At 40.8% G+C, this 230,686-nt stretch carries 221 protein-coding genes, 3 tRNA genes and 2 riboswitches (2 of these 226 cut by a window edge); of the genes, 92 read left to right on the forward strand and 132 right to left on the reverse strand.

The genetic code is table 11. The features are described from left to right. The 5 genes from U5907_05965 to U5907_05985 all read right to left on the reverse strand — a co-directional run. Positions 1-94, reverse strand: partial view of a TrpB-like pyridoxal phosphate-dependent enzyme gene (locus U5907_05965; protein WRQ32129.1) — the 5' portion only. 1,184 nt of this gene lie to the left of the window's left edge; 94 of the gene's 1,278 nt are visible here — the first part of the coding sequence; it begins with the start codon at positions 92-94; the stop codon falls past the left edge of the window. A gap of 189 nt (positions 95-283) precedes the next feature. After that, positions 284-1,189 (reverse strand): peptide chain release factor N(5)-glutamine methyltransferase, encoded by a 906-nt coding sequence (gene prmC, locus U5907_05970; GenBank protein WRQ32130.1) that lies wholly within the window; start codon positions 1,187-1,189, stop codon positions 284-286. 2 nt (positions 1,190-1,191) lie between these two features. Next, complete coding sequence (locus tag U5907_05975) at positions 1,192-3,531, reverse strand: PQQ-binding-like beta-propeller repeat protein (GenBank protein WRQ32131.1); 2,340 nt, start codon at positions 3,529-3,531, stop codon at positions 1,192-1,194. Further along, positions 3,528-4,505, reverse strand: coding sequence for a D-alanine--D-alanine ligase (locus tag U5907_05980; GenBank protein WRQ32132.1), 978 nt, complete (start codon positions 4,503-4,505; stop codon positions 3,528-3,530). Before U5907_05980 ends, U5907_05975 begins: the two co-directional genes overlap by 4 nt. Positions 4,506-4,518: 13 nt before the next feature. Continuing rightward, positions 4,519-6,870: a transglycosylase domain-containing protein gene (locus tag U5907_05985; GenBank protein WRQ32133.1), complete on the reverse strand. Its 2,352-nt coding sequence runs from the start codon at positions 6,868-6,870 to the stop codon at positions 4,519-4,521. A 110-nt stretch (positions 6,871-6,980) separates the two neighbouring features. Here U5907_05985 and topA point away from each other — a divergent pair, with 110 nt between their 5' ends. Genes topA through U5907_06000 form a run of 3 tightly spaced genes read left to right on the forward strand, consistent with a single transcriptional unit; the run spans position 6,981 to position 10,852 of the window. Further along, the gene (gene topA / locus U5907_05990; GenBank protein ID WRQ32134.1) at positions 6,981-9,287 is read left to right on the forward strand and encodes a type I DNA topoisomerase; all 2,307 of its coding nucleotides are present in this window, start codon (positions 6,981-6,983) and stop codon (positions 9,285-9,287) included. A 16-nt stretch (positions 9,288-9,303) separates the two neighbouring features. After that, positions 9,304-10,305: a hypothetical protein gene (locus U5907_05995; protein ID WRQ32135.1), complete on the forward strand. Its 1,002-nt coding sequence runs from the start codon at positions 9,304-9,306 to the stop codon at positions 10,303-10,305. A 49-nt stretch (positions 10,306-10,354) separates the two neighbouring features. Next, on the forward strand, positions 10,355-10,852 hold the full coding sequence (locus U5907_06000; protein WRQ32136.1) for an Lrp/AsnC ligand binding domain-containing protein: 498 nt from the start codon (positions 10,355-10,357) through the stop codon (positions 10,850-10,852). Here U5907_06000 and U5907_06005 read toward each other — a convergent pair. Further along, the gene (locus U5907_06005) at positions 10,839-11,513 is read right to left on the reverse strand and encodes a 2-C-methyl-D-erythritol 4-phosphate cytidylyltransferase (GenBank protein ID WRQ32137.1); all 675 of its coding nucleotides are present in this window, start codon (positions 11,511-11,513) and stop codon (positions 10,839-10,841) included. The genes U5907_06000 and U5907_06005 overlap by 14 nt on opposite strands. Positions 11,514-11,590: 77 nt before the next feature. On the opposite strand from U5907_06005, the gene purH reads away from it, so the two are divergent. Genes purH through rodA form a run of 6 tightly spaced genes read left to right on the forward strand, consistent with a single transcriptional unit; the run spans position 11,591 to position 18,748 of the window. Further along, positions 11,591-13,111, forward strand: coding sequence for a bifunctional phosphoribosylaminoimidazolecarboxamide formyltransferase/IMP cyclohydrolase (gene purH, locus U5907_06010; GenBank protein ID WRQ32138.1), 1,521 nt, complete (start codon positions 11,591-11,593; stop codon positions 13,109-13,111). A gap of 17 nt (positions 13,112-13,128) precedes the next feature. Further along, positions 13,129-14,148: a rod shape-determining protein gene (locus U5907_06015; GenBank protein WRQ32139.1), complete on the forward strand. Its 1,020-nt coding sequence runs from the start codon at positions 13,129-13,131 to the stop codon at positions 14,146-14,148. 10 nt (positions 14,149-14,158) lie between these two features. Continuing rightward, positions 14,159-14,977 carry a rod shape-determining protein MreC gene (gene mreC, locus U5907_06020; GenBank protein WRQ32140.1) on the forward strand — a complete coding sequence of 273 codons (819 nt, stop codon included), beginning with the start codon at positions 14,159-14,161 and terminating at the stop codon, positions 14,975-14,977. Beyond that, positions 14,958-15,473: a hypothetical protein gene (locus U5907_06025; protein ID WRQ32141.1), complete on the forward strand. Its 516-nt coding sequence runs from the start codon at positions 14,958-14,960 to the stop codon at positions 15,471-15,473. The genes mreC and U5907_06025 overlap by 20 nt, the downstream gene beginning before the upstream one ends. Before the next feature lie 12 nt (positions 15,474-15,485). Then, positions 15,486-17,321 (forward strand): penicillin-binding transpeptidase domain-containing protein, encoded by a 1,836-nt coding sequence (locus U5907_06030; GenBank protein WRQ32142.1) that lies wholly within the window; start codon positions 15,486-15,488, stop codon positions 17,319-17,321. After that, the gene (gene rodA / locus U5907_06035) at positions 17,318-18,748 is read left to right on the forward strand and encodes a rod shape-determining protein RodA (GenBank protein ID WRQ32143.1); all 1,431 of its coding nucleotides are present in this window, start codon (positions 17,318-17,320) and stop codon (positions 18,746-18,748) included. The genes U5907_06030 and rodA overlap by 4 nt, the downstream gene beginning before the upstream one ends. Here rodA and U5907_06040 read toward each other — a convergent pair. Continuing rightward, entirely contained in the window at positions 18,717-19,130 is a 414-nt protein-coding gene (locus tag U5907_06040) for a biotin/lipoyl-containing protein (GenBank protein WRQ32144.1), read from the reverse strand. The genes rodA and U5907_06040 overlap by 32 nt on opposite strands. Before the next feature lies 1 nt (position 19,131). Next, complete coding sequence (locus U5907_06045; protein WRQ32145.1) at positions 19,132-20,679, reverse strand: acyl-CoA carboxylase subunit beta; 1,548 nt, start codon at positions 20,677-20,679, stop codon at positions 19,132-19,134. A gap of 117 nt (positions 20,680-20,796) precedes the next feature. Here U5907_06045 and gcvP point away from each other — a divergent pair, with 117 nt between their 5' ends. The 5 genes from gcvP to U5907_06070 all read left to right on the forward strand — a co-directional run bounded on the left by gcvP (position 20,797) and on the right by U5907_06070 (position 30,238). After that, entirely contained in the window at positions 20,797-23,652 is a 2,856-nt protein-coding gene (gene gcvP, locus U5907_06050) for an aminomethyl-transferring glycine dehydrogenase (protein WRQ32146.1), read from the forward strand. A 1,170-nt stretch (positions 23,653-24,822) separates the two neighbouring features. Further along, on the forward strand, positions 24,823-25,254 hold the full coding sequence (locus U5907_06055; protein ID WRQ32147.1) for a hypothetical protein: 432 nt from the start codon (positions 24,823-24,825) through the stop codon (positions 25,252-25,254). Between the two features lie 325 nt (positions 25,255-25,579). Then, complete coding sequence (gene hypD / locus U5907_06060) at positions 25,580-27,982, forward strand: trans-4-hydroxy-L-proline dehydratase (GenBank protein WRQ32148.1); 2,403 nt, start codon at positions 25,580-25,582, stop codon at positions 27,980-27,982. After that, positions 27,979-28,887 (forward strand): glycyl-radical enzyme activating protein, encoded by a 909-nt coding sequence (locus U5907_06065; protein WRQ32149.1) that lies wholly within the window; start codon positions 27,979-27,981, stop codon positions 28,885-28,887. Before hypD ends, U5907_06065 begins: the two co-directional genes overlap by 4 nt. A gap of 58 nt (positions 28,888-28,945) precedes the next feature. Further along, a complete protein-coding gene (locus tag U5907_06070; protein ID WRQ32150.1) occupies positions 28,946-30,238 on the forward strand; it encodes a mechanosensitive ion channel domain-containing protein in 1,293 nt (430 codons plus the stop codon). 26 nt (positions 30,239-30,264) lie between these two features. On the opposite strand, the gene U5907_06075 is transcribed toward U5907_06070, so the two are convergent. Next, the gene (locus tag U5907_06075; protein WRQ32151.1) at positions 30,265-31,365 is read right to left on the reverse strand and encodes an SGNH/GDSL hydrolase family protein; all 1,101 of its coding nucleotides are present in this window, start codon (positions 31,363-31,365) and stop codon (positions 30,265-30,267) included. 9 nt (positions 31,366-31,374) lie between these two features. Then, positions 31,375-32,238, reverse strand: a complete 864-nt coding sequence (gene miaA, locus U5907_06080) for a tRNA (adenosine(37)-N6)-dimethylallyltransferase MiaA (protein WRQ32152.1) — start codon at positions 32,236-32,238, stop codon at positions 31,375-31,377. 30 nt (positions 32,239-32,268) lie between these two features. On the opposite strand from miaA, the gene smpB reads away from it, so the two are divergent. Further along, positions 32,269-32,721 carry an SsrA-binding protein SmpB gene (gene smpB / locus U5907_06085; GenBank protein WRQ32153.1) on the forward strand — a complete coding sequence of 151 codons (453 nt, stop codon included), beginning with the start codon at positions 32,269-32,271 and terminating at the stop codon, positions 32,719-32,721. On the opposite strand, the gene lgt is transcribed toward smpB, so the two are convergent. Both lgt and U5907_06095 read right to left on the reverse strand, forming a co-directional pair. Next, on the reverse strand, positions 32,718-33,545 hold the full coding sequence (gene lgt, locus U5907_06090) for a prolipoprotein diacylglyceryl transferase (GenBank protein ID WRQ32154.1): 828 nt from the start codon (positions 33,543-33,545) through the stop codon (positions 32,718-32,720). The two genes, smpB and lgt, sit on opposite strands and share 4 nt — an antisense overlap. A gap of 9 nt (positions 33,546-33,554) precedes the next feature. Continuing rightward, positions 33,555-34,505, reverse strand: coding sequence for an oxidoreductase (locus tag U5907_06095; protein ID WRQ32155.1), 951 nt, complete (start codon positions 34,503-34,505; stop codon positions 33,555-33,557). An 81-nt stretch (positions 34,506-34,586) separates the two neighbouring features. Between U5907_06095 and U5907_06100 the strand changes: the two genes are divergently transcribed. Beyond that, positions 34,587-35,843, forward strand: a complete 1,257-nt coding sequence (locus U5907_06100) for a phosphoglycerate kinase (GenBank protein ID WRQ32156.1) — start codon at positions 34,587-34,589, stop codon at positions 35,841-35,843. Positions 35,844-35,857: 14 nt separating this feature from the next. Beyond that, positions 35,858-37,252, forward strand: coding sequence for a DUF4403 family protein (locus tag U5907_06105; protein WRQ32157.1), 1,395 nt, complete (start codon positions 35,858-35,860; stop codon positions 37,250-37,252). On the opposite strand, the gene frr is transcribed toward U5907_06105, so the two are convergent. Together frr and pyrH are read right to left on the reverse strand one after the other, a co-directional pair. Further along, entirely contained in the window at positions 37,249-37,815 is a 567-nt protein-coding gene (gene frr, locus U5907_06110) for a ribosome recycling factor (GenBank protein WRQ32158.1), read from the reverse strand. The genes U5907_06105 and frr overlap by 4 nt on opposite strands. Before the next feature lie 29 nt (positions 37,816-37,844). Further along, the gene (gene pyrH, locus U5907_06115; protein WRQ32159.1) at positions 37,845-38,555 is read right to left on the reverse strand and encodes a UMP kinase; all 711 of its coding nucleotides are present in this window, start codon (positions 38,553-38,555) and stop codon (positions 37,845-37,847) included. A gap of 101 nt (positions 38,556-38,656) precedes the next feature. Here pyrH and U5907_06120 point away from each other — a divergent pair, with 101 nt between their 5' ends. Then, positions 38,657-39,322, forward strand: coding sequence for a succinate dehydrogenase cytochrome b subunit (locus U5907_06120; protein WRQ32160.1), 666 nt, complete (start codon positions 38,657-38,659; stop codon positions 39,320-39,322). Between the two features lie 5 nt (positions 39,323-39,327). Here the strand turns inward: U5907_06120 and hemW are convergent, their stop codons facing one another. Next, complete coding sequence (gene hemW, locus U5907_06125; GenBank protein ID WRQ32161.1) at positions 39,328-40,500, reverse strand: radical SAM family heme chaperone HemW; 1,173 nt, start codon at positions 40,498-40,500, stop codon at positions 39,328-39,330. Positions 40,501-40,506: 6 nt separating this feature from the next. Next, positions 40,507-41,373, reverse strand: coding sequence for a hypothetical protein (locus U5907_06130; protein ID WRQ32162.1), 867 nt, complete (start codon positions 41,371-41,373; stop codon positions 40,507-40,509). Between the two features lie 96 nt (positions 41,374-41,469). On the opposite strand from U5907_06130, the gene U5907_06135 reads away from it, so the two are divergent. Then, positions 41,470-41,955: a hypothetical protein gene (locus tag U5907_06135; protein ID WRQ32163.1), complete on the forward strand. Its 486-nt coding sequence runs from the start codon at positions 41,470-41,472 to the stop codon at positions 41,953-41,955. Positions 41,956-41,964: 9 nt separating this feature from the next. Here U5907_06135 and trmB read toward each other — a convergent pair whose 3' ends face one another. The 6 genes from trmB to U5907_06165 are packed head-to-tail and all read right to left on the reverse strand — an operon-like array spanning position 41,965 to position 48,316. Next, positions 41,965-42,699 (reverse strand): tRNA (guanosine(46)-N7)-methyltransferase TrmB, encoded by a 735-nt coding sequence (trmB, locus tag U5907_06140; GenBank protein ID WRQ32164.1) that lies wholly within the window; start codon positions 42,697-42,699, stop codon positions 41,965-41,967. Positions 42,700-42,713: 14 nt separating this feature from the next. Then, positions 42,714-43,181 carry a hypothetical protein gene (locus tag U5907_06145; GenBank protein ID WRQ32165.1) on the reverse strand — a complete coding sequence of 156 codons (468 nt, stop codon included), beginning with the start codon at positions 43,179-43,181 and terminating at the stop codon, positions 42,714-42,716. Continuing rightward, complete coding sequence (gene ricT, locus U5907_06150; protein WRQ32166.1) at positions 43,178-44,380, reverse strand: regulatory iron-sulfur-containing complex subunit RicT; 1,203 nt, start codon at positions 44,378-44,380, stop codon at positions 43,178-43,180. Before ricT ends, U5907_06145 begins: the two co-directional genes overlap by 4 nt. A gap of 5 nt (positions 44,381-44,385) precedes the next feature. After that, on the reverse strand, positions 44,386-45,507 hold the full coding sequence (locus U5907_06155; protein ID WRQ32167.1) for a hypothetical protein: 1,122 nt from the start codon (positions 45,505-45,507) through the stop codon (positions 44,386-44,388). 11 nt (positions 45,508-45,518) lie between these two features. After that, a complete protein-coding gene (locus U5907_06160; protein ID WRQ32168.1) occupies positions 45,519-47,375 on the reverse strand; it encodes a U32 family peptidase in 1,857 nt (618 codons plus the stop codon). Further along, positions 47,366-48,316, reverse strand: coding sequence for a tetratricopeptide repeat protein (locus tag U5907_06165; protein WRQ32169.1), 951 nt, complete (start codon positions 48,314-48,316; stop codon positions 47,366-47,368). Before U5907_06165 ends, U5907_06160 begins: the two co-directional genes overlap by 10 nt. A gap of 109 nt (positions 48,317-48,425) precedes the next feature. On the opposite strand from U5907_06165, the gene U5907_06170 reads away from it, so the two are divergent. Both U5907_06170 and U5907_06175 read left to right on the forward strand, forming a co-directional pair. Next, the gene (locus tag U5907_06170; GenBank protein ID WRQ32170.1) at positions 48,426-51,227 is read left to right on the forward strand and encodes an insulinase family protein; all 2,802 of its coding nucleotides are present in this window, start codon (positions 48,426-48,428) and stop codon (positions 51,225-51,227) included. Between the two features lie 6 nt (positions 51,228-51,233). Next, positions 51,234-51,821 carry a DUF3109 family protein gene (locus U5907_06175; protein WRQ32171.1) on the forward strand — a complete coding sequence of 196 codons (588 nt, stop codon included), beginning with the start codon at positions 51,234-51,236 and terminating at the stop codon, positions 51,819-51,821. A gap of 6 nt (positions 51,822-51,827) precedes the next feature. Here the strand turns inward: U5907_06175 and U5907_06180 are convergent, their stop codons facing one another. The 10 genes from U5907_06180 to U5907_06225 form a co-directional block, all read right to left on the reverse strand. Beyond that, positions 51,828-52,802: a polyprenyl synthetase family protein gene (locus tag U5907_06180; GenBank protein WRQ32172.1), complete on the reverse strand. Its 975-nt coding sequence runs from the start codon at positions 52,800-52,802 to the stop codon at positions 51,828-51,830. Between the two features lie 12 nt (positions 52,803-52,814). Then, a complete protein-coding gene (locus U5907_06185; protein ID WRQ32173.1) occupies positions 52,815-53,396 on the reverse strand; it encodes a TIGR00730 family Rossman fold protein in 582 nt (193 codons plus the stop codon). Positions 53,397-53,402: 6 nt separating this feature from the next. Then, the gene (locus tag U5907_06190; protein ID WRQ32174.1) at positions 53,403-54,080 is read right to left on the reverse strand and encodes a porin family protein; all 678 of its coding nucleotides are present in this window, start codon (positions 54,078-54,080) and stop codon (positions 53,403-53,405) included. 5 nt (positions 54,081-54,085) lie between these two features. Next, positions 54,086-54,403, reverse strand: a complete 318-nt coding sequence (trxA, locus tag U5907_06195) for a thioredoxin (GenBank protein ID WRQ32175.1) — start codon at positions 54,401-54,403, stop codon at positions 54,086-54,088. Between the two features lie 76 nt (positions 54,404-54,479). Beyond that, on the reverse strand, positions 54,480-55,679 hold the full coding sequence (locus tag U5907_06200) for an L-serine ammonia-lyase (protein WRQ34082.1): 1,200 nt from the start codon (positions 55,677-55,679) through the stop codon (positions 54,480-54,482). Positions 55,680-55,681: 2 nt separating this feature from the next. Then, complete coding sequence (locus tag U5907_06205; protein ID WRQ32176.1) at positions 55,682-55,975, reverse strand: PG0541 family transporter-associated protein; 294 nt, start codon at positions 55,973-55,975, stop codon at positions 55,682-55,684. A 1-nt stretch (position 55,976) separates the two neighbouring features. Beyond that, a complete protein-coding gene (locus U5907_06210; GenBank protein ID WRQ32177.1) occupies positions 55,977-59,108 on the reverse strand; it encodes an efflux RND transporter permease subunit in 3,132 nt (1,043 codons plus the stop codon). A 20-nt stretch (positions 59,109-59,128) separates the two neighbouring features. Next, positions 59,129-60,154, reverse strand: a complete 1,026-nt coding sequence (locus U5907_06215) for an efflux RND transporter periplasmic adaptor subunit (protein ID WRQ32178.1) — start codon at positions 60,152-60,154, stop codon at positions 59,129-59,131. Between the two features lie 19 nt (positions 60,155-60,173). Beyond that, positions 60,174-61,490, reverse strand: coding sequence for a TolC family protein (locus U5907_06220; GenBank protein ID WRQ32179.1), 1,317 nt, complete (start codon positions 61,488-61,490; stop codon positions 60,174-60,176). Beyond that, entirely contained in the window at positions 61,487-62,095 is a 609-nt protein-coding gene (locus tag U5907_06225) for a TetR/AcrR family transcriptional regulator (GenBank protein ID WRQ32180.1), read from the reverse strand. The genes U5907_06220 and U5907_06225 overlap by 4 nt, the downstream gene beginning before the upstream one ends. A gap of 159 nt (positions 62,096-62,254) precedes the next feature. Here U5907_06225 and kbl point away from each other — a divergent pair, with 159 nt between their 5' ends. Beyond that, entirely contained in the window at positions 62,255-63,448 is a 1,194-nt protein-coding gene (gene kbl, locus U5907_06230) for a glycine C-acetyltransferase (GenBank protein WRQ32181.1), read from the forward strand. Here the strand turns inward: kbl and U5907_06235 are convergent. The 7 genes from U5907_06235 to U5907_06265 form a co-directional block, all read right to left on the reverse strand. Beyond that, positions 63,408-64,943 carry a PspC domain-containing protein gene (locus tag U5907_06235; protein ID WRQ32182.1) on the reverse strand — a complete coding sequence of 512 codons (1,536 nt, stop codon included), beginning with the start codon at positions 64,941-64,943 and terminating at the stop codon, positions 63,408-63,410. The two genes, kbl and U5907_06235, sit on opposite strands and share 41 nt — an antisense overlap. A gap of 5 nt (positions 64,944-64,948) precedes the next feature. Next, a complete protein-coding gene (locus tag U5907_06240; GenBank protein WRQ34083.1) occupies positions 64,949-65,284 on the reverse strand; it encodes a PadR family transcriptional regulator in 336 nt (111 codons plus the stop codon). Positions 65,285-65,302: 18 nt separating this feature from the next. Next, entirely contained in the window at positions 65,303-65,878 is a 576-nt protein-coding gene (locus U5907_06245; protein ID WRQ32183.1) for a PspC domain-containing protein, read from the reverse strand. A 160-nt stretch (positions 65,879-66,038) separates the two neighbouring features. Then, complete coding sequence (gene secG / locus U5907_06250) at positions 66,039-66,404, reverse strand: preprotein translocase subunit SecG (protein ID WRQ32184.1); 366 nt, start codon at positions 66,402-66,404, stop codon at positions 66,039-66,041. A 2-nt stretch (positions 66,405-66,406) separates the two neighbouring features. Then, positions 66,407-67,135 carry a hypothetical protein gene (locus U5907_06255; protein WRQ32185.1) on the reverse strand — a complete coding sequence of 243 codons (729 nt, stop codon included), beginning with the start codon at positions 67,133-67,135 and terminating at the stop codon, positions 66,407-66,409. A gap of 4 nt (positions 67,136-67,139) precedes the next feature. Then, entirely contained in the window at positions 67,140-67,640 is a 501-nt protein-coding gene (lptE, locus tag U5907_06260; GenBank protein WRQ32186.1) for an LPS assembly lipoprotein LptE, read from the reverse strand. A 10-nt stretch (positions 67,641-67,650) separates the two neighbouring features. Then, positions 67,651-68,799, reverse strand: coding sequence for a sigma-54 dependent transcriptional regulator (locus U5907_06265; GenBank protein WRQ32187.1), 1,149 nt, complete (start codon positions 68,797-68,799; stop codon positions 67,651-67,653). Positions 68,800-68,872: 73 nt separating this feature from the next. On the opposite strand from U5907_06265, the gene U5907_06270 reads away from it, so the two are divergent. Continuing rightward, on the forward strand, positions 68,873-70,528 hold the full coding sequence (locus tag U5907_06270) for a hypothetical protein (GenBank protein ID WRQ32188.1): 1,656 nt from the start codon (positions 68,873-68,875) through the stop codon (positions 70,526-70,528). Between the two features lie 898 nt (positions 70,529-71,426). On the opposite strand, the gene lepA is transcribed toward U5907_06270, so the two are convergent. Further along, entirely contained in the window at positions 71,427-73,214 is a 1,788-nt protein-coding gene (lepA, locus tag U5907_06275; protein WRQ32189.1) for a translation elongation factor 4, read from the reverse strand. A gap of 101 nt (positions 73,215-73,315) precedes the next feature. Between lepA and U5907_06280 the strand changes: the two genes are divergently transcribed. Genes U5907_06280 through U5907_06300 form a run of 5 tightly spaced genes read left to right on the forward strand, consistent with a single transcriptional unit; the run spans position 73,316 to position 76,641 of the window. Then, positions 73,316-74,161, forward strand: coding sequence for a transketolase (locus tag U5907_06280; protein ID WRQ32190.1), 846 nt, complete (start codon positions 73,316-73,318; stop codon positions 74,159-74,161). A gap of 2 nt (positions 74,162-74,163) precedes the next feature. Beyond that, positions 74,164-75,120, forward strand: a complete 957-nt coding sequence (locus tag U5907_06285; GenBank protein WRQ32191.1) for a transketolase C-terminal domain-containing protein — start codon at positions 74,164-74,166, stop codon at positions 75,118-75,120. Positions 75,121-75,132: 12 nt separating this feature from the next. Continuing rightward, positions 75,133-75,675: an RNA polymerase sigma factor gene (locus tag U5907_06290; protein WRQ32192.1), complete on the forward strand. Its 543-nt coding sequence runs from the start codon at positions 75,133-75,135 to the stop codon at positions 75,673-75,675. Between the two features lie 48 nt (positions 75,676-75,723). Then, a complete protein-coding gene (locus U5907_06295; protein ID WRQ32193.1) occupies positions 75,724-76,125 on the forward strand; it encodes a hypothetical protein in 402 nt (133 codons plus the stop codon). A gap of 6 nt (positions 76,126-76,131) precedes the next feature. Further along, positions 76,132-76,641, forward strand: coding sequence for a hypothetical protein (locus U5907_06300; GenBank protein ID WRQ32194.1), 510 nt, complete (start codon positions 76,132-76,134; stop codon positions 76,639-76,641). Here U5907_06300 and U5907_06305 read toward each other — a convergent pair. From U5907_06305 to U5907_06320, 4 genes are all read right to left on the reverse strand, one after another. After that, positions 76,626-77,369 carry a methyltransferase gene (locus U5907_06305; protein ID WRQ32195.1) on the reverse strand — a complete coding sequence of 248 codons (744 nt, stop codon included), beginning with the start codon at positions 77,367-77,369 and terminating at the stop codon, positions 76,626-76,628. The genes U5907_06300 and U5907_06305 overlap by 16 nt on opposite strands. Then, positions 77,350-78,003 (reverse strand): ABC transporter ATP-binding protein, encoded by a 654-nt coding sequence (locus tag U5907_06310; protein ID WRQ32196.1) that lies wholly within the window; start codon positions 78,001-78,003, stop codon positions 77,350-77,352. Before U5907_06310 ends, U5907_06305 begins: the two co-directional genes overlap by 20 nt. Before the next feature lie 6 nt (positions 78,004-78,009). After that, the gene (locus U5907_06315) at positions 78,010-80,163 is read right to left on the reverse strand and encodes an elongation factor G (GenBank protein WRQ32197.1); all 2,154 of its coding nucleotides are present in this window, start codon (positions 80,161-80,163) and stop codon (positions 78,010-78,012) included. 68 nt (positions 80,164-80,231) lie between these two features. After that, entirely contained in the window at positions 80,232-80,474 is a 243-nt protein-coding gene (locus U5907_06320) for a hypothetical protein (protein ID WRQ32198.1), read from the reverse strand. An 89-nt stretch (positions 80,475-80,563) separates the two neighbouring features. Here U5907_06320 and U5907_06325 point away from each other — a divergent pair, with 89 nt between their 5' ends. Together U5907_06325 and U5907_06330 are read left to right on the forward strand one after the other, a co-directional pair. Further along, on the forward strand, positions 80,564-81,088 hold the full coding sequence (locus tag U5907_06325) for a helix-turn-helix transcriptional regulator (protein ID WRQ32199.1): 525 nt from the start codon (positions 80,564-80,566) through the stop codon (positions 81,086-81,088). 24 nt (positions 81,089-81,112) lie between these two features. Continuing rightward, complete coding sequence (locus U5907_06330; GenBank protein ID WRQ34084.1) at positions 81,113-81,763, forward strand: ribonuclease HII; 651 nt, start codon at positions 81,113-81,115, stop codon at positions 81,761-81,763. Here U5907_06330 and U5907_06335 read toward each other — a convergent pair. The 4 genes from U5907_06335 to U5907_06350 are packed head-to-tail and all read right to left on the reverse strand — an operon-like array spanning position 81,698 to position 84,147. Then, a complete protein-coding gene (locus U5907_06335) occupies positions 81,698-82,036 on the reverse strand; it encodes a DUF5056 domain-containing protein (protein WRQ32200.1) in 339 nt (112 codons plus the stop codon). The genes U5907_06330 and U5907_06335 overlap by 66 nt on opposite strands. Further along, on the reverse strand, positions 82,026-82,520 hold the full coding sequence (locus tag U5907_06340; GenBank protein WRQ32201.1) for an RNA polymerase sigma factor: 495 nt from the start codon (positions 82,518-82,520) through the stop codon (positions 82,026-82,028). The genes U5907_06335 and U5907_06340 overlap by 11 nt, the downstream gene beginning before the upstream one ends. A gap of 9 nt (positions 82,521-82,529) precedes the next feature. Continuing rightward, the gene (locus tag U5907_06345) at positions 82,530-82,883 is read right to left on the reverse strand and encodes a DUF6249 domain-containing protein (GenBank protein ID WRQ32202.1); all 354 of its coding nucleotides are present in this window, start codon (positions 82,881-82,883) and stop codon (positions 82,530-82,532) included. A gap of 22 nt (positions 82,884-82,905) precedes the next feature. Next, the gene (locus U5907_06350) at positions 82,906-84,147 is read right to left on the reverse strand and encodes a glycerate kinase (GenBank protein ID WRQ32203.1); all 1,242 of its coding nucleotides are present in this window, start codon (positions 84,145-84,147) and stop codon (positions 82,906-82,908) included. 90 nt (positions 84,148-84,237) lie between these two features. Between U5907_06350 and U5907_06355 the strand changes: the two genes are divergently transcribed. After that, positions 84,238-86,382, forward strand: a complete 2,145-nt coding sequence (locus U5907_06355) for a S46 family peptidase (protein WRQ32204.1) — start codon at positions 84,238-84,240, stop codon at positions 86,380-86,382. Positions 86,383-86,633: 251 nt separating this feature from the next. Here U5907_06355 and U5907_06360 read toward each other — a convergent pair whose 3' ends face one another. Together U5907_06360 and U5907_06365 are read right to left on the reverse strand one after the other, a co-directional pair. After that, positions 86,634-87,518 (reverse strand): IS3 family transposase, encoded by an 885-nt coding sequence (locus U5907_06360; protein WRQ34085.1) that lies wholly within the window; start codon positions 87,516-87,518, stop codon positions 86,634-86,636. Then, positions 87,491-87,928: a hypothetical protein gene (locus tag U5907_06365; GenBank protein ID WRQ32205.1), complete on the reverse strand. Its 438-nt coding sequence runs from the start codon at positions 87,926-87,928 to the stop codon at positions 87,491-87,493. The genes U5907_06360 and U5907_06365 overlap by 28 nt, the downstream gene beginning before the upstream one ends. Positions 87,929-88,513: 585 nt before the next feature. Here U5907_06365 and U5907_06370 point away from each other — a divergent pair. Beyond that, on the forward strand, positions 88,514-89,578 hold the full coding sequence (locus U5907_06370) for an Mrp/NBP35 family ATP-binding protein (protein ID WRQ32206.1): 1,065 nt from the start codon (positions 88,514-88,516) through the stop codon (positions 89,576-89,578). Between the two features lie 17 nt (positions 89,579-89,595). Here U5907_06370 and U5907_06375 read toward each other — a convergent pair whose 3' ends face one another. The 5 genes from U5907_06375 to U5907_06395 all read right to left on the reverse strand — a co-directional run bounded on the left by U5907_06375 (position 89,596) and on the right by U5907_06395 (position 95,749). Further along, on the reverse strand, positions 89,596-90,639 hold the full coding sequence (locus tag U5907_06375) for a CNNM domain-containing protein (GenBank protein WRQ32207.1): 1,044 nt from the start codon (positions 90,637-90,639) through the stop codon (positions 89,596-89,598). Between the two features lie 21 nt (positions 90,640-90,660). After that, complete coding sequence (locus tag U5907_06380; protein WRQ32208.1) at positions 90,661-91,587, reverse strand: LysR substrate-binding domain-containing protein; 927 nt, start codon at positions 91,585-91,587, stop codon at positions 90,661-90,663. Positions 91,588-91,589: 2 nt separating this feature from the next. Then, a complete protein-coding gene (gene aspS / locus U5907_06385) occupies positions 91,590-93,359 on the reverse strand; it encodes an aspartate--tRNA ligase (protein WRQ32209.1) in 1,770 nt (589 codons plus the stop codon). 66 nt (positions 93,360-93,425) lie between these two features. Then, entirely contained in the window at positions 93,426-94,229 is an 804-nt protein-coding gene (locus tag U5907_06390) for a M48 family metallopeptidase (GenBank protein WRQ32210.1), read from the reverse strand. 35 nt (positions 94,230-94,264) lie between these two features. Next, complete coding sequence (locus tag U5907_06395) at positions 94,265-95,749, reverse strand: SLC13 family permease (protein ID WRQ32211.1); 1,485 nt, start codon at positions 95,747-95,749, stop codon at positions 94,265-94,267. 50 nt (positions 95,750-95,799) lie between these two features. Further along, a riboswitch (cobalamin riboswitch) is annotated at positions 95,800-96,023 on the forward strand. Positions 96,024-96,098: 75 nt separating this feature from the next. Between U5907_06395 and U5907_06400 the strand changes: the two genes are divergently transcribed. From U5907_06400 to cbiB, 13 genes are all read left to right on the forward strand, one after another. Next, on the forward strand, positions 96,099-97,496 hold the full coding sequence (locus tag U5907_06400) for a diphthine--ammonia ligase (protein ID WRQ32212.1): 1,398 nt from the start codon (positions 96,099-96,101) through the stop codon (positions 97,494-97,496). Beyond that, positions 97,493-98,023 (forward strand): cob(I)yrinic acid a,c-diamide adenosyltransferase, encoded by a 531-nt coding sequence (locus tag U5907_06405; protein WRQ32213.1) that lies wholly within the window; start codon positions 97,493-97,495, stop codon positions 98,021-98,023. The genes U5907_06400 and U5907_06405 overlap by 4 nt, the downstream gene beginning before the upstream one ends. Further along, on the forward strand, positions 97,989-98,999 hold the full coding sequence (locus U5907_06410; GenBank protein WRQ32214.1) for an iron ABC transporter permease: 1,011 nt from the start codon (positions 97,989-97,991) through the stop codon (positions 98,997-98,999). Before U5907_06405 ends, U5907_06410 begins: the two co-directional genes overlap by 35 nt. Further along, a complete protein-coding gene (locus tag U5907_06415; GenBank protein ID WRQ32215.1) occupies positions 98,978-99,790 on the forward strand; it encodes an ABC transporter ATP-binding protein in 813 nt (270 codons plus the stop codon). Before U5907_06410 ends, U5907_06415 begins: the two co-directional genes overlap by 22 nt. Then, entirely contained in the window at positions 99,787-100,371 is a 585-nt protein-coding gene (locus U5907_06420) for a histidine phosphatase family protein (protein ID WRQ32216.1), read from the forward strand. The genes U5907_06415 and U5907_06420 overlap by 4 nt, the downstream gene beginning before the upstream one ends. Beyond that, positions 100,355-100,569, forward strand: a riboswitch (cobalamin riboswitch). Its footprint overlaps the gene before it by 17 nt. Positions 100,570-100,636: 67 nt before the next feature. Continuing rightward, positions 100,637-102,736, forward strand: a complete 2,100-nt coding sequence (locus tag U5907_06425) for a TonB-dependent receptor (GenBank protein WRQ32217.1) — start codon at positions 100,637-100,639, stop codon at positions 102,734-102,736. Positions 102,737-102,739: 3 nt separating this feature from the next. Beyond that, positions 102,740-103,255 carry a bifunctional adenosylcobinamide kinase/adenosylcobinamide-phosphate guanylyltransferase gene (locus tag U5907_06430; GenBank protein WRQ32218.1) on the forward strand — a complete coding sequence of 172 codons (516 nt, stop codon included), beginning with the start codon at positions 102,740-102,742 and terminating at the stop codon, positions 103,253-103,255. 21 nt (positions 103,256-103,276) lie between these two features. Further along, positions 103,277-104,257 carry a nicotinate-nucleotide--dimethylbenzimidazole phosphoribosyltransferase gene (gene cobT, locus U5907_06435; GenBank protein WRQ32219.1) on the forward strand — a complete coding sequence of 327 codons (981 nt, stop codon included), beginning with the start codon at positions 103,277-103,279 and terminating at the stop codon, positions 104,255-104,257. Then, positions 104,254-105,015 (forward strand): adenosylcobinamide-GDP ribazoletransferase, encoded by a 762-nt coding sequence (locus tag U5907_06440; GenBank protein ID WRQ32220.1) that lies wholly within the window; start codon positions 104,254-104,256, stop codon positions 105,013-105,015. Before cobT ends, U5907_06440 begins: the two co-directional genes overlap by 4 nt. Continuing rightward, the gene (gene cobC, locus U5907_06445) at positions 105,015-105,569 is read left to right on the forward strand and encodes an alpha-ribazole phosphatase (protein WRQ32221.1); all 555 of its coding nucleotides are present in this window, start codon (positions 105,015-105,017) and stop codon (positions 105,567-105,569) included. Before U5907_06440 ends, cobC begins: the two co-directional genes overlap by 1 nt. Beyond that, positions 105,566-107,032 carry a cobyric acid synthase gene (locus U5907_06450; protein ID WRQ32222.1) on the forward strand — a complete coding sequence of 489 codons (1,467 nt, stop codon included), beginning with the start codon at positions 105,566-105,568 and terminating at the stop codon, positions 107,030-107,032. Before cobC ends, U5907_06450 begins: the two co-directional genes overlap by 4 nt. Then, positions 107,029-108,045 (forward strand): aminotransferase class I/II-fold pyridoxal phosphate-dependent enzyme, encoded by a 1,017-nt coding sequence (locus U5907_06455; protein ID WRQ32223.1) that lies wholly within the window; start codon positions 107,029-107,031, stop codon positions 108,043-108,045. Before U5907_06450 ends, U5907_06455 begins: the two co-directional genes overlap by 4 nt. Continuing rightward, positions 108,046-108,984 carry an adenosylcobinamide-phosphate synthase CbiB gene (cbiB, locus tag U5907_06460; protein ID WRQ32224.1) on the forward strand — a complete coding sequence of 313 codons (939 nt, stop codon included), beginning with the start codon at positions 108,046-108,048 and terminating at the stop codon, positions 108,982-108,984. Here cbiB and U5907_06465 read toward each other — a convergent pair. From U5907_06465 to U5907_06485, 5 genes are read right to left on the reverse strand one after another with little or no spacing between them, the layout of a single operon-like run. Then, a complete protein-coding gene (locus tag U5907_06465) occupies positions 108,959-109,990 on the reverse strand; it encodes an ABC transporter permease (GenBank protein ID WRQ32225.1) in 1,032 nt (343 codons plus the stop codon). The genes cbiB and U5907_06465 overlap by 26 nt on opposite strands. Then, the gene (locus U5907_06470; GenBank protein WRQ32226.1) at positions 109,987-111,051 is read right to left on the reverse strand and encodes an ABC transporter permease; all 1,065 of its coding nucleotides are present in this window, start codon (positions 111,049-111,051) and stop codon (positions 109,987-109,989) included. Before U5907_06470 ends, U5907_06465 begins: the two co-directional genes overlap by 4 nt. Continuing rightward, positions 111,045-111,653 carry an ABC transporter ATP-binding protein gene (locus tag U5907_06475; GenBank protein ID WRQ32227.1) on the reverse strand — a complete coding sequence of 203 codons (609 nt, stop codon included), beginning with the start codon at positions 111,651-111,653 and terminating at the stop codon, positions 111,045-111,047. Before U5907_06475 ends, U5907_06470 begins: the two co-directional genes overlap by 7 nt. Continuing rightward, a complete protein-coding gene (locus U5907_06480) occupies positions 111,635-112,357 on the reverse strand; it encodes an ABC transporter ATP-binding protein (GenBank protein WRQ32228.1) in 723 nt (240 codons plus the stop codon). Before U5907_06480 ends, U5907_06475 begins: the two co-directional genes overlap by 19 nt. Before the next feature lie 14 nt (positions 112,358-112,371). Then, positions 112,372-113,070 carry an HlyD family efflux transporter periplasmic adaptor subunit gene (locus U5907_06485; protein WRQ32229.1) on the reverse strand — a complete coding sequence of 233 codons (699 nt, stop codon included), beginning with the start codon at positions 113,068-113,070 and terminating at the stop codon, positions 112,372-112,374. Between the two features lie 151 nt (positions 113,071-113,221). On the opposite strand from U5907_06485, the gene U5907_06490 reads away from it, so the two are divergent. The 6 genes from U5907_06490 to U5907_06515 are packed head-to-tail and all read left to right on the forward strand — an operon-like array spanning position 113,222 to position 117,204. Then, entirely contained in the window at positions 113,222-113,821 is a 600-nt protein-coding gene (locus tag U5907_06490) for a nitroreductase family protein (GenBank protein WRQ32230.1), read from the forward strand. Positions 113,822-113,854: 33 nt separating this feature from the next. Continuing rightward, positions 113,855-114,229 carry a phosphopantetheine-binding protein gene (locus tag U5907_06495; GenBank protein ID WRQ32231.1) on the forward strand — a complete coding sequence of 125 codons (375 nt, stop codon included), beginning with the start codon at positions 113,855-113,857 and terminating at the stop codon, positions 114,227-114,229. A 5-nt stretch (positions 114,230-114,234) separates the two neighbouring features. Then, a complete protein-coding gene (locus U5907_06500) occupies positions 114,235-114,723 on the forward strand; it encodes a 3-hydroxyacyl-ACP dehydratase FabZ family protein (GenBank protein WRQ32232.1) in 489 nt (162 codons plus the stop codon). Next, complete coding sequence (locus U5907_06505) at positions 114,707-115,285, forward strand: hypothetical protein (protein WRQ32233.1); 579 nt, start codon at positions 114,707-114,709, stop codon at positions 115,283-115,285. Before U5907_06500 ends, U5907_06505 begins: the two co-directional genes overlap by 17 nt. Before the next feature lie 24 nt (positions 115,286-115,309). After that, on the forward strand, positions 115,310-116,515 hold the full coding sequence (locus U5907_06510; protein ID WRQ32234.1) for a beta-ketoacyl-[acyl-carrier-protein] synthase family protein: 1,206 nt from the start codon (positions 115,310-115,312) through the stop codon (positions 116,513-116,515). After that, the gene (locus U5907_06515; protein WRQ32235.1) at positions 116,500-117,204 is read left to right on the forward strand and encodes an SDR family oxidoreductase; all 705 of its coding nucleotides are present in this window, start codon (positions 116,500-116,502) and stop codon (positions 117,202-117,204) included. Before U5907_06510 ends, U5907_06515 begins: the two co-directional genes overlap by 16 nt. Here U5907_06515 and U5907_06520 read toward each other — a convergent pair. Then, complete coding sequence (locus tag U5907_06520) at positions 117,176-117,808, reverse strand: MBL fold metallo-hydrolase (GenBank protein ID WRQ32236.1); 633 nt, start codon at positions 117,806-117,808, stop codon at positions 117,176-117,178. The two genes, U5907_06515 and U5907_06520, sit on opposite strands and share 29 nt — an antisense overlap. 148 nt (positions 117,809-117,956) lie before the next feature. Here U5907_06520 and U5907_06525 point away from each other — a divergent pair, with 148 nt between their 5' ends. From U5907_06525 to U5907_06535, 3 genes are all read left to right on the forward strand, one after another. Continuing rightward, entirely contained in the window at positions 117,957-118,289 is a 333-nt protein-coding gene (locus tag U5907_06525) for an NINE protein (GenBank protein ID WRQ32237.1), read from the forward strand. Next, a complete protein-coding gene (locus U5907_06530) occupies positions 118,264-118,566 on the forward strand; it encodes a DUF2752 domain-containing protein (protein WRQ32238.1) in 303 nt (100 codons plus the stop codon). Before U5907_06525 ends, U5907_06530 begins: the two co-directional genes overlap by 26 nt. Positions 118,567-118,655: 89 nt before the next feature. Further along, positions 118,656-119,726: a Fic family protein gene (locus U5907_06535; GenBank protein ID WRQ32239.1), complete on the forward strand. Its 1,071-nt coding sequence runs from the start codon at positions 118,656-118,658 to the stop codon at positions 119,724-119,726. Here U5907_06535 and U5907_06540 read toward each other — a convergent pair whose 3' ends face one another. Continuing rightward, positions 119,727-120,512, reverse strand: a complete 786-nt coding sequence (locus U5907_06540) for an endonuclease/exonuclease/phosphatase family protein (protein ID WRQ32240.1) — start codon at positions 120,510-120,512, stop codon at positions 119,727-119,729. A 15-nt stretch (positions 120,513-120,527) separates the two neighbouring features. Beyond that, complete coding sequence (locus tag U5907_06545) at positions 120,528-120,929, reverse strand: cupin domain-containing protein (protein ID WRQ32241.1); 402 nt, start codon at positions 120,927-120,929, stop codon at positions 120,528-120,530. A gap of 51 nt (positions 120,930-120,980) precedes the next feature. Between U5907_06545 and U5907_06550 the strand changes: the two genes are divergently transcribed. The 3 genes from U5907_06550 (at position 120,981) to U5907_06560 (ending at position 123,264) form a co-directional block, all read left to right on the forward strand. Further along, a complete protein-coding gene (locus tag U5907_06550; GenBank protein ID WRQ32242.1) occupies positions 120,981-121,259 on the forward strand; it encodes a HigA family addiction module antitoxin in 279 nt (92 codons plus the stop codon). 710 nt (positions 121,260-121,969) lie between these two features. Beyond that, a complete protein-coding gene (locus tag U5907_06555) occupies positions 121,970-122,407 on the forward strand; it encodes a hypothetical protein (GenBank protein WRQ32243.1) in 438 nt (145 codons plus the stop codon). Then, on the forward strand, positions 122,404-123,264 hold the full coding sequence (locus tag U5907_06560) for an IS3 family transposase (protein ID WRQ34086.1): 861 nt from the start codon (positions 122,404-122,406) through the stop codon (positions 123,262-123,264). The genes U5907_06555 and U5907_06560 overlap by 4 nt, the downstream gene beginning before the upstream one ends. A gap of 299 nt (positions 123,265-123,563) precedes the next feature. Here U5907_06560 and U5907_06565 read toward each other — a convergent pair whose 3' ends face one another. From U5907_06565 to U5907_06575, 3 genes are all read right to left on the reverse strand, one after another. Continuing rightward, a complete protein-coding gene (locus U5907_06565; protein ID WRQ32244.1) occupies positions 123,564-124,331 on the reverse strand; it encodes a type IV toxin-antitoxin system AbiEi family antitoxin in 768 nt (255 codons plus the stop codon). A 104-nt stretch (positions 124,332-124,435) separates the two neighbouring features. Next, a complete protein-coding gene (locus U5907_06570; GenBank protein WRQ32245.1) occupies positions 124,436-125,134 on the reverse strand; it encodes an MBL fold metallo-hydrolase in 699 nt (232 codons plus the stop codon). A 59-nt stretch (positions 125,135-125,193) separates the two neighbouring features. After that, entirely contained in the window at positions 125,194-126,348 is a 1,155-nt protein-coding gene (locus tag U5907_06575; GenBank protein WRQ32246.1) for a DNA cytosine methyltransferase, read from the reverse strand. Between the two features lie 94 nt (positions 126,349-126,442). Here U5907_06575 and U5907_06580 point away from each other — a divergent pair, with 94 nt between their 5' ends. Both U5907_06580 and U5907_06585 read left to right on the forward strand, forming a co-directional pair. Beyond that, entirely contained in the window at positions 126,443-126,664 is a 222-nt protein-coding gene (locus U5907_06580; protein WRQ32247.1) for a helix-turn-helix transcriptional regulator, read from the forward strand. A gap of 10 nt (positions 126,665-126,674) precedes the next feature. Beyond that, entirely contained in the window at positions 126,675-127,523 is an 849-nt protein-coding gene (locus tag U5907_06585; GenBank protein ID WRQ32248.1) for a hypothetical protein, read from the forward strand. A gap of 621 nt (positions 127,524-128,144) precedes the next feature. Here U5907_06585 and U5907_06590 read toward each other — a convergent pair. The 8 genes from U5907_06590 to U5907_06625 all read right to left on the reverse strand — a co-directional run bounded on the left by U5907_06590 (position 128,145) and on the right by U5907_06625 (position 133,119). Further along, on the reverse strand, positions 128,145-128,861 hold the full coding sequence (locus U5907_06590; protein WRQ32249.1) for a head GIN domain-containing protein: 717 nt from the start codon (positions 128,859-128,861) through the stop codon (positions 128,145-128,147). Positions 128,862-128,935: 74 nt separating this feature from the next. After that, positions 128,936-129,937 (reverse strand): HipA domain-containing protein, encoded by a 1,002-nt coding sequence (locus U5907_06595; protein ID WRQ32250.1) that lies wholly within the window; start codon positions 129,935-129,937, stop codon positions 128,936-128,938. Further along, the gene (locus tag U5907_06600) at positions 129,930-130,259 is read right to left on the reverse strand and encodes a HipA N-terminal domain-containing protein (protein WRQ32251.1); all 330 of its coding nucleotides are present in this window, start codon (positions 130,257-130,259) and stop codon (positions 129,930-129,932) included. Before U5907_06600 ends, U5907_06595 begins: the two co-directional genes overlap by 8 nt. Next, on the reverse strand, positions 130,246-130,461 hold the full coding sequence (locus U5907_06605; protein ID WRQ32252.1) for a helix-turn-helix transcriptional regulator: 216 nt from the start codon (positions 130,459-130,461) through the stop codon (positions 130,246-130,248). Before U5907_06605 ends, U5907_06600 begins: the two co-directional genes overlap by 14 nt. Positions 130,462-130,522: 61 nt before the next feature. Beyond that, complete coding sequence (locus tag U5907_06610) at positions 130,523-131,179, reverse strand: hypothetical protein (protein WRQ32253.1); 657 nt, start codon at positions 131,177-131,179, stop codon at positions 130,523-130,525. Further along, positions 131,180-131,833, reverse strand: a complete 654-nt coding sequence (locus U5907_06615; protein ID WRQ32254.1) for a hypothetical protein — start codon at positions 131,831-131,833, stop codon at positions 131,180-131,182. A 36-nt stretch (positions 131,834-131,869) separates the two neighbouring features. Further along, entirely contained in the window at positions 131,870-132,541 is a 672-nt protein-coding gene (locus U5907_06620; protein WRQ32255.1) for a hypothetical protein, read from the reverse strand. Further along, positions 132,538-133,119, reverse strand: coding sequence for a hypothetical protein (locus tag U5907_06625; GenBank protein ID WRQ32256.1), 582 nt, complete (start codon positions 133,117-133,119; stop codon positions 132,538-132,540). The genes U5907_06620 and U5907_06625 overlap by 4 nt, the downstream gene beginning before the upstream one ends. 94 nt (positions 133,120-133,213) lie before the next feature. Between U5907_06625 and U5907_06630 the strand changes: the two genes are divergently transcribed. The 3 genes from U5907_06630 to U5907_06640 all read left to right on the forward strand — a co-directional run bounded on the left by U5907_06630 (position 133,214) and on the right by U5907_06640 (position 135,381). Then, positions 133,214-134,008, forward strand: coding sequence for a thymidylate synthase (locus U5907_06630; protein WRQ32257.1), 795 nt, complete (start codon positions 133,214-133,216; stop codon positions 134,006-134,008). Positions 134,009-134,065: 57 nt separating this feature from the next. Then, the gene (locus tag U5907_06635) at positions 134,066-134,557 is read left to right on the forward strand and encodes a dihydrofolate reductase (protein WRQ32258.1); all 492 of its coding nucleotides are present in this window, start codon (positions 134,066-134,068) and stop codon (positions 134,555-134,557) included. A 203-nt stretch (positions 134,558-134,760) separates the two neighbouring features. Beyond that, entirely contained in the window at positions 134,761-135,381 is a 621-nt protein-coding gene (locus U5907_06640; protein ID WRQ34087.1) for a superoxide dismutase, read from the forward strand. 179 nt (positions 135,382-135,560) lie between these two features. Here the strand turns inward: U5907_06640 and U5907_06645 are convergent, their stop codons facing one another. Further along, positions 135,561-136,478, reverse strand: a complete 918-nt coding sequence (locus tag U5907_06645; GenBank protein WRQ32259.1) for a nitronate monooxygenase — start codon at positions 136,476-136,478, stop codon at positions 135,561-135,563. 59 nt (positions 136,479-136,537) lie between these two features. Here U5907_06645 and U5907_06650 point away from each other — a divergent pair, with 59 nt between their 5' ends. Then, the gene (locus tag U5907_06650) at positions 136,538-137,902 is read left to right on the forward strand and encodes a sodium-dependent transporter (GenBank protein WRQ32260.1); all 1,365 of its coding nucleotides are present in this window, start codon (positions 136,538-136,540) and stop codon (positions 137,900-137,902) included. 2 nt (positions 137,903-137,904) lie between these two features. Here U5907_06650 and U5907_06655 read toward each other — a convergent pair whose 3' ends face one another. Then, positions 137,905-138,408, reverse strand: a complete 504-nt coding sequence (locus tag U5907_06655) for a hypothetical protein (protein WRQ32261.1) — start codon at positions 138,406-138,408, stop codon at positions 137,905-137,907. 53 nt (positions 138,409-138,461) lie between these two features. Continuing rightward, a complete protein-coding gene (locus U5907_06660; GenBank protein WRQ32262.1) occupies positions 138,462-138,836 on the reverse strand; it encodes a hypothetical protein in 375 nt (124 codons plus the stop codon). 60 nt (positions 138,837-138,896) lie between these two features. Here U5907_06660 and U5907_06665 point away from each other — a divergent pair, with 60 nt between their 5' ends. Beyond that, positions 138,897-139,457 (forward strand): inorganic diphosphatase, encoded by a 561-nt coding sequence (locus U5907_06665; protein WRQ32263.1) that lies wholly within the window; start codon positions 138,897-138,899, stop codon positions 139,455-139,457. Here U5907_06665 and U5907_06670 read toward each other — a convergent pair. From U5907_06670 to U5907_06680, 3 genes are read right to left on the reverse strand one after another with little or no spacing between them, the layout of a single operon-like run. Further along, positions 139,429-141,963 (reverse strand): YfhO family protein, encoded by a 2,535-nt coding sequence (locus U5907_06670; protein ID WRQ32264.1) that lies wholly within the window; start codon positions 141,961-141,963, stop codon positions 139,429-139,431. The two genes, U5907_06665 and U5907_06670, sit on opposite strands and share 29 nt — an antisense overlap. A gap of 7 nt (positions 141,964-141,970) precedes the next feature. Then, a complete protein-coding gene (locus U5907_06675) occupies positions 141,971-143,251 on the reverse strand; it encodes a glycosyltransferase (protein WRQ32265.1) in 1,281 nt (426 codons plus the stop codon). Between the two features lie 15 nt (positions 143,252-143,266). Further along, entirely contained in the window at positions 143,267-144,421 is a 1,155-nt protein-coding gene (locus tag U5907_06680) for a serine hydrolase domain-containing protein (GenBank protein WRQ32266.1), read from the reverse strand. Between the two features lie 70 nt (positions 144,422-144,491). Between U5907_06680 and mutS the strand changes: the two genes are divergently transcribed. Both mutS and U5907_06690 read left to right on the forward strand, forming a co-directional pair. Beyond that, positions 144,492-147,119 (forward strand): DNA mismatch repair protein MutS, encoded by a 2,628-nt coding sequence (gene mutS, locus U5907_06685; GenBank protein ID WRQ34088.1) that lies wholly within the window; start codon positions 144,492-144,494, stop codon positions 147,117-147,119. A 12-nt stretch (positions 147,120-147,131) separates the two neighbouring features. Then, entirely contained in the window at positions 147,132-148,406 is a 1,275-nt protein-coding gene (locus tag U5907_06690) for an ABC transporter permease (GenBank protein ID WRQ32267.1), read from the forward strand. 2 nt (positions 148,407-148,408) lie between these two features. Here U5907_06690 and U5907_06695 read toward each other — a convergent pair whose 3' ends face one another. Then, a complete protein-coding gene (locus U5907_06695; GenBank protein ID WRQ32268.1) occupies positions 148,409-150,508 on the reverse strand; it encodes a tetratricopeptide repeat protein in 2,100 nt (699 codons plus the stop codon). 90 nt (positions 150,509-150,598) lie between these two features. Here U5907_06695 and U5907_06700 point away from each other — a divergent pair, with 90 nt between their 5' ends. From U5907_06700 to U5907_06710, 3 genes are read left to right on the forward strand one after another with little or no spacing between them, the layout of a single operon-like run. Continuing rightward, positions 150,599-151,153 carry a hypothetical protein gene (locus tag U5907_06700; protein ID WRQ32269.1) on the forward strand — a complete coding sequence of 185 codons (555 nt, stop codon included), beginning with the start codon at positions 150,599-150,601 and terminating at the stop codon, positions 151,151-151,153. Between the two features lie 31 nt (positions 151,154-151,184). Continuing rightward, entirely contained in the window at positions 151,185-152,894 is a 1,710-nt protein-coding gene (locus tag U5907_06705; protein WRQ32270.1) for a hypothetical protein, read from the forward strand. Then, complete coding sequence (locus U5907_06710) at positions 152,891-154,312, forward strand: DUF5050 domain-containing protein (protein ID WRQ32271.1); 1,422 nt, start codon at positions 152,891-152,893, stop codon at positions 154,310-154,312. The genes U5907_06705 and U5907_06710 overlap by 4 nt, the downstream gene beginning before the upstream one ends. Here U5907_06710 and rsmA read toward each other — a convergent pair. After that, complete coding sequence (gene rsmA / locus U5907_06715; GenBank protein WRQ32272.1) at positions 154,309-155,079, reverse strand: 16S rRNA (adenine(1518)-N(6)/adenine(1519)-N(6))-dimethyltransferase RsmA; 771 nt, start codon at positions 155,077-155,079, stop codon at positions 154,309-154,311. The genes U5907_06710 and rsmA overlap by 4 nt on opposite strands. A gap of 36 nt (positions 155,080-155,115) precedes the next feature. Further along, positions 155,116-156,024, reverse strand: coding sequence for a hypothetical protein (locus tag U5907_06720; protein ID WRQ32273.1), 909 nt, complete (start codon positions 156,022-156,024; stop codon positions 155,116-155,118). A 141-nt stretch (positions 156,025-156,165) separates the two neighbouring features. Between U5907_06720 and ychF the strand changes: the two genes are divergently transcribed. After that, positions 156,166-157,269 (forward strand): redox-regulated ATPase YchF, encoded by a 1,104-nt coding sequence (gene ychF, locus U5907_06725; protein ID WRQ32274.1) that lies wholly within the window; start codon positions 156,166-156,168, stop codon positions 157,267-157,269. 80 nt (positions 157,270-157,349) lie between these two features. Here the strand turns inward: ychF and U5907_06730 are convergent, their stop codons facing one another. From U5907_06730 to mfd, 6 genes are all read right to left on the reverse strand, one after another. Further along, on the reverse strand, positions 157,350-159,449 hold the full coding sequence (locus U5907_06730; protein WRQ32275.1) for a SurA N-terminal domain-containing protein: 2,100 nt from the start codon (positions 159,447-159,449) through the stop codon (positions 157,350-157,352). A gap of 75 nt (positions 159,450-159,524) precedes the next feature. Next, positions 159,525-160,691 carry a hemolysin family protein gene (locus tag U5907_06735; protein WRQ32276.1) on the reverse strand — a complete coding sequence of 389 codons (1,167 nt, stop codon included), beginning with the start codon at positions 160,689-160,691 and terminating at the stop codon, positions 159,525-159,527. Beyond that, positions 160,688-161,311 (reverse strand): LPS export ABC transporter periplasmic protein LptC, encoded by a 624-nt coding sequence (gene lptC, locus U5907_06740; GenBank protein WRQ32277.1) that lies wholly within the window; start codon positions 161,309-161,311, stop codon positions 160,688-160,690. The genes U5907_06735 and lptC overlap by 4 nt, the downstream gene beginning before the upstream one ends. A 33-nt stretch (positions 161,312-161,344) precedes the next feature. Then, positions 161,345-162,658 (reverse strand): hypothetical protein, encoded by a 1,314-nt coding sequence (locus U5907_06745; GenBank protein WRQ32278.1) that lies wholly within the window; start codon positions 162,656-162,658, stop codon positions 161,345-161,347. Positions 162,659-162,685: 27 nt separating this feature from the next. Continuing rightward, the gene (locus tag U5907_06750; protein ID WRQ32279.1) at positions 162,686-163,990 is read right to left on the reverse strand and encodes a hypothetical protein; all 1,305 of its coding nucleotides are present in this window, start codon (positions 163,988-163,990) and stop codon (positions 162,686-162,688) included. Positions 163,991-164,128: 138 nt separating this feature from the next. Further along, positions 164,129-167,530, reverse strand: coding sequence for a transcription-repair coupling factor (gene mfd / locus U5907_06755; GenBank protein WRQ32280.1), 3,402 nt, complete (start codon positions 167,528-167,530; stop codon positions 164,129-164,131). A 341-nt stretch (positions 167,531-167,871) separates the two neighbouring features. Here mfd and ruvB point away from each other — a divergent pair, with 341 nt between their 5' ends. Together ruvB and U5907_06765 are read left to right on the forward strand one after the other, a co-directional pair. Next, positions 167,872-168,900 (forward strand): Holliday junction branch migration DNA helicase RuvB, encoded by a 1,029-nt coding sequence (ruvB, locus tag U5907_06760; protein WRQ32281.1) that lies wholly within the window; start codon positions 167,872-167,874, stop codon positions 168,898-168,900. Further along, a complete protein-coding gene (locus U5907_06765) occupies positions 168,897-170,117 on the forward strand; it encodes a hypothetical protein (GenBank protein WRQ32282.1) in 1,221 nt (406 codons plus the stop codon). Before ruvB ends, U5907_06765 begins: the two co-directional genes overlap by 4 nt. On the opposite strand, the gene U5907_06770 is transcribed toward U5907_06765, so the two are convergent. Continuing rightward, the gene (locus tag U5907_06770) at positions 170,103-172,295 is read right to left on the reverse strand and encodes a family 20 glycosylhydrolase (protein WRQ32283.1); all 2,193 of its coding nucleotides are present in this window, start codon (positions 172,293-172,295) and stop codon (positions 170,103-170,105) included. The two genes, U5907_06765 and U5907_06770, sit on opposite strands and share 15 nt — an antisense overlap. A gap of 97 nt (positions 172,296-172,392) precedes the next feature. Between U5907_06770 and U5907_06775 the strand changes: the two genes are divergently transcribed. Continuing rightward, positions 172,393-174,339 carry a fumarate reductase/succinate dehydrogenase flavoprotein subunit gene (locus U5907_06775; GenBank protein WRQ32284.1) on the forward strand — a complete coding sequence of 649 codons (1,947 nt, stop codon included), beginning with the start codon at positions 172,393-172,395 and terminating at the stop codon, positions 174,337-174,339. 14 nt (positions 174,340-174,353) lie between these two features. Further along, a complete protein-coding gene (locus U5907_06780; GenBank protein ID WRQ32285.1) occupies positions 174,354-175,133 on the forward strand; it encodes a succinate dehydrogenase/fumarate reductase iron-sulfur subunit in 780 nt (259 codons plus the stop codon). A gap of 99 nt (positions 175,134-175,232) precedes the next feature. Here U5907_06780 and U5907_06785 read toward each other — a convergent pair whose 3' ends face one another. After that, positions 175,233-175,754: a hypothetical protein gene (locus U5907_06785; GenBank protein ID WRQ32286.1), complete on the reverse strand. Its 522-nt coding sequence runs from the start codon at positions 175,752-175,754 to the stop codon at positions 175,233-175,235. Positions 175,755-175,862: 108 nt separating this feature from the next. Between U5907_06785 and U5907_06790 the strand changes: the two genes are divergently transcribed. Continuing rightward, on the forward strand, positions 175,863-176,660 hold the full coding sequence (locus U5907_06790) for an alpha/beta hydrolase (protein ID WRQ32287.1): 798 nt from the start codon (positions 175,863-175,865) through the stop codon (positions 176,658-176,660). Then, complete coding sequence (locus U5907_06795) at positions 176,657-177,805, forward strand: P1 family peptidase (protein WRQ32288.1); 1,149 nt, start codon at positions 176,657-176,659, stop codon at positions 177,803-177,805. Before U5907_06790 ends, U5907_06795 begins: the two co-directional genes overlap by 4 nt. Here U5907_06795 and hflX read toward each other — a convergent pair. The 4 genes from hflX to U5907_06815 all read right to left on the reverse strand — a co-directional run bounded on the left by hflX (position 177,731) and on the right by U5907_06815 (position 180,889). After that, positions 177,731-178,918: a GTPase HflX gene (gene hflX / locus U5907_06800; protein WRQ32289.1), complete on the reverse strand. Its 1,188-nt coding sequence runs from the start codon at positions 178,916-178,918 to the stop codon at positions 177,731-177,733. The genes U5907_06795 and hflX overlap by 75 nt on opposite strands. A gap of 66 nt (positions 178,919-178,984) precedes the next feature. Then, positions 178,985-179,677 (reverse strand): energy transducer TonB, encoded by a 693-nt coding sequence (locus U5907_06805; protein WRQ32290.1) that lies wholly within the window; start codon positions 179,675-179,677, stop codon positions 178,985-178,987. 155 nt (positions 179,678-179,832) lie between these two features. Further along, positions 179,833-179,906 (reverse strand) — tRNA-Ala (locus U5907_06810). Positions 179,907-179,947: 41 nt separating this feature from the next. Further along, entirely contained in the window at positions 179,948-180,889 is a 942-nt protein-coding gene (locus U5907_06815) for a malate dehydrogenase (protein ID WRQ32291.1), read from the reverse strand. A 58-nt stretch (positions 180,890-180,947) separates the two neighbouring features. Here U5907_06815 and U5907_06820 point away from each other — a divergent pair, with 58 nt between their 5' ends. The 3 genes from U5907_06820 to mnmG are packed head-to-tail and all read left to right on the forward strand — an operon-like array spanning position 180,948 to position 183,798. Then, positions 180,948-181,304, forward strand: coding sequence for a carboxymuconolactone decarboxylase family protein (locus U5907_06820; protein ID WRQ32292.1), 357 nt, complete (start codon positions 180,948-180,950; stop codon positions 181,302-181,304). 12 nt (positions 181,305-181,316) lie between these two features. Further along, a complete protein-coding gene (gene ybeY / locus U5907_06825) occupies positions 181,317-181,751 on the forward strand; it encodes an rRNA maturation RNase YbeY (protein WRQ32293.1) in 435 nt (144 codons plus the stop codon). After that, on the forward strand, positions 181,744-183,798 hold the full coding sequence (gene mnmG / locus U5907_06830; protein ID WRQ32294.1) for a tRNA uridine-5-carboxymethylaminomethyl(34) synthesis enzyme MnmG: 2,055 nt from the start codon (positions 181,744-181,746) through the stop codon (positions 183,796-183,798). The genes ybeY and mnmG overlap by 8 nt, the downstream gene beginning before the upstream one ends. A gap of 42 nt (positions 183,799-183,840) precedes the next feature. On the opposite strand, the gene U5907_06835 is transcribed toward mnmG, so the two are convergent. From U5907_06835 to ruvA, 5 genes are all read right to left on the reverse strand, one after another. Beyond that, positions 183,841-184,713, reverse strand: a complete 873-nt coding sequence (locus U5907_06835) for a GNAT family N-acetyltransferase (protein WRQ32295.1) — start codon at positions 184,711-184,713, stop codon at positions 183,841-183,843. A gap of 21 nt (positions 184,714-184,734) precedes the next feature. After that, positions 184,735-186,507, reverse strand: a complete 1,773-nt coding sequence (locus U5907_06840) for a long-chain fatty acid--CoA ligase (GenBank protein WRQ32296.1) — start codon at positions 186,505-186,507, stop codon at positions 184,735-184,737. Positions 186,508-186,523: 16 nt separating this feature from the next. Beyond that, positions 186,524-187,546, reverse strand: coding sequence for a low specificity L-threonine aldolase (locus tag U5907_06845; protein WRQ32297.1), 1,023 nt, complete (start codon positions 187,544-187,546; stop codon positions 186,524-186,526). A gap of 112 nt (positions 187,547-187,658) precedes the next feature. Beyond that, the gene (gene gcvH / locus U5907_06850; protein WRQ32298.1) at positions 187,659-188,036 is read right to left on the reverse strand and encodes a glycine cleavage system protein GcvH; all 378 of its coding nucleotides are present in this window, start codon (positions 188,034-188,036) and stop codon (positions 187,659-187,661) included. Between the two features lie 46 nt (positions 188,037-188,082). Beyond that, on the reverse strand, positions 188,083-188,673 hold the full coding sequence (gene ruvA, locus U5907_06855) for a Holliday junction branch migration protein RuvA (GenBank protein WRQ32299.1): 591 nt from the start codon (positions 188,671-188,673) through the stop codon (positions 188,083-188,085). A gap of 79 nt (positions 188,674-188,752) precedes the next feature. Between ruvA and U5907_06860 the strand changes: the two genes are divergently transcribed. From U5907_06860 to U5907_06890, 7 genes are all read left to right on the forward strand, one after another. Then, on the forward strand, positions 188,753-189,979 hold the full coding sequence (locus U5907_06860; protein WRQ32300.1) for a SufS family cysteine desulfurase: 1,227 nt from the start codon (positions 188,753-188,755) through the stop codon (positions 189,977-189,979). Positions 189,980-189,991: 12 nt separating this feature from the next. Further along, positions 189,992-190,411 carry a SufE family protein gene (locus U5907_06865; GenBank protein ID WRQ32301.1) on the forward strand — a complete coding sequence of 140 codons (420 nt, stop codon included), beginning with the start codon at positions 189,992-189,994 and terminating at the stop codon, positions 190,409-190,411. Continuing rightward, positions 190,404-190,721 carry an iron-sulfur cluster assembly protein gene (locus U5907_06870; protein ID WRQ34089.1) on the forward strand — a complete coding sequence of 106 codons (318 nt, stop codon included), beginning with the start codon at positions 190,404-190,406 and terminating at the stop codon, positions 190,719-190,721. Before U5907_06865 ends, U5907_06870 begins: the two co-directional genes overlap by 8 nt. Positions 190,722-190,728: 7 nt before the next feature. After that, complete coding sequence (gene folK, locus U5907_06875) at positions 190,729-191,229, forward strand: 2-amino-4-hydroxy-6-hydroxymethyldihydropteridine diphosphokinase (GenBank protein WRQ32302.1); 501 nt, start codon at positions 190,729-190,731, stop codon at positions 191,227-191,229. 8 nt (positions 191,230-191,237) lie between these two features. Further along, the gene (locus tag U5907_06880) at positions 191,238-192,131 is read left to right on the forward strand and encodes a helix-turn-helix transcriptional regulator (GenBank protein WRQ32303.1); all 894 of its coding nucleotides are present in this window, start codon (positions 191,238-191,240) and stop codon (positions 192,129-192,131) included. 87 nt (positions 192,132-192,218) lie between these two features. Further along, positions 192,219-192,947, forward strand: a complete 729-nt coding sequence (locus U5907_06885; GenBank protein WRQ32304.1) for a pirin family protein — start codon at positions 192,219-192,221, stop codon at positions 192,945-192,947. A gap of 33 nt (positions 192,948-192,980) precedes the next feature. Next, complete coding sequence (locus U5907_06890; protein ID WRQ32305.1) at positions 192,981-193,613, forward strand: nitroreductase family protein; 633 nt, start codon at positions 192,981-192,983, stop codon at positions 193,611-193,613. Positions 193,614-193,638: 25 nt separating this feature from the next. Here the strand turns inward: U5907_06890 and U5907_06895 are convergent, their stop codons facing one another. Next, positions 193,639-195,615, reverse strand: coding sequence for a cytochrome c biogenesis protein CcdA (locus U5907_06895; protein ID WRQ32306.1), 1,977 nt, complete (start codon positions 195,613-195,615; stop codon positions 193,639-193,641). A gap of 94 nt (positions 195,616-195,709) precedes the next feature. Between U5907_06895 and U5907_06900 the strand changes: the two genes are divergently transcribed. Further along, positions 195,710-197,248, forward strand: a complete 1,539-nt coding sequence (locus tag U5907_06900) for a glycine--tRNA ligase (GenBank protein ID WRQ32307.1) — start codon at positions 195,710-195,712, stop codon at positions 197,246-197,248. Positions 197,249-197,260: 12 nt separating this feature from the next. Further along, positions 197,261-198,238: a dihydroorotate dehydrogenase-like protein gene (locus U5907_06905; protein ID WRQ32308.1), complete on the forward strand. Its 978-nt coding sequence runs from the start codon at positions 197,261-197,263 to the stop codon at positions 198,236-198,238. 24 nt (positions 198,239-198,262) lie between these two features. On the opposite strand, the gene crcB is transcribed toward U5907_06905, so the two are convergent. From crcB to U5907_06950, 9 genes are all read right to left on the reverse strand, one after another. Next, complete coding sequence (gene crcB / locus U5907_06910) at positions 198,263-198,640, reverse strand: fluoride efflux transporter CrcB (GenBank protein ID WRQ32309.1); 378 nt, start codon at positions 198,638-198,640, stop codon at positions 198,263-198,265. A 53-nt stretch (positions 198,641-198,693) separates the two neighbouring features. Further along, positions 198,694-198,767, reverse strand: a tRNA-Pro gene (locus tag U5907_06915). Between the two features lie 66 nt (positions 198,768-198,833). Further along, complete coding sequence (locus U5907_06920) at positions 198,834-200,996, reverse strand: DUF5916 domain-containing protein (protein WRQ32310.1); 2,163 nt, start codon at positions 200,994-200,996, stop codon at positions 198,834-198,836. Then, positions 200,989-201,411, reverse strand: coding sequence for a DUF1801 domain-containing protein (locus tag U5907_06925; GenBank protein ID WRQ32311.1), 423 nt, complete (start codon positions 201,409-201,411; stop codon positions 200,989-200,991). Before U5907_06925 ends, U5907_06920 begins: the two co-directional genes overlap by 8 nt. Positions 201,412-201,423: 12 nt before the next feature. Then, positions 201,424-201,774, reverse strand: coding sequence for a DUF2200 domain-containing protein (locus tag U5907_06930; GenBank protein WRQ32312.1), 351 nt, complete (start codon positions 201,772-201,774; stop codon positions 201,424-201,426). Positions 201,775-201,808: 34 nt separating this feature from the next. Further along, the gene (locus tag U5907_06935) at positions 201,809-203,071 is read right to left on the reverse strand and encodes a HipA domain-containing protein (protein WRQ32313.1); all 1,263 of its coding nucleotides are present in this window, start codon (positions 203,069-203,071) and stop codon (positions 201,809-201,811) included. A 3-nt stretch (positions 203,072-203,074) separates the two neighbouring features. Continuing rightward, positions 203,075-203,377 carry a helix-turn-helix transcriptional regulator gene (locus U5907_06940; GenBank protein WRQ32314.1) on the reverse strand — a complete coding sequence of 101 codons (303 nt, stop codon included), beginning with the start codon at positions 203,375-203,377 and terminating at the stop codon, positions 203,075-203,077. Positions 203,378-203,586: 209 nt separating this feature from the next. Continuing rightward, entirely contained in the window at positions 203,587-204,555 is a 969-nt protein-coding gene (locus U5907_06945; GenBank protein ID WRQ32315.1) for an L-threonylcarbamoyladenylate synthase, read from the reverse strand. 47 nt (positions 204,556-204,602) lie between these two features. Next, a complete protein-coding gene (locus tag U5907_06950; protein ID WRQ32316.1) occupies positions 204,603-204,941 on the reverse strand; it encodes a hypothetical protein in 339 nt (112 codons plus the stop codon). Between the two features lie 279 nt (positions 204,942-205,220). Here U5907_06950 and U5907_06955 point away from each other — a divergent pair, with 279 nt between their 5' ends. Beyond that, positions 205,221-206,360, forward strand: coding sequence for a DUF4143 domain-containing protein (locus U5907_06955; protein ID WRQ32317.1), 1,140 nt, complete (start codon positions 205,221-205,223; stop codon positions 206,358-206,360). Positions 206,361-206,395: 35 nt separating this feature from the next. On the opposite strand, the gene U5907_06960 is transcribed toward U5907_06955, so the two are convergent. Beyond that, a complete protein-coding gene (locus U5907_06960) occupies positions 206,396-207,115 on the reverse strand; it encodes a helix-turn-helix transcriptional regulator (protein WRQ32318.1) in 720 nt (239 codons plus the stop codon). Positions 207,116-207,223: 108 nt separating this feature from the next. Further along, positions 207,224-207,643, reverse strand: a complete 420-nt coding sequence (locus U5907_06965; protein WRQ32319.1) for a hypothetical protein — start codon at positions 207,641-207,643, stop codon at positions 207,224-207,226. Between the two features lie 276 nt (positions 207,644-207,919). Here U5907_06965 and U5907_06970 point away from each other — a divergent pair, with 276 nt between their 5' ends. Next, positions 207,920-208,558, forward strand: a complete 639-nt coding sequence (locus tag U5907_06970) for a CPBP family intramembrane glutamic endopeptidase (GenBank protein ID WRQ32320.1) — start codon at positions 207,920-207,922, stop codon at positions 208,556-208,558. A gap of 191 nt (positions 208,559-208,749) precedes the next feature. On the opposite strand, the gene U5907_06975 is transcribed toward U5907_06970, so the two are convergent. From U5907_06975 to U5907_07065, 19 genes are all read right to left on the reverse strand, one after another. Beyond that, positions 208,750-209,238: a hypothetical protein gene (locus tag U5907_06975; protein WRQ32321.1), complete on the reverse strand. Its 489-nt coding sequence runs from the start codon at positions 209,236-209,238 to the stop codon at positions 208,750-208,752. A 125-nt stretch (positions 209,239-209,363) separates the two neighbouring features. Beyond that, positions 209,364-209,891: a hypothetical protein gene (locus U5907_06980; GenBank protein WRQ32322.1), complete on the reverse strand. Its 528-nt coding sequence runs from the start codon at positions 209,889-209,891 to the stop codon at positions 209,364-209,366. Positions 209,892-210,702: 811 nt separating this feature from the next. Next, positions 210,703-211,428 carry a hypothetical protein gene (locus U5907_06985; GenBank protein ID WRQ32323.1) on the reverse strand — a complete coding sequence of 242 codons (726 nt, stop codon included), beginning with the start codon at positions 211,426-211,428 and terminating at the stop codon, positions 210,703-210,705. A gap of 172 nt (positions 211,429-211,600) precedes the next feature. Then, the gene (locus U5907_06990) at positions 211,601-212,389 is read right to left on the reverse strand and encodes a hypothetical protein (protein WRQ32324.1); all 789 of its coding nucleotides are present in this window, start codon (positions 212,387-212,389) and stop codon (positions 211,601-211,603) included. A gap of 18 nt (positions 212,390-212,407) precedes the next feature. Beyond that, on the reverse strand, positions 212,408-213,130 hold the full coding sequence (istB, locus tag U5907_06995; protein ID WRQ32325.1) for an IS21-like element helper ATPase IstB: 723 nt from the start codon (positions 213,128-213,130) through the stop codon (positions 212,408-212,410). A gap of 7 nt (positions 213,131-213,137) precedes the next feature. Beyond that, positions 213,138-214,670 carry an IS21 family transposase gene (istA, locus tag U5907_07000; protein ID WRQ32326.1) on the reverse strand — a complete coding sequence of 511 codons (1,533 nt, stop codon included), beginning with the start codon at positions 214,668-214,670 and terminating at the stop codon, positions 213,138-213,140. Positions 214,671-214,773: 103 nt separating this feature from the next. Beyond that, entirely contained in the window at positions 214,774-214,968 is a 195-nt protein-coding gene (locus U5907_07005) for a hypothetical protein (protein WRQ32327.1), read from the reverse strand. 166 nt (positions 214,969-215,134) lie between these two features. Then, positions 215,135-215,749: a hypothetical protein gene (locus tag U5907_07010; protein ID WRQ32328.1), complete on the reverse strand. Its 615-nt coding sequence runs from the start codon at positions 215,747-215,749 to the stop codon at positions 215,135-215,137. After that, entirely contained in the window at positions 215,746-216,057 is a 312-nt protein-coding gene (locus U5907_07015; GenBank protein WRQ32329.1) for a hypothetical protein, read from the reverse strand. The genes U5907_07010 and U5907_07015 overlap by 4 nt, the downstream gene beginning before the upstream one ends. Before the next feature lie 2 nt (positions 216,058-216,059). Continuing rightward, positions 216,060-216,764 (reverse strand): TIGR04255 family protein, encoded by a 705-nt coding sequence (locus tag U5907_07020; GenBank protein WRQ32330.1) that lies wholly within the window; start codon positions 216,762-216,764, stop codon positions 216,060-216,062. A 240-nt stretch (positions 216,765-217,004) separates the two neighbouring features. Beyond that, entirely contained in the window at positions 217,005-217,895 is an 891-nt protein-coding gene (locus U5907_07025) for a hypothetical protein (protein WRQ32331.1), read from the reverse strand. Continuing rightward, on the reverse strand, positions 217,895-218,623 hold the full coding sequence (locus U5907_07030) for a hypothetical protein (GenBank protein ID WRQ32332.1): 729 nt from the start codon (positions 218,621-218,623) through the stop codon (positions 217,895-217,897). The genes U5907_07025 and U5907_07030 overlap by 1 nt, the downstream gene beginning before the upstream one ends. 227 nt (positions 218,624-218,850) lie before the next feature. Beyond that, complete coding sequence (locus U5907_07035; GenBank protein ID WRQ32333.1) at positions 218,851-219,273, reverse strand: hypothetical protein; 423 nt, start codon at positions 219,271-219,273, stop codon at positions 218,851-218,853. 93 nt (positions 219,274-219,366) lie between these two features. Continuing rightward, positions 219,367-220,485 carry a hypothetical protein gene (locus U5907_07040; GenBank protein ID WRQ32334.1) on the reverse strand — a complete coding sequence of 373 codons (1,119 nt, stop codon included), beginning with the start codon at positions 220,483-220,485 and terminating at the stop codon, positions 219,367-219,369. Positions 220,486-220,607: 122 nt separating this feature from the next. Beyond that, complete coding sequence (gene dinD, locus U5907_07045; protein WRQ32335.1) at positions 220,608-221,444, reverse strand: DNA damage-inducible protein D; 837 nt, start codon at positions 221,442-221,444, stop codon at positions 220,608-220,610. Positions 221,445-221,714: 270 nt separating this feature from the next. Further along, positions 221,715-221,804 (reverse strand) — tRNA-Ser (locus tag U5907_07050). Positions 221,805-221,895: 91 nt separating this feature from the next. Continuing rightward, positions 221,896-222,861 (reverse strand): flotillin-like protein FloA, encoded by a 966-nt coding sequence (gene floA / locus U5907_07055; GenBank protein ID WRQ32336.1) that lies wholly within the window; start codon positions 222,859-222,861, stop codon positions 221,896-221,898. A 12-nt stretch (positions 222,862-222,873) separates the two neighbouring features. Then, positions 222,874-223,341 carry an NfeD family protein gene (locus tag U5907_07060; protein ID WRQ32337.1) on the reverse strand — a complete coding sequence of 156 codons (468 nt, stop codon included), beginning with the start codon at positions 223,339-223,341 and terminating at the stop codon, positions 222,874-222,876. A gap of 1 nt (position 223,342) precedes the next feature. After that, the gene (locus U5907_07065; GenBank protein WRQ32338.1) at positions 223,343-225,196 is read right to left on the reverse strand and encodes a hypothetical protein; all 1,854 of its coding nucleotides are present in this window, start codon (positions 225,194-225,196) and stop codon (positions 223,343-223,345) included. Positions 225,197-225,312: 116 nt separating this feature from the next. Between U5907_07065 and secDF the strand changes: the two genes are divergently transcribed. Continuing rightward, a complete protein-coding gene (secDF, locus tag U5907_07070; GenBank protein ID WRQ32339.1) occupies positions 225,313-228,372 on the forward strand; it encodes a protein translocase subunit SecDF in 3,060 nt (1,019 codons plus the stop codon). 137 nt (positions 228,373-228,509) lie between these two features. Next, entirely contained in the window at positions 228,510-229,889 is a 1,380-nt protein-coding gene (locus U5907_07075; protein ID WRQ32340.1) for a tryptophanase, read from the forward strand. A gap of 1 nt (position 229,890) precedes the next feature. Here U5907_07075 and U5907_07080 read toward each other — a convergent pair whose 3' ends face one another. Further along, positions 229,891-230,686, reverse strand: partial view of an ABC transporter permease gene (locus U5907_07080; protein ID WRQ32341.1) — the 3' portion only. 422 nt of this gene lie beyond the right edge of the window; 796 of the gene's 1,218 nt are visible here — the last part of the coding sequence; the start codon falls outside the window, past its right edge; it ends in the stop codon at positions 229,891-229,893.

A 230,686-nucleotide genomic window follows, 5' to 3' on the forward strand; every position in this document is an offset into this window, starting at 1 on the left:
TTGGATCAGGCAAATTTTTCATATCTGCCTTAATGTTGTACCACATTCTGGGTACCTCCTTCTCGTCAAGCAAGAATCGTTTTTTGTTTGTCATAATGTTAATAATTAAAAATAAAAAAAAGGCCCGGAGCGTGAGCTCCGGACCTTTGTATATTGGTAATAGGTTAAACCCTTATCAAAATATTACGGCATAATGAAGTGCTCACAAATCAAATTTGACTTGTGCCACCACCATGACTGAATATTTGATATAACTGCTTTCATTCTGTTTGTTGAGGCAAATCTAAAAAGAATCTCTGAAAATACAATGGAGCATCCTATCTTTTCCGTTAATATCTTTCCTTAACTCCACTTCACAATAATCCATCTCCATAAATAGTTCTGCAGTCTCCAATGCCTTTGCCTCATTAAGTTCAAGGTAAATTTCACCACCATTCTTTAATAGAGCTCTGCCCCAGTTTGCAATAGATTTATAAAAAAGAAGAGGATCATAATCAGGCACAAATAGAGCGCTATATGGCTCATAATCAAGAACATTACTTCTCATCAAAACCTTTTCGGACTCAAGAACATAAGGGGGATTGCTCACAATAATATCAAGAGTCCCACCCCCTATAATATACTGACTAAGAGGTCCTGTTAAAAGATCACATTTAAATATTACAGGGTTTTTTACGGCTGACCTGGTTTTTATTTCATCACTGCAAATCCTTTTTGAGTTTTCTGAAGCAACCTCCAAAGCCACATCTGAGATATCAAACATAAAGATCTCTGATCCCGGCATTTCACAAGCAAGTGTTATACCAATACAACCGGAACCTGTAGCAGCATCCAGAATTTTAAGGCCTGCTCCACCCTGTTTTTCGCTTGAAATCCACGATACCAGCTCCTCCGTCTCAGGTCTGGGAATTAGCACCCCCTCTTTAACAATAAAATCTCTGCTGAAAAACTCCTGAAAACCCAGAACATATTGGAGTGGCCTGCCTCTTTTAAGCTCCTCTGCCATAATATTTAGTTTAGGTAAGAATACCTCTCCAATTTCCATCTCAGGATCGGTCAGATGGGCATAAGGTGGTAAAGAGCAAACATGGTTTATCAGGTTTACAGAAATGGCTTTTGCCTCATTAGCCCCGTACATAGCCTCAAGAGAGGAGATTAGAGTCTGAACAAAATTCCTGTATGTTACCATAGTCAAAGTTTCAGCGCCCAGATATTACCGGCAAAATCAGCAATATAAAGTACACCACTCTCTATTACAGGGGAGGCGAGATTAGGAGAGCCCGTGTTAAATCTCCACTTAAAAACACCTGTCTCTGCATTAACACAGTAAACATATCCGTCATTCGCTCCAAAGTAGACATCGCCTGCATAAAGCAAGGGGCTGCTCTCAACTGTAAGCTGGAAGTCCTTTGTATATGGAGCTGTGTAAATCAATGCAGGATTTGTTCTGAAATTCCACATCTCTCTGTAGTCCTCCCTTCTGTTGAAAGCCACAACTCCTTTGTCAGTAGTTCCTACAATGTAGTATTTATCTGTAACAAGAGGCTTTGAGTAGCTGTTAACTGTGTAAGAGATATGTCTTTTCACCCTCTCTTCTCCGCTGAGAGGATCTACTTCTGTTATATAATTTGGTGATGTATAGAAGAATGAGCCTCCAAAGGCAACAGGAGAGTTATCGGCAATTCTGGTATCGTTATCTCTCTTCTCCCACAAGAGCTTTCCATCCTCTGAGCTATGTGCAAACCTGCCTGTCCAGTAAGCCGATGTCAGAAGAACGCCTGAACCTGGTTCAACTACAGGCGATGCTACAGTTGTAACTCCCCCTCTCCAGGAGTTGTTTACCCAAAGGATCTTTCCATCTTTAGCCCTCATTGCAGTAAGGAAATCCCCCTGACCGGCATAAACAACATCATTATACACAACTACTCCCTGGTTATATGACGGGTGAATAGCCCCCCGCCTAAGCTCCCTGCTCCATTTTAGCGAACCTTTTGATACATCTGCAGCATAAACCTTACCCTCTACATCCGCAGCATAAAGCATTCCGTTCCAGTACTCCATCCTGTTCTTAACAGAGTTATCTACCGGTATTTTCCAGGCTATCTTTCCGCTGCTCTTTTCGAAAGCAACAATCGCGGATTTTTTTGCTGACTCATCATCAGCAGTTGCAGTTATTACATATTTGTCTGTTAAAACGGGGGTTACCATATGGATAGCTCCCCCTGCTGATGCTCTCCAGGATACGACCGGAGCTGAATAAATATCAGCCGGTTTTACGATAACACTCCCGTCAGAAAATTCAGCCTTTATTTTTACGGCATCAGCTGAGTTCAAATCTTTTACTGCAGATGAAGGGAATGAGACACTCCATGTGAAGTCAGACTCTTTTGTCATTTTGTACTCCTTTTTCCCAGCTACAGCGTTCGCAACTGTAACGTTAGAAGGGGTATCATAAATGGTTGCTACTACCTTTATCTCTTTACGCTCCCTCCCAAACAGTGATCTTGAACCTGTCTCATCTTCATATCCTGTTGCCCTTACATGTTTATCCAGCGGAGAGTAGATTAATTTTGTTTCAACCTCTCCAGCGGAATTAAAGTTTATAACTCTGAATGATGATGGTGAATGGTTAATTCCCCCTTTGTTTGGAGACATCGATGAGATAGTTGTTACGCCACCCCTGGATGTCTTGTGGAACATATTAGTATGATAATGAGCATATAAATATGCTTTAAGGTTGTATGCCTTAAGATCCAGTTCAAATCCTGTTGTTTTAAGAACAAAATCAGATTCAAATCCTACAAGGTGGTGGTTAAAGATTATAACGGGTGTCCCCGGCTTAATTGCCTCAAGGTCATTTTTAAGCCATGTGTATACATCTTCTGATGTATATCCTGGCTTTCTGTCTCCCTGTAATACGGGAAGATTTACAAAGTGTACGCCATTAATATTAAATGAGTACCACACAGGACCAAAGAGCTCTTCGTAGAGAGCCTCACCGGAAGGGCCGTCAACAAGATCGTGGTTTCCAAGGGTGTATACCGTACGAACCCCCAGCTTTGACTCATTTAGCTCTTTTGCGTGAAAACGCATCCCCTTTTCATAACATATGTCACCGTTTAAAAGCACAAAGGCAGGCTTGGTATTATTCACATAACTCTTGAAGAGTGTTACCCAGTCCTTGTAGACACTAGCCTCTGTATCTCCGGTATGGATAAAAAACCCGGGATAGTTATCCCTTCTAACAAGTTTAAAAGTATAGCTTTCTGATGAGGGGTCCAGCCTGTGGTAAAACCCTCCTTCATGATCAAAACCATCAGGAGTTGAGACAAATATAAATTTTGCAGCGGGACTGGTATTAAAAAAGAAGGTCCCGGCTGAATCACTTTTAACTACTGAATAGCCATCTGAGACCACAACATCCTTTATGCCTGCACCTTTTACATCCTCTACCCGTCCTGATACCCAGTGAGCCATGGCAGTATGGGAGATGGCAAGCAAGAATGCAGCGACAGATAATAAAATTCTCATTTCAGTGAAGAGTAAATTAGTTTTGTTATGAAATCTTTAATTGACATCCCTGCAGATCTGACCTGCTGAGGAACAAGGCTCATCTCGGTCATTCCAGGGACAGTATTAATTTCAAGGAAGAAAATATCCTCTTCCCTGACTATATAATCAACCCTCACAACCCCACGACAGCCCAGATATCTGTATATCTCGTGAGTCGTTTTCTGTATCTTTTCTGACAGTTTATCAGGAATAACGGCAGGACATATCTCCCTGGATGCTCCAAGATACTTTGCCTCATAGTCAAAAAACTCGTTGTCAGGGATAATCTCTGTAACCGGCAATTTTACAAGCTCTCCATCAGACTCAAAAACACCATTTGTCATCTCTCTCCCCTTAATATACTCCTCTGCAAGGATTGAATCGGCCTCAGCAAAGGCAGCCTCAAGTGCCCCTTTCAGCTCCTCCCTGCTCTTTACTTTTGTCACCCCGAAGCTGCTACCCCCTACATTTGGTTTCACAAAAAGAGGAAGGCCAAGTTTTGAAATTATCCTCTCCTCATCAGGAGTCTCCCTTCTGTGAAGGAGAATCTCCTTTGCAAGGGCAATTCCGGTATCTCTCAGGAAACATTTGCATGCATATTTATCAAATGTTATTGCGGAGACTGTAGATGGGCATGTGGTATATCTCATCCCTATCATCTCAAAATATGCCTGGAGTAAACCATTCTCGCCAGGAGTACCATGTATCATAATCAAGGCTGTGTCAAACTTCACCTTTTGCCCATCCATCATAAATGAAAAATCTGCCTTGTCAATGTCGCAAATGACATCACTCTCCGCAACAACTCTCCACTCACTCCCTGATAAATGTACCTCGTGGACATCAAAAAGATCTCTGTCTATATGAGATAAAACATGCTTGCCGCTTTTTACAGAGACCTCAGCCTCAGAAGAGTCTCCCCCATAAACGAGAGCTATACTCAATTTTTTCATTAGGAATAATCAATTAATTGAAAAATGGGTCATTCGCCGTTGATGTCCCTTCAAGTTCGTCGTCCGATCCACTGCAGTTAAGAATGGCTGAAAATCCTGCCGGCGCAAGGAATGTGTCATATTCAGTTATGCCGAGAGTTCCGTCGGCAAGCACCTTTTGCATAAATATCCCCCAGATAGGAAGAGCCATATTAGATCCACCTCCAAGGGCAAGACCCTCAAAATGGACCTGTCTGTCCTCTCCACCTACCCAAACTCCCGCTGTAAGCTTTGGAACATAACCAATAAACCATCCGTCTGACTGATCATTGGTTGTTCCGGTCTTCCCGGCAATGGGACCTCTTGGAACATATTTATATCTTAACCTGGCAGCTGTTCCCTCATTTACAACCCCCTGCATCAGATTGACCATAAGGTAAGCAGTTGACTCACTTATAGCCTCCCTCTTTCTGCCGGTGAAATTACCAAGTACATTGCCGGCTTTATCCTCAATCCTCAGAACAAATGTCGGCTCAACATGAACCCCTCTGCTTGGATATGTGTTGTACGCCCCAACCATCTCATAAAGTGTAATATCTGCAGGTCCCAGACATAATGAAACTACCGGATCCAGGAATGTTTTAACCCCAAGTCTTCTTGCCATATCAACCAAAGCATATGGTCCAAACTGCTTCATAAGATAGGCCGATATATTATTGGAGCTTTTTGTAAGTCCCCATTTAAGCGTAACATGTTTGCCAATCCATTCAGGTTTATCAGTACTCTCAGGTGTCCAGGTAGTATCCCCCACAATAAATGTCTGGGGAACATTCACAACCTTATCGCAAGGTGTGTATCCCTCCTGCATGGCAAGAGTATAGAGGAACGGTTTGATTGTAGAGCCAACCTGTCTCTTTGCCTGTCTGGCATTGTCATACTTGAAATATCTGTAATTGGGACCTCCAACATAAGCCCTCACAAATCCTGTCTGTGGCTCCATAGCCATAAATGATGCCCTGAGAAATGACTTGTAATATCTGATTGAATCATTTGGAGTCATGGTTGTGTCAATGTGCCCTCTTCCATTCCATGTGAAGACCGTCATCCTTGAAGGCTTATCAAAAGTTGCCTCAATCTCCCTGTCAGAGAGCCCCTCCTGTTTTAGCATTCTCCACCTGTCACTCCATCTCCTGGCCTGCTTCATTATATTATCTGTAACAGCCTTAGGCTCTCCGTTTGAGAAGGGCCTGTTACTCTTCCATCTTAACTCTCTGTTAAATGCCGGCTGAAGATCCTTTCCCAAATGCTCTGCAATTGCCTCCTCGGCATATTGCTGCATTCTTGCATTAATAGTCGTATAAATCTTCAGACCATCCTTGTCCAGGTTGTATTTTGTACCATCAGGCTTAAGATTTTTATTAAGCCATCCATAAAGCGGGTCACTTCTCCAGAGAGTAGAATCAGCAGCAAAGTCCTCCCTGTGACGATAGTCAGATCTCACCGGCTCTTTTGCATTCATCACCCTCCTTAACATATCTCTGAAATAGGGGGCGAGTCCTGAATTGTGATCCTGCTGAGAATATGCAAGCTTCACCGGAATTTGGGAAACAGAATCATAAACATCCCTCTCAATATAACCATACTTCCTCATCTGATTAAGAACATGGTTCCTCCTCTGGAGAGAGAGCTCCGGATTTATAACAGGATTAAACCTTGTAGGTTTATTAACCATTCCCACCAAAATTGCAGCCTCCTCAATTGTGAGTTCAGATGGGTGCTTTGCAAAGAAGGTATTTGATGCTGCCCTTATTCCGTATGCATTACTGCCAAAGAAGACAGCATTCATATACATACTCAGAATCTCATTTTTTGTATAGTTTCTCTCAAGCTTAACAGCAGTAATCCACTCCCTGAACTTATTAACTCCAAGAACAACATATCTCGCCCCGGGAATATTGCTTCTTACAGTATCCCTTGGAAACAGGGTCTTTGCAAGTTGCTGGGTTAATGTACTGCCACCGCCGCCGGATCTGGTCTGACCAAGAATAATTGATTTAACAGCCACCCTTGCAAGACTTTTAAAGTCTATGCCGCTGTGATTCATAAATCTTGCATCCTCCGTTGCAATTACTGCAGCAACAAGATTGGGCGATAATTCGTCATAGGTTACATAAGATCTGTTCTCTATATGAAATGTTGTAAGAATCTCACCCTCTTCAGATATTATTTCAGTTGCCAGATTGCTCTTAGGGTCCTCAAGCTCACTGAATGAAGGTATATCCGCAAATATGCCCACCAGAAGCAAGACAAACAGCAGAAGAAGAAATGGCCCGAAAACTATGATTCTGAACCACTTCAGAAATTTTTGCCTCTTTTTTATCTCCATATTTTCTCCCCAATAAATGGTATCGTGAAGGGCAAAATTAGGAATAAAAATTTTGATTATACCTTATTTTATACCTTACTTTGCAACCATCACGGTTTATAACAGACGATATGGGAGAGAATTTAGTAATTGTCGAGTCTCCTGCAAAAGCAAAGACTATCGGCAAGTTTCTGGGGGAAGGATTCACGGTAAAATCGAGCTTTGGACACATAAGAGATCTCGCATCCAACACCTTAAGCGTTGATCTGGAAAATGGCTATGAGCCAAACTATGTGATCTCTGACGATAAAAAGAAGGTTGTTTCTGAGTTAAAGGCAATAGCAAAAAAGGCTTCTGTTATTTGGCTCGCGTCCGATGAGGACCGCGAGGGAGAGGCTATAGCATGGCACCTCAGTGAAGCATTAAAACTAGACCCCGCTAAGACAAAAAGGATTGTTTTTCACGAAATCACAAAAGATGCGATTGAAAATGCAGTAAAAAATCCGAGAGATATTGATATGAATCTGGTTATGGCCCAGCAGGCAAGAAGAGTGCTGGATCGCATAGTCGGATTTCAGCTCTCTCCTCTGCTATGGAAGAAGGTCAGACCAAAATTATCTGCCGGAAGAGTTCAGTCAGTAGCTGTCAGACTTGTTGTTGAGCGCGAACGGGAAATTCTTGCATTTATACCAAAATCTCAGTTTAAGATTGAGGGAATATTCACTCCCGGTGATTCTAAAACTTCAGTTAAAGTTAAAGCAGAAATCCCCGAGAAGTTTGAAAGCGAAAAAGAGGCTCTCTCTATTCTGCAATCCTGTCTGAATGCAGATTTCAGAATAATTTCAATAGAGGAGAAAGAGGCTAAACGGAGTCCATCTCCTCCATTCACAACATCTACGCTGCAGCAGGAGGCCTCCAGAAAACTGGGATTTTCGCTTAATCAGACAATGAGGGTTGCCCAGTCTCTTTACGAATCGGGCTACATTACATACATGCGTACGGACTCCGTAAACCTGTCAAAACTGGCACTTGGTGCAGCTAAACAGGTTATAACTGATATCTACGGAAAGGAGTATTCAAAAACAAGGCAATTTTCCACAAAGAGCAAAGGGGCACAGGAGGCTCACGAGGCAATAAGGCCAACATACATGAGTAATGTTGAAATTGACGCCACCCCTCAGGAGAAGAAACTTTATAATCTTATTTGGAAAAGGACAGTCGCATCACAGATGGCAGATGCCTCAATTTTAAGAACAGAGATTCTAATAGGTGCGGATGCTCTTTCTCATCGTTTTGCAGCTACAGCAGACAGAATTAAATTTGACGGGTTTCTGAAAGTTTATACTGAATCATCTGATGATGATCAGGACGAGTCTGACTCACCTCTGAATCTCCCTGAGCTTAAAGAGGGGCAGAGAATGTCCAGAATTAAGGTTACGGCTTCAGAGAAATTTACACAAAAACCCCCAAGGTATTCAGAGGCAAGTCTTGTAAAAAAACTTGAGGAGCTTGGAATAGGCAGACCATCGACATATGCTCCAACAATCTCCACAATTGTACAGAGAGGATATGTAACCAAGGACAACAGACCTGGTTTTGAGAGAAGCTGCAAACTCTTTACTCTTGAAAAGGAGACCATTAAAGAGAGCAGCAATATTGAAAAGTGGGGAGCAGAGAAGGGTAGACTTTTTCCTGAAGACATTGGAATGCTTGTTAACGATTTCCTCCTGGACAACTTTGAAAGTGTTATAGATTACGGATTCACTGCAAAAGTTGAAGAGCAGTTTGACATTGTTGCTCAAGGGAAGCTTCTGTGGAATAAACTTATTGATGATTTTTACCTTCCTTTCAGTAAAAAGGTTAATGAAACTCTCCTTGAGTCAAGGCCAAAGAATGCCGAGAGGGAGCTGGGCCAGGACCCTGCCTCCGGGAAAAAGGTTATTGTAAGGCTGGGGAGGTTTGGTCCCCTTGCACAAATAGGTGACAGCGAAGATCCGGAGAAGAGGTTTGTATCTCTTGCAAAAGGGCAGCTTCTGGAGACAATCACACTTGAAGAGGCTCTGAAACTCTTTGCTCTTCCAAGGGTGGTAGGTCAATATAAAAACAAAGAGATAATTGCATCTTCCGGAAGATTTGGCCCATATCTTAAATTTGACGGAAAATTTATCTCAATGGGTAAAGATCACAGCCCATACACTGTAGATATTGAGACAGCGGTATCAATTATTGAGGAGAATAGCAAGAAAGAGGAGCAAAAACTCATCAAATCCTTTTCAGATGAGGGTATTGAGATTCTTAACGGAAGATTTGGACCTTATATCAAGAGAGGAAAAAACAACTACAAAATACCAAAAGGAAAAGATCCTGTTTCACTGGAGCTGGAAGAAATTTTAAAGATAATTGAAACTACCCCGGAAAAGTCTCCAAAAAAGCGATAATTCGTAATACTAAAATATGAAAGCGAATAATTCGAGTTTTGAAGCTATTCCTGTAGCAGCTCTAAGTGAGCTGACATCAGGAAGTGCTCTTGCAGTTATTATAAATACTACAGGAGAGAGTAATATATTCAAGGCCCTTAGTCAATTATACTGCCACTCATCCTACAAGGTATACTACCTTGAGCCCGGAGTCAGCCAGTTAAGAAAGACTCTTGAATTTTGCGAAGAGTTAAAGATCAGATCAGTAGTACTATGCGGTGAGGAACTTCCCGCAACAAACACATTCATTCCTGACAGAAATTACTCAGCTACACTTGTCTCAGCCGGCAGTGAATTCAACAATACAGATATCCTGACTCATATTATCAGCGACAAAAACGCCCACTCATTTTCTCATGTTGGTTATCAATTATATCGCTATAATCCATTTAAACTAAGTGAAATAAGAGGTCGCTTTTTTGAAGAGATGCGTCTTGGATCTCTCAGGGGAGCGGTAAATAATGCCGAGCCTCTGATGAGAAACTCCACCCATTTTTTTGTAGATATGCGGAGTATCAGACAGGCAGACTTTCCTGACAACAGCAATCAGCTCCCAAACGGGTTGTACGGAGAGGAGATGTGCCAGCTGGCCAGATACATGGGTATGGGACAAAGGTTCGTATCGCTGTTCCTTTTTGGATACCTTTCAAAGAGTAAGTTCAGCTCTACTAGTACACAGCTCACCGCCGAGGTGCTTTGGCACCTGTTTGAGGCAATGGCAGCAAGCATCTCAGAAGATCCCGGCATAACAGCACCAGAGGAAATATTTAATAAGAAAATTGTAAGTATGGGGCAGGAGGGGCAAGAAATAGTTTTTATTTCAAGTCCAACAACCGGAAGATGGTGGATGGTAGTTCCTGATGTAAAAAACAATATAAATCAATTTATTGCGTGCTCGTATTCTGATTATTTGACAGCATATTCAGGTGAGATTCCATTAAGATGGCTTTTCTTTTATCAAAAAATTAATCCATCTTAATTATAATTTATTATTATATTTGTATGTTTAGATAACAAATTTAACTTATATGCCTAAATATCAAATTGATCAAATTGATCAGAAAATCCTCTCTTTTCTTGTAAAAAATGCAAGAATGCCATTCCTTGAGATAGCACGGGAGTGTGGTGTCTCAGGCGCAGCAATCCACCAGCGGGTAAAAAAGATGGAGAACCTTGGAATTATTACTGGTTCCAGGCTTTTGGTCAAACCGCAAACTCTGGGCCTCAATGTGTGTGCATTTGTTGGTGTTAGTCTGGCTCAGGCAAACCACTATCCACAGGTAATTGAAGCTCTAAAGAACATCTCTGAAGTCGTAGAGTGTCACTTTGTAACAGGTAAGCACGCCCTGATGCTTAAAATTTATTGTCAGAATCACGACCACCTTATGGAGATTCTGATTAACACTATTCAAAACATCCCATCTGTTGAGCAGACAGAGACATTTATCTCTCTTGATCAGGCTATCGAAAGACAAGTATGGGTTAAGGATTTCCCTCAGAAAGGGAGTTCTCTCAAAAAGAAGTAAGAATTGCATTAGCCAGGATCATATCCTCAGGCTTAGTAATCTTTATATTTGCCGTCAACCCCGCGGCAAATTTTATTTTCACACCTATACTCTCAACAACTGATGCATCATCGGTAAATTCCGGTGTGTATGCTTGTTCGTATGATTTCAACAAATACTCAGACCAGAAGAGCTGGGGTGTTTGAACAGCAATAAATCTCTCCCTGTCAACCGGTTTACTTACATCACCATCTACCATTCTCAAGGAATCCGTTACTTTAATAACAGGAATTACAGCTCCGTGATCTTCTGCCTCTGTATACAACTCTTCAATAAATTCTGTTGAAGCGAATGGCCTCACTCCATCATGAACAGCAACCAGAGAATCTGGCTCAATATATTTCAATGCATTTTTTACTGAATGGAATCTGGTAATTCCTCCGCTTACGAGTGTGTGGCTGACGGCAAAACGATACTCTTTACAAATGGCTTTCCAATCCTCTCTTAATCCGGATGGGACCACAATTATGATCTCCGGTCTCTCTTTTAAATTAAGAAACTTCTCAACTGTATGGAGCAGTACAGGCCTCTCTCCCAGCATCATAAACTGTTTTGCAACATCTCCGCCCATCCGGGTTCCTGAACCGCCTGCAACTATTATTGCGTATCTTTTTTTGCCCATTTTTTACTTTCTGTTATATATGCAAAATTAAACATTAATTGCCCTTTTTTTCCTACTTTTGTATCTATTTAAGAAGTATGGAACAAAGGACTATCAAAAGGGCAATAATCTCTGTTTACGACAAAAATGGCATTGAACAGATTTCTAAGAGACTCATTGAGTTAAATGTTGAAATTGTATCTACCGGAGGCACCTTCGATTATTTAAAATCTTTGGGAATTCCTGTAAAAAGTGTGGAAGAGATTACCGGCTACCCCTCAATCCTTGGAGGCAGGGTGAAGACTCTTCATCCTAAGGTATTCGGAGGTATACTATTCAGGAGAGATCTGAGTGAAGACTCTCTGCAGAGAGATGAGTATGAAATTCCTGCACTTGACCTGGTAATAGTTGATCTGTATCCCTTTGAAAAATATGTTGCATCGTCTGCTTCTCATCAAGAGATTATTGAGAAAATTGATATAGGTGGTATTTCTCTTATAAGAGCTGCTGCAAAGAACTATCGCGATGTATTAATAGTCCCGTCAATGAAATATTACGGAGAGCTGGGCGCAATCCTCTCCCGGGGTGCCGGGACATCCGTTGAAGAGAGGGCCAGATTTGCCGCCTACGCTTTTGAGACCAGTTCCGGATACGATACTGCGATATTTAAATATCTTAACAGGGAGCAAGGTATCGAGTGTTTCAAAGAGAGTTTTTCTGAATCAAGAACACTCAGGTACGGAGAGAATCCACACCAAAAAGCGCTCTATTTTGGAGAGAAGGGCTCTCTGCCGGAGCAAATATGGGGAAAAGAGATATCATACAACAATTTACTGGACATAGAGGCTGCCATTGAATTAATTGGAGATTTTGAAAAGCCGACCGTAGCTATTCTTAAACATAACAACGCCTGCGGGTGTGCCTCCAGAAATATTATTAAAGATGCCTGGGAGGCGGCCCTTGCATGCGACCCTGTATCGGCCTACGGAGGAATAATTATCTCCAACGGGAAGATTGACCTCAGCACTGCCGAAGGGATGAATAAACTCTTTTTTGAGGTTGTAATTGCACCATCCTACACTGACGAAGCACTCAATATCCTGAAAGAGAAAAAAAACAGGATTATCCTTGTTAATAAAGAAGATTTGAGGACTCCCTCAAAATTCAGATCTCTGCTGGGAGGAGTATTGGCACAGGACAGAGACTCTGCAACAGAGAATGCCTCTGAGCATACGGTTGCAACCACTACTCTGCCCTCTGACTCAGAGTTGAGAGATCTTACCTTTGCAAATAAACTGGTTAAACACTCAAAGTCAAACGCAATTGTTCTGGCTGCAGAAGAGACACTGCTGGCAAGTGGTGTCGGACAAACATCAAGAGTAGATGCTCTAAGACAAGCTATTGCAAAAGCAGAGAATTTCGGATTCTCACTCAACGGAGCAGTAATGGCTTCAGATGCTTTTTTCCCATTCCCTGACTGTGTTGAGATTGCTCACAAGGCGGGAATCAAATCAGTTATTCATCCGGGAGGGTCAGTAAGGGATCAGGAGAGTACAGATTACTGCAATAACAATGGCCTCTCTATGGTAGTTACAGGACACAGGCATTTTAAACACTGATAAATAAAAAATAACATATGGCATTCTCATTTTTAACACAAGAACTGGCTATTGACCTTGGTACGGCTAATACAATTATCCTTATGAATGATAAGGTGGTTGTTGACGAACCATCCATCGTAGCGATTGATCTCAACACAGGAAAGCCTATTGCTTTTGGACAGAAAGCAAGAATGATGCACGGTAAAACTCACGCCAACATTAAAACTGTAAGGCCGCTGAGAGATGGAGTTATTGCTGACTTTAACGCTGCAGAGGCAATGATTAGGGGCTTTATCAAAATGATTAATTACAGGAACAGCTTTTTCACCCCAAGCCTCAGAATGGTTGTGTGCATCCCTTCCGGAAGTACGGAGGTTGAGATTCGTGCGGTTCGCGACTCCTCTGAACATGCCGGTGGCAGGGATGTATATTTGATTTATGAGCCTATGGCTGCCGCAATAGGTATTGGTCTGGATGTTGAGGCACCTTCAGGAAATATGGTTGTTGACATAGGAGGCGGAACTACAGAGATAGCTGTTATCTCACTTGGGGGTATTGTATTCAATCAAAGCATCAGAGTTGCCGGTGATGTCTTCACAAACGAGATTCAGCAGTATATGAGACAACAGCACAATATAAAGATTGGAGAGCTTACCGCAGAGGATATAAAACTCAGGGTAGGTGCTGCAATGTCTGAACTTGATGAATATCCTGAGCCATATGTTGTAAGAGGACCAAATCTTATGACAGCTCACCCGGTTGAGGTTAGTGTTACAAGTCAGGAGATAGCTCACTGTATAGACAAGTCTGTTGCAAAAATTGAGGCAGCTGTTATTTCAGTTTTAGAGCAGACTCCTCCTGAGCTATATGCAGACATTGTTCAGAAGGGGATATTTCTGACAGGAGGCGGTGCGCTTCTCAGAGGACTGGATAAGAGACTAACAGACAAGATTAATATTAAGTTTCATATTTCTGAAGATCCGCTGCATGCAGTTGCACGAGGAACAAGCATAGCACTTAAGAATTGCGACAAACTCCCTTATCTGATAAGATAATAATAACACAATGACACAGAAGAGATCTCCCCGTTTTCAATGGCTGGTATCTCTGTTGCTCTTCCTGGTACTTGAGGGGTTTTCGCTGATAATGATATCAGAGAATTCATTTTTTCAGCACCTGAAGATCAGTGGGGCGTATATGGCTGTCAGAGGTTCTCTTAGTAAAACAGGTTCTGAGATAAGGTATTTTTTTAATCTGAGGGATGTAAACCGGGAGCTTGAAAAGGAGAACCAGAGGTTGCTAAGCTCTCTTGAGTCATTTAGAGGTTCCGGTGCTGAGGCAGATACTTCAGAGGCGCAATATATTTATATACCGGCAAGAATTGTAGCAAACAGCACCAATAACAAGCAGAATTTCATCATTATAGACAAGGGGAGCAGGGATGGAGTAAAGGAGGATATGGGTGTAATATCCCCTCTGGGAGTCGCCGGAGTTATTAGCAAGGTCTCAGATAGATACTCGTATGTTATTTCTTTGCTTAACATAAATCAAAGCATCAGTGCCCGTATTGGAAGAGAGGGGGCCTTCGGGCCAATGGTCTGGGACGGGAAAAGTGCCCAAAGGGCATTACTTACTGACATCCCGCAGCACATTAGATTTACGGTTGGGGATACAATATTTACCAGCGGATTTTCAACAATTTTTCCCGAAAATATTCCGCTCGGTACAGCAGGAAAATCAAAAATACTGAGAGGTACACATAAGGAGATTCAGGTAAGGCTGTTTCAGGACTTCAAATCTCTCAGATATGTAAGGGTAGTTATCAACAGACATAAGGAGGAGCTTGACAGCTTGATACAAAAAGATGAAACAAGGGGTAAATAATACGGTAATCTTCTTCAGCTTTTTAATTGCTCAGCTGCTGGTCTCAAATTTCATAGATTTTGGACCAATGCTGTTTATTGTTCTCTACCCCCTCTTTATACTTACGCTCCCTGTAGGCCTCTCCCCTGCCTATGTTCTTTTATGGGCATTTGCCATGGGAATGGGTACCGATCTCTTATATAACGGGATGCCGGGTATTAACTCGGCCTCAGCAGTTATGATGGCCTTCCTTCGTCAGCCGGTTCAGGGCCTGCTTATAAGAAAGGGAGAGCTGGACAGTCAGATAAGGCCGGGGATTGCAGAAGTGGGATTAAGCCGATTTCTCGCCTATGCGCTTATATGTCTTACAATCCACCATCTGACATATATTTTTGCAGAGAGTTTCTCATTTGTGTACTTCTCAGGTAATCTTCCCAGATTACTGATTAGTCTTGCAGTAAATCTCGCTCTTCTGCTGTTGTTAGAGTTTGGTGTCTTTTACAAAAACTGGAAATAGGGGGGACTATAAATGGGCGTTGAACTTAAGGATAAAAGGAGCATACTGATAGTGGGGCTGATAGTGGTTGCTGTTGTAATGATCCTTCAGCTGTTCAATCTGCAGATACTTGATGAGCAGTATAAAATCACAGCAAGTAACAACGCTTTCAGATATGATGTAAGGTACCCTGCAAGGGGAATTATATATGACAGGAATGGCAAAATACTTGTAGGTAATGCCACTGCATACGATATAATGATTACCCCTTACGAGGTCAAAGAGCTGGATACTGCAGATCTTTGTGAGATTTTTGACCTTAATCTGGAGGATATCCGGAAAACACTTGCTGACTACAGAAAAAACAGGCGCCGGATTGGATACCAGTCCCTCCCTTTTGTTAAACAGATTACTCCGGAGCAGTATTCAATCTTTCTTGAAAAATCCTATAAATTTACCGGATTCAGTGCAATACCAAGAACTATCAGAACCTATCCATATAACGCCTGCGGAAATCTGCTGGGCTATATTACAGAAGTTGACACCGCCTTTATCAGGAAGAATCCTGAATACAGAAGAGGAGACTATGTAGGGAAGACCGGAATTGAACAATCCTATGAAGGTTTCCTTAAAGGCGAAAAGGGATATAACATATTTTTAAGGGATGTTCACAACAAAGTAAAATCAAGCTTCTCGGAGGGGAAATATGACAAAGAGGCTATCCCCGGAAAAAACATTACATCATCTATTGACGCTGAACTTCAGCAATATGTTGAATCTCTTATGCAAAATAAGATAGGCAGTGTTGTTGCCATTGAGCCGTCAACCGGAGAGATACTGGCACTGGTCTCAAGCCCCGGTCTTGAGGTATCAAAACTCGCTTCAATCAGTAAATATTACAACGAAATAGTAAATGACCCCCTGAAACCAATGTTTAACAGAGCTGTTATGTCTCCCTACCCTCCCGGTTCTGTATTTAAACTTGTAAACGGACTTATCGCTCTTCAGGAGGGTGTAATTGATACAACTACAACATATCCCTGCAACATGGGGTACAAAGTTGGGAGAGGCATAGCCTGCCACGCACACCCCTCCCCCACAAACCTTACCACCTCAATAATGATGTCATGTAATGCATATTATGCAAATGCATTCAGACTTACAATTGACAACCCTAAATACTCAAGCGTAACAGATGCATTTATTAAATGGAGAGAGTATGTTCAGAGTTTTGGGTTTGGAGTTAAACTTGGGAGTGACCTCCCCGGGGAGCAGGGTGGTGTGCTGCCATCAACAGAGGGTTATAATAAAATCCACGGACTCAACAGATGGAAATCCCTCTCAATTATATCTCTGTCCATTGGACAGGGGGAGTTGGGGACAACACCTTTGCACCTTGCAAATCTTGCTGCAACTATTGCTAACAGAGGATATTATCATACCCCGCATATTATTAAAGGAGCTGAAGACACTACATTGCAAACAGATTTTTCTGAAAGACACTACACTTTGGTAGATACCACAAATTTCAAAAAAATAATACACGGAATGTACCTTGCCGTTAATGCTCCTCCGGGTTCCGGAGCAACCGCATCAAGAGTTGCTGTACCCGGTCTGGACATATGCGGCAAAACAGGTACCGCTCAAAACCCTCACGGCAAAGATCACTCGGTTTTTATATGTTTTGCTCCCAGAGAGAACCCTAAGATAGCAGTAGCAGCTTATATCGAGAATTCCGGATTTGGAGGCACCTGGGCTGCTCCCATTGCCTCTTTGCTTGTTGAAAGGTATCTTAAAGGAGTTGTTGAGAGAAAGGATCTTGAGGCTCATATAATAAGTTCCAACCTTATACAGAACAATAAAAGATGAAGACACCACTTAATCTTTACAAGAAACTTGACTGGCCTCTGATAGTTACCTATCTGGCTCTTGTTCTGATAGGATGGATATCAGTATTTGCATCTGTATATGATGAAGAGCATGCTCATATTCTTGATATGTCTCAGCGTTATGGAATGCAGTTTATCTGGATTGTAACATCAATGGTTATTGCAACCCTTATTCTTTTTGTAATTAACCCAAAACTTTATAATGTACTGGCCTGGATCTTATACTTTCTAAGTTTGCTCCTGCTTTTTGCCGTAATTTTTATTGGAGTTGAGGTAAATGGCTCTAAATCCTGGTTTATGATTGGCCCTTTCAGATTTCAACCGGCAGAGCTCGCAAAAATTACAACTTCTCTGGCTCTTGCAACCATGATGAGTGCCTATAATTTCAAACTCAAACACTTTACCTCTTTTGCAAAGATTGGGCTGACAATACTGGTTCCAATGGCACTTATAATTCTTGAAAAGGAGACCGGTTCTGCTCTTGTTTTCTTCAGTTTTATCTTTGTCCTGTACAGGGAGGGGCTAAGCGGATGGTTCCTGGTATTTGGGATCCTTGCAATACTTCTTTTTGTCCTTACACTTGCCTTCTCTCCGTTTGTATCACTGATTGTTCTTTTTGGTCTTACCCTGACCGCTCTCACTTTAATATCCAGAGAGTATATAAAGGGCTTCTTGTTAGCAGTGGTATCTATACCTATGCTAATTTTTTCACCTGAACTTGGACAGCTTGACCTTCTGAGTTTTGCATCTTCTCTCTCTCCTGCTCAGTGGATGCTGATTGTTGCCTCCCCATTTCTTACATATTTCACATACATAACTTTTAAAAAGAGAGAGGTTTACTATAAATATATTCTACTCTCTTTTTTGATTTCAACAATTTTGATCTTCTCTGTTGACTATTTTTTTGAAGAGATACTGCAAGAGCATCAAAGATCCAGGATTGAAAACCTACTGGGTGTTACAGAGGATCTGCAGGGAGCCGGATATAATGTTCACCAGTCAAAAATTGCTATTGGATCAGGTGGCTTCTGGGGGAAGGGATTCCTTAAGGGGACTCAGACTAAGTTTAATTTTGTCCCCGAGCAGAGCACAGACTTTATCTTTTGCTCAATTGGTGAGGAGTGGGGCTTTGCAGGCTCGGTTATTGTGATTGGACTATTCCTCTTTTTAATAATCCGAATATTATCACTTGCAGACAGACAAAAGGATACATTTATTCGCATATATGGTTACTCTCTTGCATCTGTACTATTCCTCCACTTTTTTATAAACATTGGCATGACAATAGGAATAATGCCCGTAATAGGGATTCCGTTGCCATTTATAAGCTACGGCGGCTCCTCATTATGGGCATTTACTATATTCCTGTTTATCTTTATACGACTGGATCTGGAACGATGGCGCTAAGATCATCGTTTATATCCTCGTAAACAAACTCTACATCTGATTTCAGGTACATCATTACTACGCCTTTTGCAACCTTCTCGCCCGTTTTAACAAAAATTTGCTCAACAGTTCCGTCAAAGGGAGCTCTTATGATATTCTGCATTTTCATTGCCTCATATATCATAATCTCATCTCCCTTATTAACATGACTACCAAGTTCTACAGAAAAAGAGGTAACAACGCCCGGAATCACGGAGAGTATCTCCTGAGGATCAGGTCTTTTCCATTGCTTTCTGTTCCTGTATTTTTTAGTTAAGTTAGTCTTGTAGTTTCTGGCATTTGGAAAGATCTGCAATGTTTCATAAACAGTCATCTCTTCCGGGTTTATTTTATTTTTTTTCATATTAAAATGGTGGAATACCGTGCTTTTTTGTAGGCCTCTTTACAACTTTATTCTCTGAGACACTAAGGGCATGCTTCAGGTAGTTTCTTGTCTCCGTAGGATCAATAACAGAGTCAATATATCCTTTGGCAGCAGCAACATAAGGATTAGCAAATTTCTTCTTGTACTCTTCAACCTTCTGCTTTCTCATTGCCTCGGGATCTTCCGCCTCCATTATCTCCTTACGGAAGATTATATTTGCGGCACCCTCAGGTCCCATAACAGCAATCTCCGCAAGTGGCCATGCAAATACAAAATCGGCCCTTAGATGGCGGGAATTCATCGCAATATATCCACCACCATAAGCCTTTCTGAGGATAACTGTAATTTTTGGAACAGTTGCCTCACTATATGCATAGAGAAGCTTAGCTCCGTGACGGATAACCCCGGCATGCTCCTGATCTACACCAGGCAGATAACCCGGCATATCTTCAAGTGTAATCATAGGAATTTCAAATGCATCGCAGAATCTGATAAACCTTGCAGCCTTGTCTGAAGAGTCGCAATCAAGTACTCCTGCCAAAACCAAAGGCTGGTTGGCAATAAAGCCCACTGTTCTTCCGTCAATCCGGCCAAAGCCAACAACAATATTTGCAGCCCACATCTCCTGCACCTCAAAAAACTCAGAAGAGTCAGTCAATGCCTTAATTACATCTCTTACATCATATGGTTTTGTTGGCTCAACAGGTACAATTTTTTCAATTTTAAATTTCTTGAGAGGTTCTGTACTTTTTCTAGGTTTCCCTTTACACTCATTGCAAGCGGGTATGTAGTCCAAAAGTGTTTTTATCTGAGTGAAACACTCGGCCTCACTGTTAGCAAAAAAATGGGCATTACCTGTTATCTCACTGTGAACGCGGGCTCCACCAAGAGATTCCATATCTATCTCCTCTCCAAGAACAGACTTAATTACTTCCGGCCCCGTTATAAACATCTTTGATATTTTGTCTACAACAAATACAAAGTCTGTAAGAGCAGGCGAGTAGACAGCACCCCCGGCACACGGGCCGAGTATAACTGACAATTGAGGAATTACCCCACTGGCAAGGGTGTTTCTGAAAAAGATTTCACCATAACCTGCAAGAGAGTTTACACCCTCCTGGATCCTTGCACCACCTGAATCATTAATTCCAATCAAAGGAATTTTCATTCTAAGGGCGTAGTCCATAATTTTTGTGATTTTACGAGCGTGCATTGATCCTAGTGATCCACCTGCAACTGTAAAATCCTGTGCATAAATTGCTACAGGCTTACCATTTATAGTACCTGTACCAATAACCACTCCATCTCCGGCAAGATTTTTTCCCTCCATACCAAATTCACGAGCTTCGTGTTCAATAAAAAGGTCGTATTCAAAAAAAGAACCGGCGTCTAAGAGCTGGTTGATTCTCTCTCGCGCCGGAAGCTTTCCCATAGCTATTTGCTTTGCAATGGCAGACTCGCCTCCGCCTTGCACAGCCTTTTCCCTCCTGTCCTGCAGCTCAGAGATTTTTCTACTTAATAAACTCATAGATTTTTGTTTTAGTTCACACAAAAATATGAAAATATTTTAATTCGCAATGTTCAGAAAATATTGTATAAATTTGCAGGATAACCCTTGTAATAACAATCTAATAAATAGAATAATATGTCACTTTCATTCGTCGACAGACACAATGGACCAAGACCACACGATGAGCAGGAAATGCTCTCCGTTCTGGGGGCATCCAGCCTGGAGGAGCTTGTTAAACAGACCGTTCCGGCTGATATCTTACTGGACAAGCCACTTGCTCTTGACAAAGCTCTAACTGAGCACGAATATTTATCAAAGATTAAGGCAATGGCCTCAAAAAACAAAAATTTCCGCTCAATGATTGGTCAGGGATTCTACGGAACAGCCTCTCTACCTGTTGTAATCAGGAACATTTTTGAGAACCCGAGCTGGTATACTTCATACACTCCATATCAGGCAGAAATTTCACAAGGCCGCCTTGAGGGACTCCTTAATTTTCAGACAATGGTTGCTGACCTTACCGGCTTTAAGATGGCAAACAGTTCAATGCTTGATGATGCCACAGCTGCAGGAGAGGCGGTAAGGATGATGTATGAACTTCGCTCCCGTGACGCTGTAAAGGCAGGTAAAAACAAAGTATTTATTGATGAAAACATATTTCCTCATGTACTGGCTGTTATAGAGACCCGCGCTGAGGTACTGGGAATAGAGGTTGTTTCAGGCAAATTCAACACTGTTAAATTTGATGATATGTTTTTTGGGGCTGTGCTCCAGTACCCTGCCGGCAACGGAGAGGTATGCGACTATACAGATTTCTGTACAAACGCTCATGCAAAGGGTATTCTTGTAACAGCTGTAACTGACCTCCTTGCCCTTACCGTTCTTAAGGAGCCTGCTGCGTGGGGTGCAGATATAGCAGTTGGTACAGCACAAAGATTTGGTCTGCCTATGGGTTTTGGAGGACCTACAGCCGGATTTATGGCTACCAGGGATGAGTACAAACGAAATATGCCGGGTAGAATCATTGGAATTTCTGTTGACAGACTGGGAAATCAGGCTCTCCGTATGGCTCTCCAGACAAGAGAGCAGCATATTAAAAGGGAGAAGGCAACCTCAAATATTTGTACAGCCACTGCCCTTATGGCAACAATGACCGGTATGTATGCAGCTTACCACGGACCTGAAGGGTTGAAATCTATTGCAATGAATGCTTATGGTTACGCCCATGCGGTTGCATCTGAACTGAAAAAAGTGGGATTTAAACTTGCTGCTGAGAATTTCTTTGACACAATTCATATCACAGGCGTAAAGGCATCTGATATAAAATACAAGGCAGAACAAAAGGGAATTAACTTTTACTACCCTTCTGAGGATTCGGTAATTATCAGCTTTGACGAGCTTTCAAATTGTGCGGAGGCTACAACAATTCTGGAAATTTTTGGACGAAATCTTTATGAATGCCCCGGACTCCCTGAAGGAAAAATATTCATGGCACGTGAGAGCAGTTATCTGACTGCCGAGGTGTTCAGCAAATACCATTCAGAGACCGAGATGATGAGGTACATCAAGAAGCTGGAGAGAAGAGACATCTCTCTAACCCACTCAATGATTCCTCTTGGCTCTTGTACAATGAAGCTTAATGCAGCTGTAGAGATGTTCCCGATGAGCTTCTCTGAGCTTGGTAATGTTCACCCGTTTGCACCTGCTGATCAGGTACAGGGATATATGGAGCTTATCAAGGAGGTTGAAAATGATCTTGCTGTTATAACAGGATTCCACGCAACTTCACTTCAGCCAAATGCGGGCTCTGCAGGTGAGTTTGCCGGTCTCATGACAATTCGTGCATACCATATTGCCCATGGACAAACCCAGAGAAACGTAGTGCTTATTCCTACATCCGCTCACGGAACAAATCCTGCATCGGCAGCAATGGCCGGAATGGAGATAGTTCTTGTATCATGCGATGAGATGGGAAATATCAATGTTGATGAATTCCGCCAGAAGGCAGCACAGTACAAGGAGAGACTCTCCTGCACAATGATTACATACCCTTCCACTCATGGTGTTTTCGAAGTTAAGATAAAGGAGATGATGGATATCGTCCACAAAAACGGCGGATTGGTATATATGGACGGAGCAAATATGAATGCTCAGGTGGGTCTTACAAATCCCGGCTTCATAGGAGCTGATGTTTGCCACCTGAACCTGCACAAAACATTTGCAATTCCTCACGGCGGCGGCGGTCCCGGAATCGGCCCTATCTGCTGTACAAAAGAGCTTGCACCATACCTTCCTTGCCATCCTTTCCTTACCGATTGCGACCACAACGGTGTGAAAGCAGTCAGCTCTGCCCCTTACGGATACCCAATGGCACTTCCTGTAACACATGCTTACATAAAACTGCTCGGCCCGGATGGTCTGAAAAAGGCAACAGAGGTGGCAATCCTAAATGCAAATTATATGTCGGCAAAACTGGCCGAAGCGGGCTATGCTACTCTCTACACAGGAAAACCTGTTGGAAAGGGCAAAAGTGCTCACGGAAGAGTTGCACATGAATGCATTATAGATGTACGCCATTACAAAGCAACATACGGAGTTGATGCATCGGACATAGCCAAGCGACTGATGGACTTTGGATTCCACGCCCCTACCCTCTCATTCCCTGTTCACGAAACCTTAATGATTGAGCCTACCGAGAGCGAATCAAAAGCTGAGATGGACAGATTCATTGATGCAATGATTGTAATCAAGAGTGAGTGCGAAGCCATCAAGGCTGGTGAAATGGACAAGGCAGACAATCCGCTCAAGAATGCTCCTCACACTGCCGCAGAGGTCTCTGCCGACACCTGGAGCCACCCATACGGACGCGAACAGGCCGCCTATCCACTTGCCTGGATCCGCGACAATAAATTCTGGCCTCACGTAACCCGCGTAGACAACGGCTACGGAGACAGAAATCTGATGTGCAGCTGCGAAGACTGGAAAAACTAGTCAGAAGCAGCTCTAATTTTTCAACCTCCTCCAATTTCAATTCGTTTGAAGAGGAGGAGGTTTTGTTTTCAAAGACTTGTCGCTTACCATCCCAAGGCCTGCATACACATCCTTCCCCAGTCAACAGCAGCCCCTCAGGAACTTTTCCTCCTCATTCGCTTCGCTGCTTCCGGCGGAGGTTCCTTCGCTCAAAGACCTGCTCCTTATCCCTACCTGAATCACCCGCAGCCCCTCCGGAACTTTTCCTCCTCGCTCACTTCGTTCGCTGTGGCGGAGGTTCCTTCGTGTCTCGGTTGATTCAGGCAGGGACATGGCAATCTTTTTACATAGTTCACATTGCAGATCAACCGCAAAAAGTGTTAATAAGGAGAAAAACAGCGTTATACAGAGGTGCAGGTATGACGGATAACCGGCTGTATAAACTGCGAAGCACCTTTTAAACTTGGCGGGAGGTTTGACAGGGATATTTGTTTATCTAACAGGTAGTTAGGTGTTTAAAAATTGGTTTTTTAAAAAGTTTTTCAAAAAGCAATTTGCAATTACCAGATTTATAAGCATATATACGAATATCCCTGTCAACCTACCCGCCCACCCGGCCTGAGTTGGCCATTCGGCAGATGATTTTTGCGAAACCCGTGCGGTTCTAAGTCTCAGATTATCAATGTGTAGACAATCCACCTGTCAGGTGACCTGACAGGTGGATTGCTTATGTTTAGGTAATCAGCGTGTTATAGCGGTGTGGGTATATAGTTTACTTCTGGACTTTGACGTGGGAAACTTTAGGCGTGGTTGGGACGAACCTCCATCATCTTTATTATGAGTTAATTGCAAATCGCAATTTATTGATAATGTGAGAATTGTGTTTTAGAATAACCTGCAAATCAACCTCGTGGAGGTTCGTCCCACCCAAACCAAGATCTCCGGCCGCAGGCCGTATAAACTGCGCAGCACCATATAACTCTGCGGAAGGTGGTTTGAACCCGTATGACTGTAACACACAGATTAAGAGTAAAATGACACTTTATCCGAGGGGTGACCCCTCGGATAAAGTGTTAAAGCACACATTGCTAGAAAGTTCAGGCCGCACGGATATTCGAAAACTTGAACCGGGTTAAGCCGTTCGGCAGAAATTATTTGTTATATTTATGATTCAAAACGTGACCTGGAATTATGCAGAGTAAATATCCAATATTTGAATTGAGAGAAATAAAGAGGATTGTATTCTTTTCTCTGATAATTACATTATGTTTGGCTTGTATTGCTGTATTTTTCGATTTGAGACTATTTAACCTTATTGCTTTTCTGGGTCCGGCCTTTATTATTGTCCAGAAAATCCGAACAAAATATTTAATAAATTCTGAGGAGATGACCTTCTCAATAATGTTCGGCAAAAAAGAGTGGCGAAAAGTTAATCTGAATGATATCTCCAAGATGGAAATTCATCGCAAGAAAAATGGAAAAATCAAGAAGATTAACCTTCGCAATTCATCCAATATCTTCTTTACTGCTGAGCCAGCAAGAGGAGATGAATTTGCCGCTCAGATAAAAAAGTTGCTTCCCGGAATCAACACAGAGGAGCGCAAAGCTAAATGGTATAGTTGATATCTATGTCCATAAGCAGTATTAAAAAAATTGTCTATATTCGTTCAAAATTTCTCCGTAATGGCCTCATACAAATTCACATTTGTGCTGAATCTTTACCACAAACCCGGTAGAGGTCTCTTCTCTTGTCTAATGAACTGACCCCACCCCACCGCCCGGCAAAGCCCGGCAGCACCCGGCCACTACCTCAGGGGTAAATGGCCAAACAACACATAATCAGACGTTTAAAAAACTTGCCGCTTATTAGGGAACAGCTTAACTAACAGCATTTTGGCCATTTACCCCTGAGGTAGTAGCCAAACCACACCACATACACACCAACACAATGACAGAGAGAATTTCAAAACTTAGAAAAATATCGGTGGAGACCGAACCTTCGCTCTCAATTGAGAGGGCGTTGATAGAGACTCAATTCTATAAAGAGAATCTGGACAAGTATCCGGTGCCTGTATTAAGGGCGCTCAATTTTTTGGAAATCTGCAAGAAAAAAACAATTTACATAGGTGAGGATGAGCTTATAGTAGGTGAGAGGGGTCCAAAGCCAAAGGCTGTACCCACCTTCCCGGAGCTCACCTGCCATTCGGTGGAGGACCTGAACGTACTAAACACAAGAGAGTTGCAGAGATATACAATAAATCAGGAGGATATAAAAAGATATGAAGAGGAGGTAATCCCGTTCTGGAGTGGCCGTACGCAAAGGGAGAGGATATTCTCTCATGTGCCACAGGAGTGGAGAGATGCCTATGAATCAGGCCTCTTCACAGAGTTTATGGAGCAGAGGGCACCCGGACACACCGCCCTTGATGGTAAGATTTACAAATTCGGGATGCTGGATTTTAAACGGCAGATAATAGAGCATCTGGACTCCCTCGACTTCCTTAACGACCCTGAGGCCACAGACAAGCAGGAGCAGCTCCGGGCAATGGATATCTCCTGCGATGCGGCAATCCTTTTTGCTGAGAGGCACGCTCTTCTGGCGGAGAGAATGGCTGCTGATTTACAGAAAGAGTTGGAGAGTAAGGCCGATGATTCCGTGAGGAGGAGAGCTATTGACAGACGCATTCAGGAGCTTCGCAAAATTGCGGAGGTGTGCCGGTGGGTTCCGGCAAATGCGCCGCGGAACCTGCACGAGGCACTGCAGATGTACTGGTTTGTTCACCTCGGCACCATAACTGAGCTAAATGGGTGGGATGCAATGAACCCGGGCCATCTTGACCAGCATCTGGCTCCGTTTTATGAAAAGGAGTTTGCAGAGGGCACCCTGACCCGCGATGAGGCAAAGGAGCTCGTCTCCTGCTTCTGGATTAAGGTAAACAACCACCCTGCCCCTCCAAAGGTGGGAATTACTGCAAGGGAGAGCGGCACATACAACGACTTCACAAACATAAATATAGGGGGTGTAAAACCAGACGGTACAGATGGCAGCAGCGAGATTTCATACATAATCCTGGAGGTCATAGAGGAGCTTCATATCCTCCAGCCGGGCAGCTCAATCCACATCAGCAGCAGAACTCCCGACAGGTTCCTCCTGGCCGGGTGCGAAGTAATCCGGAAAGGGTACGGATATCCGTCGGTTTTTAATGCCGACGCCTATATTCAGGAGATGGTGAGGCAGGGTAAAAGTCTGCAGGATGCACGCGAAGGTGGTTGCAGCGGCTGCATAGAGGTGGGCGCATTCGGCAAGGAGGCCTATCTTCTTACCGGCTATCTGAATGTCCCTAAAATTCTGGAAGTTACCTTAAACAACGGCGTTGATCCTGTGGGCGGAAAACAGGTGGGTCTCAAAATCGGAGAGGCTGCAGATTTTAAAAACTTTGATGAGCTTTATGATGCTTTTATAAAGCAGCTCAACTATATAACTGATTTAAAGATACGGGTAAGCAACTATATTGACAGAATGTTTGCAAAATATGCCCCGGCCACCTTCCTCTCAGTTGTAATTGAAGATTGTATCAAAAAGGGGAAGGATTATTACAACGGAGGCCCGAGGTATAACACAAACTACATTCAGTGTACCGGTCTGGGTACCGTTACCGACTCCCTGGCCGCCATTAAATGGCATGTTTTTGAAAAGCAAACAGTCACAATGGAGAGGCTGTTGACGGCTGTGGCAAACAATTTCAGCGGAGAGGAGATTCTGAGGCAGAGGATTATCAACAAAACCCCGTTCTTTGGAAACGATAATGACTATGCCGATTCAATAGCAGTAAGGGTTTATGAAGACCTCTTTAAAGCCATAGAGGGCAAGCCAAATACAAAGGGGGAGAGTTTCCATCTAAATATGCTCTCAACTACTTGTCACGTATATTTTGGCAAGGTTACAGGAGCAACTCCCAACGGCCGCCTTGCCGGTCTGTCAATATCAGACGGCACCTCCCCTTCACAGGGGGCAGACACCCACGGCCCCACAGCTGTAATAAAATCTCTGGGCAAACTGGACCAGATAAAATCCGGCGGAACATTGCTAAACCTCCGGTTCCTTCCATCACTGGTAAAGAGCAACTCAGACCTTGTGAAACTCGCCTCCCTTATAAGGAGCTATTTCTCAATGAACGGCCACCACATTCAGTTTAACATAGTTGATACCGATACACTTCGTGACGCCCAGAAAAACCCCGGAGAGTACCGGGACCTGCTTGTACGAATGGCCGGATACAGCGACTATTTCAATGATATGAACAGAGACCTCCAGGAGGAGATAATCTCCAGGACAGAGAATTCATTATGAGTCTGATATTTGACATTAAAAGATACTCAATTAACGACGGCCCCGGAATAAGAGTCACCATCTTCTTCAAAGGGTGTCCGCTTAATTGTGTCTGGTGCCACAATCCGGAGGGCATAAGCCAAAAAAAAGAGAAGCTTTACAACAGACAAAAGTGCATTAACTGCAAAAGCTGTGTGGCCAGCTGCCCAAACTCGGCTCTTGCTATGGAGTATGATGATATCTCTACTGATGCAAATCTTTGCATTAACTGCGGAGAGTGCACAGAGGCCTGCCCAACCGGAGCACTGGAGATTTCAGGCGAGGAGCTCTCTGCAGAGCAGGTAATGACTGAAATTAAAAAGGAGTCAATCGTACTTGATCAAAGTGAGGGAGGGGTGACTTTTTGCGGCGGAGAGCCTTTAATTCACAAGAAGATGCTCATGGAACTTCTCGACAGATGTGGTGAATTGAGGATTCACAGAGCAGTTGACACATGCCTCTTTGCAAGCGAAGAGGTTGTAAGAGAGGTCGCCGGCAACTGCGAACTTATACTTGCAGATTTAAAACATATGGACCCTCAAAAGCACAAAGAGTTTACCGGTCAGACAAACGAACTGATTCTGGCAAATATCAGGATGCTGGCAGAGGAGGGCTACAATTTCATCGTCCGCATACCGCTGATTGAGGGGGTTAATGCCGATGTGGAGAACATAAAATCCACCGCAGAATTCCTGGCTTCACTCCCCGGAGCAGAAGAGAGGCAAGTAGAGCTGCTGCCATACCACAATGTTGGAATGGGAAAACACTCGCGAATGGGAAGCAGATATAACCCGCTCAATATCCCTATGGAGAAACCATCTTCTGAAACAATCTCCCGCTGCATTTCCTTATTCGAAGAGTTTGGAATTGAGGCCACTGCAAAGTAAGCTGAAGCCCTTCCGTCATTTTTAGTATATTTGCATTCAGACTTCATATATAAAAGTTATGTTAGAGAACGAAATAACCACAAGAGCAACGGCACTGTTTGGAATTGTAGATGGCATAAATGCACTCCTCATTGAGTGGGGACTATCTCCAGCACTGGCAGGCTGGCTTGACGAGATTATATCTATGACACTGCTCTTCCTGCTTGCATATGGTATAGACCTTATCGCAAGATTTGTTCTGCACAGGGTTGTGGGTCATCTGGCAAAATTCACAAAAACTCAGTGGGATGACCTTTTTGTTGAGGAGAAGGTATTTAAGCACATCGCACATGTAATCCCTGCTATTGTATTTTATCTGAGCACTCCAATAGCATTAAAGTCTCTGTTCTGGATTAATCTGTTTGAAAAAGGTGCTCTTATTTATATTGTTTTTGTAATCATAAGAGCAGTTCACGCCTCAACAAAGGCGATGACCAAAGTTTACACCAAGTCAGAAGATTACTCAAACAAACCCATACAGATTATATTTCAGATAGTTGCAGTTATTGCATATTTTGTAGGGGGTATTTCGCTCCTCAGCATTCTTCTTGACACATCATTTGCAACACTCTTCGCAGGGCTTGGAGCCTCTATGGCAATTATAATTCTGGTATTCAAAGATACAATTCTGGGCTTTGTTGCCGGTTGGCAACTCTCCTCAAATGATATGCTGAGACAGGGTGACTGGATTACAGTTCCCAAATATGGTGCAGATGGAAATGTTGAAGAGGTAAGCCTATACTCAGTTAAGGTGAGAAACTTTGACAATACTATAACTACTGTTCCTCCATATGCACTGGTAAGTGATTCATTCCAGAATTGGAGAGGTATGCAGGAGTCAGGAGGGAGAAGAATAAAGAGGTCCATTATCATTGATATGACAAGCATTCAGTTCTGTACTCCGGAGATGCTTGATAAATTCAGAAAAATAAAATACCTCACAGAGTATATAGATACAACTGAGGAGGTTATCCGCAATTACAATCAGGAGAATGGCACAGACAACACAATGATTGTCAACGGAAGAAGACAAACCAATATAGGAGTCTTCAGAGCATATATTCAGAAGTATCTGGAAAACCATCCTGAGGTTAACCACGAAATGACAACAATGGTCAGACAGCTTCAGCCAACCGAAAAGGGTATTCCGCTTGAACTTTATTTCTTTACAAAGATCAAAGACTGGATTTACTATGAAAATGTTCAGTCAGATATTTTTGACCACATCATGGCTGTTGTAACAGCTTTTGGACTGAGAGTTTTCCAGTACCCTTCAAGTAGCGGAGCCCCCTACCATTTATATACTGAATAGCCAGCCATCAAACCAATGGCATTAATTTAGTCCCTAAGAAATTTTACAAGGCTTTCTGAAAATCTCTGAAACCCAAGATCTGTTAAGTGCACTCCATCTACAGTGGCCTCATTATCATCTCCTATAAGCCCCTCTCCTCTGACATATTTTATGTTTCTATATCCCTCTTTTCTGAATTTTTCATACAGAGATCTCCAAACCTCATTCTCCTCCTTTATCTCAGCAGCATTTTTACTGTCAATAAACAGATGCGGAAAGCGCGGATTTTCAACCATTATAAAGTATTTACCGGGATTTGCAGATAATATGGTTCTTATAAAATACTCGGCACTGTCTCTTACCATCTGAGCATTCATATTGGGTAGACAATCCAGAACAAGTGTGTGAAAATCCACCATATTTATTGCCTTAGCTATGGCCTTATCCATACGGGCATTACCGGAAAAGCCCAGGTTAATGGTCTCTCTGTTGAGCATCCTGCCAAGTATTGCCGGATAGGCCATCCCGGGTCTTGATGCACAGCCACCCTGAGTAATACTTGTTCCGTAGAATATTACAGGTTTCCTCTCTGTGGAAAATATTAGTGCAGGATTGATGGGCTTACCCAAAAAAGCATCAGGCTCCACGCCAATTTCAAGAGACTCTACACCATCATAAAGCGGAAGATATGCAATATATTCCCTCATAACACTATCACCATTTCTTATAAATGCAGACATACTCTCCTTTGCTACCGGTTTGGCTGTTCCAATATATTTCCACTTATCCCCATCCAGAGTATACAGGTCAAGACCTCTTATTCCTGTATCTGGCATATGATTCATTGAAAAATTGTTTCTCACACTCCACCTTGCCGCAATAACAGGGCTGTCAGACCTGAATCTTACAGCAATCCCGGCTGAATTCACTCCGAGAGAGAGTAAAGACTCTCTAAACTCCCCCCTTAACTGCTCTGGTAATCTGGAATACTCCGCAAGTGGTGTATCATAAGCCATTCCCGTTATCTGGAGCGAGCGGGCATCTGTGTATTTAAGGTCCTTTAGTTCTGTTGCATTAGAAACAACAGGTTTTACCAGTGCAAAAAGGGTAACAGCCAGAAGGCACGAAACTCTGCTTGAAATTTTCATATATTGAATTTATAATTTTATCCACTCTATTTTTACCCCCCTTCTCTCCATCCCTCTAAACCAGGTCATCTGCCTCTTGGCAAACTGATGAATAGCAGTTGCCAGCTGATTTCTCATCTCCTCAAACGAGAGTCTTCCCAGAATATAAAGAGTCACAAACTTATACTCAAGCCCGTAGTAAATCAGGTCATCGGGGTTAATTCCAGAATCGATAAGAGCCTTTACCTCCTCAACCATCCCCTGCCTCAGCCTCTCATCAAGCCGATTGTCAATCCTTCTGATTCTCTCCTCCCTGCTTACATCAATCCCAATATATCTGGTTTTTAATGGTGAGAACTCTTGCCTTTGAGATGGGTTTTCTGAATTGAAAATGGCTATCTCCAAAGCACGAATCACTCTTTTTTTACTGTCAGTATCTGTTGTATTGTGAAGATTTTTATAACCCTTAAGCATCTCCGCAAGCTCCTCAATTGGGAGCCTCTCAAGCCTCTCTCTCAGCTCTGTATTGGGCGGCACCTCTGCCAGGCTGTATCCCATTGTAACAGAGTCAATATACAAACCCGAACCTCCGCAAAGGATGGGCTCTCTGCCCCTTGAAACAATGTCCCTGTAAGCTTTTTGAAAATCTTTCTGATACTCAAAGATATTATATTTTGTACCCGGATTTGCAATATCTATAAGATGATAAGGCACCTCTACTCCATTTACAATATAATCACTCAGATCCTTACCCGTCCCTATATCCATTCCTCTGTAAACCTGACGGGAATCGGCAGAAATAATTTCTCCACCCAACTCCAGTGCCATATTAACGGCATACCTGGTCTTGCCGGAGGCGGTTGGACCCAATATACAAATCAAATCTTGGTTCATTCCACAAATTTACACTATTTTTGCACTCCCATGCCTAAAGCAAAAAGCAAAATAGAGATTAAAAACAAGAGGGCCTCGTTTGATTACGAGTTCCTGGAGACATTTACGGCAGGTGTTGTCCTTAGCGGAACTGAGATTAAATCAATCCGTGCAGGCAAGGCCTCTCTGGCAGATTCCTACTGCTATTTTGCAAATGGAGAGCTCTATGTTAAGAATATGCATATTGCAGATTACTGGTGGGGTAGTTTTAATGCTCACGATCCAAGAAGAGACAGGAAACTATTGCTAAACCGAACAGAGCTCCGCAGACTTTTCAGAGGCTCCCGGGAGAAGGGGCTGACAATTGTTGCAACCAGACTCTTCATCTCTGACCGCGGTTATGCAAAACTAAACATAGCCCTCGCAAAAGGAAAACGCGAATACGACAAGAGACACTCCATCAAGGAGAAGGATATCAGGCGCGAACTTGACAGAGAAAATTAGGCTTTGTTTTTTATCATTGCCGGCTTCCCTCTGGTAATGCTGTAAATCAAAAGGGCTACTCCACCAATTATAAACGGTACGCTAAGCCACTGTCCCATATTTAGTGACATAGTCTGCTCAAATGCAACCTGTGGTTCTTTCACAAACTCAATAAAGAATCTGGCGGCAAAGAGACCTATAAGGAAGAGTGCAAACAGGGTACCTCTTTTAAGCTTAGGGAGGAATCTTTTGTAAATGAACATCAAACCGAGGAAGAGCGCAAGATATGAAAGGGCTTCATAAAGTTGAGTAGGATGTTTTGCTACAGTCTCACCCCTTAACTGAAAGATAAACCCCCAGGGAAGATCTGTAGGATTTCCGTATATCTCGGAATTCATGAGGTTTCCCAGTCTTATCATCATTCCGGCAAGTGCAGTAGCGATGCCCAACCTATCCATAATCCAGAGGAAATCAAATTTATAGGCAGGTCCGTATTTGCGGACAAACCACCACATTGCCAGCAAAATTGCAAGAGCTCCCCCATGGCTCGCGAGTCCCCCCTCCCATACCTTTAGTATCTCAATGGGACGAGCAAGATAGTATTCCGGTTCATAGAACAGACAGTGGCCGAGTCTGGCTCCAACCATTGTTGCTATTAACAGGGTATAGAGAAGGTTCTCAAGAATCCTCTCAGGAACTCCCTCCCTTTTGAAAAACCATTTGAAAATATAGTATCCTATTATAAATCCCGATACAAAAAGAACGCTGTAGTATCTAACCGCAACAGGTCCTATTGAAAATATCTCAGGCGATGGTGCCCAATTGATTGCCAGAAAATTTATCATAATATCAATTTATCTGCTTAACCGGACAAAAACGCTTAATGGCAGAGCCTTTTCAAATTTGTCTTTAAGCATAAGTTCTCCAAATGTAAGTGAATAACTCTTCCCCTTATCCTCTTGTTTCAGTGAAAACGATGTATTAATAAGGGTCTCTGCCAGTACCGCCGAATAACCATTAGAGTAGAGATTCAGTACTACAAAGCTACTCTTTTTGTCAACAATTGTATTTACCTCAGCAAGAAACTCATATAAAAGCTCATCCAGTTTCCACTTCTCTCCGTCAGGGCCATGTCCGTAAGCTGGAGGATCCATTATAACACCCTGATAAATATTACCTCTTCTTGCCTCTCTCTTTACAAACTTTAAAGCATCCTCAATAACCCAGCGGATATTATCCAGACCGCTGAGTTCCATATTACCCTTTGCCCAGGTGACAACCTGCCTGACTGAATCCAGATGAGTAACATCGGCCCCGGCACATTTTGCAGCCAGTGAGGCTGCGCCTGTATAGGCAAACAGATTAAGAATCTTTGGAGGAGCCCCGTTTATTGATTTAATTCTGTTTACCTCACTGAATATAAAATCCCAGTTGGGTGCCTGCTCAGGAAACACCCCAACATGTTTAAAAGATGTAAGACCCATTCTCAGTGAGAAGCGCAGAGAGCCTTTCCTGTATTCAACAGGCCACTGATCATCCATTTTTTTGAGTCTGTGCCAGGTTCCAGAGTCCTCTTTTCCTGCTTTACCAAATCCGGCTCCGGTAGTAAATTTTGTGTGAGCCATTCTGCTCCATTCTGCAGCTGACATAGACCTTTTCCAAAGAGCCTTTGGTTCCGGCCTAATTAGTATGTACTCTCCAAACCTTTCAAGTTTCTCAAACTCTCCCGAATCTAACAATTCGTAATCTTTCCAACCTATTGGGGATTCAAGCAATATCACCTTTTCAACAATTTTAGTTTTCAATAACGCCTCTAAGGTAATTATTTTTGTAAGAATATTTCTAAATTTGCCTCTTGATATAAGACACAATTAACAATTACGAAGATGCAAAAGATTGACAGTTACAACTTTTCAGGGAAGAGAGCAATTGTAAGGGTAGATTTCAATGTGCCACTTAATGAAAACTTCCAGATTACAGACGACACCAGAATTCGTGCAGCCGTTCCCACACTCAAAAAAGTACTGGAGAAGGGTGGTTCGCTTATTATAATGTCACACCTGGGCAGACCAAAAGGACCCACTGATAAATACTCACTCAAACACATAATTGGAGCAATAGAAGAGAAGCTGGGTACTACTGTTAAATTTGCACCTGACTGTATGGGAAATGAGGCAGCTGAACTATCTCAGAATCTGAGACCGGGTGAAGTTCTGCTTCTGGAGAATCTTCGTTTTTATGCAGAGGAGGAGGGTAAACCACGCGGTCTGGCTGAGGATGCCTCTGATGATGTAAAAAAGGCTGCAAAGGCAGAGATCAAAGAGAAGCAGAAAGAGTTCACCAAGAGGCTGGCATCATACGCAGACTGCTACATCAACGATGCATTCGGCACTGCACACCGCGCCCACGCATCCACTGCTCTTATAGCAAAATACTTCCCTCAGGACAAAATGTTTGGCTATGTAATGGAGGGTGAAATTAAAGCAATAGATAAAGTTCTTCACTCACCTGATAAACCTGTAACAGCAATTATTGGAGGGGCTAAGGTCTCTTCAAAGATAACTATCATTGAAAAGTTGTTTGATGTTGCAGACAACATGATTATTTGCGGAGGTATGGCCTTCACATTTGCTAAAGCAAAGGGTGGAAAAATTGGTCTCTCATTATGTGAAGATGACCAGTTGGAACTTGCGCTTACAACATTGGAGAAAGCAAAAGCAAAAGGGGTTAATATTATCTTTGACGGAGAGGTTGTTGTGGCTGATAAATTCAGTAATGAAGCAAATAAGCAGACTTGCGATATCTATAATATTCCTGATGGATGGATGGGTATGGATGCTGCCCCTTCTACACTTAAACTATGGGAAAATATACTAAACTCTTCCAAAACCATTCTGTGGAATGGCCCTGCCGGAGTATTTGAGATGCCTGAATTCGCACACGGCACTTTAAGGATAGCAGAGATTCTTGCCCAGGTTACCGCTAAAGGAGCCTTTACACTTGTAGGAGGCGGAGATTCCGTTGCCGCAGTTACTCAAATGGGATACGCAGACAAAGTAAGCTATGTCTCAACTGGTGGAGGAGCAATGCTGGAGTATCTTGAGGGAATTGAACTTCCCGGAATTAAAGCTGTAAAAGAGTAAATCAGAGAGAAGCAATGCGCAGGCCGGGCATTATTTTATGGGTGGCATATTTGCTTACCCTGCTGATAGCGGGCAGTTGCGGTAGTGCTTTAAAGATAGAGGGGCCTCCGGAGTCATATACTCCTGAGGCCTTTCTTCCATCTCCATCTGTTCTGCCTATTGTTGCCGAAATTGACCTCAAAGGTCTGGAGAGATCTGTAAACAGGAGGTTTGAGGGGCTGCTCTATGAAAACACAGGAGAAGAGAAAAAAGATCTGGAGATTAAGGTATGGAAAGCCGGAAACTTCTCTGTGTTTGCAAACAATGATGAAATTTCATACAGAATACCTCTGAAAATATGGAGCAGGTTTTCCTGGAAAGTAGAGAAATTCGGACTCAGTATAAGTGATAAATATGAGGCGACCGGGAGTTTGGCTCTTATCTATAAAACAAAATTTAATGTAGATTCTGAGTGGAATCTTAAAACAAGGACAACATCGGCAGGATACAACTGGATTGAATCTCCAAAGATGAGCATTGCAGGAGTATCCATTCCGGTAAAACCCATAGCAGATTTTGCTCTGTCAAAAACAGAAAGACAAATTACCCGGGAGATTGACAAATCAATTGCCGAGTCATTTAACCTTCGGGAGTATGTTGAGGGGTTCTGGAATTATCTCCAGGAACCTGTCCAAGTAGATAGCACATTCGATGTGTGGGTTAAAATTACTCCTGCAGGAATAGCTCTCTCTCCTATTGGATCCGCTTCAGGAAAACTTATTATCCCGGTTACATTTACCGGAGAGGTTGAATCTATCGCAGGAGACAGCATCAAAGTTTCCAGCCCGATTGCCCTTCCACCTTTGGGAAAAAATCAGGATAATCCGGGAAAATTCAATATTAATGTAAAGGCCGATGTTACATTTAGCCAGATTACCAAAGCAGCAATGATGCAGCTTGCCGGAATGGAATTTAAAGAGGGAGGAAAAAGCATCCTTGTAAAAGGGCTGAATCTATACAGCAGCTCAGGAAAGGCAGTTCTTGAGATGGATGTTGAGGGCTCTCTTAAGGGACGGCTGTATCTTACCGGAGAGCTGGTTTATAATCCAGACTCTCTCTCTGTTTCAGTAATTAATCCGGAATTTGATGTAAAAACCAGAAATGCTCTGGTTAAATCTGCCAACTGGCTTCTTCACGGAATGTTACTCAGAAAATTACAGCCATATCTTACTTATAAAATTGACAGTTTACTTGAGGATGTTAGGCTGGAGACAGACAATATGTTAAAAAAATACTCCCTTATGGAGGGAGTATATCTTATGGGAAATTTGCATGCTGTAAAAGTCACCAACATCAGTATGATTCCGGGAGCTGTCCGAATCAATGCAAGCCTGAGCGGAGATGTTAAGATAATTACAACAGATTTTTAAACTGTAAGGATCTCTTTCTCCTTAACTGCCAGAGCCTCTTCAATCTTCTTGTTGTAGTTGTCTGTCTCTTTCTGAAGAATTGACTCACCATCTTTAGCCACATCTTCCGGAAGACCATCTTTCTGATATTTCTTAAGAAGATCAACTCCATCTCTGCGTGCATTCCTCACACTGATTTTTGCATTCTCACCCTCTGCCTTTACTCTTTTCACAAGATCCTTTCTTCTCTCCTCAGTGAGCGGCGGAACATTAATCCTCACATGCTCTCCGTTGTTTGATGGTGTAAATCCAATATTGGCAACCATAATGGCCTTCTCAATCATTGGAATCATCTTTTTATCCCAAGGCTGAATCAGCATGGTTTTAGCATCAGGAGTGGTTATACTGGCTACCTGAGGAATAGGTGTGGGCGAGCCGTAGTAGTCAATCATCACATTGTTGAAGACTGCAGGGTTAGCTTTTCCTGCCCTGTATGTCTTGAGCTCCTCTTCTAGGTGCAGCAACGCTTTATGCATTTTATCCTTAGCTGCATCAATTACCTCTTTCTGTTTGCTTATATCCATATTCTTAGAATTAATTTTACAAAGATAGATTATTGTGTGGAAATTATTGTTCCTATACTCTCCCCTTTAACAATTCGTAAAAGGTTACCTGCTGTATTCATGTTAAAAACACCTATTGGCATTTTATTCTCTTTACAAAGAGCAAAAGCTGTCATATCCATCACTTTAAGATTATCAGCCAAAGCTTTGTCATAAGTTAAACTATGGTATTTTACGGCATCCCTGTTTTTCTCCGGATCACTGTCATAAACGCCATCCACCCTTGTACCTTTAAGAAGAATATCTGCACTTAACTCTACTGCCCTGAGAGCAGAAGCAGAGTCTGTTGTAAAGAAAGGGTTACCTGTTCCCCCGGCGATAATAGCCACACCCCCTCTCTCTAAAATAGACAGAGCACAGTCCCTTATATAATAGTTTGCAAAGGGTTCCATTGGTGTAGCACTGTATACCACAGCTTCAACCCCCAGCCCCTTCAGAGATAGCGAGAGACCTATACTATTAATAACTGTTGCGAGCATCCCCATCTGGTCACCTCTCACTCTGTCAAAACCCATCTTTACACCGGAGAGACCTCTGAAGATATTACCCCCTCCAATAACTACAGCTACCTGAACACCCATAGAGGTGAGTTCTTTAATTTCTGAGGCATATTTTTCAAACATATCCTCATCTATACCTTGGCCATCCGGCCCTCCTAGACTTTCTCCGCTCAATTTGAGCAGAACTCTTTTGTATTTCATTAGTAGGATTTATCAAACAAAAATAGCCAAATATTATGAAAATACCAAGTTAGGGGTTATCTTTGCGGCGGCTTGAAAAGAGTAATCAAAAGATAAAAAATATGGCAAACATTTTCACATCGTCTATCGGCAAAAAGCTTGTAATGAGCATATCCGGACTATTTTTGATTTTATTTCTACTGGTACACCTACTGGCAAATTCCGCTTACCTTTTTGGGCCGGAGGCTTTTGATACAATTATTGTGATCATGAGTTCCCCAGTTGTTGTTGCTATGGTTCCGGTTCTGGCAGCAGGTTTTGCTGTTCACATTATCTATGCACTTATTCTTAACAGAATGAACTACAAAGCAAGAGGGAAAGAGAGATATGCTGTTACTCACAAGGGCGAAGCAGACTCATGGGCATCAAAAAACATGCTTGTACTGGGATTGATTGTTCTTGGTTTTCTGGTTTTCCACCTTTCACATTTCTGGGCTAAAATGCAGCTTCCGGAATTCACCGGTGGTCATGCAGAGAATGTTAATGATTTAATGCATATTACATTTGGCAACACTTTCATTTACATATCATATATTGTTTGGTTTGCAGCTCTGTGGTTCCATCTTACCCACGGATTCTGGAGTGCTCTTCAGACTGTTGGGGCTAATAACCAGAAATGGATTCCCAGACTAAAAGCAGTATCATATATATATGCAACTGTAGTTTGCGGAGGATTCGTGATAATTGCAACTACTGCGTTCCTCAGAGCTAACGGCTACATAGGCTAGCTTAGTTATCTAAACAGTACCCTGATAATCCCGTCAGAGAGAAATAACTTTCCTGACGGGATTTTTATATTCCCGCCATCTCTTTGCAGTTCTCCTTTTTCAACCAGAAAGTTTATCTCATTTAAAAATGAGTCCCTGTCAACACTCTTAAACTTATCAAGCAGTACTGTTAAATTAAGTCCCTCTACTCTTCTTAAAGAGAGCATCAGACTCTCGTTGAAAAGGTCGTTTTCTGTCAAAACTTCAGTGGTAATGTAACCCTCCCTGTACCCTTGAGTTAGAGACAATGCAATACCTTCAGCAGAGTATCGTTTTATATAAGCACCCAGTGAAGGTCTGTTTGCATATCTCCGCACCCCGTCAAAAGAGTGTGCAGCAGGTCCCAGACCAAGATATGGAGTGTGATTCCAGTAACTGCTGTTATGTTTTGCCTCCCTCCCCTTTAATGCAAAACTAGAGACCTCATACTGCACATACCCCGCCTCTGCAAGTGTTGTTTGCAGAGTAGAGTACTGAAAATACGAGACATCATCCTCCAGAGGTTTGTAATCACCCTTTTCATAGTCCGCCCCCAACTTGGTTCCAGGTTCAATGCTAAGTTGATAGGAAGAAATATGATCAGGTCTGAGAGAGATAGCTGTTTTAAGGTTATCACTCCAATCTTCAGCAGAGAGCCGGTCAAAACCAAAAATAAGATCAATACTTATATTGTCAAACCCCACCTCTCTTGCAATATTATAGGCTTTGACAGCTGCAGCGGATGTGTGCCTTCTGTTCATCCATTTAAGATGAGTATCTTTAAACGACTGAATGCCCATACTGAGTCTTCTGACCCCGGCTCCATAAAGCCCTCTCAGATACTCCTCCGTTACATCATCAGGATTAACCTCAACAGTAAACTCATCCAGATCCCCTACATCTCCCAACCTACTGTCTTTACAGACTGTATGAGCAATTTCTGCAATAACTTCAGGAGTAATCAAAGAGGGAGTACCACCCCCAAAATAGAGAGTGTTATTCCTATCTGAAATACCATTGAAAAAACAACTCCTGGTTCCTGATTCAAGCAAAAGTGCTTCAGTGAACTTAGATACCCTTTTACCCGCCTTTACAGAGTAGAAATCACAATATGTGCAAAACTGCGAACAGAAGGGGATGTGTATATAGATACCGGCCAAAATATATTACCTTAACTGAAGCTCACCAGAGCCCAGTTTTGTCTCCTCGGTGAAAACATCCACTGTGTAAAGCCCCTTCAGGTACGGAGGATTGCCCTGGTAGAATACACAAATCTCAATCTCCTCTCCCTGGTAATCAACCTCTCTTGATGCAGAGTATATCATCTGTTCTCCATTAAAAGAGAAGATTTGTTCCTGACCGGAGGTCAAAAGAATTCCGTCAGGTCCTTTAATCCTTATAAAAACTCTTCTTGGACCTTTTGTGGCAATTGAATTTTCAACGAGACTCAAACAGGTACGAAGTTTAGCTGTTCTGCTGCTCCTGTCAGTATCCTTATTTGAAGAGTTGATTGCAGTCATTACAACACCTCTGCCCTTAACCACAGAGCCTATCTGGACCTGTTTTGCGTACTCCTCAGTTGTTGACTGTAGCTCCTGGAACTTCTCTTTACTCTGCTTGGCCTCGGTTCTTGCCTGAGTAGCCTCGTGCCTGAGCGAAATATTAAGTGTGTTAAGAGAGTCAATCTGCTTAATATATCCTCTCATTATACTCCTTAGTGTGCCAAGTTCCCTCTCATACTCCCTTAACTTAGACCTGTTAGTTGCCTCAGTACTTTTGACTCTTTCAATAAGCTGAGCAACCTTCTCTCTCTCTACGGTCAACTGAACATTAAGCGAATCATTATTTGAGGAGAGACCCTGATAGTCTGCCTGCAACTGTATCATCTCTCCTGTGAGCTTCTCTTTCTCCACAGTAAGATCATCAATAACACCACTTCTCTCTACCCACATCCAGGCAAGAACTCCCACAAGAACCACTGCAATGGCAGCAAGAACTATTACAATAGTTTTCAGTTTCTTTTCGTTTTCCATAATATTGATTTTACTCGTGAATAAAATAACTCCAAATACAAAAATAGAAATTTTTAGTAGCTTTGCCTTAACATAACCAATAATATTAACAAGGAAATGGCAGGTTTTAACTTTACGCAGTATATTACCAGGGCCCTCAAATATGCAATATATCTGGGAGTTGTATTTGTTCTGATTGTCTCTGTTTTCTCTCTCACATCTTCAGGTGAGTTTGACTACAAAAACCTGTTTCGCCCCGGAACAGGCTACCAGCTCATAATATTCTTCGTTGTTGTATCTCTGATTTACCCCATTTTTGGATTTGCAAAGAGAAAAGTCTATCTGAACAATGGATTTGCCAATGACAGAGATAAGATAATGGAGATATTTACAAACAGTAAATATTCAGTTATCTCTGAGACACCGGACTCAATAAAATTCAAACATAACTCTCCTATGCTCAGACTTATGAGGATGTACGAAGATACCATAACAGTAAATATTTCTGACAATCCTATCATTATTGAGGGGCTCCGTAAAGATGTATACAGAATTGCCAGAACAATTGAGTGGCATATAAGAGATGACCGCAAAGAGGATTAATCTTTAATATTATCTCGGATATTTATCGTGGTCCCACTCAGGGGCCACGATTTTTTTATCAGAAGGCAGTCTGAAACTCAAATAGGTTATTGGATGACCCTGGGATATAAATTGCTCTTCGTAATAAGTCTTTACTGAAAGTAGTTCTGCGATCTCCCCTGAAATACTCCCGTTATTAATTGAGCCATACACATCCTTGACCATCTCCAGAACTTCCAGATTATTCTTTTCTGCCAAAGCACATGTGTATTCGTGAAGATAGGGGCTATCTGTCTTAAGGTGGATGACTCCCCCGGAAACCAGGAATTTTTGGTATCTTTCCAGAAACACAGGAGCCGTAAGCCTCTTGTTATCCCGTCTGATCTGAGGATCTGCAAATGTTATCCATATTTCAGAGACCTCTCCCGGTGCAAAAAGCCACTCAATAAATTCAATCCTTGTTCTGAGAAATGCAGCATTATCCATACCGGACTCAGTAGCACTCTTGGCACCTCTCCACAATCTTGCCCCTTTTATATCCATCCCGATAAAATTCTTATCAGGATATCTTTTAGCCATATCTATTGTGTATTCTCCTCTACCGCACCCCAATTCCAGAACTATCGGTTTGCCGTTTTCAAAATATAGCTCCTGCCACCTTCCCTTTATATAATAGTCTTTTCTGAAGACCTCTTCAAATTCAGGCTGGAAGAGACATTTAAAGCTTTTGTTCTCCTCAAATCTGCGCAACTTATCCTTTCCCATAAAAATATCAGAAATTATCTTTTACTGAATATAAACCCAAGTTCTGTAAGCCCACTAACAGGATTACTTCCCTCAATTAAATCAACTCTAAAATACCAGGTCCCATTTTCAGGGAGAGTCACCCTGTTTCTGTAACTCCATTTATAATCCCTCCAGACACCAGATCTGGCATACGACGGATATGCAGAGTTATTATTAGCATTAAGTCTCAGCGTATCTGCATATATCTTACCGGCAGGAGAAATAATTCTAATGATCAGGGGTATTTTATCCGCTTTAGAAGAGTGGTGAATCCTGGCGTAGACATCAATATCATAAAAACAACTGGAGTCAGTTGATGGAACTCTGTACTCCAGAAACTCTCCCGAATCAAATTCTCTGTCTGAAGGCCTGTCGCTAAAGGCCACAACATTATCTTCGCTGTTTGTACAAGCAACAGTTGTAAAAAATATAATAATCAGCAGAGAGAGTGTCCTGCTCACTTTGAATTCTGATTGTTCTGGTTTCTGTTAGGATTCTTATTAAGCTTTCTTGGTCCATTATTCCCGCCATTTTTTTGAGGCCTGAAATTCTGACGCTTACCATTTCCCTGACCCTTATCATCAAATCTGCTTATGCTGTCATCACCAACTGAAGTAACAAACTCGGGAGATTTAGCCTCCACATCAGGCATAAGACTTTCACACTTTACTCCTCTGGCATTCATCCTTAGAATCTCTTTAACTCTAAAGGCATCCACAGGAAACATATTAGTCATACTATTCTGTTCATATGAAAACCACATTATGCCTTTAAGAGTATCCGTTTTCACCAGATACGCCGGGCCATCCTCTGTATCAAGAGGCTCTCTTACATATGGCATACTTGTCTGAGCATCTATATAGGTTGCGGCCTCATAATTTATACAGCACTTAAGTTTGCTGCACTGTCCGGCCAGTTTCTGCGGATTAAGAGAGAGGTCCTGACTCCTTGCCGCCTGCGTAGTAATTGACTGGAAATCCGACATATATCGTGAACAACAAAGCTCCTGTCCGCATACTCCCACACCACCAATCAGGCCAGCCTCCTGACGCGCCCCTATCTGCTTCATCTCAATTCTGATTTTAAACTCCTCGGCAAAATTCCTTATAAGCTGACGAAAATCAACTCTTTCGTCAGCTATGTAATAGAATATAGCCTTAGTCCCATCTCCTTGAAATTCAACATCTCCAATCTTCATATTGAGTTCCAGCTGAGAGGCAATCTGTCGTGACCGAATCATGGTTTTATGCTCTCTGGCAATAGCCTCCTGCCACCTCTCAATGTCAAGCACTCTCGCTTTTCTGTATATCTTTTTGAACTCAAAGGTCTTTTTATCAATATTGTGCCGTTTTAGCTGTTTAAGAGCCACAGGCCCTTTTATTGTCACAATTCCCACATCGTGACCATTGACAGCCTCAACCACCACTATATCTCCAATATTATAAGATATACCGGTCTCATTTCTGAAATATAGCTTTCTTGTATTCTTAAATCTTACTTCGTAAACCTCCTCTTTATCGAGATCCGGAACACCGCACATCCAGTCGAAAACATTTAGTTTACAACACCCTCCCTTGAAGCCACAGGCCAGCTCACCATCATCAGAACGATGGGCTGTTGTTCCCCTGCTGCAGTCATATTTTATATTAATTGTATCCATATTTGCTACAAAGTTAGAAAAAAGCGGTTAGCAAGGTCTGCAAAAATATATTTTGGATTTATGTTCCTCTCAATATCTGCCATGGCCCCGTTTACCAAATCCATACCTCTGTTATAAAAGGCCGGATCAATTTTATTTGCCCAAACCCTGAATGTCTCCAGTCTGTTTGCAGGTATAAAAGATATCTCATCAGCCCCGAGATTTAACATATAAATTCTCCTGATGTTTTCAAGTAATACCCTGCAAAAAGAGAGCTGATTCTCCCTGGTAAACTGAGCAACCTCCTCCCATACTCTGATAGAGCCTTCAAGATTCTTAGATAAGGAGGTGTTTATAAGCGCCTCGGCCAGCTGGTCGTATCTGCTGTCTTCAGAAGATTCTGAAATAAGAGAGAGAGCCCTGCTTACGCTTCCTCCCGACATTCCGGCCCAAAGCAAAGCCTCTCCAGTCTGTATAGATAGTTTTTTCTCAAGAAATAATGCCAGCGAAGATCTCTCAACAGGCGGAACTCTTAAGAGCCTGCATCTTGACTGTATGGTAGGGAGAACCTTTTCAGGAGACTGGCTTACAAGAATGATAAAAGTATCTGCAGGTGGTTCTTCAAGTAATTTAAGGAGTTTATTTGAGGCCTCCGGGTTCATTCTCTCGGCAAGCCATATTAACATATATTTATTCCCCCCCTCAAAAGAGGTCATTGTAAGTTTTTTGAAGATAGCCGATGCCTCTGCCACAGAGATGCGTCCCAATTTGTTCTCAACTCCGCATAACTCGTTAAATTCCTGCTCTGTAACATATGGATTATTCTTTATAGCCTCTCTCCATATTGCTATAAAGTTATCGCTAACCGTTTTACTTCCTCCTGACGACGATGTACTCACAGGGAATGCAAAATGGAGGTCCGGATGAATCATTTTTGATATTTTGCTGCAAGAGGGGCAACTGCCGCAAGAGTCACCATCTTTCCGTTGTTTGCAGGAGAAGTACTGAATGAATGCAAGAGCTAAAGGTAATGCACCAAACCCAGGCTCCTCAGTAATAAGCATAGCATGCGGAACCCTGCCAGAATCAACAATCTTCACAAGCTCGTTTTTAGACCCTTCCAAACCTGTCACTTCAGAGAACCTCATCTTATTAAAATTTATCCAAATATAACCATTTCACATTTACCACAGTCAAAGCCGAGTCTGAACCTCCTTCCGCCATTTACTAGATAAAGAGGCTCATCCATTTTCCCTCTGTAACCCTCGGAAGGACATTTTCCAATCTCATATTTGATACAATATTTGCACCTCATAAGTTCTGCCTCCTGAGGAGGCTCTATCTCAAATGCTCTCTCTGTTTGTAGAGCTCCAAGCTCTTTGAACAATTCATCTGAGAGGGAGTTTGCGGAGTTCCCGAGATATGTTACCCTCTTCCCCTCCAGAGGCCTCCATGTGATTATATCTCTTCTGACCTCTACTCTTCTCTCGCATAACCTTCTCTCACTCCATTGTCTCTCCCTTTCACTGTCCAGCCTTATAGCCAACTCTCTTCTTATACCGTTAAGAGCTGAGACAGGCAGGAAGGGAAGATCCCCACAGCCCTTTATTTCGGCCTTAAAAAGATATACCCCTGAACTTTTTGAAAGCTGTCCTAAAATACTTTCTGCTGCCCTCTCCCTGTTTTTAGCCTGATCAAATGGGCCCTCTGTTTTAAGGGTAACTTTTACACCATCTTCACTTACCCCCTCTGCTACAATTCCGGAAAGATCTGCATCTATGCAGAGCTTAACATCAATTAGCCTTTTGGGCATATTTGCCTCCAGCTCTTTCTCAAACAGCCTGTTGTAATTCCTGTAAATATTTGTACCGGGAGCTATATCGGGCTGATCATTTATCATCACAAATCCCTGAGATGCAACATTTACCCTCACACCCAAAACCTCTCCGTTCTTGTCAGTAAAACATATCCCGTCACCATTTTCAAGACGGGCAAAAGAGTCTAACTCTATTCTGGAGGAGCCCCCTCTTTCAAAATGAATCTCCTTAACTCTCCCTACCAACTCTCCCGATGCTTTCGCAATATCCCCGCTGCTCCACGCTCCCCTCTCACCATCAATAAAGAGATTTGTATATCCTCTGTTAAATGTGTTTTCCGGCCGGGGTGTAAATCCTCCATAAAGTCTTCCGCTTGATGCCTTGATGAATTTTTCATCCTTCTGAATAAAATTATCCAGCAGAGATCTGTAATACCTTACAACATTCTTGATGTATGAGATATTTTTCAATCTCCCTTCTATTTTAAAAGAAGATACCCCTGCATATGCAAGTTGAGGTATATACTCTCCAAGGTTGAGATCCTTCAGAGAGAGGAGTGGTTTATCTTTTACCAGAACCTTGCCTCCGGAATCTTCCAGATTGTATTTTGACCTGCAAGCCTGAACGCAAGAACCTCTGTTTGCACTTCTTCCTGCTATCCTCTCGCTCATATAGCACTGCCCACTGTATGAGACACACAAAGCACCATGGATAAAACTTTCCAGGTCAATTGTTGTATTTGCCCGAATCTCCATTATCTGTTCCCGGGAGAGCTCCCTGGCCAGGATAAGTCTGCTGAATCCAAGCCCTTCCAGCATCTTTGCCTGTTCAACACTCCTGATATTTGTCTGAGTGGATGCAAAAAGCGGAACAGGAGGTAATTTTGCTTTAAGTAGTCCAAGATCCTGAATAATCAATGCAGAGCAGCCGGCATTCCATGCCTGATTTGCAATCTTCTCAGCCTCCTTTATCTCGCTCTCATACAGGATTGTATTCAGTACAAGAAACACCTTAGTCCCAAATTTTGAGGCATACCGTGCAAGCTTCTCAACATCCTGCATTGAATTTCCTGCAGCCTCCCTTGCACCAAATGCAGGTCCGGCTATATAGAGAGAATCGGCACCGCAATCTGTTGCTGCAATGCCGATCTCTAAATTTCTGGCAGGTGCCAGCAGTTCAAGTTCTCTCCTTAATTGCACTTAAGTTGTGTTTTCACTTTATATTCGGCAATCTGTTTGTATGTAGGATCAGTTAATATCTGTTTGTAATACCCGCAAGCCTTAGCGTTGTTCCCTTTGCCTTCATATGCTGTTGCCAGATTGTAAAGAGTTGATGCCTTATCTTTTGCATTTGTATCCATTGCATAATACTTCTCGAGTGTTTCAATTGCATCATCAAACTTTTTTAGTTGAACTGCAGAGAGTCCCATAAGCTTAAGAGACTGACCTGACTCGTTATACTCGTTTGATTTCTTTGCATTTTCAAAAACACCTGCCCAGTTTTTTGCACCCATCAGAGCAGCAGATTTCTTGAGGTATATTACCGATAGTTGTCTGGAAGCGTTATCTTTTTCTCCAAGTTCCATTGCCTTTTCAAAAGCAGCTACTGCCTCAGCCTCTTTGTTTATACGGCTTAAAGCCATACCTGTTCTCAGGTAAGCTGTTCCGTTTTCAGGATCTGCCTTTATGACCTTTGCATACTCCGCAGCAGCCTCTGCAAATTTGCCGGTATTCAGAAGTTCATTTGCATCTGCCATCAATACCTGAGGGAGGAGTTCTGTTGCTTCTGTAACAACATCAGCAACAGAGTAGCTTTTGCCTGTCTCTATCGCCTTTTTTAGCTGTATTACAGCGCCATCAATATCTTTAGCCGCTGCAAGTTCTTTTCCGTATCTAAGGTGAATTTGCGGGATTATACTCTTTGCCTCCGCGAGCATTGTCTGACCCTCTTCACCCAGACCCTCAAGCATTTTCAGCGCCTTATTGAAATTTTCAAGTGCAGAGATGTAGTTGCCATCATTCAAAGATGTTGCTGCTGCATTATAGGTTTCCGTTGCTGCTGCAAGGTCTTGAGCCTGGATTGTTCCGGCAGACAACAGTGCTACTGCACAAATTGCCAAAAATGTCTTGATTTGTCTCATCAGTTGTTTTTTTTAAACGATTCATGCAAAAATAAAAAAAAGTCAGAAACGATGCAAAATATTGGATATATTTGTGATTGCTTATTTTAAAAAACAGATTAACTGCAAAATGAAAAGATTTTTAACATCTATGGCGGCAATTTTAATTGCAATTTCGGCAATTGCACAGATGCCCCAGAAACTTCCCCTTGACCCAAAAGTCAGGTCAGGCGTACTGGAAAACGGACTAACTTATTTTGTTGTCCAGAATAGTGAGCCTAAAGGACAGGCTGAATTTTACATTGCACAAAAGGTTGGTTCTATACTTGAAGAGGAGAGCCAGAGAGGTCTTGCTCACTTTCTTGAGCATATGGCTTTCAACGGAACTGAGAACTTTCCGGGCAATGGTGTAATATCATATCTTGAAAAGATTGGTGTTAAGTTTGGAGCAAATTTAAATGCATATACTTCATTAGATCAGACCGTTTACAATATTTCAAATGTCCCTGTGAAAAGACAGGGTATAATTGACTCTTGTATGCTTATACTTAGAGACTGGTCTTGTGCAATATCTCTTACTGATAAAGATATTGATGAAGAGAGAGGCGTAATTCGCGAAGAGTTTCGTACAAGCAGCAGCGCAATGCTCAGAATGTACGAGAAGATTTTCCCCGAGATAATGCCAGACAGCAGATATGCTTACAGACTTCCTATCGGGCTGCTTGATGTTATCAATAATTTCACATACGAAGAGCTGAGATCATACTATAACAAATGGTACCGTCCGGACAACCAGGGTATCATAATAGTAGGAGATATTGATCCTGTAGCGATTGAGAACAAAATCAAAACTCTTTTTGGAGCAATTCCTAAACACGAAAATGCTGCTGAGAGAATTCAGCTTCCTGTTCCTGACACTAAAGAGACACTTGTAGGAATAGCATCAGATCCTGAGGCATCTACAACCGAGTTGATGCTTATGTACAAACATGATGTGGTTCCCGTAGAGATGAGGGGTACTGCTGTTGGAATCGTAATGAATTTTATGAACAGTATGGTTTCAAGCATGCTCTCATCTAGACTTAACGAGATTGCTCAGAAACCTGAAGCTCCGTTTACATCTGCATACGCAGACTACGGCGGATACATTATTGCTCAGACAAAAGATGCATTGAGTATTAGTGCAAGGGTTAAGGAGGGCAGAACAGCTGAGGCTCTTAAGATTATTACCAATGAGGCAGAGAGAGTTAAAAGACACGGGTTTACAGCATCCGAGTATGAACGCTCAAAGGCTACCTATATGAGTAACCTTGAACAGGTTTATAACGAAAGAGACAAACAGAAAAACAGCTACTATGTAAGTCAGGTTCTGAACCATTTCCTTACAGGGGAAGCATACCCGGGCATTGAGACAACTTATGCAATGTTACAGCAGGTTGCTCCTAATATTCCTATTGACCAGGTTAATCAATATGCAAAAGAACTACCAAGAGAAGAGAATATTGCAATAGCTCTTCTTATGCCTGAAAAAGAGGGTCTGGTAAAACCTTCAAAAGAGGAGATTCTTGCAATTTTTGAATCTGCAAGGAAAGAGGAAGTTAAAGCTTATGAAGAGACCGTTTCCAACGAGCCTCTTGTACCAGTTGCACCTGCAGCCGGTAAGGTTCTGTCAGAGTTAAAAGAGCCTATGAGCAGCTCAACTGTTTGGAATCTTTCAAACGGAGCAACAGTTGTTATTAAAAAGACCGATTTCAAACAGGATCAGATACTTTTCTCAGCAAGTTCAAGGGGAGGAAGCTCTCTTATTGGCAAAGAAAATATTATTGAAACCAAAGACCTCGTAGGAGTGGCTACAGCCGGTGGCCTTGGAAAATACAATGTAACAGACCTGCGCAAAGTTCTTGCCGGAAAAAATGTAACAGTAAGACCAAGCATCAGCATAATGAGCGAATCAATAAGCGGAGCTTCAACTCCTAAAGATATTGAGACCTTTATGCAACTACTATATCTTAATTTCACCGGTATCAGAGAGGATCAGGAGGCATTCCAGACTTACAAAGCAAGACTTAAAGCTCAGATTGAAAACATGGATTCTCAGCCAATGTCTGCTTTCTCTGACACACTGCAGAAGGTAATGTACAACAACAATCCTTATGCAAACAGAATGACCCTGGAGATGCTTGATAAACTTGATTATTCAAAATCTCTCGAATTATATCGCCAGAGATTTGCAAATGCCTCTGACTTTGTATTCACTTTTGTAGGAAATGTTGATGAAGCTATCCTTAAACCACTTGTAGAGACTTATATTGCTTCTCTTCCTTCTAACAAGAGCCAGAAAGAGAACTGGGCAAATGTTGGTTTGATCCCTGTTAAGGGCAAAGTTGTAAAGCATTTTGAGAAAGCGATGCAGACTCCAAAGGCAACAGTTTATACAATTATGTCAGGTAAAATTCCTTACACTGTGGAGAATACAATCCTTGCAAGTTTTGCAAAGCAAGTATTTGATATGGTATTTACCCGTTCAATCCGCGAAGACGAGGGTGGAACATACGGAGTAGGGGTTAACATGTCTCTCTCTTATTATCCTGATGATAATTTTATGTTCTTGTTTGGCTTTGATACTGATGTGGCCCTTAGGGAAAAGCTTCTTGCCAGAGCACATAAAGAGATAGGTATAGTACTTGAGAAAGGTGTTAGCCAGGAGGATTTTGCCAAAATTATGGAGTATTCACAGAAGACATTCACTCAGAATCTTCGTGAAAATAATTACTGGCTGGGAGTTATCAATACAAGATTTATGCTTGGAAAAGACATGCACTCTACTTACGAAAGCACACTTAAGAGCATAACCCCTGAAAAGGTAACAAAATTCATTAAGCAAACATTAACTCAAGGCAACCAGATTGAGGTTGTAATGAATGGTAAATAAACAAGTATGAGCCCTGTTATAGAGATTGGCAATTGCCTCGTTTCTTCTGAAATACTGACCGAGAAATTTGCTTGCGACTATCCCGTTTGTCACGGCGTATGCTGTATAATTGGTGATAGCGGAGCACCTCTTGAAAAAGAGGAGTGCTCTCTCTTAAAGGGTGAATATGAAAAATTTAAAAACGAACTCAGAGACGAGGGGATTCGCTCAATTGAGGAGCAGGGTCCCTTTGTCCTTGATTCTGACGGGGATTTTGTAACCCCGCTTATTAACGGAGAGGAGTGTGCCTACACTCTCTTTGATAATTCAGATAATTGCTTCTGCGGGATTGAGGTGGCGTGGAATAAAAAAATGACAACATTCAGAAAACCAATATCCTGCTGGCTTTACCCTATAAGGGTATCAAAATTGTCAAATGGAATGACTGCACTGAATTTGCACAAATGGCACATATGCACCGATGCATTTAAAAAAGGGAAAAAAGAGGGGATTCCCGTATATCAGTTTTTACGGGAACCCCTTATTTTTGCCTTTGGAGAGGAGTTTTGGACACAGCTTGACATCGCTTACAAAGAGCTTTTCTGCTCTGAATAGTTGAGTCTACCTCTCTCTGCTTCCCATATACTTTGTCAAAGAGATCAAATGTGATTTGTAAATATTGTCCGGAAGAACATCCAGAGACTCTATTGCTATTGAACAATGCTCCTCAAGAGCTCTCTGAGCAATAATTTTCCCTTCGTATTTTTCAACTAATTTATAAGCTTTCAGAGCAAGAGTATTATCCTCCGGATAAGCATCCTTTACCGCTTTTAACATCTCCTCCCGATCAGAGGACTCAGCCCTTTTAAGCGCTGCTATGAGCGGAAGAGTTAACTTTTTTTCCATTATATCACCACCTGCTGGTTTCCCTGTGTCCATCTGAGGTGCATAGTCAAAAATATCATCCTTAATCTGGAAAGCGAGCCCCAGATGATATGCAAACCTGCCCATACTATCCACCACCTCTTTTCCGGGATTCATTGTAAAGACGGCACTCTCCACAGCTGCTACGAACAGACTTGATGTCTTCTGACCAATAATTTTGTAGTAATCCTCCTCAGTAGTATCCAGTGAAGAGGCCTTCTGCATCTGAAATATCTCACCCTCAGCCAGCTCCTGAACAGCCTTGGTAAAATAGCTCATTACACCCATATCCTTGTCATTTACAATAAGGGAGAGTGCCTTTGCCAGCCAATAATCACCTGTAAGTACAGATGCTGCCGGATTAAATCTGGATTGTACTGTTTCAGTCCCCCTTCTGTATTTAGAGTCGTCTGCCACATCGTCATGAAGAAGAGTTGCTGTATGAATCATTTCAGAGACAACAGCACATGAAATAGTAAGTCTGTATGGTTTACCAAGTGCCCTGGCTGCAAGAATTGAGAGAAGAGGCCTTACCTGTTTCCCGTTATTCTCAACTAAGTAAGAGTTAATGGTATTAAGGAGATCAGAGCTGCTGACAAGTGTCTCTTTGAGAACTCTTTCGAATTCTCCCCACTCTTCACCGATATCCTCTTTAATTTTATTTATGTCCATCTATGCTATGGTTTAGGCAGGAGCATAATGAGCAGGATGCATTCTCTGAGGAACAGCACATTCAAGCAATTCAACCAGCTCTTCTGTACTTTGAGCTATTATTAGTGAGTCACTCCAGTTACTGTTAAGCATTTTCTCATTCACAAGATGTTCAAACATCTTTAGCATTGGATCAAAAAATCCGTCAAGATTCAGAATTGCAACACACCCCTCGTAAATACCCAGCCTCTTTAGAGTGTAGGTCTCGATAAACTCCTCAATGGTCCCTATTCCTCCGGGAAGAGCAACCACAGCATGAGTATTTTCTCTTAAGAGCTCCTTACGCCTGGCCATTGAATCTACTAAAATAAGGTTTTGCAGAGAGCGGTGCTCCAGTTCAATCTCCTTCATAAAAGAGGGCATTACACCCTCAATATCACCACCGAGATCAAGCATCCTGTCAATAATAATTCCCATAAGACCTCTGCGACTCCCACCGCATACAATGGTCCAATTACGGCCGGAAGCCGCCTCAGCAAAGGTGTTGGCGGCCTCCAGATATTTTTTGTCCAGCACATTGCTGGAAGAACAGTAGACGCAGATTCTCTTTCCCATTATTATTTAAAACATAAGAGCAACCGAGAGCTGAAACCCCTGAAGTTTAGCATTTTCGTATTTTTGAGCCCATGTTGTATTTGTTGCCGACTCCAACCTGCCAAGACCCCAGTTGTATTTCCCTACAATCTGCAGTTTCCATATATCAAGACCAACACCTGCACCAACTCCGTAGTTAAATCTGTTAATGTTATCCCATTCCTGATCCTCCAGGTCTGCACCCTTCTGGAGAGCAAAAGATACATATGGACTTACAAAAACAAATGGTCTGAATAGTAGCATATCTATCCCCAGCTGGATGTTTATTGGAAGAGTCAGATAGTCAAGCTCAATTTCTGCCGGATTGAATGTGTCGTCAATAATAACTTGAGGGTATTGGGATGACACATAATAGGAAGATGGGGAAAACCGACCCTCTGCAGGGATGTCAGCAATATGCGTCTTTACCTTTGAGTAGAGAAGCTCAGGCTGAAGAGCAATGCCCAGTAGCGGAACCTTTATTTGCCAGGCTATACCAAAATGATAACCTGTCTGGCTTTTCCAGGCATTATCAACAGAACCGCTCTGAGTAACATCTTCAAGAGTGTTAAAATTCAGTCCCGCCTTAATACCAAATCTTGACTGCGCCCCGGCAAAGGATGCTGTCATAATAAGCGCCAATGCAAGGGTTATAAACTTTTTCATAACTTTTAAATAAGAGAATTGATCTTAGCTATAATATTAGCTTTGGAAGTAGATCCGACAATCTTATCCACAACCTCACCATTCTTAAAGAAGAGAAGAGTAGGAATATTACGGATTCCAAACTTAACAGGTACCTCCGAACTATTATCAACATCGCATTTTGCAATCACAGCTTTGCCCTCGTACTCAGCAGCAAGCTCCTCAACTATTGGAGCTATGACTCTGCACGGTCCACACCATGGAGCCCAGAAATCCACAAGTACAGGTTTATCTGATTTGATCACTATCTCATTGAAATTCGAATCGTTAACTGCTATTGCCATAATTATTTATAAATTTAATAGTTAATATTTTTTGCTTGGATGTGAATGCTAAATTAACACCATTTTTTCTAAAAACCTAAACCTTTCCCATCAATCCGGCCAATCCTCCTTCTGCAGTCTCCTTGTATAGACGAGGCAAATCGTGTCCCGTTCTCTTCATTGCCTCTACCACAGTGTCAAATGAGACAAGGTGTTTGCCGTCTGAGAGCAAAGCGTACATATTCGCATCTACTGCTCTTGTCGCACCAAAGGCATTTCTCTCAATACATGGAACCTGCACAAGTCCGCAAACAGGGTCACAGGTGAGGCCGAGAAAATGCTCTATTCCTATTGAAGCGGCGTACTCTATCTGAGCCGGAGTCCCTCCAAATAGCTGCACACCGGCCGCTGCCGCCATAGCACAGGCAGATCCAACCTCTCCCTGGCATCCAACCTCGGCACCGGAGATTGATGCATTTGTCTTTATTATGTTGCCGATTAGTCCGGCTGTAGCCAAACCCCTTATTATTCTTTTATCAGAAAAATCATAGAACTGCTTGTTGAGGTATAGAAGAGCAGGTATTACTCCGGATGAGCCACAAGTGGGAGCCGTGACAACCAGCCCTCCCGAGGCGTTCTCTTCAGAGACAGCAAGAGCAAATGCAAAAGTCATACTCCTTCTCTGCATAGAGCCCTGATAACCCTTTGCTTTTATGTAAAAAGAGGCAGCCTTCCTCTGGAGTTTAAGACCTCCCGGAAGAACCCCCTCGGTCTCAAGCCCCCTCTCAACGGCATCCTGCATAACTTCCCAGGCATCTGCAAGGAAATCCCAGATATCGCCTCCTTCATACATCTGAACATATTCCCAGAAGGTCATCCCATTATCCTGACACCACTCTAGAATCTCTGACATTTTTGAGTGGGGATAGATCATATCTTTCACCTCCCTGGTGCCGGTATCGCTCAGGTCTCCGCCACCAATACTGAATGTTATCCATTCACCCATCTTTTTCCCAAGAGGGTCAAATGCTTCAAATTTGAGCCCGTTAGGGTGTTCCGGTAAAAAAATATCAGGGCGGAACTCAATCTTAGTCCTCTCTCTTCCCAGCACATCAAGCAGTGCAACATCAGTCATGTGCCCCACCCCTGTAGCTGCAAGTGAGCCATAAAGTGTTACAATAAAAGAAGAGGCAGCCTCCTGCCTCTTCAAAAATATTCCGGCGGCGCGGGCAGGAGCCATTGTATGGCTGCTTGACGGTCCCCGGCCTGTTTTAAAAATCTCTTTAATACTTTCCATCTCTATATTGCCGATTCCGCTTCCCATACAAAGGCTCTTAGCCCCTGCTTCTCTGCAGAATCATTTATTGCCTTTAATTCGGCAAGCAATATAGACAATTTTTCCGGTTCAACAACCGCAAGGGTTGCCATGTTCATTGAGGGCCATGCGTGCGTACCATAGTGCGGTTCACCTTTTTGACTTCCTCTGCCCTGAACCTCCGGCCACTTTGTAAACCCCCTTACAGTACACTTATCAAGTGCTGCCTGAACAAGTGAGTTGTGGGCCTGATTATATATGATCATCACTGCTTTCATATTATGCTGTTTTAAGAGTTTTTAATTGTTTTGCCCATCTCTTTCTTCCCCTCTTTATATCTCCTGCATGGAAAGCTGTATAAATTGACGGAATAACAATCAGGGTAAGGATAGTTGAGAGGGTGAGACCTCCAATAATTGCAATACCCATTGGCTGCCATATTTCAGAACCTTCACCAATACCCATAGCCATTGGGAACATACCGAGAATAGTGGTTAAAGTAGTCATCAAAACAGGACGGAGGCGAGATTTACCTCCGGATATAACGGCTCTCTTTACAGAAGCCCCTCTCTCTTTATTAAGATTAATATAGTCAATCAGCACAATACCGTTCTTCACCACAATACCCACCAGCATTACAGCTCCAATAAGAGCAATAAGGCTTAATGTTGTACCGGTTAACCACAGGGCGACAAACACACCGCTAAAAGCAAATGGCAGCGAGAACATAATTATGAAAGGATCTCTGAATGACTCAAACTGGGCAGCCATAACAATATATGTTAGAAGAACAACCAGCGCAAGGAGGGTAAACATATCACCAAATGACTCCTGCTGCTCTTCAATAGATCCGGCCAGCTCAACAGCAATTCCCTGAGGCATCTTAATTTTAGCCACCTCTTTGTTTACATCTTCTGCTACATCCCCCAAAGATCTCTTGAATATAGTTCCGGTTACCTTAATAACCCTCTCTCTGTCAAGGTGCTCAATTGAAGGTGGCGCAAAACTTTCAATAACAGTTCCCACTTCGCTGAGTCTTACAGCCTTCCCTTGTGAGTTATAAAGAAGAATATTATTTATGTCATCAATAGTTGTTCTAAACTTAGCATCATTTTTAACAACTATATCATACTCCTCTCCATCTTCACGGAAGTAGGAGGCTGTAACACCATTTATTCTGTTTCTTACAACCGTAGCAGCCATGGTCATATTAAGGCCGTTCATTGCAAGTTTGTTCCTGTCAAACATCACCTGGAACTGTGGCATATAATCCTCCCTGCTCAGTTTAACATCTCTCAGACCCTCTGTGTTTTTCATAATTTCGGAGATCTGGCCTGCAACAATTTCGGAGTTCTCAAGGTCATATCCAAGCACATCCAGCTCCAGAGTTGTTCCACCTGATCCCATTCCCATTCCTCCTCCGCCACCGGGAGTAACAGTATATCTGTAAAGTTCAGGCAACTCCTGAAGATCTTTTCTCATCTCATCTCCAATCTCAAACATATCCCTCTCTCTCTCCTTAGGATCACACAGTCTGGCTGTAAACGAAACCAGGTGAGTTCCGGAGCTTCTCATTGACATAAATACATTTGATCCGTCTGACTGACCCAGAGATGCTTGTAAAATCTCTATCTCAGGATATTTCTCATTCCACTTCTCATAAAGATATTCATTAAGTTTCCTGGCCTGCTCCACCCTTGAGCCCACAGGCAACTCAACCGTAATTGCTATCTGAGAGTTATCAGATTCAGGGAAAAAGTCTGTACCCACCTTTGAAAGCAACATAAGGCTGGTTATAAAAATTGCAGCCGATATAGCAATTACAACATATCTGTAATTTACTGCAGTTCTTAAAAGTCTCTCGTACCAGTTATCTAGTCCATCAAGACCCTTTTCAATTGGAGAGTAGAAGAACATAAACCATTTTGACCTCTTTGGATCCTGCTTGAGCATCATTGAAGAGAGCATTGGCGTAAGGGTTAGCGCAGCAACTGTTGACACAGTAATTATGATTGTTACAATCCATCCAAGCTGCTTAAACATAATCCCTGCAAGTCCTGACACCATTGTGAGAGGGAAGAAAACAGATATTATCGTTAATGTTGAGGCAATTACAGCCACAGCCACCTCATTTGTTGCATAAATTGCAGCATCTTTTGGTTTACTGCCCCTTTCAATATGAGTTGTGATATTCTCAAGCACTACTATAGCATCGTCCACAACCATACCAATTGCAATGGACAAAGAACTTAGTGATATAATGTTGAGAGTGTTTCCGGTAATCATCAAATATATAAAAGCAGCTATTAACGATACCGGAATAGTCAGAATAATTATAAAAGTGGCACGCCATCTTCCAAGGAATAAGAGAACGACAATCATTACAAAGAGACCTGCAAGAAGAACTGTCTCAGTAAGAGATCCAATACTATCCTTTATAAATTCAGAAGTATCCAGAATAACCTCAAGTTTAACATCAGGCGGCAGTGAATTTTGTATCATAGGCAACTCCTTAAGGATTTTGTCTGCAATTTCAACCACATTAGCACCGGATTGCTTCTGTACAACAAGTGTTGCACCCCTCTCTCCGTTAGTATATACCTCTGTTGAGCGCTCTTTAAGTGTATCTTTTACAACAGCAATATCCCTGACATAGATACTTCTTCCCAGGTAGCTGCCTGCAATTAGGTTTTTTATCTCGTCACTCTCTCTGAATTCACCATCTACCCTTAGTGAATAGGTATCTGTCCCTACATCAATTGTACCACCCGGGATATTACGATTTTCCATTGCAATAAGATTTGCAACTTGCTCAACAGTAATACCATAGGCCTGCATTTTATTCGGGTCAGTAGAGATTTGAATCTCTCTCTGAGGTGCACCGGAAATTGAAGTGGATGCAACCCCGTCAATTCTGTTAATAGGATTAGCGACCTTCTCTTCAAGAATTTTATAGAGCCCTTTCGAACTCACATCTGAGTTTGCGGAGATGAACATGATTGGCATCATGTCGGAACTGAACTTAAAGACAACAGGGTTATCACACTCCTCCGGCAGAAAGTTTCTCTGCATATCCAGAATTGACCGTACATCATTTACAGCCTCATCCATATTTGTCCCGTACTCAAACTCAATGGTAATAAGAGAGACATTATCCTTTGAAGTGGAGTTGATTCTCTTTAGGTCGCTTACTGTACTTAAAGATGTCTCCAGTCGTTTTGTTACATTCTGCTCAATATCCATTGTACTTGCACCGGAATAGGTTGTCATCACCGTTACGGCATTGAGCTCAATTTCAGGATATAAGTCAACAGAAAGTCTGGAGAATGAGAAAAGTCCCAGAACTACCAGAGCCACGAATATGAGGGCCGTAGTAACCGGTTTCTTTACTGCACTTTCGTATATTTTCATATTAAAAAATCTGTTATTAATTAAAATGAGAGGTCTAATCCACCCTCTGTTACTTTAACTTTTGTGTCGTCAACCAGGTTATTAATTCCTGCAACAACAACCTTTTGACCAGCTTTTAGGCCTGATATAATCTCATAATTTGTTCCTATTCTTCTCCCCAACTCAATTTTTGTGTACTTGACAATATCTCCGTCAAGAACATATACATATTTGTCATTAGTCCCCTGCTGTTTGATTACAGCCTTGTCAGGGACAACCACTCTTTTCTTTGCCCCTAACTCAACTTTAGCCCTGGCAAACATGCCAGGACGAATTTCCATACTTTGGTTTGCTATGCTCACCTGAACCTGAAAAGTCCTTGTCATAGGATCTATTGTAGGATAAACCAGACTTACCTTGCCCTGATATTTTTTTCCGTCGTAGACATCAAGTGTTATCTCTACTGGTGTCCCATTTTTAACAACAGGATAGAACTCCTCTGATACAGCAACCATTATCTTAACCGGCTGCAATTGCATTACTGTTAATATTGGTTGTCCCACTGCAAGATCCCCGCTGTCAAAATTTCTTGCTGTTACAACACCATTTACCGGTGATACAAGTTTTGTATTTTTATCAAGGTTAGCAATACTCTCTTCTGAAACCCTAACCTGGGTCCTTAGTTGCTCAAACTGCTGCTGAGAGATCCCCCCTGCATTATAGAGAGCTTCAGTCCTTGCAAGGTCTGTTTTCAAATTTTCAAGTTGAATCCTTGCATTGGCATAATTTAGATTCTCCATTTGAACAAGTAGCTGGCCCTTCTTTACATAAGATCCAACCTCAACAAATATCTTGTCTATGCGCTGAGCAGCAGAGCTGGAAATATTATTCTTTACAAAAGGTTCAATATTACCGGTATACTCAGCTATCTGATTTACCATCTCCTCTTTTGCATCAACCACCTTTACAACCGGCAGTTCTTTGTCCTCAACAACAACATTGTTTGAGGAGTTGCAAGCACTGAACAGTACAAGCCCAATTGCAATCAAAAATGTAGCTTTCTTCATATTATTAAACTGTAATTTATTATTTTTCAATATTTTCCTTTCCAATGACCTTTTCGTACTCATTTTTAGCCTTTATAAAATCATAAAGAGTCTGCGTGTAATTTAACCGTGACCTTGTAAGTGCCACTTCTGAATCATTCATCTCAAGAACTGTCCCCGCTCCGGTAGTGTATCTGACTTTTGATATTTCATATCCCTTCTTAGCCTGATCTACAGCCTCTTTGTCTGATTTAAGCTGTGCCCCGGCCCTCTTCATCTCGTTAACAGAGTTTAGCGCGGAGAGTGTCAGAGACTCTTTAAGTAATCTTCTCTGATATTCAAGTTTTCTTATCCCCACCATTGTCTGCTTCTCTTTCAGTGATATTGAAAGTTTATTGAAAATGGGTACCTGCAGTGAAAGACCTACAGCAAAGGAGTTAGCCCACGGTTTATCAAAGTTGAATTTATCATTTTGCATCTGCATCTGGTAATTTGCAAATCCGGCAAGTACTGGCAGACGCTGAGATCTTATAAGTTCATAGCTCTTATTTAGTTTTTCAAGCTGGATATCCAGAGTTTTCAGATTACTATTCTCTTCAAGATTCAAAATCCCGGCTGAGTAACTTACCATCAATCCTGAGAAGTGTTCAAAATCCCCGTTAACTTCTATCTCCTGTGTAAGGGGTAAAGAGAGAAGAATTTTTAGCTGGAGTTTTGCCAGTTCAAGTCCGTTTCTGGCCTGTGTCAGAGCCGGAGATATATTTCTTGCGGCAACCTCAGATCTAATTTTATCATATTCGCTTGCAAGTCCCTGCTCATACATCTTTCTAATATTTTCAGCACTCTCCATTGCGTTTTTATAACTCTGCTCCAGAACTACCAGCGACTCCTCCATCATTACCACTCCGTAAAAGCCGTTTTTGACCTGCTGAATCAAATCCAGCTTTGTCGTTCTGGCAGATTCAAGTGCAGCCTTTATCTCAAGTTCAGTCATCTGAATATTCTTATACAATGCCATGGAAAAAATTGGCAACTGAGCAGCTCCTGCAAGAGAGTAGCTATGCTTTGATCCAACCTCCATTTTACCACCCGGGAAAAAATCCGAGAAGAAAACAGGTTTCATAATATTGTTTGAGTATTGACCGGATGCATTGACTGATGGCAAAAGAGCATACCAGTTCTCCTGCCTGAGGTAATCAACCCTCTCCAGTTCTGCTCCTGCAATCTTAATATTCAGGTTTTCACTCAGGGCAATTTCAAGTGCCTCCTCAACCGTCAACCTGAGAGTGTCGGCAGGGCCAGCGGCGTTAATAGCCGTAGCTGACAGTAACATAAAAATAACTGCTAAAACTTTCATTCTTTTATATTTAAATATTTGTCAATCATTTTAATTCCCTCTTCAGTGGATATTCCCCTGAAGTACATAACCATAGATTCTCTAAAAAGCTGTTTTCTTGAATGATTTGCAAGTGAAAAAATTTCAGAATCTTGTATCATGCTTGCAATCTGAAATACCATCTTGCCCACAAGCTCCATATCAATATTTTTGAGAAAGATTCCCTCTTCCTGGCCCCTCTCAAGAAATTTAGTTGTTGTTATTTTGTGGTAATCTGTAAATCTCACATACATTTTATTATAGAGCTCAGGGTAGTATTTTTTTAACTCGTCAAAGAATCTTATTCGCATATTAATCATTATATCTGTCTGACTCTCATGTTCAATACAGACAAGCTCCAATATACTCCTTGATCCGCTGAATGCTTTCTCTCCCACCTCTTTCATCTTCTCCTCCATCATAAGAAGGCACTCCTCCAGCAGATTTGTCTTATCCTTAAAGTGCTCATATAGTGTCCTCTTAGAGATGCCGTTAGCTGCAGCCACCTCATCCATAGTAACGCTTTTACATCCGTTACTCATGAACAGTTCAGATGAAACCTCTATAATTCTCTCCCTTAACTCCATTTATTTTAAATTGGTTAATAATATCTTTTTTGTTTCGGGGCACAAAGATATACGGAAAACTAATAAAACGAAAATAGTTTTTATATTTTTATTTATAAATATCTTATTTACTTGCTAATTTTGTATAGAAATGGTGCAATTAATTTAATAATCAGAAATATGTACAAAGATTTTCAGAGTTTTCTCTCAAATGAGCTTGAGAGTATTGAAGCTGCAGGACTCTTTAAAAGAGAGCGTATTATTACAACTCCTCAGCAGGCTGCTATAAAAGTAAGTACAGGACAAGAGGTACTGAACTTCTGTGCCAACAACTATCTCGGACTGTCAAATAATGCAGAGCTGATAAAAGCATCAAAAGATGCACTCGATTCTCACGGCTTTGGCATGTCAAGCGTTAGATTTATATGCGGGACTCAGGATCTTCATATTGAACTGGAGAAAAAAATTGCAGAATTCTTTGGGACAGAAGATTCAATTCTTTACGCTGCATGCTTTGATGCAAACGGGGGAGTTTTTGAGCCTCTGCTAGGTGAGGAGGATGCTATTATATCGGACTCCCTTAACCACGCATCAATTATTGACGGGGTAAGGCTTTGCAAGGCTCAGAGATACAGATACGCAAATGCCGATATGGAGGAACTTGAAAACTGCCTTAAACTTGCACAGGCTCAAAGATTCAGGCTAATTGTAACAGACGGAGTATTCTCTATGGATGGCAATGTTGCTCCTCTAGACAAGATCTATGAACTTGCGGGCAAATACAATGCTATGATAATGGTTGACGAATCTCACTCAGCCGGGGTAGTTGGTAACACAGGCCGTGGAACTACAGAGCTTTATGACCTCAGAGGAAAGGTTGAAATTATAACCGGCACACTCGGTAAGGCATTTGGTGGTGCGATAGGAGGATTTACAACCGGTAAGAAGGAGATTATTTCTATGCTCCGTCAGAGATCCAGGCCGTACCTCTTCTCTAATTCTATCCCGCCAATGGTTGCGGCATCGGGAATAGCCATGTTTAACATGATGTCAAGGACCAATGATCTTCAGGACAAATTGCACAACAACACAAAATATTTTGTAGAGAAGATGCTTGCAGCCGGTTTTGATATTAAACCAACTCAGTCTGCAATTTGTGCATTGATGCTTTATGACGCGAAACTTTCACAGGATTTTGCAGCAAAAATGCTTGAAGAGGGTATATATGTAATAGGCTTTTATTTCCCTGTGGTGCCAAAGGGACAGGCCCGCATCCGGATTCAGATAAGTGCCGGACATGAGCCTGAACATCTTGACAGAGCAATAGCTGCCTTTACCAAGGTAGGCAAGGAGCTTGGTGTTTTAAAAAGCTAAAACCGCTCATAATCTCAATATCGCCGTCAAATCCAAAACGGATTGGATCCTTGAGCATAACTTTTACATTTTCCGGCAGATAGAGAGTAACTCTTTTGTTTGTACCATCCCATTTAGCTTTTTTGGTATAGACATCCGGACGAATTACAATAAGGGAATCTGTCAGTTCATATACAGGCAGGTTCCTTTGTGCTTTCATCATTGCCTCACCTCCGGTGTACCCGAAAGATTGGGTTCTCATCTTCACATACCTGACAGAGTCATCAGTTGTCCTCTCAATTCTAATTTGCGGAAAGGCAACAAAATGTTTCTCTGAGCCGCTTTTATCTACCCAAAAGATTGAAAGGTCATTTTTATCACCCTCAATAATAAGGTTTTCATCCGGCATCGGTGTATCGTACATCAGACTTAAATATATTGTGTCACTTTTTGTAACAAGAGGAACATCTACAACCTCCCTGCTATTCTCCCAATATGGTCTTGAAGACTTAACCGCAAGTGTGGCAGCGCCAAATCCGGAAATTATCCACAGAATAAAAATAATCAGACCGGGGCGGAATCTCGGATTAGGAAACTCAAAAAGAATCTGAATACCTCCGTATAACATCCCGAGTAAAGGGAGGAAAAGAAATGCAAGTGAAGATATTTTTAACCAGAGAGTATTTTCAATACCAAGGGCAACATAATCCATAATATCCCCCGGATTAAATCCGTTAAAAATCTCTATACCAAGGAAAAGAAATGAAAATATCAGAATACCTCCTATCGAGAACAAGACAAGGAATACTGCAAAAACCTTGGATATTGCTCTGAATATATCATTTATAACAGGTGCCCCGTTTTTTCCGGCTCTCTTTATATCCCTGCCTACCCTCTGCGCACCTCTCTCTATATTCCTCTGAATATTTGAAAGATCCGGTTTTTCACCCCTCATTGCAAACTTCTGATGAACTGTTCTGGCTTCAGGAATCGCTATCCACATTATAATATATGCAAGAAAAACCAGAGATCCCACAGAATGAACACCCGTGAATGGGATTAACATAAACGGAACCCAGGAGAAAAAGAGAAGAACAAGTGTTATTACCCTTACAATAGCAATGTCAATATTAAAATATGCAGCCAGGCCTGAGCATACGCCCCCAATCATCTTATTGTCGGGGTCTCTGTAAAGCCTCTTTTCCGCTCTTCCGGAGGCCGACACTCCGCCTCTTCTGAAATTTGTTGCATTACTCTCTTCGTCAATTATCTCAGGCCTTCCCAGCACCATAATAACTTCGTTAACAATAACTGAAGTTATGACAGAAGAGCGGCCACTTTTATCCAGAAACAGTTCGGCTATCCTCTCCTCAATCCCCTCTACAATCTCACTGCCGTTCTGAATCTCCCTGTAGTGATCATTTAGCTCCTCTATATATCCCTTTAGTATGAGGTATCCATCCTCTTCAACAGTGAAGGCAATTTTGCCAATACTCACCTTTACAACTTTTTTCATTTTATTTACAGAGATTTATTGTTTCTTATTAACTCTATTGTCTCCACCAGCTCTTTCCATGCTGCATCCATCTCGGCAAGCACCTCCTTGCCCTTATCTGTTATGGAGTAGTACTTTCTTGGAGGTCCCTGAGGAGACTCCTCCCATCTGTAGCTTAGCATACCCTGGTTCTTCTGTCTTGTAAGAAGTGGATAGAGAGTTCCCTCTACAACAATCATCTTTGCACTCTTCAGCTCCTCAATCAGAGAAGATGCATACGCGTCATTATTATTAAGTATGCTAAGTATGCAATACTCAAGAACACCCTTGCGCATTTGTGACTTTACATTATCAGTATTAATATCTGTCATGGCTGTTTACTATTTAAATGATGAAAATTTTCTCAGATTTTCTGCCGTTACAGGCAGACCTCTCATCTCGCATTTCTGGCTGGCAGTCATCGCCTGCGGAGCAATAATCCAGAAAATTATATAAGCCCAGAATCCAAGTCCTCCCAGGAACAGGCTTATAGCAAATATTACGCGGATAAGGACCATATCAATATTAACATAATAGCTTAAACCGCTGCAGACTCCTCCAATTATCCTGTTGTCCGGATCCCTGTATAATCTTTTTACCACAGTCTGATTCAGTCCTGCCGAAGCAGAATCGTTTGCAAAGTCTGCCGAGTCATCTGCTGCGGTACCATCCGGCATTCCAAGCTGGGCAATTACCCTGTTAACAACAGAGATATTAACAACCTCCACACTCTTTGACAGCTCATCATAAAAGAGCTCTGCTATTCTCTGCTCCAGATCATCCATAATATCTGCAGCCTCACTGCCCTCTCCGGTCTTTTGGCGGAATTTTGCCAGATATCGCTCTAATTTCTGATAGGCATCCTCGTCAATAACAAAGGATCTGCCCCCAATACCTACAGTTACAACTTTTTTCATTTTACGAATACTTAATTTGGTTTAGAATTTGGTACTGCAAATATATATACTTTTTCTATTACCTTGTATCACATAGTACTGTTTTTTTGCAAAAAAAGGCCCGCTACATTTGTAACGGGCTGATATTCTGCGAGAAATTTTTTACAAAAAATTTACTCTTTTAGTTTGTAGGTGGTGTCTCTTGTGTTGCAGCAGGAGTTTGTTGCTGAGTTTCAGGCTGAGCTGAAGGGAATTCAGGCTGACCCTGTACAGGTGCAGACTGCTCAATTCTCTGCTGAATTGAATTGGCTCTGTTTGTGTTTCCGGTTGAAACAAATGCTGTAGCAAGAACGCAAAGAACAATTATTGCTATTGCCAGTGTCCAGGTTGCCTTTTCGAGAAAATCAGCAGTCTGGCGCACTCCAAATGTCTGGTTGCCCTGAGCAAAATTTGCGGCAAGTCCACCGCCTTTTGAGTTCTGCACCAATACTATTATAGTAAGCAGAATGCTTGCAATTACAATTACTATTGATATAGCTGTATACATAATTATATGTTGTGTTTGGTCTTTAACTCTTTAACAAGGGAGGCAAAGTAAACACTTTTTTCCGGATATAGCAAAATTAGTTTTGCGTAAACATCCAGAGCCCTCTTCACAAATCCCTGTTCTGCATAGATAGCTGCAAGTGTTTCAGTATAGAATCCCGAGTCATCAAACTCCTCCTGAATGTCAATAACTACAGGATCAGCAGCTGGAGAAGAACCCCTTAGAAGAGACGGCTTCTCAGCTATAAACTTGTCTATTGGACGAGAAGAGTCAAGATCTAATGACTCCATCTCATTTCTTGAGAAGTAGTCACCCCCCGGGATAATCTTTGGAGAGTCTACTACTATAATCTCTTCATCGCCATCCTCTATCAGCTCAATAAAATCCTCATCCTCCTGAACAACCTCGGCTGTTTTCTGCTCCGGTTCTGAATCGATATCCAATTCATGGTCCTCTATAAGATCTTCAACAAAACTTTCTGAAACCTCCGCCGGGTTTTCCTCAGGAAGCTCAATCTCTTGATTGACTGCAGGAGATGGCATATCGTGAAGTTCGGCAATTTCATAAAGCAGCTCCCGCGAGTGAACATATGCAGAGGCCCTGCCAAGGCAGGATTTTCTTGCCTCGGGACCCTGCTCGCTTATCTTTTTATATAACTCAAGATGAGCAAGCGAATACCATGGGTACTTTTCAATAAGCTGCTCTAAAGCTGTCAGTTCATTGTCTTCCATACCATTACCAGTTTGCTACCGTACCGTTAAATATTGCCTCAGTGAGCTTCTCTACAATTGCATCCACAAGTCTTGCCTCAACAGCATCAAGAGATGTAGATGAGGGATAATCCTCAAATTCTGCAAAAGATCTTTCAAAATCCTCCTTTGGATATTTTTTATTGGAGAATCTGATTTTAATTGTGATTGTTAATCTGTTCATTGAGGCAACCTCATTAGCAGTAACAGCCATAGAGGTTATCTCATAATTGGTAATCTCCCCCTCAACCTGAAGATCTGCATCCATCTCTGTAATTGAGAGTTTTGTGAGCTTCCTGTACTTCTCCTTAAGCCCCTCGGTAAGTATATTGCTGAGAGATGGATTTACACGCATTGCCCTGTTCTCTATCCTTGCAACCGATATCGATGTAACATCAGGAGCTATAGATGTCCCTGAAAAGGAGTATATTCCGCAGGATACCGGTCCAAACAGGATAACAATTATATATAACAGAACTCTCTTCATAAATACTCTTTTACAGGTCAAGATTCAGCTCTTTAATTTTTCTGTACAGCGTTCTTTCTGAAATGCCCAACTCGGCAGCAGCCAGTTTTCTTTTACCTCCGTGCTTCTCCAAAGCCTTTTTAATCAACTCTGCATTTACATTCTGGATTGAGAGGACTACATCCTCTTCGTAATCCACAATCGCATCACTTTTTGAAAAGTTCTTATTTATGTCCAGTACGGGTGAAACAGGCTCAACCTGATGTTTTGTCTCTAACCGTTTTTTAAGCTCCTCAACTTCGTGCCTCAGCTGATATAGTATTTTAAAAATTATATCCCTGTCTGTAAGATACTCAGACCCTTGACTTTCAGAGGTTTTCACAGGAAGGTATTCCGGGCCCTCAGCAGGCAGGTATCTCACCAGATCCTCCGGTCCAATCTCCCTGTTATGTTCAATTACAGAAATCTGCTCCGCCAGACTTTTAAGTTGCCTGATGTTTCCCGGCCATCTGTATGATTCTAGCATTACTCTTGCAGGGTCCGTAAGTTTTATTGAAGGCATCTTGTACCTCTCTGCAAAATCAACAGCAAACTTCCTGAAAAGCAGGTATATATCATCTTTTCTCTCTCTGAGAGAGGGGATGGTTATTGGAACTGTATTTAACCTGTAGTAGAGATCTTCCCGAAACTTCCCTGCCTCAATGGCTCTCATTAGATTCTTGTTGGTGGCAGCAACAACCCTGACATCTGTCTTTTCAACTTTTGATGAGCCCACTTTAATAAACTCGCCTGTCTGTAAAACCCTCAGAAGCCTTACCTGTGTAGAGAGGGGAAGCTCGGCAACCTCATCAAGAAAGAGAGTCCCCTCATCGGCAACCTCAAAATAGCCCTTTCTTGTCTCCACAGCGCCGGTAAATGCCCCCTTTTCGTGACCAAAAAGCTCTGAATCTATTGTCCCCTCAGGAATAGCTCCGCAGTTAACTGCTATGTACTTTTTATGTTTTCTTGGACTGTATGAGTGTATAATCTGAGGGACAACCTCCTTACCAACACCGCTTTCTCCTGTTATCAATACTGAAAGATCTGTTCCGGCAACCCTGACGGCAGTTTCAAGAGCCATGTCAAGAGCAGGATTATTGCCAATAATATCGAATCTTTGCTTTAAACTTCTCATGTCCATAGGTGCAAAAATAGACAAAATATATATATCTTTGTGGAATAGCTATTGAAATTAACACCAAAACAAAGCAATAATGAAAATGAAATTCCTTAAGCTTTTATCGTTTGCACTGATTGGTTTTGCAGTCGTTTCCTGCTCCAATCCGTCAAAGATGGCAAAAGACGCCGTGCTCATGGGAGTAGATGGCAATCCTAAAGTACTTGAAGTAGTCGCTGACGAAATCACAGCCTCCTACACCCTTACTTTTCCTGAAGGATACTTCCACCCAAAGGCAATCCTTGAAATTGTACCTGTACTTGTTTATGAAGGTGGTGAAGCTGTAGCTCCAACACAAAAACTTCAGGGACAAAAGGTAACAGACAACTTTAATGTTATTCCTTTAGATGGCGGAAAAGCCAGCAGTACTATTAAGTTTGCTTATGTACCGGGTATGGAAAAATCACATCTGGAACTTCGTGTTGCAGTATGGAACAATCTTAAAAAGATAGATTTTCCTGCTCCATACAAAGTTGCTGATGGCGCAAACATCACCTATAAGCTTGTTCATCAACATGGTTTGGCAGCTTACACTCAAGATAATTACAAGAAAATTATTTCTGAGAAAAAAGAGACTCAGATTCTCTATACAATCAACAGTCATAAAGTACGCCCTAAAGAGCTTACTAAGCAAGAGATTAAAGAATTTGAGAAATTCCTTGCAGATATCAAAGCAGATGAGCGCAGAGAAATTGTTGAGACAAACATAGTTGCCTATGCATCTCCGGACGGACCAGAGAAGCTTAACAGCAAACTTTCAGACAAAAGAAGCGAAACTGCCAAGGCAGCTTTTGACAAGATTACCAAGAAAAACCCTGTAGATGCACCTGTTAATGTAACAACTGTTGCAGAAGACTGGGAAGGATTCCAGGAATTGGTTGCTGCTTCTGACATCCAGGATAAGGAACTGATTATCCGCGTTCTTTCAATGTATGGAGATCCTGCTGTTCGCGAAAGGGAGATTAAGAATATGTCATTTGTGTTTAAAACACTTGCAAGCAAAATTCTTCCGGAACTCCGCAGAGCAAGGTTTATTGCAAATGTAGACTATACAAACTATAGTGACGAGGAGCTTGTTGAGCTTACCAACAGTAATATTGAGATTATGGATGTTGAGGCTCTTCTGTATGCTGCAACACTTGTAAATGACTATGCTACAAAGGTAAAACTCTATACAAAAGCAGGTGACAAATTTAAATGTGACCGTGCATACAATAACCTGACAGCAGTTCATCTTGACAATGGCAAACTTGCAGATGCAAAAATGGCTATTGCAAAAGTTTCAAACAAAACCAGCAAGTTCTACTATAACAACGCTGGAGTTATCGCTTTGAGAGAGAAGAACTACAAACAGGCAGAAGATATGTTTGCAAAATCAGATCTTAAAGAATCAAAACAAAACACAGCTATCATTGATATCCTCAACGGAAGATACAGAGAGGCTGCTGCAAAACTTGCCGGAACAGGCGATTCTAACGAAGGTCTTGCATATATCCTAACCAACCAGCTTGATAAAGCTCTTCCTGTTCTTACTCACGACTGCCCTCACGCAGCATATATGAGAGCTATTGTTTACGCACGCAAAGGCGAAATGATAGAGGTTGCCAAGCAACTTAACAAAGTATATGAAAACGAGAACTTCAAAAAGCGCTCAGAGAAAGACATTGAATTTGCAAAATTCAGACAACAGTAATCTCTAGTTTGAAATAATCTAGAGTTTGATAGACTCAGGGGCTGATCATTAATGATCAGCCCCTTTTTTATATCAGTTATCGGGAGCCAATGTTTTCCTTAGCTGATACAGATAACTGATAAATAAGCAAATATGAGAGTTGGGGGGTGACTAAAGTTTCCCACGTCTAAGACCAGAAGTAAACTATATACCCACACCGCTGTAACACGCTGATTAACTAAACATAAGCAATCCACCTGTCAGGTGACCTGACAGGTGGATTGTTTATACATTGATAATCTGAGACTTAGAACCGCACGGGTTTCGCAAAAATCATCTGCCGAATGGCTAACATAAAGACGGGCGGGCGGGTATCCGCCAGGTAACCGCCAGGACTTCCCGCCCGGCACCATATAAATGCCTCCGCTCGGCAACAGAATGAGAAATGTGTTGACAGGGATATTCGTATATGTGCTTATAAATCTAGCAATTGCAAATCGCTTTTGGAAAAACTTTTTAAAAAACCAATTTCTAAACACCTAACTACCTGTTAGATAAACAAATACCCCTGTCAAACCTCCCACCAAGTTTAAAAGGTGCTTCGCAGTTTATACAGCCGGTTATCCGTCATACCTGCACCTCTGTATAACGCTGTTTTTCTACTTATTAACACTTTTTTACGGATGATCTGCAATGTAAACTATGTTAAAAAGATTGCCATGCCCCTACCTGAATCACCCGAGACGCGAAGGAACCTCCGCCACAGCGAACGAAGTGAGCGAGGAGGAAAAGTTCCGGAGGGGCTGCGGGTGATTCAGGTAGGGATAAGGAGCAGGTCTTTGAGCGAAGGAACCTCCGCCGGAAGCAGCGAAGCGGATGAGGAGGAAAAGTTCCGGAGGGGCTGCGGTTGACTTTGGAGTTAATCTAGTTTGAGGACAGCCATAAAGGCGCTCTGAGGAACCTCTACATTGCCTACCTGGCGCATCCTCTTCTTTCCTTTCTTTTGCTTTTCAAGGAGTTTGCGCTTTCTGCTGATGTCTCCACCGTAACATTTTGCGGTTACATCTTTACGGACAGCTTTCACAGTCTCCCTTGCAATGATTTTGGCCCCAATGGCGGCCTGGATAGCTATGTCAAACTGCTGGCGAGGTATTAGCTCTTTAAGTTTTTCACACATTCTGCGGCCAAAGTCGTAAGCGTGATCCCTGTGAATAAGACTGGACAGGGCATCAACCTGCTCGCCATTAAGAAGAATATCGAGTTTAACAAGATCTGCCTCTTTGTATCCAACAACATGGTAGTCAAACGAGGCGTATCCTCTGGAAACAGATTTCAGTTTGTCATAAAAATCAAATACTATCTCAGCAAGTGGCATCTCAAAATTTAGTTCAACCCTCTCACTTGTGAGGAAGTGCTGGCTGAGAAGAACTCCTCTCTTATCCAGGCAGAGTTTCATTATAACCCCAAAATACTCTGACTTTGAGATTATCTGAGCCCTTATGTATGGCTCTTCAATATAATCTACCAATGTTACGGCAGGAAGTCCGGATGGATTGTGAACATCCATCATCTCTCCCTGTGTTGTATAAACTTTATAAGAGACGTTTGGTACGGTTGTAATTACATCCATGTCAAACTCTCTGTAGAGACGCTCCTGTACTATTTCAAGGTGGAGAAGGCCAAGGAATCCGCATCTGAAACCAAAACCAAGAGCAAGCGAAGATTCCGGTTCAAAAACAAGTGAAGCGTCATTTAACTGGAGCTTCTCAAGCGAAGCTCTCAAATCCTCATACTCATCGGCCTCAACAGGATATACACCGGCAAAAACCATCGGCTTTACCTCCTCAAATCCTCCGATGGATGTGCTGCAGGGTTTTGCAATATGTGTAATGGTGTCACCCACTTTTACCTCGCTGGCTGCCTTGATTCCGGATATAATATAACCTACATCACCGGTCTGAACTTCGCCGGAAGGTGTCATTCTAAGCCTCAGGATACCAACTTCATCTGCCTCGTACTCCTTCCCTGTATTGAAGAACTTAACTTTATCTCCTTTCTTTATTGATCCGTTAACAACTTTAAAGTATGCTATAATCCCCCTGAAGGAATTAAAAACCGAGTCAAATATAAGTGCCTGAAGGGGAGCATCGGGATCTCCCTTGGGAGATGGAACTTTGTTAATAATCGCATTGAGTATCTCCTGCACCCCTGTTCCTGTTTTGCCGCTGGCAAGAATAATATCCTCATCATCACAACCTAGCAGGTCAATAATCTGATCTTTAACAGAATCTATCATTGCTGCATCCATATCAATCTTGTTAAGAACAGGAATGATTTCCAGATCGTGATTGAGGGCAAGATACAGATTGGATATAGTTTGTGCCTGAATTCCCTGAGTTGCATCAACAACCAGCAGTGCCCCTTCACAGGATGCAATTGCTCTTGACACTTCGTATGAAAAATCAACGTGGCCGGGAGTATCAATCAGATTTAGAGTGTATTTCTCACCCTCGTGGATATAATCCATTTGAATTGCGTGGCTCTTAATTGTGATCCCCTTCTCCTTCTCCAGGTCCATTGAGTCTAAAACCTGCGCCTCCATATCACGCCCTATGACAGTATTTGTAAACTCCAATAGCCTGTCTGCCAGCGTACTCTTCCCGTGGTCAATATGTGCGATTATACAAAAGTTCCTAATGTTCTTCATGGCTGCAAAGATAAAAATATTTAACAAATGCAAATTAATGGTATTATCTTTGTCAGCTAGCTCCTTAAAAAAAGAGTAAATCAGCAACAAAATATATTATAATGACACAAAATTATCCATTGGGCGAAGTTGCCTCTCAGGTAAGGAGGGACATTGTGCGGATGGTAAATCTGGCAGCCTCGGGACACCCGGGCGGCTCGCTCAGCAGTACTGACATTTTAACGGCTCTCTTCTTCTCAGAGATGAATCACGATCCTGCAAACTGGAGAAGAGACGGAAAGGGAAGAGATATGTTCTTTCTCTCTGCAGGACACCTTTCACCGGTATTCTACAGCGTACTCGCCAGAAGCGGGTACTTTTCAGTTAGTGAACTGGCAACATTCAGAAAGATGGGGTCAAGACTTCAGGGACACCCATCAGTAGAGAGAGGTTTACCGGGGGTTCATGTTGCATCCGGCTCACTGGGACAGGGCCTTTCAGTGGCCTGCGGTGCAGCAATTGCAAAAAAACTTGAAGGAGAAAAGTGTGTTGTATTTGCACTTCTTGGTGACGGAGAACAGCAAGAGGGGCAAATCTGGGAGGCAGCAATGTTTGCATCTCACCAAAAACTCGGAAACCTGATAGCAATTACAGACTGGAATGGTCAGCAGATTGACGGACCAAACGACAAGGTTATAAGCCTTGGCGATTTAAAAGCAAAATGGGACGCATTCGGATGGGATGTTGTTGTAGCAGACGGACACGATCTGGAAGCAATTAAGGCAGTTCTGAAGAGCGCCAGAGAGAGCGTCTCAGATGAGAGGCCAAAAATGCTCCTGATGAAGACCGATATGGGTAAAGGGGTAGATTTTATGCAAGGGACCCATCAGTGGCACGGAAAGGCACCAAATGCCGATCAGACAGAGAAAGCACTTTCACAACTTAAGGAGACTATAGGAGATTTTTAATAATGAAGGAGAAATTTGAAAATACAGGGAACAAAGATACAAGATCAGGTTTTGGCGCCGGACTCCATCAAGTTGGAAAAACAAACAGAGATGTAGTTGCTCTTTGTGCAGACCTCACAGGATCTCTTAAAATGGATGCATTTGCAGCCGAATTCCCGGAGAGATTCATTCAGTGCGGAATTGCAGAAGCCAATATGATTGGAACAGCCGCAGGTCTTGCGGTATCCGGGAAAATCCCATTTGCAGGCTCTTTTGCCGAATTTGTTACCGGAAGGGTATACGATCAGGTGAGACAAGTCGTTGCCTATTCAGACACAAATGTTAAAATTTGTGCATCTCACGCAGGAATCACCCTTGGGGAGGATGGAGCAACACATCAGACAATGGAGGATTTGGGGCTAATGAGGATGCTCCCCAATCTCACAGTTATAAATCCCTGTGATTATAACCAGACAAAAGCAGCAACCATAGCGATAGCAGACTACCATGGTCCTGTATATTTAAGATTTGGCAGACCATCTGTACCAAACTTCACCCCGGCTGACCAGAAGTTTGAAATTGGGAAGGCACTTCGTTTAACAGAGGGAGACGATGTTACAATTTTTGCAACAGGTCATCTTGTCTGGGAGGCTCTGGAGGCCGCCAAAAGACTTGAAGAGGATGGAATCTCTGCCGAGGTAGTAAATATTCATACCATTAAACCTTTGGACAAAAAAGCAGTCATAGAATCAGCATCAAAGACAGGAGCAGTAGTAACTGCAGAGGAGCACCTGATTGCCGGAGGCCTGGGAGAACTTATAGCCGGCCTACTGGCAACAGAAAAACCAACCCCGGTTGAATTTGTTGCTGTTGACGACCTCTTTGGGCAAAGCGGAGAGCCGTCTGAACTTATGAAAGAGTACAAACTGGATGCAGCAAGCATAGTAACAGCTGCAAAAAGAGCAATATCAAGAAAATAGAGTTTTAACTAAATGACAGATAGGGAGCTTCTGGAGTTATACAGAGAGGAGGGCAAACAAAATTATGCCTTCAACCTTATTGTCAAAACATATAGTGAAAGACTTTACTGGCATGTTCGCAAAATGGTAGCTTCTCACGAAGATGCCAACGACATTATTCAGAATTCATTCATAAAGGCATGGGACGCCCTTCCGGATTTCCGGGAGGAGTCTCGTCTTTATACATGGTTGTACAGGATAGCGACCAATGAATCCCTAACTTTTCTGAAACGGAAAAAGACCCGGGCATTTTTATCACTTACTGATTACTCAAGGCAACTTGAGAATAAACTGGAGTCTGATCCATATTTTAACGGAGACAAGACACAACTTGTGCTTCACAAAGCCATTCTCAAATTACCGGATAAACAGAGAGCTGTTTTCAACATGAGATATTTTGATGATATGAAATATGAAGAGATATCTGAAGTCACAGGCACATCTGTAGGGGCTTTGAAGGCATCTTACCATCATGCATTTCAAAAAATTCAACAGGCAATGGAAGAGCTCCTTTAATCCTTTTTCATTTTAAGTAGTCAAAGAGATATGAAAGAAAAATTCAATATGGAAAATAAGCACCTTAGGGAAAATCCTTACTCGGTTCCTGAGGGGTACTTCAATAACCTTCAGGATACAATCTCAGAAAGAGTTGCATCCGGAAAGAGAGGCTCTTCATTCTGGAGCGTTGCAAGGCCACAGCTGGCTCTTGTAACATCATTTGCAATTATCTTTCTTATTGCCTACGCCACCATTAATATATTCAGTCCCGGGAAAGCAGATGAGACCTTAATCGTTACAGAAACCGACCCTGTAGAGGGACTCTATATAAAGACCAGCTTTGTTGACTTTTACGATTCAACGGCTGATTCTCTCTACGCAGAAGAGGAGAAAGAGATAGACCCCGAGGAGATCATGGACTATCTGAGCACTAATACAGGTTTAATATACTTAGCATCTATAGATTAAATAAAAATGAAAAAAATTGCTTTAGCAGTACTGTTTTCTGCATTATATGTTCTTTCACTTGCTCAGCCTCAGCCGCTGCTGTCGCCATGGTCTGCCGGTGAAGATCAGCAAAACAGATACGAACAGATTCAGAGTGCGAAAATTGCCTTCTTCACAACAGAGTTAGAGCTCTCCCCAAAAGAGGCAGAGGAGTTTTGGCCCATCTACAATAATTTCTGGAAAGAGAGAGAAAAGTCTTACAGACGAATTCAGGGTAATCTGAAAAATATTGACAAAGCTCTCAGCGGAGAGAGTAAAATTTCAGAAACTGAACTTAAAACTCTTATGGACAAGTATGTCTCAGAATTTTCCTCTGAGGGTGATATTTTTAAAAATTTCCACTCCCAGTTTATGAGGATTCTTCCTGCAGAAAAGGTAGCAAAAATTTATGTAACAGAAGAGAAGTTTCGTATTAAAATGATTCATCAGCTCAGAAGAGGACAGGGCGGGCCCGGAGCTACTCAGAACTTGAGATAGAAATCAGCTGTTAATCTTCTGTAGTCATCAGAAAATGCTCCACCGGGGCTCTCTTGAACAGAGAGTCCCGATTTTTTTAATCCCAAATCCCTCGTTTTAGAAAACTCCATTAACACCCTCTTCTCAGGCTCTCCTGATAATGTGCTTACTTTGCATATATGACAAAGATAGAGCCCGTGTAAAGCAGCAGCAGAGACAAAAAATTCACCCGCCTCTGCCGGCAGAATGACCGAGAGAGTTCCGCAGGGAGTAAGCAGATTTGCAGAACAATCTGCCAGTTCATAAAAGGGGAGGCTCTCCGAATGCCTTGCATTACTCCGTCTTTTAGCGGGTGCCTTTAGAGAGTTTATAAAATAGGGCGGATTGGAGACAATCAAATCAAAACAGCCACTGCCGGTGTTTGCAAATTCCTTTAAAGAGAGAGGTAATGACGAGAGAGAATTGCTCCACTTTGAAGCTTTAAAATTATACTCTGCCTCCTCTGACGATGGAGCATCCGGATCAATTCCTACAATGTTGAAATTGTTAAACTGAGATGATAGCCGCTGAGCAACCATCAGGGCAATTACCCCGGTACCTGTTCCTACATCCAGAACCCTTACAGGCCTCTCAAGAGGCACCGATTGGGGAAGAGAGCACCAGGCACCAAGCAGAACACCATCTGTGTTTACCTTCATCGCGCTAATCTCCTGCCTTACAGAAAACTGCTTAAACAAGAAACTCCCCATCTTTCATTTCAAGAATTCTGTCACTCATTGAGGCTAGATCTCTGTCGTGAGTAACAATTATTATTGTCTGCCCGAATTTATCTCTAAGATCAAAGAAGAGTTTATGAATCTCTTTTTTTGTTACTGTATCAAGATTGCCTGATGGCTCATCAGCAAGGATTACAGAGGGATTATTCATAAGAGCTCTCGCTATGGCAACCCTCTGTTGCTCTCCGCCGCTAAGTTCTGATGGTTTATGATTAAGCCTCTCTCCCAAACCAAGAGAGGTTAGCATCTCAGCTGCTCTAGTACGAGCTTTTGACGCACTCTCCTTTGCAATCATTGCCGGTATAATTACATTCTCAACAGCAGAAAACTCAGGTAGAAGGTGATGAAACTGAAAAACAAAACCTATTTTTCTGTTTCTGAAATCAGCCAAAGCATTTGTTCCCAGAGAGAACAAATCTGTCCCGTCAATCATAACCCTCCCGCTATCTGGCTTTGAGAGGGTACCAAGAATTTGGAGCAAGCTGGACTTTCCAGCCCCGCTTGCTCCAACAATACTTACCACCTCCGCCTCCTTTGCCTCGAAATCAATTCCCTTGAGGACAAGAAGGCTTCCGTATGATTTTTTAATATCGGTTGCCTTAATCATCCAGTATTATTCGTCCTTGTCGTTTGCTTCGTACTCTTTAAGCAACTTATCCTGAACCTCGGCAGGAACCTGCTGATACTCTGCAAAAGTCATAGTAAATGTAGCTCTTCCGGATGTAAGTGAACTCAGAGTAGTAGAGTACTTATTCAACTCTGCAAGAGGAACTCTTGCCTTAAGAATTTCAAAGCCTTTATCACTGCTCATACCCTCAATCATGGCCCTGCGATTCTGAAGGTCACTCATTACATCACCCATATAGTCACTTGGAACAAGAACCTCTACATTATAAACAGGCTCCATAATCTTTGGACCAGCCTTTTTAAAAGCCTCTTTAAAGGCGTTTCTACCGGCAAGTTTGAATGAAATCTCATTTGAGTCAACTGGGTGCATCTTGCCATCGTAAACAAATACCCTGATATCACGAGCATAAGAACCTGTAAGAGGTCCCTCCTCCATCTTTTCAAGAATACCTTTGAGGATAGCAGGCATGAACCTCGCATCAATTGAGCCACCTACAATACAGTTGAAGTACTCTAGTTTTCCACCCCAATCCATTTTGTACTCCTCTTTGCCCTTGATATTCAGGACAAGCTCCTTGCCCTCAATTTTGAACTTATTATTAGGAGCAACTCCCTCAACAACAGGCTCTATAAGGAGGTGAACCTCACCAAATTGTCCCGCTCCGCCTGATTGCTTTCTGTGTCTGTAATCAGCGATGGCAACCTTGGTAATGGTCTCTCTGTAAGGAATCTTTGGAGGGAATAGATCTATCTCAAGTTTATGAGTATTGGTAAGGTGCCACTTAAGGATGTTAATATGGTGCTCTCCCTGCCCGCTGAGGATAGTCTGCTTAAGCTCTTTTGAATACTCAATCTTAATAGTAGGGTCCTCTGCGTTTGCACGGTTGAGTATCTCTCCAAGTTTCTCCTCATCCTTCTCTGCCTTAGCCTTAATAGCTGTACGGAATTTTGAAGGAGGGAATACTATAGACTCAAATGCCCACTCCTTATTTCCACCGTTCAAAGTCTGATTAGTCTTAACAGACTTAAGTTTTACGGTACAACCAATATCACCGGCTACCATCTCGGTAACTTTCTCTTTTTTCTTTCCGGCAACGGCATAGATAACTGAAAGACGCTCTTTAGATCCGTTTTCCGGATTCACAAGGTCCATACCCTCAGTGATTTTACCGGACATTACCCTGAAGAAAGAGACATCCCCCAAATGCTGCTCAACCGAAGTCTTGTAAATAAATACAGATGGCTGGCCCGCTGAATCACAAGGGACAGTTGTACCATCTTTTAACATCTGGACCATTTTGTCAGGTGAAGGTGCTGCATTAATTACAAACTCCATAAGCCTCTTTACGCCAATATCCTTTCTGCCTGAAAGGCAGAAGAGAGGCATAATCTCAGCCTTTGCAATTCCAATTCTGAGACCCGCTCTTATCTCCTCCTCTGTAAGCTGTCCTTTGTCAAAAAAGAGCTCCATCAGAGCCTCATCATTCTCAGCAGCCATCTCAGCAACAACCTGATGCAGCTCAGCAGCCTGATCTGCCTGGTCAGCAGGGATTTCCAGCTCTTCACGGGTTCCGTTTTCATCTTTGAAGCGATACATCTTCATCTTAAGAACATCAATAAAGCTGTTGAATCCAACTCCTGTCTCTATTGGATATTGAATAACCAGTACCTTTTTGCCAAAAGTCTGTTTGACAGACTCCAGAGCCATCTCCCAGTTTGCTTTTTCGTGGTCCAGCTGATTTATAGCTAAAATCAGAGGCTTTTTGCACTTCTCGGCCTGTCTGGCGAATATCTCAGTACCCACCTCTACACCCTGCTGGGCATTAACCACCATAACACCTGCGTCTGCAACCTTAAATGCAGAGATGACTCCTCCAATAAAGTCGTCAGAGCCGGGTGTGTCAATAATATTGAGTTTATGATCCATAAACTCTGTATACAATAGAGTGGGATAGATTGAACGCTGGTAGATTTGCTCAATTTCCGTATTGTCACTCACAGTGGTTTTAGCTTCAACTGATCCTCTGCGGTCAATAACTTTGCCTTCAAACATCATTGTCTCTGCCAGGGTTGTCTTCCCTGATTTCGTGCCTCCAAGCAGGACGATGTTGCGAATGTTCTGAGTAGGGTAAACTTTCATAGTAATTACTTGGTTATATGTTGTTTATAATTTTTTAATGTGCAAAGACTCAAATTTAACTATTTTTTTTAAGATAGAGGCCCCTTCCTGTAAAGAATTAACAACTCATCCAGGCCAATACCTGTCACTTTTTTGCTAATCCTCTCAATACTCCTTGCCGGTAAACACACTCCACCCCTGCGGAATAGTTTTACTACATCAAAAGATGTAAGAGAGGGGTCAAGAAATATTTTTTTCTCTTCAAACAGGTCAATAAAAACCTCAGAAAATAAATCTCCTTTCATAAGAAGGAGCTTACATAATTTTTTCATACATTCTATGTTTTGATTACACACCAAAAGTATTTTTAATAAACGCTCATACAACACCTATTGTGTGTTTTTTTCCAAATCCATCAGATATGTTTTCAATTCTAGATTTTATCCTTCAGATAATTGCACTTTTAATACTGTTTACACACACTATCCGTGCGTATTGTTCTCCTGCAACAAAATTTATATTTGTTTCTATGAATATCGAAAACATTAAGCAGGCTATTGGAAAACGAAGACGAGAGCTAGGCTTGTCGCAGGAGTTTATGGCAGAAAAGCTTAAAATGTCACTTAATGGATATCGCAAAATTGAGGTGGGTACAACCTCAATTATTCATCCACAACTTTCAGAGATATGTTCACTTTTAAAGATCGCTCCTGAAGAGCTGATCTATCCGGAATCCGGATGGAACAACAAGGAGCAGATATCCGGTCTTGAGGCAGAACTTGTGCAATGCCGTTCATTAATTGAGGAGCTGGAGTCAAATTTCAATCTTATGAGGGGAGAATATGAAACTCTGCTGGATCAAAACAGAGCAGCACTTGAGAGTCAGAAAAAATTGATAGGAATGCTCAATGAATCCCTTGCCCGATACAGGAAAGATTCTAAATAGCTATCTTTGGGGAAAGTTTTTGATTTGTTACTACCATACCACATAATGGGCGTTTCAGAGGCGGGCTGTGATGAGGCGGGCAGAGGAGCTCTTGCCGGGCCTGTATACGCCTCGGCAGTTATATTGCCACCGGATTTTTTCCACCCCCTTCTTAATGATTCCAAACAGCTCAAAGAGTCCCAGCGGGACAAGCTAAGAGCCATTATTGAGGCCGAAGCAATAGATTGGGCTGTTGCCTGGGCCACCCCTGAAGAGATAGACAAGGTTAACATCCTTAAGGCATCTATCCTCTCTATGCACAGAGCACTCGAGAATCTCAGGGTCAGGCCCCAGTCAATTATTGTGGATGGAAACAGGTTTTTACCATATAAAGATATTCCTTACAACTGCTTTGTCAAAGGCGATGGCAGATATTCATCAATTGCAGCAGCCTCTGTTCTTGCAAAAACCCACAGAGATGAGTTTATGAAGAAAATAGATATCGAATTTCCCTGTTACGGATGGGCAAAAAATATGGCCTACCCTACTTCCGGACACAGGGAGGCCATTAGAAAAAACGGGGTTAGTAAATATCACAGAGTCTCGTACAGACTCCTTCCTGAGCCGGATCTATTCAGCTTCACGAATTGCGAATCTCCCCAGAGAGAAGAGGGCACATGTTGTAAAGAATATTGAGATAACTATCTCCGGTGTTGCAGATTTATAATCTGTAGCTATTGAACCCATTTGTGATAATCCGTCAATTAAAGCGGAATACCCGCCCAGTAAAGCGAACAAAAGAGCTCCGGCTACTCCAAACATAGCTATGATTACTCTTGTTTTGTCATATCTGGGCTTTGGTTCGGGTAATACATCAATGGTTGCAAACAATCTGCCTGAAAAGCCTTTATCATCAATACTCTGTTTGTGTTCATCAAAGAACAACTTTATTTTTTCATCATCTTTCATAACCAATCGTGTTTAAATGGTTTGACAAATTGCCCCTTGCCCTTGACAGGTGAGACTTAACTGTATTCTCCGGCATCCCTGTTATGCCGGAAATCTCCTTGAGACTCTGATCCTCCATATAAAAAAGAAGCACTACTGTTCGCTCCTTCTCATTCAGTTTTGACATAGCCATATAGAGCTCCTGGTTTTTGTATCTGGAATCTGCTCTGTCTGTCTCTATGCTCAGTCTATCATCCAGCTCCACTGAGGCGAATCTGGAAGAGGCTCTTTTATTGTCACAAAAACAATTGTAAGCAATTCTGAACAGCCATGTAGAGAACTTTGACTTACCGCTGAATGATGAGAGGTTAATATAGGCTTTAATGAAAGCCTCCTGGACTATGTCGTCCCCCAAAGCAGCATCACCGCCGCAAAGGTTGCAAAGGAACCGCCTGAGCGGCTCCTGATTAATAATTACCTCTTTTTCAAATTCAGATCTGTTCACTTGAATTTGTTACTTGCCGTTTTTCTTGTTTATAAGATACGCTGTCAGCTGACCGAGTCCAACAAAGAGCGGAATAAGACCAAAGGCTGCAAATTTGAGCTGGTTGTCAAAGAAAAGGAAGAGGGCTATAAAAATTGCTATTCCTGCTCCAATTGTAACCAGAGAACTTGTAAGAGGGTCCTTCGGCTGCTTCTCTTTCTCGATTCCCCTGAATAGTTCAGGCGATAACTCTTTACCATGTTCAATTGCTTTTTCGATGAGTCTGTTTCTTGATCTATCCCTCATTATCTTAGTTGTATAGACGATTGCGAGGATAATAATTGCTGTGAGAAACGGCATTAAAATTGCTAATACTCCTTCCATTTTGTTTTAGTTTTTAGGGTTTTTAGTTTGTTTGCCTATTTGACTGCAATTCTGAAAGAAAAGTTGCAGACTCAGCAGAAATTTTTTCAAGCAATTGCTTTGCCCTTGATATAGAGTCGTTTAAATTTTTTGCATTTGGGGAAATTTCAAATACTTTACTAATGTGAGCACCTATTAGTTCCTCCTCTGAGAGGTTGTTTTCACCACAATAAACCCAGCAAGGCTTCCTGTACCGGTTGGCTAATATTGAGATTCCCTCCACAAGTTTACCGGAAAGAGTCTGCTTATCTAATCTCCCCTCTCCGGATATAATCAAATCTGCTTTTGCAATAGCCTCCTCTACATTTGCAAGTGTGGCGGCGACCCTCCAGCCCGGAATAAGATCTGCCTTAAGAAAACTTCGCAATGCATATCCAACTCCTCCGGCCGCTCCGGAACCGGGAAAGTCAGAGAAATCATAGCCAACATAGGATGAGGAATCACACAGAAAGCAACTGTTAAACCCAAGGTGTCTTTCAGAAACCTCTGCAAAGTTCCGCATCCCCGCCTCCATCTTTATAAGATCAGATTCATCCGCACCCTTTTGTTTAGCATAAACATAAGTAGCACCATCTGCACCTAGCAGCGGGTTATCAACATCGCAGGCAACTGTTATTCTGACCCTTTTAAGCGCCCTCTCCGCCCCTGAATCATCTATTGAAAATATCTTACTAAGGAGAGAACCGGACATAAACTGATCCTCTTCCCCGCAAATTACCTCCCCCGATTTATCTCTGAATGTATATCCAAGAGCCTGCAACATTCCTGTTCCACCATCATTTGTTGCACTTCCTCCAATACCTGCTATTATTTCAGATACACCATCCTTTATTGCATTTAAGATTAGTTGTCCAAAACCAAAAGAGGTTGCCTCCACCGGATTGTACTCCTCTTTCTCAAGAAGTCCAAGTCCGGAAGCCAGAGCCATTTCAATAACTGCAACAGGATCTTTTTCTGACAACAGATAATGGCTTTTAATCGTTCTGCCCAAAGGATCAACAATCTCCACCTCTCTTCTTTTATAAAAACCATTTCTTCCGGCAACTGAGAGAAAACCCTCCCCTCCATCTGCCAGAGGAATCTGAAGTATCTTAATCTCATCAAGTGACAAAACTGAAGAGACACCTCTCTTTAAACCATTTGAAATAGATACTGAGGCCTCCTGTGCAGTGAGACTCCCCTTGAACTTATCCGTGGCGATGACAATGTTAATGGGATGTCGCATAGTTTAATTATGCATTATTGAACTATAAAAATACAAATAAAAAATTATCTTTGTATAAAGAGTTAAATTAAACAACCAGATAATAAATTAATGAAAAAAATTACACTAATCCTCATTGGTGCCATCTTGTTTTCGATAGCACCACTTAGAGCAGATGAAGGGATGTGGATACTTCCCCTTATTGAAAAACTCAATAATAAAAAACTTGCTGAACTTGGTTTCAAAATATCTGCAAAGGATATTTATGACATCAACAAATCAAGCCTCAAAGATGCAATCGTGCACTTTGGCGGTGGATGTACCGGTGAGATTATATCAGGAGAGGGTCTGCTTCTTACAAATCACCACTGCGGATACGGAGTTATCCAGAGATTGAGTACTGTAGAGAATGACTATCTTCAAAACGGATTCTGGGCTATGAACCGTGAGCAGGAGCTTCCTTCTCCCGGTCTTACTGTAACTTTCCTTGAGTCTTTTACAGATGTTACAAATGAAGTTGTTAAGGCAACTGCAGCTGTGGAGAACACTCCTGAGTTTGCAAAAGCACTACAGGCTGTTTCTGATGATATTATCAAAAGAGCTGTTGGTGATAACAAATATCTTCGCGGAAGAGTATCCTCTTTCTACGGTGGAAATGCATACTACCTTGTTGTTACAAAAACCTACACAGACATACGCTTTGTGGGAGCACCCCCGTCATCAATAGGTAAATATGGTGCCGATACAGATAACTGGATGTGGCCCCGTCATACAGGTGACTTCTCAATGTTCCGTGTTTATGCAGACAAGGATAACAATCCTGCTCCATATTCTCCAGATAACAGACCATATATTCCTAAAAAGCACCTTACTATCTCTCTTAAAGGGGTAAAACAGGGAGACCCTGCAATGATTATTGGATATCCCGGAAGGACAAACCGTTTTATGACATCTTCCGAGGTTAAGGAGACAAGTGATATTACAAATGCTATCGTAATTTATGTAAGAGGTATCCGTCAGGAGGTTCTTATGGCAGATATGGAGGCAGATCCAAAAATTCGCCTTCAGTACTCAAGCAAATATGCTGGCTCATCAAACTACTGGAAGAAAGCCATTGGTATGAACGAGACCTTTAAGAAGCTAAAAGTTCAAGAGCGTCGTGCAGATGAAGAGGTTAAATTCCAGGAGTGGGTTAACGCTAATCCGGCAAGAAAAGCAAAATACGGAACTGCTCTTGAAGAGATCAGGGGAGCTGTTTCAAACAGGGCAGAAGCTCTTTATTTATCTGCTTATCTGAGAGAGGCGCTTGGTTCAATCGAGATGCTCTCTGTTGCTGCAAGTTTCACTGACTATGCTGAAAATCTAGCTAAAGGCAATACAGAAGAGGCAGGAAAAGCTCTGGAGTTTGGGAAAAGAAGACTATCGGCTTTCTACAAGGACTACTCCGCTCCAACAGACAGAAAGGTTGCCAAGGCTCTTATAAAAGTATTCAGGGACAAAATAAAAGGAGAGGAGAGACCTGCTTTTTACAATGTAATTGACGAGAAATTCGGTGGCAATATTGATGCTTTTGTTGATAATCTTTATGACAACTCGGTATTCCCTTGTGAAGAGAAATTTAAGAAAGCTCTTGAGACACCTGAAGTTATTGCAAACGATCCTGCTATTGCTATTGTTAAGACAATCGCGCCTGTTCAGATGAAAGCTATGCAGATTCTTTCAAAAGAGAATCCTGTACTCGCAAAAGGTCAGAAGGCATACATAGCAGGCCAGCTTGAGATGAAGCAGGGTCAGGCAATGTACCCGGATGCAAACTCAACTATGAGAATGACTTATGGTCAGGTACTTAATTACTCTCCAAAGGATGCTGTTATTTATGAGCACATTACAACACTTAAGGGGGTAATGGAAAAAGAGGATCCAAACAACTGGGAATTTGTGGTTCCGGAGAAGCTGAAAGAGCTATACAAAAAAGCCGATTATGGTCAGTATGCAATGGAGGATGGCCGTATGCCTGTGGCTTTCTTAAGCACAAACGACATTACCGGAGGTAACTCAGGCAGCCCTGTTCTTAATGGTAAAGGAGAGCTTATTGGTACTGCATTTGACGGCAACTGGGAAGCAATGAGCGGTGATATTATTTTTGAACCAAACCTCCAGCGTACAATCAGCGTAGATATTCGCTACACCCTCTTTATAATGGATAAGTTTGGCGGAGCTGCACATCTTCTTAATGAGATGACAATAGTGAAATAACTTTCGTTTTTTTATATGTTAATTCAGAGGCTGACCATTATTGGTCAGCCTTTTTTTTATTTTCAAACTATATATAAACATATATAAATATATAAACAATGTGCTTATCTGTATCAGCACATACCATTATATGTTATCAATAATTATATACAGGTATAACTACAGTTTCCCATATCAAAAACTCGCAATAAACTCTGTGCCGTCCTGAAATAGGTTGACTGATTTTAACAAATATAAGTAAACGAGTTCATTCAGACTTTGATTTTTTTGTTTAGGAATTTGTTTCGATACTCTATCCTTCTTAATTGTCTCTGATTGTGCATGTTGTCTGGTGTTAACATGTGACATGATAAGTGAGGTCTGAGGTGGTTATAAGAATGGACTGCTTGAGCAAGTAGTAGTTTTAACTCAAGCAAAGAGTGATGCTGGCCATCAATGAGGAACTCATGTTTGATTATCCCGTTAACTCTCTCTGCGATTGCATTGGTATAAGGGTCGCTGTTTTCAGTCATACTTGTAATGACACTCATTCTTCTTAATTTTTCCTGGTATGCTTTGCAGCAATATTGAGACCCCCGGTCTGTATGATGGGTGAGCTTGGTCTGATATTGTCTGTTATTAAAAGCCATTGCCAGTGCCTTGATAACTAACTCTACATTCATATTTTCATCAATGCAATAGCCCATAATCTTCTTCGAATAAGCGTCAGTAATCATTGACAGGTAGTAGTATTTATCCTTTGCATTGATGTATGTTATATCTCCAACCCACACCTGTTCTGGTTGAAAAATTCTGGTTCCGGTAACAAGATCCTTGTATTTTGGAAAGTGATGTCTTGAGTTTGTTGTTATTTTGTATTGCCTTAGAGGAGGAACCAACATCCCGTTGGCCTTAATAATCTCGTTCAGCTTATCTCTTCCAATTTTGATTTCTTTTAATGGTTGAGAAAGCATGTGGTGTAGCTTCTTTGTTCCTATTCGTGGTAATGACTCCCGCTGGCTTTTAACCAGCGATATCGCTACGAAGGCCTGAACCTTCTTTGTCTTCAGACTTTTCTTGTGTTTATAATAGGCTTGTTTTGTTTTCCCGAGTAATCTGCACCCAAAAACTATTCCTCCTTGTCCCCCTTTGGAGATGTAGGTGTCGACTGCCCGGGCATAACTTTTTTTAACAGGTCAATGTTGTAATCTTCTTTGACTACCTGCACGATAGCGTCGAACATAATACCCTTTTGCTTGAGAAGAAATATCTCCTTTCGCATCCGCTCGTTCTCATCTTCCTTAGCCTTGAGCTGATCTTTCAAACGCTTGACATTACTGGGATCACCGGCATTTTTCATGGTATGAATGATTGTGTAATCAGGATTAAAAATACCATATTTTCTCATCCATTGTAATATCGTCTCTTCATCTTTGATGTTGTACTTCTGGATCACATCTCGCATTGTCATCCGTTTGTGCTCTACTGCAGAGACTATCCTGCGTTGAAATTGTTCGAGCTTTCTCTGAAAAATTGATTGCTCATCCTCGACTGTAAATTTTTTCATAAAAATTGAGTTTTTGAGTCAACCTATTTCAGGACGGCACACTCTCTACCCTTGTCGCTGTAACACGCTGATTACCTAAACATAAGCAATCCACCTGTCAGGTGACCTGACAGGTGGATTGTCTATACATTGATAATCTGTGACTTAGGACCTCACGGGTTTCGCAAAAATCATCTGCCGAATGGCCAACTCAGGCCGGGCGGGCGGGTATCCGCCAAGCCTCACGCCCGGCACGGGTTGACAGGGATATTCGTATATGTGCTTAAAAAATAAGTAATTGCAAATTGCTTATTGAAAAATCATTTTTTAAGTGCCTAACTTTCTGGTATATAAACGAATCTCCCTCTCAAACCCCTTCCTGCTTTCCTTCAATTCACCGGTTCCCGGCCGGTTTATCTGCCATGTCCCTTCCTGAATCAACCGAGCCACGAAGGAACCTCAGCCACAGCGAACGAAGCGAATGAGGAGGAAAAGTTCCTGAGTGGCAGCGGATGAATGCAACAGAAGAATGCAACAGCATACTTGAGAAATAAACCAAACTGCATGTATCTTTGTTGTTATAAAATATTAAGCAAGTAATAACAAATGGATAAGAACAGAATAGAGAAAGCTCTGGCAAGAGTGATACATCCGGTTAAGGACAAAGATCTTATAACGCTTGAGATGATTGAGGATATAAAGATTGAAGAGGGAAGAGTAAGGTTTAAACTTGTTTTTCCTTCGCCTGATCCGCTGGCATCATCTATTAAAAAGAGCTGCGAAGAGGAGATAAAGAGAGAGTATCCGGATCTGGACTTCAAAATATCTATCATGGAGTTGGTACGGGAGCGGAAAATTCAGAAACGGCTCAATCTTGAACTTGGTCAGGAGGCAATTGCAAATGTGGGACATATTATTGCAATAGCGTCAGGTAAAGGGGGAGTGGGAAAATCAACAGTTGCAGTCAATCTAGCTGTTGCCCTCGCTAAAGAGGGTTACAGAGTGGGACTTACTGACGCCGATGTATATGGCCCTTCGGTACCTAAGATGACAGACACCGAGTTTGAGAAGCCGCTTGTGGACGATTCCAGTGGTAAGGATATGATTATTCCTATTGAAAAATATGGTATTAAATGGATGTCAATAGGATATTTTTCTCCACCGGCCCAGCCGCTTATATGGAGAGGCCCTATGGCAAGCAACGCTCTTAAACAGATGATTCTTCAGGTAAAATGGGGAGAACTTGATTTTCTTCTGATTGACCTTCCTCCAGGAACCGGTGACATCCATATTTCGCTTGTCCACGACATTCCTCTGTCAGGTGCAATTATAGTTAGCACACCCCAGGCAGTTGCCCTTGCAGATGTTGAAAAGGGGGTAAATATGTTCCGTCAGAAAGATATTAATAAGCCGATTCTGGGACTTGTAGAGAATATGGCCTGGTTTACACCGGAAGAGCTCCCTGATAATAAGTATTATATATTTGGAAAAGAGGGGGGAAAGAGAATGGCTCTTAAATTTGATATCCCATTGCTGGGGCAGATTCCTATCGTTCAAAGCATAAGGGAGAGCGGAGATATTGGAGAACCTGTCGCTCTTTCAGATGAGAGCCGTCCTGATACTGTTGCATTCCGTAAACTGGCAAAAAATCTGTTAAAGGAGCTGGAGTAAATCCTTGAACCGGAAGGCTAGAGGTGTTTGTATTTTTCAACCCTCTCCTTCCATCTCTCACGGGCATATTGCTGCATATCTGCGGCAACATCCCTCTCATCCATTATTTCAAGACCCAGAATGGTCTCAATTATATCCTCCAGGGTAACTATCCCTTCAAACCCTCCGTACTCGTCCACTATAAGGGATATATGTGTCTTTTCAGCAAGAAGCCTCTCCCATAAAACCGTTAGCGGCTGCATATTGGGAGCCACCAGTATTGGCTTACGGATTTGACCCAATGTTAAGTCAAACCTGTCATTTGCCAGATTTTCAAACACATCCTGTCTGTAAACAAAACCGGTGATATTCTCCATATTCCCCGAGTAGACAGGGATTCTTGAGAAGTGAAGATAGTGCTTGTTAAGAGGAAAGTCACTCATCTTCATCTCCTCCGGAGCAGTGGCAACCACAACCCTGGGTGTCATTACATCCTCAGCTTTGACGCTCCTCAGCTTAATAAGATTCTGTATAATCCTGTTCTCTGTAGTTGCAAAGGTGCCCTCCTCTGTTCCAATATCTACCATTGCACTTACCTCCTCACGGCTGACCGTTGCCTCCTCCCTGGAACTGCTCGATATTAGCTTTGTCATAAATTCAGAGGCAATAACAAATGGATAGGTCAGATATATCATCCACTGTATAATATGTCCTGAACTCATTGAGAGTTGTTTCCAGTAGTATGCCCCCAGTGTCTTTGGAAGGATTTCTGAAAATATCAGAATAAGAAGTGTCAGAACAGCAGAGATTACCCCAAAATATGCATCTCCAAAGATTGCTGTTGCCTGGGCACCCACTCCGGCTGCACCTACGGTATGAGCGATGGTGTTCAGAGTTAGGATTGCAGAGATGGGCCGGTCAATATTCTGCTTAATTTTCTTAAATACAGCTGCAGATTTAACACCCTGATTCTCCTTCATATTGATAAATGAGACAGGTGTTGACAGAAGTACAGCCTCCATTACAGAGCAAAGAAATGAAACTCCAAGCGCAAGAAAAAGATAGGTAAGTAATAGACCCATAAAGAAAATTTATAATTCCGTTTAAAGTTTTACCCTCATCTTTGCCAGACGGGGGTCAATCATATTTTGAGGGATGATACTTTTAATAGCCGCTACTATCGAGTTTAAAAGTTTCTCTTTTACGAAATCCATTCTGAATACCATAGATATCTCTCTTCTGGGCTCTTCTCCTGAGAAAGGTCTTACATTTTTCTGCTGCTCCGGAGAGAGCATCGGCAGGTGAAGCTCCGGGAAAATTGTAAACCCGCCGTTTTCATCTACAACATTTATCAGAGTCTCTATGCTGCCTGCCTCATACTGCTGATACGAGTTTAGATTTCTGTGACAGATATTCAGAATCTGGTCACGGAAACAGTGCCCCTCTTCAAGAATCCACATTCGTGAGTAATCCAGCTCAGAAGCATTTATAAACTCCTTTGAGTAGAGTTCATCTGATGGTGATATATAGGCAAGAAAGCGCTCGTAATAAAGGGGAACCTCCAGTATATCCGGGTCTGAAAGTGGCGTGGCAACAATTGCAAGTTCAATCTCCGCACTCTTTAATTTTTCAATAATGACAGATGTTTTCATTTCAGAGACCTTGCACCTTAATGAAGGGAGCCTTCTTCTGAACTCACCAAAAAGCTTTGGAAGAAGATAAGGGGCAACTGTTGGAATAATTGACATCTCCAGATCTCCCTGCAGACTCTCTCTTGATGAATCTGCAATCTCCCTGAACTGTTTAATATTGTAGAGAACAACACGAGCCTGAGTAATTATCATCTCCCCAATTTTATTAACGCCAACAGGCGTGCGGGAGCGATCAAAGATCTCAACCCCTATCTCATCCTCAAGTTTCTGAATCATCATTGAGAGTGTGGGCTGAGATACTCCGCAGTGCTTTGCCGCCCTTGCAAAGTGACGGTGCTGATCTACTGCTACAATATACTCAAGCTGTTGTATATTCATTATCAGTTCTGTTTAGTGAGTGTGCTCTTAAGAAATAATTCATCCATCTGAGACTGGTCAATCTTTCCCGGAGCATCAAGCATCATATCCCTGCCTGCATTGTTCTTAGGGAATGCGATGAAGTCACGAATGGTCTCCTGCCCTCCAAAGAGCGCGCAGAAACGGTCAAATCCAAAAGCAATCCCACCGTGAGGAGGAGCCCCGTATTTAAATGCATTAATAATGAAGCTGAATTTGTAATCTGCCTCTTCATCAGTAAAGCCAAGAACTTCAAACATCCTTTTCTGTACTGCCGAGTCGTGTATCCGGATTGACCCGCCTCCTATCTCAGTCCCGTTTAGGACAAAGTCGTAAGCATTCGCGGCCACCTCAGCAATCTGACTCCTGTCACTGCTGTAGAACTTCTCCATATCCTCCGGTTTAGGAGAGGTAAATGGATGGTGCATAGCATAAAAACGCTGTGTCTCTTCGTCCCACTCAAGAAGCGGGAAGTCGTAAACCCAAAGAGGAGCATACTCACTGCTCTTTCTTAAGCCGAGTCTGTTACCCATCTCTATTCTCAGTGTTCCTAAGGCCTCCTGAGTCTTTTTCTTTGCTCCGGCAAGAATAAGTACAACATCTCCGGTTTTTGCTCCGGCAGCTTCTGCGAAAACCTTAAGCTCTTCAGGGGTATAAAATTTGTCAACTGAAGACTTAATGCCATCCTCGGCAACGCGAATATATACAAGCCCCTTAGCACCCACCTGAGGACGCTTAACCCATTCGGTAATTTCATCAAGCTGTTTACGAGTATATGCTGCTCCGCCCTCTACTGCAATACCGCCTACATATTCGGCCTCATCAAAGACCACAAAATTTTTCCCGCCGGTAAGATGTTTTAGCTCGGCAATCCTCATACCAAAGCGGATATCGGGTTTATCTGAGCCGTAGAATTTCATTGCGTCTGCATAAGCCATTCTTGGAAAATCGCCCTCCATCTCACGACCAAGTACATTTTTAAAAAGGGATTTAATAAGCCCTTCAAATGTGTTAAGAATATCTTCTCTCTCAACAAAGGCCATCTCACAGTCAATCTGAGTAAATTCCGGCTGACGGTCTGCACGAAGGTCTTCATCTCTGAAACAACGGACAATCTGAAAATATCTGTCGTAGCCTGCAACCATAAGCAGCTGCTTAAATGTCTGCGGGCTTTGCGGGAGAGCATAGAATTCGCCCGGATTCATCCTTGAAGGGACTACAAAATCTCTGGCCCCCTCAGGGGTAGACTTGATAAGAACCGGAGTCTCTATCTCCATAAATCCTATACTATCCAGATACTTGCGAGTCTCCTGGCCCATTTTGTGTCTTAGCTCAAGTGCCCTTTTCAGCGGATTTCTGCGAAGATCCAGATATCTGAATTTTGCACGAATCTCCTCTCCTCCATCGGTTTCATCCTCAATTGTAAAAGGAGGAGTTACCGAACTATTAAGAACAACTATCTCAGTTATCTTAATCTCTATATCACCTGTTGAAATTTTACTATTCTTTGCACTCCTCTCGGCAACGACACCTTTAGCCTGAATAACATACTCCCGACCAAGCTTTTCTGCCTCAAGGTTAAGATTATGACTCACACTGTCATCAACAACCAGTTGAGTAATACCATATCTGTCACGAAGGTCAATGAAACTCATCCCTCCCATTTTTCTAATTCTCTGAACCCATCCGGCCAGAGTAACCTCCTGTCCCGCGTGAGAAATACGCAACTCCCCGCAAGTGTGTGTCCTGTACATATTTACTAAATTAGTTTAATCTATATTATTGGCACAAATATAGTCAAAAGATATTATGGTTCTTGTCTATTTTGCAGGAGAATACTTAAGCGCTTCAGGTATTACTGCCATTATGTTTTGAATTCTCCTTTCATCTGAAGGGTGAGTACTAAAAAATTCAGGCATATTGCTCCCTCCCTGACTCATCTTTTGCCAGAACCCGGGAGCCACATTAACATCATATCCGGCCATAGCCATAATTATAAGACCAAGTCTGTCCGCTTCATATTCATGCTTTCTTGAGTATGGGAGGAGAACACCTAACTGACTTCCAACATTAAAGGCAAGACCAAATATTGCCTGGGTTTTCTGACTCTCTGTTCCCACAAATTGTGACAGAGCCTGGCCTGCAACACCTACAAGTGCCTCCTGGCTCATTCTCTCATTGCCGTGTTTTGCCAGGGCATGTGCAATTTCGTGACCCATTACAACTGCAACCAAATCAGGAGTATTGGTAATTTTCAAGATTCCTTCGTAGAATACGATATTACCATTAGGCAGACAGAATGCATTCACCTGATCGCTTTTGACAACATCAAACTGCCACCTGATTCCTTCAAGCTCTCTCTCCAGGCCATTCTGTTTAAGGTAGTTTGCAACTGCTCCGGTAATTCTCTCGCCAACCTCTTTAACCATTCTTACATTTCTCTGGTCTGAAGAAATTGTGGATTTTGCCATCAAATCAATATAGGCCTGATTTGAGAGTGATGTTATCTGTCCCTGATCATACAGCAGAACCTGATTTCTTCCTGTAATGAGAACCTTGCTGCAGCTTCCCGCCAGAATTGCAGTAAAAACAGTTAATACTATTATTGTAAAGATCTTTTTCATAATTCTTTGTTTTAATGATTATTTACAAATATAACTCAATTAAACATTGATCCCAGATAAACAAAAAGGGTAATTAGTAAGGCACCTATAAGATTTATCATAAGTCCGGTTTTTGCCATTGTCTTTACCGACACTCTGCCGGTCCCGAATATTATTGCATTTGGAGGAGTTGCCACAGGCATCATAAATGCCATGGAGGCCGATATTGTTGCAGGAATCATAAGCATTAAAGGGTTTAAACCGGTTGTCACAGCTATACCGGCCAGAATGGGCAGCATCATCTCTGTTGTAGCTGTGTTGGATGTAAGCTCCGTCAGGAAAGTCATAATCAGACTAATGACTAGGATCACAATAAAAGGGTGTAATGAGGCTACTCCGGCAAAATGGCTCCCAACCCACAGAGAGAGTCCACTCTCTTTAAACCCTGTGGCCAGAGCAAACCCTCCTCCAAAAAGAAGAAGAATACTCCATGGCAATTTTACGGCACTCTTCCAGTCCATAATCATACCCCTTTTTCCTGTAGATGAGTGCCCCCCTTTTCCAGCGGGAATAATAAACAGTATTATGGCCATAAAGATTGCAACAGTACCATCGTTAATATATTTTGAATCAGGGAAAATTCCCGACCACCCGGGCAGGGTAAACCCTCCCAATTCAATATCGGCTCTGAAAATCCATAATAAAGCAAGCAGAGAAAATATTACAAATACAATTTTTTGTTCTCTTGTGGTACTCCCCATCTCCTTTAACTTTATATGAAAAATATCTCTCTCTACCTCCCTCCATTCTCCCTTAGCAGGACGGAAAACGAAATAGAGATAGATCCAGATAAAAGCAGCAATTGAGAGAGCCAAGGGAAGGGCAAAAATTAACCATTTGTAAAAAGAGACCTCCGGAAGTTCAGGAAAATAAATATGAAATATCCTGGCGAATGAGAGGTTAGGAGGTGTCCCTACGAGTGTAGCCACTCCGCCAACTGAGGAGCTGTATGCAACTCCAAGCAGAATAGCAATTGAAAAGCGGCCGGAACCTCTCCCCTCCATAAGTTTATCCAGCTGAAATATTATTGCCATTGCAATGGGCAGCATCATCATTGCAGTTGCTGTATTAGAGATCCACATAGAGAGGAAAAAAGAGGCTGCCATAAACCCCAGAAGGATTCTTGACGGACTAACACCTGTTATACACAGAATCTTATAAGCTATTCTTTTGTGAAGCTCCCACCTCTCCATAGCCAGAGCCACCAGAAAACCTCCCATAAAGAGGAATATTGTATCATTAAAATATGTTGCCGACACAGCCTTGCCATCCATAATCCCCAGGATGGGGAAGAGCGCAACAGGCAACAGAGAGGTTACGGCAAGAGGGAGAGCCTCGGTTATCCACCATGTTGCCATAAGAATTGCGACAGCCAGTGTGGCGGTCACCTTTGGGTTTTCCGGGTCAATATCTCCAAAAAAGAGCAGGAGCAGTGCCAGCACCGGAACAACTACAAAACTTATAATTTGTTTGAGTCTCAATTGGTTTGTCAATCTTCTTCAAATATACAGGAATTTCAAAAATAATATTCATACATTTGCAGTGAAATGGTAGTATTTATTTGCTTACTGCAAATGAAACTTTAAAATGGGAATCAGGTTTAAATCCTGAGCTATACCCGTAGCCGTAAGTTCATTTTATGTTTTTCGAACTCTTTGACCACTGAGAGAATCAGGAAATATCACCTGAGAGTACTTGGGAAGGTCTCGAAAAACTGAACAAGCCGGAAGACCTGCCATAAAAAATATTATTTGTAAAACTTCGGGAATAAAGTTTTTACGGGCAATCTTTTTTATTGCACCCTTATTCCTGTTTAAACATTCAGTCTCTATGAGAGCCTTTATCTCCTGGAGTGGTGGCAAAGATTGTACTCTTGCACTACATCATTTTTTAAGCAATCCTCAAAATAAGGCCTGCTATCTTGTCCACTTTCAAACAGAAGAATCCGGGATTTCAAAACATCACAGATTTGGTAAAGATGTATTTGATATGCAATCTGACTCCCTGGATATCCCACTGCTCTATGAGGAGGTTACCGCTATGGGATACGAACACCATCTTAAGAGAATAATTGACAGATGCAAGTCAGAAGGGATTTATGCAGGAGTCTTTGGAGATATATTTCTGGAGGAGCACAGGGCCTGGATTGAGAGGATCTGTAAGGAGAGTAATATTACCGCTCTTTTCCCATTATGGGGAATGAATACATTATCTGCAGTCCGGGAGTTCTGTAATTTAGGATACAAAGCAAGAGTTACCGGGACCAGAGAAGAGGAAGAGTTTTTGCCGCTTAAAGGGATGGATATTAATAACGAGTTCATCCAAAAGATTCAGACAATTGAAGGTGCTGATCCATGCGGCGAAAAGGGAGAGTATCATACTATGGCTTATGACGGACCTCTTTTCAAAAAGATAATCTCAATAATTGCTATACTATTGTTGTTGTTGCCGGGCATTAAGCTATCAGCGGAAAATTTCAGAAGAATTATCTCTCTTACCCCATCTGTTACACAAAGCATATACTATTTAGGAGCCCGGGAGGCTCTCGTTGGTTGTACCAGTTATTGTCATATTGCAAAAAAAGATGGAGTAGAAATTGTCTCTTCTGCAATCAAACCAAATCTGGAAAAAATAGCAGCATTAAAACCAGATCTTGTCCTTGCATCCGGGATGATTTCTGAAAGAGATATTAATACCCTTAGAAGGCTTGGGATAAAGGTAGAAATTCTCTCAACACCTAAGTCATATGAAGAGATTTGTACCCAGTTTGCAGCAATCGGAAAATTAACCGGCAAAGAGCATGAAGCAAATCAAATAATCAAAAATTCCAGAGAGAGAGTCAATTCAGTTTACACAAAAATGAGGGCATCTGGAAAGAGGGATAGATTTTTTATTCAGATTGGAGCTGCACCCATCTATACTGTAATACCACACACATTTATGGATGATTATATTAAATTTTCATATGGAGAAAACATTGCTTGTGACCTGGAAAGTGGAACCATAGGAAGAGAGTTTGTTGTAGCAAGAGACCCTGACTACATTTTTATAGTCACTATGGGGATTGTTGGAAAAAACGAGGAGAGTGTGTGGAGAGGCTTTAGGAATTTAAAAGCTGTACGAAAAAATAAAATATTTATACTGGAATCTGAACAGGCATGTCAGCCAACTCCTGTGACTTTCGCAGAGACACTGGAAATTATTAATAAATACATATCAGAGAAATGAAGACAAAGGGATTAATTCATGTTTATACCGGAGATGGAAAGGGCAAAACCACCTCTGCAATTGGATTGGCTTCCAGAGCGCTAGGTGGAGGAATGAAAGTTTGTTATGTATCATTCCATAAACGCCCTGAGCTTTATGGATATACAGAAATGGATAGTTTGAAAAAACTGGGGGCAACTGTTCTGAATTTTGCCAAGGGTCATCCCCACCTGGACCAAAGCATAGATTCTGAAGAACTCTCAAATGAGGTCAGGAATGGGCTTAATCATATATCAAATTTGATCTCCAAAGAGAAATATGACCTGCTTATACTTGACGAAATAATAATATCAGTAAGAGACAAATATCTTAATGAGGAGGAGTTAATCTCATTTATTAAGGAGAAGCCGGAGGGGCTTGAACTGGTAATAACAGGCAGATCCGCAACTGATAATATGATTGAGATGGCAGACTATGTTAGTTTCATTAAGAAAATAAAACACCCTTACGATAATGGAATTACAAGCCGTAAAGGCATTGAGTATTAAAACAGGAAAAATTGCTCTCCTTATTGCTTTATTGTTTTTTGCATCCCTTCTATCCCTGGGGACCGGGGAAATAAATATTTCATTTAATGAACTTCTTCATTTTATTAATAATGAAGGATCTGTTTATTATGAGGTTCTTCACAATATAAGAATTCCCAGAACGCTTCTTGCAATTGCAACCGGAGGAGCATTAGGATTGTCAGGTACAATACTTCAGGGAGTCTACCGGAATCCCTTAGTTGAACCATATACACTGGGTATTTCCGGAGGGGCATCTCTGGGTATAACGATTGTTATCGTCACAGGTATTAACGCAACCGGCATAGTATCATTACCTCTTGCCGGCTTTTCCGGAGCACTTGTGACAATTTTTCTGGTATACTTTCTTAGCTACAGGAGAGAGGGTATAAATATTACAAAAATGCTTCTTACAGGAGTTATGATAAGCTTTATCTCAGCCTCTGCTGTTATGTTCCTGATGTCAATCACTGCTGTTGAGAACATCCACGGGATAGTCTTCTGGACAATGGGCTCTCTTAATGAATCAGATCCGTTTATGGTTTATGGAATGCTGACTATATCAATTTTGGGCCTCCTCTTGTCATACCTCTTTGTATCTCCTCTAAATGCATTAAGGCTGGGAGAATCAGCAGCAAGATCTCTTGGAGTTAACACAAAATTGACAATATGTATTCTCTTCCTGATAACATCACTGCTGACAGGAAGCGCAATTGCAGTTTCCGGTGTGATAGGATTTGTAGGGCTTGTCATTCCTCACATTTCCAGGCTAATAGCAGGCACAAATTACAGAACTCTTCTTATTATCTCATTTTTGTCCGGAAGTGTATTTATGCTCCTCTGTGATATGCTTGCGAGAACACTGGTCTTTCCAAACGAGCTCCCTATAGGAGTTATAACAGGTATTTTTGGTGGTATAACATTTATTGCACTCATATGGATAAAAAAGAGTACTTGATAATTAAGAACCTCACCTGTGGGTATATGGGTGGATTTAAACTTGAACCTGTCAATTTAGTATTGAAAAGGGGATGTTTTGCAGGTGTTATTGGATGTAACGGATCCGGAAAAAGTACCCTTTTCAAAGGACTCTCAGGCGAGTTAAATCTTTCAGGAGGAGAAATTCTCCTTGATGGTATTAGTTTATCAAAACTCTCACTTAAAGAGAGGGCAAGGAGGGTCGCTCTTGTTCCACAGTTTATTGAAAAAAGTCCCATAACGGTAGAGGAGTATGTTCTTATGGGACGAATGCCGTACCAGAGGCTCTTTCAATATTCAGAGTCAAAAGAGGATATTGAAATAACTAAAGAGAGCCTTGAACAGACAGGGATATTTCACCTCAGGAAGAAGAGGGTGACAGAGATCAGCGGAGGAGAACAGCAGATGACTGCTATAGCATGCGCACTTAATCAAAAACCGGGACTTATGCTTTTAGATGAACCCACTTCCCATCTTGATATCAAGTTCCAGTCAAAAATCATGAATCTTCTTCAGCGGTTAAATGAGGAGGAGAGGCTCACTGTAATTATGATAATACACGACCTTAATCTGGCAGGAGAGTACTGTGACCACCTTTCACTTATAAAAGAGGGTAAAATAATTATACAGGGGAGTCCGGAAGAGGTGCTTACATACACGAACATTGAGCTTGCGTATAGTTCTGTAGTTGTTGAGAGCAGGAATCCTGTATCAGGCAAACCGGCAATATTTCAAGTATCAGAAAAGTTTTCCGGGAGGGGGATATCATGAAAGTAGTACTGGTTAGACATGGAGAAACAATAGAGAACAGAGAGGGAATCTGTCAGGGGCAAACCGAAGGGAGGCTGAGCGAGCTTGGAGTATTACAGGCCTGGCTTACGGCCGGAGAGTTAAAAAACACAAATATTGATCTCTGCATTTCCAGTGATTTAAAAAGAGCGATTGAGACTGCAGAGATTATTTTAACCGGAAGAGATATCTATATAGATAAAGAGCCCTCCCTCAGAGAGAGAAATTATGGAAAACTTCAGGGAAGACATTTTTCTGACTTTTCAATTACTCCTGATCTGATGGAAAATATGGAGAGCGAAGAGGAGCTTAAAAATCGTGTAAGCTTTATTGTAAGATTACTAAAGAGGTCTCCTCTGTCCAGCAATGTTTTAATTGTCAGTCATGGAATAACATTAAGAATCCTGATACTCTCACTTATTGAAAATAGTGAGAAGTGTGATTTAGTCAATTCTGAAAAAATTGATAACTGTTCAATTACAATTTTAGAAAGAGATGACTCGGGTCATTTCACCATAAAAGAGTTCAATAATACAAACCACTTAAAAACTAACTGCCTATGACAATTTAACAAAAAGCCTTAAATCAAAAAATGTCGACACAATGGAATCCGGTAATCTTATTGTATAGAAAAGCCGGAGCTGTACCCGCAGCCGTATGTCATTTAATACTTCTGAAGCACATAAGCCACTGTCCTATAGGATGGGAAGGCGTCAGAAGCAAGACAAGCCGGAAGACCTGTCGCCAAGAACCATCGCTTTCGGGAAAAAAGGCACTCGAGAGTTTATGGTTAAGCATAAACGTTTAACTAATAACTTTTTTACAATAATGAATTTTAAAACATTTACAGGAGCTGTAATTATGCTCCTTCCCCTTGGTGCATTCGCACAAGCAGAGCCAATTGATACTACAAAAAATTATGAAATTGAAAAGGCTGTGGTCACAGCCTCTAGAATGCAACTTCCTCTTAAAAGCATTCCCCAGAAGGTGGAGATTTTAGATAAATCCATAATAAATAAAAGCCCTAATGAAAATCTTGGTGAAATTCTGAAGAGAAGGACAAATCTGGATATTATTCAATACCCGGGTGCAATGACAACAGTAGGACTCAGAGGGTTTCCTGCAACAGCACACTCAAGAAACTACACTCTTATTCTAATTGACGGCCTGCCCGCCGGCACAAATAATCTTGCCACAATTCCCTCCGATTTTATTGAAAAGGTGGAGATTGTTAAAGGGCCATACTCTGTTATGTATGGATCCGATGCAATGGGAGGGGTAATTAATATCATTTCTAAAAAACCGGCAAAAGAGGCTCAGGGTGGAGCATCTGTTGGAGCAGGTAATTTTGGTCAAACTCATTTCAGCGGATATGCAAGCGGAGGCGTAACTGACAAGCTGCTCCTCTCAATTTCATACAGCAGAATGGAACAAACAGCAGATTACCAGATTGGTTCAAAAAACATTCTGGGGATTACTGAGACCGAAAAGAATATCCTGGACAAAAAATCATATGGAGATATTATGGAGAATTCAAAATTCCGGATAAGTCAGTTTAATGGAAAAATTGAATACAACATTAATAATAAGGTTAAGGCTGGTATATTTTCATCATTGATGCTATCAAATGATATTGAGACTCCCGGAAACTACTGGCATAGTTACGGGAAATCAAAAAAAGAGATTACCAGATTCTCAAACTATGGAGAGATAAGCTATTCAGAGAAGAATAACCTTCTGCTGGTCTCTCCCTACTCAAGTATCCAGAACGAATCAAACTATAACAATAATGACAATGAGGCCTTCATTAATTCAAAAGAACAGATAAGACAATCTGGAATAAAGATTGGCAATACTCACACCTGGGGTAGATTCAAATGGCTCGCGGGTCTTGATTATGATTTGTATGATGTCAAATCTGAAAGATTCTCATCAAAAATCACTCCTGCAAACCCATACAGACCAGACCATTCCAGAGGCTCACTCTCTCTTTTCACACAACTGGCATACTCCTATAACAAGCTGTTTGTCAGCGCAGGAGGACGATTCAACAACATCACATATATCCTCCGGGAAAATAAGTTGCTGGGAAGTGAAAAGAAGAACTCAAATTACAATAATTTCAATCCATCATTGGGAGTCAAATTTGAGGCTCTACCCTGGATGATAATCAAGGGGAGCTTTGGAAGTGCTTTTTATGTTCCTGATGCTTATAAAAGCGCCGGTGTATATATGATTGGCAAGAAGAAATATGTAGGAAACCCTGATCTTAAACCTGAAAGTACCTCTTCATTTGACTTTGGTATCAACTTAGGGAAAGCACCTCTGCTAAATGTTGATGTAACATATTTCCAAAATTTTTACCAGAATAAGATTGTTAATGATAACAGTCAAAAAGATGTTACTACTTATAAAAATGCCTCAAACGGAAATATGAGCGGGATAGAGTTTATGGCTTCGTCAAATATTGCATCTCTGTGGACAAAAGGCTCCAGACTTGAGTTTTACGGAGGGCTGACATGGTTTATTAATAACACATTTGAGGATGTCATAACAAAACAGACCCTTTATACAAGAGATGTTACAGCAAATTTTGGGATAGTTTATGACAACTACAAAGGCTTTGAAGCAGGTATAAACAGCAGGTACTCCGGCCACAGACTAGAAAATGACTGGATGACATGGGACAATCTCAGGCCAGATATTAAGTCTGTGCACTATTATACCAAAGGTGGATATACAGAGAGTGATCAAATTTTAAGACACCCTTCCAGTTTGATTTTTGACGCTTATGCATATTACACAATAGGCGGTAAATTCAGAGTAGGAATTACAGCATCCAATCTTCTTGATGAAAATTACACAGAGAAAGATGGTTACAATATGCCGGGCAGGTCTGTAATGGGTAACATAAGTGTAAGATTCTGAGAAATGAGAGAGATAATCTTTATTACCGGAGGCCAAAGGTCCGGTAAAAGCAGTTTTGCACAGGGATTGGCGGAGAGTTACTCCGCCCGTCCCTGTTATCTTGCCACAGCCAGAATCTGGGATGATGAATTTAAACAAAGGATCGAGAGACATCAGCGGGACAGAGGAGAGATGTGGCAAACAATTGAAGTTGAGAAGAGGATTGGAGATGTAAAAATGGAGGGAGAGGCCATTCTGCTGGACTGCATTACACTTTGGCTGACAAATATATACAGCGACAACAACTTTAATGCTGAACTTTCGCTTGAAGAGGCAAAAAGGGAGTGGAATAAGTTCACTTCTCAGGAATCCACGCTAATTGTGGTTAGCAATGAAATTGGAATGTCTCTGCATGGAGCCGACAAGTGCAGCAGAGATTTTACGGATCTTCAGGGATGGATGAATCAGCATATTGCAAAAAGTGCGGACAAAGTCATTTTAATGATTTCCGGAGTCCCTGTAACAATCAAAAATAATTGACCAAATTCTAAAAGATATTTCATGGAAAAAGAGATAATTGAAAAAATTAATAGCCGTACAAAACCATTAGGATCGTTAGGGCGACTTGAGGAGATTGCATTTAAAATTGGGATGATTCAGGGTAGAGTAAATCCTGAACTAAAAAATCCTGTAATTCTGGTCTTTGCGGCGGATCATGGTATTTCAGAAGAGGGTGTTAGCCCCTTCCCAAAAGAGATTACCCATCAGATGGTAATGAATTTTACCCGGGGGGGTGCAGGTATAAATGTCTTTACAAAACAACACGGAATTGGCCTGAAGGTAATTGACTCCGGGGTTGATTATGACTTCCCGGAAGGGGCTGGTATTATTGATGCAAAACTAGCCAGAGGTACCAATAATATGCTAAAAGAGCCGGCGATGAGTGTTGAGTTGTGCCGGGAAGCAATAAAGAGAGGGAGGGAGTTTACCCGATCAGAGTTTGAAAATGGATGCAATGTAATTGGATTTGGAGAAATGGGCATTGGAAATACATCATCGGCATCGCTGCTGCTTCATAAACTGGGCGGTTACCCCCTGGAACAATGTGTGGGAAGAGGGGCCGGACACGATGAAGAAGGGGTTAAAAAGAAACTTGAAACACTTTCTAAAGTATCTAAAAAATATAACCCTCCGGGAGTTGAAGAAATATTATCCACATTTGGGGGATTGGAGATTGCGATGATGTGCGGGGCAATTCTTGAGGCAAAAAGACTTAATATGTTGATTCTTGCAGATGGATTTATCGCAACCTCAGCATTTCTGACTGCTATAAAAATGGATCCCGGGGTATATGAAAACACCATTTTTTGCCATACATCCGGAGAGAAAGGACATGCATTAATGCTGCAGCATCTTAAGGCCGAGCCTTTGTTGAACCTTGGCTTGAGGCTGGGAGAGGGAACGGGAGCTGCTATAGCTTACCCTCTGATTAAGTCTGCTCTGCATTTTCTCAATGAAATGGCCGGATTTGACGAGTTATGAAAAAAGAGCTAAACCTGCTGTTTAATGCACTACTCTTCTATACCCGTATTCCTGTCCCGTTTAAGGTAGATTTCTCCAGGGAGGCTCTTACAAAATCCTTCCGTTACTTTCCTTTAGCAGGAGTAATTGCAGGATCTTCCGGGATATTTGTCTACTTTTTGGCTTCGTATGTTTTCACACACCCTGTGGCAGTAATGGCTGCATTCATTACCCTTATTATTACAACAGGAGCAATGCACGAGGATGGACTGGCAGATTTTCTGGATGGATATGGCGGAGGTGCAGACAGGGATAGCATCTTAAGGATAATGAAGGAGAGTACAATTGGGGTTTATGGGGTTATTGGCACAGTATCAAACATTATTTTAAAATTTTTGGTTCTATGCTCATTCCCCCATCAACTCTTTATTACTGCTTTTATTAGCGCACAAGCTATCAGCAGGATAGGTCCTGTTTACCTTGTAAACACATCTGTGTATGCAAGAGATGAAAAAAGTAAAGCTGACCATACCAGACACAAAACAGATAAAACAACAACTGTTATTGCAACTCTGATTGCTCTGCTTCCTCTGCTTCTGTTCAATCCAATTTTTTCTGTTGCCTACCTGGTTTTCTTCACAATAATGTTTATATCATTCAGAAGATACCTTCATAAAAGGACCGGCGGTTTTACAGGAGACACCCTTGGCGCACTTCAACAGTTAAGTGAACTGCTTTTTTACCTGACTCTTGCAGCCTCAATAAATTTATTGACATAATGGATGTAAAAGGGATAATTTACCTTATAAGACACACTAAAACGGTTGCTGAGGAGGGTATATGCTACGGCAGACTTGATCTGACAACAGCCGGATGCTTTGATGAACAGGCATCTATTATCAGAAGGAAGATGGAGGGAGTGCCTGTTGGTAAAATATACTCCAGCCCTCTAAGGAGATGCAAACAACTGGCCCATACCATAGGAAAAAAAGTAATCTGTGATAATAGAATTGCAGAGATGGATTTTGGCGATTGGGAGGGACTATCATGGAATGAGATATTTCTCAGAGAGGATGGGAAGAGATGGTTTGCAGATTACCTAAATGTAAGATGCCCGGGTGGAGAGTCTTTCAGGGACCTCTGTAAACGGGTAAAATTATTTGCAGAGGAGATTCCTCTTGATGCAAAATCTACTGTAATAGTTACCCATTCAGGGGTGATTCGCTCATTCCTTGCTGCTATGGATATTCTCCCAGAGGAGGAAATTTTTACTGTAGATATTGCATATGGCCAAATTGTTAAAATTGAAAACAGAGAATTTGAACTTATATGAAAATAGAGAGATTAAGACCCATAATGTTCGCTGGAACAGGTTCTGATGTTGGTAAATCAATAATAAACACAGCGTTTTGCAGAATCCTTCTTCAGGATGGATACTCACCTGCCCCATTTAAAGCACAGAATATGTCGCTTAACAGTTATGCCACAAAAGACCAGCTGGAAATTGGCAGAGCTCAGGCTGTCCAGGCAGAGGCCTGCGGTATTGAATGCACTGCAGATATGAATCCAATACTTTTAAAGCCTACAAGCCATACCTGCTCGCAGGTTGTACTAAACGGAAAACCTTCCGGAAATAAAAATGCTGCAGAATATTTTTCCGGGGCCGGCGGAGAGGAGTTGTTTAAAACGGTGACAAAAGCTTACGACAACCTTGCCAATACATATAATCCAATTGTACTTGAGGGAGCAGGGAGTATTTCAGAATTAAATCTTAAAAGCCGGGACATAGTAAATATGAGAATGGCGCTTTACAGCAAAGCTGCCGTATATCTTGTTGCAGATATTGACAGAGGTGGAGTATTCGCAAGTGTATATGGTTCAATTATGCTACTGCCTCAAGAGGAACGCACTTTGATCAAAGGGATAATAATAAATAAATTCAGAGGGGATATTAACCTTTTTAAGGAGGGAAGCAGAATGATAGAGGAGCTCACCGGTATTCCGGTAGTGGGCGTTCTGCCGTGGTTTGACGATATTGAGATTGATCAGGAGGACTCAGTTATTCTGGAAAGAAGAGTGGCAAAAATAGATACGGACAAGGTTACTATAGCTGTCGTACATCTCAGGCATATGTCAAATTTCACTGATTTTGGACCTCTTGAACAATTAAGTAATATCAATCTGGTTTACACAAGAGATCCGGCTGTTATTGAAGAGGCTGATATTGTAATTATCCCCGGCTCAAAGAACACAATTGAGGATCTCAACAATCTTAGAAAAAGTTCGCTTGCAGGTTCATTACTAAGGCGTCACAAAGCAGGTAAATCAATATACGGAATATGCGGCGGATTCCAGATTATGGGTAAATGGATATATGACCCCAACCACATTGAGGGAGATATTGAAGCGGCCCCGGGGCTGGGAATCTTCCCGGTTGAAACAACACTCTTACCAGGAAAAAGAAGCCGTCGCTGCAGTTTTACCCTGATAAATTCAAATGGCTGCGGTGATGGATATGAGATACACTCCGGGGAGACATCCACGGATAACCCATTCGCTACTCTTGACACAGGAGAGGCAGATGGATACTATCTTAATTCAAAGACATGGGGAACATACATTCATGGAATATTCGACAATCCATCTATCGTCTCTCTTATTCTAGACGACTTAAATATTAAGAATCCCGCAACCATGGAAAAGAGGGAATCAAAAGAGGATAACTATAATAAACTTGCAAAGTGGTTCCGGGATAATTCCAATATAAGTTACATATATGATACTTTGAGAAAATGATAAAAGGACACGGCAACAATCCCTACGAAATAAAAACTCCAATAAAAATAGATTTTAGTTCAAATATTGCCTTCAATAATAAGTCTGCTGCCATTTTTAATCATATAAAAGAGGAGATTTCCTGCCTTGGAAACTACCCGGATCCTGAGGCTACAGAACTAAAGGAGAAGATTGCAATACATAATAACCTATCACCCCATACTATCCTGATAACAAATGGCTCTGCAGAGGCATTTTATATAGTTGCTCATTTAACAGCAGCCTCACATTCAGCAATCTGTATTCCCTCTTTTGCCGAGTACGAGGATGCTTGCCGGTGTTATTGTCATAAAATTGAATATATCCACTATCATAAAATTGAATCAGAGGAACTTTCCGGCTTTGATACTTTCTGGATAGGTAATCCTAATAACCCGGATGGATGGATAACCCCTCCCGAGGCAATATATCGGCTTTGCCGGAAATACCCAAAAACATTGTTTGTTCTAGACGAGGCATATATAGAATTATGCAATGAAAAGGTTGTGTTTTCCGGAGAGGATGGAATCCCGGATAATCTGATTATTATCCGGTCACTAACTAAATCTTTTGGAATACCCGGACTTAGACTGGGGTACATAATTGCACAAAAGGAGATTATCAATAGTATGGAAAATAATCGGCCTCCCTGGAGCGTAAACTCTCTTGCATTAAAGGCAGGCTCATTTATTATTGACAATTATATAAATCTTATGCCCGATATAAACGAGCTCTGTGAGGAGTCTCTCCTTTTGCAAAAAAGTTTATCTGGTATCGAAGGAATAGTAGTTACGCCATCAAAGTGCAACTTCTTTCTGGCTTATTCCAGTAAAATAACTTCGCATATACTTAAGAAGAGGTTAATTGAGAATTGTGGAATATTGATAAGAGATGCGTCAAATTTCAGAGGTCTATCTACCAGCCACTTCAGAATAGCCGCTCAGGATAGGAGGAACAATATAGAACTTATAAAAGCAATAAGGGAGGTATTATAGATGTCTTTAAACAACCCTGATTTTATTTTGATTCTGACACTGGTATCGGGTGCAGTTCTTGATACTATTTTGGGAGATCCAATATGGCTTCCACACCCTGTCCGATTATTCGGAGTTACTATTGGGTGGTTAGACAAAGCTCTTAACAGAGGAGTTATGCGGTTCTACAAAGGGTTAATCATGACTCTTATGCTTGTTTCTGCAGTGTGGATCATTATTTATCTCACCATTCTGACTCTGGAGCCCTATCCTGTTATTTCAATTATAATCACCTCAATATTCGTTTTTTTTGGACTTGGCAACAAATCTCTGATAGAGGAGGGGCTTAAAGTTGAGAGATTTATTGATAAAGGGGAAACAGAAAATGCCAGAAAACAGTTGGCAACAATAGTTGGAAGAGACACAAAGCAATTATCACCACAAAAAATGAGAATTGCAGTACTTGAAACACTCTCAGAGAATCTGAGCGATGGTGTAGTTGCCCCCCTCTTTTATTTCGCAATCGGCGGAGTCCCTCTTATGATGGCTTATAAAATGGTGAATACTCTTGACTCTATGGTAGGATATAAAAACGAAAGATATATCGATTTTGGGAAAGCTTCTGCTATTTTAGATGACATAGCAAACTTTGTCCCTTCCAGGCTGACAGCCTTAATGATAGCTATTTGCTCTGCCAGTAAACGATCATTTGAATTCATTTATAAATTTGGTAAAGCCCATGCAAGTCCCAACTCCGGATACCCTGAGGCAGCACTCGCCGGAACATTAAACTGCAGATTTGGAGGGGGGAGTTATTATAATGACATATTAGTGGACAAACCATTTATTGGAATAAATGACAGAGAAATTAACAAATCTGACATTAAGAGAGCTATCTATATTAACATTCGAGTGTTTATACTCTCAATTGCAATTATCTCTCTAATCTGTATATGGTGACTTGAGACAGAAGCAGAATAAATGAGACCAATATCATCCCTGTAATTAATCCCTGTATTTCAAAAAGTGTAGCACCCATAAGTATAACTTTTCTGGAACTCTCAACTCCATACCACAGTGGATTTATAAATCTGGTGGCAGCGGCCCAGGCCGGCATTGAACTTAAATGAGAAAACATGGTACTAAGCATAATAAGCAGTACAAGGGTGATTGTGAGAATATAGACCGCTCTGAGCTGCGTTTTTGAAAAAGAGGCAATAAACATTGCCATTGCAAGAAGATCAAAAACAAAAAGAATCGATACTAAAAAGAGCGGTACAATGTCCCCTTTTAGCGGAAGATCATAGACAAAAAAACAAAAGAGATAACAGATAATAATCTCTGCAAGGCAGAATATGGTAAAGAATACGAATTTACCCAGCAAATAGATCTTTCTCTCCATAAGAGTAGCTTTGAACTGCTCCTCGACGCCGGACTCTCTTTCGTTTACAATATTAAGAGTTAACAGAGCTGCACCCAAAATTGTAATAACCAATACTACCAGAGAAATCAGATAGTAATGTTTATACATTCTTCCTGAATTAAAAAGCGTTTGATAGACAACTCCCGGACTTTTATCCTGCATCATCTCATAAGACATAGCATAGAGAGAGGTCATAGCCCTTCTGGGGAAAGTCCCGTCTAAAATCAAATTATAACCTTCATCCGAACTCACTAAAATCATATCAAGCTCTCCTCTCTCAATAGCATCTTCCGCACTCTCAATATTATCATAAAAAATAGTCCTGTCAAACATAAAACTTGAAGCAACCCTCTCTGCAACAGTATCGCTTTGCATCTGATTATTGATATCACAAAATCCGGCTCTTAAACGGTACTCACCATCAAATGAAAGAGGAATTAATCCCAGCACAACAATCGGGCAAACAAGAACCAGAAACAGAAGAACCCTGTTTCGTATGAGTTGTAAAAACTCCTTTTTTATTGTAGCGATAAGAAGTCTCATTTTCTAAAAAAATTCCTTTTTAAAAGGTAAACGGATACAGCATAAAAGAACAATGATTGAAATGCCAGTATTATAAAATATTTTGCATTTACATCAATAGAGGTAAGTCTGAAAACCACCCCTTTATAACCTTCAATAAACAATCTTCCCGGCATAATTGATGCAACAGGGGTAATTATACTCTCCATTGATTGCAAAGGGAATATAAATCCGGAAAAAAAGACATTTGGAATGAATATAAATAACCAGCATCCTATAAGGAGCTCCAGTTCATTCTTAACTAATGCAGCGATGAAGAGGCCTGTCATCATTGTAGCCACAGAGAAGAGTACTGTTAAAAGAAAGAAGTTAAAAACTCCCTGGTTAATTTCTATCCTAAACATAAAAAGAGAGAGAAGGTATACAGAGAATCCGTGAACAATTGAGACAATCAGATATGGGATTGATTTTCCGGCAATTATCTCATTCATCCCCGCCGGAGTTATAATAAGCAGCCTTGCTGTTCCCCTCTCCCTCTCCCTGTTTACACTCATACTTAACATAATTGAGGCTACAATAATTAAAGCAATCATAACAAGTCCCGGCAAGATTTCTATCTCACTCTTTAACTCCTCATTATATATAAACGAATATTCAAAAGGGAGGGGTTCCGCAAAATGGGCAGATAATCTTTGCATTACAGCCTCAGACATCAAAAGATCAGAGCCATTAAGAAATACATTTACCTCTCCTCCTCTTTCAAAATTCTCAGGAACAAATAATACAAACTTTAGGTCTTCACTAATAAAGGCCGGAATAATCTCATTTTGGTGATTAAGATTGCCATTAAACGAGAACTCTTTGGTTTTATCAAGCTCTTGAATCAAAGAAATAAAGAGAGAAGAGCCACTTTTGTCAAAAACAGCAAATTTTACATCATTCAGTTCAAACCTTAAAACATTACCCAGAATCCCAACAATTATGAGTGGCAAAAAAATCAATATAGTCATACTTAATTTATCCCTGTAAATTGAGATAAATTCTTTACCGGCAATATGAATTATTCTTTTCAGTTTTAACATTGCTCAGGTCTGAAAATATTAATATTCCTGTGACACATAGCAGATTCTGAAGCATAATGGGAAGTTACCAGTACAGTTGTTCCGCAATCGGATAACCTCCTGATGCACCCCCATATTTTACCCCTTGTCAGGGTATCAACACCTGCTGTAGGTTCATCAAGCAGAAGAACTCCAGGATTTCTCATAATTGCAATGGAAAACGACAGCAGCTGTCTCCAGCCGGAAGTAAGCTCCTCTACCCTTTTGTTTTGAAACTGACCCAATCCCAGTAAATCAGAGGAGAGAGCGAATTTCTCCTCAATTTCTGCTTTTGACAAACCATTTATTACACCATAAAAATTATAATTTTCTCTGGCAGTCATATTTGCCAGCAGTGCAGAGCTTTGGCTCATATAGCTTTTATCAGCTCCAATAAACATCTCTCCTGAATACGGAGTAAGTATTCCACTTAACATTTTAATAAAGGTGGTTTTTCCCGCACCATTTGCTCCGGTTAAAGAGACCACCTCTCCCCCCATAATCTCAACAGAGAGATTGTTTACAGCCATGAATTTGCCGTACTTATAACACAAATCAACAGTCTTTATGATTGGATCAGACATTCTTCAAGAAATTTTTCATAAATACCATCTCCGCGGAACCTTTCCCGGATCTCATCCATTGTACAATAATTCAGCTGCCTTCCCTCGTGGAGTACCAACAAGGAGTCCACATAATCAAACTCTTCATAATAATGAGTGCTGACAATAACCGTTGTTCCTCTCTCTTTTAGCTTTCTAAGTTCACTAAATATTGCAGCTCTTGAGTCTGAATCAATACCTGTAGTTGGTTCGTCAAGAAAAAGTATCTCCGGAGAGTGAACCATAGCACAAATTATTGCCAGTTTCTGTTTCATTCCTCCCGATAGTGTGTCGGCTCTTTTATCGGCAAAATCCATTAATGACTCCCAGAAAGGGGACTCAGTATGTAATCCCGGAGAGGAGCCATACATCTTTGCAAAAAAGGAGATATTCTCCGTCAAAGTCAAATCCGGATAGAGAGAGAAACTTCCCGGAACATATCCAATCAGTTTTCTTATCCTTTGATAATCTCTTTTTACCTGGAAACCCGCAATCTTCACCTCTCCTTTAAAGTTTAAATCAAGAGTTGCAAGAATATCAAAAAGTGTTGTTTTACCCGCACCGTTTGCACCGGTAACTCCAAGAACTGATCCTCTTTTCAAACCAAAAGAGAGCCCTTTTAAAGCCTCAAGTTTTCCATAGCTCTTGCATAGTTCCTTAACCTCAATTACAAGATCGTCTGTCATAAATAAAACCCTTTTTAAAAAACAAGCTCCCCGGGCATACCACTTTTCAGAGTCCCGTTATTGGAAACCTCAACTTTAACTTTGTAATGCTGATCCGTTCTGTTTCCCCTTGTCTGAACCATCGAGGGAATAAACTGAGGCCTTTCTGAAATGTTCAGAACACGGCCCTTGTAGATAATCGCGCTATCATCATTCATATAGTACTGTATTCTAACTGAATCCCCGGCAGAAACTGAAGATATATCAGAACCGGGAACCCATGCAACAAAATATATTCTGTTTACATCAGCAACAGATAATAAAGGACTTCCCTCAAAAAGATACTCCCCCTGCCTGAAGTTAATCTTAATAACCCTGGCTCTTACCGGAGCTTTTATATAACACAGCCTTATCCTCTCCTCTAAAATGCGCAACTCATATTGAAGCGGCTCCATCTGAGAGAACATACCCATCTCCTGTAATGCCTTAAGGCTGGACTTAACCTTTGATCTCTCGAGAGACAAAATAGTCGTGTCAATTACCGCAAGAAGATCCCCCTCATTACATATCACCCCCTCCTCTGCAATAAGTTTTTGCAACTTACCGGTACCTGTTGATGGCAAAACCATCTCGTCAGATTGAAAATTGCCATAGAAGTTCTTATCCCCCTCATTTTTGCACCCGGCAAAAAGAAGTGTAACCACCAGCATTATTAATGAGAATTTGTTTATCACGATATCAGGTTTTTGAATAATTAATCTTATTTAAAAATACTCTATATCTCTCCCATTCTAAAAATTATAAACCCACAGAAGGTAAAATTTCCTGTTTTTTACAATTTGTTGATAAAAACCACTTAGACAAACCCTTTAAAATAGTAACTTAGTGGATGTTCAAATTTACCCTTCTATGGAGAACCCTTACCTGCAGTTAAAGCATCTGAGTGAAACAAGAAAGAGTTGCAGAAAATTCAAACCTGATGAGATTCCCCAAGATATTACAGACAAGATATTATCTGTTGCAGCAAACTCCCCTTACGCCGGCGGAAGCCGAAGCTGGGGAGTAACAACAGTAAAAGAGACCGCAGTAAAGGAGAGGCTGGTGCTGGCAATCCAGGAAAAGGTTAGAGCCACAGCTGAGTCCATGGAGCGGGAAAGTGCAGATCTTTTCGTAAAATACTCTCAAAATTTCATGTTTTTCAGGGAGGCACCTCTGCTTATTATTCCCTATTTTAAAGTTACACCTGTAATGAAATCTCTTCTCAGGGAGAGTATTACAGAGTCTCTGCTGCAGTGGGAGAGAGACAACTCTGTGAAATCCATCTCATGTGTATCAATGCTCATCCTTCTTGCAGCAGAGAGCCTTGGACTTGGGGCTTGCTATATGACAGGACCTCTGATTGCAGAGAGGGAGATCTCTGAGATCCTTAATATTCCTCCCGGAAGAGAGGTCGGAGCAATTATACCTATAGGATACAAATTGTAAAAAAGATAAACCAGACTTAAAAACTTCACTAAAATGAACACTACAGACCAACTCAGAGAACTTCTAATGCCTGTTCTGGGCATAACATCAATAGATGAGATTAAACCTGAGAGCGCACTTGTCAGAGATTTGGGAGCAGAGAGTATCGATTTTGTTGAGATTCTTTATCTTATTGAGACAGAGATGGGAGTTAAAATAAAAATACAGGAGATTGCTATGACTGAATACTCCTCTGATGGTAACAATCTGCAAGATGGGAAAATAACAAATGAAATTGCAGAGAGACTTAACAAGGATTTTAACACAGACAGATTTACTGAAGGTACAACAGTTAAGGAACTTTTCGAATCCTTCACTGTAAAAGATTTGGCCACTATTATTGACAAAAAAAAGAGACTCATAAACTGATTTATATGAGATTCATATTAGTTGACAGAATTGATGAGTTAAAAATTGGCTCCTGGGCAAAAGGGGTTAAGTGCATATCTCAGACAAATGAGATTTTTGAACAACACTTTCCGGGATATCCTCTGATGCCCGGTTCTCTTATTATGGAGGGACTTGCACAACTATCCGGAGTTCTTTTTGAGTACTCTTTAATGCAGCTTGGCCACACCCATAAAAGACCGGTACTAACACTAGTTAATAAAATGAAATTTCGCCGGTTTGCCACTCCCGGAGACAAACTGGATTATGGTTGCAGAGTTAAATTATTTTATCCGGATGAGTACGCTGTTGCTACTGTAACTGCAAAGTGCGACGGGAAACTCTACGCAGAGGGGGAGCTTCTCTTTGGATTTGCCGATATACTGGATGAAAAATTATTAAAATTATCTGTGGAGGCAATTGAGAGCTTTCTTAAAAACACCAAAATAATTGCATCCGATGAGAGTAATTTATAGAAAATATCTCCCCGGAGAGGATATTCCTGCTGCAGACTACTTTTCCCGTCGCAAACTAGTAAAGTATTTTTCCAGGGAGACAATGGCTGCTGTGGTTTGTATTGGAGAACTTCTTAAAGGCGAGGTACCATCACCTGAAACACCTTTCTTCTTTTCATCCGGAGAGACAGAGATGATGGATATTTACAAAGAGGCCTGTATGGTTTTTGATAAGGGAGAGCTCAAATTTGACTCTTCGATGTTTCTGGAGAGGGCAATAACGGTAATCTCTCCTCTCTCTCATTTCAAGATGATGAGAAATATGGCTCACTGTTTTATATCTATTGAGTATGGTTTAAAGGGAGACAACGCTGCAACAATGGGATCTGTTTCAGGTCTCCTCGTTCCGGCAATGCTCTCTGAAGGGAGGGGCGATATTCTTATAGGAGCGGGAAAGCTTCACGCAGATGGTACTGCTGAGGGGGGATTTGCACTAGTTACAGCACATGAACTCAAGGATTGTCCAATGCTGGAGAGTGACGGGGAGGCAATCTGCTTTTTTAGAGAGAATTACAATATATAAACTTCCTAATTTTTAATCACCTATATGGGAGTAGTTATTACAGGAATTGGTGTAAGATCACCGCTGGGATGCACGGTTGAAGAGTGTTTTATGAACCTTGAGCTTGGGACAAGGTGTGTAAGAGATATTGAAAATTTTGAGACCGGCGGATTTTCACAGAGAGCTGCAGGAGAGGTAAGGCATAATGGAGAGGTTGTTAAGAGCCCCCCTGATGTTGACAGGAAGACACTTTTTCTGGAGGGGTCAATAGAGGATCTTAGAAATAAAACAATCTTCTCTGAAAGATATAATCCTGAGGATATTGTTCTCAACACGGGAGGTGGTCTGGATTATGTAGATATCGAAAGCTTCTACAAAACCGGACAGTTCAGGAGTCCTGCGGGAGAGGAGCTCCCGTCTCACTATAAATCAGGCGAAAAGATCCGGGAGACAGCAGATAAATTTAATATAAAAGGGGGTACAAATATTTTTATGGCCTCTTGTGCTGCCTCTACGCAGGCGATTGGCTCCTCGTACCGAATGATCAAACAGAATTTTAAAAAAGCGGCTGTTACAGGAGGGTCAGACTCAATGGTAAACCATGTAAACTACGTGGGCTTTCAAAAACTGGGAGCAATGACAGCAGATACAAACTCCCCTTTTGCCTGCAAACCTTTTGATCTCAGAAGAAGCGGCACTGTTTTGGGAGAGGGTGCATTGATGATTCTGCTGGAAAAAAGCTCCTCTGCACGGCAGGAGGATATTCTGGCAGAGATTTCAGGATATGCCTCAACAATGGATGCTTATGCTGTTACAGATCCGGATCCGGAAGGGAAATCACTTGCGGCTGCAATTGATGGGGCACTTAAGGATGCAGGAATAACCAGCGATATGATAGACTGCGTTCATCTGCACGGTACAGGTACACCAAAAAACGCACCTGCAGAGTACAATGCCCTTAAGCTTGTTTTTGGAGAGAGGGTTAACTCTCTGCCGGTATATTCGATGAAGGGGCAAATTGGTCACCTGATTGGTTCCTGCGGTGCGATGGAGCTTCTTGGAGCAATATACTCCCTTAAACATCAGGTTGTCCTTCCTACAATTAATTTTGAAACAAGAGATCCAAACGCTCCTCTCTGTGTTATAAAGGGGGAGCCCCTTAAAATGAACATTAAATATCTCCTTAAGACAAACTCATCCTTTGGAGGAGAAAACACAGCAATTGTACTTAAAAAATGGGAAAGATTGTAATCACAGGAGCCAGCTCTGAAATAGGATTATCAATTACCGGGAAACTGGCAGGACTTGGAAAACCAATGGTTCTTCACTGTTTCAAGAACAGTGATACTCTTGAGAGATGGAGAGGAGTTGCAGAAATTGTTAAGGCCGATTTTTCTCAAAGGGAGGAGCTGGATATGTTTATAGCCGGACTTGATGATGTTGAAATTCTTGTATACGCATCTGCCGTTACCGATGCCGGTCTTGTACCACAAATTGATGAAGAGTCCCTGAATAATACTATACAGGTTAACATCTTTGCATACACGAAGATATGCCAGGCACTGATTCCCCGTATGTGCAGCAAAAGGAGCGGCAATATTATAGGGATTTCATCCGTATCAGCAAACAGGGTTTTCAAAGGGCAGGGAGTTTATGCAGGAAGCAAAGCATATATGGAGGCCTTTACAAAAGCGATAGCCATTGAGTACGGGAAAAAAGGGGTGAGGGCAAATTGCGTAGCTCCCGGTAGTATAGAGGCCGGAGCTCTTAAGAGGCTGAACTCATTTGGAATGGAAGAGATAAAACAGGTAAACAGTTTAAACCGATTAGGCTCTCCTGAAGATGTTGCAGAGGTAGTCCATTTTCTATGCACACCGGCCTCTTCGTTTATTACAGGTACAGTTATTGAGGTTAGCGGCGGGCACTTGATGGGAGTCTGAGTTCACTTATCATACAGGGGAGTCCGTGTCCGCTGTAAACCATTGTTGATGGAGGAAGAGTAAGAATTTTCTCCTTTATTACCTTTATAAGAGAGGCAAATCCGTCGTTTGAGTAGCCAATAGTTCCGTTATATGTAGTATCTCCGGCAAAAAGGATGTCCCCATCCGGCAGATAGAGGCAAACAGAGCCTTTAGAGTGGGAAGGAGTATGAAGGACATGTACCTCTACAGAGCCGAATTTTAGTACAGGCTCCCCATCAAAGTAGTTGTCGGCCTCAGTAAAAACATACTCCATATTGACATTGTAAACAGATGCAGCGTGAGCGGCAATAACAAGCTCCTCCTTATCATCAATATGCATCCAGGTTTTAATATTGTAAAAATCTCTTGCCCAGGCAGCACCGGCAATATGGTCAAAATGGCCGTGAGTAAGCACTATAGCAAGAGGGTTAAGGGAGTTCTCTTTTATATAGTTCTCAATAGAATCTCTCTCTGCCTTGCTGTTTGCACCGGGATCAATTATCAGGGTATCACCATTCCGGGCCGAGAGGAGATAGGAGTTCTCTGCCATCTTATTCTGAACAAATCTTTTTACCTCAAACATTAAGTAAAAATAGTAAATTGGAATTTTTTCATTAGTTCCTGAACATTAAATAATTGAAATAAATTTGCAATAACGCACCCCAAATTTACGAAAAATAGTACCTTTATCCCGCCCTGCATTGCAACTACAAGCTTAATTCTATATACAAATGAAACTGGAAAATGAAAAGTATTGCCACGAGTGTGGCAGGAGCATCAATGCAAAAGCGGAGATCTGCCCCCTCTGCGGAGTGAGACAACCCTACATGGCATCCGGTTACCACGGGGAACAAGGAATTAATAACCAATGGCTGATTACCTTCCTCCTCTGCTGGTTTCTTGGAGTATTTGGAGTACACAGGTTTTACGCAGGTCATACAGGTACGGGAATCCTGATGCTCATCACTTTTGGCGGCTGCGGAATCTGGTGGCTTATTGATTTTATTATGATCATCGTTGGTAACTTCAGGGATAGCGATGGAAATTATATCAGGCTACGCTAGATCAAACAAATTCATAAGTTTTGTTGCCCTCTATTTTGGAATCTCAATTGTGTTGCAGATGGCCTTCTCTGTCAACATAATGATTCCTTGCCTCTGGAAAACATTATTCCATACTGAATGCCCCGGTTGCGGACTAACAACTGCATTAATATCTCTCCTTCGCTTTGATATTGCTGGTGCTTACAGTGCAAACCCCCTTATATTTATTGTTTTGCCCTCAGTAATTTTCTATATAATAAAAGACTTCAGGAGATATGCCTCTGAAACTCACTTATAGTATACATAGGCGAGATTTTATGTATAGATTTTTGCGTTTTTTATACAAAAGAGGTTATATTTGTATACGTTTCTTAAATTTCTATACATATGAAACCCTGGACTGTCTTAGAATTACCATACAAAGTTGATCTGGAAACAAAGAGAGTGCTTAAAGCACTCCCATCTGCACATTCAGCCTTAGCGGAATTAAAAGGGGTAGTCTCAACCATTCCCAACCAGAACATTCTTATAAACACGCTTGGCCTCCAGGAGGCAAAAGATAGTTCAGCAATTGAAAATATTATTACTACCCACGATGACCTTTACAAATCTGAATTAAATCTTAATGCATTCAAGCCTCTACAGGCAAAAGAGGTCCAGAACTATATTTCTGCACTGAGGAAAGGATTTGAACTTATATCTGAATCAAATCTTTTAACAATTAACACTATTTTAAAGATTCAGGAGGCACTTGAGGAGAACAGTGCCGGATTCAGAAAATTACCCGGAACAGAGTTAAAAAGTTCGTCAACCGGTAAAACGGTCTATGTACCACCACAAAACAATCAGGATATCATAAGACTAATGTCAAATCTGGAAAAATATATAAACGATCCTGATTTGCAGGACTGCGACTCTCTGATTAAAATGGCTGTTATCCATTTCCAGTTTGAAAGCATTCATCCGTTTTATGATGGAAATGGAAGGACCGGCAGGATAATAAACATTCTTTACCTGATTAAAGAGAGGCTACAGTCTCTACCTGTTTTGTACTTAAGCAACTATATAATAAAACATAAGACAGACTACTACAGACTACTCCAACAAGTCAGAGAAGAGGAGAGCTGGGAAGAGTGGATTCTGTTTATGATAAAAGGAGTAGAGGAGACATCGCGGGAAACTATAGATTTGATTATTAAAATCAAAGAGCTTATGCAGGTATTCAAAAATAGATTGCGAACCAATTACAAGTTTTACAGCCAGGATTTGCTAAATAATTTATTTAAGCACCCATACACAAAGATTGAATTCTTAGTTAACGATTTAGGAATTTCAAGATTAACTGCAGCAAATTATCTGAACAAACTGGCAGAAGATAATTTGTTAACAAAGGTTAAACTTGGAACCGGCAACTACTATATTAACCAAGAACTTTTTGATTTGCTATCTGATAGATAGTCATAACTGCAGGCTGCCTCGCACCAGCACCGGCCTGTGATCCGAGGCTAGTGCCTCCGGGATAACAGTAGAGTTGATAACTTTGAACTTCTCTGCAAATCTTTTTGATATAAAGATATAGTCAATGCATCTGTCCGGAAAGCTTGCCGGGAAAGTAAAGGTTTTCCCATCTGAAAGCAGCGAAAAACCACTCTTTAGCACCTCCAGCTCATCAGAGCCCGGAAGTGCATTAAAATCCCCGCCTGCGATAAACGGCTTTTTAAGCCTCTCGGCCTCCCTTAAGAGGATTTTTACCGACTCCATCCTATCCGCTTCTGTCAGAGAAAAATGGGTAGAGGCAGCAAAGAAGCGCCGAAACTCCACAATCAGCAGCACCCTCGCCTCCTCACGGCCGGGCAGCGGCACCAGCCTTACTGAGAGCGGCTTCTCTGCCGACAGCATCGCAACGCCATATTTCCCGTTTCCAAGTTTTATTGCCGGAGCAAAAACAACATGCATCCCGGTTAGTTTGCCCAGCTCCATCGCCTGGTCCACACCCCCGGTTCTCGCCGTTGCACTGTCAACCTCCTGCAACATCACAATATCCGGCCTCTCCCTGCTAATCACCGCTGCCGTCCTCACCAGACTCTGCGCCTGCTCCATCCCCTTACCCACGCGGATGTTGTACGACATTATCCGCATCTCTGAATCGGCACCCCCCCACTGGCCCGCTGCGAGGCTACTACCCCAGAGGTAAATGGCCACGAGGCTGATTATCTTGCACTTATAAACTTTTCTCATTTTCATATATATACCTGAATTTCAACTGTTTGGCCATTTACCTCTGAGGTCACATCCGGCTGGTGCAAATACCTCCTCGTCCTCGCTTCGCCACGCCGGATTCACAATACACAAAAAGACCAGATCACCCTCACCCCGGTTTTCAATAAACTGCCGCGAGTTTGCCGGTATAAAAACCGACTGACCCGGATAGACCATAGATGTCTCATCATCAATATGCATCATCCCCTCACCCTCCATAATATAATAGACCTCCGTAGATTTCAGGATATGAGGATACGACACTTTTCCCGGCTTAAGCCTGGCATGAGCAAGACTATACCCTATGGGCAACGGCTCATTATCCGGATGCAAAATTACCCTAAGCAGCGTGTCATCACCAGCAGTGATTTCAGGGATGGCGGATGTGGTTTTGATTATCATGGTAGTTATTTGTATGGTTTAAAGTTATTACTTTTTGGAAAATTTTGTTCATTGAAAATTATTACTTACTTTTTATCAAAAGACACAGAAATTCCTCAGACTCGTATTTCTCAAATTATCAGAGGTAATCGTAGCATCACAGCAGATACTGCCCTTAGACTTGCCGAATACTTTGGTGTAGATCTTAAATTCTGGCTTGGATTACAGAGTGACTATGATCTTGAAAATGAAAGAGAAAAAAAGAGAGAGGTTTTATTAAGAATTGGCAACATAAGGACGATAGTCATCAGTTTGCATGATTATCCCCCACTCCCCCATAATAACAGATAATCGTTTTCGCAACAAGTGCTCTGATTTTTTATGGTGCTGCGCAGTTTATACGGCCTTCGGCCGAAAATGGGGATCAGGAGGTTGCGGTGTTGGGCTAAAGTTTCCCACATGTGCATTATGATATTATTCCTATAATTTACAGGTGAATTTATCGTAAAATCTAAAACCCGTAATGGTGTAACGCTTTGATTATATGATTGCAGGAACTTAACATGACATGACATATCACATGTCAGATCAAACTGCTTCTTGCAGATTTACTGAGAGTTAAAGCGATGCGGGTATGACGGATAACCGGCCGGGAACCGGCCGTATAAACTGCGAAGCACCTTTTAAACTTGGCGGGAGGCGGTGAATTGGATCAAGACAGGAGGGGGTTTGAGTGGGATATTCGTTTATCTAACAGATGGTTAGATTATTAAAAATTGGTTTTTTGAAAAGTTTTTAAAAAAGTAATTTGCAATCATTTGGTTTATAAGCACATATACGAATATCCCTGTCAACCTACCCGCCCGCCCTGAGTTGTCCATTCGGCAGATGATTTTTGCGAAACCCGTGCGGTTCTAAGTCTCAGATTATCAATGTGTAGACAATCCACCTGTCAGGTGACTTGACAGGTGGATTGCTTATGTTTAGGTAATCAGCGTGTTACAGCGGTGTGGGTATATAGTGTGCCGTCCTGAAATAGGTTGACTCCAAAACTCAATTTTATGAAAAAATTTACAGTCGAGGATGAGCAATCAATTTTTCAGAGAAAGCTCGAACAATTTCAACGCAGGATAGTCTCTGCAGTAGAGCACAAACGGATGACAATGCGAGATGTGATCCAGAAGTACAACATCAAAGATGAAGAGACGATATTACAATGGATGAGAAAATATGGTATTTTTAATCCTGATTACACAATCATTCATACCATGAAAAATGCCGGTGATCCCAGTAATGTCAAGCGTTTGAAAGATCAGCTCAAGGCTAAGGAAGATGAGAACGAGCGGATGCGAAAGGAGATATTTCTTCTCAAGCAAAAGGGTATTATGTTCGACGCTATCGTGCAGGTAGTCAAAGAAGATTACAACATTGACCTGTTAAAAAAAGTTATGCCCGGGCAGTCGACACCTACATCTCCAAAGGGGGACAAGGAGGAATAGTTTTTGGGTGCAGATTACTCGGGAAAACAAAACAAGCCTATTATAAACACAAGAAAAGTCTGAAGACAAAGAAGGTTCAGGCCTTCGTAGCGATATCGCTGGTTAAAAGCCAGCGGGAGTCATTACCACGAATAGGAACAAAGAAGCTACACCACATGCTTTCTCAACCATTAAAAGAAATCAAAATTGGAAGAGATAAGCTGAACGAGATTATTAAGGCCAACGGGATGTTGGTTCCTCCTCTAAGGCAATACAAAATAACAACAAACTCAAGACATCACTTTCCAAAATACAAGGATCTTGTTACCGGAACCAGAATTTTTCAACCAGAACAGGTGTGGGTTGGAGATATAACATACATCAATGCAAAGGATAAATACTACTACCTGTCAATGATTACTGACGCTTATTCGAAGAAGATTATGGGCTATTGCATTGATGAAAATATGAATGTAGAGTTAGTTATCAAGGCACTGGCAATGGCTTTTAATAACAGACAATATCAGACCAAGCTCACCCATCATACAGACCGGGGGTCTCAATATTGCTGCAAAGCATACCAGGAAAAATTAAGAAGAATGAGTGTCATTACAAGTATGACTGAAAACAGCGACCCTTATACCAATGCAATCGCAGAGAGAGTTAACGGGATAATCAAACATGAGTTCCTCATTGATGGCCAGCATCACTCTTTGCTTGAGTTAAAACTACTACTTGCTCAAGCAGTCCATTCTTATAACCACCTCAGACCTCACTTATCATGTCACATGTTAACACCAGACAACATGCATAATCAGAGACAATTAAGAAGGATAGAGTATCGAAACAAATTCCTAAACAAAAAAATCAAAGTCTGAATGAACTCGTTTACTTATATTTGTTAAAATCAGTCAACCTATTTCAGGACGGCACATAGTTTACTTCTGGACTTTGACGTGGGAAACTTTAGTGTTGGGTGGGACGAACCTCTATAGGGCTGAATAACTATGTGTTGCAAAACAAAAATTTAACGAAATCAAAAAAACTCATTTTGTGACAAGCTCAAAATAAGGCCGATGGAGGTTCGTCCCACCCAAGCCTGTGGCACCTCTTCTGCCGAACGGCTAACATAGCGAAGCACCAAATTTGTTGGTGAATATAGTGTTCCTGTCTCAAATCATAAGTCGGCTAATTCTTTTGGAACTGACAACAGATATTTTGGAATGTAAACTCCCCGTTCTTCAAGCATTCTGTTTCCCTTTCCTAAATCAATTTTTTCAGGTTCGAGAAAATGGACCCATTGATGATTGGTTTTATGAGCTAAATAAAGAAACAATCGCCTGACTTTAACAGAACCGCAACTGACTAATAATTCATTAAGCAATTTTGGCTTTAAATTTACAAGACCTTCCAATATATGGTAGCACTCTACCAAATCCATCTTTTGAGGTGCCAGTAATAAACATTCCAATATCGCCCGCTCAGGAGTTGAAACATTTATCTTGAATTGATCAGTTTCAAATTCCATAATGCCTGATTCAGAAGGCAAATACGAAGTCAAATGATGCTCAATATCAAGCTTCCATTCATATTCTGCAAACCACTTTGGAAGTTTGGTTTTTAATGGTGAAAACAACTGGAGGGTGTTTTTGCTCATACGCAAGTAGTGGCTGAATCCCTGCAACTCTAAGGCAGTTAGCCCGCCCACATGAACCTTAGTATTTGTTTGATTCTGAATAGCGCTCAATGCACCTTTCCACTCAATATCGTCACCAGGTCTCTTATAGGCACCTCGCCCTATAGATTCCAGCCAGCCACTTTTTAGATAGTAATTCTGCAGGTTTCTGGAAATGCCATAAGCTTCAAGCCATCCAGGAGTTACCACACAACCTGGTTGCAAAACCCTGAATAAAATTTTTATATTTGTTTCGTTTTGAGTAGCCATACTACACTAATTTGGACAAATATAAAATATTAACCTTAGATTATGAAAAATATTTTTAATTAAATAAATTCAGAGGTAGTCACACTACCTTTACAAAAGTAAATTTAAGAAGACAAACTCGCCATCTCCCCCACTCCCCCATGATAGCAGATAATCGTTTTCACATCAAGTGCTCTGATTTTCTCTGCCGACTCATTTGCCCTTTCCAAATCCAGCGTATACTGCGGATTAGCTATTGTAAGCCGACCATCTTCCAGAACAAGCGCATCGCCGGTTATGAGAGTGCTGCACTCCGGCAGGTAGATGGAGATATGCCCCTTTGTGTGGCCCGGCGTCGACACCGCAATTATCCCGTCAGCAATTTCATCGCCATCCCCAAGCGCCACATCAACAGGCACTTTTGGAGTATTCCTGAGCATCTCAATAAAAGCCAGCGCCCATCCCCTCGCCCTCTCCGGCATAGAATCCAGAGAGTTTTCGGCCTGAATAAGCCGCTCAGACTTCACCCGCCCCTGCACCGACATCGCCTCCTCTGCCCCGCAGAAGATTTTCAGACCAGGGTTAAGCCGCTTAAGCTGAGCCGCACCGCCCATATGGTCGTGGTCGTCGTGGGTAATTATGAGGCCCGTCAAGGCCGATTCTCCAACGCCCGCCTCCCGCAATTTCTCAATAAGCTGACCCGCCGTCTCCTCATAGCCGCAATCCACCAAAAAATTGCCCGCCTCCGCCCCAATGAGCACCGGGTGGACAGTGTAAGCCACACCGTCAATAGTGTGGGTGAGGGGGAGAGTGGTGATGGTCATGGAAATTAATGTGATTAAAATATTGAATTCAAAATTAGGCACTAACAATAGACTCCTAACTAAAATAAAGTTGGTTCAGAATTTAAATCAAGTTCTTCATTAATGTCAATTTTGCTCAAAAATTGCTTAACTGAATTTTTCAGAGCAATTGAAAGAAAAGTTGGAACAGCATTTCCAATTTGCAGATTCTTTTCACTACGATTTCCGTAAAATAAATAATTATCAGGAAACCCCTGTATTCTTGCTCCTTCTCGAGTCGATAACGATCGTGGAGATTTTGGGTGTATACATCTAGAGGATGATGGACAGCCTAGATTCCTTGTAATTGTAGTGCTTGGTCTATCCCACCAAAGTTTGCAATAGGTATTTGCAAATCCACTGCTAGGCCTTATATCTTCGGGTAAATCTTTTGGGCTACCTCCATCAGGTAGTGCCATCATGATTTTTACTAGTTTGTCATTGTTTTTTGGAGTATCATGATCCATAATTTTATCAGGAGCATTTTCTCTCATTAGCTTTTGATAATCATTTTGAGGAACCATACAATATTCTGTCCCTACTTCTCCATTTCCAATAATTGTTAAATCGCCGATTGCCTCCCCCAGTGTCACATATGGTTTTAAACCTGTTTTGTGAACTTTTGTGATTTTCGCATCATAATGAGTTGGTTTGGGAAATTTGAATGGCTTATTTTCAAGAGTACCTACAATTATCACACGCTCCCTAATTTGAGGGGCTCCAAAATCTGCGGCATTAAGAACCTTCCACTGAACATGATAACCCAAAGATTCAAATAAAATAATTATATGCTTTAATAAAGAACCGCCTTGCATTGATAAAAGTCCTTTAACATTCTCGAATACAAATAATTTTGGTTTCAATTCAGCAAGTATTCTAAAATATTCTTGAAATAATTTCCCTCTTGGATCATCAAGAAGTCTTTTACCTACAGTAGAATATGCTTGACATGGTGGTCCACCTACAACAATATCAATATCTTCTTTGTACAACCCAAGGTCATTAGTTAAATCAGCTAAAGAAAAATCCTTAATATCTTTATTATAAATCCTAACATTTGGATGATTCAAGCCATATGCAATTGCCATTGGCTTTAAAATCTCATTTGCTGCTACAATCTTAAATTCTTCATCGTGAGCAAATCCATAACTCAAACCACCAACTCCCGCAAACAAATCGATTACTTTGTATACCATAAATTATCAATCCAATTTTTGTTTAACAAAGTTAATATAACATCGACAATATTCCAATATGGAATATGAATAATTGGTTTCTATTTTTGTTAATATGAAATCAAATCTGCTCATTAAAGAAAAACAAAGGTTAGCTGCAAAATTATACCAAACCCGAAATGAACTTGGTATAAAACAAACTGATCTTGCAAAGGAAGGAATAATTTCGCAAAGTCAATTATCAAAAATTGAAAATGCGGAAAGTAATATTTCAGCAGTATTATTGAATGTATTGGCAAAAAGATATGGCAAAGATCTCTCATATTTTTTTGAATAAAAATAAAAAAATGGAAACAGGCAGAAATAGGTCAACAGGTTGGCAACATGCAAAACTTACAGGGCACATAAATGAATCAAATGTTGAGAAATTGTTTTCCGATGATAACTTTAAGAGAAATTTTTGTGAAAGGATAGGAATCCTACCTATTGAAAAGGTCAAGGTAGGCGGTCTATATGAAAAAGATGTTGATTGTATACTGGGTGGAAAAACTAAGTCCAAGACTGACTTGCAGCTTGAATTATCCAATGGTAGCTTAATAAACATTTCCATCAAGAAGGGGCTTGGAGGCCAAGTATACTTAATTGGAGTTGATAGATTTATTTCTGGTTTTGAAAAACAATTCAATAAGAAAGTACCTGACGATATTAATGAATTTCTCCATTTCTATTTTTATGGAAATGAAAAAACATCCCAAATTTTGTCAGATAGAAAATTTATTGAGGGTATGCCTCCTACCATACTGAAATATCAAAAAAATCACAATCGACTAGTTTGGGAGCATCTTTGCCGTTATAACAAAGACGGAGCAGACAATTTATTAAACTGGTTTAAATATAACATTTCTGAAATTACTGAATTTTGTTTTTCTCGTGGATTAGCCATAAATGAATCAGAGTGGGCACATTATGTCTGGTATATAAATTTACTTGGAGAAGAAGATGTTGATATGTTGATTTCAATAGATGAAATTAAAAAATCTGCTGCAAATCATGCTGATCAAATATTACCAGGCTCAAAAAATGGAGGATCAACAATACAACTCCCTTTCGGATTTGTCCAATGGCATCAATGCCAAATTCAATTCCATCATTCATTCTCAAAGATATCGGATATCATTCGAAATGAAATTGAATAGAATAAACTATTAAAGAAGCAATTTTACCAAAAATTCTAAAGGACTGCTATACTAAAACATTAATTTCGACACAACAATCATTCTATGACGGGATGATGCTTCTAGTTAAATGTTCGTTAAGATTAAATTTTGTGACCACCCTCTCATAAACCCTCACATACTCCTCTGGTGTCATCTTTTTGGTGAGGGCGGAGATAATGGAGAGGGTATTCGGCCTTAAGCCATTCAAGCATGGGCGCGCTCATATAAATCCCAAAATGGTAGAGGGCAATGTGCCCCTTTTGCGAAGCAAGGCTGATGAAGGGCAGCGGCTGTCCGGGGGTGGCCATTCGGCAGATGATTTTTGCGAAACCCGTGCGGTTCTAAGTCTTAGATTATCAATGTATAGACAATTCACCTGTCAGGTGACCTGACAGGTGGATTGCTTATGTTTAGGTAATCAGCGTGTTACAGCGGTGTGGGTATATAGTTTACTTCTGGACTTTGACGTGGGAAACTTTAGGTCAACCCGCAGATGCATTTATATGGTGCCGGGCGGGGAGGCCTGATGGTGTAGAGCGGAAAAAAGGCGGCCAGTTTGGCCGCCTTTGGGGAAACAGGTTATTAAGGGGTTAGGGTTAGTTACTCTGCTCGGTTTACGCTGCCGCCGCTGCCTGTCTTAACCTCAATCTGGGAGGTGCCTTTGTATTTGATGGAGGCGCCGCTGGAGGATTCGGCATAGAGGAAACCGGTTGCAAACACCTCGGCATAGGAGCCCGACGAGAGGTCGGCACTGCAATTTATCGCCTCAAGGTCAAAGGCATTGAGGGTGCTGCCGCTGGAGGATCCAAGGGTGAACTTTTCCGCTTTTCCGCTAAAAGTGGCGTCGCTGCCGCTTGACATTTTCAATGAGAACTCTTTTATCTCTATGTTGCCTTGTGCCGATGAGCCTGAGGACATATCTATATCAAGCTCTTCTGCTACCCATCCGGCTGTGAGGTTTAAATGGCTTCCGCTGGATGCCTCAATCTCATCAAGGCTGGCAATATTAACATAGACTTTTATCTCTGCGTTTCTGAAGCTCACCTCAAGGTCTTTTGAGAGTCTGAGGGTGTTGTCAACAACCTCTACATTGATGTACTCGTGTATATTTTCATATGTCTCAACTTTTACGGATACTGTAGAGTCCTGGGTGAGGATAAGCTCCATTCCGCTTGAGACATAGATGTTTTCAAAAGTTGGTAATTCATAGCTCTTTGATGTGTATTCGCCTTCCGGTGTGATAGCATTGAATACGCATGAGCTGAGGGCAAGTGTCGCCACGGCAATTGCCATAAATGAGAAGAGGAGTTTTTTCATAAGTCCGGGATTGGTTATTTGTTATTTTATGTTAGACGAAAAGGGGGAGCGAAAAGTTGCAAGGAGTAAAAAAATTACAATTTAAAATCAGAAAGTCTGTTTCTCTTTGTTTGGTAATGCATCTTATACTGTCTTTTTATCTTTTCAGATAAAAAAGAGTTATCTGTTAACTCTTCTATCAGAAGATGTCTGGTCGTAAAAAATGCTAGTTCTTTGGAGACAATTTTTTCAGGAAGTCCTAAAGAAAGTCCAAATTGAAAGAAGGTTGCTCCGTTTGCTCTTCTTCCTTTGAAAAATTCTTTTTTATCTGTTTTGAACAGGCCTCTCTCTAGTGCAAAATCACTGTAATCTACGTGAATATTCGTGTTAAGCAAATCGTAAGCGGGCGATAAACGGTAGTCGTTTTTTCCGGCATCGATTACTGAGAAATTTTTAAGATGTGCATCTCCGTTTGAAAAGAGAAAATTAAAAAGTATCATTCTGTAAAACTTCAAAAGCTCTACCCGCCAGGCCGGCAAGTATTTTTTAATTAATTCTCCTACCTCCTCATAGCTGTAATCATATTTGAAATTGGGGCCGGCATTTTCTGAAGTTACCCCTGCCAGTGATGCAAAATCTTCAACCCTGAGTTTATTACCGGCAGTATTTATGTCAAATCTTTTAGTAACATATGCCGCATCTCCGTTTTTAAAAAAGCACAAGGCGTTGGGTGCGGTATCAATCTTAAAAACCTGTGAAGCAATCTGCATTGTGAGGTTTTCATTTGCAGGACATTCTGCTGCATTTCTTACATCTGTTGGTCTGGGCTTTAAGATATATGTTCCGCGTTCACCCGGAGAAGTGAGGCTTAACAAGCCATCTCTTATTATCATTGAGTATTTCCCCTGAACTCCTGATATTGAAATTCTCGTTTTATTTTCAGTAAAGAGAATTAAATCCTCCTCTCTCTTTTCTATTGAATCATATGGGAGAATATGAGAAACCTTTTGTTTGTCAAAAACTCTCCTTAAGGCAACAGGGCTATATGTTTTAAAGCCCTTTGCAAGTGTCGAAGGGCAAACTGAAAAATCAACCATTATTCAACCTTTTTACTGTAATTGCACCTCCTGTGTCATATTCTGCAGTTGCGAGCAAGATTCCAAAATGGTCGTTCTCATCAATTTTCAAAAGTCTTGACTGAGTTTTTCTATTGCTCCCTTCTGAAAGCATATTGAAAAAGAACGGGAATAGAGAACGGGACCTATACAATTGGTTTGTTTTAGGAAATGTGAGGCTAATTGCCGGTAATGAACTATTGAGCAGGTACTCATCATAGTATCTGAATGTATATTCAGTCGCAGAGAACTCTGTGAGAACTCCTGCTAATATTCCATTGAAATATATTTCAGCTATGCGCATCTTTTATTTTTATTTCTACTTCAAGCCCCAGGGTATTAAATATTTTATCTATAACAGCTAAAGATGGGTTCGCCTCTCCCCTTTCAATTTTAGTAAGGGTGTTTATTCCGATTCCTGCTAATGCGGCAAGCTCTCTCTGTGTAATTGATAGTGACAGCCTTCTCTCTTTTATAACCTTTCCAACTTCATTCATAATCCCCATATAATGTGATTTTTAAACAAAATTAAGAAATGTTTTCGTTAATTTATAAGAAAATCCCCGTTTATTGTGATTTTCGCATCCTTCCGGCTATCAAAATTGAGAACACCACCCAAGGTACAAGAGAGAGCAAAGAGAAGATAAGGCCGATTGTTCCGGCTGTGGATGGGATAATCATTAGGGCGGCGGAGGCGAGCCCCCATATGGCTGTGGTGCGGGTGAAGGTCCGCTCCCTCTCTTTGAGCATCACCCATGAGAAGATGAAGAGTGTGATTGCGTTTAATATGTAGTAAACATCAAAGGCTGTCCCTTTGTAGGTGGCGAGCATCCCCTCTCCTGCAGCAAGAAGTTGCTGCCTCAGAAGCGGATTAGAACTCCCGTTAAAGGATTTTGCCAGGCTCATCATCTCGAATGCCACCGATGAGGCGTAGTATGTTGCAAGCCCCACAAGGCCCACTGCCAGCGCAGTTATTATTGCCGATTGGTTTGCTTTGTAAAGGCATGCGGCCAGCCCAAGATAGACCGATATCATAAGGGCGTTGTTCAGCAGATAGAGCAGATCCAGACTAAGCAGACCCAGAAGAGGACTTTGCTCAAAAAGCTCAAAGAAACCTCTAACATCTGCAGGAGGAGGCCAGATTGCAAATATTGCTATCTGCACCGGAATAATAGCAACCACCGCAATTGCTGCAATTGCTCCCCATCTTTTTAAATCTTTCATCTATTTAAGCATGTGCTCAACAAGTGCTGACATCTCTGCCACATTGTTAAAGCTCAGGTTTTTACCCTTCATGTACTCTTTATAGCTCTCTTTATTGCCTTTGAAAATTTTCTCCATCTGCCTCATGTTGATAATTCTAGTAACCTTATCTCCATCTTTGAACCAGTAGTATTTGAAAGGCACTATTCTGTAACCCTCAGGAACTGCGAGATCATAGAAGATTCCATTTGCCATAAGCGAAGTATAGCTTTTTGATGCACCTGTCTCTGTTGTTGTTCCATAGGCCGATGGTTTTGGTGGCTCTATCACTCTGCATCTGTGCTCTACCAAAAGCTCTTTGCCATCCTTTACGTACGCTACCTCTACAAACTTTCCGTTATATGGATAGAATTTTCTTTTCTGAATAACGATAGTATCCACAAGCCCAATCTCATCTTTTCCTATCGCTTTCATCTTTCCTCTCTCTTTAAATAACATCTCCTCTGTAACAGAGTTGTAGTTAAGCATTCCGCTGTTGATGACTCCGTTTTTCATATAGATAAACCCTTGCGTGAAGTCGTCAAGTATATAGTGAGAAAGCACCTGGCCTTTTGTCTGTGCAGTTGATGAGATTGCAATCAGAGTTGCAATAGTGAGCAAAAATAACTTTTTCATTTTGAAATAGTGGTTAAAGTGGTTGTTTACTTTATGTTAGTTTTGGAGGTTATCCATAGCATGTGCCATGTCAGTAATATCAGAAAGATTTTCAAATTTAATTTTATTCTCCTTTATAAACTTGTCAAATGTATCTTTTTTGTCTGAATATACCTTGCGGAACTGTTTCAGGTTGAAAATTCTTGTGATTTTACCATCCCTCTCTACCAGATAGTTCATAACAGGCTTAACCCTGTAACCATCCGGAAGCTGAAGTTTATAGTACATATTTCCATCACCAGTTATTCCGGAATACCTGTCCACTGCAGAAACATGTGATGTTCCACCATACGGAGCCGGATTACCCGGAGGCACCACAGTACTGCGGTGTTCGGCATAAACTGTGTGAGTCTTGCCTTCGTATAAAACCTCAACGAATTTCCCGTTTTTGACAACAAATTTTCTACCGCTTATAGCCACATACTCCAGCTCCTTCATCTCTGCATCTCCTATCGCAAGAACCTGCTCGCCCCGCTGAAAGACCATCTCTTCAGTAACCGTGTTATAGTTCAGGCGCATCTGCTGTGTTCTTCCTCCGCCTATTGAAACATACCCATCTGTAAAATCAGGGAAGACGTAGTGAGAAAGTACAATTTGAGTAATCTGTGCATCAAGCTGCAGAAATGATAATACAAAAAATGACAGCGCAATTATTATTTTCCTTTTCATAATACAGTATTCATTATTGATATACATGAATCAACTTTGGTTATAAAATCTTCTGCAGCAGCTTTAAGTTCTCTGCCTGTTTCGGATTCTGTATTTGCCTTTTTTACAATTGCATATATCTGAGACCTGAATTTCAACCATGAGTCTAGATATTTAACACTGAGCGAACTTCCCTTAATTGAAAAGTCAACCGGCTGAATGGGATCAAGAATTCCGGGGGGTATATCTGTGCCGGCTGTGAACTGGTAGATGCCCTCAACAAACAGATCGTCCAAAGCAATTAAAGCGTAATATGCGTTCATGAATCTAGTCTGCACAAGCTCCGCCCAGAAAGCGATTCCAACACTCTGCCTTAGCATGGAACCCAGAGTGTTGTGCAAAATGCTGAAGTCATAAAAAGATGTTGTATAATTCCTCCAGATTAGTATTTGAGCCGCATAATCTCCGGCGCCGGACATTGGTGGCATTGTGGTACTTGTCAATGGTTTGTATAGGAGCACCGGTTCGGGAGCCTTTGTGCAGCCAAAGAGTAGTCCGGCTACACACGCTAATACAAACAACTTCAGTTTTGCTTTCATAAAGTGAATTTGAGTGATTTTCCAAATGTAATAAAAATGTATTAACAACAGAGCCCTTTTTACTATATTTGGCTATTCTAAGATCGTTATTATTATGAAAACATATCTTTCTCTGCTTGAACATATAATGACAAACGGGACCCTGAAATCAGACAGAACGGGTACCGGAACCAAGAGTGTGTTCGGATATCAGATGCGTTTTAACCTGGAGGATGGATTCCCTCTACTCACAACAAAAAGGGTACACCTTAAGTCAATAATTCACGAGCTCCTCTGGTTTATTGCCGGAGACACCAATATTAAATATCTGAATGATAATGGAGTTACCATTTGGGATGAGTGGGCAGATGAAAATGGCAACCTTGGTCCGGTATATGGAAGGCAGTGGCGCTCTTGGGAGACAGCAGATGGCCGGACAGTAGATCAGCTGAAGGCTTTGATAGAGGGCATTAAGAGAAATCCGGACTCCCGAAGACATATTATCTCTGCATGGAACCCCGGCGAGGTGGATAAGATGGCACTGCCCCCTTGTCACGCGATGTTCCAGTTTTATGTGGCAGAGGAAAAACTTAGCTGCCAGCTATATCAGCGCAGTGCAGATGTCTTTCTTGGCGTTCCTTTTAATATTGCTTCTTATGCCCTTCTAACTATGATGGTGGCTCAGGTTTGCGGGCTGAAGCCCGGTGATTTTATTCACACCTTTGGGGACGCACATATTTATACAAACCATTTTGAGCAGGTGGCCCTGCAGCTCTCAAGAGAGCCAAGACCACTGCCCGTAATGAAAATAAACCCCAATGTGTCCGACATATTCGGGTTCAGGTACGAAGATTTTCAACTGGACGGTTATACCCCGCACCCTTCAATCAAAGCTCCGATAGCGGTTTAAACAACGCCGTTATTTCTGGTGATTGCTTAGTTATCAACTTTTTACAAAAATAATTTTATGATTTCAATAATTGTTGCTGTCGCGGACAATCTCGCCATAGGGAAGGACAATAACCTGCTGTGGCACATATCGGAAGACCTGAAATACTTCAAACGGATAACCGGAGGCCACACAGTTATCATGGGCCGTAAAACCTGGGAATCAATCGGCAGGCCTCTTCCAAACCGCCGTAATATTGTAATAAGCCGCTCTCTTAAGGCCGATTCTCTTGCCGGCGCGGAGGTTTTTGGTTCTTTGGAAAGTGCCCTGGCCACCCTCCCTGCAAATGAAGAGCACTTTATTATTGGAGGAGGAGAGATCTACAGAGAGGCCCTTCCTCTTGCGGAAAAACTATATATCACTTTTGTCCATATTACAGTTAATGACGCTGATACATTCTTTCCTGAGGTGGAAGAGAGGGAGTGGAGAGAGGTGGGACGCGAGAGCTTTGAGCGGGGCGAAAAGTTCGGGCGGCCGTTTGAGTTTGTTGTACTGGAGCGCAGGAGATAAATCAACATATCCCCCTAGATAGACAGCGGCTATTAAGCCATAGACAGAGCCTAAGAAACCTTAGGCTCTTTTTCGTGTTTATAAGACATAACAATTAACGAAAAAGCTAAAAAGCAATGAGAAAGTTAATGATGATTCTGGCAATTGCGGCTCTGCCCTTTTCCGGATTTTCACAAAAGAATAATAATAAAAAAGATATAGCAATGACAACTATAAACAAACTTGAGTTTCACAATTTACCTTACGCTTACGATGCACTTGAGCCATTTATTGACAAGATGACAATGGAGATTCACCACAGCAAACACCACAAGGCATATTATGACAATATGATGAATGCTGTTAAAGGTACAGATATGGAGGGCAAAACCCTTGAAGAGGTTTTTGCAAATATGAGCAAATACCCTGCAGCTGTGCGCAATAATGGTGGCGGATATTACAACCACAATCTCTACTGGGAGGTTATGAAAGTAAACGGTGGCAAGCCATCGGCAAAACTGGAGGCTGCAATTGTGAAGACTTTCGGATCAATGGACGAGCTAAAGAAACAATTTACGGACGCCGGCAAAACCCGCTTTGGAAGCGGCTGGGCATGGCTTAGCGTAGACAAGGACGGCAAACTGTTCGTATCATCTACTCCAAATCAGGACAACCCTCTAATGGATGTAGCAGATAAAAAAGGCACACCTATCCTTGGAATGGATGTCTGGGAGCATGCGTACTATCTGAAATATCAGAATAAGCGCCCTGACTATACAGAAGCTTTCTGGAATGTAATAAACTGGGAGGCCGTCTCAAAAAAGTACGATTCTATAGTTAAGTAATTAGTTAAGTTTGAATTAAGGGTAGAGGGTGTCCAAAAAGTGATTTTGGACACCCTCTTTTTTCTATGAATCTACGTCAGTAACCATTTTGATACTTGATATAATCTTTAACATACCCTTCCTTTATTATAGGACAAATATATGTTTTTATTTCCTAAATAAAAGGAAACCATGAAAAGTTAAATTAAATCCATAATAATCTCCTCAGCACTCTCCTCTTTTCTCACCAGAGTGGCAATTTGACCTATCTCCAGCTCGCCCTCATCCAGATCACCCAGGAAGATACCTGCTTTTGCGCGGCTTTTGCCCAGAAGTTCATTCATCTCCTCTGCAGATGCACCCCGGTTTTCTGCCTCAATAACAGCGGCGGAAAACTGATTGTCTGCCAGACGCGTGGGGGCGAGTTTTTTAAGAAGGAGTTTTGTCTCACCCTCTTTTAGTCCGCGGCAGCGGATTTTGAAATTTTCATGTGCCGAACTCTCCTTGCATAGTGCAAATCGGGTCCCTATCTGAACACCCTCCGCACCCAGTGCAAGGGCTGCTGTGTATTGAGCCTTTGTGGCTACTCCGCCTGCAGCAATCAGAGGAATTGTGATGGCCTCTCTCACTGCCGGAATGAGGCAAAATGTGGTGGTCTCCTCCCTTCCGTTGTGTCCGCCTGCCTCAAACCCTTCGGCAACAACTGCATCAACTCCCGCCTCCTGACACTTCAAAGCAAACGCGCTGCTTGAAACAACGTGTGCCACTTTAATTCCGTGCCCTTTCAGTACTGATGTCCACTTTTTAGGGCTTCCTGCCGATGTAAATACAATTGGAACCCTCTCCTCAATTATGATATTCATTATCTCCTCTATCTGCGGATAGAGAAGTGGTACATTCACTCCAAAGGGAAGTGTTACGCCATTTTCAGTAAGTGCTTCGCGGCAGCTTACTATGTGATGACGAAGATTATCGGGATGCATTGATCCTGCTCCCAAGAGCCCAAGCCCCCCTGCCTTGCTTACTGCCGATGCCAGCTTCCATCCGCTGCACCAAACCATCCCGCCCTGAATAATGGGATATTTAATTCCAAATAAATTGCAAACTCTGTTATCCATATGTATTAACAAAAGTACAAATTTTTATCTTTGTTTCCGGCAACTTAAACTTAACTACTATGTCTGACTTGAATCGCGACGGCTTTGGCAGTCGTTTTGGTGTACTTGTGGCTGTAGCCGGATCTGCGGTGGGCCTTGGCAATCTTTGGAGATTCCCCTATATGGTGGGAAATAACGGAGGTGCAGCGTTTATAATTATTTATCTGCTCTTTGTAGTCCTGCTCTGTTTGCCGATTATGTTTTCCGAATTCATTATAGGCCGCAGAACACAGTCAAATGTCTTTGGTGCAATCAACAAACTTGCTCCCAAGTCTCCGTTTTTATCAATAGGAGTTATAAGCGTAGTGGCATCAATATGTATCATGGCCTTTTACAGCGTTGTTGGAGGATGGACAATAGAATATATTTTCAAGTCTTTCTCTCCTGACTTCCTGACAGCAAACAGTGCGAGTCTCGAGAGCCAGTTTAAAGAGGCCTCTACATCTTCACTTGTTCCAATAGCCACCCATCTCGCCTTTTTGGGACTCTCAGCACTCATAGTTGTTGCCGGGATAAAAAACGGTATTGAAAAATACTCCAAAATCCTCATGCCTGTACTCTTCTTCCTTGTTATGCTACTGGCAATAAGGTCAATGACTCTTGATGGCTCCTCTGCCGGTATAAAATTTCTTTTCTATCCGGACTTCTCAAAAATAACCGGAGCCACCCTGATTGCGGCACTCGGGCAGGCCTTCTTCTCGCTTAGCCTTGGTATGGGCTGCATTATAACCTATGGTTCGTATGTAAAGAAAAACGAGAACCTCTTTAAGGTCTCTCTCATGACTGTTGCTGCCGATACCGGTTTTGCAATTCTTGCGGGGCTCGCTGTAATGCCTGCTGTATTTGCCTTTGGTATCTCCCCCGGACAGGGGCCAAGCCTTGTTTTTATTACCTTGCCACAGATATTTGCACAATTGCCTTTTGGAAATGTAATTGCAATAGCATTCTTTTTTATCCTGTTCATAGCAGCTATTACCTCTGCAATCTCATTACTGGAAGTTATAGTTGCATACTTCACCGAGGAGCTCAAACTCACACGAAAGGCAGCCGTACTTATTGCCTTCACAATTATTGGAATTTTTGGGACTCTAAGCTCTCTCTCCAATGGCGTACTGGCAGATGTTAAGATATTCGGCAAAACATTCTTTGATCTCTTTGACTACACCTCTTCAAACATCCTGCTCCCTGTAGGGGGTCTTCTGGTTGTGATGTTTGTCGGGTGGAGAATGAAAAAAGCCGATGTTCTGGACGAACTCACAAATGGGGGTTCTATTGCAATAAAAGGATTTGTTCTCAAGTGGATTATCTTCACAATAAAATTCCTTGCTCCAATTGCCATAGCACTTGTGCTCCTCAGCTCCATCGGCTTCATCAAACTATTCTAGAATCAGCCTTTATCTGATCTCTTTATAAACCTGGCAAATTGTACAGCAGGCGGGCCGGTAAGTGTATACACTTTACTTACAGGAACATATTTATGTGGCACAAAGTGAAATACCTGCCAGGCAGCAAAATCTCTGTCTTTGGATATAAGGACATCAAGCCTTGTTCCCCCTTGCTGCAAAAACTGAACAGGCTCGGTTGAGTCGTTAAGTTCCCCTTCAAGGATTTTTCTTGTGATTTCGCTCTTTTCAGAGGAAAGAAAATATGATTTTCTCTCAATATGGCAACCTGTTGGTTCGTATATCTCTGTTTTTGGTTTAATTATATATACAATCGCACCAGCAATAATCAATATTACCCCGGCAACTCCGGACCAGAGAATTACTGCAAGTATCCCCGCAAGAATTAGTAAAAGTGAAGATGTTATAGTTGTAATGTTTGCCCTTTTGGCAATCTGAGGATGTGAAATCTCTCTCACATCGTTTGTTGTGATATTATCTGTGTTCATATTATAGTCTTGAAAAATTAATAAACTGGAAGAAGTTTTTCAAAGACCTGAACCTAAATTATAATCTCCCTGATTGCAAAAACGAAATACCTTTTGAGTGGCTCGAGAGAAGCAGATCTGGCCTCTCCGGAAATTACCATTGCCATTCTGTAAATGTTTTCTATATCTCTTTGCCTGATGAGAGAAGAGCCTGATAATCTCGAAAGCATTTGACCTCCGTTTCCTTTTGCCGCAGGTGCAGTCTGTGGGGTCTCCGTGATTGCTGGCACTGTGGCAGGAGCAGATGAGAGCATAGCCCCCTGATTCTGATAAGAGGCTGTAAATGCAAATTGCTCATCTGGAGAGATGCATTCTCTTTCGCTCACCCTAAATGGTGAAGAGAGAGAAATCAGAATTGCAAAAACAATAATCAGATAGCTCTTATTCATAATTAAGTGCAAAGATAGCCACTCTTTTTGTAAATTTGAGCATTAACCTAAATGATGATTATGACAAACAGTTTCAACCCCTGGCATTGTGTTTCGCCCGGAGACAAACTTCCAAATATTGTAAACGGAGTAATAGAAATCCCAAAGGGGAGCAGAGCCAAATACGAACTTGACAAAGAGAGCGGGCTCTTAAGACTTGACAGGGTTCTCTATACTTCTGTATACTACCCCGCAAACTATGGATTCATTCCACAAACCTATTGTGGTGATAAAGATCCGCTTGACATCCTGATTCTATCTCAGATAGAGGTGGTTCCGCTTACAATTGTACCGGCCAAGGTAATAGGAGTTATGAGGATGCTTGATGGTGGTGAGGCCGATGATAAAATCATTGCCGTTGCCGCCGGAGACCCAAGCGTAAGCCACTTCAACGATATCTCAGAATTGCCAAACCACTCCATATCTGAGATGTTCAGCTTTTTTGAAGATTACAAAAAGCTTGAAAACAAAACCGTGGTAGTTGAGAAATTCCTCGACAAACGCACTGCCATTAAGATTCTTAACGAGGCATTTGATCTCTACAACAAGTTGTTTAAAGACTCTTGCCCCTGCCGCGTCTGAACGCGATACCCTCAAATAATCCGCCTATTGCCAGAAGCACCAGCAAAATTGATGATGCAATCCTGGAGTAAGTTGCCCCTTTATAGTATGAGTCCGGCCTGAACTCCATCTCAATAACCTTGCTTCCTGCCGGAACCTTTAAGGCTCTCAGGGTGTAGTTTGCCCTGAATATCTCTGCAGGTTTACCGTCTATAGTTGCAATCCATCCCGCTGGATACCACACCTCGCTAAACACGGCAACCCTGTCAGAGGTTGTTTCACATTGGTATGTTAGTTTGTTGGGAGAGTAGTTTGTAAGTTTTATTACATCCTCAAATGCAGGAGCATCAGCTGTTGTTATCTCGCCTGCAAAAGATCTGAACTCTTCAGAAACTACTGCTGTATTTGAGAGATTAACATCAGAAATTGTATTTATCTCATCCAGGTTGTTTGCAACCCATGCTATTGAATCTACAAACCAGCAATTACCCATAGCTCTGTTATTAAGCAGAGGTGGATTCTGAGCCCCAATAACGATATATTTGGAATTTAACATATTCAGCACAGGTGTCTCTGTGTTATCCACCATAATCTGAGCCTCTTCCAGGGTCTTCACAGATGATAGCGAAGAGGCTATCTTCTGCATCTCAGGCATAATGTGGTAATCTATCATATCCTGATAGCGCTGAAGTTTTGCAGGACTGTAACCTCCAATTGTTTTGTGGTGGTAGCTTATATGTGAATCGTTAAATGTGTTGATGCTTATATCCAGAACTCTGTAATTTGGATCCTTGTCTTCAAGTATAATATTATCAACAGGCCTGAGGGCATACTGCTGCTCAAATTCTCGGTTTTTGATAAAGTGAGAGTCATTCAGGTATCTCTTTCCGGCTCCCCACATATCTGCCAGAACTAAAATGCCTATTCCTCCGTATACCAGATACTTGAGCTTAGCGGGTGATAGCACCCTATTTTTGGATGATGCCTCTCTTCTGCCAAAGGCAAACCACAAAACAGCAGCTGCAGCAAGAATATAGAGAACAGACCTAAAGGCATCTGCCGATAAAAGTGATGCCCTGTCCTCTGCCAGCGTTGCCCTTATCTGTTCAGGTAAATTTGCATCTGCCGGAGAGGTGAATGAGCCGGCAACTGAGGGGAATATCATTGCTAAAAGTGCAAATCCGGCTGTAAGTACAAGAGCCGATATCATCCCGGTTTTAAATTTCTTCGCAGAAAACTCACTCTTCATGAGTTTTTCAATAACAAGCACTCCCATTAGCGGTACCAGTATCTGAAGAATTACAAGCACCATTGAAACCGTACGAAACTTGTTATACATTGGAATATACTTGAAAAAGAACTCAGTAAGTGGAAGGAAATTTGACCCCCAGGAGAGCAACACAGCCAGAAGTGTCACTCCAAGAGCCCACCACTTAACAGCCCCTCCAATTAAAAATAGGGCTAAAATAAAGAGGAATACCATTATTGCACCAAGATACATAGGTCCTGCAGTAAATGGCTGAGGCCCCCAGTAGAGAGGCATTTGTTTGATAATTTGGTCTGCACCCTGATATCCTCCACCTTTAAGGGCCTTATAGGTTGCCGATTCTCTGTCAAGTTCTCCTGCGGATGAGCCTCCGTTGAAATTTGGAATGAAGAGGTTAGGTGTCTCCTCCGGACTGTATGACCAGCTGGTTGCATAGCCTATATCAAGCCCCTCCTGCTGTTTCCCCTGCTCTTTTGCCAGCTCAGAGCCTCCCCTCATAGTGTACTTTGAGTACTCATATGTAGGCCAGAGATGGTTAATATTGCTAGCGATGCCCAATCCGCCAAGCAGAAGCAAAAGGCCGGAGACCTTTAAAAACTTTAGAATTTTCTTCTCAGCGATATGGTTGTATAACTCTGCAAAGCCGTACCCCAAAACAATTATCGCAAGATAGTATGTAATCTGAGGGTGGTTTGCCTTAATTTGGAAACTTAGCGCAAATGCAAAAAGGATTGCTCCTAAAAATCCCTTTTTCCTGTATGCATAAACTACAGCCGCAAGGACCCAGGGCATAAATGCTATCGCCACCATCTTTGAGTTATGCCCCACCTGAATTATCTGCATATTATAGCTGGCAAAAGAGATTGCTACAGCTCCCACAATTGAGAGCCAGGGGTTAACTCCAAAGGCAAGGAAGAGGAGAAATGCACCAACCATGCTAATCAGCAGATAGCTAGGCGGTCTCTGGCCGGTAAGTTTATGAATTGCATTGTAGAAGATGTCAAGGAAGTCCCCGTCATACTTTAGGGAGATTGTTGTTGCCGGCATCCCTGAGAACATTGAGTTTGTCCAGAGGGCCGGATCCTGATCCGGGTGAGACTCGTTGTATGTAATAATCTCATTGGCCATCCCTCTCCAGGAGGCAATGTCGCTCTGATTTACCACCTTCCCGGAGAAGACCTGCGGGGTAAACATATATGCAAGCACATAAAACAGTGCAACTGCAGCCACATAGGGCAACCATATTTTCAGATTTTTCATATCTATTTTATCTTACAATCTCATCAAGCAGAAGAGCCAGCCTTTTCGTAAGCTCCCTTCTGGAATATATATCAATATTTCCGTCTGCAGGCGGTACCCCACCCGCAAGGTATTCGGCATACCTATCCTCAAGCCATCTTCTGCAGCCTCTCTCATCATCATAGTCAAACATTGCTCCTCCCTCACTCTCACCCAGGGCTATATCCATGTCTCCCCCCTTGGGACCAAAACCAAGTATCGGCCTTCTGGCTGCAAGATACTCAAAGAATTTTCCGGTGAGTATTCCCCTACTCTCCGGCTCCATCCCTCCGGAGAGGAGAAGTAGCTGAGACGCCATCTGAAGCTCTGTTACCTTGTCGTGAGACATATAGTCAATCCTCTCAAGATAGGGATCGAGGCCTGCTTCCTCAATTGATTTGAGTATTGTCCCGTCTGTATGCCCAACCAATCTTATTTTTAAGGCCGATGCAAATCCGGGGTCGTGTTTAGCCCACTTTGAAAGAACTCCCCACAACACTTCAGGATTCTGACTCTTAACAAAGAGACCTGTGTATGTAATTGAGAACTCTTTGTCCAGTGATGGCGCCTTCTGTTGAAAGTCAGCAGGGTCAAAACCATTTGTTATTACCGGGACTGCTCCCCCTCCCCTGACACTCTCAAGCTCCCCGGCAATTGTATTTGTTACCGTAAGCACAACATCGGCACCCTTTACAACCCCTCTCTCAAGCAAAGTGTGAAGAGCCTTTACCAGTGCCGAGTATTTCATATACTTAAATGTGAACATCTTTGTCCATGGGTCCCTGAAGTCTGCCAGCCACGGAATATTAAGTGACTTTGCCACCCCCTTTGCAATAAGATGCATTGAGTGTGGCGGACCGGTGCTTACAATTGCATCAACCGGATTCTCCCTGAGCCACCTTTTGAGGAACCTTTTTGAAGGGGCTATCCAGAGACATTTTGGGTCCGGTATGAAGAGGTTGCTTCTGATGAATAGAGATGTGCCTCCGCCGGTATTTATAAATCCGGGCTTAATGTCGCCCTTTTTCTTCCCGGTAAGGGCTCTGTATATAGAATAGGGCTCCAGAATATCTCTTCTGATTACCTGGACTCCCTCTGGAATCTCTGAAGAAAGAGAGTTATCCACAGCCATCATTTCCGGATTGGCCGGTGTGTATATTATGGGCTCCCAGCCAAAATCCCTCAGGTATTTTGTGAACTTAAGCCACCTCTGCACACCCGACCCTCCGGACGGGGGCCAGTAATAGGTGATTATTAAAACCCTCTTCATATTGGTTTTCAGAAACTACTCTTTAATAAAAATATTATACAGTGCCCTCGCAACATCTGTCTGAATATTCACAAAACCTCCCTCGTAAACAGGGTTGCATCCGTTTGTAATGAGTACTATCCCAAATTTCTTCTCAGGCTCAAAAAACATTGCACTGTAAAGTCCGTAAGCAGATCCAGTATGACCCACCATTATCTCTCCCGGGATAAAGTTCTTGCTCTGTCTGAGTGCGAGGCCGTAGGTTTCACCTTCACCAGTCTCAACCACAGGGCTCTGCATAAGGCGAGAAGTCTCTTCTAATATAATTTTTCCACCATTCTGCAATGCTCCGTAGTTCATGTGCATAATCATATATTTTGCAAGGTCTGTTGCCGATATCTTCATTCCGCCGGTAGGGCTGAAGAGCGGAGTGCTGTAACCCATCACATATCCACTATCCAGCTGTTTCGCGCGGCTTACATATGCTGCAGGCTGCGGTGCCGGAACAGAATCATAAAGAGAAACATACTTTGTTCTGTCAAGTGAGTCCGGATTGAAAGATGCATAAAGAGCCAGCGGTTCAAGAACTGTATGGCGTATAAACTGGTCAAACCTCTCCCCTGCCAGCTTTTCTGATATTGCCCCCAGAGTGTTGAAGCCAAGATTGCAATACTCATATTGTGTTCCGGGTTCGTATGGGTTGTAACTCTTTGCAAACTCTTTATTCTTTTCAGGGTTGATTACATCAAGATTGAAATAGCCCTGACTATCATTAAGAGATGATGTGTGTGAGAGCAGCATCTTAACAGTTATAACCACATCCGGAAAAGCGGGATTTCTAACAGGGAACCCTGTAAGTTCGCTTACATCCTGATCCAGATTAATAAGACCCTTCTCCATTAGTGTAAGGAGAGCTGTTGTTGTGAATGATTTTGATATTGATGCAATACGGAAAACATCCCCCTCTGCAAGGAGAGTGCTATCCTCTAAGCTTTTATAACCAAATGACTGTGTGTAGATTATCTCACCCCCCTTTACTACGGCAACGGCAAGTCCCACTGCAGAGTTTTTCTCCATTACCCTGGTCATCTCCTCTTGTGCCATCTCCTCCTTTGAGGGCGAGCAATTTGTTGTGGTCAGAACCATCACACAGATGGCTGCCATAAGTGCGGTAAATCGTAAGATTTTCATAGTCGGTATTAATTGTTTGATAATGTACAAAGATAGAGTTTTGAAGCAAAATATATCTATTTTTGTAGGAATGAAGGGCGACAAGAATATAGTGGAAACTCCTTTGATGAAGCAGTATCTCTCCATAAAGGCGAAATACCCTGATGCTATTTTGCTGTTTCGTGTGGGAGACTTCTACGAGACATTCGGCGAGGATGCAATTACAGCCTCTGCCGTGCTTGGAATTGTCCTTACAAAAAGGGGTAACGGATCTGCTCAGTTTATTGAACTGGCAGGCTTCCCGCACCACTCCATTGACAGTTATCTGCCCAAGCTGGTCAGGGCCGGATATAAAGTTGCTGTCTGTGACCAGCTGGAAGATCCAAAACTCACAAAGAAGATTGTTAAAAGAGGAATTACTGAGCTTGTAACTCCCGGTGTAGCCTATAATGAACAACTGCTTAGCCAGAAGGAGAACAACTATCTGGCTGCTCTCCATTTTGAAAAGGAGAGAGCAGGGATAGCCTTTCTGGATATATCCACTGGTTCATTCAGGGTAGCTCAGGGCTCCCTTGATTATATAGAGCTTCTGCTTGCAAGCTTTGCCCCAAAGGAGGTACTGCTGCAGAAAGGGTATAAAAAAGGATTTGAGGAGAGATTCGGAAGAGATATTTATATCACTCCTATGGATGAGTGGGCCTTTGTTCAGGATGCTGCCCGCGAAAAACTTCTTGAACAGCTTCAGGTTAAAAGTCTTAAGGGTTTTGGAATTGAGGAGCTTCCCCTTGCTGCAACCGCTGCAGGAAGCATACTCTTTTATCTTGATATTACAAGACACAGCTCCCTGGGCCATCTATGCTCTATCTCCCGCATTGATGAGGAGGAGCATGTATGGATTGACAAATTCACATTCAGAAATCTTGAGATTTTTGGGAGTCAGGCAGAGGGTGGAGCCTCTCTTGTATCTGTTGTTGACAAAAGCTCCTCCCCCATGGGAGCGCGGCTCCTGAGGAACTGGCTTGCTATGCCTGTTAAGAGTCTTAATGAGCTTAACAGCAGACACAATATTGTTGAACTTTTATATAAAGATGATACACGCCGCGCACCTCTGCGCAATATCCTCTCTGAAATAGGTGATCTTGAACGCGTCGCCTCCAAAGCTGCGGCCGGCAAAATCTCTCCGCGCGAAGCTATCCAGCTTAAAAGAGGACTGGAGCAGATGGAGCCCGTTAAAGATATCTGCAGAGAGATTGCAGCAGAGTCAATACTCCCCTTTGCTTCTGAATTAACACTTCTGTCGGAAGGGCTGGATGAGTGTTCGGCCTTAAAAGATAGGCTGGAGAGGGAGTTGCTTCCGGATCCTGCCGGGCAATTTGGAAAGGGTGATATTATTGCAGCCGGGGTAAACAGAGAACTTGACGAACTCAGACACATTGCAAGACACGGAAAAGAGTACCTTAATCAACTACAGGAGAGGGAGACAGAGCGGACAGGAATCTCTTCTCTTAAGGTTAGCTATAATAATGTCTTTGGTTACTACTTAGAGGTTAGAAATACACATAAGGATAAGGTTCCGCCGGAGTGGATCCGCAAACAGACACTGGTTAATGCAGAGAGATACATAACTCAGGAGCTTAAGGAATACGAAGAGAAGATACTTGGCGCAGAGGAGAAGATGCTCTCTATAGAACAGGCTATTTTTGCCAATCTTATCATTTCCATCCAAAATAACATTCCGGTAATACAGAAAAATTCTGCAATTCTGGCAAAGATTGATTTACTTGCTGGTTTTGCGGAAGTTGCAAAGACAAATAAATATAACAGACCAAATGTTACCGAGGGTAACTCTATAGTTATAAAAGCTGGCAGGCATCCGGTAATTGAAAAATTACTGCCGGCAGGAGAGGAGTATATTGCCAATGATTTGGAATTAGACTCAGATAACCAGCAGATTATAATATTAACCGGACCAAATATGGCCGGTAAGAGTGCACTTTTAAGGCAAACGGCCCTGATTGTCCTTCTGGCTCAGGCGGGAAGCTTTGTTCCGGCAGATGCTGCAGAGATTGGAATGGTTGATAAAATATTCACAAGAGTGGGTGCTTCTGATAATATATCACGAGGAGAGAGTACCTTTATGGTGGAGATGCTTGAAACGGCAACAATCCTGCACAATCTTTCAGAGAGATCCCTCGTGCTGCTTGATGAGATAGGAAGAGGGACAAGCACATACGATGGAATGTCCATAGCATGGTCAATTGTTGAGTATCTTCACGAGCATCCTCGTTTTAGAGCTAAAACGCTGTTTGCAACACACTACCACGAACTCAACGACCTTGAACAGACATTCTCCAGGGTAAAAAATTTCCACATCTCTGTTAAAGAGGTTGATAAAAGGGTAATATTCCTTAGAAAGCTTGTACCGGGAGGAGTTGCCCATAGCTTTGGTATCCATGTGGCCAGAATGGCGGGAATGCCTGCAGATGTTGTTAGGAGGGCAGAGAGGGTTCTAAAGCAGCTTGAATCCAAAGAGGGTCCAAAAAATGGGAAGAGACGGGTAACCTTAAATGACGATGCTGTGCAACTCTCTTTTTTCCAGCTTGATGACCCGGTCCTACTCTCAATAAGAGACGAACTTAAGGACCTGGATATAAACACAATTTCTCCACTGGAGGCTTTTGACAAACTCCGGAGTATTAAAAAGAAGACAGGACTATAACAAATTGAGAATATGATAAAGATCTACAGGAGGGTCGTAATGATCTTCAAGCTTATGCTGGAGAGTATAAGTTTCGCATTTGGATCGCTGAGGGGCGATAAATTCAGGACCTTCCTTTCACTTTTTGGAGTAAGTATTGGAATTTTCTCGATTGTTACTGTATTTACGGCTATTGATGCCCTAAAAAGCAATGTAGAATCAGGGCTGAACAGCTTTGGAGGACAAACTGTCTATGTCCAGCAGTTCCCTTTTGCTCCGCCTGAGGGTGAAGAGTACAAATGGTGGGAGTATATGAACAGACCAAGACCAAAATTTGAGGAGTATCTGTTTCTTAAGTCAAATGCAAGAAATCTTGATGCTGCTGCTTATGTTGTATTTACAAACAGAACCCTTAAGTACAAGAGAGCCTCTTTCAGCAATGGTTTTATTACTGCTGCAACACCTGAGTGGGGAGAGATTGCAAATGTAGAGATTGAAAAGGGTAGATATTTTTCACACTATGAGGCAAACTCCTCAATACCTGCTGTAATTCTCGGCTATGAGGTTGCTGCCGCACTCTTCGCAAACGGAGAGGATCCGCTTGATAAAGTTATTAAAATTGGAAGTTCAAGCGCACGGGTTATCGGTGTACAGAAAAAGGCAGGTGAGAGTATAGTAAATATTTTTGATACAGATAATTCCATTCTTATAACATACAACTTTGCCGCAACAATAATGAATGTAAAAAACACAGAGGGGATGATCTGTGTGACACCATCTGCAACAGTTGAGAGGGAGGAGTTCCTTCAGGAGATGCGCCAGCTTCTCAGGGCTGCAAGAAGGTTAAAGCCAAAACAGAACGACAACTTTGCCCTTAATGAAATGACATTCTTGCTAAATCAGACTAAAGCAATATTTGGTGGTATCAATATGGCCGGGTGGATAATCGGAGGTTTTTCAATACTTATAGGTGGTTTTGGTATTGCCAACATAATGTTTGTTTCGGTAAAGGAGCGGACAAATCTTATTGGTATACAGAAGGCTCTCGGGGCTAAAAAGTATATGATCCTTACTCAGTTTCTTGCAGAGGCTGCTGTACTGGCACTAGCCGGAGGGGCAATAGGTCTTCTGCTGGTTGGGGGTGTTGTACTTGCCCTTAAGGGAAATGAATCATTCCCTATGACACTAAGTTTTTACAATATTTTCAGGGGATTAATGATTTCATCTGTTATTGGAATTGTTGCCGGTCTTCTTCCTGCCTGGACTGCGGCTAACCTGAATCCGGTTGATGCAATCAATTCAAAATAGCATTAAATATTCTGCAAATAGCTAACAAGATTGGTGTCTCGATCAATACCCAATTTCTGTCTCAGACGCTGACGAGCTTTTTTAAGAGCCTCTTCTGACTGGAATGTTATGTTTGCTATATCTTTACTGCTCATATTCAGTTTTAGAAATGCACACAGTTTTCTTTCGTTTGCAGTAAGATCCGGGAAATTACTATTAAGCTTTTCGTAAAAAGAGCTGTGTACCTTCTGGAAAAGCAGTTCAAACTCTTTCCAGTTTGAGCTGCGGGAAATTCTTTTAAAATCTGAAATCATAGCCAGAACAACCCTTTTTCCCTCCGGTGTTATTGTATCTATAATTGATTCGAGCATTCTTACTCTCTCTGCATTTCGTTCCGAATTCTGAATTAGTTTAAGTGATGCGGCAGTCAGAGATCTCTGATTATCCTCAAGTTCCCTATTAATCCTTTCAATCTCCTGTTCAAGCAGCCTTTTTTTCTCCGTCTCCATTCTGCGGAGAGCTTCGTTTGCCTGTTTGTTAAAACGGTATAGACGGAGTATGTATAATGCAAGCAGCGACACAAGGATAAAACTTACAGAAAGAGTTAAGATAATTGCATACTGCTGTTTTCTTTTAGCTGACTGAACCTCATCCTTTTTACTCTGCTCTAAGGCTATCGCCTGCCTCTCTTTTTCAAATCTGTAAGTGTACTCCAGCTCTGTAATTTTCCTGACATTGTTTTCGTTAAATATCTTATCACTCAACTCCTTATATAGTTGATTGTGGATATACGCACCTTTAAAGTTGTTTGTTTTCGCATAAATCTCTGCAAGCAGATAATGTGAATCTTTTTCAGTCTCAATAATTTTAAGATTTTTTGCTATTTCAAGACTGCTTCTTGCATAGTCGAGGGCGCGGGAAAACTCCTTTTGATCATAATATATTATAGCAATCTGTAACTTTGCTAAGCTTTCAGATGACTTCATTCCATTCTCCTCTGATAAGCTTAGTGCCTCCTGATAAATCTCAAGAGCCTTTTGCTTTTCTGACTGTTTATAATAAAACAGCCCTGTGTTAAAGAGGATGTTAATCTGAAGAGAGAGAACTTTCAAATCCTTACTAATAGCGAGCGCTTTCCTGAGGTACTCCATTGCTTGCTCATTATTAGTTTGAATATAGATAAGCCCGATATTGAGCAATCCGCCTGCCAGGGCATGTTTATCTCCGGCTTTCCCGGCAATTTCTATTACTTTTTGGTTGTATTCAAGTGCCTTTTCGTAGTTCTTCTGGGTAAAATATATACTGCCTATACTAACAAGACTTTTGGATACAGCTTTAATCTCCTGCATCTCTTCGCGAATTTTTAATCCGTTATGCAAACACTCAAGAGCAAAAGGGTAGTTACCCTGTGTTGTATATATATTACCCATAGAGTTATAGCATATAGCTGCTCCGTTTTTATCTCCGGCTTTCAGCAGAGCTTGCAGGGCTTCTTTATAACCACCTAAAGCCATCTCAACCCTGCCCATGCGGTTATAAGCCTGTGAAATATTAATAAGATATTTACCAAGCTCTTGAAAATCATTAAGCTCTTTTGCAATATCAATAGCTTTCTGAAAGAATATAATTGCGATAGAGTCCCGGCCGGTTACTCCGAAAACAGTCCCAACAGCATTTGTATATTTGCCTGACCCCTGCTTATTATTAATCTTCTCAGCTATCGCCAGCGCACTTTCAAAAAGGGTAAGCGAGCCATTAGGATCAATTTCCATACTCGCCATTCCCTGTAACCATAAACTCTCTGCCCTCCCTTTTTCAAACCCCAGCTCTTTTGCAAGTTTAAAGCTCTCTTTTGCATATAACCTTGTCTTCTCTTTGTTGCTGAAATATGCTTCGTAGGCAACTTCGTTAAGAATATTAACCCTTGTAGTATCCCTGGTTTTATGATTATTAAGCCGGTTTTCTAGACTATCAATTTTTGCTGTACGACCAGTTACAGTGAGTGTGAACAAAACGAGATAAACAACCAAAAGGTTGACGATACGAAAGATTCTTAATAGCATCTGATTATGGGTAAAAAGGAAAAAGCAGGCAATTATACTAAAAATTTTCTGCTTGTCCACTTTTTGTCCCCCTGCTTTTAGTTAATAAACTTGAGGCAGAGCATATCTTTGCCTCAAGTTTTACTCACAAAAAAATCAAATATTACAACAATGAAGAAAGTAACTTTAGTTCTGTCAGTTCTTACACTCCTTTTTGCTACCGGTGCAATGGCACAAAACAATCCGGCTCTGTTCGGAAACAACAGCAAGCACATCAGAGCAGGTATCGGTCTTAACTCATACGGAATTCCTATAGAGGTATCCTATGATCAAGGCTTCAAACAGAATCTTTTTGGTGTGAATAAACTGAATCTTGGCCTTGGAGGCTATCTGGGATACTATGGACACAATGAAAAAATCGGTTATATACCAAGTTCAGGTGACTATGGATATAAATATTCACATATCGTTATAGGTGCCAGAGGTCTGTTTCACTACCCTTTCATTCCAAAAATTGACACCTATGCAGGGATTATGCTTGGATACAACATCGCCAGCTCAAGATACTACGGTGCGGGAATAGATCCGGGTAATGCGGCAGCAGGCGGACTGGCCTTTGGTGGTGTAGTTGGAGCTCGTTACCAGTTTAACTCCAAATGGGGTGTGTATGCAGAGGCAGGTTATTCAATATCTTATTTAAGCTTTGGAGTTGTATACAGTCTGTAATTTCAGGTCAATAATCTTTTTTATAGTGCTGATGCTTTCTTCTGCTTACAGATCTGAGGCCCAAAGCACTCCTTTTGAAGTTAAATCAACAGGCTACACTATTTTGGTAAATAGTAAGCCTGTTGATTTTAATTTATATAATATTCACAATTCACAATATTGTCTGATTGAAGATCTGGCAAGGGCAATGCCGGGCATCTTTGATGTAGAGGTTAAAACAGCAAGAAACCGGGACGAGACACAGTATCTTCAGTTTTGGATTACTTCCGGAAAGAGGCAAGGCGGAACAACACTTGTCTCACGGGGAAAAAGCTATCGAGCACAAAGTGTTTACGCCCATCTTTATTATAATGGTCAGAGAGCCCCTTCTACACCCTATATAATAAACAATGGATATTATTTTAAACTGGCAGATCTTTTAAGGCTACTTGACATTGAACTTATTATCAACAATACAAAGCAAATAATAGAAATAAACACAGGTAATCCATATATTCTCCCTGCTCCCAAAATTCCACAGCCAAGTCCGGCTCCTAAAAAATGGACAAGAATTCCTGCAAATGTTGGTGTGGCAATTTCTCAGTTAAATGGTTACTTTGATGTAAACAGCTCAACGCTCCTGTTTAATCACACTGTTGAAGATCATTTATCTGCAAATGCTCTTGTCCTCGTAAATATCCCAACAGGCAGGAGAATTGAGCTCCCGTTTGATGAAAAAGAGAACTCATTCGGAGGTATATTCAGAGGATTTTCCGAGGGTTGGGTGCAAGTTATAGCAAGGGTTGGAGAGGAGAGACTTTTTACCTATGTCAATGCCTGCGGAGAGGTAATAAACCCAAAAATGCTCTTCACAACAGCAAGAGCATTTGAGAATGGATTTGCATTTGTTACCTACAAAGAAAACGGAGCAGATTACTCAGGAGTAATTAATCATAACGGGGAGCTGGTTGTTGCTGTTGCCGGGAAATATGAGAATGCTCAATTCGGGAATGGATTTTTTGGCTTCCAAACTACCCTTTTTGGGATTGATGGCAAAAGGATTAATCTTTCACAAGAGAGGGCGCGCGAACTTGAGAGTCCGGGATACAAACGCTCTGAGGCAGAGAATTTTGAACATCATCGTAAAGAGTATGACAGAAGCCGGTACTGTGGATATAATCGGTTTTTAGTTGAGAAAAACGGAAAAACAAAAGTTGTTGATAGTAAAAATAAAACAGTTTTTGAATCCGATTCCGGAATGGATTTTATAAGCCCTCTTTTTGCCTGGGGAAGGCTGTTTTTCAGATCAAAGGGAGTAGTTGATCATAACGGAAAACGAATCCTTGATAACAAGTATGATGTTATTGAACCTGTTGACGGGGAGGCATTTTTAACAATTATTGATAATAAGGAGCAAAACCTGATTGGAATTGATGGTAAGGTGTTGGCAACCAGCTCAAATCCCTCTCTTTGGGCTCTTTGTAACTCCGTTTTAATCACTAATAAAGTATACCATTTCAAATCAGAAATTCAGCCGGGGGATGTTGTTATGATATACTCAAACATGGACCTTACAAAGACCATAGCCACAAGCAAGCTGAAAAGTCTGGTTGAAAGCCGGCCTTCCACACAGCGCTGGCTCAGGCCTACCCATACCGAGGCACAGAGGATAGTGAAGAGCCCGGAAGGGAATGCATTGCAGGTAATAGCCCTTGAGGCTCTATACAAAAATTGGTTTAGTTCTGAAAAAGAGACTGAATGATTAAAAAAATATTTATACTTCTGGTCCTGTTAACGGGGATTTCACGGCTGGCATTAACGCAAAACAGCCATGCAATTTCAAAACCGGCTTATGTATATGTAAACGGAGTACAAAATCATGTTGAAGCCTTTATTCTGAATGGTGAAATCTTTTACAAAATTCAGGATATTGCTGCTCTTTTTACAGATCTTATTCCCCGGTTTTCATATAAAGCAGAGGCTGGGCAGATTGAGATATTCAGGAATATAAATCACACACCTGACGGAAGTGAACTGTTTGCATCCAGACCGGGAAAATACGCTGCTGCAATTTATGCATCTGCCGTTATTGACGGAGGAAAGAGCATAAAGGCCGATGTATTTATTATCAGAGAGAACTACTGCCTCTCAGAATCTGATCTGGCAAGATTGCTTAATGTGGGAAGAAAGCCACTCCCCCATTCCGGGTACGCAGGAGTAGAATTTGCCACAAACTTTGTATACTCACCTTCAATAGGGGATATGAAAATAAAAGAGCCGGAGGAGGTGGGCAATATATCATTCAACCTTGGCCGCTGGGGAATCGGCCTTGAATACAAAGGGTATATATTTTTCATTCACAAAAATGCCATTTTCAGAATCAAGAGTGATGGTACAGGCCTTAAGGAGTTTAAAGTCAAGGCTGCCCACTCACTTAACGGCTACAGGGAGAGAATCTACTTTTATGCATATGGCTATACAGTTAAGTCTGTAAATCTTGACGGAGAAGATTTGAGAACGGAAATATGCCCATTGTATGCAATGAATATGGGATTAGAGAGCCAGGAACCTCACTCCATAACCTATTTTGGAGATATGGTAATGGTAAAGTACAATAACAAACTTCAAAACGGACAATGGACAGATGAGATAAGGTGGTATGCAACCTCAGGCCGCTCAGAAGGTGTTATCTACAGGATAAACAGTGAAAAAAGGGTCATTGGAGACTTTTTTCTCGACAAGAACTATGTCTACTTTAGTGTCAACTGGGCAAACAGAAAGGATATCAACAAGCCCGGAAATCTCAGTGAAAAGGAGTCACTTGTGGAGAGAAATATCTCTCAGGTTTTCAAAGCAGGAGATAAAATGTATTTCAAAGGCAGTGATGACAATCTGATGTACTCAATGCCACTGGGTAGCAAATCCGGTATTAAGAGAGTCTCCGGAGTCACCGTAAACCGCTTCTTTGTAAAGGGCAATATAGTTATCTTTCAGAAGCAGGAAGGCCTTTACACAATGAATCTCAATGGTTCAGGAGAGAAAACTCTTATTTCAAAAGGGGTCAGAAATTTTAATGTTGCAGGAGATTGGATTATCTTCAGCGAAAGAGAGAATACAAGCTTAGGGGCAAGGGTGGGGCTGATAAGTATTGATGGCTCAAAAACTGTAAAATTGCCTTAATTATTATAGATAAGCTTGGTTAGTTCAATAAACTCCTCAACGCTTAACTGTTCCGGGCGCATCCCAAACAGATAACTTTCAGGAGGAGTTCTCCCCTCCAGAAGCTGTTTTACAGAGTTTCTGACTGCTTTGCGTCTCTGGTTGAACGAGGCTTTTACAACCTTTTTAAATAGTTTCTCATCGCAACCAAGTATTTCACGGGAGTTTCTCTTTAGTGAAATTACTGCAGATTTAACCTTTGGGGGGGGGATAAAGCTACCGGGTTCCACTGTAAAGAGGTAGTCAATATCATACCACGCCTGGAGCAAAACCGAGAGAATCCCGTAACTTTTGTTCCCCGGAGGAGATGCAAGCCTCTCTGCAACCTCTTTCTGAAGCATGCATACAATTTGAGGGACCTGCTCCCTGTAATCAAGCAGTTTAAAGAAAATCTGTGAAGATATATTGTAAGGAAAATTCCCAATCACAGAAAAGCTACCCTTAAAAATTTCTCCAAGATCCATATTGAGGAAATCACCCTCAAGCAGATTTTCACCCATCTGAGGATAATTTTTCTTCAAATACTCTATTGACTCTCTGTCAATCTCTGATGCTCTGAATGTTATATTCCCCAGATTTACAAGATGCTGAGTAAGAACCCCTGTTCCTGGTCCAATCTCCAGCACATCTGCAGATAGGTTTAGATCAAGTGACTCTACAATCCTCTCAGCAATTTTCTGATCCTTCAGAAAGTGCTGCCCCAGTGATTTTTTTGCCTTTACATACATATTGCAAAGGTAGTAAAATAATAAGGCCCCTGCTCTTTACCAGCTTCGTGTTATTCTAAGCACAACCGGCAGGTGATCACTAATACCTCCGTTATATCTTGGGCCGATAAAACTCCTTTTAGGTTTAACGCCCAGAAAAGCTCTGTCCTTTTCAAGAAGATGGGGATGAGAATAGATAAATGATGAGGTATCTGTACAGAAAACCGGTTCTAAGTTGTTCACCATATTTGCTGAGACCATAAAATGGTCAATTGTCTCCCATTTTCCGTTGTACTTTATTGTTCCAGGGGCTCCTCTTTTTACAGGAGAGAGAATATTAAGAGGTCGTACCATTGGAGATACTAAATCAGCCTCTTCATTAAGATCCCCCATAGCAATAATATTTGCTGATTGATTGATCGCAAGTATTGAGTCAACCTCCCCGGTAAAAGCGGCAGCGGCAGCCTCTCTCAGAGGAGTGGATGCTCTCACTCCTCCCCATTTGGATGGCCAGTGCATAACAAAGAGGTGGAGTGTATCCAGATGGTCAAGAACCCCCTTTACATAAAGAATGCTTCTGGTTCTCAAAAGCTCCCCTTCATTATTAATGACTGGCTTAAACTTTCTGTACAGAACCTTGAATCTCTCTTTTTTGTAGAAAAGAGCAACATCAATTCCTCTGTGGTCAGGCGATTCGGCGTGAACAATTCCGTACTCTCCCCTGGCTAGAGCGGTAACATTTACCAGACGCCAGGCTACCTGGAAATTTTCTATCTCTGAAACCCCTATGATTACCGGCAAATTACCCTCTGATGCTATAAAAATGTGTTTGGCGACTCTGTTAACTTTTTCGTAAAAACGGACAGAGGATGTAAATAGATTTTCAAGGTTCCAGAATATCATAATGCAATCCTCTCCCGTACGGAACAGAACAGAAATAAGCAAAGACAGAAGTATGGTTTTCATGTTTCAAATTTATTAATCGTTGTTCAATCATAATGTTTTGCAGTTTATATATATCTGATTATGAATAAGAATCCCTCCATTTTAGAAATAATGGTATTTTTTGTCTAATTTCGCAGCCTCAAATAATTAAAATAGAATTTTATGGCATTGAAATGCGGAATAGTGGGACTGCCCAATGTGGGAAAATCTACACTTTTCAATTGTATAAGCTCAGGAAAGGCACAATCTGCCAATTTTCCATTCTGTACAATTGAACCAAACATAGGCTCCACAATTGTTCCGGATGAGAGACTCCAGGTGCTGGAAAAACTTGTTAAACCAAACAGAGTTGTTCCTGCAACAGTTGAGATAGTTGATATTGCAGGCCTTGTCAAAGGGGCCAGCAAAGGAGAGGGGCTTGGTAATCAGTTTCTTGCAAACATCAGAGAGACCGATGCAATTATACATGTTCTAAGGTGCTTTGATGATCCAAATATTGTACATGTTGACGGCAATATTAACCCTGTAAGAGATAAAGAGATTATTGACACAGAGCTTCAGATTAAAGACCTTGACACTGTTGAAAACAGAATTGGCAAAGTTCAGAAGCAGGCTCAGACAGGTGGAGATAAAAATGCCAAAAGGATGTATGATATTCTGGTTAAATTCAGGGAGGCTTTAATGCAGGGAAAATCGGCCAGAACTGTAGTTTTTGAAAACGCTGAGGATGAGAAAATGGCAAAAGAGCTCTTCCTTCTGACCAATAAACCTGTTCTGTATGTCTGCAATGTTGACGAAGGTGCCGCAAAAACCGGAAACAACTATGTAGAGATGGTAAAGGAGGCAATAAAGGATGAAGATGCCCAGATGCTTGTTGTTGCAGCCAAAATTGAATCTGAGATTGCAGAACTTGAGAGTTTTGAGGAGAGGGAAATGTTCCTTACAGAGCTTGGCCTGGACTCTTCCGGTGTGGCCCGGCTTATCAGAACGGCCTATGCTCTTCTTAATTTACAGACATATTTTACCGCCGGAGTACAGGAGGTAAGAGCATGGACCTTCCCAAAAGGGGCAAAGGCTCCCCAGGCAGCAGGAGTTATCCATACAGACTTTGAAAAAGGCTTTATACGGGCCGAGGTTATCAAGTATGAGGACTATGTAAAATACGGCTCTGAAAACGCCTGTAAAGAGGCAGGAAAGATGGGTGTAGAGGGCAAGGAGTACATTGTCCAGGACGGAGACATAATGCACTTCAGATTTAATGTGTAGAAACAATATACAATAATCATAAAAGAGAGGCTGCCCCGGTTACAGGACAGCCTCTCTCTTGTTAATATTCGTATGTAGGTCTAGAAGAACTTAAGTCTGTTATCTTTTACCTTACCGGTTTTCTCAAATATACTCTGGAGTTGCTGCAGTTTGTATGAGAACATCTGTCCACTTCTCATTTTTGCATCCTGCTCTGTGAAGAACTCTCCCTGAACTCTTGCGTCTACATTCAATACATAGATGCCTAAGTTTCCTTTAACAGGACCTGTCAGTTTGTTTTCAGGAGCACTTGTTGCTGCTCCAATGAATACAGGGTCCATAGATTGAGCACCCATAGCGCCGAATGAAATCCCGCTCTGTTTGCTTACTGTTGTACCAAGAATCTCGGCAACAGTCTCAATACTGTTTGTTCCGGCCAACTTCTCCTTTACACTCTGGAAGAACTTCTCGTTGGTCTTCTCCATTTGAAGGACTGTCTTAATATTATCCTTGATAGCGTCAAACGGCTGGATTCCTGCCTCTCTTACTCCTGTAACAGCTACTACAAAGAAATATTTGTTGTCAATAGATATAATCTGAGAGACATCATTCTTTTTAGCTTCATAAATCCATCTGCTTATAGGTCTTGCATTTTTGTAGGTGGCTACAGTTTTTGCACCCTCTTCAATTCCTACAGCAGGAACAACTGAGAGATTCATCTCTTTAACGGCTGCCTGGAATTGCTCCATTTTGCCGTCAGCTTTAGATGCCAGTTCGTTTGCTTTTGAGTAGTAATCCTGGAATGTCTGTTTACTTGCCACAGCACTCTTCTCAAGCAGTGCAATCTGAACCTTCTTTACAGGAGCAGTCCTTTTGGAGGCCTTAACAATATGGAGACCATAGCTGGTTGCAACCTTAAGTGGTTTATTAAGAGGAGCTGTAAAGCAAGTATCAAGACCCGGAAGTTTCATAAGCTGAGTCATCCAGCCAAGTTCACCGGGAGCAACATTTGGATTTTTATCCAAAGAGTTCTCAGCAGCAAGAGTCTGGAAATCTGCACCTCCGTCAATAAGTTTGATAAGCGAATCTGCCTTAGCCATAGCTACCTCAGGAGCGCTGTTGTCAAGAAGAATATGCTCTACAAAAACTGAATCCGCAACACTCTTAATAGCATTTATTCTGGCTGCTCTGAATGTGTTACCCTCCTGGAATACAGGAAGAACAGCTGTTAAAGGAGCACTAAACGCAAAGCTGTCAAGCGCAGGAGATATAGAGGCTAGCTCTCCTTGCTTGAAGAGATAGTCGCTTAATTGTTTCTCTGAGTTTCTTGCTAGGAAAGACTTAAGATTGGTTGTAGTGGTAAACTCTTCGTAAACCTTCTCAATATCCTCTTTGGCAAGCTTGATGTCTTCTGCAGAAGGAATAACTTCAAAGACAACATAGTCAATGTCTCTGCTAGCCTTCATATCAAACTTAGCTTTGTTCTTGTTATAGTAATCCTTTATCTCTTGCTGAGAAACGGTTACAGTTGTGTCCGGCATAAAACCAAACGGTTGCATTACAAACGACACATCTGAAGTTGTGTTGTTCTCTGCAATTACCCTTTTCATCTCAACAGGGCTTGTTATAGTGCTCTTATCAAGCAGAGAGATATATTTTGTGAACATCTGGTCATTTTTGATACTTTTCTCAAGGAAACTCCAGTATGTCGCAAGATTACCTGATTCATCCTGAGGGATTGCCTTTACAAACTCAACAAGTTTGTTTCTGTCAAATGAGCCGTCCTGGCCCATGAAAGATTGCTCTCTCATAAGTACAGGTGATATTGATGTGCCCTGTGCAAGGTCAAGCAGCTCCTCCTCTCCTACTCCTATTCCGGCATTTTCTATTGATGGAATGAGAACATACTCTCCCATCAAGTCCTGCCATGCACTTTCGTTAACCATCTCCTGACCCTGTTCGTCAAGTGAAGCCTGGCCGGTAACCATCTGTTGAATCTGAGTAAAGTAGTCTATCTTTTTCTGGAACTCCTGGTAAGAGATTGCCTTGCCATTCATCTCTCCAACATCATATTTGGAGGTGAACATTGAGATAGCCGATTGCAATGTTTGTGCGTCAACTATAAAGGAAAGAAGTGCTATACCGATGATTACGGTAATGAAGACTCCCATTCTGACGCGGATCTTCTCGAGAACTGCCATTTTGTTTATTGTTAGATTAAATAGTTATTTTCTTGTAAGGCGCGAAGATAGTAATTTTTTTGTTCACCACACCTATTATAGGCCAAGGAGTTTGAGCCTCACCAGCTCCAGCCTGCTGCGTGTGGTTCTGAGTATTGTTATCTGGATATTTTCATATGTAAGAACATCTCCCTGCCTTGGAATATTCTCATTAAACCAGGTTATAAACCCTCCCAGAGTCTCATACTCTTCGCTCTCCGGAATCTCAAGTTCATACTCCCTGTTTAAATATTTTATCTCTAGCCTGGCAGAGAATATAAACTCACCCTCTCCTGTCTGTTTTTCGCGGAATTCGTCATTATCAAGCTCGTCAGAAATCTCCCCGAATATCTCCTCAATAAGATCTTCCAAAGTAACAATCCCAGCAGTCCCGCCCCATTTATCCAGAACAACAGCTATGGATCCTCTGTTTTTGGTCATAGTAGCAAGCAGATCTTTTGCTCCCATCTCTTCAGGATAGTACTCAATTTTTCTCAGTAATTCCCCTGCAGATTTTTTACCTGAAAGAAGATCTTTTGAGTGTATATAACCTGTAATCCTGTCAATATTTCCATCATAGACAGGGATTCTTGAGTAGTTTGAGTCCCTGAAAAGTGTTAGAATCTCTTCCGGTGTCGCCCCTGAGGAGATGGCCACAACCTCTGTTCTGGGTATCATGCACTCCCTCAGCAGTACATCGGGGAAGTTTATAGCATTATGAATTATTTCTGCCTCTGCCGACTCCTCTTCCTCCTCCTCAATAATCATAGAGGGGTTGTCTGCCCTTCTCAGCGAGAGCGGACTTGTGACCCTGGAGACAAAGAGAGCAAACCAGTACATATTCATCAATATCACATCCGGATACCTTGATGCAATCCATTTTGGAAGTACGGTACCGATAAGGATAATTATCAACGCAGATATTAAAATAATAACAGATACCTTAGCATAAAACGGCATATCTCCCGGCAGCCAGCCTCTAAAGGCCAGAACTGTAAAAGAGATTGTTGCCAAAGCTGTCATTACACTCCGGAAAAACTTGAAGGACCATAACAGAAGCACCTTGTTCCCGAGTAGTCTCTCTGCATGTATTGCGTAAGGCTTCTCTTGTTTAATATCAAGCTCTATCCTCAATCTGTTGCATGATGTAAGAGCCGTCTCTGTTAGTGTTGCTGTGATAAAGAGTATCAGCCCAACCAAGGCTATAATAATTGCAGTAATCATACTCCGGGTTTGATTATTGGTTTGGCCAGCAGCGGCCCTACAAAATTAACAGTATCTATATAAAGAACCTCTGTTGAGTCCTTTATTATGCTGTAACTATCAAATGGTTTAAGAATTATTGCGTTTCTTGCAAGTTCGTCAGACTCCATTCCGTACCCCTGCATATACATTGTTGGTGATTTAACCTGTACATAGCAGTGAGTAAAAATCTTCTTTTCAGTTCTGTCCCAGTAAATAGTATCGGTTTCAATTGTCTCCCCTTTGATATAGTTAGTAATAACTACATCTCCGTATGCCTCCCACTTATCCTGAGATTTCCCTTTTATATGCCTTGCTACTTTGGCTGTAATCTCTGTTTCCAGCAGTCCGTCCGGAGTAAACGCCTTTATATTCATCCCGTTTGGAAAGATATCATAGGGTGGGATTTTTTTGGAATAGCTCTCCATCAACGGAGCATAAACCCTCATTGATAATCTCCCCCCCTTAGACTGATCAAGTATCATCTCTTCAACTATTTGGGTTGGAACAGAGGAGGGATCTATAACCTCTGTAACAGGCAATTCTTCCTTGCAGGAAAAAAGAAGTGTAGCAACCACTAATGTGGCTGCTACAAATCTCATTTTGTTTTTCAGTATGTTGCCTGTGGCAGACATTTATTTACGAGTCCTTACGGTTGTATTCTCTCTCATTCCGCTGCAAGAAGCAGTATATGAATTACCATCAACAATATCGTACATAAAAGCCTCCTCCTGTAATGGGAAGTACTGGCGATATGTTGATATAAGTTTGTCCGCATCCTCAGCAAGTGAAGAATCAGCATTTTTAGCTTTTACAAAGTAGTCAACTGCTACCCACCATTTGGCTCTGGATTCAATTTCATTTCCTCCGCATTTTGATGAAGCCCATATTGAACCCATCAGCATATAAACCTTACCTGCCATTGAAGGATCCTTCTCAACAATCTGTCTTGCAGAAGAGGCTGCCATTGAAAGGTTTTCAAGTTTTGCAAGGTAGTAAGAGCCCAGTTCGTAAAGCATTTGGGCATCTTCATTTGCAGGAGATGCAGGATCGTCAATTGCCTCCTGAAGAGATTTCACTGCGTTTGCGTGGTCCTCCTTAATAGAGTATAACTTATACAGATAGTAAGCTGTGTGATATGAAGGCTCTATTCTGTGAAGTGACTCCACTGATTTAAGGAACAGTGGTTCAGAGAAACAACCACCCTCATTAAGTAGCTTGACAATACCTGAAACAAGCTCTTTGTTATTAGGATCTGCCTCATATTTAGGGGTAAACAGAGTTACTATATTCTCGCAACTGGCAACACCACTTACAGCAAAAAGATTGTCTATATCCTTCTTTGCCTGTGGAGCATCCGGATGGTTTGCCTGAATCTGTGCCTCTACCATTGGTGAAAGCTGGGAATAAAGGCTCATTACCTTTTCAGAATCAATTACCTTATTGTTAAAAAGAGCAGATGCACGCTGCATTGCAAGAACCATAATAGATGGCTCTGCACTAGCTCCAAAGGTGTTAACATTCTGCATAAGCGCATCAAAAATCAGTTTATCGTCACTACCTCTGAAATTAACAAGATCAATTACTTTATTTGTTTGTGCACCAAGAGCATATTTTGGAAAATATTCAGTTCTCAGATCATACATCAAAAGCAGAGAGTCAACAAGTTTTTCTTTAACTGCTGCATTACCCTCATTCTTTTCAATTAAAAATCTGTAAATTTTTTGCCCGTCTACATATAGAGTCTGTCTCAGACCCGGAGGGCAATATTTAAAAGCATCTCTCCATAGCGGAGCTGCTTCATTCAGGTTCCCCTGTTTCATGTAATCTGTATAGAAAGAGAGGCTCCTCACGCACTCAACACTATCTTTGCCAAACCTGCCCTGTGCCGTTAAATTTGACGAAAAGGCAAATAATGCAAAAAATAATAATACACTTAATTTCTTCATAACCGGTTAATTATATTTATTTTAAGTTTAGTCATACCTGTATTTCTGGAACCAAATATCGTAGAGACTTATGTTAAGGTTTAACATAATATATCTCTCCCTTGCCATCCCATTCTTCATAGAGCCTCTCTGACCCATGTCCAGAGATATGCCCACCGAGTTGTACCATCTGTAAACCGGCAGATTTGCTCCTATTGTAATACCAACAGAGTTAACCTGATTCCCGTTTACGGAAATGTAGGATCTGTCGTAGTAGACTCCAGCTCTGTATGTCGCTCTTCTAAGGTAGTAGCGTACATCATATCTGTTTGGAATAAACTCCCCTCCAAGCTTAACCGCCCAGCTGGTAGCAGGTTTAAATGTTACTCCCGGGGTGGAGGGCATCTCAGCATCTTTCCAGTCCTGATATGTGAAGTCCATTCCCAAAAGCCACTTATCTCTTTTCCTGTATGAAATCCCAACTCCAAGTTCAGATGGAACCTCTAATCCTGTTTCGTTTCTGAAATTGTAAAAAACGGTATCTGCCTCTCCTGTTGCCGGAATAGTAAATCCATAGCTGGCACTCTCACCCTTTAACTTACTGCCAAGCATATATGTTGCACCTATAGTGAGTGAGTTATCCTTGTCTGGCTCATAGCTGTACTGTAAGCCGGCCTTCCCGGTAAATGAGCTGATCATAAAATCAGTCCCGGTCTTTATAGTTCTGTATGAAGAGGAGTTACTGAAATTTACATTTGAGTACCTGTCCATTGTTCCAAAGAAATAGACCAGCTCTGCTCCTAAAGAGAAATTTTTCAGGAAAACCATAGAGGTTCCAAGAAAAACCTTGTTAATTCCGCCTGTTCCGTATCTTGAATAGACAACACTGCCCAGTTCGTTAATAATAGCAGGATCTGTCTCCCACTCCTGAAATTTATAACCTACCGATGAGTAGGGGGCAATCCCTAAAACCATCGCAGATTTCTTATATATTGGAAAAGAGAATACAAAATTGTGCATATTAAAGCCATTATAGGCAGAGGATGCCTCCTGAGACGCGTAGTAATTATGGTTGCTCTCAACTCCAAAGTCCAGCATAAATGCCAGTGTGTCTCTGAATGAAATGGCAGCAGGATTCAAATAATTAATGAATCTGTTATCCTTAACCCCAATTCCAATGCCGCCCATACCCTTGTTAAATGTTGTTCCCTGTTTTGAGATATTACCAACACCATAAATTGAGTATGGTGTAAAATATGTCAGTGCGTCGGTGGTCTGGGAAACCGCAGTCGCTCCGCTCAACATTGTTAGCGAAATTAAAATTGCTTTTACTGTTTTATTAAACTTTTGCATAAATTTTTGCAGTGCGGGCCAATCCCATTCTATTAAATTGTAATCAACAAATATCGGTTTTTTAAGTTTTTCTGCAAAATTATTTCAATTTTACATCCTCAATTCCTCTATTTCAAAAATCAAGCCTAAATAAATTTTTTATTTCATCTCATAAAGAAGCTTATAAGCCTTCTCTATGCTATCTACTCTTTTTATAATTACATAAAGCTTTTCATTTTGCTCTTTAAGCTCAAATCTTCTGTTTTGTCTCTGGATGAAATTCAGCAGAGATTCAAACCTGGCAGATTTGTAGTAGCCGGACATCTGATTGCTTATGAAATACCCAATAAAGAGATTGTTTTTTAAGACTATTTTCTCAAATCCCAGCTCCATTGCGAGCCATCTCAGCCTTACAGTATCTGCCAATTCTCTTGTTTGCTGAGGGGCAGGGCCAAATCTGTCCTCCATTGAAGCAAACATAGCTGCAAGTTCCTTTTCGCTCTCAACAGTGTCCATCTCTTTGTAAAGCCTTATCTTTTCTGCTGTCATTGAAACATAATCATCCGGAATAAGTATCTCAAGATCTGTGTCAATTGTACAGTCAGTAACAAATTCATCCCTGCTTTTTCCTCCGGCAATCACAGGTGTGTGCTCAAGACCTCTCTCGGCCCTTATCTCCTCAACTGCCTCTGCCAATATCCTCTGATATGTTTCAAAACCCATATCGGCAATGAATCCGCTCTGCTCGGCACCAAGCAAATTACCGGCACCTCTTATGTCAAGATCCTGCATAGCTATATTAAACCCGCTACCCAGATCAGAAAAGGCCTCAATGGCCCTCAGGCGCCTTCTCGCCTCTTCTGTAATTGCGAGAGATGATGGGACAACAAGGTAGCAAAATGCTTTTTTATTGGATCGTCCTACTCTTCCCCTTAACTGATGGAGATCGCTGAGTCCAAAATTCTGAGCCTGGTTTATTATAATTGTATTGGCATTTGGTATGTCAATTCCGTTCTCAACTATTGTTGTAGCAATTAGAACATCGTAATCTCCAAGCATAAAATCCAGAATTACCTTCTCAAGTGACGCCGGTTCCATCTGTCCATGTCCAATACATGTCTTGGCATTTGGACAAAGCCTCTTTATAATATCCTCTACTGCTTTTATATCCTCAACTCTGTTATGAACAAAAAATACCTGGCCGCCTCGCTCTATCTCAAAATTTATTGCGTCGCTGATCAGCTCCTCATCAAAGTCAATAACCTCAGTCTGTACAGGAAGCCTGTTTGGAGGAGGGGTATTGATTATTGACAGGTCTCTTGCTCCCAGAAGAGAGAACTGTAAAGTTCTAGGAATAGGTGTTGCTGTCAAAGTAAGGGTATCAATACTTGCCTTTAATTGTCTTAGTCTCTCTTTTGCTGCTACACCAAATTTCTGCTCCTCATCAATAACCAGCAGTCCCAGGTCCTTGAATTTTATCTCTTTATTGAGCAGTCTGTGGGTACCAATAATTATATCGATTTTTCCGCTCTCAATTGCTGCTGCAATCTCCTTTATGTCTTTAGCACTTTTTAGTCTGCTCAGATATTGAATATTGCATGGAAACTCCCTGAGCCTTAATGTAAATGTCTTATAATGCTGGAGGGCAAGAATAGTTGTAGGCACAAGAACAGCAACCTGTTTACTATCTGCAGCCGCCTTAAAAGCAGCCCTTATAGCCACCTCTGTTTTGCCGAATCCTACATCTCCACATATAAGCCTGTCCATAGGATAGTCACGCTCCATGTCCTCCTTTACTGACTGGGTTGCCTTAAACTGGTCAGGAGTGTCCTCGTATATAAAAGAGGCTTCAAGCTCCTGTTGCATATAGGAATCGGCAGAGAAAGCAAATCCTTTTGCCTCCCTTCTTTTTGCATATAGTTCAATCAGGTCAGCAGCAATATCTTTTGCTTTGGATTTTGCCTGACTCTTTAATTTGTTCCAGGCGCCAGTACCCAGTTTGTAAACTTTTGGAGGCTCTGAATCCTTTGATTTATAACGGGATATCCTGTGAAGAGCATGAATGGAAAGAAATATAACATCTCCATCCCTGTATATAAGTTTTACAGCCTCCTGTACTTTTCCGTTGATGTTTGTTTTTACCAGACCGCCGAACACCCCCACTCCATGCTCAATGTGAACAATATAGTCTCCTATCTGGAAAGCATTTAATTCATTAATTGTAAGTCTCTCACTCTTTTCTACAGATCTGTTGGTCTTTACTCTGTGATATCTGTCAAAAATCTGATGGTCTGTAAATATGCATATTTTAGCATTATGATCCGTAAAGCCCTCGTGAATACTTGTGTTAACGGGGACAAATCTAACATCTCTCCCTTCAAGAGATGAGAATATACTTTTAAGACGCTCTGTCTGATTTAGATTTTCGCTGAATATGGAAACAGTGTATCCCTCTTTGTTTCGCCTCTCAATTTCTGCAGCCAGAAGGTCAAAATTTTTGTTGAATGATGGCTGTGGAGAGGTGTGAAAAGTTAATAATGAGGCCGACATCTCCCTTTGGCTGGATAGTGAGAGCGGACCAAAAATAACCCTTTTCATCCCGGAGAGAAGAGCTTCATAGCTTTGGAGAGAGAGGAGCCTCTCCCGATCTCCGGATAACTCAACTATAGCCTCCAGCTGTTTCCTAAAATAATCGGCATCAGATATCCAGACAACAGATTCATCACCAGCAAAATCAAAGATGTTTGTAAGCTCCTCGCTACTGGCATCTTGTACGATGTCGGGGAATATCTCAGCAAACTCCCTCTCTTCAGCCGTTCTCTGGCTATCTATCTCAAAAACTCTTATATTCTCAACAATATCACCAAAAAAATCTATGCGGAACGGTCTGTTTTCCGCATATGAAAAAAGATCTATCAGGCTTCCTCTTAAAGCAAACTCACCTGGTTGTGATACAAAATCACTCCTTGTAAAACCATACTCAATTAGAGTCTCTTTAACAAACTCGTGTGAAAGAGTATCTCCTTTAGATATTTTAAGAATACTGGAATCTATCTTCCTGTAATTTGGAATAAGCTCAGCTACAGAGTGAGGATAGGCAGCAAGAATAATTTTACTCCCTTTATACTCCCCCTTTCTGAATTGGTTAATGGCCTGAATAGCTGCCGTTCTCTGTACTTGTAATGAGGCCTCTTTTTTATCCCCTTTTGCGCTGTGATTAAGAGAAGATGGGAAAAAGTAGACATCTTCACTACCTGCAAGGTTGTTCATATCTGATGAACAATAGGCTGCATCCTCTCTGTTATTAAGAAGTATTATATGTATACCTCTTGTTGCTGCAGAGGCTATGGCAAAAGCTTTAGCCGAGGAGTAGAGACCATCAATAATAATAGTATCTTTCCTGCTGCTTCCAATCCATTCAACAAGCTCTATTGCAGATATCTGGGAAGAAAATTCTTCTGATTTGTATACTCTATCCATCTGTAAACAGGGTTCAAATATAGTTAATAATGCAGTTCTTTTGTGTTGATAAATATTCATAATTATATTTTCAATGTTCATCTCTTTTTTTATATATCATAGTCAATACAAAAAGCAAAAATATTTATCACTTTTTCTGCATAAATTATCTTCTTTTTATCCACAGGTTAACACTGTTGATATTTCTATCGATTATATTGTCAACAATTGTTAATATCTCTACACAAGAACTATTATTTACTTAATTAATAATTATTTATAGTTTAAAATATATGTGAGTATTTTGTTAATAAACGGTTAATAAAAAAGATGGATTCTTAATAACTAAACTTATGAACTTATGAACACACATATATAAACATCAATCTTAATTAAATAAAAGAATAGATATATTTGTATTATTGATTTTTGAAATATTTGTAATGGCACATTTTGATCTGCACGACGACAGAAACTTTAAAGATAAGGATTTTGAAGGAGAGATAAGACCTAGAGACTTTGATGAATTCTCGGGTCAGGAGAAGATTATTGAAAACCTTAAAGTCTTTGTGAAAGCGGCTATTATGAGGGGAGAGTCGTTGGATCACCTTCTGTTGCACGGACCTCCGGGATTGGGTAAGACTACTCTTGCACATATAGTTGCTAATGAATTGGGGGTAGATATGAAAATTACATCCGGGCCTGTTCTTGATAAACCGGGAGATTTAGCAGGGTTGCTTACCGGATTAGAAAAGGGCGATGTACTTTTTATAGATGAAATTCACAGATTATCTCCAGTTGTTGAGGAGTACCTTTACTCAGCTATGGAGGATTTTAAAATTGATCTGATGATTGATAAGGGACCGGGAGCAAGATCTGTGCAAATCACCCTTAATCCTTTTACTTTAGTAGGAGCAACAACAAGAAGCGGACTCCTGACATCACCTCTGAGAGCAAGATTTGGAATTCAATCTCATCTTGAATACTATGACTCAAAGGTTTTGCTTAAAATTGTAATTAGAAGCGCCTCTATTCTTAATATTGAGATTGATCAGGATGCAGCAGGAGAGATTGCCGGCAGGAGCAGGGGTACTCCTCGTATAGCAAATTCTCTGCTCAGAAGAGTAAGAGATTTTGCACAGGTAAAGGGTAACGGAAAAATAGACCTCTCTATAACAAAATATGCCCTTGATGCTCTTAATATAGATAAGAGAGGGCTTGACCTTATGGACAACAAAATACTCTCAACAATCATACATAAGTTTAAAGGAGGACCTGTTGGTGTGGGAACAATTGCAACAGCTGTAAGTGAAGATCCGGGAACTATCGAAGAGGTTTACGAACCATTTTTAATAAAAGAGGGATTTCTTCAGAGAACTCCAAGAGGCAGGGAGGTTACTGATCTAGCATATAAACATTTGGGAATTTCAAAACATACTATACAGGACAATATACTATTCAACGAGATATGAAAAAAATTAAATTATTCTTAGTCATTGTTTTAATCGCATTTGCGTGGAACGAATCAGGTGCGTGTACATCTGCAATCATTACTGGAAAACTGACTCCTGACGGCAGACCTCTTCTCTGGAAACACAGGGATACCGGTGAAGATAATAACAGGATTGAGTACTTTAAAGGGAAAAAATATAATTTTACTGCACTCGTTAATAGTCCGGACAAAGGAGGAGTTATTTGGATAGGAACAAATTCGGCAGGTTTTTCCATTATGAATACTGCATCCTATAATCTTAAGGATGATGATATTAAGGAGATGGATAAAGAGGGTGAGTTAATGTATGACGCATTATCAGAGTGTAAGAATATTCAGGAATTTGAAAATTTCCTTAAAAAGAGGAAAAAGCCTATGGGAGTAGAGGCAAATTTTGGAGTTATTGACGCCGATGGGGGTGCTGCCTATTTTGAAACCAATAATAATTCGTATAAAAAAGTTGATGCTAATGATCTTTCTGTTGCTCCTGAAGGGTACCTTATTTATACAAATTACTCTTACACAGGCAGGTTTAATGAGGGAATGGGGTATATAAGATATCAGAACGCAAGAGATATTGTGACAAAAAAAGCTATTGATAAAAATATTACTCCGGAATGGATATTTAACTCCTTATCAAGAAGCTATTATCATTCGTTAATGGGTATAAATCTAACAGATGAAGAATTTTCACCGGAAAAAGGATCAGGTTGGGTAATTGATCAGGATTATATTCCAAGAAAATCTTCAACTGCCTCGGTTATTGTGCAAGGCGTAAGGCCGGGAGAAAATGCTGAGATGACTACAATGTGGGTAGTTCTTGGTTATCCGCCGGCAGGGATTGCAATACCCGTTTGGGTAAAAGCAGGTGAGGAGCTCCCCTCTGTTTTAATAAAAGAGTCAGAAACAAATATGAATGCTTTTGCTTGTGATATGGCGCTTAAATTAAAATATAAGACATTTTCCATAAAAAGGGGTAATGGTGGAAGATACATGAACTTTCCTCTTATTTACAATAGGAATGGAAATGGTTATATGCAGGTATTGAAGAATTATGAAAAAAGAATTTTCACTCTGGCGCTTCCGATGATAGATGGCTGGAGAAGAGAGGGTATAAATATAAACCAGGTCAAAGAGTTTAATAAAACTGCAGATGACCTGGTTAAAATTGCTTACAGCGCTTTATTCAATCTTTAGATCTCTAAAGGCTGCAATATAGCCGTCATTTGGTGCGGTTATCTTTATTCTCACTGCTTTAACAGGTTCTTGTGGAATAATGGTAGCCGCTCCTCTTTTTAATGTATCTCCCTTAATGAAATTTATGCCATCATATGAGTACTCTACATACCCATCATTTATCCAGTAGAAGTCAATATTTGGCATACCGGACTCAACCGTAATCCTGCTGCTCTTAACAGGTTCATTGAATGTATATGTAAGGTGATCTCCGGCGGCAAGTTTTCTTGTAGTGCGGAAGTATGTATCAAATTTGTAGTCAGTTATATTGACAATTTTATTGTTTTTTCCCTCTTCAAGATTAGTAGTTATTGAGACATCCGGTGTCTGATATTTATAATCAACATTTGAAGCTCTCACTGTAATACTTTTTATATCATCTTTATAGAAGGTTGCAAATCTGTATTTTTCCGGTTTATCTGTGAAAATCTCCCCTTTGTACACAGGTGAATAAGATGTTGGCTCACTCTCGTCAGATGTATATCTTACCACTGCCCATTCATAAGGAAGTTTTACTCTTAATGCACCATCTTCATAATTAACTTCCGGATATGGGAGTCTGAATGATATTCCCATATTTGCCATTCTGTTAAAATGAAATCTCTGAAGTCTGTTGTTGAAATCTTCCCAGTCTCTATCTATTTGTGGAGTCCATCCAATTTCTGCAACCGCGGCTAGTCTTGGGTATGTCTGATAATCCAGGAATTTTGCCGGCCAGCCCAATAATTCAGTCCACAGAGCTCCCTGAACACCCACAACCATAGGTGCCTCTTCTTCATTAAGCGAAGCAGTTCCGGTAGGGTCAAGTGAATATGTTTTCTCAGTAGAAACTATGCCTGCCCAGTTATGACCTCTTTCAAGCGGAGTATATTTCATATCAAAATAACAGTATGCACCCGGCATCATAATGGTAGGCTGACCCTTCTTAACGGACTCAATACCTTTTTCAACGCTTCTCCATGCATATACTCTTGTCTCTTTGTGAAGATCTCCACCTTCAAGGATTTCATCCCATCCTGCCATCTTTTTCCCGTGTTTCTCAACAATCTTCTCCATTCTTCTTACAAAGTAATTAAGAAGCTCTTCGTTATTTTTCATCCCCTCTCTCTCCTTTAAAGCAGTACATAATGGACACTTGTCCCAGCCTGAAAAGTTTACCTCATCACCTCCAATGTGTATGTATTTACCGGGGAATAGTTTTGACAACTCTTTAATAATGTTGTCAAGCATTTTGAAATTATCCTCTTTGCCAACACACCAGACATTCTGTCCCTCTCCCTGGACGCTAACAGAATTATCGTCGTGATCACATCCTACATGTGGATAGGAAGCTGTTACGGCTTTGCTATGGCCCGGAAGATCTATCTCAGGGACAATTTCAATGTTTCTTTCTGCTGCGAATTTAACAATCTCTTTAATCTCATTTTGAGTATAAAAACCACCATATCTTGCTTTTCCGGAGCCGAAAGATGGGGCAAGAACTTCGTTGTCTCCTCTCCATGCACCCTTTTCAGTAAGGAGGGGATATTTCTTAATTTCAACTCTCCATCCGTTATCATCTGTCAGGTGCCAGTGTAGGGTATTAATCTTGTGATGTGAGAGCCAGTCAATATATTTTTTTACAGTCTCTGCATTAAAGAATGTTCTGGAGACATCCAGCATCATTCCTCTGTAACCAAAACGAGGATAGTCCTCAATGTGTACAGATGATAGCCTCCATTTATCTGCAGCAGTTGATCTGCCTGAGTATACAGATGCAGGCATAAGCTGTAGCAGTGATTGTATTCCGTAAAATATTCCCGCAGAGGATGAGGCCTTAATGGTTATCCCCTCGGTTGTAATGTCAAGAATATAGCCCTCCGGTTTAATTGATTGATCCGGATTCAGAGAAAGAACTATTGATTTGTCAGATGAATTTGCTTCAGCAAGTTTAAATCCTGATGCTGCCTCTATTTTACCTTTAAGATATTTAAGGTTAAAGCTGTTCTTTTCGTTGCTGGTTATTGAAGTCTTTTCATTAAGCACAAAATGCCCCTCTCCTGCTTTTTCAGTAACAGGTCTGGGAATAATTAGATTCTGTGCGTTGATTAAAAGGCTCAGAAGTAGAGCCGGGACAAGTGTTAGAACTCTTTTAGTCATAATACAGGGTTATTTTAAAAGGTAAAGATACTCATTATTCTTTGCTATTCTTGCCCAAAATGTATAGTTTTGTGCCACTTTTTAATACTCTCATATAATGTCCGAAAAACTTATTTCAAAAATCCCTGAGGGCTCTTTGTCGGAAAAATGGACAAAGCATAAAGCTCAGATTCGTGTGGTAAGCCCGGCTAATAAACGTAAGCTGGAGGTGATTGTAGTAGGAACCGGTCTAGGTGGAGCATCTGCTGCTGCTGCCCTTGGAGAGCTTGGCTATAATGTCAAGGTCTTCTGCATAAGTGACTCTCCAAGAAGAGCTCACTCTATTGCTGCACAGGGTGGTATAAATGCAGCCAAGAACTATCCAAACGATAATGACTCAGTTTACAGACTATTTTACGACACAATCAAGGGTGGTGACTACAGAAGCCGCGAAGCAAACGTTTATCGTCTTGCAGAGGTGAGCAATCTGATAATTGACCAGTGTGTTGCTCAAGGAGTTCCATTTGCCCGTGAGTATGGCGGACTGCTTGATAATCGCTCATTTGGTGGTTCTCAGGTAAGCAGAACATTTTATGCAAGAGGACAGACCGGACAGCAACTGTTGCTTGGTGCTTATGCAGCGCTTAACAGGCAAATTGAGCTTGGATCTGTTAAATCTTATGTGAGACATGAGATGCTGGATCTTGTAATGATAGATGGTGAGGCAAAAGGAATTATTGCCAGAAATCTTGTTACAGGAGAAATTGAGCGTCATGGTGCTCACGCTGTAGTTGTTGCAACGGGAGGTTACGGAAATGTATTTTTCCTTTCAACAAATGCAATGAACAGTAATGGTTCTGCAGCCTGGCAATGTTACAAAAAGGGGGCATTCTTTGCAAACCCATCATTTGCTCAGATTCACCCAACCTGTATCCCTGTACACGGTGAGCAGCAATCAAAACTAACCCTCATGTCTGAGTCTCTCAGGAATGATGGTAGAATTTGGGTGCCAAAGAAAAAAGAGGATGTTGTTAAACTAAGAGAGAAGAAAATAAAGGCTTCTCAAATACCTGAAGAGGATAGAGATTACTATCTTGAGCGCCGTTATCCTGCTTTTGGAAACCTTGTACCAAGAGATGTTGCCTCAAGGGCTGCAAAAGAGAGATGTGACGCCGGTTTTGGTGTTAATGAAACCGGACTTGCAGTATTCCTTGATTTTAAAACCTCAATAGAGAGACTTGGCAAGAAGGTAATTGAGGAGAGATATGGTAACCTTTTCCAGATGTATGAAAAGATTACTGACGTTAATCCTTATGATGAGCCTATGATGATTTATCCGGCTATCCATTACACGATGGGTGGACTCTGGGTTGACTACAATCTGCAGACAACCATTCCTGGTCTTTATGCTATTGGCGAAGCAAACTTCAGCGACCATGGCGGAAACAGACTTGGAGCATCAGCGCTTATGCAGGGTCTTGCAGATGGATATTTTATTTTACCATATACAATCGGAGATTATCTGGCAGGAAAGATTCAGGTTAAGAAAACCGATACAAACCACCCAGCCTTTGAAGAGGCAGAAAAGGGTATTAAGGAGAGGCTTAACAAGCTTTTCACAATCAAAGGAAAGCAGCCGGTGGATCACTTCCATAAAAAACTTGGCCATATTATGTGGGACTATGTTGGAATGGCAAGAAACGAAGCAGGTTTAAAGAAGGCTATTGAAGAAATTCGTGTTCTGAGAGATGAGTTCTGGAAAGATCTATATGTTCCGGGAGAGAATAACGAATTCAATCAGGAGCTTGAGAAGGCTGTAAGAGTTGCAGATTTCCTTGAGATGGGAGAGCTTATGGCAATGGACGCTTTAACCAGAAAAGAGTCCTGCGGCGGACACTTCCGCGAAGAGATGCAAACAGAAGATGGAGAAACTTTAAGAGACGACCAAAATTACATGTATGTAAGTACTTGGGAGTATACAGGATACGGAAAAGAGCCTGTTAAGCACAAAGAGCCTCTTCAGTATGAATTCATTAAGATTGCAACCCGTAACTATAAAGACTAAGGAGTACAAAAGATATGGACTTTACATTAAAGGTTTGGCGCCAGAAAAGCGCGAAAGATAAAGGAAGTTTCGGCACATACAAGGTGCAAAATATTTCTCCGGACACCTCCTTCCTGGAGATGATGGATATTCTCAATGACCAGTTGGTTAGAGAAGGTGCAGATCCAGTAGCAGTTGAGAAGGGGTGTAAGTCAGATGGCCCGGTTGCTTTTGATCACGACTGCAGAGAGGGTATTTGCGGAATGTGTTCTCTGTATATTAACGGTAGAGCTCACGGTCCGGATGATGATATAACTACTTGTCAGCTCCATATGAGAAAGTTCAAAGATGGAGAGACAATTACAATTGAGCCTTGGAGATCTGCAGGGATGCCTGTTATTAAAGACTTGGTTGTTGACAGAAAAGCACTTGACAAAATTCTTCAAGCAGGAGGATATGTTTCTGTAAATACAGGAGGTATTCCAGATGCAAACACAATTCCAATTCCAAGAGACAAAGCAGAGGAGAGCATGGATGCAGCCGCATGTGTTGGTTGCGGAGCGTGTATAGCCACCTGTAAAAATGGTTCAGCAATGTTATTTGTTGCAGCCAGGGTTAGTTCGCTTGCTTTATTACCACAAGGAAAAATTGAGGGAGCAAGAAGAGCAAAAGCAATGGTTGCCAGAATGGATGAACTTGGGTTTGGTGCATGTACTAACACCAGAGCCTGTGAGATGGAGTGCCCTAAAGGTATATCAGTAGCTCACATTGCCAGACTTAACAGAGAGTTTTTAAAGGCAAAAATTAAAGACTAACGCTTGCTGAATAAGCAAAGAAAATGAGGCTGACCAATAAGTAATTGGTTAGCCTCATTTTATTTAGCTGGTCTCTTTCTTATCTGCTAATCTTGTATATTACCTTCTGAACAGGGCTATTCCGCCGGATTCATCTGTTACCATTTCGTTAAAAATACTGTATGGAGGATCATTTGGTGTAAGAATTGATGAAATTACACCCATAACATAATCTCTTGGATAGTAGATTTCAAGGTTTCTGTTATCTGATCCACAAACAATTCCTTCAGGAAAAAGAGAAATGTTAATCTGAAAATAGACATTGTCAAGTTGAACATAGGTGCCTTCAACAGAAGTACCTGAAGGTAGTTTAAAAACTACAGAGTTTGTACCGGAAAAGATAATCTGATCTGGCTGAATCAGGTTTTTGCGAATCTTCTGTACATTGTCTTTCAGAAAATTAAATGCAACAGGATTCTCCTGGGCTTTGAGTTCATCATATTTGATAAAAACCTTTGTCTGTGTGGTATCAATATTCCAGGTTCCCGTAAGCACTATTGGCTCTGGCTCTTTATTACAACTGGCAGCTGATAATGTGAGCAATGCAAGAGCAATAACCGATAAAAATCTTGTGATTTTCATAATAAATTAATTAAATAAATATTTAGTGTAGGGAATAGGCGTAGCAGAGACGCAAAATTATAAAAAAATCATCACAATTCTTTTTAAATTTGCAAAAAATAAGGGATAATGGAGTTTTTCGCGATTTGCAATGGTATTCCAGTACACATTTCTGATTCTAAAAGAGGGGAGAGGGTTCTCGTTTTGCTCCACGGATATTTGGAGACACTTTATGTATGGCAGGATTTTATACTTAAATTACCCGAAGATATCAGAACAATCTCAATTGATATACCGGGGCATGGGTTGTCTGGCACACACCAGACAGAAAATTCATTAGAATTTTGTGCTAATGTGGTAAAAGATGTTCTCAGGGTTTGCTCAGTTGATAAAGCTACTGTTATGGGCCACTCAATGGGTGGATATATAGCAATTGAGTGTATAAAGAGATATCCTGAGCTTTTTAATGGGATAGTTTTAATGCACTCTACGCCATATTCAGATACTCCGGAAAAAGTTGTTGACAGAGACAGAGAGATAATTCTTGTTAAGCAAGCAAAATTACCTGCTATTGCAAAAATGGGTATCCCTAAAATGTTTGCTCCGGATAATCAAAGAAGGTTTGACGAGAAAATATTTGAAATAGTTGAACTTACTGAAACTCACGATCCGGAGGGTATAGTAGCTTCTATTGAGGGACTAAAAACCAGACCGGACAATCTTGAGGTGTTGGTTAGTACATCGCTGCCGGTTCTTATGTTTTTCGGTGATAACGATTACCATATCTCCCCGGAAAGGGCAAAAGAGCTCTCTGCTGCATTACCTGCAGCTAAATCGGTTTTTCTGGCCAATTCAGGCCATAATGGCTTCCTTGAGGAGCCAGACATAGTCAAGGATGAATTAATTAATTTTATGCCTGTTAAATGAAGAATATAGCTTTGTTTGTAGTGTTTGGAGCTCTGTTGATTTCAACAACGGCAGCTTCACAGAAATCACTCAAAGATTACGGAATCAAGATAGGAGTGATGAAACAGGGCGCTAACAACGCTATAACTGATGTCCCGGGTGTAAGGGTTGGGCACTGTACGCTTATAGAGGGCGAAAATATCAGAACAGGAGTTACAGCAATAATACCACACGAAGGGAATCTTTTTAAAAACAAGGTTCCTGCTTCAATTTTTGTAGGAAATGGATTTGGTAAACTTGCCGGCTATACACAGGTTATTGAGCTGGGTAATATTGAGACGCCTGTTATTTTAACTAATACAATGAGTGTTGCTGCTGCACTGGATGCTCTTATAACATATACTCTGGAGCAGCCAGGTAATGAAAACATTGCCTCTGTTAATGGTGTTGTGGGGGAGACAAATGATGGGGGGCTAAACGATATCCGAGGAAGACACGTAAAACCTCACCATGTCCTTTCTGCAATAGCTAATGCAAGTTCCGGAGCTGTACAACAGGGTGCTGTAGGTGCAGGAACAGGAACAATCTGTTTTGGATACAAGGGGGGAATAGGAACCGCTTCAAGAGTCCTTCCAAACTCTTTAGGTGGCTATACTGTGGGAGTACTTGTTCAGACTAATTATGGCGGAGTCCTTGAAATGGCTGGAATACCTGTTGGAAAAGAGCTTAAAAATTATAGTTACAGCAAAAACATAATGCAGGATATGGACGGCTCCTGCATGATAGTTGTAATCACAGACGCTCCTGTTACTTCCAGAAATCTCCAAAGGATAGCCAAGCGTGCCTTTATGGGGCTTGCAAAATCAGGGGGAATAGCCTCAAATGGGAGTGGTGATTATATCATTGCAATGTCTGTTGCAAAGGAGAATCTGATTGATGAATCAAAATCTTTTTATACTCCTGTTGAACTTCAGAACGACTCAATGTCTCCGCTATTCATGGCCACCATTGAGGCTACAGAGGAGGCTCTTCTGAACTCTCTTACCGCTGCTGTCTCTATGACCGGTTATAAAGGGAGGAGGGTAGAGAGATTACCAGAGGAAGTTATCAAAAGGGTATCTTCCGGCATGAATCTCGGCAACCATCTTGTAGATATCATTCCTTAACTTGTCTATTTGTACCTTTTCTTTAGCCGATATAAATATGCAAGGAGAGTTCTCTTTGTTGATCCAGCTTTTTTTCAGCTCATCAAGGGAGTAATTCTCTCTCTGCTTCTCTCCAAGATCAAATTCATCCTGAGGGACATATTTATAAACGTCAATTTTATTAAATACCAGGAAAGTAGGTTTGTTTTTTGCTCCAATTTCCTCCAATGTTTCTCGGACCACTTTTATCTGTTCTTCAAAATTTGGATGAGAAATATCAACAACATGCATAAGGATATCCGCCTCTCTTACCTCATCAAGAGTGCTCTTAAATGATTCAACAAGCTGGTGTGGAAGTTTTCTGATAAAACCAACTGTATCACTAAGCAAAAAAGGTACATTTTCAATAACTACTTTTCTGACAGTTGTATCAAGTGTTGCAAAAAGTTTGTTCTCTGCAAATACTTCGCTTTTAGCCAGTAGATTCATTAATGTGCTTTTGCCAACATTAGTATAACCTACGAGAGAGATTCTGACCAGGCTTCCCCTGTTTCCTCTCTGGGAGGCCATTTGCCTGTCTATCTTCCTTAGCTGCTCTTTAAGCCTGCTTATTTTATCAAGAATAATCCGTCTGTCTGTCTCAATCTGACTCTCCCCGGGGCCTCTCATTCCAATACCGCCTCTTTGCCTTTCAAGGTGAGTCCACATTCTCGTTAATCTTGGGAGAAGATATTGATATTGTGCAAGTTCTACCTGAGTTTTGGCATATGCAGTTTTTGCCCTCTGAGCAAATATATCCAGTATCAGGTTTGTCCTGTCAAGTATTCTGCATTCAAGTTCTCTCTCTATGTTTCTTAACTGAGAAGGAGTTAGTTCGTCGTCGAAAATAACAAGCTTGATATCATTTTCTGTAATATATGCCTTAATTTCATCAAGCTTTCCGCTTCCAATATAAGTTTTTGGATTTGGTTTATCCACTCTCTGTACAAATGTCTTAACACCAACTGCACCGGCAGTCTCTGCGAGAAACGCAAGCTCATCAAGGTATTCATATACCTTTCTCTCGTCGTCGTTCTGTCTGAGAACTCCTACAAATACGACTTTTTCTAATCCGCTCTCTTCTATTATTGCCATATTATATTGAAAAAAAAGACTGCTTCTGTTCGAGGCAGCCTTTTCTATTATTCTGTAAATATAAAATTATCTTAATTGGAAAATTACCGGGAATGTGTAACGAACCTTTACCGGTTTGTTTCTTTGTCTACCTGGTTTCCATTTAGGTGAAGAAGCAACTACTCTGGCAGCCTCTTTGTCAAGCGAAGCATCAACACCTCTGACAACCTTAACATCACTTACACTACCATCTGTACCAACGAGGAACTGAAGAATAACGCGTCCCTGAACTCCATTCTCTTTAGCAATTTCCGGGTAAACAAGTTTGCTTGCAACCCATTTTGTGAAGGTGTTTTCATCACCACCCTGGAAAGATGGTTTCTCCTCAACTATTGTAAATGGAATCTCTTCGTCCTCTATTACCTCTTCTACCGGACCTTTAACATAGTCCTTAATCTGAACGCCAAGGTTTTTGTCATCCTCTGTATTAATGATTAGTTCGTTTTCGATCTTCATATCATCGTCAACGATTTCAATTACGTCAGATACAGTAGGAATCTTAGGCGCCTCAGCTGGAGGTGGAGGAGTCTCGTTTGTAATTGGAATCATCTCCTCTTCAATAACTGCTGCAGTGTTATCTCCAAGTGTAGAGATCTGCTTGTCATATGTTTTCCACTCAAATGCAAGCAAAACTACTGCCAGAGCTAAAATTAAACCTATTTCCCTGAAAAGAATTTTCTTGTTTTCAAGATCGGCTTTGGGCGTTTTCTTTATTTCCATATCTGTATTAATGTATTCAGAAGTTTATCGAAATGTAAAATTATAAAGAAATAATGATTTGACAAGAGTTATTGTGGATAAACTATGACAAAAAATTACTAATTACAAGAAAATGAAGAAGATAAATTTATTAATTATTGTTAAAAACTTTATTGTGGAGCATATCGGAGTCGAACCGATGACCTCTTGCATGCCATGCAAGCGCTCTAGCCAACTGAGCTAATACCCCAAAATTTTGCATCACAAAGATGCAAAATAATTCTCAATTTGCTAGATGATGTTAAGATCTTTCAAAACATTGTTTGTTGCTCTTACAGCATCTGCGCTTTTGTTGAATGCTTCCTGTTCTTCTGCGTTGAGGTTGAGTTCAACTACCTTTTCCCATCCGTGTCTTCCCACAACTACCGGAACACCAAGACAAATATCGCTTTGACCGTATTCGCCTTCTAGCATTACGCTGCACGGATAGATTTTCTTTTCATCCAGCACGATAGAGCGTACAAGAGCTGCTGCAGCTGCTCCCGGAGCATACCATGCAGAAGTACCAAGATGCTTGGTAAGTGTAGCACCACCCACCATAGTATCCTTAACAACTTGTGAAAGAACATCTTCCGGAAGTAGTTCGCTTACCGGGATTCCTCTAAGGTTAGCGAATCTTATGAGAGGAATCATTGTTGTATCTCCATGACCTCCAATTACCATGCCAGCTACATCACTTGCAGGTGATTTCAGAGCTGTTCTCAAATAGTATACAAATCTGTTGCTATCAAGAATTCCACCCATCCCAATAACTTTATTTTTAGGGAGTTTTGCTTTGGCAACAGTAAGATAAGTCATTGTATCCATAGGGTTGGATATAATAACAAAAATTGCATTTGGAGAATACTTTAGAGCATTTTCAACAACATTCCCAACAATTTCTGCATTTGTACCTATTAATTCTTCTCTGGTCATCCCCGGTTTTCTTGGAATACCTGAAGTAATAACAACAACCTTTGATTTAGCAGTAGCAGCGTAATCGTTTGTTACCCCTTTAATTGTGGTATCAAACCTTAGTAATTTTGCGGTCTGCATCATATCTATTGCTTTTCCCTCCGCAATACCCTCTTTGATATCCAAGAGAACAATTTCACCTGCAAATTGCAACATATTCATTGCGTTAACGCATGTTGCTCCAACATTGCCGGCACCTATGACAGTTACTTTAGACATAATAGTAAAAAATTTTGATTAGTATATTTTGTGTAGTTTTGCGCAAAAATTTTATTGTATGAGCAGAATAGACGAATTCCGCACATTTCGTGCCAAAATGAACAAAAAAATATTAGATTCAGATAATTTATTTTTCAAGAGATTTTATAATCTGGATACAAGATGTTATGAGGATGGTGCACTTCCGGCTGTTACCAAAGAGATGCTTGGTTTAGCAACATCTGCTGTCTTAAGATGTGATGATTGTATAAAATATCATCTTGAAAAGTGTTTTGAATTAGGAGTATCAAGAGAACAGATGTTTGAAATTATGTCAGTTGCAAACCTTGTTGGGGGGTCAATTGTTATACCTCACACAAGAAGAGCTGTAGAATACTGGGATTTACTGGAAGAGGAAGCTTCAGAAACAAAATAAATTCTTTAATAGATGATAGTTTACCATAGTGAGGATGTTAGTTTTGCTTTAAAGAACAAAAGAGAAATATCTTCCTGGATTAAGAGAATTGTTTCAACAGAAAGCAAAAATCAATGTAAAATTGGTGATATAAATATCATCTTTTGCAGTGATAATTATTTACTTGAAATGAACAATAAATATCTTAAACATAACTATTTCACCGATATTATTACTTTTGATTACTGCGAGTCTGATATTATTTCCGGAGATCTTTTTATTAGTATTGACACAGTTAAATCTAATAGTTTTGAATATAAAACTGATTTTCTGGATGAGCTTTTCAGAGTAATTATACATGGCATTTTACATCTTCTTGGGTTTAATGATTCGACCGCAGAGGAGCAAATTGAGATGAAATCAGCTGAAGAGAGATCTTTAAGCAACTTACAAATTAGGAATGGGTAATAGATACGATATAATTGTTATAGGTGCCGGACATGCCGGATGCGAGGCAGCTCACGCTGCAGCAAAAATGGGATCAAGTGTTCTGCTCTTAACTATGGATATGGGCAAAATTGCACAGATGTCTTGCAATCCGGCAATCGGAGGCATAGCAAAGGGGCAGATAGTCAGAGAGATAGACGCACTAGGAGGAGCAACTGGTATTGTAACTGACGCTAGTACTATACAGTTTAGAATGCTTAACAGATCAAAGGGACCTGCAATGTGGAGCCCCAGAGCTCAATGTGACAGACAGCATTTTTCTCTCAACTGGAGATATATATTAGAAAATACTCCCGGTTTGAATTTGTGGCAGGATACTGTTACTCAGTTTATATTTGAAGATGGTAAAGTGGCTGGAGTCATTACAGAATTGGGTGCAAAATTCTTTGCTCACTCTGTAATTCTTACTGCCGGTACCTTCTTAAATGGCAAGCTGTATATTGGTCAAAATACAACTGATGGGGGAAGGGTAGGAGAGCCAACATCAAAACATTTATCAGAACAACTGTTTGAGCTGGGGTTTGAGGTAGATAAAATGAAAACGGGAACTCCTCCTCGAATTGACGCTAGATCTGTTGATTTGTCCAAGTTGGAAATTCAGTATGGAGACACCTCTCCTGAAAAGTTTTCCTTTTTATCAAAGCCTTCCCCGATACAGTCTGCAACTGAACAGATGTCCTGTTATATGGTGCATACGAACGAGAGCGTGCACGATATTTTAAAAGGCGGGTTTAAGTTTTCGCCTCTTTTTTCAGGGAAAATTTCAGGAAGAGGGCCAAGATACTGCCCAAGTATTGAAGATAAATTAAAAACATTCTCTGATAAAAACTCTCATCAACTTTTCCTTGAACCAGAGGGATGGAATACCCATGAGTATTATCTTCAAGGGTTCTCTTCTTCCTTGCCATTGGATATACAGTACAGTGCTTTACGGGCAATACCGGGGTTTGAAAAGGTAATTATATTCCGTCCTGCTTACGCTGTAGAGTACGATTACTTTCCTCCAACGCAATTATTCCACACATTAGAGACAAAAAAAGTGGAAAACTTATATTTTGCAGGCCAGGTTAATGGTACCACAGGATATGAAGAGGCAGCTGCCCAAGGACTGATGGCAGGGATAAATGCCCATTTAAAAATTAATGGAAAAGAGCCTCTTGTACTTAAAAGAGACGAAGCTTATATTGGTGTGCTTATTGACGACCTTGTTACTAAAGGGGTAGATGAACCATACAGAATGTTTACATCAAGAGCAGAATACAGGATTCTATTAAGACAGGATAATGCAGACCTGAGACTTACTGAAACGGGATACAATGTAGGATTAGCTTCGCTGGAGCGCGTTGAACTTACAAGGAAAAAATATAATTTCATTAGAAGGTTTATACAATTTCTTGAGAATGCATCTGTTTCTCCTGAAGATATCAACAACTACCTTCAAACTATAAATTCATCAATAATCACACAAAAGAGAAAACTATCAGACATTCTTAGTCGACCACAAAGCGAGATTATTGATTTCTTAAAAAATGTTCCACGAGGAACATTTGATGACCCACTGATAGGAAGCGACTTGGAGTCCGTTGTTTTTAGTGCTTTAAATATTCAAACAGATTCCTATAAACAGCTAGAGGACAATAGCAATGAATTAGTTTATCTAATTAATAAGTTAATTGATTCTCAAACCAATCTTCCCTATAAGGCAAATGGTGTAGATGACTTTAGTGTAGCGTTTAGATTGTTTTCAAAAGAGTTAATCTCTTCTGTTGAAATATTTGTTAAATACAAGGGTTATATTGACAGGGAGAAGCGAATTGCTGAAAAGATTCTAAAACTTGAAGAGATTAAAATACCTGATAATTTTAATTACGATGCCCTAAAATCCCTCTCCATAGAGTCACGGCAGAAATTATCTAAACATAAACCAAAGACCATATCGCACGCTTCAAGAATTCCTGGCGTATCTCCTGCGGATATATCTATTTTATTAGTTTATTTTGGACGGTAAATAGAGAGAAAGTATTGATAGGTTCCACGGGGAACTTATTTGCTACTCCATAGGGAGGGAGAGTTTGTAATTTTCGCAATATGAAAAGATATTTGGCGTGAGCTCCATAAAAAGGGCCGAAAGGCTTCTCGTGCATGGTTCTCCCCCGGTTTTTGGAGGGTAGGAGATTCTCCAATTTTTGGCTTGTGGGTATCTGATATCAAGTTCTTTTCCGAATATTTCTGTGAAACTATCTATATCAGCAGTTGTTTCTAAAACATCTAATATAAATCCGTTTTCTGAAGGGTATCCTATGCAGAAATTTCCGCTAATTGAATCTTTTATGAGAAAACCGTTCCTTTCAAGGATCTCTTTTATGGAGTATGATAGAATATCTTTTGGCCATAAGAAGGAGGAGTTAGAGAGCAGATTTTCTCTTTCATTGTAAAAGTCTGAAAAATCTGAAAAGGGGATATCTTCAATTACTCGTTCATTCTCCTTGATCTCTTTAAATTTTGAAGAAATCAATATGTTTTCGGAAAAAAGATCTTTGTTAAAACCGAGTTTTCTGTATAGTGAAAAGAGTGTATCGGTTGCCGGTTTGACTAAAAAGTATTCAATACCCTCATTTTTTAGCAACTCAATACCGTAATTAATTAAATGCATAGAATATGAGTGCCCTCTGAATTCTGGTAACGTGCCAACTCCGTAAAGATATGCGCCTCTATGGCTGATGTTCCCGGAATTGAAATAAGATGGTAATATTGAAATTACTGAAACATCTCCCTCGGATTTATTGCCAAGCAATAGGGTGGTCGTGTAAGGAAAGCAATAATCAAGATAATCATTTATATAATCTTGATCATCAGTAAAACAAGAGAGCCATATTTTGAATATGGCTTCTCTGTCCTGAATTGTGGCTTTTCTGATGTCCAAATTTGAATTATTTAAATGAATTTACTCGTTTTTATAAATCTCAGATATTGTATCTGCATACTTAGCCTTTATTTTATTTCTTTTTAGTTTAAGCGTTTGTGATAGCATATCATTTAATGGTGTCCACTCATCAATTATTAATTTGACTCTCTTCACCTGTTCGTGTGCTGCCAGTTTTGAATTTACCTTTTCTATTTCACGATTTATTTTCTTAACTACTTCAGTATTAGAGATAAGCTCTTGGTTGTCTGTGTATTGTACTTTGTGTTTTGCAGCCCAGAAGTGTAACTTACTAATATTAGGAATAATTAAAGCAGAGGCAAATTTTTGATTTTCACCAACAACCATGCAATTTTCAATGTATGATGACTCTTTTAGCATATTTTCAATTACCTGAGGTGCAATATATTTGCCTGCTGATAATTTGAAGATTTCTTTTTTACGATCTGTAATTTTTAGAAATATCTTATCTACCATTACACCTATATCACCTGTGTGAAGCCAACCCTGTTCATCAATTACCTGTTTTGTATATTCAGGGTCTTTGTAATATCCCAGCATAACATGAGGACCACGAGTTAATATCTCTCCATCATCAGCAATCATCATCTCTGTTCCTTCCATTCTTTTTCCAACAGTGCCTATTTTGATAATCATCTCTTTAGGGTTGTTTACAGCGATAACCGGAGAGGCCTCTGTCATTCCATAGCCCTCAAAAATATACATTTTGGCAGCTGTAAAAAGGCGAATTATTTTAGCCTGAATAGCTGATCCTCCCGATACTATAAGCATCTCCTTGCCACCTAGTTTCTCTCTCCATTTGCTGTAAACAAGTTTGTCTGCAATAGCATATTGCATTTTATATAAAATGCTGTTTTTTGTATAGTCAAATTTTATAGCGATGCGGAAGGCCCATCTATAAATTATTTTTTTAATTCCATCCAGATCTTTTCCAGCTGCTTCAAGTTTTGAGTACATCATCTCAAGTACTCTTGGCACTGCACAAAATCCGTCGGCTTTACTGTCTGCCAGGTCAGAAGCAATTGTTGAGAGACTCTCTGCGTAGTAAATGCTTATTCCAAGGTATTGGTAGTCATAGTTCATACCTCTTTCGTAAATATGGCAAAGAGGCAGGAAGCTTAACATTTTGTGTGTGTGATCTCTGATTTGCTGGACAGCTGTTCCTATAAAGTTAAAAACCAGATTTTTGTGTGAAAGCATCACTCCTTTAGGGGTTCCGGTTGTTCCTGATGTATAAATTATAGTCGCTACTTCGTTTTCGCCTGTCTGAGATTTTATTGTATCTACCTCTGCTTTATATTTGTCAATGTTTTCTTTACCAAGTTTGTAAAGCTCTTCAATTGATGTAAATCCGTCACTCTCTTCAATAGTGTATATTTTAATATCTCTGTCAACTTTTTTGATTATTGGAACAAGTTTTTTGACAAGAGTATCTGTGCCCAGAAAAACTGCTTTTGCATCACTATGGTTGAAAATGTGAAGGTAGTCGTCATTACTAAGTGTTGTATAAACAGGCACATGAATTAATCCTGCCATCATCATACCCATATCAAGAAAATTCCACTCCGGTCTGTTGGGCATAATGGTAATTGCTTTGTCTCCTTTGCCGAGTCCTATTGATAAAAGGGCATAGGAGATAAGATGAGAGTGCTCGTAATAGCTTTGAGTGGAGTACTTAATCCATTTACCTGCGCTTTTTCTGCTCAGGATATCCTCTTTTGGATATTTTTCAACCAACTGGTCCAGCAGGTCAAAAACTCTTGTTACTGCCATATTTATTGTGTTTAGGTTATAAAAGCTCTTTGATATCAGAGACAAAATTATCAATATCCTTTTTTGTGGTATTAAATGAGCACATCCATCTTACTTCACCAGTCACTTCATCCCAAATATAAAAATAGTGCTTTTTCATAAGTTTCTCGCAAAGATCCGCTGGTATTATCGCGAATACGACATTGGTCTCTACCGGCCTTGATATAATAACATCTTTAATTCCGGCAAGTTCACTTTGAAGGTATTTAGCCATGGAATTTGAGTGAGATGCGAGCCTAATATTAAGCCCATCTCTTAAATATGCATCAAACTGGGCTGCAATAAATCTATTTTTAGAAAATAGCTGTGCTCTTTGTTTCCGTATGTATTGAAAATCCTCTGCAAGTTCTTTCCTGAAAAACACAACTGCTTCTCCTATAAGGAGTCCGTTTTTTGTTCCTCCAAAAGATAGTGCGTCTACTCCCTGATCTGTAATAAATTCCTTAATGGGTAATCCGAGAGAAGCTGAGGCATTGGATATTCTTGATCCATCTACATGCAAGTAGCCTTTATGGTCATGCATTAGGTCTGCCAGGGCTCTGATTTCAGATGGGCTGTACAAAGTTCCAAGCTCAGTAGGTTGAGAAATAGAGAGAACTTTCGGTTGGGAGTGATGTTGAAAACCAAAGCCTTTAAGTTCACTTTTTACAGTTTCCGGAGAGACCTTTCCATCAATAACAGGCAGGGGAACAAGCTTTGCTCCTGTCATTAACTCCGGGGCACCGCACTCATCAACATTAATGTGAGCACTCTCAGGACATAAAATGGAATTAAAAGTGTTTGTCATTGCTTTTAATGCAAGAATATTTGCTCCGGTTCCATTGAAAACAAAAAATGGGATAGCAGACTCCCCCAATATTCGTTTAATTGCGCCTACTGCCTTTTGTGTGTATTCATCCTCCCCATAGGCAACCTGAAAGTCTTTATTTGCTTCAATTATTGCATCAATAATCTCAGGAGCAGCACCTGAGTGGTTATCACTTCCAAAACTATGTCTCATCTATGGCTAATTTTTATTATTTGTTAGTGTGCGTAAATTTAAAATTTTATCTGAGCAACTCAAAAAAAAGAGCGCCCAAAAAAGGGCGCTCTTTTAAATTGATATCGATTATTTATGCAATAAATGCTTCGTAAGCAGCTGCATCCATAAGTTCATCTATCTCTGAAGGATTTGTAAGTTTTACTTTAATCATCCAGCCGGCTCCGTAAGGATCTTTGTTTACAGATTCCGGAGCGCTTTCCAGATTTGAGTTAAACTCAATTATTTCTCCTGAAACAGGCATTAAGCCGTCAGCTACTGTTTTAACAGCCTCAATTGCTCCAAAAACATCACCTGCTGAAAGTGTTTCTCCTTCAGTCTGGATGTCAACGAATACAATGTCGCCAAGTTGTCCCTGTGCGAATTCTGTGATACCGATTGTTGCTGTATCACCTTCAACAAGTACCCATTCGTGGTCTTTGCTGTACTTAAGATTTGCAGGTATGCTCATAATTTTGTTATTAAATTTGTTGCAAATTTATTAAAATAATTCAAATTTATAATCTTTTCAATGATAGCTTTATCAGCTCCTCCAGTGCAGTTACAGGATCCTCGCGGAGAATTCCGTCCACTACCTTTTCCACATTTGCTTTACCAAATCCAAGCAGAATAAGAGCAGAAACAGCCTCATCGCGTCGGCCGTCTGAGAAAGATGTAATACCCCCGGTTATAACAGGCGCTCCTGTACCCTTTGCAATTTTGTCTTTAAGATCAATAAGGAGCCTCTGTGCTGTTTTAAGTCCAATGCCCTTAATGCTTTTCAGTCTGTTTATATCTCCTGTAATAATTGCATTTCTTATCTCATCAGATGTCATTGAAGAGAGCATCATACGGGCTGTGTTAGGGCCGATTCCGGAAACCTCTATAAGATGCTGAAATATAGACCTCTCCTCTTTGTCATAGAATCCATACATAAGTTCAATATCCTCTCTCAAATGATGGTGAATATAGAGCTTTGCCTTTGATCCTGCCTGGAGTCTGGAGTATGTCTGAAGAGATATCTGCAATTTGAAGCCAAAGCTTCCTGTATCAATCACAACTTCAGTTGGTCCAATCTCAATAACCTCCCCTTTTATATAATCGTACATTGTCTGGAATTAAACTATTCTTGCAAATTTATGTTTAATTTTGCAGGAATCAATCAATATTCCACTGAATAATTGCGTAATGAACAGAATCGTAAACATAGAGGGAATGAGGAGCCATTTCCCGGCACTAGAGCAAAAGGTTCACGGTAAAGACTTGGTTTACTTTGATAACGGGGCAACCGCACAGAAACCACAAAGTGTTATATCCCTCATAAACGAGATGAATTCCGGCACAAATGGTAATATTCACAGGGCTGTACACGAATTGAGCGCAAGATGCACCTCTCTATATGAGTCTGCAAGATTGTCCATAAAAGATTTTATCAATTCACCCTCTTCTGAAGAGATAATATTTACATCAGGAACCACGGCATCAATAAATTTGGTTGCTTTTAGTTTTACTCAAAGATTTATTAATAAAGGGGATTCTGTTATAATTTGCGAGGCAGACCATCACTCAAATATTGTTCCCTGGCAAATGGCTTGCGAAAGGAGCGGAGCTGAGCTTAAAATTTTACCCGTTGACGAGAACGGTGAATGGGATCTTGAGCAGCTGGACTCTCTTTTGGATGAGAAAGTTAAGATTGTTTCTGTCGCCCATATATCAAATGTTCTTGGGATAGAGAATCCTGTATCAATACTGATTGAGAAGGCTCATAAAGCAGGAGCTCGCGTTCTGCTTGACGGAGCACAGGGAATAGTTCATGGGGATGTTGATGTTCAAAAACTTGACTGTGATTTCTATGCATTCTCCGGCCATAAACTTTACGGACCTACAGGCACTGGAGTCCTTTATGGAAAAAGAGAGATTCTGGAAGAGATCTCTCCATGGATGGGAGGAGGTGATATGGTTGATACAGTCTCTCTATATAAAACTACATACGCGCCAATCCCTCTTAAATTTGAAGCAGGTACACCAAATTTTATTGGTGCAGCTGCTCTTGGGGAGGCTGTAAACTTCATTCAGCAAATAGATAAAAATTTCATTGTTGAACAAGAGCAATTACTTACATCATCTTTGTTAAGCGCGTTAAAAGAAATTGACGGGTTGGTTATATACGGAGACTCAGTAAATAAGCTCCCTATTTTTTCATTTAATGTAGAGGGTGTTCATCATACGGATCTGGCAATGCTGTTGGATAAAATGGGCGTTGCAGTTAGATCTGGTATGATGTGCTGTGAGCCACTGATGAACAGATTTAATGTAACAGGTATGGTTAGGGCTTCGTTGCTATCTTATAACACAGTTGAAGAGACTGACATGTTTATATTGGCGCTTCAAAGAGCTATAAGAATGTTAAAATAAATAATATAATAAATGTCAATTAAAGAAACAGAGCAACAAATTGTTGATGAATTTTCTCTCTTTACAGATTGGTTGGATAAATATGAGTATCTGATTGATTTGGGCAGATCTCTTCCAATCATTAAAGAGTCAGGAAGAGATGAGAAAAATTTAATAAAGGGATGTCAGTCAAGAGTATGGCTTGCTGCAGATTATTCAGATGGGAAGATTTGGTTTACAGCAGACAGTGATGCTATTATAACAAAAGGCATAATATCTTTGTTAGTAAGAGTCTTCTCCGGAAGAACTCCTCAGGAGATAATTGATGCAGACCTAAATTTTATAAAAGAGATAGGCCTTGAGGAGAACCTTTCGCCTACAAGGGCAAACGGACTGCTATCAATGATAAAACAGATTAAGTTTTACGCTGTGGCTTTTGCTGCAAATAAATAGGAAACATATGATTTCAGAAAAAAATATTGTATTAGCACTGAAGCAGGTTTATGACCCGGAGATACCGGTAAATGTGTATGACCTTGGACTTATTTACGAGATTAAAAGTAATGAGGATGGTAAGGTAGATGTTAAGATGACCCTTACTGCACCAAATTGTCCTATGGCAGATCAGCTTCTTCAGGATGTATTTGATGCTGTTTCAGATGTTCCCGGAGTAAAAGATGTGGCTTTAGAGCTTACTTTTGAACCGCCTTGGGACAAGAGCAGGATGAGTGAAGAGGCTCTTCTTGAGCTTGGAATGTTATAGAACAATAATGGAAGAGATAATTCTTCTGCTGGGAAGCAATAAAGGTAACAGATTAACTTATTTGAGCGAGGCCGTTCAAAAAATATCTTTATTGTCAAAATCGCCTGTTGTTACCTCATCAATATATGAAAGCGAACCCTGGGGCTTTGAAACAGAGATCTGGTTCCTGAACATGGCAGTTTTATTATCTTCTGATATAATACCTGAAGAGCTTTTAAAAGTGGTCCTGAATATTGAGAGAGAGCTTGGAAGAGTCCGCAATCCGGATTCAAACTGTTATGAATCCAGAGAGATAGATATTGATATAATCTTTTATGGCTCCAGGGTAATTGATACAAATGAATTATCAACTCCTCATCCAAGAATGCATTTAAGAAAATTTGTTCTGGCTCCTGTTTGTGAGATTCGCCCCGATTTTATTCATCCATTACTTTTGAAAAGAGTTGACGATTTATTGGAATTATGTGAAGATAAATCGGTTGTAATTAAAAGTTGCAGAGTATTATAACATAAGCATTGAAAAATTCACTCTTTACAGAATCAAGAGGAACAGAGATTCCTGCATTTGACCTTCATCACGAAGATCAGGCAGTTCTCTTTGCCTACAGGTCTATGGAGGAGATTTTTGACGAGAGTGGTGCTACTCCTGATGACCCTCACAAACATAACTTCTATACGATCATATTTTCTAAAAGAGGAGAAGGGGAGCACATAATTGATTTCAGTAACTATGAGATAAAGGACAACAGGGTTTTCTTTCTTATGCCCGGGCAGGTTCATCAAGTTTATACTCCTGTAAGGCCAGAGGGTTTGGTAATTATGTTTACAGGGGAGTTTCTTTGTAAATATCATATTAATGAGGACTTCCTGACAAATTTGGGCCTCTTTTCCTGTAAACCCGATACTCCGCCTCTCGACCTGTCGGAGGAGAGAGCAGCTAAGATTTTTAGTATGGGAAAAGAGATTGAGGCACTTTTTTACAGAGGCGACAGATATGTAAATGAAGCTGTAGCTTCTTGGCTTAAACTTTTTCTAATTGAGTGCAACAGTGAATTAGACAGGAGTTTTAATGGCAATACTCAACTTTTAGAAACCGGCAGGGACCTTGTAGGCAGATTCAGGAGACTGCTTGAAGAGAGATTTCGTGAATGGCATCAGGTATCTGATTATTCAGCCTCTCTTAATATTACTTCTGACTATCTTAATACAGTTATGAAGGATGCTGTTGGGACAAATGCTAAAGATTTTATTCAGAAGAGAATCATTGTTGAGTCAAAGCGTCTGGGAATCCATACAGAATTAACATCAAAAGAGATAGCGTACTCTTTGGGTTTTCAGGACCCTGCACATTTTAATAACTTTTTCAAGAAGAGAGAGGGAGTAACTTTTTCTCAATTCAGGGAGAGTTAGGATTTTTACAATAGGTTCCCGGTTTTTTGCATTTACACAAATATTCTAAGTCAATACCTTTGCATTATTAATTTATTAAGCAAAGTTATGGCAACAAATACAAAAAAATATAATTTTATTAAAGGCTCATCCAGAGGTCATGCAGATCATGGATGGCTAAAATCTTCACACTCGTTTTCGTTTGCAAATTATTTCGATCCTGAGAGAGTTCATTTTGGAGCCCTGAGAGTTCTAAATGATGATTATGTGGCAGCAGGGGAGGGATTCGGGAAACACCCTCACGATAATATGGAGATTATCTCAATTCCTTTAAGCGGAGAGCTTAAGCATGGGGATAGTATGGGAAATACTACGGTTATAAAAGAGGGAGAGGTACAGGTTATGAGTGCCGGAACAGGAATAATTCACAGTGAAATGAACAACAGAACGGACATGGCTGTTCAGTTCCTGCAGATCTGGATATTTCCGGATAAAAAGAATGTCATGCCAAGGTACGACCAGAAACTGATTGACAAAGAGAGCGTAACAAACAGGCTTGGAGAGATTGTCTCTCCTAACGAAGGGGAAGAGGGGGTTTGGATAAATCAGCAAGCATGGTTTTATCTTGGAGAATTTTCAGATAATCAAACGATTGAGTATTTAACTAAGAATAGAGAAAATGGAATTTACATATTTTTGTTAGAGGGAGAGGCAACCATTGACGCTCACAAATTGAATAGAAGAGATGCTATTGCAGTGACTGAAGCAGAAGTACTAAGTATAGATATAAGTAAAGACTCAAAAATCCTTGTTATGGAAGTTCCTATGACATGGTAATTAAATTAAATAAACAGATAAATTAACAATACAATGAAAGTAGTAGAAGGACTTAAATGGAGATATGCAGTCAAAAGATTTGACTCAACCAGAAAACTAACTAAAGATCAGATAGATTACCTCAAAGAAGCAATAAATTTTATACCATCTTCTTACGGTCTTCAGCCGTATAAAGTTCTTGAAATAGAGAGCAAGGAGATGCGTGAAAAACTAAGAGAGGCAGCTTACGGACAACCACAGCTGACAGAGGCTGCTCATGTTTTTGTGTTTGCAAATTTCACTGATTATGGACCTGACAAGGTAGACTCATTTATAAAGCTTTCTGCAGCGACAAACAATATTCCTGAAGAGAACAGCAATGGATACAGAGATATGCTAAACGGAATTATCTCTTCAATGACTCCTGAGCAAATTTCTACATGGAATTCAAAACAAGCCTATATTGCGCTGGGCGCTCTTCTCTCTGCAGCAGCTGAACAGGAGATAGATGCTGCTGCTATGGAGGGCTTTGACAAGGCAAAATTTGATGAAATTCTGGGTCTTAAGGAGAAGGGACTTACATCTGTTTGCATTGGTGCAGTTGGATACAGGTCTCCTGAAGACCAAAACCAGTTCCTTAAGAAGGTTAGAAAGCCGATGGAGCAGCTATTTGAGAAAATCAGCTGATCCATCAGAATAATTTAAGTAATAACTATTGCTGGCTCTTACTGTAATTATCAAGGCCGGCTTTTAGAAATGCGAGGTACTCCTCTACTGTAGATTCCCCTACAGGTGCAGAGAGTACCTCTTCATTATGGCCCACTATTATATACAGAGGTTGAGAGGCTTTCCCAAAACGGGTCAGCTGATAATCCCTGAGCTTTCTGCCAAGAGTATTCTTCACTTTTCCGTCTATTGCTGAAGTCACCTGCTCTTCCATCGGAAGCTCTGTTCTGTCGTCAACATATAGCGAAACAAGAACCACCTGGTCTCTTAAAATTGCCTGAACTTCAGGATTGCTCCAAACCTTTGCCTCCATTACCTTACAAGCGCTGCAGGTATGTGATTTGAAAGAGAGGAGCAGGGGTTTGTTCTGCTCTTTTGCACATTCAATCGCCTCGGCAATATCGTAATAACTGGGGAGTCCGTAAGGGACAATGTTATTACTGTTTGCATATTTAGCGGGTCCGCACAGACCCTGAGTTATTGCGCCTTGTACAGTGCCGGATTGTTGACCGGTGCCAGATCCAATTGTAAATGTGCTCTCATCAGATGGAGGGAGCAGTCCTGAAAGTGAGTTCAGTGGAGCTCCAAAGAGTCCGGGAACGAGGTATACGGCAAAAGAGAATGAGGCTATTGCAAATAGTAGTCTGAAAGTTCCAACATGGTTGATATCTGAATCATGTGATGTTTTAATTTTGCCCAGAAGATAAACACCAAGCAGAATAGACAGCACAATCCAGATTGAGATAACAAGTGTTCTTGTTATAATTCCAAGGCCAAAATAGGCATCTGCAGAGGCCAGGTATTTGAAACTGAAGCCCAGAAGGATAAATGCAAAAACAACTTTAACAACATTGAGCCATCCGCCTGATTTTGGCATCTTCTTCATTAGAGATGGGAAAAATGAAAAGAGCACAAAAGGAAGTGAGAACGCTAGTCCAAAAAACATCATACCAAGAATGGGTTTTGCTGCCAATCCCCCTGTAACTGCTGCGGCGAGTATTGATCCAACAAATGGTCCTGTGCAGGAGAATGATACTATTACCATTGCCAGGGCTACAAAGAAAGAGGCTATTATTCCGCCTTTGTCTGCTTTGGCATCTGCTTTGTTTGCGAGGCCTGAAGGAAGCGTTATTTCGAATGCCCCAAAGAATGATATTGCAAAAATTATAAAAAGGACTGCAAATAGTATGTTTGGTATCCAGTGTGTTCCTAAAACATCTGTTGCATCAGTACTCTGGAACATTGCAACTATTACCCCCACGAGTGTGTATATAAGTGTCACAGATAGGCCGAATACAAGGCCTTTGACAATTCCATCTCTCTTGTTCCCCCCTCCGCTTATAAAGAAACTAACAGTCATAGGAATCATGGGAAATACGCAAGGTGTAAAAACACCACCCAGGCCGGCAGCAAAAGCTATAAGTAAAAATACGAGAAGACCTTCTGACTCTCCGGTCTCGTTTCCGGACCCGGATACTTCAGCAGGGGCGTCCATTTCTGTACTATTAGCCGGTTCACCTGCAGGAATCTCAAACTTGACATCCATTTCATCCATAAGGCACTCTCCTCCGTTGCATGTTTGATATGTTAGCATACCAATCACTTTAATCGGCTCGGAAGATGTTCTTTTTATGGTCTGAACGAAAGAGGCCTTTTTTTCGAATACTTTGACCTCTATGCCAAAAGCCTCGTCCATTTTTGGCTTAGCCTCATCCAGGTCTCTTAGCTTGCCGACAAGTTCATATCCAATAGGGCTTGTAACCTCAAAACTTGTAGGAAGAGGTCCGTTAGCTATTGGATCTGAGTTGTACATGTACCAGGGAGATTCAATATTTGCTTTGAAAATTAAATCAATTGTTCCGTCTCCGTTGTCTTTCTGTTCATATTGCCAGGTTGCCACCGGTTGAGCCCATACAGAAACAAAAACAAAAAGGGATAATAGTGTTGTGAGTATTTTACGCATAGTTGCTAATATTTCTTACATTTATAAAAGGCAAATTTATCAAAAATCTCTAAAAAAGCAGTATTTTTGCCGTTTATAAACAGATTTGAGATTTATGACACAAGAGGAGTTGTTCAAGAATTTGATTGCTCATGCGAAAGAGTATGGTTTTATCTTTCAGTCGAGCGAGATTTATGATGGATTGAGTGCTGTGTATGATTACGGCCAACTTGGTGCTGAATTGAAAAACAATATCAAGAGATACTGGTGGGAGGCGATGGTGCGCCTGAACGATAATATTGTGGGGATTGATTCGGCAATCTTTATGCACCCTAAAGTGTGGGAGGCTTCCGGCCATGTAGGGGCTTTTAACGACCCTCTTATTGACAATAAAGACTCTAAAAAGAGATATAGGGCAGATGTTCTCCTGGAGGATCATATTGCAAAGATTGAAGAGAAGATAGAGAAAGAGGTTGAGAAGGGTAAAAAGAGATTTGGGGATGCATTTGATGAGCAGCAGTTCAGACTGACAAATCCCAATGTTCTAAGAAACAGGGAGAAGGCTGATGAAGTGAGCCGAAGGATGAACGAAGCGTTAAACGCGAACGATCTTGAGGCTGTCAAGCAACTTATTATTGATTGTGAGATAGTATGTCCCATATCAGGAAGCAGAAACTGGACAGATGTAAGGCAGTTTAACCTTATGTTCTCTACACAGATGGGCAGCGTAAGTGAAGATGCTAATGTTATATACCTGAGACCAGAGACTGCTCAGGGGATTTTCGTCAACTTCCTTAATGTGCAGAAAACAGGCAGAATGAAGGTTCCGTTTGGAATTGCTCAGATTGGTAAAGCTTTCAGGAATGAGATTGTTGCCAGACAGTTTATCTTTAGAATGAGGGAGTTTGAGCAGATGGAGATGCAGTTTTTTGTTCGTCCCGGTGAGGAGATGAAATGGTACGAGCACTGGAAACAAAAGAGGCTCTCCTGGCATAAGGCTCTTGGATTGGGAGAGGAGAAATACAGATTCCACAATCACGAGAAGCTTGCACACTATGCAAATGCAGCAGCTGATATAGAGTTTGATTTTCCTTTTGGATTTAAGGAGCTTGAGGGAATACACTCAAGAACAGATTTTGACCTGAGTCAGCACCAGAAGTTCTCAGGAAGGAAGATTCAGTATTTTGATCCGGAGACTAATGAGAGCTATGTTCCTTTTGTTGTGGAGACATCAATCGGCCTTGACAGAACCTTTCTTGCTGTATATTCAACAGCTTATACAGAGGAGAAGCTGGATAACGGAGAGGAGAGGGTAGTTCTTAAATTGCCGGCAATTCTTGCCCCTGTTAAGGTGGCTGTGTTACCGCTTATAAAGAAGGACGGGCTTCCTGAGAAGGCGAGGGAGATAATGAATGATCTTAAGTTTGATTATAATTGCCAGTACGATGAAAAAGACAGTATTGGTAAGAGATACCGCAGACAAGATGCAATAGGTACACCATATTGCATTACAATAGACCATCAGACACTTGAGGATGGATGTGTAACAATCAGGGAGAGGGATACAATGGCTCAGGAGCGTGTGCCGGTTGAAAAGGTAAGAGGTATTGTTGAGGAGCGGGTTAGTTTAAGAAAAGTGCTTGAAAAAATTTAATACTTTACAGTTATGTCAAATCTCTCCGTAAACTATATGGGATTGCAGCTTCGCAGCCCTATTCTGGCGGCAAGTTCAGGGCTTACATCTCAGCTTGACAAGGTTGCCGCTTTTGATAAGGCCGGAGTAGGCGCAATTGTTGTAAAATCGCTTTTTGAGGAGCAGATAGTAGATGAGGCCGAGTTTTTGGCTGATCAGTCTCATGACTACCCGGAATCTGCTGACTATCTCCACCACTATATCAGGCATAATTCAATAGCCAAATATCTGAAACTTGTTAAGGATATAAAGGATACCGTATCCGTGCCTGTTATTGCAAGCATTAATTGTTATTCTATGGGTGAGTGGGTGGAATTTGCAAAAGAGATTCAGGATGCAGGTGCAGATGGCCTGGAGTTAAATATTTTCTCTATGCCACTAAGTGTTTCTAAAAGAGCCAATCAAATTGAGGATGACTATCTTGAGGTAGTTGCCTCTGTCGCAAAAAGAGTTTCAATACCAGTTGCTGTCAAGATTGCCAACAACTATACAAATCTTCCGGGATTTGTAAACGGCCTTAAGTCCAGAGGGGCAAAAGGAGTTGTGATGTTCAACAGGTTCTATATGCCTGATATTGATATTAAGAAGGTAAGAATTATTGCTGCCGATGCATATTCTAACGAACAGGAGCATCTTAAGGAACTAAGATGGATGGGTATTGTATCTGCACTGGTTCCTGGAATAGACCTCTCTGCAAGCACCGGAATTCACAATGGGACAATTGTACTTAAACAGTTACTGGCCGGAGCAGCAACGGCACAAATGTGTACTGCTTTGTACCAAAGAGGCGCAGAGGCTATTACTCACGCTCTTGATGATATTAGCCTTTTTATGGAGACTCAGGGCTTTGAGAAGATCTCAGACTTCAGAGGAAAACTAAATTATTCAAACATTCAAAATCCGGAAAGATTTGAGAGGGTTCAGTTTATGAAGTCTTTTGGATCAAAGTAGTTTGTTGAGGTTGGTTAATTATTTTTAAACAAGTTTTGTAGTAAGATTCCCAAGATAGGTAGCCGTAATTCCCAAAAAAACACTTAGTCCTGTGTAAAGAAGAAATTGGAAGAAATTGCCATCTTTTAACAATGATACATTTTCGTTGGCAAATGTTGAGAAAGTGGTAAATCCTCCGCAAAGACCCACCGTTAAAAAAATTCTCAGTTCATCGTTTAATAAGTTTCCCCTCTCAGTAAGTCCGTAAAAAACGCCTATGAGAAAACAACCAATTATGTTAACAAGAAATGTTCCCAGAGGGAATGATGATATTGTCAGGTTCTGAAAAAACCGGGAGGCCAGGAATCTTGCTGCCCCTCCGATAAAACTACCTGTTCCTACTATTAATATCAGTCTTAACATCGGGCCAAAGGTAATAAAAAAACCTGCAAACAATTTGTCTGCAGGTTTTGTTGTCGGGGTACTCCGACTCGAACGGAGGACCCCCTGCTCCCAAAGCAGGTGCGCTAGCCAACTGCGCCACACCCCGATGCCCTGTAAAAGGGAGTGCAAAGTTAAATAGTAAAATTGATTTTGCAAATATTTTGTTTAGAATTTAAATTGCGAAGCGCCAGATTAGCTTTGCAAGAAGTGTAGTTCTTGTAAATTTAATAGAGTTGCCGGAGGTGTCAATGTTTTGATTAACTACAAAATAGAAGAAGCTTCCAATTTTTGGAATCCAGTTTATCCGGTAGTTTAGTATAACCTCTTCATCTTCGTTATTCCATTGTGCGAAAACAGAGGTGTTTAATCTTGGATTAAAAGCATAGTTTACTCTGCCCCCAAGTTCATTTACTTTGAAATAACCCTCCGGAAGGTCCAGATTATTTCTGCTCCAGTCTGCCCCAATACTTAGATGCCTGTTAATGCTCAAATTAAGATATATTTCAATATTTGATCGCATTCCTGTATAGAAACTCCCCCGTTCATACTCTGCTCCGGCGTTTATTGCCCTGCCATCAAAAGAGTGAAACTCCGCACTAAAGTTATTGTCATTATACTCACCTTTAGGAATTATTATTCCGTCAATTAGTTTGAACTCTTCATGGGGATTATCCTGATGGTATTCATAGTTAATCCCAAAATAATCCCCGCTTTTAAAATTTATTCCAAAGGGCCTCATCTCCATCGCAAAAGTCTCTGTTACTCCAGTTCTGTCATTGATAAAATATTCAAGGTCAAACAGCTCAAAAGAGAAAGATCTGATAAAGTCGGGCATCTTCTTAAACCGGGGCTTGTATTCCAGTCTGGAGTATAGTCTTTTAAAGTTGGTGCGGTTCACAAAACCAAGGGCTGGTTTGAAGTTCTCCTGGACTGAGTTAAATCCGGCATTGAAGCTCCATATATCGTTTGGGTAGAACAGGAAAACATGATAAGTGGCATTTTTTGAATTGTCAGAACCCACTTTGCCCGGATTTTCAAGTGTGATAGCTCCGGAAAATCCAGACATAAGGTTCTTGTCTCCCATAAACCTGGAGGTGTTATATGTAAAGTCAGTTCCGTACATTGAACTATAGTATCCATTGCTGAATTTCTGGGTTGTAATAAAACCAACGGAGGACTCTTCAAAAATATCCTGCTTAACTCTTATTACAGAAGAGTTGGCCCACTCAGTCTCCCCTTTTGCAGCAGTCTGTAAAGTCATTATACCTATGCTGGTTTTGTTTATCTTTCCAAATAGCCTGCCTCCTCCAAGAATTGGGATAAAGGAGTCCTGATCAATTCCGATTCGTCTGCTGTAAAATAGCCTTGCTGAAGATACAGACATATCAAAATAGGTGCTTCCCTCAAGGAAAAATTGCCTCTTCTCCGGATAGAAAATGGAGAACCGGGATAGATTTACCTCTCTTCTGTCTGATTCTACCTGAGCAAAGTCGGTATTCAGAGTGAAATTCAGTTTAAGAGTTGGGCTGATGTCATAATTAATCTCTCCTCCTGCCTTGAGGGAACCTTTTGGCTTATCTGATTCCCACTCCAGACCGGTAGTGATGTATGGTGTTATTTCCAACCTCTCTTTTTGTCTGATATTCCGGAGCCCTTCAAGTTTACCACTTTGAGTAATGTTCTCAATGCCATACTGACGGGACCATCCCTGCCACCTTACCTGCTCATTTTTTCTTCTTATATTTCTCTCAAAATTAACAGACCAGGTTTGGGTCTCTTCCTTTTTAAACTTAAGGGTGGAGAAGGGGATGGCAAATTCGGCAAACCAGCCCTTTTCGTCTCGAGTAACTCTTACATTCCATACTCCATTCCAGTCTATATTGTGACGACCGCCGTCCCCCCCAAGCCACGAATCTGCCATAGCTCCGTTTGGATTAGTAACAAAGAGATATCCGTTTCTGTTATCGTTAAAGGGACTTATCATAATCTCAATATCATCGTCCGAGCCCCATTCAAAGTCTCTGGTCATCTGCTTTGCCGATAGTTTATCGGGCTGAGAGTCAAAGCACCATACTCCAAAATAGATGTTGTGAGTATCGTACAAAACGGCAACTTTGGTTAGCTCTGTTGGTTCTGCCCCCTCAGCGGGTTCACTTTGCCTGAAGTTTGTTACGGGTATGGCATTTTGCCAGATTGTCTTGGCCAGGTTACCGTCAATATGGAGAGGATCAGATACTTTTGTTGCCTGGATGCTCCCTGGATTTGATGTCTGGGAAAATACAGGAAGAGAGAAGAGTATAATAAGGGAGAGAGTAAAGAAAAAATTCTTATCCATATTTTTCCACCAGGTATGAAATATTCTCAGTTATTAGTTTTTTAAGGACCGTAAGGCTAATGTCAGACAATTTCTTAATGTAGATACAGCCCTTACCCATTTTGAATGTGCCCAGCTCGAAAAGAAGCTCCTCCTGTTCAGGTGTGCCGGAAAAAATGTATAATGAAATTGCTGCTTTACGAGGTGAAAAGCCTACCAGTGGCCAGTCTCCCTCTTGACGGCTTCTTTCTGATTTGTAGTGGTAGCTCCCAAATCCTATCATTGAGGCACCCCACATTTTTGGCTTAAATCCGGTCCACTCCTCCATCAGAGCCAATAACTCAAAGGCATCTTTTTTCTTTTGTTCTGAATCGGCAGAAGCATTAATAAAATCAGCAACATTAGCTTCGTTTAGTTTTGTCTTTAATTCTGCCATAGTATTTTACACTTATTTGCGTAGAATTTTATCCATTGTCTTACCCTTTGCAAGTTCGTCAATTAATTTATCAAGATAGCGAATTTTTTGCATCAATCTATCCTGAATCTCTTCTACGCGATAACCACAAATTACCCCTGTAATTTTTTGGGCATTTGGGTTTAGCTGAGGAGCATCTGTAAAGAATGTTTCAAAATTGGTTTTGTTGTCTAAAAGGTGTAGAAGGGACTCTTCTGTGTATCCGGTTAGCCAGAAGATAATTTGGTCTACCTCCTCCTTAGTGCGCCCCTTTTTCCCGGCCTTCTGGATGTAAAATGGATAGACATCAGCGAAGGGCATTTTGAAAATGCGTTTGTTGTCCATTATTTTGATAATTAGTTAGATTTTAATCTTGATTTCAATATCTGAAGGCACCGGAAACCAACTCTTGTTCGCTTCGCGGAATTCCTGCCTCAGATGCGAATTGTTGCCACTTTGAAACGGCAGATTTTATTGCTGATAAAATTTCGGTTGCCTTAGCGGTTCCTAAACCAAAGTATTTAGCAATGCTAAGGGCTAACTCAAAATCAAGCGAATTGTCATCTTCCGTGATATTCAGTTTTAAACCCATTCCAGTCTCATCAGGATTAATATCATAAGCTGGAGAAAGCTCCCACCCCCCCTTGCCTGAAAGGATAAATCCATGATTTCTTAAATGATCATCACAATTTGATACAGCAATGTTTAGAACAATCCTGCGCCATAATTGCTCCAGATTATAGTTAGTATTTTTACAATTTGAAGCAATCCACTGTGCGATTTCCAGATAGCTGACGCCATCTGCATAGCTTGCTCCGTCAGAATAACCCAGCAGAGTCATTGCAGAAGCAAAGTGGATTCTTTTACCTGCTTCATTTCTGTCAAAGCGTTTTGTTAAAAATGTATGATGATTACTTCCAAATCTTTGAGCTTTACACTCAGACATAATTACTCCGCAATTTGCAGCTATTCTGGAAATAACATATTCCCATGCACCTGTGTTTTTTTCATCTTTACTACTTGGGAATTTTGCAATCCATAATTGACCCTTTTCATCCAGAATATTTGCTTTAGGTCTTGCTCCTCCAAGAGAAGAGCCTGGTGCGAATAGCATATTAATCCATTTTATGTGCTCAGAAGAATAGATTTCATCATCGGTCTCAATATGCAGACTGGCGTATTCAAGCTCTCGTATAGAACTCCAAGGAGGGGTTGCCAAAGATTTGTGTTTATCCATGAAATCTCCTTCAGGAGAAGATTTAAACCGAAGTGCTCCCATTCTGTTTCCATCATAAACACCCATCAAATAGTCTGCTTCAGTTAAAGTACGAACAGTCCTATTTTCCAATCTGGCTAAAATGGCCTCTCTTCTGCGCATTAAATTGCGCCCCCATCTATCCGGAGCCGAATCAAGAAAGAGTCCGAAGTTGCTTTTGTCTGCTTTTAAATATTGTTTCCCGGAAAATTCAGATAAATCGGGGTCCAGGGATCGAAAACTAATGTTATTTATCCAGTTCTTATCGTTTTCATATGAAAAAACCTCTTTGCCCCTGATCACTTCACTATAAAGCACGCCCATAAAGACAGGTTCTTCTGACATAAACCAATCCATATAAACATATATTTCTTTATTCTGCGACATAATTTATTTTTTAGAAGCCCTCTCTTTTACTGCGAAACGTGCATCTTGCAGTCTTCTCCCCAGTTCATCATCTTTTGCCACCAAGAGAAGATCTTTGTCCAAACCCAGAATCGCCAGAACTCTGAAATAATATCCAATAGCAACACCTTCGTCCCCTTTTTCAATTTTAATTAGAGTATTTCTGGAAATTGATGCACGCTCAGATATTTGCTCGGATGATAAATCTCTGCGCAATCTGGCGTATTTTATATTTTCTCCAAATTCAGCAAGAATTCTTGATTGTGCTGGTAGTAGAGGTCGTTTCATTTAGATAATGTTTACAATAATGAACAAATATATATAAAAATGTTCAAAATAATACACATTATGCGGATATTATTTCTCTTTGCCGTAGAATGAGAGGCCTATTTTTGGTTCGATACTTATTCTGTTATTTGGAGTGGCAGAGTCTTCAAAAATCAATGTGTAACCTGCATTCATTGAGACAAACAAAAAACTCTGAGGTGAAGGCAGGTTCAGGAAATTTCAGGAGAACTGTAACCCCGCCAGTCATATTCGGCCTTGCGGAGTCTGTCCATAATTGCGATACCTATCCCTTCTGAAGGAACCGGTTCTGCAATGATAAGCTCAATCTGAGGATCGTCTTCAAATGAGTGCATGGCTTCAAACATGTTCACCGCGTAGTCCTTAAGATCCATTGTCTGAGAGACTCTTATAACTTTAAGGTATCCGCTTTCGAGCTTCCCGGAAAATGAGATAAGGCCGGCTTTGGATTTATCAATATGAGATAGCTCTGTATCTGCTATCAGAAGCATTTTTCTTGGGCTGTAGTGGGATTTTAACATCCCCGGGGCCGAAAGCTTCTCTATCTCTGAGCTGCCGTCAAATGGCACAACCTTTTCCAGCTCCTCTTTTGTGATGATTCCGTTTCGCAGAATCTGGAAGCCCTTGTCTGTGAGGCGGATTATTGTCGATTCAATACCAACGGTTGTTTTTCCGCCGTCAAGGATATAATCTACATTTGGAAGCTGCTTCTGAACGTGGGCTGCTGTTGTTGGGCTGATGCGCCCGAATTTGTTTGCGCTTGGGGCTGCTATGGGGCAGTTTGACCTGGTTATTAGCTCAAGGGCAATGTCGTTTTTTGGCATTCTTACGCCTACTGTTGGCAGGCCTGAGGTCACAAGATCGGGAACTATGCTGCTTTTTGGGAGAACCATAGTAAGCGGCCCGGGCCAGAATTTCTCTGCCAGTTTGTAAACTCTTTCATCGATATTGGCAGCAACTGCTTCCAGCTGGGCCATGGTAGAAATATGCACAATGAGCGGGTCAAATGTTGGGCGCTCCTTTAGCTCAAATATCTTTGCCACCGCCAGCGGGTTTAAGGCGTTCGCGCCAAGCCCGTAAACTGTTTCAGTAGGAAAGGCTACAAGCTTACCCTCCTGAATACATTTTGCGGCAAATTCTATGTTATTTGTACTTTTCATCTTTCCTGTGTCTGATAAAATATCGCCGCAAAGATAGTGAGATAAATTTAATGAGGTTTTCTGTAAAAGTCGTTCAGTGAGTTTGTGTAGTAGCTGTAGTTGATTTTGCTGCTGCGCTGGAATATGCGGGGCTCTTTGTGACCAACCGGAACTAAGGTTAGTTTGCTCATTCCGTTAATCCTCATGAATTCTTCAGAGTTCATAGTCTTCTGATCGAAGAGGATATCGAAATAAAAGAGGTACTTTCCAATCCATTTTATATAGTTTTCTGAGTCCTCTTTGCCCAACTCGCCCTCTTTGTTTATAAGTTTGAGATTTGGATCTTTAGAGTATATGGCTTTTTGGAACTCTACCCCGGTGAGAGGGGTTCCGTTAAGGGTGGGCATGATATTGAACTGAGGGTCTATGTAAATCCACTTTCCAAAACTACTGCAATTAAACTGATGATTACTACGGCTGCCTTTTTCATATAGTGAGGGTTAATTTAGGTGATTTTTCAAAGATATGAAAACTTTATTTTAGCCAAGAGAGTGCTTGCGGATTTTAGTGAAAATATAAAGTTATACTTTAGATATTCATGTTAAAATAAAGTTACACTTTAGATATTCATGAAAAATTTTATATATTTACTCTCAAAATAATATCTCTTAAAAAATTATCTCGTTATGTTTTCTCGTAAAATTAATCTTCAAGATGCAGAAAATGAGAGTATTTTTCTGTGGGGAGCCAGACAAACCGGGAAAAGTACGTTATTGCAACTCCTTTTTCCCAATACCAGATATATTGACTTACTAAAATCGGACGAATTTGAACGATATAATCGTCGTGCATCACTTTTGCGTGAGGAGCTAAGTTTGCTCCAGGAAAACGAGCTTATTATAATTGACGAAATACAGAAGATTCCTGAATTACTCGATGAGGTGCAATGGTTAATGACCAATAAAAATCACCGGTTTATCTTAAGCGGCTCGAGTGCACGCAAGCTGAGGCGAAGCGGTGTAAACTTGCTGGGAGGCAGAGCCATCCGCAAACATTTATATCCTTTTGTAAGTGCCGAGATTCCTGATTTTGATCTGATAAAAGCTTGCAACAATGGTATGATGCCAAGGCATTATCTGGTGGATGATGCAGGTAAGCGTATTCATGCATATGTGGGTGATTATTTGCAACAAGAAATCAAAGCAGAAGCTCTAACCCGAAACTTGAAAACATTTTCTCGTTTTATGGAAATTGCGGCCTTGAGCAATGGAGAAGTAGTTAATTACAATAATATTGCATCTGAATGCGGTGTAAGTGCTCCAACTGTAAAAGAGTATTTTTCTATCCTGGAGGAGACTCTTATCGGTTATACTATTCCGGCTTTTACCAAAAATGTAAAACGCAGAGTTATTCAATCGCCAAAATTTTACTATTTTGATGTAGGTATTGTTAATTTTCTACTTAGAAGAAGATCTCTTTTACCTGGTTCTGCTGAATTTGGACATGCATTTGAGCACTTAATTATGCAGGAATTAATTGCTTATATCGGGTATTCAGAATCACAGCATTCATTGTCATATTGGCGTACAACTTCTGGATACGAAGTTGATGCAATAATTGGTAATGCCAATGTTGCCATCGAAATTAAATCTACAGAAGAGGTGCATTCTCATCATACGCGAGGTTTGAAGGCTTTCTCAGAGGAGTTTCCAAATTCCCGCCTGATTATTGTTTCTATGGACAAGTATCCCCGCAGAATGAATGAAATTGATGTTATTCCTGCTCAGCATTTCTTGAAAATGTTGTGGAACGGGGAGCTGTTTTAATTAAGTTGCGGTTGGCAAGGAGGAATGCAGCCGGGTTAATCTAGAAAGCCTGTTCCAAAAGGACTTTTCGCGTCAGGAGAGTAGTCTCGATAAAATCCGATTCGTTTGTTAGAATTTTGTGAACTTAATGATCCAGTTCCAAAACTGCCACTGAAACCATCATTACAAATAACTTCGCAGTCAAGATTAACTAATAAGTTGTGAACATTAAACTCAATCTTCTTATAATGGATAACAATTCCAATTTTCTCCAATTCTCTTTTAATTTTTATCAGACTGTCAAGGTTCAGACTGTGAGTAAAAGCAACCTCAACTCTTTTGACTGAATTATTGTTCACCTCAATTGAAAGACTTTTTCTGTTTTTAAATTTTTCTGATTGGTCTTCTGCATTAAGGAAATTCACACATAATAAAGTGATTAGGAGAAGAGTTGCTGTTAAAATAGAGATTTTTCTCATTGCGTTAGTTTTAAAATTAAACAAATCATTCACATACCATAAAATGGGATGTTTATCTATGTTTGAATTTTGTTTCTCAGATTTAACTTCATTACCGGTATTAGAAGATTCAAAAAACTCAAAACCAATCGTTTCGGAAATTATTTTTATAGTGTAGACCCTAGGCTCAACTAAACCAGATTCAATGCGTTGAATTGTACGGATAGTAATCCCGCACTTCTCAGCAACCTCTTCTTGAGTTAATCCTTTGGCTTTTCTGACCTCGAGTAATTTTTTTCCAAACGCTTGTTTTTCCATTCAAGCTAAGATTTAATTCAAAGTTATGTTTAACCTAAAACTCAACCAATGATTAGGACGGTATTTTATATGACATTCTTACGACAAGAATGGTTATTAGACACAGTGTTATTTAGAAATATTAGGAAATGCCTTGATTAGTTGGTCTTTAACAAGTAGTCCGATAGCGTGTCTTGAACCTGAATATCCATAAAATGCATTTGATGTTCCGGTTACCCATTTTGACTCAAAAAGGGTTGAAGAGGTTTGATTATCTATAATATCCAACTTCCCTCTTCTGTTACCAATTTTCTTTTCAATTATTCTGAGTTTAAATGTGAAGTCTGCTGATTCTTTTGATTCGGAAATTACCAGGGAAGTTTTTCCGATTATGTACTCTTTCAGCATAGCGATGGCATTATCTCCATCTACATTTACTTCGTTTTGAGTCTGTTCAAATGTCATAAACACCTTTGAGTCTGGTTTTAACTGAGCGAAAGTTATTAGTGAGGAGAAGGTGAGCAGTAGTAGGAGTGTTAGTGATTTCATGAGTGAGGGTTTTAATTGGTTGGATATCAAAGGTAATAAATAATACAAAGTTCAGACAATAATTCACCGAGAAATCTTAAGACCAGTATGGCTGTGCGAGCCCGGGCGGGAGGCCGACGGCGGGTGGCGGGCGCGGCAGCGCGGCAGCACTTTGCCACAGTTTTTGGCAAGTTATTGTTATCCTTGCTCTTACTAAGAGCATTTTTTGATAATCTCTATGCTTCTCAAAAAAATGATTTCATTAAACAGTTCTATATCTGACACTTGCCAAAAACTGTGGCAAGGTGCTGTAGGCGTTTTGACTTGTTGACTAAGGCTATTGCTAAGAATTTAACCATTGGGATCTTGATAGGAGCAATGTATTTTGTAGTTATTGCCGGAATCCTGACCATATTTGGAAGCTATAGTGCTCAATACGCTTCGCCACACTGGTCATACATTACACTGAATCTGTTTTTATACTTTCTGGTAGCATGTGGAGAAGAAGTAACATTCAGAGGAATAATCTTCAGAATGATTGATGAAAGATTTGGCATTTGGTGGGCCCTTGGAGTATCAGCCCTATTATTTGGATTCGTCCATATATTTCAGCCGAATGCAAGCGTTTGGAGTTCAATTGCAATTGCCATTGAAGCTGGTGTGCTGCTTGGTGCTGCTTTCAAATTTTCTGGATCTTTATGGTTACCAATAGGTATTCACTGGGCATGGAATTTTACTCAGGGTAATGTATTTGGATTCTCTGTTTCTGGCACAGATAAAGGAGAAAGCATACTCAACTCAGTGGTTAAAGGACCAGATCTTGTTACAGGAGGTGATTTTGGCCCAGAGGCTTCTGTAGTTGCAGTTGCTCTTGGAACATTGCTTTCAGCTATATTTATCTGGCAATATCAAAGAAGAAGACAGGCTCTCAATTGATTTTTGAGTTATTTCCGTAAGTCGCTTATTCATAAAAGTATAGAGAGATAATCAAGGGGCGGGCTGCGTTCGTCCCACGCACACCTGTGGGAATGTTTGTATTCAAAACATCTCATAAAGTGTCATAAAGTATCATAAAGACTCATAGAGATTCACTGTTTTGGTCCCGTTTTTTTGAAAGCGGGACTCAGTTAAAATCCAATGCCAATACCTATTGATGGCAAAACTTTGCTATTATAGATAAGCGCCCCGGCGTAGAGTATGAATGAAGATTTTTTCTGTTTGCCATAAAAAGATAGTCCGAGTTTTGGCTGAAGAGAGATTTTATCATTTTGAAAATCCGATGACTCAAAATTTATAGTGTATCCGGCGTTTACAGACAGGAATGGGATAATTCTTCTGGTTTCAATTTTTGAGAAGTTTACTTTGCCATAAATGTACGGCGTTGCTGTTACAAAATGAATTGTCGAGATTCCGATTCCTGCAGCAAATCTTGAATTAATGTTATAACCTAATGTGGCTGATGCTTCTGAAAGGATGCCTGACATTGAGTTATTATAAATTAAAATTGGACCTGCCTGGATTTCTGCAAAGAATTTTTTAGGTGATGTTTGGTTTTGTGATTTAAGAGGGGCAAAACATAGAAATGAGAAAATGATAACGGCAATAATCTTGTTCATAACAGAATGCTTTAATTAGTTGTGTGTCAAATGTAAAAAAAAACGATGCGGTATATCAATTTTGGTAGTGATCTCCTCATCTCAGCGAGCACTTAATACAATTATGGCTCTGGCTTTTTAAAACTTTAGAATGCGTACCCGAGTTTCAGGTCCATTGCCAGTACTGCCTCCCAATTGTTGCTTCCAATAATATTGGTTCCGACACCTGCTGCCACTTCAAAAATGAAGTGCTCGCCCATTGTTCTTTTCAAACCGTATTTGGGTACAATCAGGATGTATTGGGTTACATCGGCATTGTTCCCAATACTAAAACCCGGCTGATAATCGGCAGAAACTGCAATGTAGTTTGCGGAGTTGTTAATGGTTTTCTTGCCTTTACTGAACCTTTTGGAAAGATTGTAGTAATATCTTGGTTCTATTCTGAGTGACGGAGCTATATACCAGTAGTTGCCGTTGAAAGTTCCTGAGCCAAAACCTCCGTTAAGGATAAGTTCCATGTTCAATGTTGATTGTTGGGCTATTGGATGTTCGTAGGCGTAAGATAATCCTACTAATGGCCCTTTAATACTGTGGCTCCTTTGGGTATTTGAATTTTGAGCTGATAGATTGAATGAGATGGTTGCAATTACTGCAATAATGAGCTGTTTCTTCATACTATATCTGTCGGTTAGAGGTGAATTTTGTAAAACAGAATGCGTTAATTGGTTGTGTGTCAAATGTAAAAAAAAACGATGCGCAGTATCGATTTCCTTTGATTTTTTTAATTATTTTAACTTGAGGGGATTGGCATGTTTGTGCGATTTTTCACAGGCGTGGGTGGGACGAACCTCCACAGGGCTAAAATAGTGGTGATTGCAAAAGATTAAGTGTTGATTGTGTTAGATTTATATTTTGGGATGTGTAGATAATCAATAAGATGGAGGTTTGTCCCACCCAAACCTGTGGGGATGTTTCAGGAGAAATAGGGGATTGCCTCGTTAAGCGAGGCGTTCCCCCAAAGGGGGGGTGCTTCAAAGAGGAAAAAGCCCATCTGCCGTGCGGCAGATATCTATTTGTTATTCCAATCCTGTTGTATGTTTCGATCATTTTCCTGACGTCAGGAAAATGATGATTTCAATAATTAGTGATTGAATTCAGATGTTATGGGATTGCCTCGCTTTGCGAGGCGTTCCCCCGGGTGGGGTGCTTCAAAGAAGAAAAAGCCTTATGCTGCGCATAAGATTTTTTATTCCCGGCTGCGTGCTAAAGCAAGCTTTGCACTTGCCGGAAATAAAAAAACCGGGCGTGTGCCCGGCTTTTTCTTCTTTGGCGGTGAGGGGGGTACTTGAGCCTTGATTATCATAGAGTTCCATAAAGTGTCATAGAGTATCAAATCAGCACTTTAAGGTTTTTTCATAGTGTCATAGAGTATCATAGAGTGCCATAGAGTTTCACTGTTTTAGTCCCCGATTTCAAAAACGGGGACTAAATAGATATTTGATGTTTATTAAATGATTCTTGATGACAATAATTCTCTATTCGCTTGTTTCGCGCCTTGATGAATTGCATCACCCCTTTCTTGTAGGTTAAATATTCATCTATGTCTCTAAACATAGGTCTCGTGGAGAAATTATCAAATGGCAGGTAAAACTGAACACTTCCATTTTCATCAACAAGGTCGTTGAGTAAAAAGAAGTCAATATATCCCTTAAAATCCTCAAACAAGTAGAAGAACTCCTTATACCTAAAAATTGTGTCATAAAGCGGGCTCTGTTGCCCTAAATAGAAGAGCCTGATACATTCTAAGGTTAGGTCAAATCTGTCATCAATTAGGCTGTTTACTCCCCTTGCTTGGTTTATTGTATGCTTTCCTTCAATTCTATTGTTTGGGAATAGTGTGTAAGCTCCAATGGTTGAGCCTAAATCAAACAATTCTTTTACCTCTTCCTGTATCTGCTGTGTTAACCAAGCTTTGTTTTTATGATTTCTATAAGAATGCGTAATAGCATCGCTTCCTAGTGAAAATTCTCCAAGTTCCGATTTATGGTACAAATAAGTTCCCCATTTTTTGTCTATAAGTTCAAAGAACTTTCCGTTTGACAATTTCTTACTCCATAACATTTTATGATAGCAACGAAGAGTCGGACTTGTGCTATCCGGGTCGCCTCCATTTGCGTCTGTGTATACATTAAATGTTGTGTCAATTGTCATTTTTTACTAAAATCTGTTGGTTTTGTTTGTCGCGAGTGGTCTTCGTTGTTTTAAATGTTTGTGATTTCGTAGCACAAAACTGTCAACTATGACTGAACTTGAAAAGAAGCACAAAGCTCCAAGTTGTCACTTCACCCCTAATAACGCAAAACCTATGTTAAATGGCATTTTTTTATAGCATCAACTTTTTAGGCAACCAATAATTTCTGTCTTGGTGTCCTTTAGGAATGATAAGTCCAATATTTGCTTTTCCGTTTTTAATTTTCTCTATTATTGGATGTTCTGGATTGTTTCTACCTCTTGTCTGTCCTCCATAAAAATATCCAAAACCATTTTCGTCAACAGCATTAAATCTTTTTGTTATTGTGTCAATAATACTCGCTGAGTTTTCAAACACAAACATCCCAAAATGGATTTCTGTACTCCACAAAACTCCGTAGCCATTTATCGACTTGTCAAATAAGGCTTTTACATTACTGCTACACCTTTGTATCCAATAAGCCCAATTAACAACCTCAAGCCCTGTCAGATCTTCTACGATTTTCTTTTTTCTAAAAGGTTCGTGTTTTGGTAGCCCATATCTTGATGGAGCAAAATGAGAAGGACCATCAAATTCTACAAACAATGGTGAGTGTCCTTCAAGAGTTAATTTTAAGTCCATTGAAAATCGCTTCACACTTATTTGTGGTTCTATTTGAATGTTTGGGAAAGTCCTCTTAATTATTGCAATAAGTAGAAGTTCGTCAAGACTTGATTTGTCAACTGGTATTGCATTTGGAATTTTATTGTCATACCAAAGTTTTTGAATTTGTCTTTCGTCAATAACATCATTACCATCAATTGTTTTGAAAGCAACTGATTTTAAATCATTGTCGGAGTGACTATTCCGGTGATATAGGGCCACTATTCTGGAGCATATGGGGCCAGTTACAGTTTTCTCGCTTTCATAGCAAAAGTGCATAAAAATTTTTAATGTTATTTATTCTCGAAGAGATTTCTTTGATTTTATTTCTATTCTAAAAGCTCCATTTACCAGTCTATCCATAATTGCATCAGCAATAGTGCTTTCTCCTATTATATCATACCACACTTTTACCGGTAGCTGAGAGCTGATTATAGTTGATTTTATTCCGTATCTGTCTTCCATTATTTCAAGCAGTATAAGTCGGTCAATGTCATCCAGTATGTGTAGTCCAAAATCATCTATAATCAGTAGGTCCTGCTTTGCGATCTTGGCTATTAACTTGCAGTAAGTATCATCTGCTTTAGCATTTTTAAGTTTTGCGAAGAGTTTTTGAGCATTATGATACATCACCTTATATCCGTTATAACAAGCTTGATGTCCAAAGGCAGATGCAAGATAACTTTTCCCTGTTCCTGTAAAGCCGGTTATTAATATATTCTTCGCTTGTGTAATGTAAGAGCAGTCTGACAATCTGATTATTTGTGACTTATCCAATCCTCTATCATCGTCATATCTTATATTTTCAATAGCTGCCTGGTACCTGAACTTAGCCTCTTTTAAGGCCCTCTCTACCCTGTTATTCTCTCTGTTGTCCCATTCAGCGTTAATTAACATCGTCAAGAATTCTTCATTAGTTATAGCATCACACTGTCCTGATCCTACCATGTTTTTGTAGAGGCTATACATCCCATCTAACCTCATTGAACTCATTTTACTTAGTATGTTATTACTATCCATAACTATGCTATTTATAATATTGAGCTCCTCTGATATTTTCGTGTCGTGGCAGTTTTACGATATTCTTCGCAGTAGTACCAATTTGATTATCCAGGCTATTTGACAGGATATTCTTTAAAGTTGTATAATCATACACCCTATAAGCTAAAGCCCTTTTGCATGCATTTGTAAGCCTGTAGTTCCCGTATTTCTTACTCAAGTGTACAACTCCTTCGTACATTCTTCTGGCCAAATGAGGATATGTGCTTTGAGACATCATATTCCTCATATATTCTTCTACCAGCGGATCTACAGTACTTCCCCATATGTAAGCAACAGAAGGCTCCCATTGGTCTACATATCTATGATTTGGATGCCTGTGTTCAACTTTTGTAGAGTATCCATTTTCCTTGCTACTCCTTATGTGGGAAGCAATTTGCTGATTATTGTAATAGAAGGATATTGTCCCGGACGACACAACAGCTTTAATCCTCTTTCCGGCATATTTATACGGTACACTATAGCTGTGTCTGTCCTTGTTAAAAAATACATGATACTCTGTGTTTACCTTAAGTTTATATGATTTAGTTATCTCGTATCTATTTACAGGTAATGACATAAGAGCACTTTTTTCGTACTTTTCAAACAGGTCTTTACGACTATAATCTCTGTTCTGGAAGTTCTTAGCTACTGCAATAGCAACAAGCTCTTTTATCCTCTTATTAAGTTCTGTTAGTCCACAGGGCAGTTTATCCCTAAGAGGAGCAAATACTGAAGAGTAAACCACATTAATTATACTCTCTACTAATGCCTTATCTTGAGGTTTTCTGGACCTGGCTGGACTTACCGTTGCTCCATAATGGTTAGCCATAGAGAGAAAAGTATTGTTGATTACGGGCTGATACTTATCTGAAGAAGTAACTCCAGCCTTTAGGTTGTCCGGGATAAGCACCTTGGGTACTCCTCCAAAATTATGGAGTGCATTACTTACTGCCATTGTAAAGTCTTCCACTTTTTGACTCCCAACGGCCTCTGCTTCAAACATTCTGCTTCCACCAAGAATGGTTACAAGAACTTCTGCTTCTATAGCTTTACCGGAATTGGGACAAAAATAATTAAGCTTGTCTCCTGTGAAGTCTATAAACATCTCCTCTCCATATTCGTGTTCAAGATGCATTGAGACATTTTCACTATTTAGCCATTGTTGGTAATGATGACACATTTGCGAGTAACTGTAGCCTTGAGAGCGGGCTCTACGATATTCCTCCCATAAAATAAACCTGGTAACTCCGGTTCTCTTGAGTTCTTTCCTAAAATAGGGAAATAGTTTTTCCAAGTACTTATACTCTTCGCTTGAATCAAAGTACGAAGCTTCTGATTTAAATAATGCTTCCAGTTCTTCGTCAGGAATAGTTTGAAGATTTTCTTTAGTTAAGTTTAACTCCTTGTTTTTTGAGAAGTACTGACTTACTGTTTTTCGGTCAATCTGTAAACACCGAGATATCTCTCTTTGAGAGATCCCCTGTTCAATTAATTGCAAAATTTGCTTTACTTTGCTCATTGTTATTAGTTTTCCAGCCATGTGAGGTTCTTTTTGTGTTGCAACTACAAAAGTAACCCGCTTGCTTAAAAACTGTAACAGGAGGAGGGCCTGCTCTCCTCCTTTATTTTATAAAATGGCCCGGTATGCTCCAGAACGGTGGCCCAGTATCCGCCAGAATGGTGGCCCAGTATGGACCAGAATAGCTATCGGAGATGTTAAGTATTTCCTTAACATCAGATTTTGTCAAGTAAGAGCCAACATATTTGTCGCTGTTGCTTAAGTCAAAAACTCCTTCAGGTCGTCCTAATATTCCCATTGTTTTGATGTTGTCTTAAAATGCTCGATAATAGTTACATGTATTAAATGTTGGGGATTGCGTATGGTGTATCACTCTGACGACACTAACTCCGATGTGCAGCTGTATGCTTAATTTATACTGAAACCCTTATTGGTTATGCCGCGTGATGTAACGTCGTGCTTTATTAGATTAGACTTTTTCTTTCAACCTTATCTTGAACTCTTGTAAAATGAATTGATAGTTTCAAAAGAAATAGATATGCTCCATAATCACTTAGGGTAAAAATTCTATTGGTGGTAATTTTATCTCTTTCAATAAGAGTATTTGGCATATTATTTACCCTATCAAAAAAAACAATAGATTCTTCTAATTTTCCATCAAACTTAGGAAGAAAAAAAATTTGAGTTATCTCTTGTCTTTTTATGGCATTTATGTGGTCAACAATCTGTTCTTTGGATTTTTTTGAATTTTTGAGAAGAGTTAGCTTGTATTTATCTAAACTAAAAATTGGAGCATAAACAATCTGGGATGGGAAATTTCTTTCGTTTTGTAAATCAATATCACATGTATTCGACAAAATAATGCTAGGTGCTGGCTTAACTTCAGGTTTTGGAAGATTCACAACTAAAAGATTATTCAATCCATCACCTTGATATATAATTCTAGTATCATTAAGATATGTTGTATATAATCTCTCATCAATATTTTCTGGGAAATCTTTTAGCCCATTAAATAGCACACGATCAGATTCTTCTGACAAAAATTTAGGCAAATAGATTTTAACTTCATCAAAATTCATATTAGTTCCCAAAAGTTATCATTAACGATATCTACAAATTCACTATCAATGTCTTTAGTATTTTGGAGAACCCTTTTAGAAAAATCAATTATTGTCTGAAGTTTTTCCATACTCTCACTCTGTAGTTTGTAATCGGCCGATTGATTAAATGCATAGTCTTTCCATTCAGCTATATTGTTCTGAAAGTTATAATTATGATTCATTTTAGGTATCAAAGTATCTGAATCATATGATAAACTAATTACACTGGAACTAATTGTTGCAAGTAAAAAAATATTAGCTAATGAGTTATATGAATTTGTTCCCATGATTAATAAGTTGGATTGAGTGTGCTCAAAAATTCAGAACTTAATAAACTATAAAATAGTTCCTTTTCTTTTAAATGCCCAGCATTTATAAGCTCGTTTTTCTTTGAAAAAAAGTTTACCAAGTTTTTAGTTACAAATGTGTCTATGTCAATTATCGAACCATTCTTGCCATTAATAATAGCATTATTCGCTAATTGTAAGGTACTGCTATATTCACCCTGTTCTATTTCAGTCCTTATAATTGTATTTTTACAAAGTACATCATTTGATCCAATAGACACCTTAAGGTTTATTTTTTCAAAAATATTGTTTTCAAAAAAATTAATGTACCTAATCCCAATTCTTTCAATTACATTAATAATCCCAATTTGTTCAATTTTAGTAAGTACATCAAAAATGATTTTAGAAAAAATTTCCCAACCCAAATATCTCGGGAAAGAACTGATTAAAATCACATCAGGTCCAATTTGTATTACAAAATTTTCATTTGAAATTTTGTAATAAGGTTTATATTTTAAATTGGGATCACTTGCTCTAACAACATCAGGAAGTTGTAAAATTGGTAATGTTTCAACTTTTTGAAAATCCTTTTGTAAAACGCTATAAATTAATCCAAAAACGGCATTCGCATTAATTGTTGAAGTAAACCTTACTTCAAGTAACGCATCTACTATTGGACAAGGATTTATATTTTTAGGCAGTTTCATACTAATTTTTCACAAATGTAATCTTTTTGAATTCTTATTTCAAAAAACATGCTAACAAACAATGAATAATCTATTAATCGGTGTTATTTTTTGTAGCATGCGACACAACGGTTAAATGTCTGAAGCGTCTTGGATTGCGTATTATGCACCCATCTTTCGTCAAAAACGCCCATGTACGCTAGTATGTTTGATTTATCAATCAAGCTTTAATATTCTTAACTTGAAGTTATGGGTGTTTTATTATTTACAATTTCCACAATTTAAGCAATAATTATCAGGATCTTCATAATAGTATTTACTTACATTAGGTACTTTCAAAATATTTGAGTTTACACAAGAAGACTTTTTGAATACATTTATTCCATTATCCTTTAGATAATTTATAAAAACATCAGTTTTTAAGGAAGAAAATGTGTTCAAACTCATATCACTTGAGCAATCAATAATCTGTTCTTTTGAATCATTAAGTAATATATAAAAAGGTGATTTTGAAGGAACAACAGATTTCATTTGTTTTATAATAGTTGAATCCCAATACATTACCCCAACGACACAATAGTCAATTTCATATTTTTTAAAATTTTCAACAAACAAATCTTTATCATCACATGTGTATTCTGACAAATATGGTTTAATCATTACATTAGTTAAGACCCCGTATTGCTTAAATTTATTTGCTGTTTGTAGTCTTTCAATAGGACTTACAGTACCATTTTCAAAAACTTTCCAATTACTAAAAGTTGTTATTGTTGTAGAGTATAATAATTGATTATCATATTGTATTGAATCGCAAATCCTTCTTGCTTTTTCATCAGAAATGGAGAACTTACTCATTATTTGAACAGGATTTCCGGTCTGTAACAAGTTTTTTATCCAATTAATTGAAAAATCTTCATCAGATTTTTTTGAAAATATATCACCCCAAGCTCCTACAGATATGATTGAGCCATATTTCCCTTTAATAAAATTTTGGTTTGATTCAATTGATTCAATTATACTCTCAATTAAATAATTACTTCTTCTTGCTATTTGATCTACAGACCTAGTCGGTAAATAACAATATTTACATTTGCCAGGACAACCAATAATAGGACTTACAAAAAAACGTCCATCTTTGAAATCCGCTAACATTAATAATTATCTTTTAGTAAGTTATTATCATTCCAAAGCTTCTCAAAGTAACTTATATAATAATCAAACCCCTGACTATTAATTGAGAATTCATATGATATTGTCTGCTGGCTAGATTGTCCATATAAATATGGGCCGACATAAATTTTATTATCAATTCTAAAATAAAAATCAAATGGTAATGTATCATAGTATTTTATTTTTACATTACCGTACTTTTTTAAATCAAAAACCCACTTATCAAGTTGTAAAATAGTATTTTTGATTTGTCCCACAACCTCTCCTTCATCTTTTTCTCGGTGTGTTAGTAAGCTTGAATTTGGATTAATAGTAATAATACGAATATTGATTCCGCTTTTGACTTTTGAAAGAACAAGATCAGTTTGAGTCTCTCTAAATCCTTTTAAACCAAATGCAATTATATCGATATTACACTTTGCAACATTTAACTGGTCATTACAACTCAAATTCATTTCAGCTCTTGTTCGATAAATTCCGCTTAATCCCCATTTTTCAATTATTTCTTTAATCTTATTCTGTTTAAATAAATATTTTGAAGACAGATAAACAACAATGGAACTAGCAATTATTGAAGTGCCAATACTAATTAATAATAAACCTATTGGCTTTTCGATGTTAACTAATATTGCAATTAAAACCAGTATAATTCCGGAAAAAAAAGTTATCAAATTAACGGCATTTGCATTAAGTTCTTCAATTTTTTTCATGTATTTAGTATTTGTATAAAATTTACACTAACTTATAACTAGTTTTTTAATTTAATTTTAAGGGTCGCTGAAATATTTATGGCTAACTAACCCTTTTTTTAGGCTTATTAATTACATTCTAAAATTAGAATTTAATTCCATCTAATCCAATACCTTCCCCTCTCAAATTGTTGAAGGTTAATTTGACTAAAGCTATTGTGACCATTATAGAAGTGAATGCTATAGCGTTATTTAGAAATTGAAATATTAAACTTCGTCATCTCCTTTTCCTTGAGTTTGTCCACTACTTTGATGTATGGTTTCATTGATTTGTAGTCGTAGTGGCCAGTCCATTCCATAATTACATGGGGAGGTATGCCCAGATAAAGTCCGTTTACAACGAATGTTCTCCTGCCACAATGGCAAGAGAGAAGTGCATACTTTGGATGTACCTCTTCTATCCTTTCGTTCTGCCTGAAGTACACAATCCTCTGAGGAGACTTAATTCCTGCCTTAAAACCCATCTCTTTTAATGCTTCATTCATCTTCTGATTGCTGACTACAGGCAGGGCAAGATTGTTCTTAAAACGCATCTTTTTGTACTTATTCAGGATGGCATGACTGATGTTGTTAAGTTCAATCTTAATCCCATCGGCTGTCTTTTGAGTCACTACCAAGATATGGTCAGGGAAGATGTCTGTTCTTCGTATTCTATAGGAGATATCACTTGCTATAGTGTAACGAACCTCTACAGAGCTACTTTATTAAAGAGACAGTGAGCTGTCTACATATTTTTTTATTTGTTCCCGAATGAATTTATTTTGATTGTCTGGTTCGACAAAAAACTCACTTCTAAATATTTCATCCATAGATTCAATTTTCAATAGCTGTTTTAACCCATTAATTCCTTTCTCGCTAAACACCAAATGACAAATAAAAGCCTGAATAATGTACTGTGGATTTGTCCTTTCATCCATGTAATAAAATTCCATTGGATTTGTAATGTTAGTATCAGGATGTTTTGCAATATACTCATTTAACCTTTTTAGATGCTCTTTATAAGATGTCCCCATTGAGCCTCCATAAAAAGTGGCAATACCCTCTTTTAGAGGAGTATTTGGATAAATAGGATTTAAATATATATGAATAAACTCATGCAAATAATTTTCATCAAGTCCCCAGCTATATATAGATTTTTCTTGCTCATATGCTAGTCCTCCAGGATATTCCGAGCGGGCCATGTAGAAGTTAAAATCAAATCCTTTAATTGCCTGAATTTCTCTGTTTGTCTTAGCAAAATAATAATCAATTTTTATCGGTCCTAGCCCCCATGCTTTTTCCAAATTTGTAATAGAGATAATTAGGCTCTGTGCATTAGTGAAGTTAAAAGTGTGGTATGAAGGATAATGAAAAGTTACATTTCTAATAGTTTTAGTTAGCCATTCTTTTGTTTCAATATTTTGATTTACTAAAAATTTACACCTGCCATTATCAATCTTTATGTAGTAGTTGGCAATAAAGTAAATAGTTGGGTTACTAAAAGAGTCTGTTGCTGCAAACAATACTTTAGCTTTCACCGTATCAGCTTTGGTATCTAAAGATATTAGGTACGGTTCCCCTAGCGTATAATTTGTTGTATTGCCAATCAAACCGATTGCTGTTTTATCAGGTAATCTAAATTTTTCCACATCTTCGTTATAAAAATATTTAGTATAGTCAACTTCATTATCCTCTTTGAAGTCTGTAATATATTTGTTGAAGAAGTTAATGGTCAATTTAGATTTTTCGGTTGTAGTATCTACACCAATGTTTATTCTAAGCTGTGCACTCATGTCTTTGAATAACAGCAATGAAAAAATTAAAACTAAATACTTTGGTTTCATTGATATAAATAGGTGTAGTTTAGCTGATTGTTGTTAAATTATTTGGTTTTCCAGTCCATCACAGACATTGCTTTAAAGTTATATGCTTTGTATCATTCAGCCTTTTCAATATACTAACATGTTTATTTCTTCTTTTTTAAATCTTTCAATAATTTTTTCTCGTCTCCTTCAAGCTTACGTTTCAACTTTTTAACATCTTCTGCTGGAGGCAGGTTTTCAGGAAATATACCTCTCTTTGTCAACATTTCTCTGACGGCAAGATTATTGTCAACATGCTCTTTTTCAATTGTTGATTGCCCTTTTAAGTCTTTATTTTGAACATTCAGACCAGTCATTTCAGCTGCTAGGTCTTTTGCTTTAATACTTATTGTAGGAAGAAAATCGGCAACAGGTCTGCTATCTGGCACGCCAAACTTGCGTTTTAGTGTATGGGTGTTTAGTCTGAATAATGCCTGATCCCCCTTGCTCCTTATAATAGCAAATCCTTGACTGTCTACTCCTCGTTCATAAAGTATTCCAGAAAGTTGTTTCTCTGTTTGGCTTAATTTCGCACGAGCTTTTACTCTTTCAAATTCTAAAATGCGAGCCTCAACCACTTCTGCTTTACGTGTTTGTATGGCGAAGTAATTTTGTGCAAATGCAATTTCTTCTTTTCGGCTATCTCCATTTTGAGCAATTAAGTAACATGCATATCTTGTTAAAAGAATGTCATCTATCTCTCTTTCAGCTCCTTTTGGCATTGGGATCGTTTTCCTGATGTCAGGAAAATGATAGTTATCTCTTTCTCCAGCATTATTGCACGCATCTTTAGCTTTCTGAATTACTTTTTCAAAATTCTCCCACTTACTATATCCTAATAATTCTTGTAATTCACGTGCACTCCAACACTCAATACCTTCAAATTCTGAAGCAGCAGCTTCAAATTGACTAAACAAGTTTTTAATTTCATCTGACTTCATCACCAATTCTTTTATGACTTAAAATTACTGAAATATTTCAAAGGTGCTATCTGAACTCTGGTGGAGTTGTCAAAATTATAGTTAATTATAAATCATATAAATGAGGGGGATTGCCTCGCTGCTTGAGGCGTTCCCCGGGTGGGGGAGCCTAAAAAAACAATAAAAGCCTCGGCCTTTGGCTGTATAAGCAAAAGAAAAGACCGCTTCTGAGCTCGCTCAAGCGGTCTTTATTTTTTGCTTTACCCCCTTGGGGTTGGCTTTTATTGTTTTTGGCGGTGAGGGGGGGATTCGAACCCCCGGAACCCTTACGAGTTCGGCAGTTTAGCAAACTGCTGGTTTCAGCCACTCACCCACCTCACCAAAACCCTGCGGGGTTGGCCGCAGGGAGTGCAAAGATACAAATTCTTTTGAATCTGCAAATATTCTGAGCAGTGTTCGTTACTGCTGGGCCTTACTTCTGTGGTTTGGCGATGTTCTCGCGCATTTCTGTGTCGGCCTGAATGTTGCGGAATTTATAGTAGTCCATAATGCCCATGTTGCCGGAGCGGAAGGCTTCTGCCATTGCAAGTGGAATCTGAGCTTCGGCTTCGATTACTTTGGCGCGGGCCTCCTGGGCTTTGGCTTTCATCTCTTGCTCAAGGGCTACAGCCATGGCGCGTTTCTCTTCTGCACGGGCCTGGGCGATGTTCTTGTCGGCATTTGCCTGATCCATCTGAAGGACGGCACCGATGTTTCTTCCGATGTCAATGTCGGCGATGTCAATTGAGAGAATCTCAAAGGCAGTACCGGCATCCAGACCCTTTTCAAGAACCACTCTTGAAATAGAGTCAGGGTTTTCCATAACTGATTTATGAGACTCTGCTGAGCCGATGCTAGAAACGATACCTTCGCCTACCCGGGCAAGAACTGTCTCTTCGCCAGCTCCTCCCACGAGTTGTTTGATGTTTGCTCTAACGGTAACGCGGGCTTTTGCTATGAGCTGGATACCGTCTTTTGCCACTGCTGTAACCGGAGGGGTGTTAATTACCTTAGGATTAACGGACATCTGAACGGCTTCGAATACGTCGCGGCCTGCTAGGTCAATGGCGGCTGCCATTTTGAAGTTGAGAGGGATGTTTGCTTTATCGGCCGATATAAGTGCGTTAACTACATTAGGAACATTTCCCTTTGCCAGGAAGTGTGCCTCCAGCTCGTTAGCGTCTAATTCAAGTCCGGCTTTGGTACCTGTGATCATAGCCATCACTATGGTTCCAGGAGGAACCTTTCTCCAGCGCATCAGGACTAATTGCAGAAGTGAAATTCTTACTCCTGAAATGAGTGCCTGAAACCACAGGGTGATTGGGAAGAACCACAGAAGGATTGTAAGTCCTACCAGGGATATACCTATCCACACCAAATAGATTGTAATTTCTGTCATGTTTATTAAGTTTTATTGAATTGATTTTCTTACAATTATCTTGCCATCATCTGTAGAGATCACCTCAATGGGAGATCCTGATGAAATTATTCCCTCCCTGGATACTACCTCAACATCCTCTCCTGAAATTCTTGCTTTGCCGGATGGTGCAAGTCTGCTGGTTGTTATCCCAACAGAGCCGGGAGTAATCCCCTTCTCTTCCGGATTAGTGTCAACCCTGGAGGAGATTTTCTCTTTAAGAGTTGCTCTCTTCCATGTTTTAGAGCGCAAAATAAGCCAGGTGGAGATTGATGTTGCAAGAATTATTGCGGCGAGTACAATTAGTCCGGTAGTTGTGTCGAACATTGTAAATCCCAGTACAGCTGCTCCGGCCAGCGCCAGAAGACCCAGTATACCTGCTACCCCAAAACCAGGAATAATAAGAACCTCAATTGCGAGGAGTATTAATCCTATTATTATCAGAGTAATTATTAGCGACATTTTATTTAGGTTTAATTATATCTTCAACAGTAACTCCGGTAGTTCCGGCTGTTATTAATGCTCTTTCAATATCTGATGCCTCTGTTTTATTGCTGAATGGGCCGATGTAATATTCGGTCTCTCCTGTAGCAGAAAGTCTCTTAGCAATATCTTTCTCTGTTAATGCTCTTATAGTAGCGAGCACAGATGCCGGCAACTCATCCGGATATCCGGAAATCTTGATTTGATATGTTGTGGTTTCAGAAATCTTCCCCTCTTCAAGTCTGGCGTTTTTTACATTAATGGATTTTCCGTTATCATATGCGACTATTATCGCATTTCTGAATCCTCTGCCTTTAACCTGTCCAAGAGCGGAAGATGCCTCTGCGTATCTGTTAAAATGTCCGGCTGTGTACAGCCATTTTCCTGTTGCCGTTTTGGTTTCAAATACCGGTGATATGCCTTTGAAAACCTTTTTATCAGCTTTATTAACCGCAACTGCCAGTTGTATTCTGTATGCAAGCCCGTTTTCTGGTGCCTCTTCATAAATTGTGCTCTGCTCTTCAATCCTGAAAGTATAGTCAGCAGGCTCCTCCGGAAAAAAGAGCTTAGAGACAACAATCTTTCCCGGGTTAGATTTTTCTATAATAAACTCATCATAAGAGGGAGTTTGTTTCTCTGCATCAGGAACGGGAATGGTCTCCCTCGGGATTAAAACACCTTTATTTAGAAACTCAATCTCCTTTTCCTGTACTGCTTTCCCGGCTATTCTGAGTTTGTCCCTCATTTCAGAGACATAGATCTCTCCGGAAGTGATCTCTCGCTCAAGTGAGCTTCTGTCTTCAGTATTTGACAGAAGAGAGAAACGGCTCCTCAGGAGATCTAAATTTTTAATAGTGGAGTCAATTTGCATCTGAATCTTTCTCACCTCTCTGACCAAAGAGGGGTAGTCTCCAGAATCCGGAACATTTTCCGGCTCTCTCTCTTCCTGAATCTCTTTATTGTCCTGCGGAAGCAGTAAAGAGATTTTTAAAGCCTCCTGAGGATCTTCAATGGCCGCCTTAACCGGGTTTACTTCAAAGGCAAGTCTGTATATTCTAACGCTGTCAGAAGAGAAGATACTTCTATTTGATACCAGATAGGAGTGAGACCTCTCTGTGTCATTTATAAACAGATAGTCATCGGCAGGGGAAGAATAGGGAAAGCCGAGGTTTTGAGGGACTCCCCATTCGCCTGTTACTTCGTCCAGCTGGCATACATAAAGGTCAAAACCACCCATACCATATTGTCCGTTTGAGGCAAAATAGAGCTCTTTTCCATCTGCTGATATAACTGGAAGAATCTCATCTCCGGCAGAGTTGATAAGATTTCCAAGTGGTTCAGGGGCGTGCCACAAAGTGTCGTTTATCTTTGTTGACTTATATAAATCCAGGTGTCCCTCTTTATGTAAAGCCGAGAAATATATTGTGCTTTCAGAGTCATTTGTATAAACAAAATTCAGAGGAGTCTTTCCATTATTTGATGAACCTAAAATTGAGGGCAGCGGTGCCCAGAAGTGGTCACCCTGGTCAGGAATAAAGAGTATAAAATCCTTTTTGGATACATCATGGTGTCCCTGATAAACAGGCTTTGCCGCATACTCAAGCATTCCGGCCCCGTTTTCGCTTCTGGCAATCTGAATTGTTAAAGTGTTGATGAAATTCGGATCATTTGTGCTGTTAAGGAGGGTTTTGTAAATCTTTGAGGCCTCCTCAAAATTGTAACTCCTTCTTAGCTTCTCAGCTCTCTCGTATTCTGGGTTGGTTGTCTGTCCCTGTAAGCATGTATAGCTACTTGCCAGCATGCAGATGGTAAGCAGGAAGTGAGACTTATTCATAGTGAATCAATAAATAGTGAACAACAAAATTACGAAATTCTTCATATATTGTGAAAAAATACTACTTTTGTAGGCTAATTTTAGAAGGATTATATTAAATTAAAAACAGATATTCCATGCAAAGTAAAGGTGCCATTAAATTAGTGGCAATTTTGATCGCCCTGGCTTGTATTTATCAGCTGTCATTTACATGGGCAACACGGAACCAGGAAAAAAAGGCAAAAGTCTATGCAGTGGCTGCCGTAGAGGCAGAGAGGGTTTCTCCTGCATTTGCTCTGGTTTCTGAATTGGAGAAGCCATTTTACCTGGATTCACTTCGTCTTGCAAAAGAGAGGTTCTACCTGGACTCAATCACTGCAGAGAAGGTCTTCCTCGGCTTTACTTACAAACAGATAAAGGAGAAGGAGATTAACCTGGGTCTTGACTTGAGAGGTGGTATGAATGTTATGCTTGAGGTAAAAGTTTACGATCTTGTAAACGCTCTTTCCAATTACAACAACAACCCTCTTTTTGTTCAGGCAATGGGGCAGGCACAGGCAAATATGGCCAGTTCCCGTACTGATTTCATAACTCTTTTTGCAGAGGAGTGGGATAAGGTTGCTCCCGGTCAGAGATTATCTCAGATATTTGGAACATATGAGATGAGAGACAGAATTAAGCCTGAGACTTCAAACTCAGATGTAATTACTGTTATCAGGGAGGAGGCAGAGAGTGCTATTTCTAACTCTTTTAATGTTCTTAGAAATCGTATTGACAGATTTGGCGTAACTCAGCCAAACATTCAGAAACTTGGAAATTCAGGAAGGATTCTTGTTGAGTTGCCTGGTGTAAAGGACCCTGAGCGTGTAAGAAAACTTCTTCAGGGAACTGCATCACTTGAGTTCTGGGAAACTTACGAAAATAAGGAGATTTATCAGTACCTCGCAGAGGCTGATAACTCTATAAAAAATATGCTTGCAGATGTAGAGGCAGTAACTCCGGTTCAGGAGGACACTACTGCTGTTGCAGCAGAGGTCAGTGATTCAGCCAAAGTTGCTCAGGAGCTTATTGCAGGGATAACTACTGATTCTCTTTCAATGGATGAGGCTGCGGTTGCAAAACAAAATCCGCTCTTCTTCCTTTTGAATCCAAATGTGTCACAAGGACAGCTTCTTCCGGGAGCTTGTATTGGCCGTGCGCACTACAGGGATACTGCAAAAATAGGTACCTGGCTTAGGTTACCTCAAATACAGGCAATCTTCCCAGCAGATTTGAGACCAATGTGGTCTGTGAAGCCTATTGATGCTTCAAATACGATCTTTGAACTGGTTGCAATCAAGGCAAACACCAGAGACGGAAGGGCTCCTCTTGACGGAGGCGTGGTAACAGACGCCCGCCGCTCATTCGGCAATAACAGTGCCGTACCGGAAGTCAGCATGGCTATGAATGCAGAGGGTGCAAGAATATGGGCAACTATGACTGCTAACAACATTGGCCGTCAGATTGCGATTGTTCTTGATGGAATGGTTTACTCTTATCCGGTTGTAAACGGAGAGATACCTGGTGGACAGTCGAGCATAAGCGGACACTTTACCATAGAGGAGGCAGATGACCTTGCAAATGTTTTAAAATCAGGTAAACTTCCTGCTCCGGCAAAGATTGTACAGGATACAGTTGTTGGACCATCACTGGGTAGCGAATCTATTAATGCCGGTCTAATTTCATTTGTGATAGCCTTTTTACTTGTGCTTGTCTATATGATTCTCTTCTATAACGGAGCGGGTCTGGTTGCAAACATTGCACTTTTATCAAACGTTCTGTTCCTGTTTGGGGCCTTAACTTCATTCGGGGCAGTTCTGACACTTCCGGGTATAGCAGGTATCGTGCTAACCCTGGGTATGGCAGTGGATGCAAACGTTATTATATATGAGCGTATAAAAGAGGAGCTGAGGGCCGGAAAGGGTCTCGGTTTAGCTATTACTGATGGTTATAAAAATGCATACTCTGCGATTATTGACGGTAACCTGACAACAATTATTACAGGTATAGTGCTTGCAGTGTTTGGTTCCGGTCCGGTTCAGGGTTTTGCAACAACATTGGTAATAGGTATTATAACTTCTCTAATAACTTCAATATTTGTTTCCAGACTAATTTTTGACTGGAGACTTAAGAGGAAGAAGAATATCACATTTGATAACAAGTACACAAGGAATTTCCTTCAGAATACAACATTTGATTTTGTTGCCATGAGGAAATATGCGTACATATTCTCAATATCTGTTACTGTAATTGGTTTAGCATTTATCTTCACAAAGGGCTTTAGCTACGGGGTGGATTTTACAGGTGGTCGTACATATGTTGTAAGATTTGACCAGGAGGTTTCTACAGAAAATGTGAGATCAGCTGTCCTTGCTGAGTTTGAGGAGGGTATAGAGGTTAAACAGTTTGGTGGAGCAAACCAAATGAAGGTAACCACCAAATATATGATTGACAGTGATGATGCTGAGACTGATAAAATAGTTGACGGTAAATTGTACAATGCATTAAATGTGCTCTATGCAAACGGAATTACCTACGAAGAGTTCACCTCAACAACAGACAATCCAAATGGTATTATTCAGTCAGAGAAGGTAGGTCCTACCATTGCAGATGATATAAAGAGAGATGCTGTTATTGCAATTGTCTTTGCACTCTTTGCAATCTTCCTGTATATTGCTGCCAGATTCCGTAACTGGAGCTGGGGAACCGGTGGTGTTGTAGCTTTATTGCACGACGCAATTTTCACAATGAGCTTCTTCTCAATATTTACAGGTATCCTTCCATTCAGTCTTGATGTTGACCAGACATTTATTGCTGCAATACTTACAATTATTGGTTACTCTATCAATGATACTGTGGTTATATTTGACAGAATCCGCGAGTACAAAACTCTATATCCAAAAAGAGATCTTAAGTCAAATATAAATGAGGCGCTTAATAGCACTTTAGCAAGAACAATTAATACGGGAGGAACCACCCTGGTTGTTATGCTGGCTATTGCAATATTTGGCGGAGAGGTAATCAGAGGATTCTCTGTTGCTCTTATCATAGGTATTGTTATCGGTACTTACTCATCAATTTTTGTGGGTACTCCAATTGTTTACGATATCGTGAGCAAGAGAGAGGAGAAAGCAAAGGCAAAAGAGTTAAGGAAATAGTATTCTTACATAATATTTTAAGCCGGCAGGAGAGACCCTGCCGGCTTATTTTTTGTTAATTATTTATTTGGTTTTACACCATTTTATTACAAACTTTGTACAATTCATTAAACATTTATAACAAAATCAGCAATATTATGGAACTTCCATTTGCAGAATCCTACAAGATAAAGATGGTTGAAACCATCAGAAAAAGTTCAAGAGCGGAGAGAGAGGAGTGGATGAGGGATGCTAATTACAATCTTTTTAATCTTAAAAGTGACTATGTCTTTATAGATCTGCTTACTGACTCTGGTACAGGGGCAATGAGCGATAAACAGTGGTCTGCAATGATGGAGGGTGATGAAAGTTATGCAGGGGCTCGTTCATATTTTAATTTAAAGGAGAGTATTAACGCTATTACCGGTTTTCCGTACTTCCTCCCTACTCACCAGGGAAGAGCGGCTGAAAATGTCCTTTTCTCATCAATAATTAAGGCTGATGATATTCTTCCCGGGAATTCACACTTTGATACAACAAAGGGCCACATTGAGTTTAGAAAGGCCCATGCTATTGATTGCACAATTGATCAGGCAAAAGATACAACACTGGAGATCCCGTTTAAGGGCAATATGGATTTGAATAAGCTTGAAGAGGTTCTTAAAAAGTATCCAAAAGAAAAAATACCATGTATTGTCTTAACAATTACTAACAATACAGCGGGAGGTCAGCCTGTCTCTATGGAGAATATTAAAGGGACAGCTGCTTTGGCAAAGAAATATGGGGTTAAACTGTTGTTTGACTCTGCCCGGTTTGCAGAGAATGCATATTTTATTAAAACTCGTGAAAGAGGATACCAGGACAAAAGTATAAAAGAGATCTGCAATGAGATGTTCAGTTATGCAGACTTTATGACAATGTCATCAAAAAAGGATGCAATTGTTAACATGGGTGGTTTCGTAGCCTTCAGGTCAGAGGAGGATTGGAAAGCTTGTCAGATGTATACAATAATGTATGAGGGATTCATAACATATGGAGGAATGTCCGGCAGAGATATGAATGCCCTTGCTCAGGGTTTAAAGGAGGGGACAGATTTTGAGTATCTGGAGACAAGAATTAAACAGGTTGAGTACCTGGGGAAGAAGCTTGATGAATATGGGATTCCATATCAAAGACCAGCAGGTGGTCATGCTATTTTTGTGGATGCAAAAAGAGTTCTCACTAATGTTCCAAAGGAGGAGTTTATTGCGCAGACATTAGGTATTGAACTCTATCTGGAAGCAGGTATAAGAGGAGTTGAGATAGGAGCTTTGCTTGCAGACAGAGATCCTGAGACTCGTCAAAACAGATACCCTGAACTGGAGTTGCTTAGACTTGCAATTCCAAGAAGAGTATACACTAATAATCATATGGATTATATTGCCGCTGCCCTTAAAAATGTTTTTGATCGTCGTGAAAACATAACAAGAGGTTACTTAATCAAGAAGGAGCTTCCTATAATGAGGCATTTTACCATAGAACTTGAGCCGGCAAAATAGCTTATTGCTGAATTTGCCTACTCTCTCTCTTTACAACTAAGTGAAGAGATATGCTTGCTGCAATAAAGTAAAAACCGGCCAGTAACCAAAGTGTAATATATTCAAATCTTACCTGTGAAAGCGTCGCCCCAGCAGAGTTGATTTTTATGTATCCCTGTACTCCGTGAGTAGATGGGAAGAGGTATGATATCAATCTCCAAACCTCAGGCATGTTCTGTCTGGGCCATGAAAAGCCCGAGAGAAAGAGCAGGATTAGTGTGAAAAAGAGGAATGCTATAAGGCCAGTCTCCCTGTTCTTTACAAATACCGAGACAGTCATTGAGAAGAAGATCGCAGCCAGCAGGAAGGGTATCATAAAGCTGAATAGCGTTCCAATCTCACCTATATGCGGGAGGTTAAAGAATTTGGGGATAAATCCTACTATGTATGCTGTAATTGGAATGTAAAGCAGAAAGTATGCAATTGCCTTTCCAATAACAACCCTGTAGATTCCCCTGCCGTGAAGGTGTTCAGGAATACTTGAATGGGTTCTGCTCTCTTCCCTCGCTGTACCTGCCAGCATTCCAATCCCAAAAAACAGGGTCTGGTGAATGATGAGAATGAGCAAAGCAGGGAGCAGAAAACTTGCGAATCCCCCTCCCGGATTGTAAAATCCCACATCATTTCCCGGAATGGCCTCAACAAGCTGTTCGGCCTGCTCTCCCCCAATTCCTGCCGCATTATAGCGTTTAATCTGAATTGAGCGAAGCTGGTCAAGCATTGTGTAGTTTGTTGCCATCATAAGCCCTTTGTAGTAA

The organism is Bacteroidales bacterium MB20-C3-3, from assembly GCA_035609245.1.
Taxonomy (GTDB): Bacteria; Bacteroidota; Bacteroidia; order Bacteroidales; family UBA932; genus Bact-08.

What these genes read in the sequence shown, in the direction of transcription:
- U5907_06720 (WRQ32273.1), bottom strand. Translation starts at nt 156,024, where the DNA reads ATGAAAACCATACTTCTGTCTTTGCTTATTTCTGTTCTGTTCCGTACG.
- U5907_06500 (WRQ32232.1), top strand. Translation starts at nt 114,235, where the DNA reads ATGAGATTCATATTAGTTGACAGAATTGATGAGTTAAAAATTGGCTCC.
- U5907_06270 (WRQ32188.1), top strand. Translation starts at nt 68,873, where the DNA reads ATGAAAATGAAATTCCTTAAGCTTTTATCGTTTGCACTGATTGGTTTT.
- U5907_06990 (WRQ32324.1), bottom strand. Translation starts at nt 212,389, where the DNA reads ATGCACTTTTGCTATGAAAGCGAGAAAACTGTAACTGGCCCCATATGC.
- U5907_06190 (WRQ32174.1), bottom strand. Translation starts at nt 54,080, where the DNA reads ATGAAAAAGTTTATAACCCTTGCATTGGCGCTTATTATGACAGCATCC.
- lepA (WRQ32189.1), bottom strand. Translation starts at nt 73,214, where the DNA reads ATGAAGAACATTAGGAACTTTTGTATAATCGCACATATTGACCACGGG.
- U5907_06015 (WRQ32139.1), top strand. Translation starts at nt 13,129, where the DNA reads ATGGCATTCTCATTTTTAACACAAGAACTGGCTATTGACCTTGGTACG.
- U5907_06520 (WRQ32236.1), bottom strand. Translation starts at nt 117,808, where the DNA reads ATGTTTGAGGTAAAAAGATTTGTTCAGAATAAGATGGCAGAGAACTCC.
- U5907_06985 (WRQ32323.1), bottom strand. Translation starts at nt 211,428, where the DNA reads ATGACAATTGACACAACATTTAATGTATACACAGACGCAAATGGAGGC.
- ricT (WRQ32166.1), bottom strand. Translation starts at nt 44,380, where the DNA reads ATGGATACAATTAATATAAAATATGACTGCAGCAGGGGAACAACAGCC.
- U5907_07025 (WRQ32331.1), bottom strand. Translation starts at nt 217,895, where the DNA reads ATGTTAGCGGATTTCAAAGATGGACGTTTTTTTGTAAGTCCTATTATT.
- lptE (WRQ32186.1), bottom strand. Translation starts at nt 67,640, where the DNA reads ATGAAGAGAGTTCTGTTATATATAATTGTTATCCTGTTTGGACCGGTA.
- secDF (WRQ32339.1), top strand. Translation starts at nt 225,313, where the DNA reads ATGCAAAGTAAAGGTGCCATTAAATTAGTGGCAATTTTGATCGCCCTG.
- U5907_06580 (WRQ32247.1), top strand. Translation starts at nt 126,443, where the DNA reads ATGAAATCAAATCTGCTCATTAAAGAAAAACAAAGGTTAGCTGCAAAA.
- mutS (WRQ34088.1), top strand. Translation starts at nt 144,492, where the DNA reads ATGAAGGGCGACAAGAATATAGTGGAAACTCCTTTGATGAAGCAGTAT.
- U5907_06710 (WRQ32271.1), top strand. Translation starts at nt 152,891, where the DNA reads ATGATTAAAAAAATATTTATACTTCTGGTCCTGTTAACGGGGATTTCA.
- U5907_06235 (WRQ32182.1), bottom strand. Translation starts at nt 64,943, where the DNA reads ATGAAAAAAGTTGTAAAGGTGAGTATTGGCAAAATTGCCTTCACTGTT.
- U5907_07040 (WRQ32334.1), bottom strand. Translation starts at nt 220,485, where the DNA reads ATGAAACCAAAGTATTTAGTTTTAATTTTTTCATTGCTGTTATTCAAA.
- U5907_06280 (WRQ32190.1), top strand. Translation starts at nt 73,316, where the DNA reads ATGACACAAAATTATCCATTGGGCGAAGTTGCCTCTCAGGTAAGGAGG.
- U5907_06245 (WRQ32183.1), bottom strand. Translation starts at nt 65,878, where the DNA reads ATGAAAAAAGTTGTAACTGTAGGTATTGGGGGCAGATCCTTTGTTATT.
- U5907_06120 (WRQ32160.1), top strand. Translation starts at nt 38,657, where the DNA reads ATGGCAAACATTTTCACATCGTCTATCGGCAAAAAGCTTGTAATGAGC.
- U5907_06185 (WRQ32173.1), bottom strand. Translation starts at nt 53,396, where the DNA reads ATGGGAAAGAGAATCTGCGTCTACTGTTCTTCCAGCAATGTGCTGGAC.
- U5907_06300 (WRQ32194.1), top strand. Translation starts at nt 76,132, where the DNA reads ATGAAAAAAATTGCTTTAGCAGTACTGTTTTCTGCATTATATGTTCTT.
- mfd (WRQ32280.1), bottom strand. Translation starts at nt 167,530, where the DNA reads ATGAACATTGAAAATATAATTATGAATATTTATCAACACAAAAGAACT.
- smpB (WRQ32153.1), top strand. Translation starts at nt 32,269, where the DNA reads ATGCCTAAAGCAAAAAGCAAAATAGAGATTAAAAACAAGAGGGCCTCG.
- gcvP (WRQ32146.1), top strand. Translation starts at nt 20,797, where the DNA reads ATGTCACTTTCATTCGTCGACAGACACAATGGACCAAGACCACACGAT.
- U5907_06735 (WRQ32276.1), bottom strand. Translation starts at nt 160,691, where the DNA reads ATGATTACTGCAATTATTATAGCCTTGGTTGGGCTGATACTCTTTATC.
- U5907_06480 (WRQ32228.1), bottom strand. Translation starts at nt 112,357, where the DNA reads ATGACAGACGATCTTGTAATTGAGGTTAAGGAACTATGCAAGAGCTAT.
- U5907_06690 (WRQ32267.1), top strand. Translation starts at nt 147,132, where the DNA reads ATGATAAAGATCTACAGGAGGGTCGTAATGATCTTCAAGCTTATGCTG.
- U5907_06955 (WRQ32317.1), top strand. Translation starts at nt 205,221, where the DNA reads ATGTTTTCTCGTAAAATTAATCTTCAAGATGCAGAAAATGAGAGTATT.
- U5907_06065 (WRQ32149.1), top strand. Translation starts at nt 27,979, where the DNA reads ATGAGTCTGATATTTGACATTAAAAGATACTCAATTAACGACGGCCCC.
- U5907_07020 (WRQ32330.1), bottom strand. Translation starts at nt 216,764, where the DNA reads ATGAAACTGCCTAAAAATATAAATCCTTGTCCAATAGTAGATGCGTTA.
- ybeY (WRQ32293.1), top strand. Translation starts at nt 181,317, where the DNA reads ATGATAGTTTACCATAGTGAGGATGTTAGTTTTGCTTTAAAGAACAAA.
- U5907_06570 (WRQ32245.1), bottom strand. Translation starts at nt 125,134, where the DNA reads ATGACCATCACCACTCTCCCCCTCACCCACACTATTGACGGTGTGGCT.
- istB (WRQ32325.1), bottom strand. Translation starts at nt 213,130, where the DNA reads ATGGATAGTAATAACATACTAAGTAAAATGAGTTCAATGAGGTTAGAT.
- crcB (WRQ32309.1), bottom strand. Translation starts at nt 198,640, where the DNA reads ATGTTAAGACTGATATTAATAGTAGGAACAGGTAGTTTTATCGGAGGG.
- U5907_06775 (WRQ32284.1), top strand. Translation starts at nt 172,393, where the DNA reads ATGTCCGAAAAACTTATTTCAAAAATCCCTGAGGGCTCTTTGTCGGAA.
- lgt (WRQ32154.1), bottom strand. Translation starts at nt 33,545, where the DNA reads ATGATAAATTTTCTGGCAATCAATTGGGCACCATCGCCTGAGATATTT.
- aspS (WRQ32209.1), bottom strand. Translation starts at nt 93,359, where the DNA reads ATGTACAGGACACACACTTGCGGGGAGTTGCGTATTTCTCACGCGGGA.
- U5907_06365 (WRQ32205.1), bottom strand. Translation starts at nt 87,928, where the DNA reads ATGAAAAAATTTACAGTCGAGGATGAGCAATCAATTTTTCAGAGAAAG.
- U5907_06175 (WRQ32171.1), top strand. Translation starts at nt 51,234, where the DNA reads ATGAGCCCTGTTATAGAGATTGGCAATTGCCTCGTTTCTTCTGAAATA.
- U5907_06210 (WRQ32177.1), bottom strand. Translation starts at nt 59,108, where the DNA reads ATGAAAATATACGAAAGTGCAGTAAAGAAACCGGTTACTACGGCCCTC.
- istA (WRQ32326.1), bottom strand. Translation starts at nt 214,670, where the DNA reads ATGAGCAAAGTAAAGCAAATTTTGCAATTAATTGAACAGGGGATCTCT.
- U5907_06455 (WRQ32223.1), top strand. Translation starts at nt 107,029, where the DNA reads ATGATAAAAGGACACGGCAACAATCCCTACGAAATAAAAACTCCAATA.
- U5907_06750 (WRQ32279.1), bottom strand. Translation starts at nt 163,990, where the DNA reads ATGCAAAAGTTTAATAAAACAGTAAAAGCAATTTTAATTTCGCTAACA.
- mreC (WRQ32140.1), top strand. Translation starts at nt 14,159, where the DNA reads ATGACACAGAAGAGATCTCCCCGTTTTCAATGGCTGGTATCTCTGTTG.
- U5907_06200 (WRQ34082.1), bottom strand. Translation starts at nt 55,679, where the DNA reads ATGGAAAGTATTAAAGAGATTTTTAAAACAGGCCGGGGACCGTCAAGC.
- U5907_06205 (WRQ32176.1), bottom strand. Translation starts at nt 55,975, where the DNA reads ATGAAAGCAGTGATGATCATATATAATCAGGCCCACAACTCACTTGTT.
- U5907_06645 (WRQ32259.1), bottom strand. Translation starts at nt 136,478, where the DNA reads ATGGATAACAGAGTTTGCAATTTATTTGGAATTAAATATCCCATTATT.
- U5907_06610 (WRQ32253.1), bottom strand. Translation starts at nt 131,179, where the DNA reads ATGAAAGATTTAAAAAGATGGGGAGCAATTGCAGCAATTGCGGTGGTT.
- trmB (WRQ32164.1), bottom strand. Translation starts at nt 42,699, where the DNA reads ATGGGAAAGGATAAGTTGCGCAGATTTGAGGAGAACAAAAGCTTTAAA.
- U5907_06785 (WRQ32286.1), bottom strand. Translation starts at nt 175,754, where the DNA reads ATGAAAATCACAAGATTTTTATCGGTTATTGCTCTTGCATTGCTCACA.
- folK (WRQ32302.1), top strand. Translation starts at nt 190,729, where the DNA reads ATGGAAGAGATAATTCTTCTGCTGGGAAGCAATAAAGGTAACAGATTA.
- U5907_06405 (WRQ32213.1), top strand. Translation starts at nt 97,493, where the DNA reads ATGAAGACAAAGGGATTAATTCATGTTTATACCGGAGATGGAAAGGGC.
- U5907_06770 (WRQ32283.1), bottom strand. Translation starts at nt 172,295, where the DNA reads ATGACTAAAAGAGTTCTAACACTTGTCCCGGCTCTACTTCTGAGCCTT.
- U5907_06315 (WRQ32197.1), bottom strand. Translation starts at nt 80,163, where the DNA reads ATGAAAGTTTACCCTACTCAGAACATTCGCAACATCGTCCTGCTTGGA.
- mnmG (WRQ32294.1), top strand. Translation starts at nt 181,744, where the DNA reads ATGGGTAATAGATACGATATAATTGTTATAGGTGCCGGACATGCCGGA.
- U5907_05985 (WRQ32133.1), bottom strand. Translation starts at nt 6,870, where the DNA reads ATGGAGATAAAAAAGAGGCAAAAATTTCTGAAGTGGTTCAGAATCATA.
- U5907_05995 (WRQ32135.1), top strand. Translation starts at nt 9,304, where the DNA reads ATGAAAGCGAATAATTCGAGTTTTGAAGCTATTCCTGTAGCAGCTCTA.
- U5907_07030 (WRQ32332.1), bottom strand. Translation starts at nt 218,623, where the DNA reads ATGAAAAAAATTGAAGAACTTAATGCAAATGCCGTTAATTTGATAACT.
- secG (WRQ32184.1), bottom strand. Translation starts at nt 66,404, where the DNA reads ATGTATACAGCTATATCAATAGTAATTGTAATTGCAAGCATTCTGCTT.
- U5907_06805 (WRQ32290.1), bottom strand. Translation starts at nt 179,677, where the DNA reads ATGGAAATAAAGAAAACGCCCAAAGCCGATCTTGAAAACAAGAAAATT.
- U5907_06655 (WRQ32261.1), bottom strand. Translation starts at nt 138,408, where the DNA reads ATGAACACAGATAATATCACAACAAACGATGTGAGAGAGATTTCACAT.
- cobT (WRQ32219.1), top strand. Translation starts at nt 103,277, where the DNA reads ATGGAAAAAGAGATAATTGAAAAAATTAATAGCCGTACAAAACCATTA.
- ruvA (WRQ32299.1), bottom strand. Translation starts at nt 188,673, where the DNA reads ATGTACGATTATATAAAAGGGGAGGTTATTGAGATTGGACCAACTGAA.
- U5907_06215 (WRQ32178.1), bottom strand. Translation starts at nt 60,154, where the DNA reads ATGAAGAAAGCTACATTTTTGATTGCAATTGGGCTTGTACTGTTCAGT.
- U5907_06885 (WRQ32304.1), top strand. Translation starts at nt 192,219, where the DNA reads ATGGCAACAAATACAAAAAAATATAATTTTATTAAAGGCTCATCCAGA.
- U5907_06320 (WRQ32198.1), bottom strand. Translation starts at nt 80,474, where the DNA reads ATGAAAAAATTATGTAAGCTCCTTCTTATGAAAGGAGATTTATTTTCT.
- U5907_06620 (WRQ32255.1), bottom strand. Translation starts at nt 132,541, where the DNA reads ATGAAAAGGAAAATAATAATTGCGCTGTCATTTTTTGTATTATCATTT.
- U5907_06155 (WRQ32167.1), bottom strand. Translation starts at nt 45,507, where the DNA reads ATGAGGTTCTCTGAAGTGACAGGTTTGGAAGGGTCTAAAAACGAGCTT.
- U5907_06745 (WRQ32278.1), bottom strand. Translation starts at nt 162,658, where the DNA reads ATGAAGAAATTAAGTGTATTATTATTTTTTGCATTATTTGCCTTTTCG.
- cbiB (WRQ32224.1), top strand. Translation starts at nt 108,046, where the DNA reads ATGTCTTTAAACAACCCTGATTTTATTTTGATTCTGACACTGGTATCG.
- U5907_06865 (WRQ32301.1), top strand. Translation starts at nt 189,992, where the DNA reads ATGTCAATTAAAGAAACAGAGCAACAAATTGTTGATGAATTTTCTCTC.
- U5907_06535 (WRQ32239.1), top strand. Translation starts at nt 118,656, where the DNA reads ATGAAACCCTGGACTGTCTTAGAATTACCATACAAAGTTGATCTGGAA.
- U5907_06930 (WRQ32312.1), bottom strand. Translation starts at nt 201,774, where the DNA reads ATGGACAACAAACGCATTTTCAAAATGCCCTTCGCTGATGTCTATCCA.
- U5907_06965 (WRQ32319.1), bottom strand. Translation starts at nt 207,643, where the DNA reads ATGAAATCACTAACACTCCTACTACTGCTCACCTTCTCCTCACTAATA.
- U5907_06130 (WRQ32162.1), bottom strand. Translation starts at nt 41,373, where the DNA reads ATGGAAAACGAAAAGAAACTGAAAACTATTGTAATAGTTCTTGCTGCC.
- U5907_06980 (WRQ32322.1), bottom strand. Translation starts at nt 209,891, where the DNA reads ATGAAGAAACAGCTCATTATTGCAGTAATTGCAACCATCTCATTCAAT.
- U5907_06290 (WRQ32192.1), top strand. Translation starts at nt 75,133, where the DNA reads ATGACAGATAGGGAGCTTCTGGAGTTATACAGAGAGGAGGGCAAACAA.
- U5907_06680 (WRQ32266.1), bottom strand. Translation starts at nt 144,421, where the DNA reads ATGAAAATCTTACGATTTACCGCACTTATGGCAGCCATCTGTGTGATG.
- U5907_06905 (WRQ32308.1), top strand. Translation starts at nt 197,261, where the DNA reads ATGTCAAATCTCTCCGTAAACTATATGGGATTGCAGCTTCGCAGCCCT.
- U5907_06465 (WRQ32225.1), bottom strand. Translation starts at nt 109,990, where the DNA reads ATGAGACTTCTTATCGCTACAATAAAAAAGGAGTTTTTACAACTCATA.
- U5907_06170 (WRQ32170.1), top strand. Translation starts at nt 48,426, where the DNA reads ATGAAAAGATTTTTAACATCTATGGCGGCAATTTTAATTGCAATTTCG.
- U5907_06545 (WRQ32241.1), bottom strand. Translation starts at nt 120,929, where the DNA reads ATGATAATCAAAACCACATCCGCCATCCCTGAAATCACTGCTGGTGAT.
- U5907_06945 (WRQ32315.1), bottom strand. Translation starts at nt 204,555, where the DNA reads ATGAAAAGTACAAATAACATAGAATTTGCCGCAAAATGTATTCAGGAG.
- U5907_06600 (WRQ32251.1), bottom strand. Translation starts at nt 130,259, where the DNA reads ATGCGCATAGCTGAAATATATTTCAATGGAATATTAGCAGGAGTTCTC.
- U5907_06180 (WRQ32172.1), bottom strand. Translation starts at nt 52,802, where the DNA reads ATGGACATAAATAAAATTAAAGAGGATATCGGTGAAGAGTGGGGAGAA.
- frr (WRQ32158.1), bottom strand. Translation starts at nt 37,815, where the DNA reads ATGGATATAAGCAAACAGAAAGAGGTAATTGATGCAGCTAAGGATAAA.
- U5907_06005 (WRQ32137.1), bottom strand. Translation starts at nt 11,513, where the DNA reads ATGGGCAAAAAAAGATACGCAATAATAGTTGCAGGCGGTTCAGGAACC.
- U5907_06430 (WRQ32218.1), top strand. Translation starts at nt 102,740, where the DNA reads ATGAGAGAGATAATCTTTATTACCGGAGGCCAAAGGTCCGGTAAAAGC.
- U5907_06665 (WRQ32263.1), top strand. Translation starts at nt 138,897, where the DNA reads ATGACAAACAGTTTCAACCCCTGGCATTGTGTTTCGCCCGGAGACAAA.
- U5907_06960 (WRQ32318.1), bottom strand. Translation starts at nt 207,115, where the DNA reads ATGGAAAAACAAGCGTTTGGAAAAAAATTACTCGAGGTCAGAAAAGCC.
- U5907_06565 (WRQ32244.1), bottom strand. Translation starts at nt 124,331, where the DNA reads ATGGCTACTCAAAACGAAACAAATATAAAAATTTTATTCAGGGTTTTG.
- rodA (WRQ32143.1), top strand. Translation starts at nt 17,318, where the DNA reads ATGAAGACACCACTTAATCTTTACAAGAAACTTGACTGGCCTCTGATA.
- U5907_06895 (WRQ32306.1), bottom strand. Translation starts at nt 195,615, where the DNA reads ATGCGTAAAATACTCACAACACTATTATCCCTTTTTGTTTTTGTTTCT.
- topA (WRQ32134.1), top strand. Translation starts at nt 6,981, where the DNA reads ATGGGAGAGAATTTAGTAATTGTCGAGTCTCCTGCAAAAGCAAAGACT.
- U5907_06000 (WRQ32136.1), top strand. Translation starts at nt 10,355, where the DNA reads ATGCCTAAATATCAAATTGATCAAATTGATCAGAAAATCCTCTCTTTT.
- U5907_06900 (WRQ32307.1), top strand. Translation starts at nt 195,710, where the DNA reads ATGACACAAGAGGAGTTGTTCAAGAATTTGATTGCTCATGCGAAAGAG.
- U5907_06070 (WRQ32150.1), top strand. Translation starts at nt 28,946, where the DNA reads ATGTTAGAGAACGAAATAACCACAAGAGCAACGGCACTGTTTGGAATT.
- U5907_06510 (WRQ32234.1), top strand. Translation starts at nt 115,310, where the DNA reads ATGGGAGTAGTTATTACAGGAATTGGTGTAAGATCACCGCTGGGATGC.
- ruvB (WRQ32281.1), top strand. Translation starts at nt 167,872, where the DNA reads ATGGCACATTTTGATCTGCACGACGACAGAAACTTTAAAGATAAGGAT.
- U5907_06950 (WRQ32316.1), bottom strand. Translation starts at nt 204,941, where the DNA reads ATGCCCACCCTTAACGGAACCCCTCTCACCGGGGTAGAGTTCCAAAAA.
- hflX (WRQ32289.1), bottom strand. Translation starts at nt 178,918, where the DNA reads ATGGCAATAATAGAAGAGAGCGGATTAGAAAAAGTCGTATTTGTAGGA.
- U5907_06305 (WRQ32195.1), bottom strand. Translation starts at nt 77,369, where the DNA reads ATGGGGAGTTTCTTGTTTAAGCAGTTTTCTGTAAGGCAGGAGATTAGC.
- U5907_06325 (WRQ32199.1), top strand. Translation starts at nt 80,564, where the DNA reads ATGTTTTCAATTCTAGATTTTATCCTTCAGATAATTGCACTTTTAATA.
- U5907_06820 (WRQ32292.1), top strand. Translation starts at nt 180,948, where the DNA reads ATGAGCAGAATAGACGAATTCCGCACATTTCGTGCCAAAATGAACAAA.
- U5907_06165 (WRQ32169.1), bottom strand. Translation starts at nt 48,316, where the DNA reads ATGAGACAAATCAAGACATTTTTGGCAATTTGTGCAGTAGCACTGTTG.
- gcvH (WRQ32298.1), bottom strand. Translation starts at nt 188,036, where the DNA reads ATGAGCATACCTGCAAATCTTAAGTACAGCAAAGACCACGAATGGGTA.
- U5907_06625 (WRQ32256.1), bottom strand. Translation starts at nt 133,119, where the DNA reads ATGAAAGCAAAACTGAAGTTGTTTGTATTAGCGTGTGTAGCCGGACTA.
- U5907_06670 (WRQ32264.1), bottom strand. Translation starts at nt 141,963, where the DNA reads ATGAAAAATCTGAAAATATGGTTGCCCTATGTGGCTGCAGTTGCACTG.
- U5907_06860 (WRQ32300.1), top strand. Translation starts at nt 188,753, where the DNA reads ATGAACAGAATCGTAAACATAGAGGGAATGAGGAGCCATTTCCCGGCA.
- U5907_06400 (WRQ32212.1), top strand. Translation starts at nt 96,099, where the DNA reads ATGAGAGCCTTTATCTCCTGGAGTGGTGGCAAAGATTGTACTCTTGCA.
- U5907_06975 (WRQ32321.1), bottom strand. Translation starts at nt 209,238, where the DNA reads ATGAACAAGATTATTGCCGTTATCATTTTCTCATTTCTATGTTTTGCC.
- U5907_06840 (WRQ32296.1), bottom strand. Translation starts at nt 186,507, where the DNA reads ATGGCAGTAACAAGAGTTTTTGACCTGCTGGACCAGTTGGTTGAAAAA.
- U5907_06595 (WRQ32250.1), bottom strand. Translation starts at nt 129,937, where the DNA reads ATGGTTGATTTTTCAGTTTGCCCTTCGACACTTGCAAAGGGCTTTAAA.
- U5907_06575 (WRQ32246.1), bottom strand. Translation starts at nt 126,348, where the DNA reads ATGGTATACAAAGTAATCGATTTGTTTGCGGGAGTTGGTGGTTTGAGT.
- U5907_06285 (WRQ32191.1), top strand. Translation starts at nt 74,164, where the DNA reads ATGAAGGAGAAATTTGAAAATACAGGGAACAAAGATACAAGATCAGGT.
- U5907_06675 (WRQ32265.1), bottom strand. Translation starts at nt 143,251, where the DNA reads ATGAAGAGGGTTTTAATAATCACCTATTACTGGCCCCCGTCCGGAGGG.
- U5907_06345 (WRQ32202.1), bottom strand. Translation starts at nt 82,883, where the DNA reads ATGGAAGGAGTATTAGCAATTTTAATGCCGTTTCTCACAGCAATTATT.
- U5907_06380 (WRQ32208.1), bottom strand. Translation starts at nt 91,587, where the DNA reads ATGAATATACAACAGCTTGAGTATATTGTAGCAGTAGATCAGCACCGT.
- hypD (WRQ32148.1), top strand. Translation starts at nt 25,580, where the DNA reads ATGACAGAGAGAATTTCAAAACTTAGAAAAATATCGGTGGAGACCGAA.
- U5907_06100 (WRQ32156.1), top strand. Translation starts at nt 34,587, where the DNA reads ATGCAAAAGATTGACAGTTACAACTTTTCAGGGAAGAGAGCAATTGTA.
- U5907_07075 (WRQ32340.1), top strand. Translation starts at nt 228,510, where the DNA reads ATGGAACTTCCATTTGCAGAATCCTACAAGATAAAGATGGTTGAAACC.
- U5907_06790 (WRQ32287.1), top strand. Translation starts at nt 175,863, where the DNA reads ATGGAGTTTTTCGCGATTTGCAATGGTATTCCAGTACACATTTCTGAT.
- U5907_06845 (WRQ32297.1), bottom strand. Translation starts at nt 187,546, where the DNA reads ATGAGACATAGTTTTGGAAGTGATAACCACTCAGGTGCTGCTCCTGAG.
- U5907_07005 (WRQ32327.1), bottom strand. Translation starts at nt 214,968, where the DNA reads ATGGGAATATTAGGACGACCTGAAGGAGTTTTTGACTTAAGCAACAGC.
- U5907_06295 (WRQ32193.1), top strand. Translation starts at nt 75,724, where the DNA reads ATGGAAAATAAGCACCTTAGGGAAAATCCTTACTCGGTTCCTGAGGGG.
- U5907_06635 (WRQ32258.1), top strand. Translation starts at nt 134,066, where the DNA reads ATGATTTCAATAATTGTTGCTGTCGCGGACAATCTCGCCATAGGGAAG.
- U5907_06475 (WRQ32227.1), bottom strand. Translation starts at nt 111,653, where the DNA reads ATGTCTGATCCAATCATAAAGACTGTTGATTTGTGTTATAAGTACGGC.
- ychF (WRQ32274.1), top strand. Translation starts at nt 156,166, where the DNA reads ATGGCATTGAAATGCGGAATAGTGGGACTGCCCAATGTGGGAAAATCT.
- U5907_06515 (WRQ32235.1), top strand. Translation starts at nt 116,500, where the DNA reads ATGGGAAAGATTGTAATCACAGGAGCCAGCTCTGAAATAGGATTATCA.
- U5907_07015 (WRQ32329.1), bottom strand. Translation starts at nt 216,057, where the DNA reads ATGGGAACAAATTCATATAACTCATTAGCTAATATTTTTTTACTTGCA.
- U5907_06590 (WRQ32249.1), bottom strand. Translation starts at nt 128,861, where the DNA reads ATGAAAAAACTCCTCTTCTCATTTATGGCAATTGCCGTGGCGACACTT.
- U5907_06370 (WRQ32206.1), top strand. Translation starts at nt 88,514, where the DNA reads ATGGATAAGAACAGAATAGAGAAAGCTCTGGCAAGAGTGATACATCCG.
- U5907_06935 (WRQ32313.1), bottom strand. Translation starts at nt 203,071, where the DNA reads ATGTCGCAGAATAAAGAAATATATGTTTATATGGATTGGTTTATGTCA.
- U5907_06410 (WRQ32214.1), top strand. Translation starts at nt 97,989, where the DNA reads ATGGAATTACAAGCCGTAAAGGCATTGAGTATTAAAACAGGAAAAATT.
- U5907_06700 (WRQ32269.1), top strand. Translation starts at nt 150,599, where the DNA reads ATGAAGAAAGTAACTTTAGTTCTGTCAGTTCTTACACTCCTTTTTGCT.
- U5907_06055 (WRQ32147.1), top strand. Translation starts at nt 24,823, where the DNA reads ATGCAGAGTAAATATCCAATATTTGAATTGAGAGAAATAAAGAGGATT.
- U5907_06420 (WRQ32216.1), top strand. Translation starts at nt 99,787, where the DNA reads ATGAAAGTAGTACTGGTTAGACATGGAGAAACAATAGAGAACAGAGAG.
- U5907_06780 (WRQ32285.1), top strand. Translation starts at nt 174,354, where the DNA reads ATGGACTTTACATTAAAGGTTTGGCGCCAGAAAAGCGCGAAAGATAAA.
- U5907_06585 (WRQ32248.1), top strand. Translation starts at nt 126,675, where the DNA reads ATGGAAACAGGCAGAAATAGGTCAACAGGTTGGCAACATGCAAAACTT.
- U5907_06450 (WRQ32222.1), top strand. Translation starts at nt 105,566, where the DNA reads ATGAAAATAGAGAGATTAAGACCCATAATGTTCGCTGGAACAGGTTCT.
- U5907_06040 (WRQ32144.1), bottom strand. Translation starts at nt 19,130, where the DNA reads ATGAAAAAAAATAAAATAAACCCGGAAGAGATGACTGTTTATGAAACA.
- U5907_06075 (WRQ32151.1), bottom strand. Translation starts at nt 31,365, where the DNA reads ATGAAAATTTCAAGCAGAGTTTCGTGCCTTCTGGCTGTTACCCTTTTT.
- U5907_06355 (WRQ32204.1), top strand. Translation starts at nt 84,238, where the DNA reads ATGAAAAAAATTACACTAATCCTCATTGGTGCCATCTTGTTTTCGATA.
- U5907_07065 (WRQ32338.1), bottom strand. Translation starts at nt 225,196, where the DNA reads ATGAATAAGTCTCACTTCCTGCTTACCATCTGCATGCTGGCAAGTAGC.
- U5907_06025 (WRQ32141.1), top strand. Translation starts at nt 14,958, where the DNA reads ATGAAACAAGGGGTAAATAATACGGTAATCTTCTTCAGCTTTTTAATT.
- U5907_06525 (WRQ32237.1), top strand. Translation starts at nt 117,957, where the DNA reads ATGAAACTGGAAAATGAAAAGTATTGCCACGAGTGTGGCAGGAGCATC.
- U5907_06495 (WRQ32231.1), top strand. Translation starts at nt 113,855, where the DNA reads ATGAACACTACAGACCAACTCAGAGAACTTCTAATGCCTGTTCTGGGC.
- lptC (WRQ32277.1), bottom strand. Translation starts at nt 161,311, where the DNA reads ATGAGATTTGTAGCAGCCACATTAGTGGTTGCTACACTTCTTTTTTCC.
- U5907_06615 (WRQ32254.1), bottom strand. Translation starts at nt 131,833, where the DNA reads ATGAAAAAGTTATTTTTGCTCACTATTGCAACTCTGATTGCAATCTCA.
- U5907_06220 (WRQ32179.1), bottom strand. Translation starts at nt 61,490, where the DNA reads ATGAAAGTTTTAGCAGTTATTTTTATGTTACTGTCAGCTACGGCTATT.
- cobC (WRQ32221.1), top strand. Translation starts at nt 105,015, where the DNA reads ATGGATGTAAAAGGGATAATTTACCTTATAAGACACACTAAAACGGTT.
- U5907_06765 (WRQ32282.1), top strand. Translation starts at nt 168,897, where the DNA reads ATGAAAAAAATTAAATTATTCTTAGTCATTGTTTTAATCGCATTTGCG.
- U5907_06255 (WRQ32185.1), bottom strand. Translation starts at nt 67,135, where the DNA reads ATGGAAGACAATGAACTGACAGCTTTAGAGCAGCTTATTGAAAAGTAC.
- U5907_06630 (WRQ32257.1), top strand. Translation starts at nt 133,214, where the DNA reads ATGAAAACATATCTTTCTCTGCTTGAACATATAATGACAAACGGGACC.
- U5907_06505 (WRQ32233.1), top strand. Translation starts at nt 114,707, where the DNA reads ATGAGAGTAATTTATAGAAAATATCTCCCCGGAGAGGATATTCCTGCT.
- prmC (WRQ32130.1), bottom strand. Translation starts at nt 1,189, where the DNA reads ATGGTAACATACAGGAATTTTGTTCAGACTCTAATCTCCTCTCTTGAG.
- U5907_05975 (WRQ32131.1), bottom strand. Translation starts at nt 3,531, where the DNA reads ATGAGAATTTTATTATCTGTCGCTGCATTCTTGCTTGCCATCTCCCAT.
- floA (WRQ32336.1), bottom strand. Translation starts at nt 222,861, where the DNA reads ATGACAGAAATTACAATCTATTTGGTGTGGATAGGTATATCCCTGGTA.
- U5907_06470 (WRQ32226.1), bottom strand. Translation starts at nt 111,051, where the DNA reads ATGTTAAAACTGAAAAGAATAATTCATATTGCCGGTAAAGAATTTATC.
- U5907_06730 (WRQ32275.1), bottom strand. Translation starts at nt 159,449, where the DNA reads ATGGCAGTTCTCGAGAAGATCCGCGTCAGAATGGGAGTCTTCATTACC.
- U5907_06335 (WRQ32200.1), bottom strand. Translation starts at nt 82,036, where the DNA reads ATGAAAGATGATGAAAAAATAAAGTTGTTCTTTGATGAACACAAACAG.
- U5907_06030 (WRQ32142.1), top strand. Translation starts at nt 15,486, where the DNA reads ATGGGCGTTGAACTTAAGGATAAAAGGAGCATACTGATAGTGGGGCTG.
- U5907_06640 (WRQ34087.1), top strand. Translation starts at nt 134,761, where the DNA reads ATGACAACTATAAACAAACTTGAGTTTCACAATTTACCTTACGCTTAC.
- U5907_05980 (WRQ32132.1), bottom strand. Translation starts at nt 4,505, where the DNA reads ATGAAAAAATTGAGTATAGCTCTCGTTTATGGGGGAGACTCTTCTGAG.
- U5907_06390 (WRQ32210.1), bottom strand. Translation starts at nt 94,229, where the DNA reads ATGAAAAAGATCTTTACAATAATAGTATTAACTGTTTTTACTGCAATT.
- U5907_06350 (WRQ32203.1), bottom strand. Translation starts at nt 84,147, where the DNA reads ATGCGACATCCCATTAACATTGTCATCGCCACGGATAAGTTCAAGGGG.
- U5907_06310 (WRQ32196.1), bottom strand. Translation starts at nt 78,003, where the DNA reads ATGATTAAGGCAACCGATATTAAAAAATCATACGGAAGCCTTCTTGTC.
- trxA (WRQ32175.1), bottom strand. Translation starts at nt 54,403, where the DNA reads ATGGCAATAGCAGTTAACGATTCGAATTTCAATGAGATAGTGATCAAA.
- miaA (WRQ32152.1), bottom strand. Translation starts at nt 32,238, where the DNA reads ATGAACCAAGATTTGATTTGTATATTGGGTCCAACCGCCTCCGGCAAG.
- U5907_06605 (WRQ32252.1), bottom strand. Translation starts at nt 130,461, where the DNA reads ATGGGGATTATGAATGAAGTTGGAAAGGTTATAAAAGAGAGAAGGCTG.
- U5907_06415 (WRQ32215.1), top strand. Translation starts at nt 98,978, where the DNA reads ATGGATAAAAAAGAGTACTTGATAATTAAGAACCTCACCTGTGGGTAT.
- U5907_06045 (WRQ32145.1), bottom strand. Translation starts at nt 20,679, where the DNA reads ATGAGTTTATTAAGTAGAAAAATCTCTGAGCTGCAGGACAGGAGGGAA.
- U5907_06105 (WRQ32157.1), top strand. Translation starts at nt 35,858, where the DNA reads ATGCGCAGGCCGGGCATTATTTTATGGGTGGCATATTTGCTTACCCTG.
- rsmA (WRQ32272.1), bottom strand. Translation starts at nt 155,079, where the DNA reads ATGTATGTAAAGGCAAAAAAATCACTGGGGCAGCACTTTCTGAAGGAT.
- U5907_06940 (WRQ32314.1), bottom strand. Translation starts at nt 203,377, where the DNA reads ATGAAACGACCTCTACTACCAGCACAATCAAGAATTCTTGCTGAATTT.
- U5907_06925 (WRQ32311.1), bottom strand. Translation starts at nt 201,411, where the DNA reads ATGGCAGAATTAAAGACAAAACTAAACGAAGCTAATGTTGCTGATTTT.
- U5907_07060 (WRQ32337.1), bottom strand. Translation starts at nt 223,341, where the DNA reads ATGTCGCTAATAATTACTCTGATAATAATAGGATTAATACTCCTCGCA.
- U5907_06540 (WRQ32240.1), bottom strand. Translation starts at nt 120,512, where the DNA reads ATGAAAATGAGAAAAGTTTATAAGTGCAAGATAATCAGCCTCGTGGCC.
- purH (WRQ32138.1), top strand. Translation starts at nt 11,591, where the DNA reads ATGGAACAAAGGACTATCAAAAGGGCAATAATCTCTGTTTACGACAAA.
- kbl (WRQ32181.1), top strand. Translation starts at nt 62,255, where the DNA reads ATGTACAAAGATTTTCAGAGTTTTCTCTCAAATGAGCTTGAGAGTATT.
- dinD (WRQ32335.1), bottom strand. Translation starts at nt 221,444, where the DNA reads ATGAAGTCAGATGAAATTAAAAACTTGTTTAGTCAATTTGAAGCTGCT.
- U5907_06425 (WRQ32217.1), top strand. Translation starts at nt 100,637, where the DNA reads ATGAATTTTAAAACATTTACAGGAGCTGTAATTATGCTCCTTCCCCTT.
- U5907_06815 (WRQ32291.1), bottom strand. Translation starts at nt 180,889, where the DNA reads ATGTCTAAAGTAACTGTCATAGGTGCCGGCAATGTTGGAGCAACATGC.
- U5907_06890 (WRQ32305.1), top strand. Translation starts at nt 192,981, where the DNA reads ATGAAAGTAGTAGAAGGACTTAAATGGAGATATGCAGTCAAAAGATTT.
- U5907_07010 (WRQ32328.1), bottom strand. Translation starts at nt 215,749, where the DNA reads ATGAATTTTGATGAAGTTAAAATCTATTTGCCTAAATTTTTGTCAGAA.
- U5907_06795 (WRQ32288.1), top strand. Translation starts at nt 176,657, where the DNA reads ATGAAGAATATAGCTTTGTTTGTAGTGTTTGGAGCTCTGTTGATTTCA.
- U5907_06650 (WRQ32260.1), top strand. Translation starts at nt 136,538, where the DNA reads ATGTCTGACTTGAATCGCGACGGCTTTGGCAGTCGTTTTGGTGTACTT.
- U5907_06660 (WRQ32262.1), bottom strand. Translation starts at nt 138,836, where the DNA reads ATGAATAAGAGCTATCTGATTATTGTTTTTGCAATTCTGATTTCTCTC.
- pyrH (WRQ32159.1), bottom strand. Translation starts at nt 38,555, where the DNA reads ATGAAATACAAAAGAGTTCTGCTCAAATTGAGCGGAGAAAGTCTAGGA.
- U5907_06440 (WRQ32220.1), top strand. Translation starts at nt 104,254, where the DNA reads ATGAAAAAAGAGCTAAACCTGCTGTTTAATGCACTACTCTTCTATACC.
- U5907_06705 (WRQ32270.1), top strand. Translation starts at nt 151,185, where the DNA reads ATGCTTTCTTCTGCTTACAGATCTGAGGCCCAAAGCACTCCTTTTGAA.
- U5907_06555 (WRQ32243.1), top strand. Translation starts at nt 121,970, where the DNA reads ATGAAAAAATTTACAGTCGAGGATGAGCAATCAATTTTTCAGAGAAAG.
- U5907_06375 (WRQ32207.1), bottom strand. Translation starts at nt 90,639, where the DNA reads ATGGGTCTATTACTTACCTATCTTTTTCTTGCGCTTGGAGTTTCATTT.
- U5907_06920 (WRQ32310.1), bottom strand. Translation starts at nt 200,996, where the DNA reads ATGGATAAGAATTTTTTCTTTACTCTCTCCCTTATTATACTCTTCTCT.
- U5907_06530 (WRQ32238.1), top strand. Translation starts at nt 118,264, where the DNA reads ATGGAAATTATATCAGGCTACGCTAGATCAAACAAATTCATAAGTTTT.
- U5907_06225 (WRQ32180.1), bottom strand. Translation starts at nt 62,095, where the DNA reads ATGGAGTTAAGGGAGAGAATTATAGAGGTTTCATCTGAACTGTTCATG.
- U5907_06135 (WRQ32163.1), top strand. Translation starts at nt 41,470, where the DNA reads ATGGCAGGTTTTAACTTTACGCAGTATATTACCAGGGCCCTCAAATAT.
- U5907_06265 (WRQ32187.1), bottom strand. Translation starts at nt 68,799, where the DNA reads ATGGACATGAGAAGTTTAAAGCAAAGATTCGATATTATTGGCAATAAT.